180 protein-coding genes (1 of these 180 cut by a window edge) are annotated in these 226,887 nt (G+C 36.3%); 86 read left to right on the top strand and 94 right to left on the bottom strand.

Going from position 1 to position 226,887, the window contains the following annotated elements; all coding sequences use genetic code 11:
• Positions 1-189, top strand: a 189-nt coding sequence (locus tag C8N46_RS20585) for a hypothetical protein (protein WP_158269175.1), incomplete at its 5' end; no start/stop codon positions are given.
• Between the two features lie 31 nt (positions 190-220).
• Here the strand turns inward: C8N46_RS20585 and C8N46_RS15555 are convergent.
• Positions 221-442 carry a hypothetical protein gene (locus tag C8N46_RS15555; RefSeq protein WP_108115834.1) on the bottom strand — a complete coding sequence of 74 codons (222 nt, stop codon included), beginning with the start codon at positions 440-442 and terminating at the stop codon, positions 221-223.
• A gap of 99 nt (positions 443-541) precedes the next feature.
• Between C8N46_RS15555 and C8N46_RS15550 the strand changes: the two genes are divergently transcribed.
• The 6 genes from C8N46_RS15550 (at position 542) to C8N46_RS15525 (ending at position 7,541) form a co-directional block, all read left to right on the top strand.
• A complete protein-coding gene (locus C8N46_RS15550) occupies positions 542-1,246 on the top strand; it encodes an Eco57I restriction-modification methylase domain-containing protein (RefSeq protein ID WP_108115833.1) in 705 nt (234 codons plus the stop codon).
• Positions 1,243-1,434: a hypothetical protein gene (locus C8N46_RS15545; protein WP_108115832.1), complete on the top strand. Its 192-nt coding sequence runs from the start codon at positions 1,243-1,245 to the stop codon at positions 1,432-1,434. The genes C8N46_RS15550 and C8N46_RS15545 overlap by 4 nt, the downstream gene beginning before the upstream one ends.
• A gap of 2 nt (positions 1,435-1,436) precedes the next feature.
• A complete protein-coding gene (locus C8N46_RS15540; protein ID WP_108115831.1) occupies positions 1,437-1,679 on the top strand; it encodes a hypothetical protein in 243 nt (80 codons plus the stop codon).
• Positions 1,660-5,220, top strand: coding sequence for an SNF2-related protein (locus C8N46_RS15535; RefSeq protein WP_108115830.1), 3,561 nt, complete (start codon positions 1,660-1,662; stop codon positions 5,218-5,220). The genes C8N46_RS15540 and C8N46_RS15535 overlap by 20 nt, the downstream gene beginning before the upstream one ends.
• Positions 5,221-5,361: 141 nt before the next feature.
• Positions 5,362-6,693: a hypothetical protein gene (locus C8N46_RS15530; protein WP_158269174.1), complete on the top strand. Its 1,332-nt coding sequence runs from the start codon at positions 5,362-5,364 to the stop codon at positions 6,691-6,693.
• Positions 6,694-6,899: 206 nt separating this feature from the next.
• Positions 6,900-7,541, top strand: coding sequence for a hypothetical protein (locus C8N46_RS15525; protein WP_146169843.1), 642 nt, complete (start codon positions 6,900-6,902; stop codon positions 7,539-7,541).
• 403 nt (positions 7,542-7,944) lie between these two features.
• Here the strand turns inward: C8N46_RS15525 and C8N46_RS20580 are convergent, their stop codons facing one another.
• The 4 genes from C8N46_RS20580 to C8N46_RS15510 form a co-directional block, all read right to left on the bottom strand.
• A complete protein-coding gene (locus C8N46_RS20580; protein WP_158269173.1) occupies positions 7,945-8,115 on the bottom strand; it encodes a hypothetical protein in 171 nt (56 codons plus the stop codon).
• 64 nt (positions 8,116-8,179) lie between these two features.
• The gene (locus C8N46_RS15520) at positions 8,180-8,926 is read right to left on the bottom strand and encodes a hypothetical protein (RefSeq protein WP_108115827.1); all 747 of its coding nucleotides are present in this window, start codon (positions 8,924-8,926) and stop codon (positions 8,180-8,182) included.
• Positions 8,926-9,705 (bottom strand): PoNe immunity protein domain-containing protein, encoded by a 780-nt coding sequence (locus tag C8N46_RS15515; protein WP_108115826.1) that lies wholly within the window; start codon positions 9,703-9,705, stop codon positions 8,926-8,928. Before C8N46_RS15515 ends, C8N46_RS15520 begins: the two co-directional genes overlap by 1 nt.
• Positions 9,706-9,719: 14 nt before the next feature.
• Complete coding sequence (locus tag C8N46_RS15510) at positions 9,720-11,729, bottom strand: hypothetical protein (RefSeq protein ID WP_108115825.1); 2,010 nt, start codon at positions 11,727-11,729, stop codon at positions 9,720-9,722.
• Positions 11,730-12,091: 362 nt separating this feature from the next.
• Here C8N46_RS15510 and C8N46_RS15505 point away from each other — a divergent pair, with 362 nt between their 5' ends.
• On the top strand, positions 12,092-12,502 hold the full coding sequence (locus C8N46_RS15505; protein WP_108115824.1) for a hypothetical protein: 411 nt from the start codon (positions 12,092-12,094) through the stop codon (positions 12,500-12,502).
• Here C8N46_RS15505 and C8N46_RS15500 read toward each other — a convergent pair whose 3' ends face one another.
• The 3 genes from C8N46_RS15500 to C8N46_RS20575 are packed head-to-tail and all read right to left on the bottom strand — an operon-like array spanning position 12,503 to position 13,428.
• Positions 12,503-12,697, bottom strand: coding sequence for a hypothetical protein (locus C8N46_RS15500; RefSeq protein ID WP_108115823.1), 195 nt, complete (start codon positions 12,695-12,697; stop codon positions 12,503-12,505). It lies immediately after the preceding gene.
• 13 nt (positions 12,698-12,710) lie between these two features.
• Complete coding sequence (locus tag C8N46_RS15495) at positions 12,711-13,325, bottom strand: hypothetical protein (RefSeq protein ID WP_146169842.1); 615 nt, start codon at positions 13,323-13,325, stop codon at positions 12,711-12,713.
• Complete coding sequence (locus tag C8N46_RS20575) at positions 13,285-13,428, bottom strand: hypothetical protein (RefSeq protein WP_158269172.1); 144 nt, start codon at positions 13,426-13,428, stop codon at positions 13,285-13,287. The genes C8N46_RS15495 and C8N46_RS20575 overlap by 41 nt, the downstream gene beginning before the upstream one ends.
• A gap of 1,189 nt (positions 13,429-14,617) precedes the next feature.
• Between C8N46_RS20575 and C8N46_RS15485 the strand changes: the two genes are divergently transcribed.
• Positions 14,618-14,848, top strand: a complete 231-nt coding sequence (locus tag C8N46_RS15485) for a hypothetical protein (protein ID WP_108115820.1) — start codon at positions 14,618-14,620, stop codon at positions 14,846-14,848.
• An 87-nt stretch (positions 14,849-14,935) separates the two neighbouring features.
• On the opposite strand, the gene C8N46_RS15480 is transcribed toward C8N46_RS15485, so the two are convergent.
• Positions 14,936-16,582, bottom strand: coding sequence for a M1 family metallopeptidase (locus C8N46_RS15480; protein ID WP_108115852.1), 1,647 nt, complete (start codon positions 16,580-16,582; stop codon positions 14,936-14,938).
• A 95-nt stretch (positions 16,583-16,677) separates the two neighbouring features.
• On the opposite strand from C8N46_RS15480, the gene C8N46_RS15475 reads away from it, so the two are divergent.
• The gene (locus C8N46_RS15475; protein WP_108115819.1) at positions 16,678-17,820 is read left to right on the top strand and encodes a cystathionine gamma-synthase; all 1,143 of its coding nucleotides are present in this window, start codon (positions 16,678-16,680) and stop codon (positions 17,818-17,820) included.
• A 69-nt stretch (positions 17,821-17,889) separates the two neighbouring features.
• Here C8N46_RS15475 and C8N46_RS15470 read toward each other — a convergent pair whose 3' ends face one another.
• Positions 17,890-18,678, bottom strand: a complete 789-nt coding sequence (locus C8N46_RS15470; RefSeq protein WP_245896886.1) for a THC0290_0291 family protein — start codon at positions 18,676-18,678, stop codon at positions 17,890-17,892.
• 250 nt (positions 18,679-18,928) lie between these two features.
• Between C8N46_RS15470 and gdhA the strand changes: the two genes are divergently transcribed.
• The 9 genes from gdhA to C8N46_RS15425 all read left to right on the top strand — a co-directional run bounded on the left by gdhA (position 18,929) and on the right by C8N46_RS15425 (position 36,302).
• Positions 18,929-20,272 (top strand): NADP-specific glutamate dehydrogenase, encoded by a 1,344-nt coding sequence (gene gdhA / locus C8N46_RS15465; protein ID WP_108115817.1) that lies wholly within the window; start codon positions 18,929-18,931, stop codon positions 20,270-20,272.
• Positions 20,273-20,470: 198 nt separating this feature from the next.
• On the top strand, positions 20,471-22,777 hold the full coding sequence (gene porZ, locus C8N46_RS15460) for a type IX secretion system anionic LPS delivery protein PorZ (protein ID WP_158269171.1): 2,307 nt from the start codon (positions 20,471-20,473) through the stop codon (positions 22,775-22,777).
• Complete coding sequence (gene recO / locus C8N46_RS15455) at positions 22,778-23,497, top strand: DNA repair protein RecO (RefSeq protein WP_108115815.1); 720 nt, start codon at positions 22,778-22,780, stop codon at positions 23,495-23,497.
• Positions 23,481-25,901 carry a TonB-dependent receptor plug domain-containing protein gene (locus C8N46_RS15450; RefSeq protein ID WP_108115814.1) on the top strand — a complete coding sequence of 807 codons (2,421 nt, stop codon included), beginning with the start codon at positions 23,481-23,483 and terminating at the stop codon, positions 25,899-25,901. The genes recO and C8N46_RS15450 overlap by 17 nt, the downstream gene beginning before the upstream one ends.
• Positions 25,902-26,069: 168 nt before the next feature.
• Positions 26,070-30,968 carry a LamG-like jellyroll fold domain-containing protein gene (locus tag C8N46_RS15445; RefSeq protein ID WP_108115813.1) on the top strand — a complete coding sequence of 1,633 codons (4,899 nt, stop codon included), beginning with the start codon at positions 26,070-26,072 and terminating at the stop codon, positions 30,966-30,968.
• Between the two features lie 115 nt (positions 30,969-31,083).
• On the top strand, positions 31,084-34,491 hold the full coding sequence (ileS, locus tag C8N46_RS15440) for an isoleucine--tRNA ligase (protein ID WP_108115812.1): 3,408 nt from the start codon (positions 31,084-31,086) through the stop codon (positions 34,489-34,491).
• 5 nt (positions 34,492-34,496) lie between these two features.
• On the top strand, positions 34,497-34,877 hold the full coding sequence (locus tag C8N46_RS15435) for a TraR/DksA family transcriptional regulator (RefSeq protein ID WP_108115811.1): 381 nt from the start codon (positions 34,497-34,499) through the stop codon (positions 34,875-34,877).
• Positions 34,878-34,973: 96 nt separating this feature from the next.
• Positions 34,974-35,594, top strand: a complete 621-nt coding sequence (locus C8N46_RS15430) for a hypothetical protein (protein WP_108115810.1) — start codon at positions 34,974-34,976, stop codon at positions 35,592-35,594.
• A gap of 42 nt (positions 35,595-35,636) precedes the next feature.
• Entirely contained in the window at positions 35,637-36,302 is a 666-nt protein-coding gene (locus C8N46_RS15425) for a lipoprotein signal peptidase (protein WP_108115809.1), read from the top strand.
• A 182-nt stretch (positions 36,303-36,484) separates the two neighbouring features.
• Here the strand turns inward: C8N46_RS15425 and C8N46_RS15420 are convergent, their stop codons facing one another.
• Positions 36,485-37,048: a 5-formyltetrahydrofolate cyclo-ligase gene (locus tag C8N46_RS15420; RefSeq protein ID WP_108115808.1), complete on the bottom strand. Its 564-nt coding sequence runs from the start codon at positions 37,046-37,048 to the stop codon at positions 36,485-36,487.
• A gap of 189 nt (positions 37,049-37,237) precedes the next feature.
• Here C8N46_RS15420 and uvrC point away from each other — a divergent pair, with 189 nt between their 5' ends.
• Both uvrC and C8N46_RS15410 read left to right on the top strand, forming a co-directional pair.
• Positions 37,238-39,040, top strand: a complete 1,803-nt coding sequence (gene uvrC / locus C8N46_RS15415) for an excinuclease ABC subunit UvrC (protein WP_108115807.1) — start codon at positions 37,238-37,240, stop codon at positions 39,038-39,040.
• Positions 39,037-41,259, top strand: coding sequence for a patatin-like phospholipase family protein (locus C8N46_RS15410; RefSeq protein WP_108115806.1), 2,223 nt, complete (start codon positions 39,037-39,039; stop codon positions 41,257-41,259). Before uvrC ends, C8N46_RS15410 begins: the two co-directional genes overlap by 4 nt.
• Positions 41,260-41,264: 5 nt before the next feature.
• Here C8N46_RS15410 and C8N46_RS15405 read toward each other — a convergent pair whose 3' ends face one another.
• Positions 41,265-42,101, bottom strand: a complete 837-nt coding sequence (locus C8N46_RS15405) for a hypothetical protein (RefSeq protein ID WP_108115805.1) — start codon at positions 42,099-42,101, stop codon at positions 41,265-41,267.
• 416 nt (positions 42,102-42,517) lie between these two features.
• Between C8N46_RS15405 and C8N46_RS15400 the strand changes: the two genes are divergently transcribed.
• The 3 genes from C8N46_RS15400 (at position 42,518) to C8N46_RS15390 (ending at position 46,069) form a co-directional block, all read left to right on the top strand.
• On the top strand, positions 42,518-43,675 hold the full coding sequence (locus C8N46_RS15400) for a homogentisate 1,2-dioxygenase (RefSeq protein ID WP_108115804.1): 1,158 nt from the start codon (positions 42,518-42,520) through the stop codon (positions 43,673-43,675).
• A gap of 118 nt (positions 43,676-43,793) precedes the next feature.
• Positions 43,794-44,957: a 4-hydroxyphenylpyruvate dioxygenase gene (hppD, locus tag C8N46_RS15395; RefSeq protein ID WP_108115803.1), complete on the top strand. Its 1,164-nt coding sequence runs from the start codon at positions 43,794-43,796 to the stop codon at positions 44,955-44,957.
• A gap of 167 nt (positions 44,958-45,124) precedes the next feature.
• Entirely contained in the window at positions 45,125-46,069 is a 945-nt protein-coding gene (locus C8N46_RS15390; protein WP_108115802.1) for a tryptophan 2,3-dioxygenase family protein, read from the top strand.
• A gap of 732 nt (positions 46,070-46,801) precedes the next feature.
• Here C8N46_RS15390 and C8N46_RS15385 read toward each other — a convergent pair.
• The 3 genes from C8N46_RS15385 to C8N46_RS15375 form a co-directional block, all read right to left on the bottom strand.
• Positions 46,802-47,407 carry a DUF4214 domain-containing protein gene (locus C8N46_RS15385; RefSeq protein ID WP_108115801.1) on the bottom strand — a complete coding sequence of 202 codons (606 nt, stop codon included), beginning with the start codon at positions 47,405-47,407 and terminating at the stop codon, positions 46,802-46,804.
• A gap of 223 nt (positions 47,408-47,630) precedes the next feature.
• Positions 47,631-48,467, bottom strand: coding sequence for a T9SS type A sorting domain-containing protein (locus tag C8N46_RS15380; RefSeq protein WP_108115800.1), 837 nt, complete (start codon positions 48,465-48,467; stop codon positions 47,631-47,633).
• A gap of 105 nt (positions 48,468-48,572) precedes the next feature.
• The gene (locus C8N46_RS15375) at positions 48,573-50,342 is read right to left on the bottom strand and encodes a helix-turn-helix domain-containing protein (protein WP_108115799.1); all 1,770 of its coding nucleotides are present in this window, start codon (positions 50,340-50,342) and stop codon (positions 48,573-48,575) included.
• 280 nt (positions 50,343-50,622) lie between these two features.
• On the opposite strand from C8N46_RS15375, the gene C8N46_RS15370 reads away from it, so the two are divergent.
• The 5 genes from C8N46_RS15370 (at position 50,623) to C8N46_RS15350 (ending at position 58,266) form a co-directional block, all read left to right on the top strand.
• Complete coding sequence (locus C8N46_RS15370) at positions 50,623-51,399, top strand: DUF3108 domain-containing protein (RefSeq protein WP_108115798.1); 777 nt, start codon at positions 50,623-50,625, stop codon at positions 51,397-51,399.
• A 79-nt stretch (positions 51,400-51,478) separates the two neighbouring features.
• Positions 51,479-52,444: a tryptophan 2,3-dioxygenase family protein gene (locus C8N46_RS15365; protein WP_108115797.1), complete on the top strand. Its 966-nt coding sequence runs from the start codon at positions 51,479-51,481 to the stop codon at positions 52,442-52,444.
• Positions 52,441-53,718, top strand: a complete 1,278-nt coding sequence (locus tag C8N46_RS15360) for a peptidoglycan DD-metalloendopeptidase family protein (RefSeq protein WP_108115796.1) — start codon at positions 52,441-52,443, stop codon at positions 53,716-53,718. Before C8N46_RS15365 ends, C8N46_RS15360 begins: the two co-directional genes overlap by 4 nt.
• Positions 53,719-53,724: 6 nt before the next feature.
• The gene (pgi, locus tag C8N46_RS15355) at positions 53,725-55,368 is read left to right on the top strand and encodes a glucose-6-phosphate isomerase (RefSeq protein ID WP_108115795.1); all 1,644 of its coding nucleotides are present in this window, start codon (positions 53,725-53,727) and stop codon (positions 55,366-55,368) included.
• Positions 55,369-55,524: 156 nt separating this feature from the next.
• On the top strand, positions 55,525-58,266 hold the full coding sequence (locus tag C8N46_RS15350; RefSeq protein WP_108115794.1) for a TonB-dependent receptor: 2,742 nt from the start codon (positions 55,525-55,527) through the stop codon (positions 58,264-58,266).
• A gap of 89 nt (positions 58,267-58,355) precedes the next feature.
• Here the strand turns inward: C8N46_RS15350 and C8N46_RS15345 are convergent, their stop codons facing one another.
• Positions 58,356-58,550 carry a hypothetical protein gene (locus C8N46_RS15345; RefSeq protein WP_108115793.1) on the bottom strand — a complete coding sequence of 65 codons (195 nt, stop codon included), beginning with the start codon at positions 58,548-58,550 and terminating at the stop codon, positions 58,356-58,358.
• A gap of 61 nt (positions 58,551-58,611) precedes the next feature.
• On the opposite strand from C8N46_RS15345, the gene C8N46_RS15340 reads away from it, so the two are divergent.
• From C8N46_RS15340 to C8N46_RS15330, 3 genes are all read left to right on the top strand, one after another.
• Positions 58,612-59,355 (top strand): nucleotidyltransferase domain-containing protein, encoded by a 744-nt coding sequence (locus tag C8N46_RS15340; protein ID WP_108115792.1) that lies wholly within the window; start codon positions 58,612-58,614, stop codon positions 59,353-59,355.
• Between the two features lie 203 nt (positions 59,356-59,558).
• On the top strand, positions 59,559-62,312 hold the full coding sequence (locus C8N46_RS15335) for a TonB-dependent receptor (protein ID WP_108115791.1): 2,754 nt from the start codon (positions 59,559-59,561) through the stop codon (positions 62,310-62,312).
• Between the two features lie 123 nt (positions 62,313-62,435).
• Complete coding sequence (locus C8N46_RS15330) at positions 62,436-62,876, top strand: hypothetical protein (protein ID WP_108115790.1); 441 nt, start codon at positions 62,436-62,438, stop codon at positions 62,874-62,876.
• A 275-nt stretch (positions 62,877-63,151) separates the two neighbouring features.
• Here C8N46_RS15330 and C8N46_RS15325 read toward each other — a convergent pair whose 3' ends face one another.
• Positions 63,152-64,198 (bottom strand): endonuclease/exonuclease/phosphatase family protein, encoded by a 1,047-nt coding sequence (locus C8N46_RS15325; RefSeq protein ID WP_108115789.1) that lies wholly within the window; start codon positions 64,196-64,198, stop codon positions 63,152-63,154.
• 138 nt (positions 64,199-64,336) lie between these two features.
• Between C8N46_RS15325 and C8N46_RS15320 the strand changes: the two genes are divergently transcribed.
• Both C8N46_RS15320 and C8N46_RS15315 read left to right on the top strand, forming a co-directional pair.
• Positions 64,337-67,144 carry a carboxypeptidase regulatory-like domain-containing protein gene (locus C8N46_RS15320; RefSeq protein WP_108115788.1) on the top strand — a complete coding sequence of 936 codons (2,808 nt, stop codon included), beginning with the start codon at positions 64,337-64,339 and terminating at the stop codon, positions 67,142-67,144.
• Between the two features lie 63 nt (positions 67,145-67,207).
• Entirely contained in the window at positions 67,208-68,620 is a 1,413-nt protein-coding gene (locus C8N46_RS15315; protein ID WP_146169841.1) for a DUF5689 domain-containing protein, read from the top strand.
• Between the two features lie 501 nt (positions 68,621-69,121).
• Here C8N46_RS15315 and C8N46_RS15310 read toward each other — a convergent pair.
• The 3 genes from C8N46_RS15310 to C8N46_RS15305 all read right to left on the bottom strand — a co-directional run bounded on the left by C8N46_RS15310 (position 69,122) and on the right by C8N46_RS15305 (position 73,506).
• Positions 69,122-71,242, bottom strand: a complete 2,121-nt coding sequence (locus tag C8N46_RS15310) for a prolyl oligopeptidase family serine peptidase (RefSeq protein WP_158269169.1) — start codon at positions 71,240-71,242, stop codon at positions 69,122-69,124.
• 148 nt (positions 71,243-71,390) lie between these two features.
• Positions 71,391-71,567, bottom strand: a complete 177-nt coding sequence (locus tag C8N46_RS20570) for a hypothetical protein (protein WP_158269168.1) — start codon at positions 71,565-71,567, stop codon at positions 71,391-71,393.
• A 127-nt stretch (positions 71,568-71,694) separates the two neighbouring features.
• On the bottom strand, positions 71,695-73,506 hold the full coding sequence (locus tag C8N46_RS15305; protein WP_146169840.1) for a helix-turn-helix domain-containing protein: 1,812 nt from the start codon (positions 73,504-73,506) through the stop codon (positions 71,695-71,697).
• Positions 73,507-73,937: 431 nt separating this feature from the next.
• On the opposite strand from C8N46_RS15305, the gene C8N46_RS15300 reads away from it, so the two are divergent.
• The 4 genes from C8N46_RS15300 (at position 73,938) to C8N46_RS15285 (ending at position 78,778) form a co-directional block, all read left to right on the top strand.
• Entirely contained in the window at positions 73,938-74,318 is a 381-nt protein-coding gene (locus tag C8N46_RS15300; RefSeq protein WP_108115784.1) for a hypothetical protein, read from the top strand.
• 19 nt (positions 74,319-74,337) lie between these two features.
• Entirely contained in the window at positions 74,338-74,919 is a 582-nt protein-coding gene (locus C8N46_RS15295; protein WP_108115783.1) for a hypothetical protein, read from the top strand.
• A gap of 21 nt (positions 74,920-74,940) precedes the next feature.
• Positions 74,941-75,924, top strand: coding sequence for an HTTM domain-containing protein (locus tag C8N46_RS15290; protein WP_108115782.1), 984 nt, complete (start codon positions 74,941-74,943; stop codon positions 75,922-75,924).
• 184 nt (positions 75,925-76,108) lie between these two features.
• Positions 76,109-78,778, top strand: coding sequence for an outer membrane beta-barrel protein (locus C8N46_RS15285; RefSeq protein WP_108115781.1), 2,670 nt, complete (start codon positions 76,109-76,111; stop codon positions 78,776-78,778).
• A gap of 14 nt (positions 78,779-78,792) precedes the next feature.
• Here the strand turns inward: C8N46_RS15285 and msrA are convergent, their stop codons facing one another.
• The 10 genes from msrA to C8N46_RS15235 all read right to left on the bottom strand — a co-directional run bounded on the left by msrA (position 78,793) and on the right by C8N46_RS15235 (position 95,526).
• The gene (gene msrA, locus C8N46_RS15280; RefSeq protein ID WP_108115851.1) at positions 78,793-79,332 is read right to left on the bottom strand and encodes a peptide-methionine (S)-S-oxide reductase MsrA; all 540 of its coding nucleotides are present in this window, start codon (positions 79,330-79,332) and stop codon (positions 78,793-78,795) included.
• A gap of 638 nt (positions 79,333-79,970) precedes the next feature.
• A complete protein-coding gene (locus tag C8N46_RS15275) occupies positions 79,971-81,413 on the bottom strand; it encodes an alpha-amylase family glycosyl hydrolase (protein ID WP_108115780.1) in 1,443 nt (480 codons plus the stop codon).
• Between the two features lie 18 nt (positions 81,414-81,431).
• The gene (locus C8N46_RS15270; RefSeq protein WP_108115779.1) at positions 81,432-83,819 is read right to left on the bottom strand and encodes a glycoside hydrolase family 31 protein; all 2,388 of its coding nucleotides are present in this window, start codon (positions 83,817-83,819) and stop codon (positions 81,432-81,434) included.
• Between the two features lie 3 nt (positions 83,820-83,822).
• Entirely contained in the window at positions 83,823-85,889 is a 2,067-nt protein-coding gene (locus tag C8N46_RS20915) for an alpha/beta hydrolase (RefSeq protein WP_245896884.1), read from the bottom strand.
• A 632-nt stretch (positions 85,890-86,521) separates the two neighbouring features.
• On the bottom strand, positions 86,522-88,441 hold the full coding sequence (locus C8N46_RS15255; protein ID WP_108115778.1) for a glycoside hydrolase family 13 protein: 1,920 nt from the start codon (positions 88,439-88,441) through the stop codon (positions 86,522-86,524).
• A 50-nt stretch (positions 88,442-88,491) separates the two neighbouring features.
• On the bottom strand, positions 88,492-88,656 hold the full coding sequence (locus C8N46_RS20565) for a hypothetical protein (protein WP_158269167.1): 165 nt from the start codon (positions 88,654-88,656) through the stop codon (positions 88,492-88,494).
• 703 nt (positions 88,657-89,359) lie between these two features.
• Positions 89,360-91,666 (bottom strand): glycoside hydrolase family 65 protein, encoded by a 2,307-nt coding sequence (locus C8N46_RS15250; RefSeq protein WP_108115777.1) that lies wholly within the window; start codon positions 91,664-91,666, stop codon positions 89,360-89,362.
• Between the two features lie 81 nt (positions 91,667-91,747).
• The gene (gene pgmB, locus C8N46_RS15245; RefSeq protein WP_108115776.1) at positions 91,748-92,404 is read right to left on the bottom strand and encodes a beta-phosphoglucomutase; all 657 of its coding nucleotides are present in this window, start codon (positions 92,402-92,404) and stop codon (positions 91,748-91,750) included.
• Complete coding sequence (locus tag C8N46_RS20910; protein ID WP_245896882.1) at positions 92,397-94,004, bottom strand: MFS transporter; 1,608 nt, start codon at positions 94,002-94,004, stop codon at positions 92,397-92,399. Before C8N46_RS20910 ends, pgmB begins: the two co-directional genes overlap by 8 nt.
• Positions 94,005-94,485: 481 nt before the next feature.
• Positions 94,486-95,526, bottom strand: a complete 1,041-nt coding sequence (locus C8N46_RS15235) for a LacI family DNA-binding transcriptional regulator (RefSeq protein ID WP_108115775.1) — start codon at positions 95,524-95,526, stop codon at positions 94,486-94,488.
• Between the two features lie 313 nt (positions 95,527-95,839).
• Between C8N46_RS15235 and C8N46_RS15230 the strand changes: the two genes are divergently transcribed.
• From C8N46_RS15230 to C8N46_RS15210, 5 genes are all read left to right on the top strand, one after another.
• The gene (locus tag C8N46_RS15230; RefSeq protein ID WP_158269166.1) at positions 95,840-98,755 is read left to right on the top strand and encodes a SusC/RagA family TonB-linked outer membrane protein; all 2,916 of its coding nucleotides are present in this window, start codon (positions 95,840-95,842) and stop codon (positions 98,753-98,755) included.
• 28 nt (positions 98,756-98,783) lie between these two features.
• Positions 98,784-100,364, top strand: a complete 1,581-nt coding sequence (locus tag C8N46_RS15225; RefSeq protein WP_108115773.1) for a RagB/SusD family nutrient uptake outer membrane protein — start codon at positions 98,784-98,786, stop codon at positions 100,362-100,364.
• A gap of 12 nt (positions 100,365-100,376) precedes the next feature.
• Complete coding sequence (locus C8N46_RS15220; RefSeq protein ID WP_108115772.1) at positions 100,377-101,438, top strand: SusE domain-containing protein; 1,062 nt, start codon at positions 100,377-100,379, stop codon at positions 101,436-101,438.
• A gap of 141 nt (positions 101,439-101,579) precedes the next feature.
• Complete coding sequence (locus C8N46_RS15215) at positions 101,580-104,459, top strand: DUF4961 domain-containing protein (protein ID WP_108115771.1); 2,880 nt, start codon at positions 101,580-101,582, stop codon at positions 104,457-104,459.
• 225 nt (positions 104,460-104,684) lie between these two features.
• The gene (locus C8N46_RS15210) at positions 104,685-104,876 is read left to right on the top strand and encodes a hypothetical protein (RefSeq protein WP_108115770.1); all 192 of its coding nucleotides are present in this window, start codon (positions 104,685-104,687) and stop codon (positions 104,874-104,876) included.
• 158 nt (positions 104,877-105,034) lie between these two features.
• Here the strand turns inward: C8N46_RS15210 and C8N46_RS15205 are convergent, their stop codons facing one another.
• The 5 genes from C8N46_RS15205 to C8N46_RS15185 all read right to left on the bottom strand — a co-directional run bounded on the left by C8N46_RS15205 (position 105,035) and on the right by C8N46_RS15185 (position 112,860).
• Positions 105,035-106,573, bottom strand: coding sequence for an RICIN domain-containing protein (locus C8N46_RS15205; RefSeq protein WP_108115769.1), 1,539 nt, complete (start codon positions 106,571-106,573; stop codon positions 105,035-105,037).
• A 165-nt stretch (positions 106,574-106,738) separates the two neighbouring features.
• The gene (locus tag C8N46_RS15200) at positions 106,739-108,139 is read right to left on the bottom strand and encodes a hypothetical protein (RefSeq protein ID WP_108115768.1); all 1,401 of its coding nucleotides are present in this window, start codon (positions 108,137-108,139) and stop codon (positions 106,739-106,741) included.
• A gap of 20 nt (positions 108,140-108,159) precedes the next feature.
• Positions 108,160-109,989, bottom strand: a complete 1,830-nt coding sequence (locus C8N46_RS15195; RefSeq protein ID WP_108115767.1) for a hypothetical protein — start codon at positions 109,987-109,989, stop codon at positions 108,160-108,162.
• Between the two features lie 31 nt (positions 109,990-110,020).
• On the bottom strand, positions 110,021-111,280 hold the full coding sequence (locus C8N46_RS15190; RefSeq protein WP_211314500.1) for a phosphatidylserine decarboxylase family protein: 1,260 nt from the start codon (positions 111,278-111,280) through the stop codon (positions 110,021-110,023).
• 293 nt (positions 111,281-111,573) lie between these two features.
• Positions 111,574-112,860 (bottom strand): AAA family ATPase, encoded by a 1,287-nt coding sequence (locus C8N46_RS15185; RefSeq protein ID WP_108115766.1) that lies wholly within the window; start codon positions 112,858-112,860, stop codon positions 111,574-111,576.
• 266 nt (positions 112,861-113,126) lie between these two features.
• On the opposite strand from C8N46_RS15185, the gene C8N46_RS15180 reads away from it, so the two are divergent.
• Together C8N46_RS15180 and C8N46_RS15175 are read left to right on the top strand one after the other, a co-directional pair.
• Positions 113,127-115,334: a peptidase domain-containing ABC transporter gene (locus tag C8N46_RS15180; protein WP_108115765.1), complete on the top strand. Its 2,208-nt coding sequence runs from the start codon at positions 113,127-113,129 to the stop codon at positions 115,332-115,334.
• Between the two features lies 1 nt (position 115,335).
• The gene (locus tag C8N46_RS15175; RefSeq protein ID WP_108115764.1) at positions 115,336-116,691 is read left to right on the top strand and encodes an HlyD family secretion protein; all 1,356 of its coding nucleotides are present in this window, start codon (positions 115,336-115,338) and stop codon (positions 116,689-116,691) included.
• A gap of 67 nt (positions 116,692-116,758) precedes the next feature.
• On the opposite strand, the gene C8N46_RS15170 is transcribed toward C8N46_RS15175, so the two are convergent.
• From C8N46_RS15170 to C8N46_RS15125, 10 genes are all read right to left on the bottom strand, one after another.
• The gene (locus tag C8N46_RS15170; protein ID WP_108115763.1) at positions 116,759-117,034 is read right to left on the bottom strand and encodes a hypothetical protein; all 276 of its coding nucleotides are present in this window, start codon (positions 117,032-117,034) and stop codon (positions 116,759-116,761) included.
• A gap of 170 nt (positions 117,035-117,204) precedes the next feature.
• Positions 117,205-117,444 carry a hypothetical protein gene (locus C8N46_RS15165; RefSeq protein WP_108115762.1) on the bottom strand — a complete coding sequence of 80 codons (240 nt, stop codon included), beginning with the start codon at positions 117,442-117,444 and terminating at the stop codon, positions 117,205-117,207.
• A gap of 89 nt (positions 117,445-117,533) precedes the next feature.
• Complete coding sequence (locus C8N46_RS15160; RefSeq protein WP_108115761.1) at positions 117,534-119,243, bottom strand: AraC family transcriptional regulator; 1,710 nt, start codon at positions 119,241-119,243, stop codon at positions 117,534-117,536.
• A 156-nt stretch (positions 119,244-119,399) separates the two neighbouring features.
• Positions 119,400-119,642 (bottom strand): hypothetical protein, encoded by a 243-nt coding sequence (locus tag C8N46_RS15155; protein WP_108115760.1) that lies wholly within the window; start codon positions 119,640-119,642, stop codon positions 119,400-119,402.
• An 86-nt stretch (positions 119,643-119,728) separates the two neighbouring features.
• Positions 119,729-121,453: a helix-turn-helix domain-containing protein gene (locus C8N46_RS15150; RefSeq protein WP_108115759.1), complete on the bottom strand. Its 1,725-nt coding sequence runs from the start codon at positions 121,451-121,453 to the stop codon at positions 119,729-119,731.
• A gap of 166 nt (positions 121,454-121,619) precedes the next feature.
• Positions 121,620-122,528 (bottom strand): thiopeptide-type bacteriocin biosynthesis protein, encoded by a 909-nt coding sequence (locus C8N46_RS15145; RefSeq protein ID WP_108115758.1) that lies wholly within the window; start codon positions 122,526-122,528, stop codon positions 121,620-121,622.
• On the bottom strand, positions 122,521-124,776 hold the full coding sequence (locus tag C8N46_RS15140; protein WP_108115757.1) for a lantibiotic dehydratase family protein: 2,256 nt from the start codon (positions 124,774-124,776) through the stop codon (positions 122,521-122,523). The genes C8N46_RS15145 and C8N46_RS15140 overlap by 8 nt, the downstream gene beginning before the upstream one ends.
• A 6-nt stretch (positions 124,777-124,782) precedes the next feature.
• Positions 124,783-126,000: a lanthionine synthetase C family protein gene (locus C8N46_RS15135; RefSeq protein WP_108115756.1), complete on the bottom strand. Its 1,218-nt coding sequence runs from the start codon at positions 125,998-126,000 to the stop codon at positions 124,783-124,785.
• Between the two features lie 139 nt (positions 126,001-126,139).
• On the bottom strand, positions 126,140-126,949 hold the full coding sequence (locus tag C8N46_RS15130) for a CDC27 family protein (RefSeq protein ID WP_108115755.1): 810 nt from the start codon (positions 126,947-126,949) through the stop codon (positions 126,140-126,142).
• The gene (locus tag C8N46_RS15125; protein ID WP_245896879.1) at positions 126,946-127,401 is read right to left on the bottom strand and encodes an RNA polymerase sigma factor; all 456 of its coding nucleotides are present in this window, start codon (positions 127,399-127,401) and stop codon (positions 126,946-126,948) included. Before C8N46_RS15125 ends, C8N46_RS15130 begins: the two co-directional genes overlap by 4 nt.
• 266 nt (positions 127,402-127,667) lie before the next feature.
• Here C8N46_RS15125 and C8N46_RS15120 point away from each other — a divergent pair, with 266 nt between their 5' ends.
• The 4 genes from C8N46_RS15120 (at position 127,668) to C8N46_RS15105 (ending at position 135,466) form a co-directional block, all read left to right on the top strand.
• Entirely contained in the window at positions 127,668-128,060 is a 393-nt protein-coding gene (locus C8N46_RS15120) for a hypothetical protein (RefSeq protein ID WP_146169839.1), read from the top strand.
• Positions 128,061-128,062: 2 nt separating this feature from the next.
• Positions 128,063-130,972 carry a T9SS type A sorting domain-containing protein gene (locus C8N46_RS15115; protein ID WP_108115752.1) on the top strand — a complete coding sequence of 970 codons (2,910 nt, stop codon included), beginning with the start codon at positions 128,063-128,065 and terminating at the stop codon, positions 130,970-130,972.
• Between the two features lie 109 nt (positions 130,973-131,081).
• The gene (locus C8N46_RS15110) at positions 131,082-132,407 is read left to right on the top strand and encodes a S8 family serine peptidase (RefSeq protein WP_108115751.1); all 1,326 of its coding nucleotides are present in this window, start codon (positions 131,082-131,084) and stop codon (positions 132,405-132,407) included.
• Positions 132,408-132,781: 374 nt separating this feature from the next.
• Positions 132,782-135,466 (top strand): CHAT domain-containing protein, encoded by a 2,685-nt coding sequence (locus C8N46_RS15105; RefSeq protein ID WP_245896889.1) that lies wholly within the window; start codon positions 132,782-132,784, stop codon positions 135,464-135,466.
• Between the two features lie 61 nt (positions 135,467-135,527).
• On the opposite strand, the gene C8N46_RS15100 is transcribed toward C8N46_RS15105, so the two are convergent.
• Entirely contained in the window at positions 135,528-136,478 is a 951-nt protein-coding gene (locus C8N46_RS15100; protein ID WP_108115749.1) for an NAD-dependent epimerase/dehydratase family protein, read from the bottom strand.
• Between the two features lie 201 nt (positions 136,479-136,679).
• Here C8N46_RS15100 and C8N46_RS15095 point away from each other — a divergent pair, with 201 nt between their 5' ends.
• The 3 genes from C8N46_RS15095 to C8N46_RS15085 all read left to right on the top strand — a co-directional run bounded on the left by C8N46_RS15095 (position 136,680) and on the right by C8N46_RS15085 (position 140,020).
• Positions 136,680-137,336 carry a hypothetical protein gene (locus C8N46_RS15095; RefSeq protein ID WP_146169838.1) on the top strand — a complete coding sequence of 219 codons (657 nt, stop codon included), beginning with the start codon at positions 136,680-136,682 and terminating at the stop codon, positions 137,334-137,336.
• A 3-nt stretch (positions 137,337-137,339) separates the two neighbouring features.
• Positions 137,340-137,858, top strand: a complete 519-nt coding sequence (locus tag C8N46_RS15090; protein WP_108115747.1) for a nuclear transport factor 2 family protein — start codon at positions 137,340-137,342, stop codon at positions 137,856-137,858.
• Positions 137,859-137,953: 95 nt separating this feature from the next.
• Complete coding sequence (locus tag C8N46_RS15085; RefSeq protein WP_108115746.1) at positions 137,954-140,020, top strand: M13 family metallopeptidase; 2,067 nt, start codon at positions 137,954-137,956, stop codon at positions 140,018-140,020.
• A gap of 356 nt (positions 140,021-140,376) precedes the next feature.
• Here C8N46_RS15085 and C8N46_RS15080 read toward each other — a convergent pair whose 3' ends face one another.
• Positions 140,377-142,653: a M28 family peptidase gene (locus C8N46_RS15080; protein WP_108115745.1), complete on the bottom strand. Its 2,277-nt coding sequence runs from the start codon at positions 142,651-142,653 to the stop codon at positions 140,377-140,379.
• Positions 142,654-142,776: 123 nt separating this feature from the next.
• Between C8N46_RS15080 and C8N46_RS15075 the strand changes: the two genes are divergently transcribed.
• Positions 142,777-143,247, top strand: coding sequence for a CBS domain-containing protein (locus C8N46_RS15075; RefSeq protein WP_108115744.1), 471 nt, complete (start codon positions 142,777-142,779; stop codon positions 143,245-143,247).
• Between the two features lie 28 nt (positions 143,248-143,275).
• On the opposite strand, the gene C8N46_RS15070 is transcribed toward C8N46_RS15075, so the two are convergent.
• From C8N46_RS15070 to C8N46_RS15060, 3 genes are read right to left on the bottom strand one after another with little or no spacing between them, the layout of a single operon-like run.
• Positions 143,276-143,974, bottom strand: coding sequence for a hypothetical protein (locus C8N46_RS15070; RefSeq protein WP_108115743.1), 699 nt, complete (start codon positions 143,972-143,974; stop codon positions 143,276-143,278).
• A gap of 30 nt (positions 143,975-144,004) precedes the next feature.
• Positions 144,005-144,355: a hypothetical protein gene (locus tag C8N46_RS15065; protein WP_108115847.1), complete on the bottom strand. Its 351-nt coding sequence runs from the start codon at positions 144,353-144,355 to the stop codon at positions 144,005-144,007.
• 2 nt (positions 144,356-144,357) lie between these two features.
• Positions 144,358-144,891 (bottom strand): GNAT family N-acetyltransferase, encoded by a 534-nt coding sequence (locus C8N46_RS15060; protein WP_108115742.1) that lies wholly within the window; start codon positions 144,889-144,891, stop codon positions 144,358-144,360.
• 184 nt (positions 144,892-145,075) lie between these two features.
• On the opposite strand from C8N46_RS15060, the gene C8N46_RS15055 reads away from it, so the two are divergent.
• Positions 145,076-145,408 (top strand): single-stranded DNA-binding protein, encoded by a 333-nt coding sequence (locus tag C8N46_RS15055; protein ID WP_108115741.1) that lies wholly within the window; start codon positions 145,076-145,078, stop codon positions 145,406-145,408.
• A gap of 158 nt (positions 145,409-145,566) precedes the next feature.
• Here the strand turns inward: C8N46_RS15055 and C8N46_RS15050 are convergent, their stop codons facing one another.
• From C8N46_RS15050 to C8N46_RS15040, 5 genes are all read right to left on the bottom strand, one after another.
• The gene (locus C8N46_RS15050; protein WP_108115740.1) at positions 145,567-145,950 is read right to left on the bottom strand and encodes a hypothetical protein; all 384 of its coding nucleotides are present in this window, start codon (positions 145,948-145,950) and stop codon (positions 145,567-145,569) included.
• Positions 145,951-146,048: 98 nt separating this feature from the next.
• Positions 146,049-146,516, bottom strand: coding sequence for a hypothetical protein (locus C8N46_RS15045; protein WP_108115739.1), 468 nt, complete (start codon positions 146,514-146,516; stop codon positions 146,049-146,051).
• 141 nt (positions 146,517-146,657) lie between these two features.
• Positions 146,658-146,810 carry a hypothetical protein gene (locus tag C8N46_RS20560; protein WP_158269164.1) on the bottom strand — a complete coding sequence of 51 codons (153 nt, stop codon included), beginning with the start codon at positions 146,808-146,810 and terminating at the stop codon, positions 146,658-146,660.
• 72 nt (positions 146,811-146,882) lie between these two features.
• The gene (locus tag C8N46_RS20555; RefSeq protein WP_158269163.1) at positions 146,883-147,023 is read right to left on the bottom strand and encodes a hypothetical protein; all 141 of its coding nucleotides are present in this window, start codon (positions 147,021-147,023) and stop codon (positions 146,883-146,885) included.
• A complete protein-coding gene (locus tag C8N46_RS15040; RefSeq protein WP_108115738.1) occupies positions 147,016-147,630 on the bottom strand; it encodes an RNA polymerase sigma factor in 615 nt (204 codons plus the stop codon). Before C8N46_RS15040 ends, C8N46_RS20555 begins: the two co-directional genes overlap by 8 nt.
• Before the next feature lie 256 nt (positions 147,631-147,886).
• Between C8N46_RS15040 and C8N46_RS20550 the strand changes: the two genes are divergently transcribed.
• Positions 147,887-148,048, top strand: coding sequence for a hypothetical protein (locus C8N46_RS20550; protein WP_158269162.1), 162 nt, complete (start codon positions 147,887-147,889; stop codon positions 148,046-148,048).
• Positions 148,049-148,191: 143 nt separating this feature from the next.
• On the opposite strand, the gene C8N46_RS15035 is transcribed toward C8N46_RS20550, so the two are convergent.
• Together C8N46_RS15035 and C8N46_RS15030 are read right to left on the bottom strand one after the other, a co-directional pair.
• The gene (locus C8N46_RS15035; RefSeq protein ID WP_108115737.1) at positions 148,192-148,899 is read right to left on the bottom strand and encodes a hypothetical protein; all 708 of its coding nucleotides are present in this window, start codon (positions 148,897-148,899) and stop codon (positions 148,192-148,194) included.
• A 412-nt stretch (positions 148,900-149,311) separates the two neighbouring features.
• Positions 149,312-149,989: a Crp/Fnr family transcriptional regulator gene (locus tag C8N46_RS15030; RefSeq protein WP_108115736.1), complete on the bottom strand. Its 678-nt coding sequence runs from the start codon at positions 149,987-149,989 to the stop codon at positions 149,312-149,314.
• Between the two features lie 102 nt (positions 149,990-150,091).
• Between C8N46_RS15030 and C8N46_RS15025 the strand changes: the two genes are divergently transcribed.
• From C8N46_RS15025 to C8N46_RS14990, 8 genes are all read left to right on the top strand, one after another.
• Positions 150,092-152,461, top strand: coding sequence for a heavy metal translocating P-type ATPase (locus C8N46_RS15025; RefSeq protein ID WP_108115735.1), 2,370 nt, complete (start codon positions 150,092-150,094; stop codon positions 152,459-152,461).
• A gap of 293 nt (positions 152,462-152,754) precedes the next feature.
• On the top strand, positions 152,755-152,943 hold the full coding sequence (gene ccoS / locus C8N46_RS15020; RefSeq protein ID WP_108115734.1) for a cbb3-type cytochrome oxidase assembly protein CcoS: 189 nt from the start codon (positions 152,755-152,757) through the stop codon (positions 152,941-152,943).
• A gap of 6 nt (positions 152,944-152,949) precedes the next feature.
• Entirely contained in the window at positions 152,950-155,169 is a 2,220-nt protein-coding gene (ccoN, locus tag C8N46_RS15015) for a cytochrome-c oxidase, cbb3-type subunit I (protein WP_108115733.1), read from the top strand.
• A gap of 5 nt (positions 155,170-155,174) precedes the next feature.
• Positions 155,175-155,363 carry a CcoQ/FixQ family Cbb3-type cytochrome c oxidase assembly chaperone gene (locus C8N46_RS15010; protein ID WP_108115732.1) on the top strand — a complete coding sequence of 63 codons (189 nt, stop codon included), beginning with the start codon at positions 155,175-155,177 and terminating at the stop codon, positions 155,361-155,363.
• A complete protein-coding gene (locus tag C8N46_RS15005) occupies positions 155,360-156,328 on the top strand; it encodes a cbb3-type cytochrome c oxidase N-terminal domain-containing protein (protein WP_108115731.1) in 969 nt (322 codons plus the stop codon). The genes C8N46_RS15010 and C8N46_RS15005 overlap by 4 nt, the downstream gene beginning before the upstream one ends.
• A gap of 18 nt (positions 156,329-156,346) precedes the next feature.
• Positions 156,347-157,771 carry a cytochrome c oxidase accessory protein CcoG gene (ccoG, locus tag C8N46_RS15000; RefSeq protein ID WP_108115730.1) on the top strand — a complete coding sequence of 475 codons (1,425 nt, stop codon included), beginning with the start codon at positions 156,347-156,349 and terminating at the stop codon, positions 157,769-157,771.
• Between the two features lie 277 nt (positions 157,772-158,048).
• A complete protein-coding gene (locus tag C8N46_RS14995) occupies positions 158,049-158,495 on the top strand; it encodes a FixH family protein (RefSeq protein ID WP_108115729.1) in 447 nt (148 codons plus the stop codon).
• A gap of 128 nt (positions 158,496-158,623) precedes the next feature.
• Positions 158,624-159,325: a sulfite exporter TauE/SafE family protein gene (locus tag C8N46_RS14990; RefSeq protein ID WP_108115728.1), complete on the top strand. Its 702-nt coding sequence runs from the start codon at positions 158,624-158,626 to the stop codon at positions 159,323-159,325.
• Here the strand turns inward: C8N46_RS14990 and C8N46_RS14985 are convergent.
• Positions 159,322-160,455 carry a succinylglutamate desuccinylase/aspartoacylase domain-containing protein gene (locus C8N46_RS14985; protein ID WP_108115727.1) on the bottom strand — a complete coding sequence of 378 codons (1,134 nt, stop codon included), beginning with the start codon at positions 160,453-160,455 and terminating at the stop codon, positions 159,322-159,324. The genes C8N46_RS14990 and C8N46_RS14985 overlap by 4 nt on opposite strands.
• Before the next feature lie 21 nt (positions 160,456-160,476).
• The gene (locus C8N46_RS14980) at positions 160,477-162,342 is read right to left on the bottom strand and encodes a CBS domain-containing protein (protein ID WP_108115726.1); all 1,866 of its coding nucleotides are present in this window, start codon (positions 162,340-162,342) and stop codon (positions 160,477-160,479) included.
• Positions 162,343-162,463: 121 nt separating this feature from the next.
• On the opposite strand from C8N46_RS14980, the gene C8N46_RS14975 reads away from it, so the two are divergent.
• A complete protein-coding gene (locus C8N46_RS14975) occupies positions 162,464-162,883 on the top strand; it encodes a CBS domain-containing protein (RefSeq protein WP_108115725.1) in 420 nt (139 codons plus the stop codon).
• Between the two features lie 44 nt (positions 162,884-162,927).
• Complete coding sequence (locus C8N46_RS14970; RefSeq protein ID WP_108115724.1) at positions 162,928-163,752, top strand: universal stress protein; 825 nt, start codon at positions 162,928-162,930, stop codon at positions 163,750-163,752.
• Positions 163,753-163,794: 42 nt separating this feature from the next.
• Here C8N46_RS14970 and C8N46_RS14965 read toward each other — a convergent pair whose 3' ends face one another.
• The 3 genes from C8N46_RS14965 to hemN form a co-directional block, all read right to left on the bottom strand.
• On the bottom strand, positions 163,795-164,562 hold the full coding sequence (locus tag C8N46_RS14965; RefSeq protein ID WP_108115723.1) for a tyrosinase family protein: 768 nt from the start codon (positions 164,560-164,562) through the stop codon (positions 163,795-163,797).
• Between the two features lie 196 nt (positions 164,563-164,758).
• Positions 164,759-165,592, bottom strand: a complete 834-nt coding sequence (locus tag C8N46_RS14960) for a universal stress protein (RefSeq protein WP_108115846.1) — start codon at positions 165,590-165,592, stop codon at positions 164,759-164,761.
• Positions 165,593-165,614: 22 nt separating this feature from the next.
• On the bottom strand, positions 165,615-166,976 hold the full coding sequence (gene hemN, locus C8N46_RS14955; RefSeq protein WP_108115722.1) for an oxygen-independent coproporphyrinogen III oxidase: 1,362 nt from the start codon (positions 166,974-166,976) through the stop codon (positions 165,615-165,617).
• 210 nt (positions 166,977-167,186) lie between these two features.
• On the opposite strand from hemN, the gene ppk1 reads away from it, so the two are divergent.
• Positions 167,187-169,205 (top strand): polyphosphate kinase 1, encoded by a 2,019-nt coding sequence (gene ppk1, locus C8N46_RS14950; RefSeq protein WP_108115721.1) that lies wholly within the window; start codon positions 167,187-167,189, stop codon positions 169,203-169,205.
• A 117-nt stretch (positions 169,206-169,322) separates the two neighbouring features.
• Positions 169,323-170,006 carry a peptidoglycan DD-metalloendopeptidase family protein gene (locus C8N46_RS14945; RefSeq protein ID WP_108115720.1) on the top strand — a complete coding sequence of 228 codons (684 nt, stop codon included), beginning with the start codon at positions 169,323-169,325 and terminating at the stop codon, positions 170,004-170,006.
• On the opposite strand, the gene C8N46_RS14940 is transcribed toward C8N46_RS14945, so the two are convergent.
• The 4 genes from C8N46_RS14940 to C8N46_RS14925 all read right to left on the bottom strand — a co-directional run bounded on the left by C8N46_RS14940 (position 170,007) and on the right by C8N46_RS14925 (position 171,858).
• Positions 170,007-170,429, bottom strand: a complete 423-nt coding sequence (locus C8N46_RS14940) for a VOC family protein (RefSeq protein WP_108115719.1) — start codon at positions 170,427-170,429, stop codon at positions 170,007-170,009.
• An 8-nt stretch (positions 170,430-170,437) separates the two neighbouring features.
• Positions 170,438-171,064, bottom strand: a complete 627-nt coding sequence (locus tag C8N46_RS14935) for a hypothetical protein (protein WP_245896877.1) — start codon at positions 171,062-171,064, stop codon at positions 170,438-170,440.
• 6 nt (positions 171,065-171,070) lie between these two features.
• The gene (locus C8N46_RS14930) at positions 171,071-171,352 is read right to left on the bottom strand and encodes a hypothetical protein (protein WP_108115718.1); all 282 of its coding nucleotides are present in this window, start codon (positions 171,350-171,352) and stop codon (positions 171,071-171,073) included.
• 71 nt (positions 171,353-171,423) lie between these two features.
• Positions 171,424-171,858 (bottom strand): hypothetical protein, encoded by a 435-nt coding sequence (locus C8N46_RS14925; RefSeq protein ID WP_108115717.1) that lies wholly within the window; start codon positions 171,856-171,858, stop codon positions 171,424-171,426.
• Between the two features lie 200 nt (positions 171,859-172,058).
• On the opposite strand from C8N46_RS14925, the gene C8N46_RS20545 reads away from it, so the two are divergent.
• Positions 172,059-172,211, top strand: coding sequence for a hypothetical protein (locus tag C8N46_RS20545; RefSeq protein ID WP_158269161.1), 153 nt, complete (start codon positions 172,059-172,061; stop codon positions 172,209-172,211).
• A 144-nt stretch (positions 172,212-172,355) separates the two neighbouring features.
• Here C8N46_RS20545 and C8N46_RS14915 read toward each other — a convergent pair whose 3' ends face one another.
• Positions 172,356-172,763: a hypothetical protein gene (locus C8N46_RS14915; protein WP_108115716.1), complete on the bottom strand. Its 408-nt coding sequence runs from the start codon at positions 172,761-172,763 to the stop codon at positions 172,356-172,358.
• Between the two features lie 12 nt (positions 172,764-172,775).
• The gene (gene trhA / locus C8N46_RS14910; RefSeq protein WP_108115715.1) at positions 172,776-173,435 is read right to left on the bottom strand and encodes a PAQR family membrane homeostasis protein TrhA; all 660 of its coding nucleotides are present in this window, start codon (positions 173,433-173,435) and stop codon (positions 172,776-172,778) included.
• Positions 173,436-173,677: 242 nt separating this feature from the next.
• Here trhA and C8N46_RS20985 point away from each other — a divergent pair, with 242 nt between their 5' ends.
• Positions 173,678-173,803: a hypothetical protein gene (locus tag C8N46_RS20985; protein WP_262498082.1), complete on the top strand. Its 126-nt coding sequence runs from the start codon at positions 173,678-173,680 to the stop codon at positions 173,801-173,803.
• A gap of 86 nt (positions 173,804-173,889) precedes the next feature.
• Here C8N46_RS20985 and serA read toward each other — a convergent pair whose 3' ends face one another.
• The 7 genes from serA to C8N46_RS14875 form a co-directional block, all read right to left on the bottom strand.
• Complete coding sequence (gene serA / locus C8N46_RS14905) at positions 173,890-175,782, bottom strand: phosphoglycerate dehydrogenase (protein ID WP_108115714.1); 1,893 nt, start codon at positions 175,780-175,782, stop codon at positions 173,890-173,892.
• Between the two features lie 134 nt (positions 175,783-175,916).
• Positions 175,917-176,222, bottom strand: a complete 306-nt coding sequence (locus C8N46_RS14900) for a type II toxin-antitoxin system RelE/ParE family toxin (RefSeq protein ID WP_108115713.1) — start codon at positions 176,220-176,222, stop codon at positions 175,917-175,919.
• Positions 176,222-176,440: a hypothetical protein gene (locus tag C8N46_RS14895; protein ID WP_108115712.1), complete on the bottom strand. Its 219-nt coding sequence runs from the start codon at positions 176,438-176,440 to the stop codon at positions 176,222-176,224. Before C8N46_RS14895 ends, C8N46_RS14900 begins: the two co-directional genes overlap by 1 nt.
• A gap of 113 nt (positions 176,441-176,553) precedes the next feature.
• Positions 176,554-177,669 (bottom strand): 3-isopropylmalate dehydrogenase, encoded by a 1,116-nt coding sequence (gene leuB / locus C8N46_RS14890; protein WP_108115711.1) that lies wholly within the window; start codon positions 177,667-177,669, stop codon positions 176,554-176,556.
• Positions 177,670-177,678: 9 nt separating this feature from the next.
• Positions 177,679-178,263, bottom strand: a complete 585-nt coding sequence (gene leuD / locus C8N46_RS14885) for a 3-isopropylmalate dehydratase small subunit (protein WP_108115710.1) — start codon at positions 178,261-178,263, stop codon at positions 177,679-177,681.
• A 2-nt stretch (positions 178,264-178,265) separates the two neighbouring features.
• On the bottom strand, positions 178,266-179,657 hold the full coding sequence (gene leuC, locus C8N46_RS14880) for a 3-isopropylmalate dehydratase large subunit (protein WP_108115709.1): 1,392 nt from the start codon (positions 179,655-179,657) through the stop codon (positions 178,266-178,268).
• 20 nt (positions 179,658-179,677) lie between these two features.
• Positions 179,678-180,850, bottom strand: coding sequence for a 2-isopropylmalate synthase (locus C8N46_RS14875; protein WP_108115708.1), 1,173 nt, complete (start codon positions 180,848-180,850; stop codon positions 179,678-179,680).
• Between the two features lie 158 nt (positions 180,851-181,008).
• Between C8N46_RS14875 and C8N46_RS14870 the strand changes: the two genes are divergently transcribed.
• Positions 181,009-182,553, top strand: a complete 1,545-nt coding sequence (locus C8N46_RS14870) for a hypothetical protein (protein WP_108115707.1) — start codon at positions 181,009-181,011, stop codon at positions 182,551-182,553.
• Positions 182,554-182,918: 365 nt separating this feature from the next.
• On the opposite strand, the gene C8N46_RS14865 is transcribed toward C8N46_RS14870, so the two are convergent.
• From C8N46_RS14865 to metG, 3 genes are all read right to left on the bottom strand, one after another.
• Positions 182,919-183,434 carry a ferritin gene (locus tag C8N46_RS14865; protein WP_108115706.1) on the bottom strand — a complete coding sequence of 172 codons (516 nt, stop codon included), beginning with the start codon at positions 183,432-183,434 and terminating at the stop codon, positions 182,919-182,921.
• Positions 183,435-183,562: 128 nt separating this feature from the next.
• Entirely contained in the window at positions 183,563-184,195 is a 633-nt protein-coding gene (locus C8N46_RS14860) for a class I SAM-dependent methyltransferase (protein ID WP_108115705.1), read from the bottom strand.
• A gap of 8 nt (positions 184,196-184,203) precedes the next feature.
• Positions 184,204-186,252: a methionine--tRNA ligase gene (metG, locus tag C8N46_RS14855; protein WP_108115704.1), complete on the bottom strand. Its 2,049-nt coding sequence runs from the start codon at positions 186,250-186,252 to the stop codon at positions 184,204-184,206.
• A 475-nt stretch (positions 186,253-186,727) separates the two neighbouring features.
• Here metG and C8N46_RS14850 point away from each other — a divergent pair, with 475 nt between their 5' ends.
• On the top strand, positions 186,728-187,645 hold the full coding sequence (locus C8N46_RS14850) for a S66 peptidase family protein (RefSeq protein ID WP_108115703.1): 918 nt from the start codon (positions 186,728-186,730) through the stop codon (positions 187,643-187,645).
• Between the two features lie 66 nt (positions 187,646-187,711).
• On the opposite strand, the gene C8N46_RS14845 is transcribed toward C8N46_RS14850, so the two are convergent.
• Positions 187,712-188,500, bottom strand: a complete 789-nt coding sequence (locus C8N46_RS14845; RefSeq protein WP_108115702.1) for a class I SAM-dependent methyltransferase — start codon at positions 188,498-188,500, stop codon at positions 187,712-187,714.
• A gap of 79 nt (positions 188,501-188,579) precedes the next feature.
• Here C8N46_RS14845 and C8N46_RS14840 point away from each other — a divergent pair, with 79 nt between their 5' ends.
• Together C8N46_RS14840 and C8N46_RS14835 are read left to right on the top strand one after the other, a co-directional pair.
• Positions 188,580-188,939 (top strand): YraN family protein, encoded by a 360-nt coding sequence (locus C8N46_RS14840; protein WP_108115701.1) that lies wholly within the window; start codon positions 188,580-188,582, stop codon positions 188,937-188,939.
• 84 nt (positions 188,940-189,023) lie between these two features.
• The gene (locus C8N46_RS14835; protein ID WP_108115700.1) at positions 189,024-189,683 is read left to right on the top strand and encodes an aspartate kinase family protein; all 660 of its coding nucleotides are present in this window, start codon (positions 189,024-189,026) and stop codon (positions 189,681-189,683) included.
• 504 nt (positions 189,684-190,187) lie between these two features.
• On the opposite strand, the gene C8N46_RS14830 is transcribed toward C8N46_RS14835, so the two are convergent.
• The gene (locus C8N46_RS14830; protein WP_108115699.1) at positions 190,188-191,513 is read right to left on the bottom strand and encodes a TlpA family protein disulfide reductase; all 1,326 of its coding nucleotides are present in this window, start codon (positions 191,511-191,513) and stop codon (positions 190,188-190,190) included.
• Between the two features lie 45 nt (positions 191,514-191,558).
• Positions 191,559-194,900, bottom strand: coding sequence for a transcription-repair coupling factor (gene mfd, locus C8N46_RS14825; protein ID WP_108115844.1), 3,342 nt, complete (start codon positions 194,898-194,900; stop codon positions 191,559-191,561).
• Positions 194,901-195,019: 119 nt separating this feature from the next.
• On the opposite strand from mfd, the gene C8N46_RS14820 reads away from it, so the two are divergent.
• A complete protein-coding gene (locus C8N46_RS14820) occupies positions 195,020-195,451 on the top strand; it encodes a tellurite resistance TerB family protein (protein WP_108115698.1) in 432 nt (143 codons plus the stop codon).
• 275 nt (positions 195,452-195,726) lie between these two features.
• On the opposite strand, the gene C8N46_RS14815 is transcribed toward C8N46_RS14820, so the two are convergent.
• From C8N46_RS14815 to fbp, 5 genes are all read right to left on the bottom strand, one after another.
• Entirely contained in the window at positions 195,727-197,265 is a 1,539-nt protein-coding gene (locus C8N46_RS14815; protein ID WP_108115697.1) for an ATP-binding response regulator, read from the bottom strand.
• Positions 197,266-197,267: 2 nt separating this feature from the next.
• Positions 197,268-197,762 (bottom strand): Rab family GTPase, encoded by a 495-nt coding sequence (locus C8N46_RS14810; RefSeq protein WP_108115696.1) that lies wholly within the window; start codon positions 197,760-197,762, stop codon positions 197,268-197,270.
• Positions 197,746-198,582 (bottom strand): cell envelope biogenesis protein OmpA, encoded by an 837-nt coding sequence (locus tag C8N46_RS14805; protein ID WP_108115695.1) that lies wholly within the window; start codon positions 198,580-198,582, stop codon positions 197,746-197,748. Before C8N46_RS14805 ends, C8N46_RS14810 begins: the two co-directional genes overlap by 17 nt.
• Positions 198,583-198,609: 27 nt before the next feature.
• Complete coding sequence (locus C8N46_RS14800) at positions 198,610-198,978, bottom strand: fructose 1,6-bisphosphatase (protein ID WP_245896876.1); 369 nt, start codon at positions 198,976-198,978, stop codon at positions 198,610-198,612.
• 67 nt (positions 198,979-199,045) lie between these two features.
• Positions 199,046-200,050, bottom strand: a complete 1,005-nt coding sequence (fbp, locus tag C8N46_RS14795; protein WP_108115694.1) for a class 1 fructose-bisphosphatase — start codon at positions 200,048-200,050, stop codon at positions 199,046-199,048.
• A gap of 113 nt (positions 200,051-200,163) precedes the next feature.
• Here fbp and C8N46_RS14790 point away from each other — a divergent pair, with 113 nt between their 5' ends.
• From C8N46_RS14790 to C8N46_RS14770, 5 genes are all read left to right on the top strand, one after another.
• Positions 200,164-200,646, top strand: a complete 483-nt coding sequence (locus C8N46_RS14790) for a GNAT family N-acetyltransferase (RefSeq protein WP_108115693.1) — start codon at positions 200,164-200,166, stop codon at positions 200,644-200,646.
• A gap of 175 nt (positions 200,647-200,821) precedes the next feature.
• Positions 200,822-202,072 carry an aspartate kinase gene (locus C8N46_RS14785; protein ID WP_108115692.1) on the top strand — a complete coding sequence of 417 codons (1,251 nt, stop codon included), beginning with the start codon at positions 200,822-200,824 and terminating at the stop codon, positions 202,070-202,072.
• Positions 202,073-202,127: 55 nt separating this feature from the next.
• Positions 202,128-203,942, top strand: coding sequence for a GNAT family N-acyltransferase (locus C8N46_RS14780; protein ID WP_108115691.1), 1,815 nt, complete (start codon positions 202,128-202,130; stop codon positions 203,940-203,942).
• 178 nt (positions 203,943-204,120) lie between these two features.
• Positions 204,121-204,882 carry an exodeoxyribonuclease III gene (locus tag C8N46_RS14775; protein ID WP_108115690.1) on the top strand — a complete coding sequence of 254 codons (762 nt, stop codon included), beginning with the start codon at positions 204,121-204,123 and terminating at the stop codon, positions 204,880-204,882.
• A gap of 282 nt (positions 204,883-205,164) precedes the next feature.
• Positions 205,165-206,199 (top strand): NADP(H)-dependent aldo-keto reductase, encoded by a 1,035-nt coding sequence (locus C8N46_RS14770; protein ID WP_108115842.1) that lies wholly within the window; start codon positions 205,165-205,167, stop codon positions 206,197-206,199.
• Positions 206,200-206,411: 212 nt separating this feature from the next.
• Here the strand turns inward: C8N46_RS14770 and radA are convergent, their stop codons facing one another.
• Genes radA through panC form a run of 5 tightly spaced genes read right to left on the bottom strand, consistent with a single transcriptional unit; the run spans position 206,412 to position 211,139 of the window.
• Positions 206,412-207,770, bottom strand: coding sequence for a DNA repair protein RadA (gene radA / locus C8N46_RS14765; RefSeq protein WP_108115689.1), 1,359 nt, complete (start codon positions 207,768-207,770; stop codon positions 206,412-206,414).
• A 1-nt stretch (position 207,771) separates the two neighbouring features.
• A complete protein-coding gene (locus C8N46_RS14760) occupies positions 207,772-208,920 on the bottom strand; it encodes an alpha/beta hydrolase-fold protein (RefSeq protein ID WP_245896874.1) in 1,149 nt (382 codons plus the stop codon).
• A 29-nt stretch (positions 208,921-208,949) separates the two neighbouring features.
• Positions 208,950-209,912 carry a lysylphosphatidylglycerol synthase transmembrane domain-containing protein gene (locus C8N46_RS14755; protein ID WP_394340264.1) on the bottom strand — a complete coding sequence of 321 codons (963 nt, stop codon included), beginning with the start codon at positions 209,910-209,912 and terminating at the stop codon, positions 208,950-208,952.
• Complete coding sequence (gene panD / locus C8N46_RS14750) at positions 209,913-210,263, bottom strand: aspartate 1-decarboxylase (RefSeq protein WP_108115687.1); 351 nt, start codon at positions 210,261-210,263, stop codon at positions 209,913-209,915. It lies immediately after the preceding gene.
• 27 nt (positions 210,264-210,290) lie between these two features.
• Positions 210,291-211,139, bottom strand: coding sequence for a pantoate--beta-alanine ligase (panC, locus tag C8N46_RS14745; protein ID WP_108115686.1), 849 nt, complete (start codon positions 211,137-211,139; stop codon positions 210,291-210,293).
• A 105-nt stretch (positions 211,140-211,244) separates the two neighbouring features.
• On the opposite strand from panC, the gene C8N46_RS14740 reads away from it, so the two are divergent.
• The 4 genes from C8N46_RS14740 (at position 211,245) to C8N46_RS14725 (ending at position 218,506) form a co-directional block, all read left to right on the top strand.
• Positions 211,245-212,054, top strand: coding sequence for a glycogen/starch synthase (locus C8N46_RS14740; RefSeq protein WP_108115685.1), 810 nt, complete (start codon positions 211,245-211,247; stop codon positions 212,052-212,054).
• An 18-nt stretch (positions 212,055-212,072) separates the two neighbouring features.
• On the top strand, positions 212,073-213,713 hold the full coding sequence (locus C8N46_RS14735; RefSeq protein ID WP_108115684.1) for a DUF4270 domain-containing protein: 1,641 nt from the start codon (positions 212,073-212,075) through the stop codon (positions 213,711-213,713).
• A gap of 22 nt (positions 213,714-213,735) precedes the next feature.
• A complete protein-coding gene (gene glmS / locus C8N46_RS14730) occupies positions 213,736-215,583 on the top strand; it encodes a glutamine--fructose-6-phosphate transaminase (isomerizing) (protein ID WP_108115683.1) in 1,848 nt (615 codons plus the stop codon).
• Between the two features lie 79 nt (positions 215,584-215,662).
• Positions 215,663-218,506, top strand: a complete 2,844-nt coding sequence (locus tag C8N46_RS14725; protein WP_108115682.1) for a TonB-dependent receptor — start codon at positions 215,663-215,665, stop codon at positions 218,504-218,506.
• Positions 218,507-219,479: 973 nt separating this feature from the next.
• Here C8N46_RS14725 and C8N46_RS14720 read toward each other — a convergent pair.
• The 3 genes from C8N46_RS14720 to C8N46_RS14710 are packed head-to-tail and all read right to left on the bottom strand — an operon-like array spanning position 219,480 to position 223,951.
• A complete protein-coding gene (locus tag C8N46_RS14720) occupies positions 219,480-222,605 on the bottom strand; it encodes a CHAT domain-containing protein (protein WP_108115681.1) in 3,126 nt (1,041 codons plus the stop codon).
• The gene (locus tag C8N46_RS14715) at positions 222,606-223,400 is read right to left on the bottom strand and encodes a hypothetical protein (RefSeq protein ID WP_108115680.1); all 795 of its coding nucleotides are present in this window, start codon (positions 223,398-223,400) and stop codon (positions 222,606-222,608) included.
• On the bottom strand, positions 223,397-223,951 hold the full coding sequence (locus C8N46_RS14710) for an RNA polymerase sigma factor (RefSeq protein WP_158269160.1): 555 nt from the start codon (positions 223,949-223,951) through the stop codon (positions 223,397-223,399). Before C8N46_RS14710 ends, C8N46_RS14715 begins: the two co-directional genes overlap by 4 nt.
• 354 nt (positions 223,952-224,305) lie before the next feature.
• Between C8N46_RS14710 and atpD the strand changes: the two genes are divergently transcribed.
• The 3 genes from atpD to C8N46_RS14695 all read left to right on the top strand — a co-directional run.
• A complete protein-coding gene (atpD, locus tag C8N46_RS14705) occupies positions 224,306-225,814 on the top strand; it encodes a F0F1 ATP synthase subunit beta (RefSeq protein ID WP_108115678.1) in 1,509 nt (502 codons plus the stop codon).
• An 81-nt stretch (positions 225,815-225,895) separates the two neighbouring features.
• Positions 225,896-226,189: a F0F1 ATP synthase subunit epsilon gene (locus C8N46_RS14700; RefSeq protein WP_108115677.1), complete on the top strand. Its 294-nt coding sequence runs from the start codon at positions 225,896-225,898 to the stop codon at positions 226,187-226,189.
• Positions 226,190-226,481: 292 nt separating this feature from the next.
• Positions 226,482-226,887, top strand: the 5' portion of a protein-coding gene (locus C8N46_RS14695) for a hypothetical protein (RefSeq protein WP_108115676.1). Its footprint extends 311 nt past the window's final position; the window shows 406 of its 717 coding nt (coding positions 1-406); it begins with the start codon at positions 226,482-226,484; its stop codon lies beyond the right edge, outside the window.

Here is a 226,887-nt window from a genome sequence, read left to right as displayed (position 1 = left end):
GACACGGATATTTCATCTTTTGAGTTGCCTGCCAATGGGATTTATATCATTGAGGATTTACAAGTGGAACTAGTAACGGTAGGATTGTTAACACAGCTTGATACGCTACTAGAATACATATCGCAAAATGCGTTGCATTACGAGCTTACTATCAATGCTTTTGGGAAAGAATTTACGATAAGGGTGTAAAAAAGCGAACCTTGTAGTTCGCTCATTATATCTATGCTACAGTGCAATCACATGAATATTCACCTCCGTTTGAAACACAACCATTATCGGTTACTCTATCATCAGGACATACCGCATAAGAAGCTATTATTATCCCTATTGTAAATGTGACTTTACAAGGTTCTGTTGAAGTACCGCCTTTTATTTCTTGTATTTCAAAGCTTGAAATAGTACTCTTTTTAAGTGTTAAAGATTTAAGATTCTTTTTTTTCATCTTGATTTGAATTTAGAGTTAATCAGCCAAAAGGTAGAAATTATCAGCAGGTAAAATAAACTTCAATAGTCGTGATTTATGAATTATAAGTAAAACTAAATGAGTATAGAGATTGAAAACATATTAACCAAAAAGACGCTTTCTAAAGCTGATTTAGCAGTATTGGAAAACTATGAGCCAAAGGATAAGCAAAACCTTTTATACTCATTTTTCACCCCTGTTTGGTTATGTGAGGTGATGTATAAACTTGCGATTCGCTATGGTTTTAATACAAATGGACAGATTTTAGAGCCTGCTTGTGGTACTGGAAACTTTTTAACTGTAGTTGACAAACCACAAAATGTAACGGCTTTTGAACTGGATACGCTGAATTACAAAATAGCCAAAAAAAGAGTGCCCAAAGCTACTATTTACAATCAGTATTTTGAAACCGCTTTTTTGCAACCACCACGTTATACCAATAAGCTAAAAAACGATATAACATGGCTTGAGAATGCTCCATTTGATTTGGTGATAGGAAATCCTCCCTACGGAAAATATTTAGGTAGATATGCACCCTATTTCAAGTCTTTAAAATTCAAGCAAGTTGAACAGTTTTTTATGTATCAATCCTTGCAATTACTTAAAAAAGGTAGATTGCTTGTCTTTATTACAGCGTCTTCATTTTTGCGAAACAAAGACACCTACTTAAAAGCCAAAGAACGTATCGGAGGTATTGCTGAATTTGTAGATGCCTACCGAATGCCTAAAGTATTTAAACATACAGAAGTACCAACAGATATTATCATACTCAGACGCAAATGATTACACAACTCAGAACACATATAAAAAACGCGCTTACAGAGGTCAATTCTCAAAATGCACCCAATGTATATACAGCCATTGCAGATGAGCAAGGATATAAAAACATTGAACAGCGTATCATTGAAATGATGGCTCGTGAAAACCTCACTGCCAGTGCTTGTATTGTACATATTGAAAACAGCTTGTAAAGATGGATTTTGTCAGTATCACCAGTGATGATAATTGGTTTAAACAGCATCCTGAAAAGATTGCTGGCAAAGAATATGTAACCACCTCACTGTATTTTCCTGTGATGGTAAAAGGAACAAAACAAGATGTGTTGCGAGTTACTAAAATGAATGAAAAAAGCAAAGAGAACAAAATACGTATTGCCAAAGCAAAAGCCATAGCCTTGCAATTAAAAAGAAAAAGATATGAAAGTTTACAAAGGTAGTTTACATAAAGATACGCTCGCCCTAATTGAAGCTTCTAAAGGAAGATTGAAAAGGCTTATCAGTGTAGGACTTGGAAAACCAGCTACACCAACCTATACTATTGAAGAAAGTATTGTCAAGCATAATGTGGGTATCTCTAAAGAAGAAATTCAAGCATGGGTTTGGTATCGCAGACAAATGGGTGTTCCAATGGAAAATTGGAAGGCGTATCATGTGGATATGACACAAGAGCGATTGGCATATTTTGTAGCAAGTGGTTTTTTATTTATTGACCCGATTCAAAACGGATATGTACCCTTTCCAGTCTTTGTCTTTGGAAATATGTACACCAAAATAGATAGGCTTGCAAAGATTCGTGAGCATGTTATAGAAAATCATGGAGAAGCCGTTTTTATAAACCATTTAGAAGTTTTAGAAGCTAACAAACCAACACCACTTTCAATTCAAAATCCAATTGAAAAAGAGCGTCCTATAATTTTAGCCATTTCAGAGTTTACAGGAGAATTTACTGTAGACAGTTTAAAATTAGAAACAGGCGTTATCATAGAAGAAGCTTCTACACTCAAACAAGCTTACATTAAATGGTTACGTTCTTTAGATGAAGAAGAAATTCATCATACAAATGCACGTGAGATTACAAAGTATTACTTGCGCAATAGTCGCAAACCGATGGATATTGAAAAAATTGCATGGCGTGAATTAAAGAAAATCACACGCAACGAAGGCGAGCGTCTTTTTAAAGAGTTTCTACACACAGCACTGACCATTACCGACCAATTGCGAATTGATGCATATTACAACAGTCATTATAATGCCATAGCCCCGCTACAGCATCATAAAATTCCAATTGCCATCGAGGTGTCAAAAAAGTTTATGGGCTTGGATTTGGATATTAGAGCCGCCCAGCGTGAAGGGATTGCCTTTATGGAACTTATCGGTTCAGGTATCATTGCCTATGATGTGGGAGTAGGTAAAACCATCACTGCCATCATTGAAACAGCTTCTGCTATTTTAAATGGCAAATGCAAACGTCCACTCATTGTTGTTCCCAACTCAACCTACGGCAATTGGCTAAACGAAATGCTTGGTTTAAGTGATACCATGCAGGGTATCTTAACAGGAACCAACATCACTGTAAATAAATGGTTCAATTTAGGAAGCGATTATTCATATCTTGATTTTTCAAAAAAAGTACCTGAGAAGTCTATTACACTTATCACGTATCAAGGACTTGAAAAAATCGGATTTAATCAGCGTACCCAAGACGAACATTTCATGCATCTTGCTGATATTTTGGAACAAAACACTCACAAGAGTAAAAGAGAAGCTGAAAAAGATTATGAACGAATTCGAGCCATTATTGGAGTTGGGCTTAAAAACACCGTTGCCGATATTGAAGATTTAGGGATTGACTATATCGTGATTGACGAGGCGCATAACTTTAAAAATATCTTTGCGGATGTTAAAGGCGACCAAAAAAACGGAAAATATTTTCATATTACAGGAAGTACTTCAGAGAGAGGAATCAAAGCTTTCTTTTTGTGTAATTATATTCAACGAACCTACGGTAGAAATGTGATGCTACTCACTGCAACACCCTTTACCAACAGTCCGATGGAAATCTATTCTATGTTATCACTAGTTGCCTATGAGTATATGCGCAGTTGGGGTATCTATAACATTCGCACCTTTTTTGAGCAGTATATACAAGAAACCACCGATAATGTCATCACCATTGAAGGGAAAATCAAGTCTAAAAACATTGTCAAAAGTTTCAATAACAGAGTATCACTACAAAAGTTAATTAACTCCCATATCAATTACAAAACTGGAGAAGAAGCTGACATTCCAAGACCTTGCAAAATAAATTTACCCAAAACCTCACAACAAACCGATAAAGGAATACAGCCACTACCCAAAGACAAACAATTGCTCACCTACTTAAAGATGACGCCTACACAACAAGCGTTTCAAAAAGAATTTAATAGTGAAGCATCAAAAGGCGCATCTCAAACCGATCCAAACAGACTCTTACGGCTTTTAAATAAAAGTCTTAACAATGCCCTTAGTCCGTATCTAAATTATGGAATGCCTAAAGACTTTATCGATTTTATTGACAGTGCGCCAAAAATAAAATACACAATGGAGTGTATTGCCAGTGTTAAAAAGTGGTATGAGAAACGAAGTTTGCCCATGTCAGGACAAGTTATTTATATGAATCGTGGCAAAGATTTCTTTAAATACATCAAAGAGTATTTAGAAGTGGTTGTTGGTTTTCAAAAAAATAGACCATTAAAGAGCAATCCAAGAAAAAAAGTAGACGAAGTAGAGTTTATCACAGGCGATATATCAACGGCTAAAAAGGAAAAGATAAAGCAAGCGTTTAATGAAGGAGTTTGCAAGGTTATCATTGGTACTTCCGCCATCAGAGAAGGGATTAATCTACAAAAAAAGGCTACTGACTTGTATAATTTATATCCTGATTGGAATCCTACGGATTTGCGACAAGTAGAGGGACGTATATGGCGACAAAAAAATGAGAATGCTTTTGTAAGGATTACCATGCCGCTGATGGAAAATAGCATGGATATTTTTGTATTTCAGAAATTAGAGGAGAAAACCGCGCGTATCAATGATATTTGGAGCAAAGCCAATCGTGGTAATGTACTGGATGAAGAAAGTCTTAATCCCAATGAGATTAAGTATGCGCTTATCACTGACACCAAAGTACTGCTGAGTTTTGAACTCAACGAACTTGCCTTTGACTTGCGCTCAAAGATGAGTTTTCTCAACAAACGAATTGCGGATATTCAAACTTTTGATGAAATAAAAGAGAAATATACATCTCTAAAAGAAAAGCTAATTAAAGATGTTGATGCGGCTTTAAACCGTTTGCAAGATATAGAGATACACACAACTTTAGAGCGAACCATTTATTTCTATGAAATGGTACACATAAACGCAGAAGACTTACCAAAGGCAGCAGCACAAAAAGTAAAGCGTTTACAAGAATTACAAAATCAGTTAATTCAGCTTACTACTAATGGTTTTGAAGATGTACTGTTATTACAGACGCTTTCCAAATATTACAAACTCATCAAACTATACAGCAACCCATATTATTTTGAAGCCTTTAAAGAAACGGTATCCAAGTTTAAAAAGATTGAAAAAACACTCTTAACCGTAGGGCTTGATAGTAAAGCCAAAACAAGTGAAATATTAGAGAAGTTCGAGCAAGAATTAAAGGCTACGCAAACCGAATATGAGGAGCTGTCAACAAAGGAGTTTCAAGATAGATTAGAAGATAAAATCAAAGAGGAAAAACAAAAGCTTTCTGTAGTTGGTGCAGATTTTGAAACTAGAGTAAAAGAATTTGAAAAACTCAATCACTTACTTAGTTATAAGTTCAACGAAGTAGCACAAGATACATGTTCAATTCCTGAAGAAGAAAATCCAAAACTAGCTACTAAAATAAAGAGAATAAAAATAGCCAAAGCCAAAGCAATTGCTTTACAGTTAAAACGAAAAAGAGCCGCATAAAAATTAAACACAATGATTACACTAGAGAACTATTTCGAGAAAAAAGACCAAATTGACTGGTCAAAGGTAAGTGATGTTACTAAAGACAATTTAGCGGATATAGAACTGCTGATACAAACGGCAGTTGATGTTCCTGAAACATTGGAAATCGAAGAAATTCAAAATCAAATTCAGGTATTTATAGAAGAAGTAAATTCTACCTTAAAGAAAAAATCAACTGGACAAAAAAGCAGTACAACTTCAGTTTCAAAAGTAAAAAAGCCTGTGAGAAAACCTCAAACAAACAAGACTACAAGACGCTTATCTACCAAAACACAAATAGACAATACAACCTATTTTAAACGTCTTATTCCTTACAATCAAAAGCAGGCTTTAATTGAAATAAATAGTCACAAACATGATAGTATTATTGAGCGTGTAGAAAAAGAACTTGCCAGCATTCCCAAAACGCAGCAGAAAGATAATATTCAAAAGAGTACTATATATGCTCATTACTTTCATGGTACTACCGATTGGTATATCACCGATATTGCAGAAGACAGAAATATGCTATTTGGATATGTGATACTCAATGGTGACACCCAAAATGCAGAAGCGGGCTATATTTCCATTGAGGAATTAACCCAGCAAAGAAGTCATGAATTTACGGAAGAATATGGAGTTACTGAACTTGATTTTTTCTTTGAAAAAGATATTTTAGAAAACATTTTATATAAGCAATACCCTAATTATTATTCCAATCCGAAACAATCAAAACAAGTGACAAAGGCTACCTCGAAAAAAACAAGTACCAAAATGGTAAAAAAGGTAGTGGATGTTACAATGGTCAATCGTTATTCAACACAATACAGGCTTATCAGACGTTTTTATAATCTTGTTCGACTTCATCAAACGACAAGCTTTAGAAAAATTCAGCTTATATACTTAGCCTTTCAAAAAGCTGCCATAGACCGTTCGGTTCGTAAAACCGATGCTGAAGCTGATTTATTCACCAAAATAAACACAAAGGTCGTTAACCTATTCGATACAGTCAACCCAACCAAGAGTGATGCTGATATTGAATTTACTGATAAAAAACTGTTTCGTCAAATAGAGGAGTATGTGAAAGGGCAAAAAATAAATTATGCTGTGACTCTTTTAAAATCCTATATTTCCTTACAAGGGTTAAAACCTGATACCAAAAAGGTAGAAAGACTCATCAAGCGAATTGATAATGCTATAATCAAAGGAAGGATAAAAAAAACAAATCGTTTGTACAAACAGCTTATAGATGCTAAGTCAGCATTGGAAAATTATCTTGAGAAACCAACGGTGAAGATTGAGCCTGAACAAATCGGACTTTCACTTCCTGCAAGAAGCTTATGTACCAATCGAGTGAAATGTACAGGACTTAGAAAAGATGGGAAACTACATAAAGGATATCGTTTTATCAATGGTGGTGCTGTGATTAAAGTTAAAAAAAAAGCGGTTTAGGCACTAGCATTCTTGTCATTGATGATTCGGAAACTAAGTCGCTACCGATAAGCAATCATACTACAACACTAAGTGCAGAGCCAATTTCAAGAATTCATCATGATGCTAGTTTTGAAAATAAGTACCAGGAACAAAAGGTTGTCCGTAAGACTCAAAAAACATCTAAAAAATCAAGAAAAAAACGTACGCTTACTTCCAAAGAACTCATGAGTATGCACTTTGAAACGCTGCAATTTGACAACGGCTGGGAGAACTTCTTACCCAATGCCACCAAGCGCATGAATTTAGGAATTTCGGGAAAACCCAAAAATGGAAAAACCGCAGGGGCTTGTCAGCTTGCCGCGTATTTGACAAAATTTGGCAAAGTACTCTACAATTTCGCCGATCAGGGAATTATTAAAAACACGCAAGATTTATGGGCATTAGCTGGACTCGATACCAATCCAAACGCAGAAGCATCAGACTTTAATACCTTAGAGGATTTGGATGCTGAATGTGCTTCAGGGGAATTTCAATATATTTTTATTGATTTAATCAACAGCTATATTGACCGTACCAAGATGAAGCCGCATGAGTTTGAGGATAGATATATTAAAAAATATCCGAATATTTCATTTATTCTCATGTTCGAAGTCACCAAGCAAGGTAGGTTTAAAGGCGACCAAAAGTGGATGCATATTGTGGACCAAATTGTGGAAGTTAAAGACTTTTTGATGGAAACACGCGGACGTTATGGAAATGGCTTTCATATTGTTTGGGAGCAGGAGTTTAAAAAACTACATCCTAAAAAATATGCGGAATTAGTTCCAAAAGCATCCAGCAATGAAAGTGATGTGCTTTTATTGTAATAATAAAGAAAACCTCAATTAAAGAGGAATTGAGGTTTTCAGCTTCAGAATAATTGTAGTTTTACGATAATTAGGATTAGGGTAAATTATTCTCTTAGCTATCTAGCCAATACAAAGCGATAAAAACAAAAACAGCACTTGTAGTTAATGAGCCGATTAAGAAACCGAAAATAAACCATTTGATGCGCTCTAATTTTTTTATGGACATTATTTACCTATTTTTGTTTTAGATAGCAAGACGATGCGTTTGAAACCTTACCTTACATCGCCTTGCCCTAAACAGCAGAATCAACTTAAAAAATTCTGCATCTAAACACGTCTTGAACCTAAAAGCACAAGAGATGAAGTGCCTTTTTTAGTAGTAGCTTAAAAGTGAAAAAATGATACTGTTCTCGACGTGTTTTTATCTATGTAATTCATCATCCCAATCAAAACGATGTACGTAATTGTATATCACAATGGAGAGGAATATTAAAATTCCCAAACAACCTATGCCAATGATTAGCATTGATAGTTCCCATGTGGTAAATAGTTCAGATGGTATTTGTACGATTTCTGTGTTGTTAGTTGTCATTTTTAGGATTTAAAGTTGATTGATTTTTAAGGCTATTAATCAACTTAAATAGTGATATTACATGTCAAATATTTTCAATTTCAATACGTTTAGCTTTCCATGTTATTACTTCAATCATTCTTTCTATTTTTGGCTTTTTAGTCACTTCAAGAGGATAATATTTATCCAATATATCTTTGTATTTAATTATAGGACTGTAATTAAGTTTTATTTCCTCTGTTACAAACATTTCTATATTAAAAACATCTAAGCGCTGACCATTTAGATTCTTTCTTTTAAGTACTATTTTAAAGCAATCGTACCCTAATATTTTTTTTGTTTCTTTTCTATATTCAGTAATTTCATGCGTATCAGAAATTGAAAATTGATAATTTTTTCGTTTCGGAAAAATGGTATATGTATTAGTGTTTATATCTCTATTAACGACATTGTATTCAAGAGTTTCCCTGTTGAGTTGCTCATATATTTCATTTGTGGATTTTTTAAAATAATCACATGTCTTTTTTGCTTCATATACATTTTTATAAATATCTAATGTGTATGTGCATTTTAAGGAATCTCCATACGTTTGTATGTATGTTTTTGGGATTGAATTAATAAATTCGTCTGGATTTTTTTCATCAAGATTCTTTTTAATACTATTTCGCATTCTTTCTTTTTCTAGCTTTTTTTCCTGTTCGGAAGGTGCTAAATGTTTATTGGCTATATACTCACATGATTCAAAAACTATTGTTCCATGTTTAGGTTGGTCTTGGGAGTATAAATACATACTACTCAATAAAAGTAGAATGCTAAAAACTACTTTTTTCATTAAACTAAATCTTTTGGATAATATTTATTGTTCCTGTAACTACTATCATCTAGCTGCATTATTTTAGTAATAGCTGCTGCTTGAAAACACCAATAGCCCACATACGTATTATGTGGATTATTGTGTTGATTATATAATGGCGTTCCCTTAAAAGAAGGATACCACAATTTATTTAGAAAAATTTTTAATTTTTCTTGTGCTATTATTTTATCCTGTTCCGTAATTATTTCCTTTAAGATTCCATAACGCTCATTAACGTGGAAAAACTCAGCGTAACTTTCTTCGATTATTTCTTCCCTTGTTGGAATTAAATAACTAATTAGAAATTCTAAAAAGAAATCTTTTACTTCATCACCATCTATAAATTTAACAAGCTTTAAAACATATTCTTTTGGAACGTCTAGTAATATACCTAATGATAGCATTTTAGAAAAGTCTAAAAAACCTGAAAAGGTATATTGGTTAAGTGTTATCACTTCTTTTTTCCTTACAGGATGTTTCATGTTCCATACTTTTGGAGTCCAAGTTTCATCCATTAATTCGACTGCATTGATATAATCAGACATTAAGGCTTTTTTTGAACCTAAAGTAATACCCGCAGAATATCTTGCTGTTAAATTATTTTTATACAAACCAATTCTAAATTCCTTTACTTGTTTTATTCTTTCTTCTGCAACTTGTCCATTTTTAACTTGATTAATATTTTTTTCTATGAGGTTTTCACGTTTCGTAATTGATTCCTCAAAATATTTTAAGTCTTTATAGCTATCTCTTAACATAAATTATATTTTTTTTACAATGTAGGAAACCATACTTGAATTATGTTAGCATTACCGTCAACTTTAACATAATAATTAGTTCCGTCTGGTAAAATTCTACTAACGATTCTAGTATATCCACTAGCGATAATTTCTTGTGCTAATTCTTCTCCAACTTCGGCGACTATTCTGTTGTTTCCCGTAGTTGTTCCTAAAATCCAATCATCTGACATTTGTTTTCCATCTAAGGTATTACTTAAACTAGAAGTGTTATACTTACTCTCAACGATTAAAAACTCTCCAGTTTGGGGGTTTTTAAAAATTCCATCAATTCCATGATTTAAGGATTGGTTTATATCAGCTACACGTGCATGTAATGGCTCAAAACCTAATGATGTCAAATGAACATCTGTTACCATTTCTCCAAAATTTCCTCTTCTAATGTTATTTCCAATATCAAGAGTAATTACACCATCTAGTACGTCCTGTATTTGATTTTTTTGTGCTTTAAAAATATCATCTACATATCGAAAAACAGCATTTGCAACGTCAATAGCTTCATCTGCATATTTAACATATTTTACAAGTCTTACAATGTCATCGACATGTACAACTTCCATAAGTAACATAGCACCCGAAAATGCGGCACTAGATTCTACACCATAGAAATCTTTTCCTGTAACTACTATCAGCACGTCTTCTAATGGAACTACATAACGTCCAAAAGTTACTAATGAATTTTCTATTATGAGAGATAATAAATGATTTAAGCCACATGATATACAATCGGCATTATTTGCTTGTGGTGGTACTTTATAGTCATACCATCTACCAGTTATTTCCGATTGTTCGTCAGTAGCATTTGGAAAATCTTTAATTTTAACATAATAATAATTGTCTTGAGCATTGTCTTGAGCGCCTATCGTGTTTGCATCTTCGGGATTTATAATTCTTCTAATAGTTGATTCACAGAGTGTATGACCGCTGGCAAGTTTGTACATTTTATGGTCATAACGCTCTGCAACAGCTATATACCTTAATGCTTCGTGTCCATTAAATTTACCTGTTTGAGAATAATCCCATTCATTATCAGCAATAGATTCTTCTAAAAGTGTTAGTCTAACTTCTTCTTTAGCCCCTTCAGACCAATTGTTTTCTTCAAGAAAATCTATAAGTTCTTCTTCAACTAAAGGGTTGTTGTTTAACCATTCCGTGACTTCAAGAGATAAGTCATCTATTTGTAATCTATTGTATGTTCTTGGTATATTAGGAACTACAGCAGGCTCATCATTAGTAGTGTTGGTATTTGAACTTCCAGCAGTTGAGTAATCTGGGTTATTCCCGCTAGGACTTGAATCACTTCCACCACTAGAGGTTGGTATGTCAACTAAACTTGGTTCATCATCAAAACAAATAGTAACATATTCAAACCAATAATAACCCACTGTACAATTATCACCACCAACATGAAAATCACCAGGCTGTTCTCCCCAATTACAATATTTAAGTTTTACTGTTCTACAATCTAAACCGTTGGACTTCAAATTATCTAAACTTCCATCATAATTGACAGGTTCAGAACTTATACTACCTTGAAATGGTGCTTGCTCATTTGTTGTTACTGTCATTAAATAATCATCACTAGGATGATAGGTAAGTATAAAAGCTTCTGTGGGTTCAGTGTCACTAAAACTGATTATTAGGTTACTAAACGTTTTTGCTTTTTGGTTGTGTTTGTGAATTGGAATTGAAAATGTTTCTACGCCATTCTCTTCTTGAATATACAAGTCTTGGTCGTAAATAACATCAAAGCCATTGGTAGTTTCTAATGAAGTTGTTTTACCATCAACTTCGTCTTTAGGTTTTTTATTGAGAATTTCAACAAATGAATTTAATTTACTGAAATTCTCAATTCTCCCTTTTTGTAGATGAGAGTTTTCATCATTTACAATAGTTTGGTCATCACTTTGACAACCAAGTACTAACAAAGAAATTCCAAAAAATAGAATTCCTAGTTTTAAATAGTTTGCAAGTTTTTGCTTCATAATCTTTTATTTATTAATTATTACAAAAGCAATACAGTTAAAGGGAATAAGGGAATCTTCACTATAACAACCTCAAAACTCAAGCCATGAAAAGTAAACAACATTCATTTAGTAAGTCTATTCTTTTACAGTGTATAAGTTTTATCACTGTATTATTTATGAATTTATTTAAAATTCTAATCTTTTTATTTTATTATCTTGACTTGTTATTATATAAACATATTTTTACGTCAAATTAGGCTGTGAAAGATTTAAGAACTTTAGTATTAACATGAAAAAAAAGAAATCTTTCTTTCACAGCCTGTGAACATAAGTATAAATGTCTACACAAATATAGATATTTATCTCAATAATCAAAAACTATGGAGCAATTTTACTCTAAAATTAAGTTAAGAATACTTAAACATATTGAAGATAAAGGGATTAGCAAACGTCAATTTTATATCGAAACAGGCATTTCAAACGGAGTTTTAGATAAAAAGACGGGATTGACAGAACTAAATATAGAAAAATATCTAAATACGTACGAAGAAATTAATCCAACTTGGTTATTGACAGGAAAAGGGAATATGTATGTTGACAATTATTCCGAGTTAAACGATAATTATAAAAATTCAGATGATTTTAGTCTAGCACTACTAAATGCTTTGGTAAATGACTCTAAAGTGAAGCAGGCTCTTAAATTAATTATAAGGAAAGAAATCAATGATTTCGCTACCCAAAAATCGTTAGATTTGCTTAAAAAGGATAAAAATAGTGATTCAAAGGGCTAACTATTTCTTTTTCTTTTTCAAAATTTTCGATGTTAATCGGGCTATTTTTTTTATTTCTTCGTAGTCAGTTTCTTTGTTGGCTAATCTTAAAATTTCAACTTCGATAAACCATTGAATTGTTTCAGATTCTTTAAATTCAGATTCTAATTTTTTAAGAAGCTCATCTTTTATTTTTTCCAACTCTTTATCGTCCATTGTCGAAGAAAATTTAATCTTTATTGATCTCGTTTTCGATTTTTTGTATTGAACTATCAATACTATCACCTGTAACGTCAATCATTGCTTTGTAAGTTATGGTTTCTTCTTTTGAGGGCATAATTGAAGCTATATCATTTATTGTTTTAGAATCATCTTGTAAAACTTTTACATTTCTGCCTATATTTGACAATCTAACAGCATTTTTCGTTGTACGCTTTATCAAAATTGAAAACAAATAACTTACTAGAAGCGATAAAATTATAATTGATGAATAATAAAGATAATCGTTAAAATCCTTTTTCGCCCAAATTGACCAAGTTATATAATAAATCGATATAGCCATTAACATAAAAGATATAAAAGTCATTATCTTTTTTATCAATGATATGTGTATAAACATAGAAGAAAAGTAAGTACAAACACTGCCTACAAACAATGTAATTGGTATTCCAACCGCATAAAAAAACATTCTAGCGTTGTAATAACCAAAAACTTCGATTTCCGAATCTTTATCTAAAAAAATATGTATAAAAGGTGCTGTAAAACCAATCACAGCACCTATTGAAATAAGAATTATTAAAAACTTATCCCCTGTCGTCAGGGTGTTGGATTTTGTCTTTGTCAATTGCTTCAATTGTATTATTCTCTTCTTCATTTAAAGCTTCTGGATTACAACTTGTAAAGGTTAAAAGAAAAATTCCTGTAATTAATAAAAATAATTTTTTCATGTTAATACTTTTTATGATTAATACTTATTGTAAAGTACTAATAAATACAAAGTATTTACACATTTAAACCTTTTTATTACAGAATGTTACATATTTATAATTGTGTATTTTTTGCTCAATTAATAGGCAAACACAAAGTTAAAATTATGAAAATCCAAAGATTACAGTAAAGCCGTAGAATATTTACGGTTTGATTGATATGTCAAACTTTTTCGAACTCCTTACGGTTTTCCGTAAACATTTGACCATAAAGTAATTTAACAATTATATTTAAGAAATAAATTTTATCTTAATTAAGATAAAGAATATTAAAAAAGTAGGTTGGTAGCTTGCTTGTATTCAATTAAAATCCTAATTTAGCCCTATAAGTTAGAACCTGAACTGAATACAAAAGTGCATACAAAAACCCCTAAAAGGGGCTTTTTAAAATAATGTAAGCAACTGATAAACAGGTATTTAAAAAAATAAGCGCGAGTTTGTATACTCGCGCTAACTTTTTCTAAAAAATCTTAGAAGAAAGTATCTTCCAGTTGATGAATTCTAAAGTTTTTAAAATAGGCATTTTTAATAGTATAGGGCTTTATTTTATTATAAGACCCATATTATTTATTACATTAATAGATTTTGGGGTAATATTTTGTGTGAAAATGTATTATGACATGACTGTAGATCAGATTAAAGTAGTTGTTTTCGGCTTACTTCTTTTAAGCTTCATTTTTTATTTATTGCCCTTAATAATCTTACTTTTAAATTATTTCATCAAAAACAAAGGTGCCTCAATAAAAATAATATATTCTAATAACTCAGTGTGCAGAGCCGAATACTCAAGGGCTGGAAAAAAAGTTGAGTTTAATACAGCTGAAATAAATAAAATTGAGTGTAATTTCTCAGTAACATCCTTTGAGAATAGAATGAAATTCTTTTTTTGGGATGAATACTTTTATTATGTTATAATTCTGAAGGATAATTCTAGAGTATTTATACCATGTATTTTATGTGATCAAATTGAAGAGATATTCACATCAATTAAGTTCATAAGAATTAGAAGATATTTCCCTTTTTATTAGATGCTTAAGAGTTTGTAGCTCGTGCTAACGTTTCAAACCCTTGTCATCGCATCAAAAAATAAAGCAGCTAAATACTATTTTTGTTTAACATTTTTCATTAAATTGTAAACAAAAAAAATATTATGAAAATCAATGCAATGTTTTTATTAGGTCTTACGACGCTAATACTTATTACTGTGACTATTTTTTCGACTATGAATATGCCGTTTGGTCTCGTATTCTTTTTGGTTGTACTTGGTCAAGCACTTTTAATTTTTACAGTATATAAAGTCTTAAAAGATGATTATACCACGGATAAAACTTTTGAAGATTTTTATGAAGACCGTCCAGATTTGGGTAGAAATTACAGATAGACAGCATGACGAAGTAAAGACGAATCTATAGTTTTTTATAAAAAACTGAAAGATAAGCGTTTATAAGCAATCAAAAAAAAACCTAAATCATTTCGATTCTTCAATCGTTACGTAAAAATTCGGATTCAATTCTACTGTAGAAACTTCTGCAGCAAGCTTTTTTGTTTGCCATTTGGTCGTTGGCGACAGCCAAACCAATTCTCCATTGAGCGCCATTTGTACCTTCATGTCAAAATCGTCCACCGCATTTTCCCAGCGATACACAAATTTGTTTCCATCTCTTTTATAACGAAGTACAGGAATGTCGGTGGTGCGTAAATATTGATCGAATACCGAAGACAAATCAATTCCCGATTTTTCACTGATGTAACTTTCAATCTGTTGTGTATTCACGGTTTGATGGTAGAAATCTTTATTCAAGCCACGCAAAATACTGCGCCATTTTTCGTCATCGTCGATTAATTGACGAATGGTGTGCAACATATTCGCACCTTTATAATACATATCGCCCGAACCTTCATGATTTACATTATAAATTCCGATAATCGGACGGTCATTGCTTACACTTCCGCGCGTTCCGATGACATATTCGGAGCTTGCTTTTTTTCCATAGAAATAATCCAAAAATAAATTTTCAGAATACGCCGTAAAACTTTCATGAATCCACATGTCAGCAATGTCAATATTGGTAATATTATTGGCAAACCATTCGTGTCCAGATTCGTGTACAATGATAAAATCAAACTTCATTCCCCAGCCTGTTCTGCTCAAATCAAAACCTCTGTAACCATTCACATAACCGTTTCCATACGTCACCGAACTTTGATGTTCCATGCCCAAATACGGCGCTTCCACAAGCTTGTAACTATCTTCATAAAACGGATACGGTCCAAACCAATGCTCAAAGGCTTCCATCGTACGCGCAGCATCTTTAAATTGTTCTTTGGCTTTGTCTAAATTATCACGCAATACGTAATAGTCCATGTCCAATGTGCCATTTTCGCCTTCGTATTTTTCGCCAAAATGGACATAATCGCCAATATTAATATTCACACCATAATTATTAATCGGATTCACCACATTCCAATGAAAGGTTTTGGTATCGTTGTCTTTTTCTTCAACCTTCACCAAGCGTCCGTTAGACACATTCATTAAATTCTTAGGCACATTCACGCTAATTTTCATGCTATCCACTTCGTCATACATGTGATCTTTACACGGCCACCAAACGCTTGCGCCCAATCCTTGACAGGAAGAAGCAATAAACGGCAAACCGTTAGCGTCTTTTTTCCAGGTAATTCCGCCATCCCAAGGTGGTCTTTTGGCAACTTTTGGTTTTCCTTCATAAAAAACTTGTATACTGTTTATTTCTCCCAATTCTTGTTTTTTTGTGAGATGAATAAAATGTGCGTTTCCATCATGTTTAATTTGTAGCTCTTCGCCATCTTGTACCACTTTTGTCAATTGCAATGGTGGTTGCAAATCAATTTGAAGCGTTTTTTGTCCGTTTGTTAGGACTTTATATTGAATGGTATTGCTTCCCGCGATAGTTCTTTCGGAAGGATTCACCGTAATATCTAAGTGATAATGTGTCAAGTCCCACCAAGCGCGTTCTGGCGTGATGGAGCCGCGTAAGGTATCTTGTTTTGTAAAATTTTGACTGAATGCTTGCGTGCTACACAAAAAACATACTAAAAATAAATACGTAAAGAAGTTGTTATGTTTATACATCATTTCAATAAAAAAGTTATGGATTGCTAAAGGTACGTTGATAATCTGAAAACTAATAAATGAAATGGTAAATTTGTAAAGCAACTTAAAGCGAATTTATGAAATTTAATACCAAAACCATTCACGGCGGACAACAACCTGACAAGGCGTATGGCGCTGTGATGCCGCCCATTTATCAAACATCAACCTTTGCACAACGTTCGCCTGGCAAACATCAAGGATATGAATATGCACGTTCAAAAAATCCGACGCGAACGGCATTGGAAAACGCGTTGGCAAGTTTGGAAAATGGAAATCACGCAATGGCTTTTGGTTCGGGTTTGGCAGCTATTGATGCAGTTTTAAAACTCTTAAAATCGGGTGATGAGGTCATTGCTACGAACGATTTGTATGGCGGAAGCTATCGTTTATTCACAAAAGTCTTTGAGGATTTCGGTATCAAATTTCATTTTGTAAATATGGAAAACGCTGCTACCATTGAAGAATTTATCAATACAAACACCAAACTCATTTGGATAGAAACGCCTACCAATCCGATGATGAATATTATTGATATTGAAGCGGTTTCTACGGTTGCGAAAACACACAATGTATTATTAGCCGTTGACAATACGTTTGCCACACCGTATTTGCAACGTCCGTTAGATTTAGGAGCTGATATTGTGATGCATTCCGTTACCAAATATATTGGCGGACACAGCGATTTGGTGATGGGCGCGTTGGTGGTAAAAGACAAAGTGTTGGCAAACAAATTGTATTTCATTCAAAATGCAAGTGGTGCTATTTGCGGTCCGATGGATTGTTTTTTGGCATTACGCGGTATCAAAACCTTACATGTTCGCATGCAACGTCATTGTGAAAATGGCAAAGCTGTTGCTGAATATTTGGCGAATCATCCGAAAATTTCAAAAGTGTATTGGCCAGGATTCAAAACACATCCCAATCATGATATTGCTAAAAAGCAGATGAACGGTTTTGGTGGAATGATTTCGTTTGTTACGAAAGGCAATGATTACGATGAAGCTATTAAAATTATTGAAAATTTAAAAATATTCACGCTAGCAGAATCGCTCGGAGGTGTAGAATCCTTGGCAGGTCATCCCGCAAGTATGACGCATGCAAGCATTCCCAAAGAAGAAAGAGAAAAAGTAGGTATTGTTGACGCTTTAATTCGTTTAAGTGTTGGTATTGAAGATGCAGAAGATCTTATTGCCGATTTAGAACAAGCACTTTCAGTATAAAATTTTAGATAAAAACACAAACAAAAGCCATTCTAAACGGAATGGCTTTCATGTATATTGTAAGGTTTTTTAAAAGTCTAAATAATAAATATATCCAAAACTAATGACAAAACTCCAGTCGTTTGCTTTGTTTTCTGGATATAAATTTTCATCAGGATTCAATCCGTCAACCCAGTTTGAAAAATAATATCTCCAACGTAGGTCAAACAATAAATCAGATACTTCGGTGAGTTTGTAACGTGTTCCCACGCTGGCAACAATAGACCATGTAGAACTCGATTCGTTTCTGTATGCATCTTGATATTTTATTGGCAATACATCAGGATCTGTCAATCGTCCTAAACTAGATTCTACTGTTGGTGTATAATAATGATATTGTGCTCCCAATGCCGCATACGGTGCTAATAAATAGCCGCCGCTTTCAAACTCACGGATACTTCTTGGAAAATATTCTAATTGCGTTCCTAAGTTAATCACGCGTGTATTTCCGCTCATGGCACGTAATTGATTTGCCGTTTCAGATACTTTATCATCTCCAACATATCGTCCAAAGTGTTCTAAATTAACGGTAGTGTACGTTAATTCATTTCGAACTTTAAAGTGGTCATTAAAATAGGTATATCGTGTAAAACAGTTACATTCTGCACGGTAAGAAAAGTTTAAATAATGGACAATACCGAACTCTGCGCCGACATTTCCAATGTTCGTTTCAAAGTCATTACGCTCCCCATAATCTGACTGGAATGCGTTAGGGCCAATAATAAATCCGATTTCGTGAGAAAAACCAAATTGGGCATAGGTTGTTCCTACACACATAAGCATGAAAAGTAGGAAGATAGGGCGGATTCTATTTAACATGTTATAAACCAGTATTAATATGAGGCTATACAGCAAATATATAAAAACCCGCAAAACAAAAAAACAAAAAGTGGATTAACTACCATTTATCATTATACTCTTACAACAAATGGGCGATTTAAAGGTATGTTATTCGAAAACGTTTGAAGATTATCAAATTATAAAAAAAACACTGTTATTTTTTAATTAAACGTATATTTGCACCGTCAAATAATGATTTAAATAAAAATGTGTTAATCAAACTTCGTTTATGGAAGCAAAAGTAAAAGACTTTTTAGACTTGGTAAAGCAGACAAACGGACATGAACCTGAATTTTTACAGGCGGTTCAAGAAGTTGCGGAAGCTGTAATCCCTTATATTGAAGGTAAGGAAAAATATAAAGGAACAAAGATACTTGAAAGAATGGTTGAACCTGAGCGTGTCATTATGTTTAGAGTTCAGTGGGTTGATGACAATGGAGAAATTCAAGTAAATCGTGGATATAGAGTTCAAATGAATTCTGCTATCGGACCTTACAAAGGTGGTTTGCGTTTTCATCCAAGTGTAAACTTGAGCATTCTTAAATTCTTAGCGTTTGAGCAAGTCTTTAAAAATAGCTTAACAACACTTCCGATGGGCGGAGGAAAAGGAGGATCTGATTTTAATCCAAAAGGAAAATCAGATGTAGAAATCATGCGTTTTTGTCAAGCATTTATGTCTGAATTGTTTAGACATATTGGGCCAGACACAGATGTTCCTGCGGGTGATATTGGTGTTGGTGGACGCGAAATTGGATATCTTTTCGGAATGTACAAAAAGTTGCGAAATGAATTTACAGGCGTATTGACTGGAAAAGGAAGAACATGGGGCGGATCGTTAATTCGTCCAGAAGCAACAGGATACGGAAACGTGTACTTTGCGCAAAGCATGTTAGAAACTAGAGGCGAATCGTTTGATGGAAAAACAGTTACAGTTTCAGGTTCTGGAAACGTGGCACAATATGCCGTTGAAAAAGCAACACAATTTGGAGCTAAAGTAGTGACGATGTCTGATTCTTCAGGATTTATTCACGATGCAGATGGAATTGATGCTGATAAGTTAGCATTCATCATGGAGCTTAAAAATGTAAAAAGAGGACGCATCAAAGAATATTTAGACAAATATCCTTCTGCAACCTATCACGAAGGTGAACGACCATGGAGCGTTGCGTGTGATGTAGCATTGCCATGTGCAACTCAAAACGAATTGAACGGAGAAGAAGCACAAACGCTTATTGATAACGGATGTATCTGTGTGAGCGAAGGTGCCAACATGCCTTCTACGCCAGAAGCTATTGAAGTTTTCTTAAACAATAAAATATTATTTGCGCCAGGAAAAGCATCCAATGCTGGTGGTGTAGCAACTTCAGGTTTGGAAATGACACAAAACTCATTGCGTTACAGTTGGACACGTGAAGAAGTAGATAAAAAATTAAAGGAAATCATGAAAGATATTCACGCAGCTTGCGAAGAATACGGAAAAGATGAAAACGGTTTCATTGATTACGTAAAAGGAGCAAATATTGCTGGTTTCGTAAAAGTTGCTGATGCTATGATTGCACAAGGCGTTATCTAAACAATCAAATAAATACAACTAAAAGCTTTCTACAATTTCAATGTGGAAAGCTTTTTTTATGCAATAATATATGATAAGCAATTTAGTTACGTTATTATTAAATATATTTGGTAAAATTTACCATAAGAGCTGCCTTTTTGCATGATAACACATTCATTTAAAGGTACTTTCTATAAAAATCGCATAAAAAAAAGACGAATGAGGAAACGTTTGTATTGGTTATTACTTATCTGTTATGTCACGGTATATAGTCAATCCGCCAACAATTCTTGGTTAGGTCACTATTCCTATAACAAAATTGTAAACATATCGCAAAGTGCGGATAAAATTTATGGTGCTTCTGAAAATTCATTCTTTACGTACGACTTACAAAGCAACGAAATCACGAAGTTTTCAACGGTCAACGGACTTTCAGGAGAAGAAATCAGTACCGCTTTTTACAGTCAATCTGCTGACAAATATGTACTCGGTTACGGTAATGGACTTTTAGAAGTTTTTGATCCGTCTTCGGAACAAATTAATAAAGTGGTTGATATTGTTGACAAGCCAACGATTCCGCCAAACCAAAAAGCCATCAATCATATTTTAGAATACAACGGGATACTTTACTTATCTACCGATTTTGGAATTTCACTCTACGATATCAATGCCTTAGAATTTGGAGACACGTATTTTATTGGACCTAACGGAAGTCAGGTAGAAGTTCGCCAAACGACAGTTATGGGTGAATTTATCTATGCAGCTACAAATGTGGGGATATTTAGAGCAACGATTGACAATGACAATCTCATCGATTTCGAAGAATGGGAGCGTGTCATTACTTCTAATTGGGTTGGAATTACTGCTTTTGGTGAGGAATTATACGCGGTAAATTTAAACAGAAGAATGTATCAGTATAATGGAACAAGCTTTTCTGTAATTGCTTCAATTCCTCAATATGCAACACAAATAGAGGATTTAAAAGTCGCAGAAAACTATATGGTTTTAGTGCACAATTCGCAAGTACACATATACGACATGCAACTCAATGAAATTGCAAATGTTCAAAATTTTGAAGATTTTCCAGCACTAGAATTTAATGCAGCATTGCTATTAGGAGAAACCTTATACGTTGGAACAGAAAAAGAAGGAATATTACAAACAACATTTTCTATGCCACTAGCGGCAAACCAAATATTACCGGATGGTCCTTTGCTAAATAATACCTTTTCCATTACAGCAATTCCAAACGAACTATGGGTAGTGTATGGCGATTATACCGCAGGATACAATCCATATCCATTAGACAATAGAGGTGTAAGTCATTTACAAGACATGGCTTGGACAAACATTCCGTATACAACTGATTTTGACGCAAAAAGTATCGTGCATGCAACGGTAAATCCGTCCAATACCAGTGAAGTCTTTCTAAGTTCTTTTTTCTCAGGAATTTTAAAAGTAGAAGACAATATGCCTGTCGAAATTTTAAACACCACCAACAGCGGATTGGAATCATTAGACATTGGCGTACCAACGTATATTGACATACGAATTGGAGAAACAAGATTTGATGAAAACGGCGACCTTTGGGTGTTAAACTCTAAAGTAGACAACGGAATCAAAGTTTTGCGAAGCAACGGACAATGGGATTCTTTTTCCATAACGGAAGCAATAAGCGATCCTTTTGGTGGAGAAAATGGACTCTCAAAAATAGAAATCAGTGATGGCGGTATTAAATTTATCGCAACACAAAATCACGGAGTCTTAGCTTTTGATGAAACCCGAAGTACAGGTTCTCGTTTTACGGCAATCAACGAAGACGAATCTGGAAATCTGCCCACAACAGATGTGCGAGCTGTTCGTGTAGACAATTCTGGAAATCTGTGGATTGGAACGGTGAAAGGAATTCGAGTATATTTTGGAGCTGATGGCATTTTTGATGATAGCAATCCACAGTCAAATGATATCATCATTGTAGATGAAGACGGCGTACCGAAAGAATTACTCTTTGAACAAACGGTAACTGATATTGAAGTAGATGGTTCTAATAACAAATGGATTGCGACTTCGGCTTCAGGTGTGTTCTATATGTCGCCCGATGCCACAGAAACCTTAGCACATTTCACCAAAGACAATTCGCCATTACCAACAAACACGGTAAACAATATAGAAATTGACGCAGAAACAGGACGCGTGTATATGGCAACCGCAAAAGGATTATTATCTTTTCAAGGAACGTCAACTTCACCAAAAGAAACATTGGAAAATGTATATGCGTATCCAAATCCTGTGCGACCAGGCTATGATGGCGATTTGACCATTACTGGGCTCACCAATAACGCCAATGTAAAAATTACAGATATTGAAGGAAACTTGGTGTTTGAGGCCACTACAGAAGGCGGAACGTTGCTTTGGGATACCACAGCTTTTGGCAGACACAAAGTAGCATCAGGTGTATATCTTATTCTAATTGCTAGTGAAGACGGCACCGAAACTAAAGTCACCAAAGTGATGATTATTCGCTAAATGCTAGTCACAACTAAAGCCATTGTCATTGCTGCCATAAAATATGGTGATTCCAGCGTCATTGTCAAATGTTTTACGGCTTCCGACGGAATTAAAAGTTACTTGCTGCGCGGTATTCTCAAATCAAAAAAGGGAAAATTAAAAATTGCGTACTTTCAACCATTGACGCAGCTTGAAATTGTTGCCAATCACAAAAACAAAGGTAGTTTAGAATACATAAAAGATGTCAAAACGGTGCATCCATACGCGTCTATTCATACACAAGTTACCAAAAGTGCTATTGCATTATTTCTATCGGAAATATTAAACTATTCCATTCAAGAAGAAGAAAAAAACGAAGCACTTTTTGAATTTATCGAAAATGCGCTACAATGGCTCGATATGAATGACGAAATTTCTAACTTTCATTTGGTATTTTTAACCAATCTAACCAAGTACTTTGGCTTCTTTCCAGAAACCAAAAACATCCACCGCGCATACTTTGACTTGCAAGAAGGTCAATTCTTTGATAGCAGCACGCTGAACCAATGTATTACAGGAGAAAATTTAACATACTTCAAACAGTTAATAGGCATAAAATTTGATGCACTAAATACCATAAAGTTGTCTTCAGAAAGAAGAAATGAACTCCTTGCAATATTCATTCAATATTTTAAATTACATTTGCAGGGATTTAGGCAACCAAAATCAATGGAAGTGTTACATGAAGTATTCAAATAAAATAAAAGGTATTGTCGTATTCATCTCTTTTATTTTTTCGCAAGCTCTTTTTGGTCAAGAAATTCAAGTAAAAGACATCGTTAACAACAGAAATATTTCTAGTGTTAATGTGTACAATGACAATCAATCTAAAGGTGGCATCACCAATGCGCGAGGGAAAATGGATATTTCTATCTTTGCAGATGACGAAAAAATTACATTTCGCCACATTTCCTACTTGCCAGTTAGCTACACCAAACAGCAAATTCTCGAAAATAAAAATATTGTTTACCTAGTAAAAGAAACCGCAGAATTGTCCAAAATCGTCATTTCAGTATCTAAATGGCAACAAAACAAAAAAGAAATTCCTCAAAAAATTGTGAGTATAGATAGTAAAGAAATTGTCTATACGACTCCACAAACCGCTGCCGATTTACTAGAACGAAGCGGGAAAATATTTGTCCAAAAAAGTCAACTTGGCGGTGGAAGCCCAATGATTAGGGGATTTTCTACAAACAGACTCTTGCTGTCGGTAGATGGTGTACGAATGAACAATGCGATATTTCGTGGTGGAAATATTCAAAACGTGATATCGATTGATCCATTTACTATAAAAAATACAGAAGTAATTCTTGGACCAGGCTCTGTCATTTATGGAAGTGATGCTATTGGTGGTGTGATGAATTTTTACACTAAAACACCTAAACTCTCATGGAGTGAAGAAACGCTTGTTTCAGGTAATGCCAATACGCGTTATGCTTCTGCTAACAGAGAAAAAACAGGACATTTTGATATTAATATCGGACTTAAAAAATGGGCGTTTTTAACCAGTGTAAGCTACAGCGATTTTGACGATTTGCGTATGGGCGAAAATGGTAGAGACGAATATCTGCGTCCTGAATTTGTGACGTCTATCAATGGACAAGATGTTGTTGTTAATAACTCAAATCCACTCAATCAGCGATTTACAGGATACAGTCAACTCAATTTGACACAGCGTGCAAAGTTGGTTTCAGACGATATTTGGGAATTTGATTTGGGACTGCATTACGCTACCACTTCAGACTATCCTCGATACGATCGTTTAATTCAATATCGCAACGAAGCACTTCGTTTTGGTGACTGGTATTACGGTCCGCAACGCTGGTTTATGGCAAACTTTCAAACCCAAAAAAAAGGGAACAATACCTATTACGACAATGTAAAGTTTACCAATGCCTACCAACGATTTGAAGAAAGCAGAAACAGCCGAAATTTTCAAGATGTTATTCTAAATGTAACAGAAGAAAAAGTAGACGCGATATCATCGAGCTTGGATTTTGAAAAACGATTCAATCCCAAAATAAAAACCTTCTACGGATTGGAATATGTGTACAACAAAGTGCACTCTGATGGATACGATAAAAACATCACCACAGACGAAATTACCGATGCAGCTTCTCGATATCCTGATGGAGCTACATGGCAATCCATGGCAGCATATGCAAGTTTAGAATACAAACCGAATCCGAAATTCACCTTACAATCAGGGTTGCGTTACAATCACATCTTTATACATGCCGATTTTGATACAACTTTCTATCCATTTCCGTTTACAGAAGCCAATACAAGTACGGGAGCTTTTACGGGAAGTATTGGTTTTAGTTGGTTGCCAAACAAATGGCAAATTACGGCAAATATCGGTACAGCTTTCCGAGCTCCCAATATTGACGACATCGGAAAAGTGTTCGACTCTGAACCTGGTTCTGTCATTGTACCCAATCCAAACCTAGCTCCAGAGCACGCGTACAGTGCCGAATTTGGAATACAGAAGAAAATAGGAAGTAGATTTGATATCAATTTTACCGCTTTTTACACCCTGTTGGATGATGCACTTATTCGAAAAGACTTCAATCTGAATGGCGCAACAGAAATTATGTATAATGGGGAATTGAGCAACGTACAAGCCATTCAAAACGCCTCAAAAGTATATACCTATGGTTTTGAATTTGGCTTTGCAGCGAAGTTTGACAAACGAACCCAAATTACGGCCGATTTAACCATTCCGAGAGGAGAAGAAGAACAGGCAGATGGAACAAGTGTTCCATTACGACATGTGTCGCCTATTTTTGGAAATGTACATTTTATCTATAAAAACGAGCGTTTTAAATTTGACGTTTTTACCAATTTCAACAGTTCTATTACGTTTGAGAATCTTGCGCCATCTGAGCGAAGCAAAGCGTATTTATATGCTATTGATGAAAATGGAAATCCTTTTTCACCTTCATGGTTGACTTTCAACGCGAAGTCAAATTTTGAAATAAACGACAACATTAATATAACAGCTGCACTTGAAAATATCACCGATCAGCGTTACCGAACATACTCCTCTGGAATTTCTGCGCCTGGAAGAAATTTAATTCTAAGTTTTAATTACACTTTTTAGGTCTAAAATTAAAAGAAAAAGACTACAAAAAGAGTCCGATTTATAATTTTTTAAAAATTATATCGAAAAATTCGTGTTTTTCGTCTAAATTGATGAATTAAAATGCCTGCCAAACCATAAAAGAAAGTTTAGATTTATTAAATTTACTCTGCCTTAATACTTTAAAATATGAAAAAAACCTACTCATTCCTAGCGTTACTGCTATGTTATTCCTTTATGTATGCACAATACTGTGTGCCGCCTGGAGGTTTTACGGCTCCAGATCCCTCGGGAGAACACATTAGTAGAGTGCAATTAAACACCATGGATAACAACCAAGGAATTTCTGCACCAGCATCAGGATACAATGATTTTACAGGTTCTGTTACGCCAACCGATTTGGAAGTGGGAACCAATTACAATATTACAATCACCAAAACATGGACAGGAGCCATGTTTAACGAAGCAATTGCTGTTTGGATTGACTACAATCAAGATGGAGACTTTGTGGATTCTGGAGAATCTGTTTTTACCAGTTCGCCAAATACGACAACTCCAATTGTAGGGAACTTTACCATTCCGATTAGTGCCTTAACGGGAAATACCAGAATGCGCGTTCAAATGAAAGGAGACGATCCTATCTTTAATTCTTGTGAATCATATCTTTATGGAGAAGTTGAAGATTACACCGTTAATATTACCAATTCATCATTGCCGCCAGACATTACCGTTACAGGAAATGCTGTCGAAATAGCAGACGGTGCTATCAATGTGCCATCAACGGCAGACCATACAGATTTTGGAAGTGTCTTCCTTTCGGGAGGATTTTTAGAAAGAACCTATACCATTACCAACTCAGGAACCACTACCGACTTAACATTGACGGCAAGCCCAGTAAGTTTTGGAACAGGTTCAAACACAGATTTTTCAATTGTTTCACAACCAACCGATTTGGTATTGTCATCAGGGGAGTCTACCACATTTACCATTCGATACACGCCAACAGTAGCAGGAGCTGCCACAGCCGTCATAGAAATCTTAAATGACGATCCAGACCCATCAGAGCAAACGTTCTCTTTCAATATTGGAGGTAATGGCGTTGTGCCAATTCCAAGTCCAGGGAACATCTCTACAAACTTACAATTATGGCTAAAAGCTAACGTAGGAACAACACTTACAGGAACAGACGTAGACAGTTGGACAGATCAATCGCCAAACGGTTTTACGGCAGTTTCTCAAGGAACTACGGATGCGCAAATTGTTACAGACGGATTAAATTACAATCCTGTATTACGATTTACAGGAAACCAATTTCTAAATTTAGGAGACCAACCAGAACTAGACTTACAGCCGCTTACCGATGAAATGACCATTATCACGATGGTAATTACCAATGGTACTTCCACAGGAACAGTAATCTGTAAAGGAGATAATAACGTACGAAACTATCAAGTTTGGTTTGGAACTACTGATAGGGTATTGCATCATACACTAGGGCGAACTGGCGGCGGCGCTACACAACAAGCTGTACGCTGGGGAACTATCTATGCACTAAACGAACCAAAATTAACTGCTGGTGTCGTAGCAAACACAGGTGATCCGCTAACAAGACTAACTCCGTATATGAATGGAGTATTAGACCCAGCCGACCGTAATGACGGTATCTTATCTGGAGACGCAGCAGGAGTTGATGTTTTAATTGGCGCTCGAAGAAACTCTGGAAATTCCGGTACAGGATATAGATATAATGGTGATATTGCTGAAGTTATTGTATATGATAGAGATTTAACAACAGCAGAACTAGAAAGAGTAGAATCTTACTTGGCATTAAAATACGGAATTACACTAGGTTCTAACGATGCATTTTGGGATACTCCAACCAATACAGCATCACCTTTTGGATACGCAGGAACGAGTAAAGATTATGTAGACTCAAACGGAACCGTAATATGGGATGGTTCTGTCAATGCAGGGTACGGATACAATGTATTTGGAATTGCTAGAGATGATAACTCTCAATTTGTACAAACGCAATCTAGTAGTGTAAACATTGCTCCAGCAGATGTACTCACCATTACCAAAGAATCGGGCTCATTCGATTCTAACTTAAGTTATTTAATAGTTGGAAACAACGGACTTACAGAAACAATCCAAACAACAACATTGCCAGAACGTACTACGAGAATGCTAGAAAAAATTTGGGTAGCTCGTGAAAGTTCAGTTGATGTAGGAACTGTTGAATTGGAATTTGACTTGAGCAGTAGTGGAATTGCCAACATAGACGATTTAGAACTTTATATTGCAGATTCAGATACGTTTACAGCTTTTGAAAACTATCAAGGAACCAATGTAGGTGGTGTTGTTACTTTTACAGGTGTAAACTTGGAAGATGGACAATATTTTACTTTAGCCGACCCAGAAACGGTCACTGGAACAAACGCACTGTTTTTTGACGGCGTAGATGATTATGTGGAAGACAAATCGCCAACGTCGGTTTCACTAACCGATTACACCATTATGGGTTGGGTACGAAATCCAGGTCAATCTTCTCCTACGGCTAACAGAACCATCATGGGAGTAGAAGGTCAATTCAGATTTTATTTGAGTGGAGGCTTGCTCGCAATACAAGAAGGACAAACGGGAGGAACACCTAGAGCGGGTACAGGTACTTTGACAGATTGGGTACACTTTGCCATCGTAGTAAACACAAGCACAGGAACTGCTCGAAACTATCTCAATGGTTTCCTTATTGGTGGTGGAGGAATAGATCCATTGCCTTCCAATACGAATCCGTTCCGTATGGGAACATTTAACAATACCAGCTTCTTTACAGGATACATTGACGAAGTCCGAATATTTGACGTAGCACTCACCGAAGACCAACTTCGAGAAATGGTACATCAAGAAATTGTACAAAATGGAAGTAACGTTCGCGGTTCTGTCATTCCAAAAGATATTGAAGACTTTACCTCAGGAGCAAACGTAGCTTGGTCATCTTTGGTAGGATATTACAATATGTCTTCTGTAACAGGAAACCGTATAGAAGACCTTACAGGGAATGACAATACATTATTTATGAAAAACATGTCAGGATTGGTGCCGCAAACTGCGCCAATGCCGTATGTAAGTGTCGCAGATGGAAACTGGACAGACGATGCTACTTGGGAGCATGGAACAATATGGGATACACCATCAGCTAACAGTATTAACTGGTCAATTGTAGACATAAAAAATGATGTTACTGCCAGCGCAAATTATTCCACATTAGGATTATTAGTAGATACAGGAGCTTCGTTGACTATGACAGGAGCCAATCCTATAGTGACTAGTACTGCACCACTAACTGTTACCAATGGAACAGGATTTGAACTTATAAACACATGGTATACCAAACTAGATGGAGTTATAGATCTTAACGGAGAAAGTCAATTCCGCCAAACGGAACGAAGTGACTTAGACGTTACAAGTGCAGGATATGTTGAAAGAGATCAACAAGGAACGGCAAGTCTATACACATATAACTATTGGTCGTCGCCAGTAAGTGATATCAATACCACAGCAAACAATCAAGATTTTACATTGGGTGATGTGCTGCTTGACGGAACCAATCCAAGTACGCCTGGAGCAATTGTATGGACGACAAACGATGATGGAAATACTTCTCCGTTCACAATCAGTTCAGAATGGATTTTTAAATATGTCAACGGTGCTGATGAAGACTACAACGCTTGGCAATTTGTGAGAAACACAGGAAGCATCTCACCAGGAGAAGGCTATACGATGAAAGGCGTATCATCTACTGCAGATGAATTAGAAGAGCAAAACTATGTATTTAGAGGAAAGCCAAACAATGGAGTCATTACAGTGGGTCCATTAGATGATGGAAATCTCTATTTAGTTGGAAATCCATACCTGTCTGCGCTAGATGCCAACGAATTTATCAATGATAACATAGCCAACGATGCTACTACAGGAACCATATTTTTATGGGAACATTGGGGCGGAGGTACGCATAACCTTCTCGATTATCAAGGTGGATATGCAACCTATACATTAGGTGGAGGAACGCCAGCACTATCGCATCCATCGGTAAGTCAAACAGGCTCTGGAACCAAAACTCCTAGACGATTTATTCCTGTAGGACAAGGATTCTTTGTGCAAGGTGACTCAAATGCTGGAAACGGTATAACCACTACAGTAGAATTCAACAATTCGCAACGTGGAAACTCTGCGGGACTCGTTATTGAAAATCCAGCCTCTATACTTTCGCTCTTTACTAGAGAAACGGCTGACGAAACTGGAGACACAGGAATGTTTGAAAATTCAGCAAACAGACCAGCATCTACTGATGAAACAGTAACTACCGAATTTGACACGGAGCCAACACCAGCAAGCATTCGTGAAGACAAACGCCAAAAAATCCGTTTGGGATACAAAAATCCAGAAGGATATCATCGTCAAATTTTGCTAACGTTTGATAGAAACGCTACAGATAATGTTGATTTAGGATACGAAGGAAAATCAATTGGCGTTGTTGAAAATGATATGTATTGGGCATTGGAAGGAGATAAATATGTAATTCAGGCAGTTCAAAACTTGTACAATGACAGAGTTGTGCCTATAGGTTTGGTGTCAGAAACCAATGGAGGCGGATTAATCAAATTAGACGCTGTTGAAAACATTAGTGACAACATTGGTATTTACATTAAAAATAACTTCACGGGAGCGACTCACAATTTACGCGAAAGCGATTTCCAAGTCGATATTCCTGTAGGAGAAACCAATGACAAATACTCACTAGTATTTAAGCCTGAAAGTGTATTAAGTACTAACGAAGCTATTTTGGAAGAAGGCATCATTATGTATACAGACACCAAAACAGAAGAATTGGTCATTACCAACAATACCAATTTTAAGCTTGAAAACATGGAAATGCATACCATTTTAGGACAGCAAATCAAAAGTATCGATGAAGGACTTCAAGAAAATGTCATTCGAATTCCAATTCACGATGTTGCAAGTGGTATCTATGTTATAAGTATATATTCTGAAGCAGGAAAAATTAGTAAAAAACTAGTCGTTCAATAATCAGAATCACACACAAACCAAAGACCACTTGCCAACCAAGTGGTCTTTTTTTATTTAAACCATTACAATTCAATGAAATTCATTAATTTCGCAAATTCAATACAGAGCAGAAAAAATGGCTAATAAATTTACAGAATATAAAGGACTAAACTTACCTGTAGTTGCTGAGGAAATACTCAACTATTGGGAAGAAAACAACATCTTTGAAAAAAGTATCACTTCACGCGAAGGTGCCGAATCTTTCGTATTTTTTGAAGGACCACCATCCGCAAACGGATTGCCTGGAATTCATCACGTATTAGCGAGAGCCATTAAAGATATTTTTTGTCGTTACAAAACACTCAAAGGATATCAAGTAAAACGTAAAGCAGGTTGGGATACGCACGGACTTCCCATCGAATTGGGCGTAGAAAAAGAACTCAACATCACCAAAGAAGACATCGGGAAGAAAATTTCGATTGTCGAATACAACGAAGCTTGTAAAAAAGCAGTGATGCGCTACACAGACATCTGGAACAACATGACGCGCAGAACTGGATATTGGGTAAATATGGACGATCCGTACATTACGTACAAGCCAAAATATATGGAAAGTGTATGGTGGTTGCTCAAGCAAATCTATGACAAAGGATTGATGTACAAAGGCTACACCATTCAACCATATTCACCAAAAGCAGGAACGGGTTTAAGTTCGCACGAGTTGAATCAGCCAGGAACCTATCAAGATGTAACAGATACAACGGTAGTAGCACAATTCAAAGCCATCAAAGAAACCTTACCAGCAGCGTTGCAAAACGTAGATGGTGACATACATTTCTTAGCATGGACGACTACGCCTTGGACGCTTCCATCAAACACTGCGCTGACAGTTGGACCGAAAATTGACTATGTTGTAGTGCAAACCTACAATCAGTATACATTTGAACCAATCAATGTCGTATTGGCAAAAAACTTGGTGGGGAAGCAATTCGCAGGTAAATTCACGAAAGTAGAATCGCAAGAAGAAGTAGCAGCATACCAACAGGGCGATAAAAAAATACCATATTTCATCCTAAGTGAACACAAAGGAAATGACTTAGTAGGCATCAAATACGAGCAATTGCTAACCTACGCATTGCCACACGAAAATCCTGAAAATGCGTTTAGAGTCATTTCGGGTGATTTCGTTACGACGGAAGATGGAACAGGAATCGTACACACAGCGCCAACATTTGGAGCAGACGATGCGAAAGTTGCCAAAGAAGCCACTCCAGAAGTGCCGCCATTACTAGTAAAAGATGAAAATGATAACTTGGTGCCTTTGGTAGATTTACAAGGACGCTTCAGACCAGAATTGGGCGAATTTGGAGGGAAATATGTCAAAAATGAATACTATGCCGATGGCGAAGCTCCTGAAAAATCAGTGGATGTTGAACTAGCCATCAAACTAAAAACAGAAAACAAAGCCTTTAAGGTTGAAAAATATGTCCATAGCTATCCAAACTGCTGGCGTACGGACAAACCAATTTTATACTATCCGTTAGATTCGTGGTTTATCAAAATTACGGATGTAAAAGATAGAATGTACGACTTAAACCAAACCATCAACTGGAAACCAAAATCGACAGGAGAAGGTCGTTTTGGAAACTGGATTGCTGGCGCGAACGACTGGAACTTATCACGCTCGCGTTTTTGGGGAATTCCTTTGCCAATCTGGCGTACGGAAGATGGGAAAGAAGAACTCATCATTGGCTCGTTGGCAGAATTAAAAGCGGAAATTAAAAAAGCAATTGATGCTGGTGTTGAAACCAACGATGTCTATGCCGATTTTGAAGTTGGAAACATGTCAGAGGAAAACTATGAAAAAGTAGACTTACACAAACATATTGTAGATCAAATCACCTTAGTATCGCCTTCTGGGAAACCAATGAAGCGCGAAAGTGACTTAATTGACGTGTGGTTCGACTCTGGTTCGATGCCGTATGCGCAGTGGCATTATCCGTTTGAAAACAAAGAACTAATAGACAACAACGAAAGCTATCCTGCAAACTTCATTGCGGAAGGTGTTGACCAAACACGCGGATGGTTTTATACGCTTCACGCGATAGGAACGATGGTTTTTGATTCGGTAGCCTATAAAAATGTTGTGTCTAACGGTTTGGTACTTGACAAAAACGGACAAAAAATGTCGAAACGTTTAGGAAACGCGGTAGATCCATTTACAACACTTGACGAATACGGCCCAGATGCAACGCGTTGGTACATGATTTCCAATGCCAATCCTTGGGACAACTTAAAATTTGACCTTGACGGAATTGCAGAAGTGCGTCGTAAATTCTTCGGAACTTTATATAATACGTATTCGTTCTTTTGTCTCTATGCAAATATTGACAACTTTACCTATAGCGAAGATGAAATTCCATTAGCAGAACGCCCAGAAATTGACCGTTGGATACTTTCGGAGTTGCACACACTCATCAAACTTGTGGATGAAAGTTATGCGGATTACGAACCGACAAAAGCTGCGAGAGCCATTTCAGAATTCGTTCAGGAAAACCTAAGTAACTGGTTTGTTCGTTTAAGCCGAAGAAGATACTGGAAAGGCGACTATCAGCACGACAAAATATCGGCGTACCAAACGCTATATACGTGTATGTTGACGGTTGCAAAACTAGGCGCGCCAATTGCACCATTCTATATGGACCGACTTTACAAAGATTTAACGCAAGCCACCAACAAAGAAAACTTTGAAAGTGTACATTTGGCTGAATTTCCAAAATTTGATGCAGCGTTCATTGACAAATCATTAGAGCGAAAAATGGAAAACGCGCAAACAATATCTTCTTTAGTATTATCGTTAAGAGCTAAAGAAAAGATAAAAGTGCGTCAGCCATTACAACGCATTATGATTCCTGTGTTGGATGCGCAAACGAAAGCCGAAATTACGGCTGTTGCCGAATTAATCAAATCGGAAGTAAACGTCAAAGAAATTGAATTATTAGACGATGCTTCGGACATATTAGTCAAGCAAATAAAGCCGAATTTTAAGGTGTTAGGACCTAAATTTGGAAAAGACATGAAAGCCGCTGCGGCAGCAATTATGCAGTTCGGACAAGAGGAAATTGCGGAAATTGAAAAAACAGGAAAAATATCCGTAGAAATTAACGGAAAAAACAGTACATTAGACATTACAGAAGTAGAAATTACTTCGCAAGATATAGAAGGTTGGTTAGTAGCCAATTCGGGAGGAATAACGGTAGCGTTAGACGTGACCATCACTGACGAGTTACGAAAAGAAGGAATCACAAGGGAACTGGTAAACAGAATCCAAAACGAGCGTAAAGATTCAGGATTTGAAGTCACCGATAAAATTCATGTAATGCTACAAAAAGATGCACAATTAGTGGAGGCTATCAATAGTAATTTGGACTATTTAACAACAGAAACATTAACTGCCAAATTAGATTTTATAGACGAACTAGAAAATGGAACAGAAATTGCTTTCGATGACGTAAACACCGTATTGTTGATAAAAAAAGTATAGAGACCATGGAAGATACTAAAATTAGATATTCAGACAAGCAACTTGCAGAATTCAAGAAGATAATTCAAGATAAGATTGAGCAGGCACAAAAAGATTTAGCGCTTTTAAAAAGTGCCTATATGAACGACCACGATAATGGAACGGATGATACTTCACCAACGTTTAAAGCGTTTGAAGAAGGCTCGACAACCATGTCGAAAGAAAAGAACATGCAGTTGGCAATTCGTCAAGAAAAATTTATCCGCGATTTAAAAAATGCCATCATTCGTATTGAGAATAAAACCTATGGTATTTGTAGAGTTACAGGTAAATTAATCAATCCTGAACGTCTAAAATTAGTACCACACGCTACGTTAAGTATTGAAGCGAAAAACATGCAAAAATAACAATTCGAATAGATTAGAAAGAGCGCTCAATGAGCGCTTTTTTTAGTTTATGTGTTGAGAAGTTTATAAGTTTAGCTATTATTTTTGAAATTTTACATGTTTAAGATTCGTTACATATTCTGTTTTTTGTTGCTCATTTCAGCCATAAGTTATGCGCAAAAATCTACACAGCAAACCATAAATGTCAGTGATATTGAGGAAATTCGTATCCATACGAACAAAATATTTCAACTCAACATTTACAGTGTAGACACAAATATGCTCAAAATAGAAACGCAGATGGAAGGCGAGTACTATCGCGATGTCAATGTAATTACAGCTACCAAAAACAACAAACTACAACTCTCGTGCGAATTGGCAGAAGATTTTGTATTGCCCAATGACAAACTCAGCGCACATAAGGTTTTTGCCATTACGATGCATCTTTACATTCCCAAAAAACTCAACGTACAGCTTGAAGGCGATGAAACCCAAGTCTATATAGAAGGAAGCTACAAAAAACTGTGGGCGGTATTAATTTCGGGGAATTTTAATTTGAATCAACTCAACGCAGAAGCCATCATTCAAACCAAAAAAGGAAACATTCACTACAACAAACAACCATTGCCGAGGTTTGAAACTGCATCTGACCAACAAATTATCTTCTACCAAAACGGAAAAAAAGTAGAATTGAAGGCAGACAATGGAAAGATTACGTATTCTGCCAATAAAGAATAAAATATTCTTATTTTTGCGAACTATTAGGGAAATATACCACAGATGTCATTAAAAAAAGCCATTGGAGTCATTGTATTGATCTTACTCATTGATCAAATCAGTAAAATATACATCAAAACCAATTTCAGACTGGGCGAAAGCGTAGAAGTTTTTGGATGGTTTGAAATTCTATTTGTAGAAAACAAAGGAATGGCGTGGGGCGTGGAGCTTCCGGGAAGCTATGGAAAACTCTTCCTCACCTTATTTCGCTTATTTGCCATCACAGCCATTGGCTATTGGTTGTATGACTCTGTCAAAAAACAAAGTTCCCGAATTTTAATTATCTCCATTGCGTTAATCTTTGCGGGTGCTTTTGGAAACATTATCGATTCGGTGTTTTACGGAATACTCTTCAACGGAAGCGAAGGACAACTAGCAACCTTTTTACCAGAACAAGGCGGATATGCACCTGTATTCTATGGAAGAGTCGTAGATATGTTGCATTTTCCACTCATAGACACCACGTGGCCCGAATGGATGCCGTGGATTGGCGGCGACCGATTCACCTTTTTCGATCCAGTATTCAACATCGCAGATTCTGCAATTACGGTGGGAGTTGCTTTATTAATTATCTTCAATAAAAAAGCATTTCCTAAAAAGAAGCAAGAAGAAAAAAAGCGAGAAGTTGTCAAAGAAGTCGTTGAGGTAACTCCAGAGGAAAAGGCATAATTTTTCACACTTATTGTTTAGTGCAGTTTAAATTTTGTGAGTAGAGGAGGAATGATTTTTTTGATTTCTTTACCAACTTTTAATATTAAAGTCTTTTTGGAAACTATCTGACAATCTTCAGAAATAAGGAACGTTACTCAAATGAGCTGAGATTACACAAATTCCATTTAAAAATAAAATGATTAAAACTCATACACCTTTTCAGGCGTCACACAAAAATCTAAGGAAACATCATTGGTGTCAATTTCAAATTCGGTAGTTTCAGGTGGAAAAAAAGAAAGTCCAATTGTAATCACATCGTCTTTACAATCTGCTAAAAACCGATCGTAAAAACCTTTGCCATACCCAATACGATTTCCTTTCGTATCATATGCCAGCAAAGGCACAAAAACCACATCAATTTTGTTGGAAGGCACTTCAATGCCGTCTACAGGTTCCGGAATATTATACGCGTTCTTTTTCAGCACTGTCGTATCTGTCAGTAAAAAATGGGTTAATGAATTATCGGTAAAATTACTTTTGGAAAGAATAATATCTTTGTCTTTTCCTGCGAGAATATTCAAAATAAATTCGGTATCTACTTCTTTCTGTTCGGCAATCGTGAGAAACAAATGGTAATAGCGTTTATCCCAAATCGGAAGTCGCAGTAAATTATTTGCAATCGCGATGCTAAAATCGTCTATTTGTGTATCAGAAAGCGCATTTCGCAAGGTTTTATATTGCTTCCGCAAGGCAGATTTTGACATAATCAAAAAGGTTTCTGTAAAAATAAAAAATTGTACCTTAGATACGCGTTTGTTTTTGGCAGAATTGCATGTAACTTTGCTTTAAAAAACATCCTTTTTTTAAGGAATTAGGCAAAAGGGATAAGGAATTAGTGTCTTAAATGAAACCCAACACCTAACACCAAAACCAAAAAAACAACTACCAAAAAAATGACCAAATCCCTAGAAGTACAACTCAAAACCTTACCAACCAATCCTGGCGTATATCAATACTACGATAAGGATGGTAAACTGTTGTATGTGGGAAAGGCAAAAAACTTAAAAAAGCGCGTCACGTCGTACTTTACCAAGAAGCACGAATACGGGAAAACACGCGTGCTAGTCAAAAAAATTGCCAACATCAAACATATTGTGGTGGCTACGGAAACGGATGCGTTGTTGTTGGAAAATAATCTCATCAAAAAATACCAACCACGCTACAATGTGATGTTAAAAGATGATAAATCCTATCCTTGGATTTGCATCAAAAACGAACGTTTTCCACGCGTATTTCCGACGCGAAAAATGATCAAAGATGGTTCGGAATATTTTGGACCTTATACCAGTATGAAAACGGTTCGAACGCTGTTAGACTTAATCAAAGGACTCTATCCGTTGCGAACGTGTAACTACGATTTGTCACACGAAAAAATAAACGCAGGCAAATACAAAGTCTGTCTTGAATATCATTTGGGCAACTGTTTAGGTCCGTGCGAAGGTTATCAAACCATACAAAGTTACGACGAGCAAATTGTCGCGATTCGTGAAATCATCAAAGGAAACTTTAAAGATTCGCTCAATCAGTTCAAAACGCAAATGAAAGCACATGCAGAAGCGATGGAATTTGAACAAGCACAAAAAGTCAAAGAAAAAATAGAAATTTTAGAAAACTATCAGGCAAAATCAACCATTGTCAATCCGAAAATCAACAATGTGGATGTCTTTTCTATCATTTCTGATGAAAGCTTTGGCTACATCAACTTTCTACAACTTTCGCTAGGTTCTATCGTACGTTCGCATACACTAGAAATCAAGAAAAAACTAGACGAAACCGATAAGGAATTACTCGAATTGGCAATCACGGAAATTCACCAGCGTTTCAAAACCAATTCCAAAGAAATTTACGTTCCTTTCAAGGTAGAAGTTGGTGAAAATTTTAAAGTAACCGTTCCAAAATTAGGAGATAAAAAACGAATTCTAGACTTGTCGTTACGAAACGCGAAATACTTCCGTCAAGAACGTTTCAAGCAAATAAAATTAACCGATCCCGACAAGCATGTCAACCGTATCATGTCGCAAATGCAAAAAGATTTGCGTCTATCGAAAGAACCGCGACACATCGAATGTTTTGACAACTCCAACATTCAAGGAACCAATCCTGTGGCGGCTTGTGTAGTGTTTAAAAACGGAAAACCAAGCAAAAAAGAATACCGTCATTTCAACATCAAAACCGTAGAAGGACCGGATGATTTTGCATCGATGGAAGAAGTAGTGTATCGCCGTTACAAACGTTTGTTAGACGAAGAAGAACCGTTGCCGCAACTCATCGTCATTGATGGTGGAAAAGGACAATTATCATCTGCACTCAAAAGCTTAGATGCGTTGGAATTGCGAGGAAAAATAGCGATTATCGGAATTGCAAAACGCTTGGAAGAAATCTACTATCCAGGCGATTCCATTCCGTTGTATTTGGACAAAAAAAGCGAAACACTTAAAATTATACAACACTTACGAAACGAAGCGCATCGATTCGGAATCACGTTTCATCGCAACAAAAGAAGTAGCAGCGCACTCAATTCTGAGCTAGAAACCATTCCTGGAATCGGCGAAAAAACGATTGTGGAACTGCTGAAAAAATTCAAATCGGTCAAGCGAATTTCGGCAGCTTCTCAAGAAGAATTGTCGGCTGTGGTTGGAAGCAGCAGAGCAAAAAAAATATACGATAACTTTCAAAAAAATAAGGCAACCTCATGAAACGATGGATTTTCATCTGTATAGTAATACTAAGTTGTATCACGATTTCTGCCCAAGAAATACAAGAAAAAAAAGATATCAAAGTAGGTTTGGTATTGAGTGGTGGTGGTGCAAAAGGCTTGGCGCATATTGGCGCGCTTAAAATGATAGACAGTTTAGGAATTCGCGTAGATTATGTAGGCGGAACAAGTATGGGCGCAATTGTCGGTTCGTTGTATGCTTCAGGATATACGGGAAAACAAATTGATTCCATCTTTAAAAAAACAAACTTTGATGTATTAATTCAGGATGAATTGCCACGCTCGGCGAAAACATTCTACGAAAAAGAAGATGCCGAACGCTATGCAATTACCTTACCATTTGACGATTTTAAAGTGAGTTTTCCATCGTCTATTTCCAAAGGACAAAATGTATATAATAAACTGGCACAATTGCTTTTACACGTTGAAAAAGTAGACGATTTTAGCAAACTTCCTATTCCGTTTCTCTGCATTGCCACCGACATTGAAAAAGGAGAACAAATCGTACTAGAAAAAGGATATTTGCCAGATGCGATTACGGCAAGTGGTGCATTTCCGTCACTTTTTGAGCCTATTCCAATGGGCGAACGCTTATTGATTGACGGCGGTGTGACCAACAATTATCCTATTGATGAAATAAAGGCAAAAGGTGTGGATATCATTATCGGAGTTGATGTGCAAGACGGTTTGGCTGATAGAGAAAAATTACAATCGGCACCAAGTATTCTAACGCAAATCAATAATTTTCGTACCATCAACGATATGAAAATTAAAAGAAAAAAGACCGATGTGTATATTCGACCAGATATTGAAGGGTTTTCAGTGATTGCTTTTGACAAAGGACGCGAATTAATTTCGAGAGGTGAAATTGCAGGAAAAAAACAACTAGCAGCATTGCAAGACATTGCGGCGCAACAGCAGCAAAAACGCGCGATTGCTCCTGTAAAAGCAAAAGATTCTATTTTGATAAATTACATTCACTTACGTGGAACAGAAAACTTCCCGCGTTCGTACGTGTTAGGTAAACTTCGTTTTAAAACACCGAAAAAAATACCGTTTAAAAAGTTTACAGAAGGTATTGGAAATTTGGCAGCCACAGGAAACTTTTCGGCAATTCGTTACCAAAGATTCAAAGACGAAAATGGCTCCGATGATATTGTCATCAATCTACGAGAAAAACCAAGCAAAACATTTTTACGATTAGCGGCACATTACGATGATGTATATAAAACTGCGGGATTGATTAATGTAACAAAGAAAAAACTATTCTTTCAAAATGATGTGGCTTCGCTCGATTTTATCATTGGAGATAACATTCGCTACAATTTTGAATACTATATTGACAAAGGTTATTATTGGAGTATTGGACTCAAATCGCGATTCAATACGTTTGAGCGCGGTGTCAATTATGACCTAATTTCTGATGACACGTCCAATCCAAACTTAAACAGAATTGATGTGGAGGTTTCCGATTTTACCAATCAATTGTACATACAAACCGTTTTGCGTGAGGAATTTGTATTTGGTATTGGTGCGGAGCATAAGCGCTTGCGAATTGATTCAGAAACCATCAGCGATGACAATCAGGATGAAACTGTTTTTGAACGAAGTGACTTTCTAAGTTCGTTCGGATTTCTAAAACTAGATACCTACGATAATAAATATTTCCCTTCGGACGGATTGTTCTTTTCAGGAGATTTTCACTGGTATTTATATTCCTCAGATTACAACAAAAACTTTGAACCATTCTCGCTGGCACGCGCAAAAATTGGTTATGCAACGCCGTTATTCAATAATATTTCACTAAACATCACTTCGGAAGGTGGTTTTAAAATTGGCGATACTGGTGTAAATTCGTTGGACTATGTTTTGGGTGGATTCGGAAATAACTTTATCAACAATTACATTGCCTTTTTAGGCTATGACTTTCTCAGTTTTGCAGGAGATAGTTTCGTAAAAGGAACCATCACGCTTGATTATAATTTCTTTTCCAAACATCATTTAAACTTTACGGCAAACTACGCCAATGCGGGAAATAACATTTTTGACGACGGCGAATGGTTTACCAAACCTGATTTTAACGGATATGCTTTTGGCTATGGTTTTGAAACCTTCTTCGGGCCATTGCAAGTAAAATATGCATGGACGCCAGATATTGAGAAAGATCAACTCTATTTTAGTATTGGATTTTGGTTTTAGCAATGTCAATTCTTTGTATCAAGACATTCAATAGTACCGTATAAATAGTTCAAAAAATTCGTATTTGTTACGCACTTTTCAAACTGAGTTTTTCCTTTAAATCTATTATCGTAAGTTATGGTAATACCTATTAATTTTTCATTTTTAAAATATTCTTGGATATTTTGTATGTAGAAATATTCAGACTCTTTTGAAGCATCAAATCCTTTTAGAGTAATAGAAGAAAATAAATTTTCTTCTAGCTTGTTTGATTTTTGGTAGGTAGTACCTTCGTAGTTTTTACAATAAAACTCACCTTCTTTTCTATAATTTGTATCATCAGATTTTTTATCATATCGAAATGCAATCCGCTCATAAAAGTCTATAGAATCCGTTTTTTTGTGATTTCTTAGGCTCATAATTACATAGCGTTCGGTATTTGTATAATTGTATTTGCCTTGAAATCCTTCAAGCCAGTGAAGTTTTTTGCCAGTACCAAAATCTAATTCACTATAAAGCTCTTTTTTCAAAATAGAGACAGCATTTGAATGTACCTTTTTATACAACTTCCATTGATTGATTTTGATAGCATCTTTGATTTCTCCCGAAAAGTACAATGTGTCAGTATCTTGTAAGTTTTCAAGATGAAATGGTTTTAATACGGTATTTAATAAAAACTTAAAATCTTTTGTACTTCCTTTAAATGTATATTGTCCGTCCTTTAAAAATTGTAAGTCTTCCGTTAAAATTGTACTTTTCGCATGCGGACTGTAATAATCTATATGTTCTGTGTAAAGTAACGTGTTTTCTTGTGCAAAGCTCAAAAAACAAGAAAATACTATAAAAAAAGTTACTCTTGCCATAATCCTTCAAAATTTCATTAGTTTTTGAAATGAACAGATTTAATATTTGTACATTGGAGTCATCACTCCAATAAAAGTCAATATTTCTTTTCAAGATATAAATTTATTCCTTTAAAAAAGGTTCAAAAAAAGATTTTGAATTTGAAATATCACTTTCATCAATACTTTTTCCATTTAAAAAATACAAACCATTTATTTCTTATCCAGATATTTCCGATATTTGTGTCAAATGATGAAAAATATCTGCTAAATTAGTAAGAGTGAAACCTTTTTGGAACGACTTATTAGCGCATTTACACTATCTTATCAAGCGAAATCCTGAATAAGACAGCGTTGTTTTTTGCCAAATGTGAATACCATTCTTCACATTTTTCTTATCTTATTACATCATTTTTAAGCACAAAAAATAACATTATATGCCTTTTTATCATAAACTCGGAAATATTCCACCAAAACGTCATACCATTTTTAAAAAGCCAAATGGCGATTTATACTATGAACAACTTTTTGGAACGATAGGTTTTGACGGAATGTCCACCAATAGCTATCACGAACATAGACCAACGCAAGTCAAAGAAATACGCAAGCAATACAGTGTAGAGCCCAAAATTGCAAAGGCAAACAATATGCAGTCGTATCGCTTCCGCGGATTTCAAGTGCCGCCCGAAGCAGATTATCTCGAAAGCAGGAAAGTCGTTTTAACTAATAGCGATTGTCACATCATTTTGGCTGCTCCACAAGAATCAACACGCGATTATTTTTATAAAAATACCGATGCGGACGAATTAATTTTTATCCATAAAGGAACAGGAAAACTCCGCACCATGCTCGGAAACCTTGATTTTAAATACGGGGATTATCTATTAATTCCGCGCGGAGTCATTTACAAACTCGATTTTGATACAGACGACAACCGCTTGTTCATTGTAGAATCGCGCAGACCAATTTACACACCAAAACGTTACCGAAATTGGTTTGGACAACTATTAGAACATTCACCGTTTTGCGAACGTGACATCAGAAGACCGTACGAATTGGAAACCAACGATGAAAAAGGCGATTTCCTCATCAAAGTAAAAAAACAAGGTGATATTTTTGAAATGATTTACGCTACACATCCGTTTGATGTGGTAGGATACGATGGCTACAACTATCCGTATGCGTTTTCCATTCACGATTTTGAGCCAATTACAGGACGTATTCACCAACCGCCACCAGTGCATCAAACCTTTGAAACGGACGCGTTTGTCGTTTGCTCGTTTGTGCCAAGATTGTACGATTATCATCCAGAAAGCATTCCAGCACCTTACAACCATAGCAATATTGATAGTGATGAAGTACTGTATTATGTAGATGGTGATTTTATGAGTAGAAATGATATTGACGCGGGACACATTTCTCTACATCCAGCTGGAATTCCACACGGACCGCATCCTGGTGCCGTTGAACGCAGTATCGGGCAAACCGAAACCGAAGAATTGGCAGTCATGGTAGATACGTTTAAACCTTTGCAAGTAACCGAAGAAGCCATGAAAATTGCAGATGAAGACTATTATAAATCTTGGTTAGAATAAGTAGTCATGAAACAACATACAACAAACATTGCAACGCATATTCGTGCCATGTGGTAAATAGGAAAACTATTTTAAAACACACTAAAAACGAATTAGCAATGCATTAAAAAACAACAAAATGGCAGCAGAAATTAAAAACTTACGAGATTTACAAAATACAGAATACGGACTCAAAAAACTATTTCAAGAAGCAGAAGATTTTCTTCCGCTTTTAGGAACTGACTATGTAGAATTATATGTTGGAAACGCCAAACAATCGGCACACTTTTACAAAACTGCTTTCGGATTTCAATCAGAAGCGTATGCAGGGTTGGAAACAGGATTGAAAGACAGAGTTTCGTATGTACTTAAGCAAGATAAAATTCGCTTAGTGCTGACAACACCATTGAACAAAGGCGGTGAAATCAACGAACATATCAACTTACATGGTGATGGCGTAAAAGTCGTAGCACTTTGGGTAGAAGATGCCACAAAAGCCTTTGAAGAAACCACCAAAAGAGGTGCAAAACCATACATGGAACCTACCAAAGAAGAAGATGAACATGGTTATGTGATTCGTTCGGGAATTTATACGTATGGAGAAACGGTTCATATTTTTGTAGAGCGAAAAAACTACAATGGACTCTTTTTGCCAGGTTTTAAAAAATGGGAATCACATTACAATCCTTCGCCAGTTGGGTTAAAATTTATCGATCACATGGTTGGGAATGTCGATTGGGGCGAAATGAAAGACTGGTGTGAGTTTTATGACAAGGTGATGGGCTTTGCACAAATCATTTCCTTTACGGATGATGATATTTCTACCGATTACACCGCGTTGATGAGTAAAGTGATGAGCAACGGAAACGGTCGCATCAAATTTCCAATCAACGAGCCAGCGGAAGGAAAAAAGAAATCGCAAATTGAAGAATATCTAGACTTTTACAACGGTCCAGGCGTACAGCACATTGCGGTAGCAACAGACAATATTATTGAAACCGTATCGCAAATGCGCGAACGTGGTGTGGAATTTTTATACGTTCCAGAAACCTATTACGATGATTTATTAGAACGTGTGGGTGATATTGACGAAGATGTAGAAGAACTCAAAAAACACGGAATTCTCATTGACCGCGATGAAGAAGGCTATTTGTTGCAATTGTTTACCAAAACCATTGTAGACAGACCAACGATGTTCTTTGAAATCATTCAGCGAAAAGGCGCACAATCATTTGGCGTAGGAAACTTTAAAGCGCTATTTGAAGCGATTGAAAGAGAACAAGAAGCACGCGGAACTTTGTAACAATATGATTTGTCATTGTGAACCAAGAGAAGCAATCAGTCAATCATACTAAATAATGTCATTTCGAGCGCAGTCGAGAACTTGGAAATTCTATATTCAAAGCTATTTCGACTGTGCTCAATATGACAATTCAATAAAATACACCTTTCTCTCCTAAAACTAACAACATGACCAGAGAAGAACTCCTCGCTGCCATAGACAAAAAATACTTGGATATGGGGCAAGATCCTGACGTACACCTTTCAGGATTATTACATGCAGAACCCATGAAATACTGGGATTTCATTCAAGTAGATGCGCTCTTAGGATTGCAAACACAGCGTACGCAATTGCCTGACGAAATGGTGTTTATCATGTATCATCAGGTAAACGAATTGGTATTTAAGATGATTTTGTGGGAAATGCAACAAATCGCTCATACCGAAAACATTCTTCCAGAAAAATTTGTCATGCATTTGATGCGCATCAGTCGTTATTTTGACTTGTTATCAAATTCATTTGACATTATGGGCGAAGGTATGGAAGTGGAGCAATACATGAAATTTCGCGACACCTTAACGCCTGCCAGTGGTTTTCAATCAGGACAGTATCGAAAAATCGAAATTGCTTCTACCGAATTGATTAATTTAATTGATTATCGATTCCGTGAAACCATCGACCGCGAAACACCGTACGAACATGCGTATAACAATATGTATTGGCAAGTAGCAGGAAACGATCACAAAACAGGAAAGCGCAGCAAATTAATGGTCAACTTTGATGAGAAATACAAAAAAGAGCTCATTGCATGGATGAAAGAATACAACACCATCAACTTGTGGACAAAATTCAAGCAGTTGCCAGAAGCCTATCAGCAAAACACAGCATTAATCAACGCGATGCGTCATTACGACCATACAGTAAATATCAGCTGGGTAATGCATCATTATCACGCCGCGGCAAAATATATCAATTCTGAAAAAGGGAATCCAAAAGCGACAGGCGGAAGTGATTGGCAGAAGTATATGCATCCAAAATATCAAAAAAGAATCTTTTTTCCAGCACTTTGGAGTGAAGAAGAACTCAAAAACTGGGGAATTACCAACTTAGAAGGCTATAAAATCTTAAAATAAACCTAAAATCCGAAACAAAGAAAAGTTAAAAATGCTATATAATTATCAATAAAACTTAAAAATCACTGAAAATTCTTCAATAACTCTCGATAAAACACACTTGGGATTGCAAAAATTCTGTTAAAGTTAAATACTGTGCTTGCATAATAAAAAGTCCGTTTTATATTTGCAGTGCAAAAGCGAGTGGTTTCCTTTTGCAACTTTAAGAAGAGAGATTTTCATAATTTAAAGTTTTGGTTGGTTAATAAATAAAAAAAGCTCGATTGAAAAATCGGGCTTTTTTATTGCCTCATTTTCAGGGAGAAACGATAAAATTTTGCTGAATTTTCAAAGAAAATCATTTTTTATTGAAAACTCAGCAAGTAAAAAGAATAAACACTCTCACACTACATAAAAATACTGTTAAAGTAAAATACTATGCTTGCATAATAAAATTCCCGTTTTATATTTGCAGTGCAAAAGCGAGTGGTTTCCTTTTGCAACTTTAAGAAGAGAGATTTTCATAATTTAAAGTTTTGGTTGGTTAAAAAAAAGAGAAAGCTCAATCGTACGATTGGGCTTCTTTTTTTGCTTAGTATCAAAGTGTTACGCTTCAACATGAATGATGCGCTACACATCAAAAAAAAGACTGCCACACACGGACAGTCTTTAACAATCATTCAATCTTTGTTTTTCCTACTCTATACGCTTTTCGGATGCCGCTTTTTGTTTTTTGATGATGATGACGCGCTTTTAAAAAGTACATTGATTGGCAGCATTGTTACATTCTGTAGAAATATTAGCCAAACGTCTTTCAAACTCTGGCGAACTTCCAATGGCTCTTGCTACGTAATTTAATCCTCTGGAGCGCAATTGATTTGTCCAATATGTTCCACCATTTACATCAGGTTCACGCAATAACAAACCTTGATACGCGATATATACTTTTTTATCAATTTGATAGCTCGTTAAATTGTTTCTATTTAAAAAACTATGGTAGCGTGAATTCCATCGCTGACTCGCTTCTGGCGAAGAAATAAATCCGACGGCAACACCTTCAAAACCTTGCGAATAAAAAATGTTTGTCCAGTAGCTGACTACGCTCGCATTTTCAGGACAACGCTCTAAGTACGATAAGTATGCCAAGCGAACGACACAATGTACATCGATGGACGGATTTGGAATGTTTGGTGGAATAAAATCTGGTTCTAGCGGAATTTGTTTACTCGTTACAGTTTCAAGTGCCGGACTGTCTTCTGTAGCAATATCTTCTGACTGACAACCGATGATACACAATGATGCTATTACTAAGGAAAGCACAATCACTAAATGACGCGATGTAAATATGAATTTTTTCATGATAATTGATGAATTTGTAATTAGTTCCTACTCTATTATGGTTTTTCGGATGCCACCTGTCTCGATCAAGAACAAATCAAAGGTAAGTAGCGGTTTTGCTGGAAACAAACGAAGTATTTTCAGATTTATAAAATTGAAGAAATCGCAAAAAAAGCGTATAAAAAAGCGTCTGTCCTAAAAAGCTATTTTAAAACAGACGCTAAGTATTCAATCAAAAAACTACTTAATTTTTCAAAAATGGTTTGGTGTAAGTTTTTCCGCCACGTTTGAGTTGGTAAAAATATCTTCCTTTTTGTAACTGTTTAATGTCTAACACGTATTGCGCTTTGTTATTATGAAGCGTGGCTTTTAATTCGTGTTGACTCAATTCGTTACCGTTGTCATCAAACAGCGCCACTTCAATTGGTAACAGTTTGGCTTTTTTTGAGGTTTCTATGATTGTTGGAAATTCAAAAATAAGTTGATGAGCGCTCGGATTTGGATACACACTAAAAGTATTTCCATTTCGTGCTACAGGCTCATCAGAAATCGTGTTGATGATAAAGCCAAACGACGGAAATGTTTGAAAATTATAATTGTTTCTATTGTAATCTTCTTGTGAGTCGTATTTTACCAAGTTCATTTTTATCTCGTAGTTAGCTTCACCAAGAATGGTTTCTTCAAAAATTTTAAAAGGATACTCCTCAATAGCTTTAAATGTGTCTCTTGATTTGTTTTTTCGCGCAGGCGGAATCAATACAGGAACCGTTACACCTCTTATAATAATTGTGTCGAATCCGTTAGGTGCTATTTTGTAAATAATATACTGAATGCCAAAATAGCCCGCAAAATCGATTTCTGCTTCATAATTGATATCAATTCGAAATGCAATTGGCAATCCATGATTCATAGTGTACGACTGACTGTTTGGAGTCAATTCGTATCGAATGTTTTGTACATCATCTAAAATCGAAAATGTAAGGTCAGCCACATTTTCTGCAATAGCGTTGGTAACTTGTGCGGTAGTACTCAAACAAAAAAATAGTAAGAGTGTGGTACGGGTAAAATGTTTTAAATTCATAACAATAAAAGTTTTAAGTTAAACGTGCTTTCAAAGTATGAATATTTCAATGTTTGCTACAACAGAAGCGTGTTCATTTTTATAAATTTAAACAAAATGAACTGCCTAACTGTCAATTTTTTTAATATAGTACGATGGATTTAAGCCTGTTTTGTTTTTAAACTCTTTGATGAATGTTGTGGCACTTTTATAGCCGATTTCTTTGGAAATAGCATGAATTGTATATGAGCGAAACACCGCATCTTCTTTCAATTTTACCAACACATAATCAATTCGGAGTTTGTTTACATATTGGCTAAAACTTTGTTTTTTGATAGTGTTTAATGCTTTCGATAAATAGCTTGTATTGGTATTGAGTAGTTTGGCGGTATTGTGCAAACTGGCATCTTCCGAAAGATAGAAATGTGTAGCCTCCAAAGCGCTCAATTGCTCCAAAATAGTTTGTGATTTTTCATCTTCTATGGTAGAAGTTGTGATTTCTTTTGGAGATTTTTGTGCAGAAGTTTTGGTAGAAATATCTTCAATGATGGCTAAAAACTTTTGCTCTTTCAGCTTGGCTTTTCTGTAAAAAAATAACAAAGCTAGTAACAACAGCGACACCAAAATCACCGAAACAGTTGTAATGACTTTTTTATCGGCTAAATTTTCGGTGTTTTCATGGGTCAACTTTTCATTCTCCAATTCGTATGCTTTCATATCATCTTCATACAACAAATCTTTTGCGGCGAGTTGCTTTTCAGTCAATTTTTTGATGATATTTTGCGATTCGCGCAAATAGAAAAGCTCTTTTTCTTTCTGTTGCTGACTCTTTGAAATTTGTATCGCCAACGCATACATTTCTTCAATTCTATCCGTGTAGGTATCATCACCAGCACGTTTAAAAATAGCATCTAATAAGCGAATTGCTTCATCGTATTGTTCTAATTTGGCTAAATTCTGCGCAATGTAAAAATCAGTAATGTATAAGTTGTTTTGCAATCCAGCTTCTTTCAATACTTTTTTTCCTTCTCGCAAATAACCTAGCGATTTAAAATATTCACCTTTTTCATAATACACTTTCCCCAAATTCACATTGAAGCGACTTTTAAAAATCTCAAAATCATTTTTTTCAGCAATTGCAACACCTTTTTTGTAGGTTACTTCGGCTTCTTCAAAACGTTTCAATTCGGACAAACACAGTACTTTTCCCAAAAGCGAACTCAAAAGCGTAGCCGTATCTTGAACGGAAAGCGGTTGTTCTTTTGTATCAAGAATTGCAAGGATGGAGTTATAACTGTCGAGCGCATTTTCATATCTATTCAGCTTGGCGCGAATGTTTGCAATATTCGTCAAACAAATAATTTCATACGATGTATTTTGGGTATCTGTAGAAAATTCTTTGGCAATCAAATACGGTTTCAAAGCCTCGTCATACACGCCCAAAACATACCAACTGCTTCCCAACAAAACATTGCTGCTAATACTGTTAATAGTGTCTTTCATTCGTTCGGCAATACGCGCAGAAATGTACGAGCGTTTTAACGCTTCTTTATAATTGGGTTGATAAAAAGAAATATATGCCATTTGAAAATTGGCAAAAAACTGAATACTATCATCGGCTTCTTTTCTACCTCTTTCCAAATACAATTGACAATACGCCAAACCTGAAAGAGTATCTTTTTCAACAGCAAACGTATGCTGAATCATTTCTTCAATAGTTTCCAAAGCATCAGAAGTTGTAATTAACAACCGTATTTCTTCAGAAACAATAGTGTCATTTACGGTATAATTTTCTTGTGCTATGGAAACATTCGATAACAGAAAAAGCACACACAAAACACTAAAACAGCGCGTTTTAGTTAGGAAATAAAGTAGCGTGCAAACAAGATGCTTCATTATAATACGGTTTGTAAGAAGTAGGCTTATAAACTCATCAGAAATATACAATATAAAATTGAATACAAAAGCTGTATTTTAGCTTAATTTCAACTCTTACAATGTATGTAAAATTGGAAACTATCTATGCGTATTCATGGTAAAAGTCACTCAAAAGAAGCTTTTACAATAGTGTTACTAGGGTGAAACTATATTTTTTGGAATAGTAATTGTAATGCTAACATAAATTAACAAAAAGGTAATAACTATTTTATTATTTTTACAAACCTTTATGTCAAAAATGAAACACATACTTACTATATTCTGCCTACTTACATGCTTCCTGTCGCAAGCACAAAAAAAAGACGCCGCTTTTGAAACGGGCGAGTGGTTCAAATTTCGTATTCACTACGGATTCATCAATGCGAGTTACGCAACGCTGGAAGTAAAAGACGATTACCTAAACGGAAAAAGCGTTTATCATGTAGTCGGAAAAGGAAAAACCACAGGTTTTGCCAGCATCTTTTTTAAGGTTGACGACAATTACGAAAGCTATTTTGATAAAAACAGTGGAAAACCCTATAAATTTATTCGTCAAATTGATGAAGGTGGCCATACGAAAGACATTGAAATCGATTTCAATCACGAAAAAGAAAAAGCGCTTGTCAACAATAAAAAGCACAAAACAAAAGAAGAAATCAACATTGAAAAAAATGTGCAAGACATGGTTTCAGCTTTTTATTACTTGCGAAACAACTACGATGTTTCATCTATCAAAGAAGGTGATGAAGTTGTGCTGAACATGTTTTTTGACAAAGAAAACTTCAAATTCAAATTAAAATTCTTAGGACGCGAAACGATGCGTACCAAATTTGGAAAAGTTCCATGCCTCAAATTCCGTCCGTATGTACAAGCAGGGCGCGTATTTAAAGAAAGTGAAAGCTTAACGTTGTGGGTTTCGGACGATGAAAACAAAATTCCAATTCGCATCAAAGCAAAACTAGTAGTTGGCTCATTAAAAGCAGATTTAGATGCGTTTAAAGGATTAAAACACCCTTTCAAAATACTTGTTGATTAATTCAATCGGACAAAACAAGATGAATTTATAGCCAAAAGAAAAAGTTTAAGTAACTTTCAGGTTTAAAATAAAATAACAGATGAAAATTTCTCCTGAAATTGCAGCACGAATTGAAAAACTAGAACGAAAATATACCAATTCTGGGCAAGATTTGGGCTCTTATCTCGACGGATTACTACATCAACGCTATCTTACGTATTGGGAATACATTCACTTAGACACCTTGTTGAGTTTGCAAATTCCGCGTACGTTTTTTCCGGATGAAGAAATATTCATCATGTATCATCAAATAACGGAATTGTACTTTAAGCTCATCATTCACGAGCAAAAACAAATCATTGATGACAAAGGGCAAACAGCAGAATTTTTCACACAACGCATTCACCGAATCAACAACTACTTTAAAGCGCTCATTTCCTCGTTTGAAATCATGATTAACGGAATGGAGAGAGAACAATTTCTCAACTACCGAATGTCTTTGTTGCCTGCGAGTGGATTTCAATCGGCACAATATCGCATGATTGAACTCTATGCTACACCTATGGAAAACCTAGTGCATCATACGGTACGAGATCAATTTTCGTCAAAAGACAGTTTGGACGATCTTTATGAAAACATCTATTGGAAAAAAGGTGCGACCGATAGCAAAACAGGTGAAAAAACACTCACGCTCAAACAATTTGAATATCGTTACACGCCACGCTTTATGCGTATTGCCAATGAAGTACAACACAGTACCATATACCATCGCTACTTAGCATTGCCTGAAGAAGTAAAGAAAAACAAAAATCTAATAGATGCCTTAAAAAAGCTCGATTTGAATGCAAATGTCAATTGGCCACTGATGCACATGGGCTCTGCATATCGCTATTTACGACGCGAAAAAACAACCATTGAAGCTACGGGTGGTACCAATTGGAGAGAATACTTGCCTCCAAGTTTTCAAAAAGTGATCTTTTTTCCCGAAATTTGGAGCGATAATGAAAAAAATGAATGGGGAAAAGAATGGGTAGACCATATTTTCAACACAGAAAGAAAACAATGAGAATAGGGAAAATTGTATTGCTAATACTAGTATTTATAGGCTTTTACGCGTGTGGCGAAGAAGAAAAAAAAGTTCAAAAAAACGTTGAAATAGAAGCGCCAGCTCCTGACCCAATAGAGTTTGGCTTCAACCTTAATGACTACGTAGTTATTAAAGATACCGTACGAAATGGTGACAGTTTTGGAGAAATTTTACAAAAAAATAACATCGGCTACTCTAAAATCTTTCAAATTGCCGAAAAAACCAAAGATACGTTTGACATCCGAAAACTGGTAGCGGGAAAACCATATACCTTGCTTTGCACCAAAGGCGATTCATTGAACAGACCAGAATGTTTTATCTATCAAAAAAATAGCATAGACTATGTGGTGATAAAATTCAAAGATTCTATCAATGCGTACACGGAAAGTAAGCCTGTTAAAATTGTAGAAAAAGAAGCTTCAGGAGTTATTACAAGCTCATTATCGGCTTCATTGGACGATGCAGGATTGAGTCAACGATTGGCGTATGATATGTCAGACATTTACGCGTGGACGATTGACTTTTTTAGATTGCAAAAAGGTGATGAGTTTAAATTAATTTACACTGAAAAATATATAAACGATACCACTTTCGTGGGAATTGACAATATAAAAGCGGCATACTTTAAACACAATGGCGAACCATTTTACGCATTTCAATTTGAAACTGACAGCATCAAGCAAATTGTTGATTATTACGATGAAAATGCTAAAAACTTACGTCGTGCTTTTTTAAAAGCGCCTGTGCGTTACAAGCAAGTCCGTATTTCATCGCGTTACAACTTACGAAGACGCATCAAACTATACGGAAATCGTATTCGTCCACACAAAGGAACCGACTTTGCAGCGCCCATTGGCACACCTATTATTTCTACAGCCAATGGAGTCGTAGTAGAATCTGCCCGAAGAGGCGGCAACGGAAACTATGTCAAAGTAAAACACAACAGTACGTACACCACGCAATATTTGCACATGAAAAAACGAAAAGTAAAAGTGGGCGAATTTGTGAAACAAGGAGACGTTATCGGTTGGGTTGGAATGACAGGAAACACCTCTGGACCACACGTATGTTATCGTTTTTGGAAAAACGGTCGTCAAGTCGATCCATTCAAGCAAAAACTACCAGATGCCGATCCGATTGACGAAAGACTAAAAGATTCATACTTAGAATACATTGCGCCATTAAAAACACAAATTGATGGCATCGAAATACAGCTTCCACAAGAAGAAGCACTTATAACTGCAATAAACTAACAAATCATGTTAACAAACATAAACCCTACAGAAACTGAAGCTTGGAAAAAACTTCAGGAACATTTCTATGCAACGAAATCGTTTGCGATGAAAGACTATTTTTCAACAGATGCTAACAGAGCCAATCGCTTTTCTATTCAATGGAAAGATTTTTACGTAGACTATTCTAAAAACAGAATTTCACCAAAAACGATGGAATTGCTTTTAGAATTGGCTAATGAGGTGCATCTTAAAGAAAACATTGAAAAATATTTCGATGGTGAAATCATTAATGAAACGGAAGGAAGAGCTGTATTGCACACAGCATTGCGCGCAAAAGAGACGAGCGAAGTTTTTGTAAATGGTCAAAATGTAATTCCAGAGATTTACAAAGTCAAGCAAAAAATAAAAGAATTCTCAGAATCGGTTATTTCAGGAACAAAAACAGGACACACGGGAAAAGCATTTACTGATATCGTAAATATTGGGATTGGCGGTTCTGATTTAGGACCTGTAATGGTGACAGAAGCGTTACAATACTATAAAAACCATTTGAATGTGCACTTTGTATCAAATGTTGATGGCGATCATGTGCAGGAAATCATCAAAAACTTAAATCCTGAAACAACGCTATTTGTCATTGTATCCAAATCGTTTACAACACAAGAAACCTTGACTAACGCATTGACGATTCGCAAATGGTTTTTGACACATGCGAGCGAAAAAGCTATTGAACAGCACTTTGTAGCAGTATCGACCAACTTGGAAAAAATCAACGAATTTGGAATTGCGTCAAAAAATGTATTTCCAATGCGCGATTGGGTTGGTGGACGTTTTTCTTTGTGGAGTGCAGTAGGATTGTCTATCAGTTTATCTGTAGGATATGATAATTTTGAAAAATTAAATGCTGGCGCACATGCCATGGACACGCACTTTAGAACGACTTCTTTTGATCAAAACATTCCAGTAGTTTTGGCATTATTAAGTGTTTGGTATAATAATTTTTACGGTGCAGAAAGTGAAGCCATCATTCCATATACCCAATATTTGCATCAATTTGCGGCGTATTTGCAACAAGGCATCATGGAAAGTAACGGAAAAAGTGTGGATAGAGGTGGAAATCGTGTCAATTATCAAACAGGAACCTTAATTTGGGGCGAACCTGGTACCAACTCGCAACATGCGTTCTTTCAATTGATTCATCAAGGAACCAAGTTGATTCCTGCCGATTTTATTGGTTATGTTGAATCTTTACACGGAAACAACGAGCATCACGATAAATTAATGGCAAACTTCTTTGCGCAAACAGAAGCCTTACTTCACGGAAAAACGGAAGCTGAGGTTGTAGCAGAACTTTCGGCTAAAGGAATGGGCGCTTCTCAAATGGAAAAACTACTTCCATTCAAAATATTTGAAGGCAACAAGCCAACCAACACTATTTTAGTTGACAAGCTAACTCCAGAAAGTTTAGGTGCATTAATAGCTTTATACGAACACAAAATATTTGTACAAGGTGTTATTTGGAATATATTTAGTTACGATCAGTGGGGCGTTGAACTCGGAAAACAACTTGCCACAAAAATTTTAACAGACATTCAAAGTGCAGAAATTGCAGAACATGATGCGTCGACCACAAATCTTTTAAAACACTTCAAAAAAAGTAAAAAATAACTGTTAATAATTCGGTTTGTATCTTAATTCCCTGCAAAACAATTAAATAAGTTAAAAATGTATTTTTGTTAAAATGTTAAAACATTTAACATTCGCTTAATATATGCATGCACAATAAATGCGATTTTTGCGGCATTAAATAAACTAATAAAACTTATGAAAACGTTTAACAATGTATTTTTTGCAGTAGCGATGTTTTTTATAACATCGGTTGCTTTTGCTCAAGGGACAATTACTGGTAAAGTAACAGACGACGCTGGTCCATTACCAGGAGCAAACATCGTTGAGAAAGGAACATCCAATGGAGTTTCTACAAATTTTAACGGAGAGTTCACATTAAATGTTACAACTTCTAGTGGAACTATTGAAATTTCTTATGTTGGATTTACTACAAAATCAATTCCATTCAATCTTAATGGAGGAACACAAGACTTAGGATCAATTACATTGGTTGCAGACAATTCTTTAGATGAAGTTGTAATTGTTGGTGTAGTTGATATCGCTAAAGAGCGTGAAACTCCTGTTGCAGTTTCTACAATTAAGGCAGAGGAAATTGTGGAAAGATTAGGAAACCAAGAGCTTCCAGAATTATTAAATGCAACACCATCTGTGTATGCTACAAAGTCTGGTGGTGGTTTTGGTGACTCAAGAATCAACATTCGTGGTTTTGACCAAGTAAACACTGCTGTATTAGTAAACGGTGTACCAGTAAATGATATGGAGAATGGAGCTGTATATTGGAGTAACTGGACAGGTTTAGCCGATGTAGCTTCTGCCATCCAAGTACAAAGAGGTTTAGGTTCTTCTAAACTAGCAATTTCTTCTGTAGGAGGTACATTAAACATTGTAACAAAAACAACAGACAGAAACGAAGGTGGATTTGTTGGAACTACATTAGGTAACGATAATTACTTAAAAACAATCGCTTCGTACTCTACTGGTAGAATGGAAAATGGTTTTGCCTTTACAGGATTATTCAGCAGAACAGCTGGAGATGGTTACATCAACGGAACTGCTTTTGAAGGTTATAACTATTTCTTAGGATTTGGGTGGACTGACGAAGACAGAACACACGACCTTCAATTTACTGTAACTGGTGCGCCACAGGTACACAACCAAAGAACCACAAGTTTCTTTAACGCGGCAACTATTGCACAATATTTACAATATGGTGATAAGTACAACTTTAACCATGGTACATTAAATGGAGAGGAGTTTAACTGGAGAAGAAACTTCTATCACAAGCCAGTATTGTCATTAAACTGGGATTGGAATATCTCTGATCAAACGAAATTATCATCTGTAGCATACGCGTCATTTGGTCGTGGTGGAGGAACTGGAGATATCGGAAGATTACCAGGATTCAACTTTGCTTCTAGCTCAATTTTTAGAAATCAGCAAACAGGAGAAGTATTATGGGATAGAATTGTTCAATACAACAGTGGACAAGCAGTAACATTCTCTGATGGAAACGTATACCAAAGAACAGATGAAGAAAACGGACAATTCATCAACGATAGTAGAGATAATGGTTTATCAAGAAGAGCTTCAATTAACTCTCACAACTGGTTTGGATTGTTGGCAAACTTAAATACACAATTAAGCGAAAACTTAACATTAGACGTAGGTGTAGATGCTAGAACCTATAAGGGATTCCACTACAGAAGATTGGATAACCTATTAGGAGCAGATGCATATAGAGATAATGACGATGTAAATAATCCTAATAGAATATTAACAAACACCTACTCTTCTGATTTTGGTTCAATCGTAAATGTATTTAAAGATATTGATGATGAAGATAAAATTGACTATTACAATATAGGATATGTACGTTGGTTAGGGATTTTTGGTCAGTTAGAATATAAAAAGGATGATATTTCTGCATTTGTACAATTTTCTGGTTCTAACCAAGGATTTAGTAGAGAAGATTTATTCCTATTAACACCTGCTGAAGGACAACGAACAGACTGGGAGAACATCTTAGGAGGAACTATCAAAGGTGGATTGAACTACAACATCGATGAAAATCACAACGTATTTGGTAACGTTGGATACTACTCAAAGCAACCATTATTTGATGCAGTATATCTAAACAATACAAATGAGTTGAACTCTGACTACAGAAATGAAAAAGTATTCGGTGCAGAATTAGGATATGGATATAAGTCTGAAAAGTTAAACGTAAACCTGAACTTATATAGAACTTCTTGGAAAGACAGATATATCAATCTTACAGGAACATTTGATGTAAACAATACACCAATGGATTCTAATGACGATGTACAAGGGGTAACTAACTTAGTAGGCTTAGAGCAAATTCACTCAGGAGTTGAATTAGAGTTTACATACCGTCCATTAGACTTCTTAACGTTCAATGGAATGGCATCTGTCGGTAACTGGAAATATGCAGGAACAGTATCTGGACCAGCTTTTAATGTAAACGATGCGAACGAAGTAGTTGGTCAAAATACATTATACTTAGACGATGTAAAAGTTGGTAACTCTGCACAAACAACCATGCGTTTAGCGGCCATTGTAGAGCCAGTTGAAAACTTAAAGTTTGACATCGCTTGGTTTAGAGCTGATGATTTATATGCTGACATCAACGCAGAAGATTTTGATGAAGCCGATAACAGAGGTTCATTACAATTACCTGCGTACAACTTATTTGATGGAGGAATGTCTTTCAAATGGTTAGTTGGAGAAGAAAAAGATAAAACAATCAACTTCCGATTAAATATCAATAACTTGTTCAACACAACTTATATCGCAGAATCACAAACAAACATCTTTGCAAATCCAGGGGATGATACTTACGATGGTATCAACACTGCTAATAAAGCATTCTTTGGATTTGGAAGAACTTGGAACTTTAGTATTCGTTACGATTTCTAAGAAAAGAATTAAAAATCAACATATAAAATCAAAGCCGCTTCAAAATTTTGAAGCGGCTTTTTTTTAATGAAAATTTTATATTTTAAATATCAAGTTGACCAAGTTGAGTCGCAACCATTAGTTGAATAATCGTAATCATTGCATCTTACATATTGTTCTAAGTAAGGATCCCATTCACAAGTTTTTCCTGATGCACCACCTTTCACTTTTTCTAAGTCCAATTCTAAAAGTTGGGAAACTTTAGTTTTGTTTAATTTTAAATGTTTTGTTTCTTTCTTTTTCATGATATAACTAAATTTTAATTAATAATCCTTTTCTTTGAATAAAAGTAAGTTAAGTACTTTAATGGACAAACGTATTTATAATTACATTAACACTTGGAAGACCCAAAAAAATGTTATTGGGATATTAGTCTGTGGAAGTCATGCCACTAAACTCAGTAGACCAGACTCTGATGTTGATTTGAGAATTCTTTATTCTGAAAACGAGGAAAACAGTCGAAAAAAAGGAGTAAAAACCTTTGAAGACCTATCATTTTCGTATTTAACAGGTACGGTTAGAGATTATTTAACAACTCTTCATAATCAGTTTTTTAGGCAATCTAAGTTTGAAGCACGAATGTTTGCCTTAGGAGTTATTCTTTTCGATGTAGAAGATGAATTAAAAAAACTTTCGCAAAAAGCAAATTCACTACTAAAGTTAGCGTATGAAGCTCCCTCAGAAAATTTACTGCTATTAAAGAAATACATGCTTTCCAATCACTACAACTTTTTCATTAAATTACACAAAGATGCTCCGTTGTGGAAATATCATTACTTTCAGTTTCTAGATCACATATTTAAGGTCTACAGCTTTTCCATAGGTTTTGAAACACCTTCTGTTGAGAAACTGAATAGAGTCTTGTTTGATGACATCTACAATAAAGTCAATAATTTTGAAGAATACCCAGACAGTATTTTTTTAGAATTATGGCAGAAGTCCATCAATAGCGAAACAGAAAAATTCATAGTACATGTAAAATCACTTTATGCGCATGTGCAAAAAAAACTGGAACAATTCAATCCAAATGATTTTGAAGCTTACATCTAACAGATAAATAACTAAAGAATACTCTAAATTCTTCATATATAAAAACTTAATAATAAAATAACACAATCTTTTGTAATAATAACTTTTTTGTTCAGTCTCGTTGATTTGTTAAAAAAAACTTAATTACTATACAGTAAAGTGTAAAATTTAAATATAAAACTTAGTACATTTGCCACGACTTTAAAAACTTATATTCTTATATAATGAAAAAAACTTACAATGTATTTTTAGCAGTAGCGATGTTTTTTATTACATCGGTTGCCTTTTCACAAGGAACCATTACTGGTAAAGTAGTAGATGAAGCAGGACCATTGCCAGGTGCAAGTGTTCTAGTGAAAGGAACAACAAACGGAACTTCCACAAATTTTAACGGAGAATTTACGTTGAACGTGTCAACTGCGACAGGAACTATTGAAATTTCGTATGTCGGATTTGCTACAAAGTCAATTCAATTCAATGTTTCTGGAGGAACGCAAAACTTAGGAACTGTTGCACTTGATGCTGATAATTCTTTAGATGAAGTAGTTATCGTAGGTGTGGTTGATATCGCAAAAGAGCGTGAAACTCCTGTAGCGGTTTCTACCATTAAAGCACAAGAAATTGTAGAGCGTTTAGGAAACCAAGAACTTCCTGAATTATTAAACGCAACACCTTCTGTATATGCTACAAAGTCAGGTGGTGGATTTGGAGATTCAAGAATCAACATTCGTGGATTCGATCAAAGAAATACAGCAGTATTAATAAATGGTGTTCCTGTGAACGACATGGAAAACGGAGCTGTATTCTGGAGTAACTGGACAGGTTTAGCCGATGTAGCTTCTGCCATTCAAGTACAAAGAGGTTTGGGTTCTTCTAAACTAGCAATTTCGTCTGTAGGTGGAACGTTAAACATCGTCACAAAAACAACCGACAGAAACGAAGGTGGATTTGTGGGAACTACGTTAGGTAACGATAATTACTTAAAAACAATCGCTTCCTATTCAACAGGAAGAATGGAAAATGGTTTTGCCTTTACAGGATTGTTTAGTAGAGTTGCGGGTGACGGATATATTGATGGAACTGCCTTTGAAGGATACAACTATTTCTTAGGATTTGGTTGGTCAAACGAAAAAAGAACACACGACGTTCAGTTTACAGTAACAGGTGCGCCACAAGTACACAACCAAAGAACAACTAGCTTCTTTAATGCAGCAACCTTAGCACAATACTTGCAATACGGAGACAAGTACAACTATAACAACGGTACGTTAAACGGAGAAGAATTCAACTGGAGAAGAAACTTCTATCACAAGCCAGTATTATCATTAAACTGGGATTGGGATATCTCTGATAAAACAAAATTATCATCGGTTGCATACGCGTCTTTTGGTCGTGGTGGAGGAACTGGTGACATCGGTCGTGGTAGAACTGGTGGCGGAAGCTCTGCTTTTGCTTCAAGCTTAGCCTTTAGAGATGCTGCTACAGGATTGGTGAAATTTGACGAAATCGTACGTTGGAATGCTGGAGAAGCAACATCGTTTACAGGAACTGGAGATAGTGATATCTTATTAAATCAGCCAGATGCGAATGGAAACAACTTTGTACAAGCACGAAGCAATGGTATTGTGCGTAGAGCTTCTATCAACTCACACAACTGGTTTGGGTTGTTAGCAAACTTAAACACACAATTGAACGATAACTTAACCTTAGATATCGGATTTGATGCAAGAACGTACAAAGGTTTTCACTACCGTAGATTGGACAATCTTTTAGGAGCAGACGGTTATATTGATAACGGAAACGTAAACAATCCAAACATTGCGTTGACAAACACATATTCTTCTAACTTCTCCTCTATCGTAAATGTATTTAAAGACATCGATAATGAAGACAAAATCGACTATTACAATATCGGATATGTTCGTTGGTTAGGAATCTTTGGTCAGTTAGAATACAAAAAAGATGATATTTCTGCATTCGTGCAATTCTCTGGTGCAAATCAAGCATATAGTAGAGAAGATTTATTCTTACTAACGCCAGCTGAAGGACAGCGTACGGATTGGGAAAATATTTTAGGAGGAACCATCAAAGGTGGTTTGAACTACAACATCAACGAAAACCACAATGTATTTGCCAATGCAGGATATTACTCAAAGCAACCATTGTTTGATGCGGTATATTTGAACAATACCAACGAATTGAATGAAGATATTCGTAACGAAAAAGTATTTGGTGTTGAAATTGGATACGGGTACCAATCTGAAAAATTATCGGCAAACGTTAACTTATACAGAACTTCTTGGAAAGACAGATTCCAAACTATCTTTGGAACATTCCCTGATCCAGATGATCCAATGGAAACAGTACAAGGACGTACAAACGTAGTAGGAATTGAGCAAGTACACATGGGATTTGAATTGGAAACAACGTACCGTCCATTAGACTTCTTAACGTTTAGAGGAATGTTATCTATTGGTAATTGGGAATATGGTGGAACCGTTTCAGGTCCTGCATTTGATACCAATGACCAAAACCGTGTAGTTGGTGAAAACACCTTATTCTTAGACAACGTAAAGGTTGGAAACGCAGCGCAAACTACCATGCGTTTGGCAGGGATTGTTGAGCCAGTTAAAAACTTAAAATTTGACGTTGCTTGGTTTAGAGCAGACAACTTATATGCGGATATTAGAGCAGAAGACTTTGATGTAGCAGATAACAGAGGTTCTTTACAATTGCCAGCTTACAACTTATTTGATGGAGGAATTTCATACCTCTGGTTGGTTGGAAAAGAAAAGCAAAACAGAGTTAATTTCAGATTAAACGTCAACAACTTGTTCAATACAACGTACATCGTAGAATCGCAAACAAACATCTTTGCGGATCCAGGAGATGATACGTATGACGGAATCAACACGGCAAACAAAGCATTCTTTGGTTTCGGTAGAACATGGAACTTTAGTGTACGTTATACATTCTAACGTAATAGCATTAGTACAAAACTTAAAAAGCCTTGCATTTGCAAGGCTTTTTTATTCCTTCACATTACCACTAAACACATTCAAAAAAATAAGTACCTTTGTGCATCAACTAAAAACAAACTTATGTACGACGCAATCAAAACCCTGCACTCATACTTTGCCTATTTTGTATTACTTATGCTAATCGTAGCAGTAGTCAATGCAATTATAGGATTTACAACCAATAAAAAATTCACAGCCAAAGACTTACGCATTTCTCTATTCGCGTTAATCTTTACACATTTACAACTTGTAGTAGGAATCATTCTATATTTTGTCTCTTTAAAAGGATTTACTATGATTCAACAAAATGGAATGAAACTAGATAGTGCCTCACGCTTATTAGCCTTAGAACATCCTTTGGTAGGAATTTTGGCAATTATTTTCATCACGATTGGTTGGTCCAAACACAAAAAACAAGAAACAGCTAAAAGAGCTTATGGAAAAATAGCGCTCTTCTACGGAATCGGATTGCTACTTATCCTTTCAAGATTGCCTTGGAAAGACTGGTGGAATCTGTATTAAAATAGAAACAGTTTTGACGTTACTCACATCATGCTGAGCTTGACTCCGTATCACATCAAACTGGTAACAGAAAACAAAAAATCCTTATCAATTACGATAAGGATTTTTTTATTTCGTCATTCTCGCAAAGGCGAAAAATAATTTTCAAATAAACATCGAGCAAAGCGATGATGCACAATAATTCTGCGCAAGCAGAAAACAATTGGAGCAATCAACTAATTTTCAAATTAAAGACATTTTCAAATCTTCAAATTAAAAATTGCTACATTAAAAAACTACTCTGCTTCTTTAATCAAATGCACATATACTGGAAAATGGTCGCTATAACCACCTGTATACGTACCATTGGCAAAACTTCTGAACGGATAGCCTTTATAGCGTCCGCGTTTGTTAGATAAATATGTTTTATTATAAATTCCAGCTCTGTAATAGCGATACTCGGAAAAATCTTTCTCTAATAATGGCGCAGATATCACAATTTGGTCAAACAAATTCCAGCCGTCTCTATAGGCAAGTGTTCCATTTCCTTCGCGCGCCATGCCTTCCATAGGATTGTACAAATCTTTTCCTTTCACTTCTTCACGATTTTCCTTTGTTTTCAACACTTCTTTCAGACTCACATTAAAAGGGTCATCATTCAAATCGCCCATGGTAAAAATTTTAGCATGCTTGTCAATATCTTGAAGCGAATCAATAATGCGCTTGTTCAATTCGGCAGCTTTTACACGTTTTGGTCTGCTTCGCGCTTCTCCACCACTACGCGATGGCCAGTGATTGACAATAATATGTACTTCGTCACCATCCAATACACCAGAAACTAACAATTGATCTCTTGTATACACGCGTCGGTCGCCATCATAAATATACAACGGATGCTTTGAAAAACTGTGCGGTTGAAAAACACCTTGCTTGTAAAGCAATCCGACATCAATACCTCGTTTATCAGGTGAATCGAAGTGGATAATGGCATAATCTTCATCTTTCAACTTCGGGTCTTTAATCAAATCTTCCAATACTTGTCTGTTTTCTACTTCGGCTACGCCTAAAATCGCTGGTGATGTTCTAGAAACATCATAGCCAATATCTGAAATTACGCGGGCAAGTTTGGAAATTTTATCTTCATAAATCTTTGAACGATCACTTTGAATTTCCATAATTGGACTCTTCTCGTCATCTTTCAGCGGATCATTAATCGTATCAAACAAGTTTTCTACATTATAAAAGGCAATTGTTTGTACTCTATATTGCTTCTTTTTTTGTGCCCAAGTATGGGTAAATGCAAGCAAAAAAGCTAGTACTACTAGGGATTTAAGGTTTTTCATTTATTGAATGTTATGTTATCTTAAACAATCTATACAAAAGATAGACCAAAAGTAGTTATTAATTATAAAAAATGTACATTTGCGCGTCGTTATTAAAGATTTTTTAAACTCGAATAATAATTAATTGCAAATTACAGTATGAAAAAACTTATTTTCTTATTTGGATTGCTATCCGTTTGGTTTGTCAGCGGACAAAACTCAATTACGGGAATCGTACTTGATGCCAATACAGATGACGCACTCCAAAATGTTACAGTTTCAGTTGCAAGAAATAACAACAAAGAAGTTGTTACAGATGCATCGGGAGCTTTTAAGTTAACAAATGTTGCGGCAGGTACAGTGGATATAGTATTCACAAAAGATGGTTATTCTATATTAAGAATGCCTGTTACCATTGCCGATGGTCAAGCAATTGACTTAGGAACAATCTTGTTAAAAAAATTCGTCCAAGAAGATGTAACCCTTATTACATTAACAGACGATGAATTGAATGACGATTCAACAGCAGCAGACAACATCTCAGGATTATTACAATCGTCAAGAGACGTATTTTTGCGTACCGCGGCTTTTGAATTTGGTCAAACGTTCTTTAGAGTTAGAGGATTAGACTCCGAAAACGGAACCGTACTTATCAACGGTATTGAAATGAACAAATCCTTCAACGGACGACCACAATGGAGTAACTGGGGAGGATTGAATGATGTGGTAAGAAACCAAACACTAACAAATGGTTTAAGCGCTTCTGATTACACATTTGGAGGTATCTTAGGAACTACAAACATCAATACAAGAGCTTCTGAATACAGAGAAGGTGGAAGAGTAACCTATTCGTCTTCCGACAGAAGTTATACCAACAGAATTATGGCAACCTATTCTTCAGGCTTACTTGAAAATGGATGGGCATATACAATCTCAGCAGGAAGAAGATGGGGAGAAGAAGGATTTAACGACGCTACTTTCTACGACGCAAATTCTTTATTCGTTTCGGTTGAAAAACAATTAAACGACAAGCACAGTCTTAATTTTACAGGAATCTACGCGCCAAACAGAAGAGGTTTGTCTTCTGCAAATACGCAAGAAGTATATGATTTAAAAGGCATTCGCTACAACGAATTTTGGGGATACCAAGACGGAGAAAAGCGAAACTCAAGAGTACGTAGAGTCATTGAACCAATTTTAATGTTGAACCATTACTGGGATATCTCAGAAAATACAACCTTAAATACCAATGTTGCGTATCAATTTGGTGAACAAGGAAGAAGTCGTTTAGACTTTGGAGGAACGGACATTGACCCAGGAAGCGGTTTCCCAATTGGAAACGCGGCAAACCCTAGTCCGACGTACTACCAAAAATTACCAAGTTATTTCCGTAGAAACTTCCCTGACAATCCATTATTAGCTTTTCAAGCGCAAGAAGCGTTTGTAAATGACGGACAAATTGACTGGCAAGCCTTATACATTGCCAACCAAAACAACTTAGTGGCTGGCGGAAATGCAATCAACATCGTATATGAAGATAGAACAGATGATAGACAATTTACAGCAAATACTATTCTAAATACTGCAATTAACGATAACATTACTTTAAGCGGAAATGTGAACTTTACTTCGTTAGTTTCTGAAAACTTTGCGGAAGTAACCGATTTATTAGGAGGAACAGGATATTTAGATGTAGATCCTTTTGCAAGCGATTTGGCTAACGAGCCAGGAGCTGTTCAAAACGACTTAAACAATCCAAACCGAATTGTAACTGAAGGCGATCGTTTTCGTTACAACTTCGAAATTCGCTCTAACACCATTGGAGGTTTTGCACAAGCACAATTCAAATACAGAAAAGTAGATTTCTTCCTAGCAGGTAGCGTTAAAAACACAACCTATCAACGTGAAGGATTGTACAGAAACGGTGGTTTCCCTAACAATTCATTCGGAAAAGGAGAAAAATTATCGTTTACAGGCTTTGGAGCAAAAGGAGGATTGACGTATAAATTAACAGGTCGTCACTTATTTGATTTCAACGCTGGATATGTAACACGAGCGCCATCTATTCGTAATACCTTCTCAAACTCAAGAGAAAACAACAATGTAGTGCCAGACATTACAGAAGAAAAAATTACGTCATTTGACGCAAGTTATATCTACAGATCACCAATCGTAAAAGCGAGATTAACTGGATACTACACCAAAATGCAAGACGCTAATGAAATTTCATTCTTCTTTGCTGATGGTATTGGAGGAGATAACCAAGCATTTATTCAAGAAATTTTACAAGGTGTAGACAGACAACACATTGGTGGAGAATTGGGAATTGAAGCACAAATAACATCTACTATCAAACTAAAAGGTGTAGCTTCTGTAGGACAATATACATTTGCTAACAATCCAAACTTATTTGTAACTACAGAAGATAACGTAGACACAAGAGCTGCTGGATTCGTAGATGGAAAATTAGATTTCGGTCAAGTAGCTTTAAAGGATTATAAAATTGCAGGTGGACCACAAAGAGCGTTCTCTTTAGGATTTGAATATAGAGATCCAGATTACTGGTGGTTTGGTGCTACAAGTAACTTCTTCTCAAACGCGTATATTGATGTAAGTCCATTACAAAGAAGTAGCAACTTCTACACCGATTTTGACGGACAAGTATTTAATGATTACGATCCAGAATTGGCGCGCGAATTGTTAAGACAAGAAGAATTTGACAGCTACATGATGGTCAACTTAATAGGAGGAAAATCATGGAAACTAGGCGATTATTATGTTGGTTTCTTTGCTAGTATCAACAACGTATTTGACAAAGAATTCATTACTGGAGGTTTTGAGCAAGGACGTAATGCTAACTTCCGAGAATTAAGAGACGATTCTGCCCTTGAAACAAGAGTATTTGGTAACAGATACTGGTATGGTAGAGGAAGAACCTATTTCTTAAACGTATATTTTAGATTCTAAAACAAACAAAAAAAACAAAGATTGCGTATCTTTAAGATGCGCAGAAAAAATAAAATCGAACAAATGAAAGCAAATAAAATTTTTAGTCTAATAGCAGTCTTTGGAACTCTAGGATTGGTTATTACTTCTTGTGTTCAAGACGATGAATTTGCAATTCCTAACGGAACAACAGCGGTTGATCCTGGATTAACTGCAAACGCTACCTTCCAAAACATGGTAGCAAGATACCAACAAGCAGTTGGTGACGGTGATGAAATCGCTGTTATCGCAACTGATGAAGCTGAAATTATTATTGAAGGATATGTAGTATCTAGTGACCAAGCTGGAAACTTCTTCGAAGAATTAATCATTCAAAACAAAAGAGACGGAGCTAGCCCAGATGCTGATCCACGATTAGGTTTCCGTGTTGATATCAACCAATCTGCATTATTCAACAGCTACGAATTTGGTAGAAAAGTATATATCAAAATGAATGGTTTGGCTATTGGTCTTGAAAATGGTGTGTATGCTATTGGAAAGCCAAATGGAAACGATATCGATCAAATTCAACCATTCGAATTGGAAGATTTCGTAGTCCGTGGAACACAAGTAGCACAAATTACACCAAAACAAACTACCATTGCTGAATTGACTTCAGCTGACGAAAATACATTTATTCAATTAACAGATGTACAATTTAGCAGAAACGACTTAGGATTAACGTATGCAGGAGAAGCTTCTGATAACTTTGACGGATTCAGAACAATTGAAGAATGTGCAGATGGTGGAGGAAGCATTGCCTTACAAACAAGTACATTTGCTGATTTCAAATCATTAACAATTGATGAAAACAGAGGAAACATTCAAGGAATCTTTACAAGAGATTTTGGAGATGATGCAAATGTATTAGTAATCAACACGTTAGCAGATGTCAACTTTACAGATGCTATTCGTTGCGATCCAAATCTTTTAGAGTGTGAAGGACCAGTTTCTTCGGCGGTAACTGTATTCAATCAAGATTTTGAAACAATTACGAATGAAGCTCAATTAGACGCGTTAGGATGGACAAACGTAAACGTATCAGGTGGTTCTGAGCGTTTTGAAGATGGTTCTTTCGGTGGAGACAGATATATGATTATTTCTGCTTTCGGAACAGGAGAAAACCCATTAGAAGCATGGTTAGTAACTCCAGCAATCAACTTAGACGGAACAACGCAAGAAGAATTAACCTTCAATGTTTCTGCAAACTTTGAAACAGGTCAAATTTTACAAGCGTTCATCACTGAAAACTACACAGGTGATCCAACAACAACAGAGTGGACCTTATTAGATGCTAACATTCCTATTGGAGGAAGTGGATTTGGAAGCTTCGTTCCTTCAAACGTTAACATTTCTTGTTTAAATGGTGATGTACACGTAGCCTTCAAATACTTAGGTGCTGCTGGTGGTGCAGAAACACGTTACCACATTGACGATATCAAAGTAACAGGAATGTAAAATACTGTTATAAAAAATATTTCATAGAAAAAGAGTGCTGGAAACAGTGCTCTTTTTTTGTAACCTGAGTTCTATTAATAATAATCATTTTATCACTTATAATTAACCAATAAATAACAGATTGTCAGGAGCGCAGTCGAGAACAACTAAGAAAGTCTATATTTCTATTGAATCTCGAGAGCTATGCTCGGTATCTACGATAATGCTCGATTTGACACTTTTGTAACTGTTGGAAAATCATGATTATAAATCTAATTTTAAATCGAACTCAGGTTTGTAGTATTGAGATGTGTGGACTGATTACTGAGAGGTTTCAAAGTCTATGAAGTACAATCGTATTAGGGTGCAGGTTTAAGAGTTTACACCTCAAATTCAACCTAAGAAAAACCGAAAAACAAACAACAAAAAACAGCCAAGAGTTATTATTGACAAACAAACGAATTGACAAATCAACAAGAAAAAAGCAACCCAACACCCAAAACCCAACACCAAGAAAAAAACCTACTCCACCTGAAACTTCCGACTACCTGTCTGCCACAAGGCAAAAGAAATGATATTGGCGAGTTCTTCACGTTTGCTTTTCTGTGTTCTATCAAAACCATGACCTTCGGAAAAATTCACAGACAATAAAATTGGGTCATCAGCACTTGTAGCTGCTTGCATACGTGCGGCAAACTTCGAAGGTTGCCATGCCGCGACTCTCGAATCATTAATACCCGAAGTCAAAAATACAGCAGGATATGCTACATCCTCCTCAATATGATGATACGCGTCCATAGCATATAACGCTTCAAATCCTAGCGAATCTTTTACGGTCCCAAATTCTTTTACATTATTCTGTCCGTTAGGTGCAATTTCAGAGCGTAGTGTATTCAACAAACCAACTCTAATAACCACAGCAGCATACAAATCTGGGCGTTCGGTAATGGCGCGTCCAATGGTAATTCCACCAGCACTTCCGCCCCAAACAGCAAACTTTTCTGGTGACGTATAGCCTTCATCAATCAAAAATTCGGTACAGGCAATAAAATCTTTCCACGAATTTGGTTTGGTCGTTTTATAACCCGCTTGGTGCCACTGTTCTCCTTTTTCGCCACCGCCACGAACATGCGCTACAGCATACATACCGCCTTCGCCAATCCAGTATAACAAATACGGATACAGCATTGGCGCATTAATCCAATTATAACAACCATAGCCATTCAACAACATGCGATTCTTGCCATTTTTCAGCATTCCTTTCTTGTAAATGATAGAGAGCGGCACTTGTACACCATCGTGAGAAGTGATTTCTATCTCTTCTACGACGACATCTTGCAATTCTGGATAATTGACTACAGGAGTCACATTTTCGGTCGTAAACTGGCTCTTTTCGGCTTCATATCGATATCTGTGTCTGTGACTTGTCCAGCCTTCCGTTTCTATCCACAAATCAGGAAATTGGGTTCCGATGCTTGACAAGGAAATACTGCCCGAAGCTTTGGGTAAAATGATGTTTTCAATGGTATTATCGCGTAACTGATACAAATTTGCCAACACGCCGTTTTTAGTAGTAGTAAAAAACAATCCGTTGGAGGTAATGGTAAAATCGTTTAAAATTTTATCGCTATACGCGGGAATTACTTCTGTAGGTGCGTCAAAATTCAAGCTGCTCAACGAAGTTTTATAAATGCCAAAATTGGAAGCTTTTTGCGCACTTAAAAAATAAATATCGTCTTGATAGGGCAGAAACTTTTCTACCTTGTGCTTCTTTTTAAAAAGCGGTTTCCAGGTTACTTTTTTCTTTCCCATTTCGCTGATAGGCGCATAGTAATAATCTTTAAAACCAATGCCGCCAACACGTCCAAACATATACTTTGGGTATTGTCCAAAAATATTGACAATCGGGAAATCTTCAGGGTTTAAGTCAAGTTCAGGATGTGTTTTTCGGGAAAAAAGAATGTGCAAATCTTTCGGATTGCTTCCTAAACGATACAAAACGGTAGCAGTATCTAAAATATAATTGGAAGAAGTCGTATCAATGTCTGGAATGTGCAAATAGGTAAATCCGGAATTGTCAGCCAACCAATGAATTCCGCCCAATTCTGAAGGCCAGCAATGGTCAATCACTTCTTTGTGAAACGTTTTGGAAGGCACATCATATATGACCACTTCTGAAAACTCTTCGTCATTTTTGGTAAAGCCAATCGCTATTTTTTGACCGTCCCAGCTTGGCTGAAAATAATTGATAATATACGTATTTTTGGTGTGCGATTTATAATTTTGAGAATTGAAAATGGCAGTTTCTTCGCCGTCAATTCCTTTTTTAAAATACAACACATTGGCTTCATGATTTTCTGCATATTTTAGATAATAATACGCATCTGACGAAAGTACTTTCACATCAAAAACAGCATCAGCACGCATTTTGTCATACTGTTCAATTTTTTTCAACAGTTGTTGGCGCCCTGAAATTTGTTCGAGTGTTTCTTTGGTATAAGCATCTTGTGTTTTCAACCAAGAAAGTACGGCAGTATCTTTTAGGTTTTCTAAATATTGATACGGATCTTCAACAGTGGTTGAAAAATACGTGTTTTGTATAGGTTGTTGTTTGGCTATATTCGCATGTTCGCTGTTAGTCATACATTGCGTGAGCCATAGTAAGGATAAAAAATAATATATAAACTGTGATTTCATAAGCTGGTAGGGATGCTATAAAAGTGTAAAATGCTACAACAGACTATTAAAAAATAACTGAAATAGCACTTTACGTATATAGAGAAATATAAAACTATCCTTGCGTGTCGATAGTATCTCCTCCACAATCGTATGTACACGTATCTTGTGATGGGCAGTTCTCAGTTTCCTCAGGAATGGATCCTCCATACAAACTATGGATGTCTCCAACTTTAGCGATTTTTAATTTTGATAAATTCAATTTTCCTAAGTTTCTTTTGTTCATTTTCATGGTTAATTTTGTTTTCTGGTTACGGTGCTAAATTATGGCAAAACATAGACCTATTATAATGAAGTATCGTGATATTTATAAATATCACGATAAAAACTGTTTTGTAAAAACCTGACAATCAATAAGTTTAGTCTATTTTTTGATTTTCAAGCTGTTTTAAGAAGTACGACGGATTTATGCCTGTTTTTTTATGAAAAGCGATGGAAAATGACTGTGCATTGTTGAATCCAACCTCTTGGGCGATGGCCTTAATGGTGTACGATCGGAAACGTTTATCTTCTTTTAATCGCGTGATGGCATAATCAATTCGTATCTCATTCATATACTTCGCAAAGTTCATTCCTTTGGTCACATTGATGATTTTTGAGAGATACGTACTGTTGGTATCTAATTCTTTTGCCAGTTTGGTAAGTGTATAATTTTTCTTAGTGAAGCGATGTGTGTCTTCAAACTTTTCTAACTTTTCTAAAATGCCATCTACAATATCTTGCGGCAATCCAATAGATTCTTCTTGCGAAGGAGCTAGTTTGATTTTTTCATCTATAGCAGCTTCTTTGGAATCGGTTTTTTCCTTTTCTTTTTGAATTTTTTTCTGCTCATAATCTTCCATCAACGTCGCAAAACGCCTTTTGTACACTCTATTTCTTCTAGAAAAGTACACAATAAAAGCCAGTAAAATGATGGAAACAATAATCAATATAGTGACGACTCTTTGCGATAAAAAGTTTTCATCTTGCAATTGATTGATGAGTGCTTCTTTTTCACTGAGCAATTCTTCTTTTTCAGAAATCATCAAAGGAGTTTCGTATTTCTGAACAATCTCTTTCCCCAAATTTTGATATTGTTCGGTTATAATATCATCTACCGCTAACAATTTTTCAATCGTGGCAAGTCGCGCTTCCGCATCATTAGACGCTTTATATTCCGTATTTAAAAACTCGTAGGCTTCTTTTGCCTGAAAAATAACTTTGGGTTTTTGCTCATAAATAGAATCTACCTTTACTAAATACGCAATACCTTCTTTATTTTTTTTCTGCGCTTTTAAACATCGGTACACATATAAATAGTTAGAACACAACGCTTTTTCATTGTTCGACAAAAATCGTGTAGCTTTCAATAAACTATCAATCGCAGGCGTGTAGTTTTCTTTGTAATACGACATTACGCCGTAAGAGGTTAAAAAGAAAGGATACAAATATTGATTGTGATGTTGCAAACTGGCTTTGATACCGCGTTGGTGTACTACTTCGGCAGAATCGAGCACTCTGTTTTTATTATATGAGTCTGCCAACGCCAATAAAGATTTTAAATATTGCTCAGAGTCTTTCTTTTCGTAGGCATTCTTTCGAATAAATTCAATATTCTCCTCAAAAATCCGCAAGGCTTCTGCGCGTTCTTCGGGCTCTTTGCTCACATTTTTAAGCAATCCAATATAATGTTTGATTGAAATTTGTTGTGCAATATTGTTGGTTTCCAGTGCCAAATTATTCGCCAAAGCAAAATTGGTCAACGCGTCGTTGTATTTGGACTGATAGTATAATTGTATTCCTTTTAATAAATATCCTTTGGCAGGATAATTTTCCAGTTTGCTGTTTTTGGTCAATAAAATGATGCTATCTGTATAAGAAATAGCAGTTGGCGTGTGACTAAAATGATTGACGAATAGCTCATAAGCTGTACTAATTTCGGCAATATCATTGGCTTTTTTTGCTTTCGCAAGATAGTTTGTTGCAATTTCCAACGCTTTTTCAGGATTTTTAGAAGCATAAAACTCCGATTTCATGTCTTCAAACGAGCCAGAACTCAGCTGTGAAAATGCAGAAGAAGTATAGAAAAACAACAATAAAATGACACAAAATTGTGCAAAACACATCTTTTTCCACAAAAAAGCATGCTGAATAGCCCTAAAAAAGGTTGGTAAGTAGGTCGGTTTTTTCACGTTTTCTTCAGGTTTTTTCTTTAGTTGGACTTTTTGTGCATAAAAAACGAAGGTTTACACACTAAAATCTATCAAATTTAAAAGTAAAAACGCATAAAACCATCCGAAAATTCAAAATATTCAAAGAGTATAGTTCTTTATCACTCCCAAAACTGCTCTTTTCCACGAAAAAAGCAATCACTATTGCTGACGCAAGTGCTCACAAGACTTTCCACAAAAAAAGGGCACATGATATTTATAAATCTGTTGCATGATATTTATAAACGTCATTACTAACTACTTGATTTGCAGCAAATAAAGTCATTATTTAGCACTGTGATTCTGTTGCAACAATCATATAGGCGGAAACTGAAAAGCCTTTAAATTTTAAAAAAGAGTAAGTATCAAATCAAATATTTTAAAACAAATAATAACTATTTAAATCTTTAATTATGAAAACAAAAATCTTTTTACCAGTACTAGCAATGTTAAGCTTAATGTTATTTTCTTTTACAACAACCACACAAGAAGGTTCTGTAAGACAATTAGCAGATGGAAACTATCTTTTAGAAAATGTAGCATTAGAAGACCAAGACTTATTTAGAATTGATGAAATGACCGAGCGTATTAGCTTTAGTGGAGAAATTAACGAAGAAACTGCTGCTCGTGGAATTTGGATTTTCCGTAACAAAACACATGATGACAATAAGTTTACACAAAAAACATTTATCGGATCAAGTGCGCATGATGTTATGAATGCAGAAGATGTTCAAATTGCTCAAGAGTTTAGAGGAGAATTGGACGAAATGATGCACAGATACATGAATCAATAATCTATAGCTATTTAGTATCATGAATCCGTTCAAAAATACCATTGTGTGCGTCACATTAGTTTCAATTCAATTGTTCAGCATCATATCCATCAATGTTGAAGGTTTGCTGGGCGACTACGAAATGATGTCTGACAAAGACACACAGGTAGAAAAGGATGTAAAAATAGGGTCTGCTTTACGTAGCAGCCCTATTTTTAAAACCTATGCCAATTACACAGGAACCGACACAAGTTATGGTTTCTTCTCACCAAATGTAGGAAGCGAATTTGTACTAGCGTTTACAGTATTGGACTGTGACGGAAAAGTACTCGGAGAGCATCAAACTCCAACAAGCTTAGAACAAAAAGAAAGCAAAGTACGCTTTAACCTCTGTACGTTTCCTATGATGGACAAAATTATGATGGAAGAGCCAAACGAATTATTTGATGATTATTTTGAAGTAATGATGCATCAAATAGCAGAAAATATCAAAGCGTCGTACAACACAGGATACAAAGTTGTTTCTGAAATTTACATTCACCAACCCGCAACCATTACACAAACGCTGGAAGGAAAAACAGAAAAGCTAGTACTGTTAGAACGTTATACATTCCGATTTTAAAAAATACCACAACCACAAGCCATGAACATCTCACGCAAAACCATCGCATCAAAAATACAATCGTTTTTCTTTCAAGAAGACAATACCAAAGGCACATTTATCGCTTTTTTCAGAATAGGAACGAGTGTTTTTATCCTAATTCATCTGTTGAGTATTATTCTTGATTTTACGAAACTATTTGGGAAATATGGCATTATACCGTACGATATTCGAGAATTTATACTCCCAGAAGAAATGGTTTCTTTCACGCAAATTATTACCTTTTTTGAAGGCTACGGAATACCAGAAAGTATTACAATTACAAGTCTTCTCACAGTATTTATACTATCGGTAATTGCTTTGATGATTGGATTTTGCACACGATTTTCAGCGCTGACAACACTTATTCTGTACAAATCTATTTACGCAGGAACTTATATTTACGGAATTGACGGATTTGTGGTAACGTCATTATTCTACTTAGTTATCTTTCCTTCAGGATACTATCTATCTGTTGACAATATTATTTTCAAAAAAAGAAGCCGAAAAAACTTAAACGCAACGCTGTTCAAACGCTTATTACAAATCAATGTATGCTTGGTATATTTCTTTGCAGGAATCTCCAAAGCGACAGGAATTACATGGTGGAATGGTGAAGCCATGTGGAAATCAATCAACTTATGGAGCGCCAACAATGTTTTCAATTTTGACTTTACTTGGCTTGCCGAAAACTCATACATACTCATTGTATTAGGTTGGGGCGTTTTAGCGATTGAAATTCTCTATCCTGTTTTTATCTGGAGCAAAAAAACTAGAAAATTTTGGTTAATGGGAACATTGCTCATGCACATTGGTATCGGAGTTTTGTTAGAGCTATACTTCTTTGCAGCCTTTATGATGTTTTGGAATATCACCGCATTTTACATCGACAAACCAATAGATTTAAAACAGTTGGTAACAGGATTTACCTTTTCCAAACCAAAAACTAAAACGACCATTTCACAAAGTGTACCGTTGGAAGCTTAAAAAAACCAACGTCACATTTTCTACAAAGAACAAGCTTTCTTCTGATTGCTTACATAACACAAAACTAATTTTATCACCAATTAAAAATAGCAAACGCTCATTTTCGAGGATTTACACGCCAAATTCTAGCTAAAAAAAGAATAAAAGAAAATAGAAAAACACTAAAAAAATAACACGATTCCACATGAAAAAAAGTATGTACATAGTATACTTTTTGCTATTTGCTACTACAGCCATGGCGCAAAGCACTGACTTTGAAATAAAAGGTGCAGTCAGCGGCGTGATGGATAGCATTCCGTTGGAATCTGCCACGATATATCTACAAAACAACAAAGACAATTCGCTGATAAAATACACGACGTCCAATCGTAAAGGCGAATTTACACTAAGCGGAAACACAGCCTACAAAGAAGCCACGCTTTTTGTATCGTATGTAGGAAGTAAAACCTTTTCCAAAAAAATTACGCTTCAATCCAAAACTACTTTAAAACCTATTTACTTAGAAAATAGTTCCATGCTCGATGCGGTGATGATTGAATCTACTTCGCCTGTGACCATCAAGCAAGATACACTCGAATTTGATCCAAAATCATTCAAAACCAAACGAAATGCCAGTGTGGAAGATTTTATCAAAAAACTACCAGGCGTTCAAGTTGATTTTGACGGAAATATCACGGTCAACGGTGTTCGCGTAAATAAAATATTGGTCAACGGACGTCCTTTTTTCCCCAACGATCTTACAATGGCAACGCAAAATTTGACCAAAGAAATCATTGAAAAATTACAAATTACCGACTCCAAAACCAATTCTGAAATTTTTACAGGAGAGCAGGCAAGCGGCGATGCCAAAACCATCAATTTGGTCATCAAAGAAGAAAACAACAAAGGCGCTTTTGGGAAACTTTCCACAGGAGTAGGTGATAACGACCGTTATCAATTGACAGGAAATTACAATCGCTTTAACAACAGTAGAAACCTCAGTTTTATAGCTACAGGCAACAATATCAATGCGCCCAATATAGGTTTTAGCACAAAAGGCATTCGAACAATTCAAAAAATAGGAGCTTCTTACAATGAAGACTTAGGGAAATACAGTTCATTATCGGTAAATTACATGTATAGTGATGCGGAACTCGAAAACCAAAAAACACAATTTACCGAATACATTGTCCCCGAAGCGCCGTACTTTTCAAATCTCCGCGACCGTTCTATTACGGAAAACCGAAGTCATACTATGGATTTGGAATATCAAACGCTTTTGGGAGAAACCATGCACTTGAATTTACAATCAAGTTTTGCCAGTTTGCCCAGTAAACGTAATTACAAAAGCAGTGCTGAAACTTTTGACGAGTTTGATGAATTAATCAACACTTCAACAGTAAATTCTACGGATAATGCTGCGCAAACCGAATTTCGAAACACACTACATCTCACCAAAAAAATAGGTGAGCAAGGAGCTTTTATCAAGCTTACGCTGAATCAAGATTTACGAAACTTTGACAGTGATGCCTTTGTCGCGTCTGAATTGTTGTTTCTCAATTCAACTTCAAGTGATATTCTGCGGAATCAGTTTACCGATACGGACGATATGAATGCTAGTTTTGATGCGGGAATTACGTTTAGAGTCCCCATTTATAAGAAAAAAATCTTTATGGATGTCAATTACAATTACTTCTCTCAAAAAGACGAAAGTGATAAAGCAGTTTTTGACTTTAATACGAATCAGCAAGCGTTTAGCGATTTTAACGATGTGTTGAGTTCGGACTTTACCAATCGAAATATAGCATCTGTTCCGAGTGTGAAATTTAACTATAGAAACAAAAAAATAAATGCTTTTTTCAACGTTGATTATACGTTTAGAACCTTAGAAAACGAAGATCAATTGCGCCCCGAACTCAATATAAAACGCAGCTTTGATATTTTTACCTATTCGGGAGGAATTCGCTATCGCGTCAATCGACGCTCGGTATTGAATGCTGGCGCGCAATTAAGCAACATGATTCCGTCGTTATCACAATTGCAAACCTTTACCGATGTTACCGATCCGTTGAATATTGTACGAGGAAACCCAAACTTACAACCGCAAAATCGCTATGCGTTTCATGTAGATTACCGAACAAATAATTTTAAAAAAGGATATGGACTTTTTGGAAAATTGAAAGTGACGTTAGACAACAATCGCGTCGTGTCCAGATATACGATTGATGACGATTTGGTACGCGAAACAACCTTTGTGAACATTGATGGAAATTACAATTATTACGGCTATGTAGATGTGTACAAACAGTTACAATTGAATACATCAAGCGCCATGCGAATACGCTTGAACGGTGCGATAAATCATAGCAAACGCATCAATTTTAACAACGACATTCGGTACGATGTAAAAACCACTATGTACACGCCGTCTCTTGGTGTAGATTTTGAGTGGAAACAGCGATTGGACATCAACGCAGACTACAATTTAAATTTTTCCCAAACACGGTATTCACTTGATGGATTTAACGATGAAGAAATCACCATGCATGAGTTGAATCTGTTTTCAGAAATACAAATTTTTGAGCGATTGCATTGGGAAAATAGAGTGCGCTATATTTATAATCCGAACGTTTCAGGCGATTTTGACAAGTATGCTTGGTCGTGGAATAGTGGAATTTCCTATAGTTTTTGGGACGATACTGCTAGTCTATCACTCCGAATGTACGATGTACTCGATCAAAATATAAACACGCGACGCATTGTAACAACCGACTTTATTCAAAACACGCAAAGTCTCGTATTACAACGTTTCTTTATGCTTACGTTTGATTGGCGATTTAATTCGTTAAAGAAAAAACGACCCAAACCTAAGTGATTGAATACAAACGATTACTTCAACTTATCTGCAAACAGCTTGCGAAGTTTTGTTAGCTTGGGCGTAATCACATAACTGCAATAGCCTTGCTGTGTGTGTTGTCTATAATAATTTTGATGTTCAGCTTCGGCCTTATGAAAAGTTTCTGCCGCAGCTAATTCGGTTACAATAGAATCATCATAATATTCAGAAAGCTCATTGATAACGGCTTCCGCTGTTTGCTTTTGTTCTTCATCATGATAAAAAATAGCAGAACGATACTGCGTGCCGACATCCGCACCTTGACGATTCAACGTAGTAGGATCGTGCGTTGCCATAAAAATGATTACAATTTCTCTGAAAGAAATCACATCTGCATCAAATGTTAACTGAATTGCTTCTGCATGTCCTGTAAGTCCAGAGCAAACTTCTCTATACGTTGGCGTTCCAGGAACGGTTCCGCCCGTATAGCCAGAAACAATAGTTTCAACACCTTTTACTTCTTGAAAAACGGCTTCTGTACACCAAAAACAACCGCCAGCGATGGTCGCTATTTGTATATTTTTTTGTTTCATGAGGTTTTCTTTTTCAAACAAGAACACAAAGATACTGATAAAACTTTTTTCAATCCTTCGAATAGAGCTACTAAAAATGGCGAAAAGCTGTTATTTATGTACTGTTTTGTAGCTTTTTTTCTAGCCTAAAAGCAACAAAAATGAAAAAAATTAACAGTAATTTGTCAGCAGCATTTACATTCATCTACAAAAACTATTCATTCATCGAAGTATTATAAGTTATTGTCTAATATATAGGGTTTTGTGGAATAGAGGTGTTATATTTGGACTTAACTTTTTTTCATGGTTAAAGTAATTTATTGGTTATAAATTATTTCCCTTATTACCCTAAGACCCCAAATAATAATAACCAATTTTTGGTAAGAGAAAAGAGCCTTCGCAAGAAGGCTCTTTTTGTTGTTTATATGTTCTCCTTTGCGAGGAAATAATCTTATACTTCAAAGCACATTTCCGTTTTAGAATTACCAGATTCCCGCGTCGGTTTTGCTTCTCGCAAAGACGAAATCAACATCTAAAAACAAAAAAAACATCCTTGCGAGAAGTGACGGATAATTTCGCCATGTTTCCTTGCAAGGATGTTTTCAAAGATGTAGAAACAACTGCTACATTGTTTCATTAAAAAATCGCTACATTAAAACCTACTCCGCAATCAAAATCATATATTGCCACGGTTGTAACGCCACATCTTGTCCTTCTCGGAACATTACCGCTCCGTCCGTAAGATAGTCAGTAAAACTTCCTATTAAGTCAATTTTGGTAATCACAGCTTCATCAGATAAGTTTCCGATGTAGTACACTTTTTTACCATCTTTTTCACGTTTAAATGCCAACACTTTATCAGCTTCGCTTGTGGTAAGTTTTGTATAGGAAGCCGCATTTTTTCCACCATGTAACGCAACATTGGTATTTTTAAGTGTTCCCAACTTTTCTAACAAGGGCCACATTTCGCCTTTTTCTTTCGGAATTTCATCTTTTTCAAAAAACTTCAAACGGTGTTTCATATCGTATTCTTGTCCCGAATACACCAACGGCATTCCTGGTGCTGCATAAATTAAAGCTGTAAACGCTGGACCAGCTTTGCCCATACGCTCTTCAATTGTACCATTCCAAGAGTTTTCATCATGATTGGTGACGAAATTCATCAAAATATCATCGTCTTCATACAACGAATCAATTTCTTGCATGCGCGCATCCCATTTAGCTACTGTTGCTTCTCCTTGTGCCACATGATTCATCACATGGTGTGTGTCCCAACCATAGACCATATCAAACAAATTTCCTTTTAGTAACTCAGGTTCCCACGCTTCTGCCAGCATAAAAAGATTTTTCTTAGCACGCAATTGCGAAATCGCTTCTTCCCAAAAATCTGTCGGAACAGAACCAGCCACATCACAACGGAAACCATCTACGCCTTCTTCGGTTATCCAATATTGCATGTCTTTTATCATTTCTTTGCGCAGTTCCTTGTTGTCGTAATTCAAATCGGCAACATCTGCCCAACCTACAGGCGTTCCATCTTCGTTTAACGGATCGGTAATTTCGCCTTTGTCATTTTTAGTGTAGAATTCAGGGTTCGTTTTCAACCACGTATGATCCCAACCTGTGTGATTTGGAACCCAATCCAAAATTACATACATATCGTTGTCGTGCGCCGTTTTTACCAATTCTCTAAAATCTTCAATCGTTCCAAACTCAGGATTGATTTTGGTAAAATCTGAAACGGCATAGTAACTACCCAAGTACTTTTTACGTTCTTCAGGATCTTCAATTTTACTTGCAAAATCTCCTCCCGTAGCTTTTCGCTTCGTCTCTGAAATAGGGAAAACAGGCATCAACCAAATTACTTTTACGCCCAATTGCTTCAGTTGCGGAATGTCTTTTGTAAAGGCATCAAACGAACCTTCTTTAGAGTATTGACGAATGTTGGCTTCGTAAATAACAGCACTTTCCATCATATCAGCGGAAACCGCTGCGATGGTCGTTTCTTTTTCTTCTTTTGGTGTAGTATCAGCTTCTTTCTTTTTTGTTTCGCACGAAAAAAGAAATAACACCGACATACATAGTAGACTTAGTTTTTTCATTGGTATTTGTATTAATTGCTATAGTTTAATCGTAATTTCACGTTCTTTTTTGGTGTTCGATGTAATGGTAAAGCGGAGAGTTTTATTATTTTTACTCCAACTAAAGTCAACACGCTTTCCGCGAAATTTTACTTTTCTAGGTTTTTTTTGAATGTTGTGAACAATCACGTCAATTTCTTTGGTGGTTGGTGTGAAGTTTTCGCCAATTTCTGCTTCCAATTCTAGTTCCAAGCGATTGTTTTCAAATTCACTTTCAAATTCCAACAACTCATACATGCCTTTTTCAAAAGCATGTTTAGTTTCGCCATCGTCATTATAGAGCGTGCGTTCACTTTCAGCCACAGTTTCATCGTGATAATAATGCAATTCTAATTGATTGGCGTCGTAATTTGCCGTGGTTTGCATCGGTTTTGCCATCGGAATAAATGCGCCACCACGCACAAACACTGGAATTGCAGTTTCCTTCGTTTTCACCATTTTCGTTTGCCCACCAAGTATTTTCTCGTCCGTTTCAAAGTCGAACCACACGGCGTCTTTTGGAAAATAGATTTCTTTTGTTGCTACGCTATCTTTTAGAATCGGCGTCACTAAAAAGTCGTGTCCCCACAAATAGGTAGAAGCATTGGTATATAATTTTTTGTTATCGGTTTCTTCAAAAAACAATGGACGCATCAATGGTGTGCCTTTTTGGTTGTTTTCAAAAGCAAGTGTATAATTATAAGGCAATAGTTGATAGCGTAATTCAATCGCTTTTTTGGCTAATTTTTTCGCTCGTGCGGAACGAAACACAGGCTCACTCGGCACTTCTTCTTGCGCATGCGGTCGGTAAATTGGTTGAAACACCCCGTATTGCAACCAACGGATGTATAAATTATCATTCAAATTTGCGCCTGCAAAACCGCCCAAATCCGAGTGCATATAACTCAAACCTTGTAAAGACATTTGCAACGCAATTTCGGGCTGCGATTGCAATCCGCCCCAAGTTCTGTTGACATCACCCGACCACGGAATAAGTCCGTAACGCTGCGAACCTGAATAGCCCGCACGCATCAAAATAAATGGTCGCACATTGGGAAAGTCTTTAGCATAGCCTTCATAGACCAATCGCGCCCAATCGTGTCCGTAGATGTTGTGTACTTCATTGGCAGTTCCAGTGTGATGGATGAGTTTTTCAGGATGAACTTCGGGTTCACCCAAATCGCCCCAAACGCCTGCAACGCCTAAATCAGCGAGTTCTTTGTAAATATTCCAAAACCATTGTTCTCCTTTCGGATTGTAAATATCAATTAAGCCTGTATTTCCAAAATAAAAGTCAAACTTATACGGTTCTCCAATAGAATCTTTTGCCAAAATCCCCAAATTCGATGCTTCATACCAACGTTTGGATGTTGTCAACACAAAAGGTTCGGTAATAAAAACGGTTTTTACACCTTGCTCGTTTAAGTTTTGAATCATTTGTTTGGCATCGGGAAACGAATCTTTGTACACTTGCAGATTTCCCATCGTGCCTTTAATATCTTTTCCAAACCAATACAAGTCGAGAATAATTGCATCTACGGGAATTTCTTCCTCTTTAAATTTTGCAATGGTCGCTTCGGTTTCCGCTTGCGAATGATAGCCAAAACGGCTCGAAAAGTTTCCAAATGCCCAACGTGGTGGCAATGGTTGTTTTCCTGTCAAATTGGTATAGTTGTCTAAAATCGCTTCCCAAGAATCGCCCGCAATCACTTGATAGGTTTTGCGTCCTGAAATGGTTTCGTAGGTAAGCGTATTGTCTTTCTTGCTGTCTAAATCCAAATAGCCAATCGGCGCGTTGTCAAAATGCAGTAGGTATTTGTTGGATGAGAGTACAATCGGCATTGTATAGTTCATCAATTCCGAATGTGTTTCGTATCCGTAATGTGCGCGGTTATATAATTTTAAACGATTTCCGCGACGATTCATACCTAGCGCACGCGCGCCGCCGCCGTATAATACTTCGTCATTTGAAAGATTGAATTCAATTGCTTCGCCATTTTCAACTTTTTGATAGCCTTTTTTCTCAGAAGTGATGTATTCTCCTTTGTAGAAATATAAAATTTGAAAAGGAAAGAATTTTACTTCTGCCGAAATGCCTTCTGTTTCAAATCGGACATCTTGTTTGCTTTGTAAAAAATTAATAGTTGGAAATGTAGATTTCATAACCACAGCATGCGAATCTTTTTGTGGTTTTTCTCCTTTCGGGATAAAGGTTGTTTCTATAATTTCTGTATTGTATGCCTGTAAATAATAGATTCCATCACTGACTTCAACTGTCAGTGTTGATTTTCCATCGAAAGAGGCATGATGATACGTTCGATTTTCATTCTGCGCCAGCGAAAACTGAACACTTATAAATATTATGAATAGAACTTTAAATAGTTTCATAAATTAATTCTTTAGTAAAAAAGTTAACGGAATGTGCAATCGTTGTTGCCACGAATTCTCTGAATGGTTGGTACCTTCAAACTTTCGGTTTACAAAATTGGCTTTGGTATATCCTTTTTTCTTAAAAACGGCATCTACTTTGGGTGCGTATTGTGGATAATGTTTATCTAGCGTTTCAGTACCATAATCAAAATAGAAACGATGTGTTTTAGGTGATGGCAAATGCACATCCATATAGGCGAAAAACGCCTCAGGAAGCGGATTGTTTTCCATCGGTCGCGCACCCACCCAATGTGTGGAAATACATGCTGCAGCACCGAAAACTTCTGGATATTCACACATGGCATACATCGAAATCAAACCACCCATGCTGGAGCCAGCCACATACGTATGCTCGCGTTTGGTTTTGACGGAATAGGTGGTGTCGATATACGGTTTTAATTCTTCCGTAAGGAATTTTAAATAGTTGTCTGCATTAAATTGTAAGGAGAAATTATTTTTCTCCGCTTCTTCACGAAATTTTTTCTGAACGTCTGCACTCAAATAGTCAAATGCTTTTTGAGGAAAGTAATCTTGCCAGCGAATTTCGGAAATATTGTGCGGAGCCACTACTATAAACTCGTATACGGTAGCTTCATTCATTAACTTTGTAGCTACTTCATCAACCTTCCATTCTTGTTTGTTCCACGTAGTAGAAGCATCAAATAGCATTTGTCCATCGTGCATATACAAGACTTTGTACTTTTTGTCAGACGAATAGTTATTTGGCAACCAAACATCAACATTTCTTGGTACAATATATTGCGAAGGAAAGTCCACGACACGCATGAGTTTCCCAGCTGAAAGTTTCGCGGTTGTTACTTCTTTCGCAATAGGTTTGTCGCTTGGTTGTTTTTGTATGTCATCAGAAAATAGAAAAAGTAAAGCGTCTTTGAGTTCACTTCGCCAAAAGGTTTCACTGTGAACGCCATCGGGAGAAAACTTTGCTGTATAGTTCTTTATTGGAAAGTTATTCGTTTGCAGTAACGAAAGCATTTTATTGAAATTCTCAAGCATACCTTCACCTTCCTTTTCGCCCATTAAGTAGTATAATTTTGAGTTGTTGGCGTTCACCAGATGTGACTTTGTAAAGGAAAATAATTCTTCCGAAAACCAAAACGAAGGCGAGAAGATGCCTGCTTTTCCAAACACATCAGGATGCGCAAATGCAGCGTAATGTGAAATCAATCCGCCCATAGAACTTCCCATGATGGCAGTGTTTTGAGCATCTTTTTTGGTTCTGTATTTTTGGTCGATAGCTGGTTTTAGTGTCTTCGCGATGAATTCTACATATTCTTTTCCTTTTGGCGTTCCGTATTTTTCATGTTTCCAAGCGGTGTATTCTTGCATGCGCTCTTCGCTGTTATCAATTGCCACTACGATGACTTCTAAACCATGTGTTTCATGTAGTTTATTAAGCGTTTCATCAACTTCCCATTCACCCGAATACGAAGTTGCTTTGTCAAACACATTTTGTCCGTCGTGCATATATACAACTGGATACGATGCTTGGGAATTTTCATAATTCGGCGGTAAATACACTTGAATTTTTCGTGTGGTATTGAGTTGCGGCATTTCCAACTTTTCTGCAAAAGTTTCTACATTGGCTTGTTTGGTAGAAATTTTTTCGTTTTCGCTTCCATCAGACCAAGCACCAATGGTAACTTGAATCATTTCAGGATGTTCTTTGAACGTATAGGTTCGGTTTTCAATATTTTGCTGTTGCGCGTCGAGTTCAACGGTTTCCCAACTTCCGAGTGTAAATTTGAAATTGATGGTTTCTCGGTGATTTGGAAGTGTTATTTTGTAGTAAGTACTATCCTTTTTTTCTAGTTTTAATTCAGGTCGTCCGCCCGACCAGCCTTCAAAATCACCTGAAATATAGATGTCTTTAGAAAAATTGTGATTTTCGGGCAAATTGGTCACAACAAACGTGACAGACTTTTTACCGTCGGTATTGTCGTCTTTTTTTTGTCCTTTGCATGAGAGGAAAAGGAGAATAATTATAAGTAAAGTTGGTTTTAATTTCATAAAATGTTTTTACTATTAAAGTATCTCTAGAGCTACGCTCGGTATCTACGATAATGCTCGATATGACAATTTTATTTTTAGATTAGTATTGAGTCACATTACTTATAGATTCCTGCCTACGCAGGAATGACAGCTGATTTCAAAAAAAATCTCAATACTCACTATTAATATCTCACATCTATTTCAATTTTGTTTCCAAGTACTTCTCGATACTATTTCATATCTATCTCGACTGCGCTCGATATGACATAAAATCACTCGAAGTGACGGTTTGGTTTATTATATATACTTTGTCATTCCGCACTTGATGCGGAATCTACTAAGATATTTTATGGGTTCCTGTCTTCACAGGAATGACAGCTGATTTCAAAAAATCTCTCACTACTCAGTACTCATATCTTATATTTAGTTAAACTTTGTTTCCAAGTACTTCTCGATACTATTTCATATCTATCTCGACTGCGCTCGATATGACATAAAATCACTCGAAGTGACGGTTTGGTTTCTTATATATACTTTGTCATTCCGCACTTGATGCGGAATCTACTAAGATATTTTATGGGTTCCTGCCTACGCAGGAATGACAGCTGATTTCAAAAAAAATCTCGTTACTCACTACTCATATCTCACAGCTATTTCAATTTGGTTGTCAAAATAATACTTCCTTTTTCTTTGAATTCCATGTCATCGCCCCACGTCATTTGCTCGCCTGTGATTACGTTTTTGAGCGTTTTTCCTTTTAGGTTCATTTCTGCATAGCGTTTTAAATCTATCGTAATTGGGTTGTCATTTTTGTTGATGATATGCACTACGGTTTCCTCACCAGAGGTTCTAAACAAGAAATACGTTCCCATGAATGGCGCAAAATGCACTGTTTTTCCTTCGTGAATGGTGGTGTTGTTTTTGCGGAAATTCAATAGTTTTTTGAGATACGCTTGCATGTCTTTTTGTTCGTCTGTCAAACCTTCTCCTGTAAAGGCATTTACGGTATCACCTTGCCAACCGCCAGGAAAGTCTGTTCGGATTAACCCGTGATCGCCAGGGTTTTCAAAATCGTTCATTAAAATTTCAGTTCCGTAATAGATTTGTGGAATTCTCGGCAACATGAGTTGGTAACTCAGCGCCATTTTTGTGTTGGCAATATCACCTTTGAGCTGTGTAAAGATGCGGCTCATATCGTGATTGTCTGGAAAAATCATCACGTCTTTTGGTTTTGTATAGTAAAAATCGTTTGCCAAACCTTCATAGATTTTCACCAAACCTTTGTCCCATGCTTCTTCTTCGTTCAATGCTTGTACAGTATTGCTCTGCATTGCAAAATCCATTGTTGAGGTGAGATTGCTTTCGTAGCCGTCTTTGTTTTTTGCGCCTTTTTGCCAATAGCCAATTAACAGCGGATTGTAACTCCATTCTTCACCCACAATAGAAAAGTTTGGATATTCGGTCATAATCGCGCCTGCCCAGTTGCTCATAAATTCTTTGTCAGGATATGGATAGGTATCTTGGCGAATTCCGCTTAAACCTAAGGATTCAATCCACCAAATGCTATTTTGAATGATGTAGTTTGCCATGAATGGATTGCGCTGATTCAAATCGGGCATTGTGGTTACAAACCAACCGTTGCTCATGCCTTTTTTGTCGCTTTGCGAAGCATAGATATCTTGATTTGTAGTACGTCTGTGATTGGAAAAGGTTATTTTTTCACCGTTTTCAAAGTCTTTTTGATAGTTTACCCAATCGCTGAATGGCAAATCTTTCATCCACCAATGCTCCAAACCACAGTGATTGGCAACTTGATCCATAATGAGTTTCATGCCACGCTCGTTGGCTTTGTCTGCCAATTCTTTGTATTCGTCAAACGTTCCGAATCGGGGATCGACTTGGTAGTAATCGGTGATGGCATAACCGTGATAGGAACCGCTTTTCATGTCGTTGGTGAGTAATGGACATGACCAAATTCCGGTAAATCCTAAGTCGTCAATATAGTTTAAGTGTGTGGTAATTCCTTTGATATCGCCGCCGTGTCGCGCATAGTCATCCTCGCGATTGATGGTTTTTTCGTTTAAATTCTCAAAGATGTCATTTTCAGGTTTTGCATTGGCAAATCGGTCTGGCGTGATAAGATAGATAGCGTCGGAGCTGTCGAAACCGATGTATTGGTCAGCCGCTTTTGTGCGTGCTTTGAGTTCGTAGGTTTGCGTGAGAATTTCTCCGTTTTCTTGCTTGAATTCGATGTTGAATTTCCCAACTGTTGCCTTGGCAATATCCAAATCGATGAACAGATAGTTGGGACTTTCTCCTTTTTGTACCTTTTCTATTTTGATATTACTGTTTGCAATGCTTGGTGTTGCTGTGGCAATGTTTGGATGTTTGACTAAGAGTTGGAGTTTGGTGTTTTTGAAATCTGTCCACCAATGTGGCGGTTCTACACGTCCGAGGTCGTTTTTGACTTCTGTTATAGTTTCAGATGAAGTGTTTGCCGTTGTTTTTTCTTCTGATTGTTTGCACGAGAAGCAACTTATGAGTGTGATTAGTATGAGTAGTTTTTTCATCTGAAGTGTATTTTAATTATTCAAGTTCATTTGTACATTCAATAAAACTTTTAGTAACGTTCATTTTTGTCTTGACACAAAAACGAACCAAAAAAGTCAAGACTTACTATAAAAATATGAGAAAAGACTACGGCAACCGCAGCCACAGATGAAAAGAACTCGCTGCGCTCAAACAGCTTTTCATCTTTATCCAACGCTGCTGCCTTGCTTTTCAATATTTTGATAGATATGTCACTTTATGTTTTTCTTTCATCATTTAAAAATTAGTAGTTAGCATTGAGATGCTATTGTTTTATTATTTTGTGTTTCAAAGTACTTCTCGATACTATTTTTTAGTACACTTCAGCAGGCTTAGTGTACTCAAAAATCACTCGAAGTGACGTTTGGTTAATGTAGCAATTTGATAATTTGAAAATGTACCAATGTTGGCATTGCTTCAATCACAAATATTGCTATGATTTATGATTTCAAAGTACTTCTCTATACTATTTTTGAGTACACTTCGGCAGGCTCAGTACACTCAAAAATCACTCGAAGTGACGTTTGGTTAATGTAGCAATTTGATAATTTGAAAATGTACCAATGTTGGCATTGCTTCAATCACAAATATTGCTATGATTTATGATTTCAAAGTACTTCTCTATACTATTTTCTTTCATAAAATCACTCGAAGTGACGTTTTGATTGTTCATTTATACAATGTCATTCCTGCGTAGGCAGGAATCCATAGCATATCCTAGTGGATTCCGCATCAAGTGCGGAATGACAAAAAAAATCTCACTACTCACTACTATATTCACTATGTTTGGTATGAAACGTCATCGTTTCTTATTAGCCCTGATTGCAGTGGCATCCTTTTTTTGCTTTGATAAGTGGCAAAAAAAGATACAACGGAAAGCAGGAAATAGCTCCTTATTTTTAAACCGTTACCAAATCGTTTGGCGAAACGGCTACTTTTTTCCCATCGACCAAAATCACTAGATTGTCACCTTTTTCTAACTCGAAAGTGGTTCCGTTTTGTGTGACGTTGATTTTGAGAATGTGATTTCTATAGTTGACTTTGAACGAATATGCGTTCCATTGCTCTGGAATTCGTGGTTCAAAGGAAAGCGTGTCGTTCTTCATGCGCATGCCGCCAAAACCTTCTACAATGCTCATCCACGTTCCTGCCATGGACGTGATGTGCAAACCTTCTTCTACTTCTTTGTTGTAATCGTCCAAATCGAGACGCGAGGTTCTGAGATAGAACGTGTACGCCATGTCCATTTTGTCCAGTTTTGCTGCTTGAATGCTATGAACGCATGGTGAAAGCGACGATTCGTGTACGGTGAATGGTTCGTAGAAGTTGAAGTGTTTTTCCAGTTCTTCCTGTGTAAAGTGGTCTTCAAAGAAGTAGAATCCTTGTAAGGTGTCTGCTTGTTTGATGTATGGCGAACGTAGAATGCGATCCCAGCTCCATTTTTGATTGATTGGTCGCTGCGAAGCATCTAAATCGGCTACGCTTACCAAGTCTTTGTCCAAGAAACCATCTTGTTGTAAGTACACGCCGTATTGCTCGCTGTACGGGAAATACATGTTGTTGGCAACTTCCATCCATGAAGAGATTTCTTGTTCCGATAAACGCACTTTTTGCATGATACGCTCGTAATCTGCCGTGTATTCTTGTTTTACTTTTTCAATGTGTTCGTTGGCAAATTTGATACACCATTGCGCAATATAATTGGTATACCAGTTGTTGTTGACGTTGTTTTCGTATTCGTTTGGTCCGGTAACACCAAGAATTACGTATTTGTTTTTCGCCGTAGAGAAACTTGCTCTTTGGTGCCAAAAGCGTGCAATTCCAATCATGACTTCTAAGCCCATTTCTGGAATGTAGCTGTAATCGCCCGTGTAACGTGTATAGTTGTAGATGGCAAAAGCAATAGCGCCATTTCGGTGAATTTCTTCAAAAGTGATTTCCCACTCGTTGTGGCATTCTTCACCGTTCATCGTTACCATTGGATAGAGTGCTGCACCATTGTTGAATCCGAGTTTTTGTGCGTTTTCAATCGCTTTTTCCAAGTGATTGTAACGGTATTGCAACAGGTTTCGTGCTACTTGCTGGTCCTTTGTCGTCATGTAGAACGGAATGCAATAGGCTTCGGTGTCCCAATAGGTACTTCCACCATATTTTTCACCTGTAAATCCTTTGGGTCCAATGTTGAGTCGTGAATCTTTTCCTAAGTAGGTTTGATTGAGTTGGAAGATATTGAAACGAATTCCTTGTTGTGCTTTTACATCGCCTTCAATGGTGATATCTGCCATTTCCCAAATTTTTGCCCAGGCTTCTTTTTGGTTTTGCAGTAAGGCTTCAAACCCTAGCGAAGTTGCATTGTGTAAGGCTTTTTTGGAAGCTGCGATGAGTTCGTTTTTGTCGTGATTCATACACACTGTGTATCCACCAAATTTATGGATGGTAAAGATTTCATTGGCTTTTACCTGTTGTGTGTAATGAAAGGATATTTCTGTTTCTTTTTCAGAGGCGTTTGTTGGTAGCTGTAACTTTTTGCCGTTTAAAAACAATTCATTTTGCATGAAGGTACACGCATGGAACTCCGTTTTGAACGTTTTGGCAACAATAAACGCTTGATTGTTTTCTTCTTTGACTTGTAGGGTTTCCCAGAATTTTTCTTCCCAGTTGGCATCTTCATTTTTGATTCCGGCATCCAAGTAGGGTGTAAATTTGATGGTTGCATCACTGTTGAGTGGTTGTACGCTATACGCAATCGCACCAACTTCGTCGATGTCTAAACTTAAAAAACGTTTGGCTGTAACTTCCACTTCAATGTCGTTTGGAAGTGTCGCTATAAAAGAGCGTTCGTACCAACCTTCTTTCATGTTGAGTTCGCGGCGGAAATTGGCTACTTTTTTACACGTGAATAAATCCAACGCTTCATCATTGACATATACGTTGATACCAATCCAGCTAGGTGCATTGAGTACTTTGGCGAAGTATTCTGGATAGCCATTTTTCCACCAACCTACTTTTGTTTTGTCTGGATAATATACTCCGGCAATATAGCTTCCCTGAAAGGTAGGTCCAGAGTAGTATTCTTCAAAATTAGCTCGTTGTCCCATAGCGCCATTTCCGATGCTAAAGAGACTTTCGGAAGATTTGACACTTTCTGTATCAAATCCTTCTTCGATAATCGACCAATTGTCTGGTTGTATATAATTCTGATTCATTTTTTTTACTTAGATGTTAGATATTAGATATTAGACCGCTTCGCTTTTAGATTTTTCGCGAGGATGATTCCAATTTCCAAGCTATCTTTTTATTAATTCTTCTATAAAACTTGTTTGTATTTCGGTAAAATCGTTGAAAACAAAATCGGCGTGTCCCAACGTTTCTTCAGAACCGATTCCGATGGAAATCATTTCTGCGGTGTTGGCGGCTGTGACACCTGCTACGGAGTCTTCAAATACAATACAGTTTTTGGGTGTGATGTTTAGTTTTTGGGCAGCAATGAGAAATACTTCTGGGTCTGGTTTTGCTTTGCTGACGTCATTTCCGTCTACAATACCTTCAAATACATTAAATAGTCCTACTTTTTGTAGAATTTTGCGTGCATTTTTACTGGCAGAACCCAGTGCAATTCCTTGCTGTTTTTTTTGTAAATAGTTTAATATTTTTGGGACATCTGGCAGAATTTCTCCAGCATCCATTTGTGCGATATGCGATAAGTAGTTATCGTTTTTCTCCGCCATGTATTTCATGAACTCTTCTTCGGTGAGTGTTACATTTCCCCAGCCAAGAATAATTTCTAGCGAGCGTATGCGGCTGACACCTTTGAGTTGTTCATTTTGTTCGAGTGTGATGTCAAAACCCAGCTCGTTGGCAAGTTCTTTCCAAGCGAGGTAATGGTATTTTGCAGTATCGACAATGACACCATCTAAATCGAATATAAATCCTTTTTTATTCATTAATTTCTGCTGTTGGGTTATCATTTACTCGTAATGTTAATATTCCAGCAAGAATCATCATAACTCCTCCAATAACTAATGCATATATAGGATCGCCATTGAAAAGTTTGTTTAGTAGATATCCTAATATTCCAGCTGAGATGATTTGCGGAATCACAATAAAGAAATTGAAAACGCCCATGTAATACCCCATTTTATTAGTAGGTAAAGCACCTGCTAACATGGCGTACGGCATAGAAAGGATACTTGCCCAAGCAATTCCGACACCAATCATTGATAGCAATAAGTGCCAATCATTGTTTATAAATAGAATTGAAATTAATCCAATTCCTCCAGCTATTAGACATAGCATGTGTGTTACTTTTCGAGTTAATCTTCTAGCTAAGAAAGGAAGGAATATTGCAAATATTGCAGCAATACCATTGTATACAGCAAAACAAATACCTACCCAATCCGCTCCTGTTTCGTATTGCGAGTTGTTGTAGTTGAGACGTTCTTTTAGTGCATCACTTATGGTAACGTCTTTACTTAAAAAGAAACTAATGAGTCCTTTTGATAACAAAACAGTGTCGTCTCCTGCATATTTTTCAGCAGTGGCGTTCAATTCTCGGTCAATAGCGCTTAATTTTTTCAGGTTGCTTCGTTCAGGGTTGGGAACAAACATACCTTTGAGTTTTTCTGAGAAGCTTAGGTTTTCTACTTCTTTGATTTTTGTCTTTACTTCCTCAGTCATTAAAGGCGTAAAACTTTGTTGCATTTCTGTAAATTCCGCTGTCGAAACTTTCATATCGTACACATGACTTGTAATACTTGTCGTTGTATAAATCCACATAGAAAACAAGGCAAACCAACTAAAAAACTGTACCCACGATAATTGCTGCATGGTTTTAGGCATTTTAAAGATTCCTAAGAAGGATTCTTTTAAACCTTGAAAAACACCTACATTTTTTTCTTTTTCATGTTCTTCCATATCCTCAGGAGGATATTCTTTTGTCGTAAAAACAGTCCATAATACAGCACCAAAAAAAGCGATGGCACCTAAATAGAATGACCATTTGACAGAAGACGGAATTCCCGTTTCACTTGGGTCATCTACAAAACCAAACCAGTTTTTTAACATGTACGGAAGCATAGAAGCGACAACGGCTCCAATTCCGATGAAAAAACTTTGCATGGCATATCCTTTTGTTTGTTGCTCGTTGGGTAATAAGTCACCAACAAAAGCTCTAAAAGGTTCCATAGATATATTTATGGAAGCATCCATAATCCAAAGCGTTCCTGCGGCAACCCACAACATAGGAGAGTTAGGCATAATGACTAAAGCAATAGAGGCTAAAATGGCTCCAATTAAGAAATAAGGTCTTCTTCTTCCAAATTTAGGATGCCATGTGCGGTCACTAAAATATCCAATAACTGGTTGCACTAGCAAACCTGTAACAGGTGCGGCTAACCATAAAATAGGCAGCTCATCTTTACTAGCTCCTAATGTTTCAAAAATTCTACTGACGTTGGCATTTTGCAGGGCAAATCCGAATTGAATTCCTAAGAAACCGAAACTCATGTTCCATATTTCCCAGAAACTTAATTTACGCTTTTCCATTATCGTAATGTATTAGTTAGTACTATGTTACGATAAGCGCTATGACTTATCAAAACTTACTTTTTGGGTGAGAGATAAAAATATAAGTCTTGATATTTATGGTGTAAATATAGTTGTTTTTTTGAAACAGCCACTAAGAAATTGAAAATCTGAACCGTAATTCGTTGAAAATTTAACAATTTGGCGACTGAAAATCACGAATTTATTAAAATACGTGAGTTCGACTTAAGAAATCACTATGTAATACACAATTCACTGAGAAATAACTAATTGTCAGTTCGAGCGCAGTCGAGAATAACTAAGAATTGATAATTTCAAAGGAATCTCATGAGCTATGCTCGGTATCTACGATAATGCTCGATTTGACATTGAGCATAATCTATTAGTAATCAGTTGTATAATAAAATAGTTATATCGAACTCACGTTAAAAATGGTCCTTTGTATGCTCTTTATTTTTCTTTTGTAATTTATGTTTGATTCTTATTTGGTGGTGTCACGCTCTATTAAGGTAGTATTGATGACTTCTGTTTGATATTTTTCTTCTTCTACCAATTCTTCTAGTTTGTCAATTAACATGGTTGCCGACTTTTTCCCCATTTCTAGCGCATGCTGACTAATGGTACTAAGTGCAGGAATGGAATGTTTGGAAAGTACACCATCAGTAAAAGCGATAATAGATAGTTCTTCAGGAATTTTATAGCCTTTTTGAATGGCGATTTTCATGGCAGAAATAGCATAGAGTTCGTTTACGGCAAAAATTCCATCAATATCTTTTTCTTTTTCAAACAATGCAGAAATTTCTTTTTCCAAGGTTTCTATCTCAATGTCTTTGTCTTTGTTTTCTCCTACTTTAATAATAAGAGAAGCTTTTGGCGCAATTTTATGTTCTTCCAAGGCTTCCAAATAGCCTTGCGTTCGGAGTTTTCCAACGTTTACATAGTCTTTTGTAGTAATAAGGGCAATGTTTTTGCAACCACTATCAATCAATTTAGCAACCGCTTTTTTGGAGCCTAGCTTATCATCAACTACCACTTTATCGCAAGCGATTTCGTTCACAACTCTGTCAAACATCACAATCGGCATTCCTTGATTGATGGTTTCATAAAAGTGATGATAGTCTTGTAGCAATAGAGTTTCTTTTGCTACCGACAAGATAAATCCGTCAATACTTCCGTTGGCGAGCATTTCAATATTAATGACTTCTTTATCAAACGATTCATTCGACAGTCCAATAATTACATTGTAGCCTCTATTATTCGCTTCTTGTTCTATGCCGCTAATCACTTTTGAGAAAAAATGATGCACAATTTCAGGAATAATAACGCCAATCGTTTTTGTACGTTTGTTTTTTAGGCTTAAGGCGATATTATTTGGACGGTAATTATACAGTTTGGCAAATGCCTGAACCTTCGTTCTGGTATCCAAACTAATCTCTTTACTATTTCTTAATGCTTTCGAAACAGTTGATACAGAAACATCTAATTCTTTGGCTATTTGTTTGAGAGTTACTTTTCGCTTCATGAGGGTTTTTTAAGATATCAATAATTAAAGCTACGAAATTTTATTTTTTTGTTAAAAATACACCCTTTTAAATGGTTAAAACCCAATGTTTATAAAAGTTTTCAACACGAAAACGTTTGCGTGAAAGCAAAAGTTGTGCCTAGATTTTGAATTGTTCAAATTTTACATAGTTTTAACATCGAGAGGTAAAAATATAAAGTATTTAATCAAAATTATCACGGATTTTGTCATGAAAAACTCGAAAGAAAAACAACAAAAAAGCGTGATTATTTTACGACAATTTTGAAAATAAAAAATTAAACAAATGAAGAAAATGCAAAAATTTATTTTGTTTTTGGCTTTTTTGATTCCCATTGGAATGCTTGCCCAAACAAAAGTAACAGGTGTTGTTACTGAAAAATCTAGCGGAACTCCTTTATTGGGAGTGAACGTTGTGATTAAAGGCACAACCACTGGAACTACCACCGATTTTGATGGTAATTATCAAATTAGTGCCAATAATGGTCAAATCATTGTATTTACCTATGTAGGCTATAAAGCACAAGAAATAGCGTATACAGGACAAGCTACAATCGATGTTGCTATGGAGGAAGATGCATCCACACTTGACGAAGTTGTCGTTGTAGGATATGGTTCTGCCGTTAAAAAAGATGTAACAGGAGCCGTTGAGTCGGTAACATCAGATGACTTTAACGGAGGAGCAATCGTTTCTCCAGAACAATTAATTGCAGGTAAAACTGCAGGTGTACAAGTAACGCCGCCAAGTGGAGCGCCAGGTTCGGGTTCTGCTATTAAGATTAGAGGAGGAGTTTCTTCGTTGTCTGCGAGTTCAGCACCGTTAATTGTTGTTGACGGAGTTCCTTTAGATCAAGGAAGTGCAGGATTAAACTACATTAACGCGAACGATATTGAATCCTTTACGGTATTAAAAGATGCTTCTGCTGCTTCTATCTACGGATCGAGAGCAACAGGTGGTGTTATCTTAATTACGACAAAAACAGGAAAATCTGGTCAGTTAAATGTAAATGTAAATCACTTTACTTCTGTAGGTAGCAATGTAAACGAAGTTGATATCTTGTCATCAACTCAGTTTAGAGATTTGGTATTGGCAAATGGAAATGCAAACCAAATTGCACAATTAGGGAATACAAGTACTGATTGGCAAGATGAAATTTACAGAGGTTCATTAACGCATGATACAAACGTAACTGTTTCTGGAGGTTTTGACAATTCAACGTATAGAGCGTCTGTTGGTTTTGTAACGCAAGAAGGAACATTACGTACTTCAGAAGTTGATCGTTGGACAGGTTCTTTAAAGTTTGTACAGCGTTTGCTAAACGATGATTTACGAATTGAAGCTAATGTATTAGGAGCTATTTTAAATGACCAATTTGGAAACCAAGGTGCTATTGGAGCAGCGGTTTCTTTTGACCCTACACAATCCGTATTCGATCCAAACAGTCCTTTTGGCGGATACACGGAAAACGTAAACAACGACGGAACTATCAACACCATTGCTGTACGAAACCCAGTAGGATTATTAGAACAAAATGATAGTACTGCTGAAACAAAAAGAAGTACAGGAAGTTTAAAGATTGATTATACCTTACCATTCTTTAGAGATTTAAAAGTAACGGTAAAAGGTGGATACGACTATAATGAAGTAGATGGAAGATTTGTAATTCCACCAACTGCCGCTTCAAATTTTAACAGCCAAGGATTGTTCGGAACCAACAACACGTTAAACAGAACGCAATTGCTAGATGTATTTGCTTTTTACAAAAAAGATATTGAAAGCATTAACACTACCATTGATATTACAGCAGGTCACTCTTTCCAAAGTTTCTACAGATCTAACAGATTCCAAAACGTTACAGGATTGGATGAAGTGAACGGAAATGTATTTAAAACTGAAAACGCCTTAGAATCTTACTTTGGTAGAGCCAATGTTTCTATTGCAGACAAGTACTTAATTACGTTAAACCTTAGAAATGATATTTCTTCACGTTTAAATCCAGATGATCGCTCTGATATTTTTGGAGGTGTTTCTTTAGGATGGAATATTATGGGGGAAAAATTCATGGAAAATTCAAAAGTATTCTCGCAATTAAAACTTAGAGCTGGGTACGGAGAAACTGGTCAGCAAGAATTTGGTCAAGACTACGGATACATTCCACGTTATACCACAGGTGACGGACGAGTTCAGTACCAATTTGGATACAATCCTGACGGTTCGCCTCGTTTTGTAACCACGATTCGTCCAGAAGAATATGACGAAAACTTACGTTGGGAGCGTTCTAAAACCATCAACTTAGGATTGGATTTCGGATTCTTAAACGACCGCATTACAGGTTCTGTAGAAGTATATGAGCGTAAAGTAGAAGACTTAATCAACTTTATTCCAGTACCAGCAGGAACTAACTTGTCAAACGCATTGTTTACAAACGTAGGTAACTTAGAAAACAGAGGTTTGGAAATCAACTTAAACACGTTGATTGTTGATACGGAAAAATTCTCGTGGAATACAAACTTCAACGTTTCATTCTTCGACAACGAAATCACGAAACTATTCTTAACAGACGATCCAACATCTCCAGGTTCATTAACAGGAGGAATTGCAGGTGGAGTTGGTAACACTATCCAAATCAACTCTGTAGGATTTGAAGCAAACTCGTTCTATGTATTCAAGCAAATCTATGATGCAAACGGAGCACCAATTGAAGGTGCGTATGTAGATATTAACGGTGACGGAGTTGTTGACGTTGATGATAGATACCGTTACAAAAGCCCGAATGCGGACGCAGTTTTCGGTTTCAACTCAAACATGCAATACGGAAATTTTGATTTCAGTTTTACATTACGCGCAAGTTTAGGTAACTTTGCATATAATAACGTAGCATCTAACACTGGAAATGTACAATCTCTATTTGGTGCAAACTCTATCAATAACGTTAATGCATCAATCTTAGATACAGGTTTCCAAAATCAGCAATTATTCTCTGATTACTATGTACAAGATGCTTCATTCTTAAAGTTAGACAACTTGACAATCGGATATACGTTTGAAGAAGCGTTCAAAAACACACGTTTACGCGTATATGCAACAGGACAAAACTTATTCGTACTTACAGATTATGACGGATTAGATCCTGAAATTGATGGCGGAATTGACAACAACTTCTATCCAAGATCAAGAAACATATTAATGGGAATTAACTTAAATTTATAATAAAGTAATACCAAATATACACACAATGATGAAAACAATTAGAAAACAATCAAATCGTATAGGTATTGCGCTACTAGTATTGGTAGCTAGCTTAGGCTTCACGTCTTGTGAAGATCAGCTAGACTTAGAGCCAATTGTAGAGCAGTCGGCAGCGAACGTTTTTGACGATCCTGCGGCGTACGAGCAATTCCTTGCTAGAATTTATGCAGGTTTTGTTGTAAGTGGTCAACAAGGTCCTGCGGGTAATCCTGATATTACAGGAATTGATGAAGGATTCTCAAACTATTTGAGACAATACTGGAAACACCAACAATTAACAACTGATGAAGCGTTAATTGCTTGGAATGATGGAACAATTCATGACCTTAACTGGCAAGTTTGGACGCCAGCCAATGAATTTATCACAGCAATGTACAACAGAATTTATTTCCAAATCTCTATTTCGAATGAATTCCTAAGAGCAACCGCTGATGTGCCAGAATCAGAATTCTTGCCAGCAGCTTACAAAGCTGAAGTGCGCTTTTTAAGAGCATTAAGCTATTGGCATGCTATTGATATGTTTGGAAACGTTCCGTTTGTAACTGAACAAGACCCAATTGGAGCATTCTTACCTACACAAGGAAGTAGAGCAGAAGTTTTTGACTTTATCGTTTCTGAATTGACAGCAATTGAGCCAATCATGATTGATGCACGTCAAAATGTATACGGAAGAGCTGACAAAGCGGCTGTATGGATGTTATTAGCAAAATTACACCTAAATGCAGAAGTGTACAAAGGTACAGACCAAAGTGCACAAGCAATTCCATACTTGGAAAACATTATCGGAGCTGGATATACGTTACATACAGATTATGACGAATTATTCTTAGCAGATAATGACACCAACGGAGCGCAAAACGAAATGATTTTCTCTTTCAACTCTGATGGTTTAAACACACAAGGATTTGGAGCGATGACGTTCTTAGTACACGCACCAGTTGGTGGAAATATGAGCGCAGCAGCTTTCGGTATCAACGGAGGTTGGGGCGGAATTAGAACAACAAAAACGTTCGTGAATCAGTTTCCTAATGGAGCAATGTCTGTAGATGATAGAGCCAACTTCTTTACAGATGGTCAAGAATTAGAAATTGCAGATGTATTCAACTTCAACGATGGATATGCAGTAGAAAAATTTAAAAATGTTACGAGCCAAGGAGTGCCAGGATCGGATGCTTCGGGCGACTTTATCGATACAGATTTCCCTGTATTCCGCTTGGCAGATGCGTACTTAATGTATGCGGAAGCGGTAAAAAGAAGTGGACAAGGCGACCAAGGATTGGCAGTACAATATGTGAATTTGGTAAGACAACGTTCAAACGCTACGCCAATTGGAGGTTTCTCTGAAATCACAGACGAATTCTTATTATCAGAACGTTCAAGAGAATTATACTGGGAAGGTCACAGAAGAACAGATTTAATTCGTTTCGGACAATTCTCAGACCAAGGTGTATGGCCATGGAAGGGAAATGTTGAAAACGGAACAACAACAGAAGCCTTTAGAGACTTATTCCCAATTCCTTCTACGGACATTACCGCAAACCCTAACTTAACTCAAAACCCAGGTTACTAAAAAAATATTCAAATGAAAAAAGTAAACAAAATAGCAACAGGCTTTTTAGCAATCGTAGCCTTTGTTGGATTCAACGCATGTAGCGATGATGACAACCTAATCATTGCTTCTCCTCAAGGTGGACCAGAATTACGAACTCCTGCATCAGGAACCGCTTTAATCTTAAATGCGGATAACGCTCAAAATGTAGCAACTACACTTGTGTGGGATGATGCAGATTACGACACGCAAACTGCTATAACGTATGATGTACAAATCGCTTTAGGCGGAACAGAATTTGCAGCACCAGTGAACGCAGGTTCTACCAACGAAAGATTCCTTTCTTGGACACACACGCAATTAAATGACGCTGTAATCGGATTAGGATTAAGTCCATTTGTAGCAGGAGATATAGATATTCGTATTGTTTCTTCTATAGGAACACAAGATGCACAACAGCAAATGTCTGATGTGTTAACATTAAACGTAACACCATACACTACATCATTACCAATGATTGCTGTACCTGGAAACCACCAAGGTTGGGATCCTGCAACAGCACCAAGATTAGCTGCTTCAGACTTTGGAGCTTCTGACTATGAAGGATATGTTTGGTTAGAAACAGAATACAAATTTGTAGCTCCAGATGATGCAGGAAACTTTGCTTGGGGAAATACAGATTGGGGAGATGATGGAAGTTTCTCAGGAATCCTTGCAGTAGATGGAGAATCAAACGTACCTGCAACACCAGGATACTACCTTTTACAAGTAGATACTGAAAACTTAACATACAGTGCTACACAATATTCAAACTGGGGATTAATCGGTTCTGCTACACCAACAGGTTGGGATAGCGATAACGATATGACGTATGACCCAGCGACACAAACATTCTCAATCACTATCAATTTGACAGCAGACGAAATTAAGTTTAGAGCAAATGATGGTTGGGACTGGAACTATGGAGATACTGGAGCGGACGGACGATTAAATCCAGGAGGAGATAATATTGCCGTACCAGCAGCAGGAAACTATACAGTAGTGTTAGACTTAAGTAATCCTAGAGAGTACACATATACGTTAACACAAAACTAGAAATCACTTAAAAAGGCTGTAACAATCATTGTTACAGCCTTTTTTGTCTTTACAATAAACAATCAAAATAATAGCTATGAAATATGTTGTGAAACCTCAAAGCTTCATAACAAATTCCATCTGATAAAAACAAAGACACAGATGCAAAAAAAATTACACATATTACTCTGTTTACTGTTTGTAAGTATTGCGTTTGGGCAAGTAACTATCACGCCCAATCCTTTTGAGGTTAACCAATCCATTACCATTACAGTAGACATCAACAGCACAGCGACGGATTGTGACGGAATTACCAGTCCGAATAAAGTATACCTGCATTCAGGTGTAGGAACAGACGCCAATCCATGGACCTATGTTGTCGGAAACTGGGGACAAGATGATGGCGTTGGAGAAATGACCGATATGGGCGGTGGATTATGGCAAATAACCATTACACCAGAAACCTATTACGGTTTAAATGCAACACAAGCAGCAACCATTACCAAAATGGGAATGGTGTTTAGAAACGAAACAGGTACGCAAGAATTAAAAGCAACGGGCTGTTCTGATTTCTTCTTTGATGTAGGTGCTTTTCAAACTACGTTAGTAACGCCAAACAGCGGAAGTACTACCATTTTAGCGTCAGGTTCCAACCTTACCATTACGGCAAACAATACAGGTGGAAGCGCTACATATGTGCTAAAAGCTAATGGTACTACCATCAACTCTAACAGCGGAACTTCCTATTCATACACCGATATGAATATTACTGAAAACAAAAGTTACGAGTTGGAAGTAACGCTTGGCGGAACAACTATTACACGAACATTCAGTGTAGTTATCAATCCTGGAACGGTAACTGAAAATTTACCAGCAGGATTGGAAGACGGAATCAACTACGATGCCGATACGTCTAAAGCAACGTTGGTATTAGACGCTCCAAATAAAGACTTTGTATATGTTGCAGGAAGCTTCAACAACTGGCAACCAGACGCAACCTATGCAATGAAAAAAGACGGAGCCACTGGAAAATTTTGGCTAGAACTCACAGGATTAACGCCAGGACAAAACTATACGTATCAATATTGGGTAGTGGACGAAACGCCAATTGCGAACTCACCAGCATTGGTAAAAACGGCAGATCCATACTCAACCTTAGTATTATCTCCGTTTGATGATCCATTTATTCCAGCAACAACCTATCCAAATCTTCCAGCGTATCCTGCGGGACAAGAACGTGAAGTAACGGTATTGCAAACGGGACAAACGCCGTACAACTGGCAAGTAACCAACTTTGTAAAACCTAAAAAAGAAGATTTAATCATTTACGAAGTATTAATTCGCGATTTTGATGCAGATAGAAATTATCAAGATCTTATTGACCGTATTGATTACTTTAAAGACTTAAACGTGAATGCCATTCAGTTGATGCCAATCATGGAATTTGAAGGCAACGAAAGTTGGGGATACAATACGTCATTTCACATGGCTTTGGATAAATATTACGGAACGGCAGACAAATTTAAAGAGTTTGTAGACTTATGTCATCAAAACGGAATTGCGGTTATTTTAGATATTGCTTTAAATCATGCATTCGGTAGAAACCCTATGGTTCGTATGTGGATGAACGATCCAGATGGTGACGGTTGGGGCGATCCAAGTGCTGAAAATCCATATTTCAATCAAGTAGCAACGCACAGTTATAGCGTAGGTTCTGACTTTAATCACCAACAAGCAAGAACACAGTATTATACAGAACGCGTTGTAAAGCACTGGATTGAAGAATATAATATTGACGGTTTCCGTTGGGATTTAACCAAAGGATTCACACAAGAATGTACTGCAAGTGATGAAGGTTGTACCAACGGTTACAGAAACGACCGTGTTGCCATCTTAAAGCAATATGCAGACTATTCTTGGTCAATAGACGATACACATTATGTCATCTTTGAGCATTTAGGACAAGACAATGAAGAAAAAGAATGGGCAGACTATCGCTTAAATGAAGGAAAAGGAATCATGTTATGGGGAAAAATGACCAATGAATATAACCAATTAACGATGGGCTTTGCTTCTAGTGCAAATATTACCAGAATGGGACACACGAGTAGAGGTTTCAACGGAAAACGTTTGGTTGGATATGCAGAAAGCCACGATGAAGAACGATTGATGTATAGAAATCTTCAATTTGGAAATACGGCATTATCGTCTCACAATGTACAAGATTTAAACACGGCCTTATCAAGAATGTCTGCTTTAGGAGCGGCTTCATTGACAATTCCTGGTCCAAAAATGATTTGGCACTTTGGCGCGTTGGGAATGGAGAATTCTATATTTACCTGTAACAACGGAACGGTAAACACACCAAGCGATCCAGCACCAGGTGATTGTAAATTAGATACCAAACCACAGCCACAATGGACAAACAATTGGTTGGGCGATCCAAACAGAGCAAAAATTTATAATGATTGGGCACGATTGATTCAACTCAAAATAGACGAACCTGTATTTGAAGGAAACTATGCCATTAGCCCATACATCAACGACATTCGTCAGCGAATTTATATTTTTGATGATGCACTTCCTGCTACAGACTTAAAAAATGTAGTGATTTTGTGTAATTTCTCTGTGGCAGATTTGACGATTGTTCCAGACTTTCCATATACAGGAACTTGGTACGATTTGATGGACGAAACAGGAAACACCAGCATCAACGTTACCAATACGGCAGATCCAATTGCGATTCCTGCGGGACAATTTAGAATCTTTGGAAATCAACAATCAATTCTAAGCACAGAAGAATTCCAAAACACAGCAAATACGCTTTCCTTATATCCAAATCCAGCTTCTGACAGCTTCAAACTAGACAAACAAGTAGAAGAAGTACAGATTTTTGATATCACAGGAAAACAGCTAAAAACCTTTACAGGAGGATTTGACGCAGGACATTCGTTTGATGTTTCTGAATTGACAAATGCATTATACTTAGTAAAAATCGTTTCCAATCAAGGAACGGCAACTAAGAGATTACTTATAGAATAACATTTTTTTCTGATACGTGAATCAGCTATCATTATTTGACTAAACTTGTTCGTAGCTAGTGTGTTATTACGACGTTAAAAATTAAGAAGAAAATGTTTTAAAAAGATCGCTTCACGGCGGTCTTTTTTTATGGATTGAACATAAAGTCAATAAAATATACGATACTTCTGGGTAACGCTTTCCAAATGTGTGAACATTATACTATTAACTTTAAATTTTTTTATTATGAAAAAAAGAAGCTTGAATGCATTACGACTCAACAAAAAGTCTATTGCAACACTTCGTTTATTGGGCGGACGACCACCAAAAACTCACGGTTGTGGAGGTTCTGACGTTCCAAGTGACGATCCTGTTGAATGGTTTACAGACGCTGCAGAGCGCGCTTGCGAAACCTTTGATGGAACAGGTTGCTTCTAAAGGAAAGTAATCGGTAAAGCGGACTTCGGTTCGCTTTATTTTTTGCGTAAAGACTCAATCTATCTATTTCAAACAGAAAAAAAGACTGTCTAAAATACGTGTAAAATTTCTTTTTAGCATACCCTATCGTGATATAACTTTTAGTGGTTTTAAAGCTATTATTTTTCTCGCCACAATACAACTTTTCCTTCTTTTAATAAGTTTCCAAAAGTATAATGAGTATTACCTTTTCTATGGATTGTTAATTGTCCTTCAGCATTACCAGTCCAATCAGTAACATAAAAAAAGCGGCTTAAAGAAAAGAGATCTAAATAGTTTTCAGACAATGTGTTTTGAAACTTTTTAGTAATTTCTTCCACTTTTTTTCTAGTGGCTATTTGCCAATCGTCATATCCTAAATAACTAAAATTGCCTTGAGAAAAAGCATTCTTGGTTTCTAGCCATGTTCTAAAAGGAAGTTTTAATGGATTCACGACCATTTCATTACTATTAGGTACATCAATAGTATTAAAAGTATATCCGTTTTCGTATGTTTTAGGAAGTTCGTTTAGCATATATGTTTCAAAAGCTATTGGAAGCGCGTCTTTTTTATTGACAAGTACATTTTTTGAATTCCCAGTAGTTCCAAGATACAATCCTGAAGCTCTATTTTGAAGAATATAAAAATCGTTGTTTATTTTCTCAATGTTCCAAAACTGATCTAGTAGCGATGTATTTTTCAATTTTTCAAACACCACTAATTGACCAAGAACATTGTCAAAATAAGGTGTTGTATCGGAGGTCATAATTGGACTCAATACTCTTCCATTTGCTGTAATTCTATATCCTGCATCAGCTCCAAAGTATTCAATCTTATAGATAAAATTTAAGGAAATGTTTTTGCTTCTTTCGTTTATAGTTGAAGTATTTCCCATGATATAGGTTCTACAAAAAGAATCAGAATTAGTCCCAAAACATGGAATTGTTGGGGCATATATTTCTTGGTTTGCAAAGCTCTTTCGTATATAAGTAATACTATTTTTTGTTATTGACGTTTGAGTCATCCACTGAAAACCTATAATATCAGCATGTCTTACAGCTTTTGGAATTTTATTTCCTGCAACAAATCCTCTAGAAAAACTTTTATTGAGAGCGATAACATTAAATTTTCCAGCTCTTCTGTCTGTTTTTCCGTAGTAGCCCGCTAATACTTGCGATTTGCCTTTTAGCATATCAGGACGATCATTTCCTGGATGGTAACGTGTTATATATTTCCCATTATAAGTTTTAATCATGTAAAAATCACTGTCCTTAACAGGAATAAAATCAAATAATGAATAGCGTGGTACTTTTCCATTGGACTTTTTCTTCATTGAAGCAACTAAAAGAAAACTAGGGCCTTTTTTTCTACAGTCGCCACATACAGAAAGATATGTGCCAGCATAGGTGCGCAATCGTATTTTCCCATCTTGATATTCTACAGTGTAAATAGATTCCTTGTTAGGTTTTCTACTAGAAGCGCTAGTATTAGACGTTACTGTTAGGTTGATGGAAGTGTATTTTAATTTTTGACAGTCTTTGCAAACTGTTGCCCATCGATTTAAGTCGGTTACTAAGGCGATTTTAGTTCCTTCTGGGATAGTTTGTTGTGCAAATACACGGTTAATACTAGTCGATAAAATCAATAAAAAGCATGATACTACGAGTAAATGTTTCATAAATGTTTAAAAATTAGTTCATAATTATTTTTAATTACAACAACACTTTTACTCGATAATCGAGCATTAAAAATGCTCCGAAGTTTGTGTCAAAATGTCTGAATGGTTTCTACTGGATACTTCATGGGCTTGCCCCAAGTAGTTGCCTTTTTATTGATAATCACACTATTTTAGTGTTTTTAGCTTTTTCTTTGTTATTACCGTAGTAGTATCTTGACTTTGCGCCATTCCAAAAATAAAACTATAGTCAGATGCATACTCTTTTCCGTCTTTTGTATGGTTAATTCCAGCACCGACATGACAATCCAAACAGGAAATCTTTTGAATATAGGTTTCCATCGAAACATTGGTCATAATCATCGGTGTTTTTCCGCCGTCTTTTAACGGTGTAAAAGTTAGATTATCATCATCAGAAACAGCACTAGAAGGCCACTGACTGTCTACTAATTTGTAATATTTAAAAACACTTTCTGGAGCCAATTTAGCAATGCGTTCGTGTACAAACTTGTTCAATACTTTCGCGTCCAATCCAACAGTAGCTTCGTGCTCTTTTATCACCTGAACAGGTGTGGTAATGGAATCTTTTTTGACGTTTGGTGTCTGATTTGGTGTGTCCATGTATTTCTCAGGATTGTACAACAACCAATCTACATCGGATTCTTTTAATGGTTTCTCAGGAGCTAAATCCACATGTTCAAACGTTGCCCAGTGGAATTGCGGCATAGTTGGAGTCTTTTGAATAATATGCAATCCTACCAAACCGAGTTTCGTTTCTTTATAATCCTTCATAATCACGGAATCTCTGCTTTTTACTTTTACTGTTTGTGGAACCATAGCGGTAATAATTTTATAACGATTTTTCAATCTGTCATAATCTGCATCAGAAATTTCACGCCAAGAGGCTTTAATCTCAATAGAACCGTTCGGCAACCAAATTCCGCCATTTTCTGCCATTTTATTTTGGTATACAGGATCGTATAATTTCTGTGTTGAAATATAATCAAACTCTGTATGGTTTACTTTAATTTCGTACCAAATCAACTTTCCATTTTGATCGGTCAGCCAAGAAGTTCCTCCAGAAGCTTGAAACAACTCGTTTACAACTTCATCATCGTCATCAAACTTACTAAAATCAGCGATTTCTCGGTACGAAACATTATCATTGGGATTTGTGTCCATCAACTTGTCCAAATTACTTCCCCATTGTGTGGGTTTGTGTTTGGTAAAAATACTTTCCGCACTTTTATACGTTCCAAGCGTCATAGGAGTCAAATCTCCAGGTTTCCCCCAATCTTTTATTCCTTTTGAACGATCTGGTTGTCCTGCTTCTACAGGACTCGATGGCCAAGTCAACGCAATAAAAGACTGCCAGGCAAAGGTATTGGCACATTGCTGATTCAGAAGTTTTACATCTATTGGATTGTCTGGTAAAAATACCAATGTATCGCAGCCAACGCCGCATGCATTGGAGGCAGACAAGTCTGTATATGTAGTATTTTTTTTATTGCAGCCAATAACCAAAAGGATTGCTACAACAGTTACGAAACTGATTATTTTTGTCTTCATTGTATACATTTTAATGGTTATTATTGTGCTAAAGCATCAGCAGCGACCACTTCTAACATGTGCGGTACTGCGAGCCCAAAATTATTTTGCGTTACTAAAATACTATACTGTCCAACAGGCGTATCTTCAGGAACATTTACACTAATGATAAAGGTGTATTCATTTCCTTTTGTAAGTGTTTCAAAGGCTTTGTCGTTTCCAGCATAACGCGCGGAAACTTCAATATTACTATCGGGAAAGCTGATGTTGAAGTTTTCTGGTTTAAAATCATTAGGTGAAATTTCATTTCCGTAGGCATCCACAACATTGCTGATAACCACCGCAAGATTATTTACTGTAGTTCCTTGTGCTACTTGTGTAATATTGCATGTGACGTTGGCAAACACATTCAATTTATTATACTCGCTGATGCTAGTTTTTAAAATATTGGCATCCACAAAATAATCCACGCCAACAATTCCGTTGTCGGAAGTACAATCAAGTTCTCTGGCTTTGGTTTCGGTAGAAGCAGGTTTTCCCGCTGCGGCAAGTTGAACTTTGATGGTTTCCATAACCTGCGAGCCGTATTTTATGTTCTTCCCAAATACTTTAAAATCTTCCAATGTGATGCTTTGATCCCAACTTTCAGGAACTTCCATAATCATGTGTAAAATCATATTGTTTGGATAGGTCATTTGGTCTTTTTTATTATGAACTTCTCCGCGAACAAATTTGAAACAATCCTGAATTTTAGCACCTTCTGGAGCATTGTCGGGTAGTTCAAAATACTGATACAAAGGCTCTTGCAAGTACAATCCAACAGGGTTTAACAGCGTAACTTCCAATCCTTCTTGCACAGCTTGATACACATTTTGTCCAATGTGCGGATCGCTATGACGAAAACGTCTACCGTACTTACTGCAACAAATCAATGTGTTAGCGTCTGCGTTTTCCTCTACATTATAACTGCGCAACACAGCTCCGCCGCCCGCAAGTACAATTTCAGCACTCAATTCATTTGGCGGACTTGTTAAGTGCATAGCGCCGCCTTTGGTATCACTCATTTCGGTTCCGCTGTTCCATTTGTTAATTGGATTGTACGCTGGCAATTGTGTGGTTCTATCTATTACGGCATTTCCTTGTGCATCTGTGAGGTATAAATCTTCCAATTGAATATTGTTATTGTTGAGTGTTTTTTGATAAATTTCCAATACTTTATTAGGGTCTATCTTCCACATTGTCCAATAATATTCTGGGTTTTCACATGTAAAGTGAAGTCGGGTAATTTTTTTAGCGGTATTTCGCTTAATGCCCATTTCGCAATACTCATCAAGCCAACCTCTTGGTCCTAAGGGATCAAAAAGTTTCAAATTTTCAGGATTTGGATTGCAAGGACTTTGCGGAATGTAGACAATACTGTCTTTGTATGCTGCTTGATATGCTTCTGGTCCTATATCTACCATTTTGTACATCAAATCTGTACCTTTTACAAATCCATAAGTGTCAATAAATTTTTGTTTTAAGTAATACAACACTCGCCCTGGAAATGCTTCCCAACGTACAGCGATTTGTGCGGCATCTTTAAAAAAATCAGGATGCTCTTTAGGATTTACATAAGTTTTCCCGGGAACGGTATAATCGTAGCCGCCGCTTAAATTATAATCAGCAGACGTTACGGTATATCGATGTACATATTTGTCCCAAGCATCTGCAAAGGCAGCTCTTTTCTCAGGGTCTTGAAAGTCCTTATTGCCTTGATACGCTGGTGTATCAAACATAAAGGTACTGTCGTTTGTTTGCGGGCCGGACATGTTCATCAGTAACAATCCGAACACAACTACCAGCAATACGGTGATAATGACTCTTTTCATTGTAATGGTATTTTGAGTTAGTTAAGAAAGCTTAGTTTGCAATAGCAATAGCAGAATTTACAGGAACAATTTTTGAATCGGCTCCTTGTTCTCCTTGCGGAATTGCTGGAAGCGTAAAATTGGCAATAGCACCTTTTTGGAATAATACACAATGTGTAGAACCACCAAACTGGAAATAGCCAATTTGTTCTCCTTTTTTTACTTTTTGCCCCACTTTTACCGTGATTAAGCAGGAAGATACTTCTGCCATTCCAATCGGCATGACGCACACTTTTCCTAGTTTTTTGTCGCCACTGTCAATAAAAATCAAAGCTCTTGCAGCAACTTGTGCCAAATATGCTTGTGAATTGTTTGGTCCTGCTGGATCAAAACCTTCGGAAGCGGCTTCTGAATAGTACGTTCCTTCTACGTGACGTACTTCTACAATTTTCCCGTCAATCGGAGCATGCCAGCGATGGTAGTTTTCAGCACTTAAATATGCTTGATACACCGTTCCGCCTTCGTAATAGTCTACATGTTGACCGTCGAGCATGTGTTGTAGTGAATACGGCTGCCCTTTAATCCAAAACTGACTCGTGCGTTGTACGTTATCGCTAATACGAAGCGGTGCTGCTTCACACGCACTTACAATTACTTTTTTGTCATTTGGTGATGCAACAGGTCTTTTTCCTTTTTTAAATTGACGAATAAAGAAATCATTCCACGACTTAAAACCCCAAAAAGGTTTTTTAGGATCGTGAATAAAATCTTGCATGCTCAACGCTTTGTAAGCACTTTTGCTCATCCATCCGGTTGGTGAAGTGTTGAGTACGTATAATGAATCAGAAGAATCTAAGTATTTTTGCCATTTTTTTAAGATTTTTCGAAGTGCTTTGTTCACTTTTGCGTCTGCAAATGCTGCCAAGCCTGCTGGGGTAATCATTGGAAAATCTAAAATTGCGTTGATAGGAAACCCAACCATTCCAGTTGTATTGTACTCAGGTGCAGTTTTTAACACATGATTCATGATAAGCAACATTTCCTGATAGTTTTCAATTTTTACGTCTCCACTATTAGGTGGCGGTGCAAATTTTGGTTGTTGCTGAAACATTTGCGTAAAATACATATTGATAATAGGATCGGTTTCAATTAACTTTTTAAAGCTTTTAATAGTAGGATCCAATTTTTGTTTTTTCTTTTTCGCCTCTTTTTTCGTTCTTTCAAGCCATATTGCGGCATCTTGTTTGGTTGGCAGCCAATTTCCCATACGGTTTGTTACGGGCATGTGTGCATCTTTGTTGGATAATTTCATGATATGATTGGTTTTGCGTTAGTTGTTATTACGATACAAATTGTAATGTTATAAATATGAGGCTATTAACGCATATTTTAGTACGTATTTTGACTAATTTGAAAAAACACGTATTTATACTCAGATATAAATTGCGAGATGCTGCGCTTTTATATTTTACAAGAATGCACAGAATGTATAGGATAGAAATGATTTTTGAATGTTTCTGTAAAAGGAAAGATTTTCAAAAATACTGGTTGTAGTATTTAGATGTTTTTGTTGTGTGTTTGAGTAGTTAAATTAAGAAATGACAGTTATTTTTTAAACAATTGAAGTTCGTTGCCAATTTTCAAATCTGGAATGCCATTGTATTTGCCTTCGAGATAGTCTTTTTCAAAAGAAGCATCTTTGCGAATTTTTTTATCATATAAAGATTCCATGGTGGTTACGCCGAATGGGTCTTTTTCCGTAATAATGATTTGATCGCGACGGAACAAACGACGTTTTGAATTGATTAACGACGGATTGTGCGAAGCAAAAATTAACTGTGCACCGTTCGGATTGTTCTCTGCGGAATTGAAGAATTCTACAATCGCTTTGCTCAAATGTGGATGCAATTGTGCGTCAAACTCATCAATAATCAACGTTTTTCCATGAATTAGCGCATCTATAATAGGTCCAGAAAGTGCTACATATTTTCCTGTCCCCAACGATTCGCTCACGAACAAATTGAAATAAATACTATCAATTTCTTCGTTATTTTCATCGTAAATAATGTGTTTGGTACTCACCACAACATTTTCTTCATCCGATTCTAAAATCATCTTCCGAATTTCTTTCGGAACATTTCCTTTTTCCAAAATCTCTTCGGTGAGTTTAAAACGCTCTACTTTGGTTTCGGTAAATCCTAAATCGGCATTCGCAATAAAATTGTCAATATATTTTTTCTTCTCAGGATCGTCCATCATATCAATGGTAAAATTGACCGTGTACCGATCTTGCATTCCTGAAATATAATGGATGCCGCTTAATGCCTTTAAAATCGCCATTCCTGTTGGAATATTGAATTGCGCACAAACAGACAAAAATAGCGCATTTTTCCGTGTAATAGAGGTCAAATTGCTACTCGCGGCATCATATTTTTTGGTGATGGTAATCTTTTGAAAATCTCGCTCAAATAAAAGCTGTTCCTTGTTTTTTGTGGTCATATACAACCATTCTTTATGGATTTCGGTATCATCTACTAAAAAACCATAACGATATTTGACAGCTTCGTGAATAAATACCAACTCAAAAAAACTTGGTTTTTCCAATGTTTCTGTCGACAAGCAAAACGGTTGGACTTCTATCGGTTCGTCCGATTGTGAATCTTTGGAAGAATTTAAAATAAACTTTCGCGCAAACTTAATGGCTTTAAACAAGTTACTTTTTCCGTTGGAGTTGGCGCCGTAAATAACCATGCTCTTCAACAACGTTACATTTTTTAAGTCGGTTTGATGCAGATTCGTATCTCGCAATTCCGTAAGTGACGTCGCTGTGAAATCAATAGTCATTCTATTTTTAAAAGATAAATAGTTTTCTACTGTGAATTTTACGAGCATTTGGGTGTTTTTTAGAATTTATTCAATACAAATATATTACTTTATACGAAAATATCGTACAAAAAGGCAAATTTTGTTTTGCGTGAATAAAATAAAAGTATATATTTGTGCGTGTTTTTCTCATAAAAGGCATTTTTTTAAATGAAAAACAATTAAAATTCACGAAAAAATCGCAAATGTCGTATAGGTTGTTAGAAAATGCGAAAAAGGAAGTTTGATTTTTACGTACATACATAAAACTATAAATTACTTTAGAAAGAAAGTTAATGATAAAGAGAGAGTTTCCTTTTTACCGACAGTTAGATCAAATGGATTGTGGACCTACGTGTTTGCGTATGGTAGCAAAGCATTTTGGACGTGCTTATGCAATTGACTTTCTACGAAAGAAAGCCAACATCACCAGAGAAGGAGTTTCTTTGGGAGGAATTGCGGAAGCTGCGGAAGAAATCGGACTACATACGTTGGCAGTAAGCGTTGATTACAAAACGTTAGTAGATGATGTGCCGTATCCGTGTATTGCACACTGGCGTCAGCGTCATTTCGTAGTCGTCTACAAAATAAAAAGAAATACCGTATATGTTGCCGATCCAGCGCATGGTTTGGTAAAATATTCAAAAGAAGATTTTATAAAAGGTTGGATTGGTTCTACTGCCGATTCTGAATCAGCAGAAGGATATTTGTTGTTGTTAGAACCGACTCCAGAGTTTTATGAAATGGAGAAGGAAGAAAAGAAAGAATATGGTTTCAAGTTCCTGTTTTGGTATTTTAAACCGTATAAAAAATACATTCTTCAATTAATTTTAGGATTGCTGGTCGGGAGTTTGCTGCAATTAATATTTCCGTTTTTAACGCAATCGGTTGTGGATTATGGTATTAATTATCAGAATAAAAACTTTGTCTTTCTCATCTTAATTGCGCAATTAACCCTGTTTATTTCGCAAACTACGGTCGAATTGATTCGAGGTTGGATTCTACTTCACATGACGAGTCGTATCAACATTAACCTGATTTCTGATTTCTTAATCAAGTTGATGCGTTTGCCGATTGCCTTTTTCGATTCTAAAAATACGGGAGATATTATTCAGCGTATTTACGACCACAACCGAATTCAGAGTTTCTTGTCGTCTACAACTTTAAATACGTTGTTTTCTGCGTTTAATATGTTCATTTTTGGTGGAGTTTTGGCGTATTATAACATGCAAATCTTTGTCGTTTTCTTTGTGGGATCAGCCCTGTACATTGGTTGGACACTTTTATTTATGAAGAAACGTGCGGAACTCGATTACAAACGATTCGATCAATCATCCGACAACCAAAGTAGTTTGTATCAGCTGATTTCGGGAATGCAAGAAATTAAACTGAACGGTTCTGAACGAAGAAGACGTTGGGAATGGGAAGCCATTCAGGTGCGCTTATTTAAAATTTCCATCAAAGGATTGGCGCTTTCGCAAACACAAAATACAGGTGGACGATTTATCAACGAATTGAAAAATATCATCATAACCTATATCGCGGCAACGTCTGTAATTGACGATCCGTTGTTTACCTTAGGTATGATGCTGTCGGTACAGTATATCATTGGGCAATTAAACTTACCAATCAACAACTTCATTACATTTATTCAGTCGGGACAAGATGCGAAAATCAGTTTGGAGCGTTTGTCTGAAATTCACAATAAAGACGATGAGGAAGATCGTTTTGAAGAAAACATTAAAGAATTACCAGAAGATAAAACTATTAAAATTACCAATGCAAGTTTCCGTTACGGCGGAAAAAGTTCACCGTTAATCTTAGACGATATCACGGTTGACATTCCAGAAGGGAAAGTAACCGCAATTGTAGGAGCCAGCGGAAGTGGAAAAACGACTTTGATTAAATTATTACTCAAATTTTACGAATTTAACGAAGGTTCTCTTCATATTGGACCGCACAAACTAGGTGATATTAGTACCAAAACTTGGCGTAGAGCGTGTGGTTCGGTAATGCAAGATGGTTTCTTGTTTGGAGATACCATTGCAAGAAATATTACAGAATCTGATTCGGAAGGAATTATTGACAAGCAACGTTTGATTCACGCCGTAAAAGTGGCAAATATTGAAGATTTTATCGAAGAATTGCCATCAGGTTATAATACTAAAATTGGTTCGAGTGGTGTGAATGTTTCGGGTGGACAGAAACAGCGAATTTTAATTGCACGCTCTGTGTACAAAGATCCAAAATATATTTTCTTTGATGAGGCAACCAGTGCCCTAGATGCGAACAATGAAAAGGTCATTATGGAGAATTTACAAGAATTCTACAAAGGAAAAACCGTTGTTGTGGTAGCGCATCGTTTGAGTACGGTAAAAAATGCAGACCAAATTATCGTGTTGGATAAAGGAAAAATTATCGAATTAGGAAACCACGAAGAACTTACCGCAAAACGCGGAGCATATTATACATTAGTAAAAAATCAATTAGAGCTAGGAAACTAATATGGCTAAGAAGAAAGACAAAAAACCAGAAGAAAAAAAGGAAGAGAGACGCAAGAAAATCAATGATCTTGACGAACGTTCCGATCAGGTAAAGGAAATTTTGGGCCAGGCTCCGAATTGGGTAATTCAATGGGGAATTTCCGTAGTGTTTATTATTATCATTCTCTTTTTGGTAGGATCGGCGCTGTTGAGTTATAACGACATCATTCCTGCACGCGTGACGATTACATCTGAAAATCCACCAGCACATTTAACGGCAAAAGCTTCTGGAAAATTGACCAGTATTTTTGTGGAAGCTGGACAAAAAGTAGCAGCAGACGAAGTGTTAGCCGTGATTGAAAACACCGCAAATTTTGACGATGTACAATTGCTCAAAAAAAAGCTAAAAGATTTTATTCCAAGTGATAACGATTTTGACTCCCTTAATTTTCGTTTCCCAACAAAGTTAAAACTAGGTTCTATTCAGCCTGCATACAATCAGTTTAGAGCGCAATATTTGTCGTATTTAAACTATACAATTTTTAATAACGAGAAAAATCAAGCAGCCAATATTCGTTTGCAATTGAACAGAGTTCGTAACCGATTGCGTAACAGTAAAAATCAGCTCGAATATCAAAAATTAGAAGTTGCCAATACCAAAAAGAGGTATGAAAAATTCAAGCGTTTGTATGCTAGCAGAAGTGTTTCTGAGCGAGAGTTTAAAGATCAAGAAAATATTTATTACGCTGCAAAACGCGCGTACGAAGGAACGTTGTCTAGCATAGAAAGTGATCAAAATTCTATTATTACACTCGAAGGAACTTTACGTCAAGCATCTGTAGGTGATAAAAGCTCAGAAATTTCTACCGATCAAAATTTGGAACAAGCCAAACAAGATTTGGAGAATCAAATTTTACAGTGGGAACAGCAATTCGTGCTCAAATCGCCCATAAAAGGAGAAGTCACCGTTTTTGATATTTGGTCGAAATACCAAAATGTAAACGTTGGACAAGATTTATTTACGGTGATTCCAGATGAGATTGAAGGTATTATTGGGAGAGTTTCGTTTCCGGTAGCAAATTCAGGAAAAATTGAAGTTGGACAACGCGTTATTATCAAATTAGACAGCTATCCGTATCAAGAATGGGGAAGTTTATCGGGAGAAATCATCAATATTTCAGGTGTGCCACAGTTGAGCACACAAGGTGGTCCGCCAATGTACGTAGCGTACTTAAGAGTAGATTCGTTAACGAGTTCGTTTGAAAAGGATATCAATTTCAAACAAGAAATGGAAGGAACAGCGGAGATTGTCGTAGAAGAACTTACCGTAATGCAACGTATTTTTTATCAGTTGCGAGAAGTGTTTAGCAGAAAATAAACATCTTATTTTTTCATGATTATATAGAAAAAGCCTCAACAAAATTGTGTTGAGGCTTTTGTATGTATTAACATGCTTCGTAGCAGGAAATAAATTGTCTTGTTTGTGTAGCACCACAACCATCAGTACAACCATTGGTTTGACAACCGTTGTTGGTATTTCCGCAATGATCAGCGGTGTTACAATTGGCAGTTACATCACATCCGTCATAAGGACCTGTTGCGATACAGTCTGGATTTGTTGAAACAGTTCCATTACCACCTTTTAGATTGGCAGTATTTAACTCTGCAATTCTCGACTTTGTTAACGCTAGTTTGTGTACTCCTAATTTTTGTTTTTTCATGATTTAATTTTTTTATAGTTTATAAAAAAATACATGTATTAGGAATTTGGGAAATTACACTTATAAAGATAACGAACTAATAAGAGAAATAGTGTTTTAGAATTGTTAATTCATAAAAAAAGCCTTTAACAAATTGCTAAAGACTTTAAAAAACGGTTTGTAAATTTATTCTAACCTCCAAGACCATCACAAGTATCTGTATTTTGATCTGGATTAGTAGTGCGACTACCAGTCGTATTTGTTACGGTATCGCAATCTGTGTCTTTAGGGTCTCTGGTTTTACAATATAAATCATTTGTGTATGCAGGATTACAAGCTTGTTCTTGTGTTTCTGTTGTAGCTCCTCCAAATAGGATATGGGGATTTCCTATTCTTGAAATTTTTACTTTTCTCAGTTTTAGTGATTTCATAATAATCTTTGTTTTAGTTATACACTGCTAAAGTCTAAAAAAAAAGATAAATATCTAAAAGATACTATTGATGTTTTATAAAGCGTCAATTATGTAACTCTCTGTTTTTCAAGACTTTTAATGTAATATGATGGTAGCATATTGGTTTGTGCTTTAAAGGCTTTTGAAAAGGTTTCTGCACGTTTAAAACCAAACTCTTCTGCAATGGCCTTAATAGTGTACGAACGTAATTTAGAATCATTTTTAAGTTGTATCAACGCATCATTGATACGTAATTCGGAGAGATACGATTTGAATGATTTTTCTTTATAGGTGTTGATGACATTGGACAAATAGGTGGTATTTGTTTTTAATTTTTTAGCTACGTTACCCAGAGTACAATCTTGTCGTAGGTATAATTTTTTTTCTTCAAATGTTTCCAAGTCTTGTAAAATTTGCAACACATTTTCGTCAGTAATAGTGTTAGTAGCTTCTTTGACTTCTGTTTCAGAAATGATTTTTTCTTTTGGACGTTCCAGCTTTTCAATAGTAACCAACAATTCTTGAAAGCGCTTTTTATTTCGTTTTTGTTTTTGTCTATACCAAAGATAGAAACCAATCAACAGTATTAAAAGAAAAGCAGAAACGCTGTATAAATATTTGTTATTTTCGCCTAAAGATTGTATCTCTTCTTTCAAAGGAATAATGTCATGTTCCTTATGAAGTCTGTTATTTAGGGAAATGTCTAAGCTATCAATTCTTCTGTCTAACTCGTAAAATTTGTTGGCATATTGATTGGCTTTTTTGAAGTTTCCTAATGCAGAATGAGACAATCGTAAATATCTATATACTTCCTTTTTTTCTTGAAAATCCAAATTGAATTCGTCACAAATAGCAATTGTTTTTTCAAGATATTCTGTAGCCTGAGTATTTTTCCCCAATTCATATAAACTTTTTCCAATGTAAAAATAAGGAGTTGCTAAATTGGAAAGTTCGTTTTTGCTTTTGTAATACTTTTCTACTTCTCTACATATATCAATACTTTGTGCAAAATTTTTGTTTTGATATTCAATAATACTTTTGCTCATTAAAGCCCAATTGTAAGCATCATGAAACTCTTCTTTTGTAGCTAAATTTAAAGCTAAATCGTTGTACTGTTGTGCTTTTTTAGTTTGGTTAATTCTAAGATAAGTATCTGCTAGTTGCATTAAAACAGTACACTCGTTTTCTGCTTTTCTTTTTTCACTGTTATCAACTTTTTGAAGGATATCTAAACTTTCAAGTAAAATATTAATAGCTTCTTCATAATCTTTATGAATTTTTTTTATAAAGGATATGTTAATATTTATTATAGATAAGTTGAGCGGATTTTTTGTAAGCTTTGCATATTTTTTTGCATTTAGATAATTATCAAAACTTTCATTGTTTCTATTTATATCAAAGTAATTATTACCTTTTAAGCTGTAACTTTTATAGAGCAATAGGTTGTCATTTAATTCTGTTGCTAAATGTATGACTTCCTCCAAATCTTTTATAGATTCATCATACAATAACAATGCATACTTTACGTGTGCTACGTTATATTTTGCCCATGCCATTTGCGCTTTGTTATCCTCTTTTTTTGCGAGTTTGTAAGCTGCGATTGCATAGATTTCTGCTTGGGAAGTGTTTTTGTAAAAAGTGGCATCGTATAATGACAGCAACTCTTTATACGATTTTCCCTTTAGAGAATCCGTTTGTCCATTCAGCGAAAGCGAACAGAAAAGAAGGATAATAGGTAGAAGATATAGTTGTAAAGAAGAAAGTTTTTTAAGATGCATTCTCAAAATATTTGGTTGAATCGGTCTATACAAGTATAGCAGTTTTTATTCGGAGAAAAAAATAAGCAACACGAAAGAACATGTTTTTGGGAAAAAGCATAAAAAAAGCTATCCCAATTTTTGAGATAGCATCTGTATCAACGATATGTTAGGTAGTTAATCGCCCGAATTATTCAAGTTACTAGTTACATTGTTATCTATAGGCGCTCCAATGGTTCGCAATGTTGCGCCATTGGTTCCTGGAATACAGGAGTCATCATATTTTGTATCTAAAGTATAGGTTTCTGGGTGTTGCGGCTCTTGAGTCGTTTGTCCAGCAGCGCCGTTAACACCTCCCAATATCAAGTGCAAGTTTGTGACTCTAGAAATTTTTACTTTCTTAAGTTTTAACGATTTCATAATTCTATGTGTTTAGTTAACAGTATGAATATCCGAAATTTTTAGGAAAATAACAGCTTTTATGAGTGAGTTTTTATAAAATGTCACTACTTATTTTTTTGATTTTCAAGACTTTTTATATAATCTGAGGGATACATTTCTGTATGTGCTTTAAATACTCTTGAGAAGGTTTCAGAGCGCTTAAAACCAAATTCATTGGCGATGGCTTTGATAGTATACGAACGCAATTTGTCATCATTTTTAAGTTTTATCAATGCGGCATTAATTCGCAATTCTGAAAGATAGGAACGAAACGGTTTTTCTTTATAGGTATTGATAACATTTGACAAATATGAGGTATTGGTTTTTAATTTTTTGGCAACGTAACTGAGTGTACAATCTTGTCGCAAATACCATTCTTTTTCTTCAAAGGCTTCCAGTCCTTTTAAAATTTGAAGTACATTTTCGTCTGTGACAGGATTGGTATGTTCTTTGGAAACTTCTTCTTGGGAATTCGTTTCTTTTTTCTGTTGTTCCAGCGCATCAATTTTGACTAGTAGCTTTTGAAAACGAAGTTTGTTTTGTCCTTGTTTTCGTTTAAACCAGATAAAAAATCCGACTAAAAAGACTACTAAAAACGCCAATGAAATGTACAAATACTTAGTAAGCTTTCGTTGTTTTTGATTGGTACTATCCAAAAGTGCTACCTCATCTTGAAGCGGAACAATATCATACTTTTTATGAATAGTATTGTTGAGTTGCATGTTGATACTGTCATTCTTAACATCCAACGTGCTGTAATGATTAAAATTTTCTTTTGCTTTTTCTGTATTACCTAGTTCAGTATATGCTTGGTACAATATTTTATGAGCTTCCTTTTGGTCGGTAAAGGCAACGTCTTTATCAATGCTTAATTGTATGGCTTTTTCAAGATTTTCTATGGCTTTTTTATATTGTTTTTTCTTGTAAAAACTCTTTCCTAAGTAAAAATAAGGTGTCACCGTCATATTTTCACTTTTTAACGTTAGAAAGCTATTTTTTACTTCGGTACTGATTTCAATAGCTTTGTCATACTCTTGTTTTTGATACTTAATAATAGCATCATTCATTAAAATAACAACACAAGCCGTATTGAGTTCGTCATTTTCACAAGAATTCATAGCGATGTCATTGTAACGAGCTGCTTCTATAGGATTGTTAATACGTAAATACGTATCTGCAATATTCATCAATAAAATACGCTCATAAAGTTGTTTTCTTGGATGATTTTCAGGTATTTTTTCGACTTGAATCAAATTTTCTTTTAGTATTTCTAAGGCTTCTTGGTGGTCGTAATGAAGTTTTTTTAAATAAGCTATGTTGACAGAAACGGTGATGATATTGATAGGTTCTTGCAACAAATCAGCATATTTTTTTGCCAGAAGATATTGGTCTAATGCCTTAAATTCTTCTTTTAAATTAGAATATGCATTTCCTTCCAGAGTGTAATTGTCAAAAAGTAATTTGTTATTCTCGATTGCTTTTGCAATTTGCAACGACTTATCAGTATATTGCAGCGTTTCTTCATATTTTCCCAAGTAATACTTGGAAGCTGCTATGGCATACAACGCAGTTCCTATTTTTTTCTGGTCTTTTAAAATATTAGCTTTTTGATATGCTTCCTGCGCATATATTTCAGCACTTGTAGCATTGGTATGCATGGTGGCTTCAAATAGCGTTATCAACTCCTCATACGATTTTCCTTGCAACGAATCGACTTGTGCATTCAGCGATAGCGAACACAAGAATACGAACGTGCAAATTAGCGAGAAAATGGTTTTTGGGTTTTGCATACTAGAGGAATTAATGACCAGCAACTAGTACAATAATAACGGTTTTCTACCGAGAAAAAAAATAAGTGGGACAAACAACAACAGTTGAAGTATTAAAGGTTTTGCATAAAAAAAGCTGTTTGAAAATAGATGGTTTCAAACAGCCTTATAATTTATGTAATATAATTTACTTCTGTTTATTCTTGTTCATGTGCTTTTTACGTGCAATCATGGATTTGTAATAACGATATAAAAAGTCGTAACATACCATTTCATGAATACGGTTTTTAGACTTGAACAAGCGATTCATCAACATGTGCAAATAACTTCCCATCAAATCGTTGAGAGGCATCATGAGTGTTTCCTCTTCTTTGTGTTTGATGATAGCAGCTGCCGTTTCTGCAATGCCTTCTTCTTTTTCTTGTAGTACGTCTAAAATTGGGGAATAATCGGGGTTTTCCTCAGCGGTAAACACCATAAATTCTTCAATTTTTTTACGCTCGGCTCTAAATTTGTCGTCCAATTGCTTCTTTAACGGTCGCGCCATGCCAAATTCGTTTCCGAATCCTGTTTTTAAGCGATCCATAATTTCTAGCTTTTCATCGTCTGTATAGCCGTAACTTGACAAATGTGAGTCCATCGCTCGCAATGAAAACAACCAACGCAGTTCTTCGCCTTCGTCACCTTCAATCATGTCCACAAAGTCCACAATCATTTTACTATCGTGATAAAATAACGTTTCCGCTAATTCCATCGTATTTGCGCCGTAGCGTTCTATTTCGCGCTGATAGGTGTCAATTTGAATTTTATAAATCAAATCCTGATCAATAAATTCTTTAAATTTTGGGTACAATCCGTTGATAATCATACCCACATTTTCTGGTTTTGTATAGTGAAAACGCACGCGTACATGATGTTTCGGGTCGGCGTAGCGAATAAAAAACCATTTATCTATAATTCCGTGTGCGATTAATTGCTCTGCAACAGGCTTGATAATTTCCGTTAACACAGCATCACAGGTTTTTGGGCCTGTATAAATTTTATAATACAGCCAACTGTCTCCTAGGATAAAATTTCTTTGTATTTCGTTACTCATTGCTCTGCTTGCTTTGTGTTAATTTTTGTTCGTTATAAAATGAAATTACGACTTGGTTGGTGTAATATTCATTTCCTTCTTTTACAACTCCGCGTTCGCTAAACAGGAACTCGGTTAGTTTGAATGAACCTCGTTTACTTACGGTATCTAATAACATGCGTACCGAAGTAAGATTTCCAAAGTTTACAAGCAATTCATTATCACCATCGGCAAGCATGACGTATTGCGGAATTTTTAAACTATCGCGCAAGGTTTGTATGGCTTCCGTGAGTTTGTCGTTGTCGTCCATATTTTTTAATAATGGCTCTATGTGACTTTTCTTTAAGTTCCAAGTGGCATCATGCAGAATTAAATTTTTGTATTCTACACGTGGCAAAAAGGCAAATTCATTGGCAAAAGGTCCCAAACCGAAACCAACTCCACTGCGAATTCCTTGCGTTTGCATATCCGCTAAAAAGTGATAGATTGGTAAGGAATTATGCGAATAGTTATGTGCATTTGTTAAATGTGGCACGACTTCTTTGTTGTTTTTTTTGGAGCGAAGCAACACTTTACTCATTCCTTTTACCGACACCATTAAATCGTCAATTGGCAATTGATCTTCTTCGTCTTTAATCGATTTAGCTAAGTATGGAATTTCATGTTTACGCAAATCAGGGCGCATTAAAATGTTTCCAACTCTCGATTCTGGTAAATGCACAATTTCTGCTAAGATTTTATCTTTGTTCATCTCCGCTTCCATATCGACCATTTCTTGTGTGTACGCGAATAATTCTTCATCACCATGACAAAAACGTCCAAGCAAGTTGGCTGCACTCGATCCGCCACCGCCGCTGAATTTGATTTTGTGTTCCCCGTTGGCATCTTCCAAAATTTCAATCATGCACGATAATGTGTCTGGCAAATCGTTCCAGTTTAGGTCGTATTGCTCAAAATCTTTATCGTCGATTGTAATCACGTAATCGTCGTTTTTAAAGGCTTCAATCAGTTTGTTTTGAAAGTAACCATTTAATGAAGACCAACGAACTTCCATCATTGGGTTTTTAGCTTGTCTGCCTGGAATGACAATATTATCCACCAACGGATTTACGTCTCCAGCACCTTGATCTTGCTTGTAACCAATTCCGATTTCCACGTCAAGTGCCGTAGATAATGGTACTTCGCGTTCTTCGAAACGCTCGTGAAAGGCATCTCTAAATTTGGTAAGCGTGGTGGTATTTTGTGGAAACGTCATGCGATTTAGCAAGGCAAATCCTTTTTGAATGTCTTCTACAATAGCACTATCGAGCGTATTTTTGGTGTTTTGCAATACCATGTCCGTTTGAAACATAAACTTCAATTCAAAGTCTGTGTCCAATTGTTGCAAAAACTCGCTCAAATCTAAGTATACTTGCGGATTGTTTCCGATAGATTGGTCAATTTTGTTGATTTTGCTATCAGCTTCTTTCAGCGCAGCCAAAATACCTTCAACACCTTCCAAACGCTCTAATACAGAGCAGATTTGCTCTAAGAATTCAGGTCCAGAAACCGAAGGTTCTAGTTCGCTAATCAGTAACTGACTCGATACTAATTCTTCTATAAATTCTGTAGATTCTTCAATCGTGATTTCATCATCTACTAACAAAGCTGCCAATTCAGACAATAATGCTCCATGTGACGCTTTTTCTAGCACAACTGCCAAATATTCGGTATCATCAACCGCTACAATATGGTGGTGACGTCTACTGTTAAAATATTTGTATTCGATATAGCGCAATTGCGGTCCAGCCTTGTAGATACTAGAGTTTGGATAGAAACGCAATTGCTCTCTAATTCGTTTATTGCGTACCAAATCTTGCGAAAGCGCTACCAAATAGTTCATGTCCAAACGCGTATGACGCTTGTTTTGCGCCGAACCTTTGAGTTGAATGTCCGTTTCTTCGCCAAATTCACCTACCGAACATCCTGCAAAGAGTCCAAAAGGCGTACAACGGGAAGACATTCTAGAGATATATTTTAAGATGGAATATTTTAGTTTTTCCTCTTTTTTAGGATCATCTTTTTCGCCTTCAAGCCAACGATTCATTTCTTCAAATAATGATGGCGAGGCTAAAAATAAAGCTTCTCTCACGACAGGATTTTCACAAACCGTTTTAAAATCTTCATCGGAGATTTCTTGGTTTTTGGTCAAATCTTGATAGGAACTGAATGAGAAAAGCGGTGTTCGTAATATGTATTTTGAAAAATTCTTATATGGATTATTACTCATCTGTTGTTAGCTTATCATTAAACATTCATCCCAATTGGTGTTGTAGTCTGCCAAATAATCGAGAATGGTCAATCCGATTCCAGCAATACCTTCTAAGACCGATACTTCTGGCGCCCAGCTTTTGTCAACACCTTTCCATTGCATGTAACCTGCATAACCGTCTTCAAAAGTTGCTCTGTTGATTCCGTCTTGCATCCAAAATTCAAACGCATCTTTAAAGTCTTGGTCGCCCGTTTCTTTATACATTCTGTAGAACATTTGTGCATTTCCATACGAGCCGTGACACACACCTGCATCGCGCACCAAACTGTCTTCTACTTTGGTTCTTTTAGCAGCATGTTTTAAGACTTCTAACGCCGTTTTTCCGAGTGCTTCGTCATTGAGTGTTTTGGAAGCATACCAAAAACGCATCGCCACACCCAAGTCACCATAACACCAAGCCAAGCGACTTTGTGAGTTTTGGTCTTCTTTGTTGTCGGTTACCCAACTTGGGAAGATAGAAAACGGATTTTCTTCTTCGCTTTTAAAGCTTAGAATATAGTTGACAGCTCCTTTGAGCATTGGTTCCGCTTTTTCTTTAAAAGCGTCGTGTTCGTGGAGTTTTGTTAAGATTCCGACAATGCTCGACATTCCGTGTGATAGGCTAAGATTGTAACCTCTTTCTTTGGTTTCAATACTCAACTCAGATTCCCAGCGAACTTTTCCGTCGCCTGCATCTTCTGATAAGCCTTCGAGCAAGTCTAAAAATTCAATTAAAAAACCTTTGTACTTTTCTTTCAATTCGTCCGATTTGGTGTTTCGGTAGCGATTTAAGAAGTAAAAGGCATATCCGATAGCGCCGTGAAGAAAGTCGTAGTTTCCATTCTTCATATCGGTCACCATAAAGGTGTAAATGTATTGGTCGAGTTCAGGCAATAAATCGTCATTATCGGCATCCATGAACTCTTCTTGTTCTAAGTGGTCCAATACCCAGCCAGCACCTGCAATTCCGGTACAGAATGTAGGATAACTGTAGCCTTCATTAATTTTATCGATACAATCGGTTAGCATTTCTACGCCGATGTCAGCGTGGTCATCAATATCCAAATATTTAGAATAGTAAAACTCAAATAAAGAGATTCCTGCTAATCCTGCTAGGACTCCAATTTGAGTTTCTTCTTTGTATTTTGATTGAATGATTTGGTCAATTTCTTTTAACTTTTTTTCTAATAGTTCCTTATTCATAATTTTTCAAATAGTTCAAGTTTTGGTCTACTTCAAATTAAAGACTTTTTTTATTCGATTACAAGAATAAGCAACAGGAATCACCCAGAAAATTGGAAATATGTTATCGAAATTTATAAAAAAGAGGAAGATGAATGTGTTATTCTAATTTTTTTAGCAATTCTTTCGCTTTTTCATAATTGTAGTTGCCAGTATCTTGCACTAAAGTTTGCAAAACTTTCTTCGCTGTTTCCGCATTGTTTTGTTTTAAATAGACAAGTGCCGTGTACCAATACGCTTTGTGATTGTCGAGTGTGTTGCTATTGCGCAATTCGTCAAAAGTTTGAATAGCTTCGTGATAGTTTTGTAGTTCTAAATAGCAAATTCCGATATACAACTGCACTTTTGGGTCGTAGGTTGTATCTTTTGCCGTTTCCATAAAAATGTGCAATGCTTCTTGATAGTTTCCGTCTTGGAACAACGCTTGTGCTTTCACGCGATTATCGTCCGTAACTCCTTTTTCTACAAAAGAAGGTAGCGTGCTCCAATCGTGGTATTGCTCAAAAGCTTCACTCGCAGTAATAGATTGCATAAAAGTGAAATAAAACAACGTCATTACAGCGGCAATCGCAACCGCAGAAGAAATGATGTAAAAGTATGATTTGTTCCTTTTTTTAGGAAATGCTGTGTTTTTTTGCTGTTGGATGCTGCGTATTTTTTGTGATAATGCCACAACATCATCTGCGCGAAATTCATTAGCAAGCGCTTTAATTTCTTCGGCAGAAGCATTACTCTTTATATTCCACGTATCTTCATTATACACACTTTCAAGTGATGTTAATGTGTCCACAAATGCAGCGAGTTCGGTGTCGTTTTTCAATACTTCTTCAAAGGCAGTTCTTTCAGCGTCGCTCATTTGATTGTCAATATACAAGCCTATTTTCTCGTAAGTGCTGTCATCAAAACTCATAGGTTCTTTATTTTGGAAAACGTTTGGTCTTCCTGTATTAGCTTTGTTAATTTAGTTTTGCATTTAAAAACACGTTGTCGGGCAACCACTTTAGATGCGTATGAAAATGTTTTTACAATATCGTCATACGAAGTGCCATTGAACAAAAGTGTCAATACTTTTCTACAATTTTCAGAGAGTAGTTGAAACTTTTTTATGTACAATTCCCATTGTTCCTGTTCTAATAATGCAAACGCATTTTCGGTTTCTGTATCTTCAAGTTCAATAACGTTGGAATTTGTTACCCGTTTTTTATTTAATTCTCGTCGCCAAAGATTTTTGCAGGTAGTAAAAAGATACGCTTCGAAAGAAGATTTTATGGTTAACTCTCTATTTTTGAGACGAATGTATAATTGAATCAATGCGTTGTGAAAAACATCTTCTGCATCAGACACCACTCCTTTATTTTGCAAAACAAATATCTTCACCTTTACAAAAAAGCAGTCATATATTTCTTCCAATACAGTTTGTTCTCCGGTACGCAGACCTTCAATAAAATAAGCATCATTTGACATAAAACAGGGATCACTATATAGCTGTTCTAAAAATAATGAAATAAATCGGGTAACAAAACTTCTTGCTTGTAACTATCTAATGAATCGATTCATTCTATAGGTGGAATCCGAAAAACCTTAAAAAATAGAGTAGGAAATAACGGTTTAATCAACATATTTTGAACATGAAAAAAAGTATACACCTTACGGCAATTATGTTGCTATTAATGTCTTTTAGCTTGCAAGCGCAAAAAGCAGAAGATAGTAACAAAATATCAATAAATGACCAGTTTGTAATCTCGTTACAAGAAAAAAGTATCGATCAAGTATTAGATCATTATGAAATAGATTTTTCTGAATTCAATTTTACATCCGAAAAAGATATGAAACAATTTTGCGCGTTTTCTTCTGGCGGCTTCCATAAGTTTAAAGCAAATTTTGATGCCAAAATCATAGAAGTTCACTTTGACAAAGAAATGCTTGAAAAAAGCAATATGACCATTGCTAGTTTGAATCAATATTTAGTTGATGTATCAAGAAAATTAAAAAACACATACAATGCTATAAAATCTGAGTAATTATGAAAAAACAAGGAAAATTTCTTGATAAACTAATCAAATATGTAGGTTTGAATAATAGAAATATGAGACAGATGTTGTGTGTGATAACTTTTTTAATCACAACAAATAGTTTTGCACAAGCTCCAGGTTGTCCCAATGTAAATGCTGGTGATGATGTTGAGATATCTTGTGATGAAGATTGTACAAATTTGTCAGCAACATTTTTGCAAACAGGAGAAACAACTAGTTACTCAGTTACACCTATACCTTTTAGTCCCCCATTTCCAGCTACCGGAGGAAATCCTGTTTCTGTTAATATGGATGATAGATGGTCTAATGCAATTGATTTACCATTTAATTTTTGTTTTTATGGACAAAATTATACACAAATGCTTGTAGGTTCAAATGGTGTAGTGACGTTTGATTTAAGCAGCAATAGTCCAGGAGGACTCTGTCAATGGTCATTTACGGATACATTGCCTAGCCCTAATTTATTTTCAGCCACTATTTTTGGGCCATATATGGACATTGATCCTTCTGTAGAAGGTTCAGGAATCATTAACTGGACAGTATTTGGAACTGCTCCATGTCGAACAATGGTTGTAAATTATAACAACATTCCATACTATAGTTCAGAATGTAATCAATATACAATGACAACTCAAATTGTGATGTATGAAACTACGAATGTAGTAGAGATTTATTTGACAGATAGAACGAATGAATGTACAACTTGGAATAATGGAAATGCTGTCTTAGGAATTCAAAATCAAGGAGGAACGCAGGCAACGGTTGCTCCAGGAAGAAATACAGGAAACTGGGTTGCGTCTAGTGAAGCATGGCGTTTTACTCCAAATGGAGCTTCAAATGTACAATTCACTTGGTTAAATAGTCTGGGGCAATCTATTGGAAACTCACCAAATATCACAGTTTGTCCAGAAGAAGGCGAAACTACCTATACAGCTAGAGCTGTTTATACAAATTGCGACGGAAATGCAATTACTGTATCCGATACGGTAACGGTAAAAAATGCAACAGGAGATTCTGTAGATTTTCATTTAGAAGATGTAAATCAAGTAGAGCAAACTGAGTTCAATTTATGTGAAGATGTGTTTTTAGACGGAAGCGCAACCCTTAATACAGGAAGTTATTATTTAGACATTTGGAGAGTAAATGCAGATAACTCACTTAGCTGGTTGTCGGCGCAAGATCCAAGTCCTGGATTGTCAAGTGGGTGGAGAACAGGAAGTCCAGTAAATATCAATATTACGGAACGGTTTGTAAATGATATGAATAATCCAGTAACATTTCAAGCAGGTGTTACTTACGAAGTAAAATTAGCCATAAACGATCCAGAATGTGGATGGGTTTCTGAAGTAAGAAGATTTACCTATCTAGAAGGTGAAATGTCATCAAACTTTACTATAGTTAATTATTATTGCCATGATGGAGTTTACGATGTCACTGTAACTGCAGAAGATATAGATCCGAGTCAATGGTGGGGACTCTATGAAACAAGTGTGGAAGGCTCTACAAGTGATGCAAACACCATATTTCCTCTTATTGAAACGCAATTGGGAATCACTACGGCAACATTTACAAATTTAGATCCTTATAAATTCTATTACATCAAGCATGGAGTATGGACGGCAAATTGTCCTTGGCAAGAAACAAGAAAACCATTGGATCGTGATTGTTGCAATGATAATCCTTACATAGAGCCATATTGGGAATTCTGCGCTTCAGAAAATGTATGTGAGTTAAATTCATGGCCAATAAGAGTTTTAGATGCTCAAGGGAATCATGTGCAATTATCTGATGGAGTAACTTTTTCATGGTCAAGCTCTTCTGGTGATACCAGTTCTAGTGATGTAGTATATGCAGAACCTTTTGAAGAATGGGAACTAACAGTTACCTATCCAGATGGATGCATCTACAGAATGACATACAAGCAAATATGTTGTGAAGAAGATATTCATATAGAAATAGATGAATGTCCAAATGATGAACTTATAGCTAACTTACAATCAAATATAAAAGCTAAGAACGCAAGTACACCAAATGAAAACTACGAAAAATACTTGGAGTTAATCGATGCGTACAATGAAAATATTGATAAAAACCAAAAAGAAGATTGTGATCCTTGTGAAATAGGTTTAGTAGTCTTACGAGTGGTTGATGGACAAGGTAATTTAGTTACAGATTTTGAAAGTATCGTTTGGGGAGATGGATTGGCAACGGATGAAAATATCCGATTAGGAACTGTTAATACAACATATACTGTAACCGTAGTTCAAAAAGTAAATGAAGGAATGGACGAATGTGTATATACCGATACATTTATATATGAATGTCCTGAACCTTGTGGAGCAACTACAGGCTTACGTTATGATTGTAGATCAAGTATATTAAGTTGGAATGCCATAGCTGATGTAAGTAATTACATCGTTGAAGTCACTTGGGACGATCCAAGATGTTGTAGATCGGACGGAGGATCAGGACCAAATTACTGGAATGTTTCAGGAACTTCTTTCCAATTGCCATATATCAATCTCTCAGGATGCTTTAGTTGGAGAATCGGTACAGTTTGTCCAGAAGAAGGAGTGATATGGACAGATTATGCATGTAGCGACTGTATATCATTCCCAACAGAACCAACACCGTCAGACACGAAAACATCGGCTAAGATTTCACCAAATCCAAACGACGGTCATATGAATATCGAAATTTCAGGAGCAGATAAAACGAATTTCACACTCAATGTGTACCGTTTTGACGGAATGCTTATCAAGACTTTCGATAAAAATCGTATAGAAAATAACAAAACAATTTTAACGTGGAATGGTAAATCTGTACTAACACCGGGGATGTATTTCTTCGTGATTACTACAGACACTGAAACCATCACCAAAAAAGTTGTTATCAAATAACAGTAATAATGCAAGAGAATTCCAGTCAATTTCGATTGACTGGAATTTTTATCATACCTAAACCAATCATTATTATTTATCTTACTGCTAATTTAAACTATAAAGAAATATGAAAAAAGTAACAGTATATTGTTTTGCTTTGCTTTTGATGACTCTTGTAAGTTGTCAAAAAGAAACCCTGAACAGTGAAGAAACTGATAGTGCAAAAGAACCAGCAATCACACAAAAAAACGGTGCTTCAAACACAACCGATAGTGACGGAAACGAGCTTATTATCTTATATCCCGATGGAACTACCGAAGCAGAAAAAATCTTAAAAAGAGCTGAATACCAAGTAGTTGATTATAAAAAATGTGAATGTGCCGATCCTAATTTAGAACTTTGGATTTTCGAAAAAGACGATACTTCCGATTCAGGAAGCGATATTGAAGACAAAAAAGTAACCGCAAAAGCCGATGAAGAAATAGAAGGTGCCGAATACAATCCAAACATTAAAATACAAGAAGACCAATTTATCGATTTTGCAGGCATAGGAAGTGTTAGCGATGGCATCCTCAAACGTGTAGCTGTCAATCAAGGCGTGACGGTTGCCGTACTAGATACAGGTATTATGTACGACTATCCTGATTTTGTCAGTCCATTTTTATACAACAGTTCAGCAAATGGTTGTTCCGAAAATGGCTTTCAAGAAGAGTTTGGCTGGAATTTCGTCGATCAAAACAACAATCCGTATGATGACCACTATGGAAGACACGGTACGATTGTCACCAAACTTATCACTTCTAAACTTGATGCGGCAAGTGTTAGCTATCAAATTTTGCCTGTTAAAGTAGCCAATCGCCATGGAAATATTAGTTATTTTGATGCTTTATGTGGTTTTCAATATGCTGCCAACAAAGGTGATGTGGATGTAATTAATATGAGTTTTGGCTGGACGTATCAACAACGCGAATTATTGCAATACTTCATTGAAGAAGCAAACGATATTTTAGTAGTAACTTCCGCAGGAAATACAGGACAAAATAACGACGTAGTACCGCATTTTCCATCATCTTATGAATCTGATAATGTAGTAGCTGTAGCAGCTTTATCTGCGCTCAATTCGCAAGGAAACAATGCAGATATTTATACACACGTAGGAATGACAGGCTTTAATGGCGGAACTGGTGGAAACACTGCTTTGGCAGGATTTTCAAACAGAGGTGTCATTTCTGTAGACATTGCCGCACCAGGCGAATACTTGCCTTTTACGTACAATAATGAAGTGTTCTACATCAGCGGAACTTCCTATTCTGCAGCATTAACTTCTGGGTATGGAGGCGTTTTACATACCAATGGAATGACTGGACTAATGCTAAAAAACACCATCATTCAAAACTCCATTTACCATCCAGACTTGTCAGAAATCCAATATTCAAAACACATTCCAGATTAGCACATAGTTTAAATTAGGTTTAGGTAATCTTGCATTTAGACTATAAAAAAGAGGAGCCTCGTCAACTCCTCTTTTATTTAATTTTTTAACTTGTAAAAAAGCTTTATGGTTTTCTGCGTAAAGTAAAATTTTATGTACAGAAAACTTAAAAAATAAAGCACTTTTTCGTTGATTTTTACCCTTTTACTCGATAATCGAGATTTATAATGCTCCGACGCTTGCGTCGAAATGTTTTAATAGTTGCTACTGAATGCTTCGTGGGCTTGCCCCGAAGTAGTTGACCTAAAAAATGAATGTTTTTGTTCATGACTATAGCGCGTATGAAGTTTGCTAAATTTTATAGTCTGTCTTTATTTCTAACTTTTTTTTGTGTGATGAACGCACAGCAAAAAGACCTCGTTGATGTGTACCATCAAGAAGTTGCAAAAAGAGACCTATCGCATCAACAAAAAGAACAATTGCTAGATAGTTTATTACAACAAAAAGACTTTGTGATTGATTCCCTTCAATTGATAAAAACCTATCGCAGCATCATCCAAGAAATGCGCTTTTCAAATCTTAAAAAGTCCATTCAACTAACAGAAAAAGTAACGGAAATTGCCAAACTATCCAAGAATCTACAAACGGAAGATGTGCAGAAAAACCATCGCAATAAAATTATGTTCTTGTACAGAGATCAGCAATTTTATAGAGCTATCAAAGAAGTGGAAATTTACTTAGAAAGATATCCTGAAAAAGATTGGCAACGTGGAAAAGTGTATCGTCAATTAGGAAATATATACAGTGATTTAGGAGATTACGAACAAGCGTTTCAAAATTATGACAAATCCATCTTTATTTTAAAATCGTTCAACAGTGATGCCGATTTGCTACTCACCTACATTTCCAAACTAGAAACTTTAGTCAATTTGTATGATGAAAGCTATTCTGACGAAATTTTATACTTAGAAAAAGCGATTGAAGCACTCAAAAAAACAGAAAACCTAAGTTATGGAAACGAATTTGCGTTGAGTTTAAACTTAGGTGTTTTTTATGATTATCGGAAGGAATACAATACCGCAATTTCTAAATACAAAAATGCGTATGTGCTCAGTAAAGAAAATAAGGATACATTGGCTATGGCAGGAAGCATGCTGAATTTGAGCAGTATTCACAAAAACAATGGCAACATACAAGAAAGCAAAGCCTATATTCAAGAAGCTTCAAAATATATTGATGATGACGATGCGTTAAATGCAGTTATGGCGAACAATTTAGCGGATATTTACCAGCTAGAAAACAACCACCAACAAGCACTTATTCAGTACCAAAAAGCCATCACACAAGCATTAAAAATTGAAACGTTAGACTATCAAACATTGCCCAATTTTGAAGCGATTGAATATTCACCCAACAAACTGGATATTTTAGGATATTTAATCGACAAAGCCAATGGCTGGATTGCTTTTTATGAATCTGAAAATAATACTACATACCTTCAATACGCACTAGAAACATTTACATTGGCAGACAAGTTAATTGATGTTATTTATGTGGAAAGTCGCGAAGACTTATCAAAATTATTTTGGCGAAAAAAAAGTGCGACATTCTATCCAAAAGCAGTAGAAGTATGCTACCGTTTGCAACAACCTGAAAAAGCGTTCTTCTTCATGGAAAAAAACAAAGCCATGCTATTGCTCGAAAACATGACTGATGCGACTGCCAAACGCCTTTCCAAATTACCAGAAAATGTACTGATTCGTGAGCAAAACCTCATCAAGGAAATCAAAACGCTTGAATCGGAAATACAGGCTACACCTCACACAAATAGTACACAAATAGAAGCGTTAAAAAACAGTGTGTTCAATTACAAAAATGAATACAACACTTTTATAGATTCGCTCGAAACGAACTATCCAAAATATTATACATACAAAAAAAACATCAACATTATTGCGCTTTCCGAAGTGCAGCAAAATTTACAAAACGACGAACTCATTTTGCAATACATTATTGGGAAAGAAAATGGTTTTGTTACGCTCATTACAGCGAAAAAGATTCAATTGCAACAACTGCCTAAAACAGAAGTCTTACAAAATCTCATCAATTCCTATAAAAATGCGGTTTCCAAACCGTTTGTTAGCACGGATGATAAAAAAGAGTACGAAAAAGTAGCGCAACAACTGTATCAACAACTCATTCCGTTTGCACAAGAAAAGAGTATTGAAAACAAAAAAATTACCATCATTGCTGACGGAATGTTGCAATACATTCCTTTTGAAGCGTTGCTAACTGATAGGAAAGAATATCTAATTGAAAAAGCGCAAATTCAGTACAATTATTCCTTGTCTTCCGCAGCGCAGTCACGACAAAATGATACTGAAATTCACAAAAACTTTATTGCAATAGCACCCACAACTTTCAAAAATGAGCAATTTAGTACGTTGGCAACAAGTTCTGAAGAACTCAAAAAACTAACTAATATTTTTGATGCAACTCATTTTCAGTACGAAAAAGCGAGCAAAGCGCAATTCACATCGGCGTATGGCAACTACAAAATCATACACTTATCCACACACGGCGGTATCGACAATACGGTTCCTTGGGTGGCTTTTTATGACGAAAAACTAACGCTTGATGAATTGTATTTCACTAAAAACCGCGCAGATTTGGTCGTGTTAAGTGCGTGTAAAACCTCGGATGGAGAACTCAAAAAAGGAGAAGGTGTGATGAGTTTGGCAAGAGGATTTTTCAATGCAGGTGCCAAAAGTGTCGTTTCTTCGTTGTGGGATATCAACGAAAAAGCAAGTACGGAAATCATTCAAGAATTCTATAAAAATATGGTGGCTGGCGATACAAAATCGGAAGCTTTACAAAAAGCAAAAATTGCCTATATCCAAAATCATAAAAATACCAGCGAAGCATCGCCGTATTATTGGAGTGCGTTGACGCTTACGGGCGATGAAACTCCCATTGAAATCTCCCAAAACTCGTATTGGTATTATCTTTTAGGCGGAATAGTTCTCTCAGGAATGATTGTGTTTATTCGATTCAAAAGAAGGGATAAAAAAAGCGCTTAAATCTACACTAGAAATTAAAAGATTGAAGGATTTAAAAATTGAAAGATTAAACTTCAACAACTTACACCAATTCTCTTTGCAAATTCGTAATCATTTCAGAAACCATCGCTTTCATATCAAACGTATGCGACCAATTCCAATCGGTAGTTGCGGTAGTATCGTCAATGCTTTCTGGCCACGAATCGGCAATCTTTTGTCTAGAATCTGGTGCGTACGCAATGGTAAAATTTGGAATAAACTCTTGAATGGCTTCTGCCAATTCTTTTGGCGTAAAACTCAACGCAGCAATATTATACGAAGAACGAACTTTAACGCTTTCCGCATCTGCATTCATAATGTCAATAGTAGCGCGAACGGCATCGTCCATAAACATCATAGGAAGCGAAGTATCTTCACGCAAAAAACAAGTATACGAACCTTTTTGAACGGCTTCATGAAAAATTTCAACAGCGTAATCAGTCGTGCCACCACCAGGATTTGCCTTCCAGCTAATCAATCCAGGATAGCGAATGCTACGCACATCTACACCGTGATTTTTATGGTAATATTCACACCAACGTTCGCCAGCTAGTTTGCTAATGCCATATACGGTAGAAGGCTCCATAATGGTATGTTGAGGTGTGTTTTTCTTTGGAGAATTTTCACCAAAAACCGCAATGGAACTTGGCCAAAATACTTTTTGAATGACTTTTTCCTTTGCCAAATTCAACACATGAAACAACGAATTCATGTTCAAGTCCCAAGCAAAATCAGGTTGTTTTTCAGCAGTGGCAGACAATAAAGCTGCCATCAAATACACATCGGTAATTGCATACTTTTCCACACACGCTTTAATTGCATCTTTATCGCGTGCATCCAACACTTCAAATGCTCCTTGGTTAAAAACTTCGTTATCGCTTTTTCGAATATCCGAAGCCACGACATTTGAAAAACCATACGTTTTTCGCAACGCAGTTGTCAACTCTGTACCAATCTGCCCGCAGGCACCAATAATTAAAACTTTTGTGCTCATCCAAAAAATGCTGATAGGAAGACAAATATAAAGAATTCTAATACGTGTAAATGTGAAAAATTAAAGAAAAGCACCAAAATTTTGATAAATTCATAAAATACAATGGCTTAGCATGGTAAACTTTGTTAAAAATACATACAGACTTAAAAAACTGCCTATATTTGTTTCTTGTTGTCACAAAAATTGACAGGCTTGAAATTCATGAAGAAAACCATACTATCTGTTCTCATTGGTGTTACTCTTTTTGCTTGTATGAAAGAGGAAGAAGCGACGCGTACTGCCCAAACGCAAAGTCAAGAAGAATATTTGGAAAAAAATAAATTAAATATTCCCGCAAAGGACCAATTAAAAACCATCACGCCTAGTCAAAAAAAACTCGTGCAAGATTGGCTAGAGTTTACTGCGATTCATGAAAACATGAAGCTCATCAACGGAAGTACACGTTTCTCTATTATTGAAGATTTAGGGCAACTTGCGTCGAATATTGAAACGCTTCAAACTAAAAAATTCCCTGAAGGATTCGACGTCATGCAAATTCGCAGTCGCTTGTTAGTGCTTAAAACTAAAGCACTCAAATTACAAGACGATGCTACTGACGACAGTGTTACCAACGAAACTATTGAAAAAGAAATCGTAGAAATGAACAAAGCGTTTGCAGCGATTTTATATCAAATAGAGCAAACCACCGCGCGCGACATGAAGCCTGAAGAAATACTTGGCGATGTATATAAAACCGCCGATAGTATTGCTGCTGCCGAAAAAGTAAAACTTGAAAAAGAAAATAAACCAACACCAAAGGCAACCAAAGAAGAAGTACCCAAAAAGCCTTTTCAAGAAGTAGACCCAGAAAACCAATAAACGTTGAAAAAACTAGTCCTATTTATCGTTTTAGTGGCATGTATTTCGTGTAATACGGAAAAAGCACGCCAAAAAGTAGAAGAATTTCGCATCGCGCAAAGCAAAACTGCTATCAATTCGGTGTTAGATGCTTGGCATAAAGCTGCGGCTGATGCAAAATTTGATGCGTACTTTTCCAAAATGACCGATGATGCCATTTTCATAGGAACAGATGCTACCGAAAACTGGAAAAATGCCGAATTTAAAGCCTTCTCAAAACCGTATTTTGACAAAGGAAAAGCTTGGAGTTTTACGGCGTTAGAGCGCAATGTTTTTGTGTCTGAATATGGCGATATCGCTTGGTTTGACGAATTGCTTGATACACAAATGGAATTGTGTAGAGGCTCTGGCGTTGTTAAAAAAGTAGGCGATGAGTGGAAAATTGCACATTATGTACTCTCTATTGCAGTTCCAAATGACAATGTAAAGGAAGTGGTGGCACTAAAAAAACAAAACGACTCCATTGTCAAATCGAAACTATAAAATGTCATAAAAAAATGTTAATGCTGCATAATTATGTAACATTAGCATTACTTTAAGTACTATACTCAAAACTAAAATTAAACAAAAACCAAAAAATGAAGACTAACACTCTAAAACTTGCATTATGCTTTACAGCGAGTGCACTTCTTTTTTCGTGTGCAGGCGAAAAAAAAGAAGATACAAAAAAAGAAGTGGCACAGGTTCCAGGAATCAATCTGGAATACATGGACACTTCTGTAAGCCCAAATGAAGATTTTTATAAATATGTGAATGGAAAATGGCTGGAAACGGCTAAAATTCCTGATGATAGAACTTCTTGGGGAGGATTTCAAGTATTGCGTAAAAAGACCGACGCTGACGTACTAGAAATTATAGACGAAGCTACAAAAAGCGGAAAATACGCAGAAGATACCGATCAAGCGAAAGCCTTGATGATTTTCAATTCTATTTTAGATACCGTTGCAAGAAATGAAGCAGGCATCAAGCCGTTGCAACCAGCATTGGACAAAATTGCAAGTATCAACTCTATTGCGGATATGCAAACTGTTTTAGCGAAAAACCCTGTAACGATTTCAGCGCCTTTTATGGGATTATCTGCTTTCGCGAATTTAAGCGATAGCAGCATGAATGCTGGATACGTAGGTGCGGGCGATTTAGGCTTACCAGAAAGAGATTATTACTTGGAGAAAGATGAAAAATCAGTAGAAATTCGTGAAAAATATGTAGATCATATTACACGTATGTTGCAGTTTTTAGGGGATGAGCCTACCAAAGCAAGAAAAGATGCAGAAACGATTTTAGCCTTAGAAACAAAACTTGCAGCACCGCGTTTAGACAAAGTGGAAAGTAGAGATGCACGTAACTTTAACAATCCAAGAACTATTGAACAATTAGCTGAAATGACTCCAGTAATTGATTGGAGAAAGTTTATGGCTGATATGGAAATGAAGCCAATTGACACGGTAATTGTAACACAGCCAAAATACATGATGGCGTTGCAAGATATCTTAAAAAACGAAAGTATTGAAGATATCAAAACCTTAATGCGCTGGTCAACCTTAAACAGCAATACAGGATATTTGACGACTGAAATTGACAAAGCAAACTGGGAATTTTACGCGAAAGAATTAAACGGAGCAAAAAAACAACGCGATCCAAAAGAAAGAGCGTTGGCAACAGTTAACAATACGGTTGGAGAAGCAATTGGACAACTGTATGTAGATGCAAAGTTTCCGCCAGAAGCGAAAGAAAAAGCAGAAAAAATGATTATGAATGTCATTGCTGCGTATAAAGACAGAATTATGAAGTTAGACTGGATGAGTCCAGAAACCAAAGAAAAAGCAGTTGAAAAATTAGACAAATTTACTGTAAAAATTGGTTATCCTGACAAATGGGAAGATTATTCTAACTTAGAAGTGAACAAAGGAAACTCGTACTATGAAAACATGGTGGCAATTGGAAATTGGTCCTTCAAGAAAAACTTGGATAAAATCAACGAGCCAGTTGACAAAACAGAATGGGGAATGTCGCCACAAACGGTAAATGCCTATTTCAATCCACTAAACAACGAAATTGTATTCCCAGCGGCAATTTTACAACCACCTTTCTACAACTATCAAGCGGATGATGCTGTGAATTATGGTGGAATCGGAGCTGTGATTGGTCATGAAATTTCACATGCGTTTGACGATTCTGGAGCACGTTTTGATGCCGATGGAAACTTGACAAACTGGTGGACAGAAGACGATTTAAAACAATTTACAGAGCGTGGAGACAAACTTGCAGCACAATACAGCGCTATTGAAGTATTGCCAGATGTATTTATCAACGGTAAATTTACCTTAGGAGAAAACATTGGAGATTTAGGTGGTGTGTTAGGTGCATACGACGGATTACAACGTCACATGAAAGAAAACGGTCGTCCAGATAAAATTGACGGATTCACACCAGAACAACGTTTCTTTATATCATGGGCAACGGTTTGGAGAACCAAAATGCGCGAAGAAGCATTGCGTACTCGTATCAAAACAGACACGCATTCGCCAGGACAATACAGAGGATATGTGCCTTTACAAAATATTGATGCTTTTTATACAGCATTCGATATCAAAGAAGGAGACAAAATGTACATCGCTCCTGAAGAAAGAGTTCGTATTTGGTAAACGCCAAACTCTTATAAAACTAAAAAGCCTGAATGTGTATGCATTCAGGTTTTTTTTATGAATACGTCTCGTGTATGTCCAAGTATTACAAAATATATCATTCTGAATTTGATACAACTATTTTGTCTTGCAATTTATTTTGAAAAATATACAGAAAATGTCAAATCGAGCGCAGTCGAGATTTAATTGAAACGCTAGTTTTTCCAATGTTCTCGACTGCGCTCGACCTTACAAGGTGTTATTTTTAGTAAATTATCAATCTTGTGAAACCTTTCTTATGTGGAACGCTTGTTATATAAGAATCGTAATATGAATAAGACTTTACTCAGTGACAAGAGAACATACTTCTTTAAAATCTAAAGCACAATCTTCTTCTTCACAATTACTGCGTCGTTTAATACAAACGGTGTTGGCATCATGTTTTTGGCCCTTTTCGGGATGGAAAACAACGGATTTTCTAGCAAATCAAAAGAGGCTTCATATAAAATCAATTCTGGTTTTGCATTTGGCGCTACGGTACATTCGAGTTCTAACGGTTCATTGTCTGACACATAATAACTCGTCAATCGATTCCATCTGTTATTTGGATATTCTAGCGGCAAGCCATTCACTTTTACAGCAGTAAATTGGGTATCATTGCTAAATACTTCTATGCGATTTACCATTCGCTGCGGCGTGATTTTTACATGAATATGACGCAAATTGTTGTAAGTAGTATCTTGTAGCGTCTCTACCAACGGCATCGGAATTGGTTTTACAGGCGCTTCTTGTGTATACGTAAAAGCAGACTTGTATTTGCTATCCATCACCGCTTCTGAAGTGGAAGCTTGCTCTTCTTTGATGTAATTTCGCGTCCAATCGTCCAAAAACAAATCATACGTGTTCCAACTCGCTTTTTGCGCATCAGCATTTAAAATATACACCAAACTATTTGGTTTTTGGCGTTCTTCCGTAAAATCCGATCGCGAATGCGCCACAAAAAAGGCAACAATTGTCAATACAAAAAATAAGTATGCTGTCCATTTTTTACGTTGGTACAACCCGAAAACAGGTGTGATTAATCCTAAAATCAGCACCACCAATAATGGAACCACGACTAAAATTTTCAAGCCCAATCCGACAGGAAATAATCGTATAAATGGCGCTAATATGAAAATGGCAGGCAAGGCTAAAATTGTGTAAATGATGGTTGTAGGATAGCTTTTTTGTTTAATCAAAATTAATATGGAAACCAACATAAATACTACAGGAACCACAAAGAAACTCGCGCCTTTTAGATAGATTCCTAAGGCTATACAAATTACAACCCAAATAAACGCTGGCGCAATGGCTAGATTGGCGGGCGTGATTTTTTTCCCGAATTTATGATAGGAATAAAAGGAAATTCCCAACGATAAAAAGGCAAATAATAGAATATAGGTATATCCATTATACGTAAATCCGTGTAGCATTTCTCTATAATGCGGATATAACCATTTTATGAACATCCAACCTAAAATAGTGACGCCACAACTCGCAATAAGTGCAACTAAAAAAGGTATAAAACCTTTAAAAATCCCTTTGGTTGACAGCATTTTTTCTTTAAATCCATACACAAGTACTGCGATGAATAATAGTAAAATCAGAATTAATGACGGAATAATCCAGCTAAATGGATAGGTGTGAAAACCAACAGGCGTATTGAAATAAATTAAATCATCATCGGTTGTGATTTGGGTTAAATCTTGTTTGGAAAAATAGTCAAGCAAGGTTGTCATGTACATTCCTTGATGCGTCAACGTATTAAAATCTAAATTTTCAGGCGTGTCATTTTGTGTGTGATAATCGTAATGGTCGTCAATAAATGCAAAGTTAAATCCTTGAGTATTGCCATCTTCTCTAAAAACGGTCAAATCTGTGTCGTTCGGCATCATTTTATAGACGCTATACGCAAGCGAATTTCCTACAGGATATGACAAACCCGCATTTTGAAATCCTTTGATGAGTTTGGCATTTCCGTTATTGGTTTCGAGAAGCATAATGCCTGGTCCGCCACTTCCACGAGCTTCAAAGTTTAAAACCAACCCTACATCTTTTGCCCACGGATGTTCATTTACAAACAATTCGGCACCATTCAATCCAAGTTCTTCTCCGTCAGATAATAAAATAATGATATCGTTTTCGGGTTGTTCGCCTTTGGCTAAAAATGCACGGATTCCTTCCAAAATCGTAGCAACACCACTTGCAGCATCGCTAGCGCCAACAGCTGAATGTGGGTCACTATCGTAATGTGACAATACTAATAAAGCTTTTGTTGGATTTTTTCCTTGAATTCGCGCCAATACATTTTTAGGCTTCGACATATTCCCTGAATTGTCTAACGTAAATCCTTCTTGAACGCTTGGTTGCAGTCCTAATTTTTCAAGTTCGGCAATGATATATGCACGGACTTCCGCATGTGCTTTGGAGCCCACGTAATGTGGTTCTTTCGCCATTTCATTTACATGAGCAAACGCACGAACGGTTGAAAATTCTTCTACAGGAATGTTTTCTTCGGAAAGTGCTTGCGGCATATCGCTGTGAAAGCTATAATAAACCGCTACGGCAAGTACTAAAAATGATAAAAATGTATAACGTGCTTTGGGTGTAGTCATTTGGATTGGTTGAATGGTTGCCTAAAAATAGTAAAAAACATGCTTGCAACAGGTTTGAAAGTATCTTTTTAGGTTAACTAATTAAAAATGAGTAACTTTAAAAGAATCTAAAACACCTAAATCATGGCAGTAAAAAGTTTTCAAGGTGCTCGAAAGGCACAATCGGGCAGCACTGCAAAGGCAGAAGCATTTAAAGTTAGTGATTATATGACGCGAAAATTAATCACGTTTAAACCCGAACAAACGGTTGAGGAAGTCATTCAAAAACTGATTCAGCATAAAATTTCGGGTGGTCCTGTGGTCAATGATCAGAATGAATTGGTAGGTATTATTTCGGAAGGAGATTGCATCAAGCAAATTTCGGACAGTCGTTATTACAATATGCCATTTGAGCATAACAAAATAGAAGCGCACATGGCAAAAAATGTAGAAACGATTGATGGAGACATGAATATTTTTGATGCCGCTGATAAGTTTATTCAATCTAAAATACGTCGTTTTCCTATTGTTGAAAATGGCAGGTTAGTCGGTCAAATTAGTCAAAAAGACATTTTAAAAGCTGCGATGAAGTTGAAAGGACAGAGTTGGAAGTAATCCCAATTCAACCCTAAAATGGTATAACTTATAATTTTCGTCTTACAGGCTCCATTGCTTTCGGTTCGTCAGTCACCAGTAATTTTTGTTTTTCTGTTCCCGATAAGGTTACTATTCGGGAATCGGAATAACTGTCTAATGGTGTGTCTATTGTTTTCCATTTTCCAATACCCATGACTGCGATTTCTTCGTCAATTTCAATAATACGTTCGGTATAACGCAATGTTCTATTGAGTCCCAAAAAGTTGGTGCTTTTTTTATTGTGTTGCTGTAAATATTGTTCAAGTGTATTATCTGCATCTTTTAAAAACCCAGATTTAGCATTGTGGTCGGCAACTAAATGAACTAATTTTTGTTTTTTTCGCGTAAGATTCAATTCAACCAATGCACTTTCTGAAGTAGTTTGAATATAGAAGTCTTGAAACAAAATATCATCAATAATTGTATGCCAACTTTTATCACCTTTCTTTTCCACTTTTACATGATAGTAAACGCACGGACGCTTGCTTAATGGAGCAGAAAGTGGTGTAACGGAAGTTTTATTTTTTGCCTTTCCCACGATTTTGACATATTCGTTTTCACGCACACTATGAATAGGTTTGCGTCGTACTTTTTTGAGCTGACGCATGATTCTGGATTTTGGACTATAATAATAACTGATGACAATGATTAGAATCACAGCAACTACAAGAATTGCTGGAATTATATATTCTGAATAGTTTTCCATAAATAACTCATTTAAATAAAGATAGGTTTGTCATGCATTCTTTTTCACCAACAAATAAAAATCGTTGTCCAACGCTAAATAGCCTTGGTCGTACACATAATAGTAGGTAGAATTTGATTTTGTTACATATATTGACGTAAAATAGGTAAAATCGAATCCTTTTTCAATGAGTTTGGCTTTGGTGGTTTTGGTTTTTCCGCTTGTATTGAGTTCTTCCAAAATACGCCAATTTTTACGCAAGCGATTGTTGATATTTCGAATAAGATTTTTCCCGTCTTTATTCAGTCGGTTGTTATACGCGTTTCTGCAATAATCGCTGCAAAACTTTTTATCGACGCGACCTTTGAACGAATCGCCACATTCTAAACATTTTTTTTCCATCATCAATTTGGATTTTTGAGTTCATACCAACGCAGTTGCATATTTTCAGCTTCATAATAGAAATCTTCCACATAGTTAAGTCCAATTTTCAACAAAATACGATGCGACGCTTCATTTTCGATTTCTGTGATTCCATAAATGGTATCCAGTTTTAGCACATTCCAAGCATATTGTAAACATGCTTTTGAAGCTTCGGTGGCATATCCTTTTCCCCAAAATTTTGGCAGTAAACGATAGCCGATATCGTAAAAATTGCTGTGATTGTTAAACGTATAATCATTGTACAATCGCAAGCCACACCAACCTATGAATTCGCCAGAATCTTTTAATTCTACTGCCCAACGTCCGATTCCACGTTCTTTATATTGCTTTTGTACATCGTTAATATAGTTTAATGCTTCCGCTTTCTCTTTGATAGGTTTATTACCTAAATAGCGGTGTACTTCGGGATTGGAATCCAGCGCAAACATTCCGTCGAGGTCTTGTATGGTAAGGTCTCGGATGATGAGTCGCTCGGTTTCTAAGTGAATGTTCATGGTAAACTTCTAAACGACTAAGATAGTAAATTTTATCCATTTACAAACGACTACAAATATTTGTAAACGAAAGTAAGTGCGTTGTAACCGAATAAAATTTGCAAGTCGTTTCATATTTGCACTGTTGAATCATCACAACGATTTTAACGCAAACACAAATAATAATTTTTAAATCATATACATTATGAACACATTACGCAACAAAGTACAGTTAATCGGAAACTTAGGAAACGACCCAGAAATCATCAATTTAGAAGATGGTAAAAAGATTGCAAAGTTTTCACTCGCGACAAATGAAACTTATAAAAACGCACAAGGTGATAAAGTAGAGAACACGTATTGGCACAACCTCATCGCATGGAATAAAACGGCTGAAATTGTGGAAAAATATTTACTCAAAGGAAAAGAAATCGCCATTGAAGGAAAACTTACGAATCGTTCGTATGAAACTGAGGAAGGTGAAAAAAAGTATGTAACCGAAGTATTGGTAAACGAAATTTTAATGTTAGGCAGATAGATTTGGGAGTCTATTGCTCATCTGTGAAGAGGCTGGTTTTGGGTAGAATCAGTCTCTTTTTTTTGAATACTATCACGAGAAAAGCCGTTTCAACATAGAGTGAAACGGCTTTCTCCTTTCAATGAATTCTCGAAATTTTAGAATGGAAATATTTTTGACTATAATTTTTCCATAGCAATGATGACACGAATACTGACCAACATGTCTTCATCGTCGTCATCTGTAATATTTTCGGTAGTGTACGTGATTTTGAATTTCTTCCCTAAAAGTGATTTATCAGCCAAATTGAATGCTTTTTTCACATCAGGAGCCATTTTTTCAAAAGTAATTTCACTTTCTTCGCCATCTTCATCAATGTAGGTAAATACAAAAGAGGTACCTTCCATGCTAGTGTACGTAGCCGTAATTACAGCAGGTTCTTCCTCTACTTCTATTTCTTCAACCGCTTCTTCAACTTCTTCTTCTGTTTCCTGTGCGATACACGTATAAGAGCTTACTAAAAAGGCAAAAAGAAATAACGGTACTAATTTTAATTTTTTCATGGTTTTCAAGTTAAAAGTTTTGTTGTTTATAGGGTTTTAAATTCAATGCTTTTTTAAGGCAATTAATAGGACATCAAAATGCTGTTAACGTCACAATTTTAATCTTCATCTTTGTAAAAACTCAACGGTGTAAGATCTTCTGGCGGATTAAAAAAGGAATTGAGTTTGGATATGAAAATCAACTCCATTTTAGAGCGTTTGCCTTTTTTTACTCCAATTGCATTGCACGTAGCGTTGATTTGCGACTTGAATGAATTCTCAAAAAGTTTTCGATTTTTATAGAAGAATTCTGAGAATACTAAAAACGCCTTTTGTGCTTCTACGTTTCTTGCGATTAGCTCTTTAAGCGTTTTCGAAATGACGTCATCCGTTTCTTTTCCAGCAGTCGATTCATTCCAAATTTTGTGTGTGCACGAAGCAATTTTTAATTTCTCATCGCGAGTAATCGCTTTATCTCCCATTGCCATTGCATAAAAAAGATGCGCTAGTGCTACCTCAAGATTGGAATTTTTTGTAATTAATACATTTTCAGGAGTCTGTTTTTCTAGATATACTACACGTGTCATACGCATTAAAAATTAGATTGATTACAGTAGTAAGACACCAAAATGGTAGTAAGGTCACTTTTTTTAATCTAAGGTATTTTGAAAATATGAAATAGAAAATGAAGGATGGAATCAAGAAGTATGTAAAGGTTTGTTGCGGTATTATTTAGGAGGATTTTCTTCACCATTCGCTTGTAAAGAAGCGTCAACCGAAGTCATAGAAGAGCTAATTTTAGTCATGACTACTTCTTTTAGGTTTTTTGGGACTTCTTTTAATGGTTTTCCTATACATTTAAAAGGATTGTGATGCTTCATGTATTTCAAATTAATCATTACAATGATAAGACACGAAATACAAGATTGCGTCACTTGGTAAAACTCAAAAGGTTAGTTAGAAGTAGTTGTAGAAGCATCATTATCTTGTTGTTCTTCTACAATTTCCTTGATTTCTTGAAGAATGTCTTCTTTTAATTTTTCGGGAAGTTTTATTTCAGGTTCTATTTCTTTAAAAGGATTTTGCTCACTCATTTTCTTGTAGTTTTTGATATACTGAAATCAGTTTGATACGCGCTCTTTTCAAACGCATTTTTACAGCACTTTCATTAATATGTAAAAGGTTTTGTAAATCTTTCACAGAAACATCATCTTGATATTTGAGTAGTAATAACGCTTTATCTGCGGGGTCAATAAGGTCAATTGCTTTTTCCAACCCTGAGACTTTCAACTCAAAAACATCTTCATCTTCTACATCTTCAACTTGCGTTACGTGTTTTTCATTTTTGTTTAAATTTTCCCAGCGTTCGCCCAGTTTTTTGCTCGTATCTCTTTTTTTATAATTGACTAAAAAGTTATACGTAAACGAATACAACCATGTTGAAAACTTTGCGCGTCCTTGGTATTTGTGAAGTTGCATGAATAGTTTTAGAAAAATATCTTGGGTCAAATCTTGGGTTTCGTCCTTGTCTTTTACAAAACTGTAGCATTTGTTGTAAATTTTTTTCCCATACCGATCATACAAAATTCCAAAAAGCGCAGGATCGTTCGTTTCAACAATCAATTGTACCAATGCTTCATCCGATAATGACTTTTTGTCTTTGCCGAGAGTTGCACTAAATAAGACGAGTATTCTTTTCATAACGCGCGACTTCACTCTGAATTCAATTTACGCAAAAAAGATAAAGTTTTGAGAAATCATCACCAAGAAAATTATAACAGAAAGTACTTTTGTTCAAATTAAAACGCAAACTAATCAATTGATAATTAGATAAATAACTTGGCTTAAAATAAATTTCAAAAAAATGATTTTTTGAGGTGACCTTTTTATTTTTTGGTGTCATAAGATTACAATTGAAACAAAAATTATTTAAACCAACAATTAAAAGGATTATACAATGGGAGTAGCAAAAATTAGCAAATCAAACGATGCAAAGAAAAAGGCAGAAGCATTAAAAGCTAAAAAGAAAGCCACTAGAGATGCGAAAGCAAAAGCTGTGGTAACAAAATCCAATAAAAAAGGCCCTTCTTTAGTATCGCAGGCTAAAAAGAAAAAGTAATTACGTGTTTTAAAAACACCAAATACATAGTCTTTACTGTTGAAATCTCAGAAAAAATGCTTTTTCTGAGATTTCTTTTTTTATAAATAGTGCATTTAGTTTAGCAAGTGTATGGTATCTGTTTTATCAAATACAGCATATCTTTATTCGTTAGAAGGCTCTTCTTTTTCCTCTTTTGTCAAATTAAAAATACCTTTTGTATCCAAACTCTGCTCATCAAACTCTAAATAAAAATCATGAAGCTCCGTAGCTTTTCTCATGATTTCTGAATGCAATTGATTAAACGAGATAGAATCGCCCGAAATCGTCATGCCTGTTGCACAAAAATTTCCCAACGTTTTCTGTAAATTATCGTAATTGATATACGCTTTTCCGTTTCGGTGAATGCTCGTTTCTTGGTCAAATGTGCTTGCCGACAAGCCGAAAAAAGACGAAAGTGCGGTAAAGACTAAAAACAATACTTTTACCGTTTGTGCAGTTCCTTTCCAACCTTCTTGTGTAATCACAAAAATGGTCAACGCAGAAAGGATGGAGAAAAATAAAAACAGCGTTGTTGAGGTAAAATGATAGGTGTATAACTTTAAAAACGTAATCTCGTGTTGCTCTTTATATTTCTGTAAACTTTTATTTAAAATAAACAATCGCTTGGATTGAGCTTCCGTAAGATTGACACAATTTTTAATCCCTTCTTCCTCATAAATACGACTCACTTCATCCATAGAACTCATCAATTCTTTTCCTTGTTGATTAGCGTGTTTGCGTAAAAAGAAAATTCCGATAGCTGTCAAAATAATAATGACTACAATAATGATGATGATTTCTTTTAGTTTTTGCTTTTGGACAGCTTCCATACTGATTGATTTACGGTTATGTTGGTCGGACTAAAGGTAACGAAAAGATTGAAAACGAAAGCTAGTCGACTGAAAATCAACAAAAATTTATTCAAAAATCAGCAAGTCAAATCAAAAAGTATAGCTAAGCTTGTCGAAAAAATGTAGTTGAGCCTGTCGAAAAAATATAGCTGAGCCTTTTGAAAAAATGTAGCTGAGCTTGTTGAAAAATGTAGCTGAGTCTGTCGAAAAAAAGTAGCTGAGCCTGTCGAGAAAATGTAGTTGAGCTTGTTGGAAAAATGTAGCTGAGCTTGTTGAGAAATGTAGCTGAGTTTGTTGAGAAATGTAGCTGAGCTTGTCGAAAAAATGTAGCCGAGCTTGTTGAAAAAATGTAGCTGAGCTTGTTGAAAAAATGTAGCTGAGCTTGTCGAAGCTATTCTATTCTTCCCAAAGCTTCCAAATCTTCAATTTTAATCTGTTTGCCTTTTGTGGTGATTAAATCATCTTTTTTAAACTGCGATAAAATTCGAATGATCGATTCTGTTGCCGTTCCTACAATATTGGCGTAATCTTCTCGCGAAAGAATCACGCGCAACATGCCTTCGTCTGTTGTGCCAAAAGTACGATGTATATACAATAACGCTTCTGCCAAACGTTGTCGTACCGATTTTTGCGCCATGTTTACAATCACATTATCCGCTTCTCGCAAATCCTTTGCCATGTGTTGCAAAACATCCAACGAAAAGTTAGAATTTCCCTGTAAATCTTTCATGATTTCATGCTTCGGAATAAAACACACTTCCATCTCACTCAGCGCCGTCGCACTTAAATTCGTCACTTCTTCACTCACCAACGAGCGTTGTCCCATCAAATCACCTTTTACCACCAGTTTTACAATTTGATCGCGTCCATTCGCACTCAATTTAGTCAACTTACAAATACCTTCGCGAATGCAATACACGCCATTCACATTTTCACCTTCGTCAAAAATCAACTGTCCTTTTTTAATCGTTTTCGAAGTTTTACATCCAGAAATCCGAATCAGCTCATCTTTGGTCAACGATTTCAAAGAATTAAACTGTCGTACAATACACTGTTCACAATTGCTCATAGTGGAAAATTAGGTGTTGATAAAGGTACTTAAACTATGACAAATATCATATTTTAAATCGGAATCGTTTGCAACCTTTGTTACAGGTAAATGAGCAATATTATGAACGAAACTACATGTTTTCACTGTGGTGATGTCTGTGACGAAATTATTCAACACGACGAAAAATCTTTTTGTTGTTACGGATGCAAAACAGTCTACGAACTATTTTCAGAAAACGATTTGGCGTGCTATTACGATTTAGAAACCGCGCCAGGCGCTACGCCAAAAGAAATAGCAGGGAAATACGACTTTTTAACACAGCAAAACATCATTGATAAATTATTGGAATTTAACGATGATAGCAAGCAAATAGTAACCTTATACATTCCGCACATTCATTGCAGCTCCTGTATTTGGATTTTAGAAAACTTGCACAAACTCAAGACTGAAATCACAGATTCGCAGGTGAATTTTGGCAAAAAAACGGTACGTATCACCTACGATGCCAGCAACTTTTCCCTCAAAGAAGCGGTGTTGTTGTTAAGCAGAATTGGTTACGAACCGTACATCAGTTTGGAAGATTATACAACGGGAAATCGCAACGTCAATCGCTCGCTAATTTACAAACTAGGTATTGCTGGTTTTGCCTTTGGAAACGTGATGTTTCTTTCGTTTCCTGAATATTTTCAAGTCAGTGGTTTTTGGATTGAACAATACAAAGTGGTCTTTCGTTGGCTGATGTTTGCCTTTTCGCTTCCTGTAGTTTTTTATGCGGCGCAAGATTATTTCATCTCTGCTTTTAAAGGACTGCGTGCAAAAATCTTAAACATTGATGTGCCTATTGCGTTGGGAATTTTAGTCTTATTCGTGAGAAGCTCTGTGGAAATCATGTTTGATTTGGGTTCAGGATTTTTTGATAGCCTTACGGGATTGGTCTTTTTTCTATTACTAGGGAAATTTTTCCAGCAAAAAACATACTCATTCCTGTCTTTTGAGCGCGATTACAAATCGTACTTTCCAATTGCGGTTACCAAAATTTTGAAAGGAAAAGAAACGCCTATTCAAGTCTACGATATCAAAAAAGGGGATCGTTTGCTCATTCGAAACGAAGAATTGATTCCCGTTGACGGAATCCTCATCAATGGAAATGCCGCGATTGATTACAGTTTTGTCACGGGCGAATCGGAAACGGTGCAAAAACAATCGGGCGACAACCTATTTGCTGGCGGAAAACAAACCTCAGGAATCATCGAAATAGAAGCCATCAAATCGGTAGAGCAAAGTTACCTCACACAATTGTGGAGCAATGATGTGTTCGAAAAAAACAAAGAAGAAAGCTTCACCAATCTCACCAATAAAATCAGTAAACATTTCACGGTTACAGTATTGACCATTGCAATCATAGCAACCTCTTTTTGGTTAATTGTGGATGCTTCCAAAGCCATGAATGTTTTTACGGCAGTTTTAATTATTGCCTGTCCGTGCGCGATTGCCTTAGCTGCGCCATTTACCTTTGGAAACCTATTACGAATCTTTGGAAAGCTAAAATTTTATGTAAAAAACGCGAGTATTTTAGAACAATTAGCGCATATCAACACCATTATTTTTGACAAAACTGGAACGATTACATCCAACAAAAAAAGTACCGCAAATTACGAAGGAGAACAATTAACTATGGAAGAATCAGCATTGCTCAAAAGTACCTTGCGCGGTTCCAATCATCCGTTGAGTAGAACGTTGTACAATATTTTAGACGAACAAAATATCGTAACGCTTGATTCCTTCGAAGAACACGTTGGAAAAGGCATGACGGCGAGCTATCACAACAACAATATCAAAGTTGGTGCGGCAACTTTTGTAGGGCATCAAGAAGAGGCAAAAGTGCTCAATACAACGGTTCACATCAGTGCAAATAATTCGTATAAAGGAAAATATACCTTCTATAACAGTTACCGAAAAGGACTTTCAAAACTCTTTAATAACTTAAAAAAGAACTTTGATTTGGCAATCCTTTCGGGAGATAACGAAGGCGAACGCGAAAACTTGAAAAAACTATTGCCGGCAAAAACAAAACTCATCTTCAATCAGAAACCACATGACAAGCTTGAATATATAGCCTATCATCAAAAAGAAGGCGCTAAAGTACTCATGGTCGGTGACGGATTGAACGACGCAGGAGCACTTGCGCAAAGTGACGTGGGAATTGCACTTTCAGAAAATGTAAATGTGTTTTCGCCTGCCTGCGACGCTATTTTGGATGCTTCCAAATTCAATCAACTCGACAAATTTATGAATGCTTCCAAATCTGCCATTAAAATCATCAAATGGAGTTTTGTACTCTCGTTCATCTACAATACCATCGGATTGTACTTTGCAGTCACAGGACAACTATCGCCTGTTATTGCTGCTATTTTAATGCCGTTGAGTTCTATCAGTATTGTAGTATTTACGACGGTTTGTACAACGTTTTTAGGAAGAAAGTTACAGTAAAAAAATAAGATTTTTGGAATCAGGAATCAGGAATCAGGAATCAGGAATCAGGAATCAAGACGATTTCATTGATTGTTTTCAGTAAAGCCAAGAAAAACTTAAGATACAAATTGGATTTCTGCGCAGGCAGAAATGACATGCTAACAAATCTAGGAGTGAGGTAAATTTAGCATACATAACAATCAATTTCGAGTTCAAATTCGAGTTCAACTTCAAAAAAAAATCTAAACATGACAAAAGTCATTTTTTGGCAACACGTGTCACAGTACTTTTGAATCATAACTTCAATAGGTATGAGTGTTATATATGTTTTACTAACCATTAGTATTGTGGTCGCAATACTCTTCTTTGTCGCCTTTATCATGGCGGTAAAAAACGGACAATTTGACGATAGTTATACGCCGTCGGTGCGCATGCTATTTGAGGATGAATTGGTGAAAGAAAAATCAAAAATTAAACTAACTAATAAGACAAATAAATAGTTTATTATGGAAATGCAACAATTTTATTACGATAATAAAATCGTTAGAAACTTCATCTATGCAACCATAGTTTGGGGTATTGTAGGAATGTTAGTAGGATTGTTATTGGCATTCTTATTTATGTTTCCAACGATGGGAGAAGGAATTTCTTGGCTAAGTTTTGGTCGTTTACGTCCATTGCACACCAACGCCGTGATTTTTGCCTTTGTAGGAAACGCCATTTTTGCAGGAGTCTATTACTCACTGCAACGTTTATTAAAAGCGAGAATGGCTAGCGACTTTTTAAGTAAAGTCAACTTTTGGGGATGGCAACTTATCATAGTAGGAGCTGCCATAACATTACCGTTAGGATACACCACATCCAAAGAATATGCAGAACTCGAATGGCCTTTTGACATTGCAATCGCTTTAATTTGGGTTGCCTTTGGTGTCAACATGATTTGGACCATTTTAAAAAGAAGACAACGTCACTTATACGTTGCTATTTGGTTCTACTTGGCAACGTTTGTCACCGTTGCGGTATTGCACATCTTTAATAGTTTGGAATTACCTGTAAGTGCATTAAAAAGTTACTCAGTGTATGCAGGTGTGCAAGATGCCTTAGTGCAATGGTGGTACGGACATAACGCGGTTGCCTTTTTCCTTACCACACCATTTTTAGGATTGATGTACTACTTTGTGCCAAAAGCAGCCAACAGACCTATTTATTCGTATAGATTATCCATTGTACACTTTTGGTCATTAATCTTTATCTATATCTGGGCAGGACCACACCACTTATTATATACAGCATTGCCAGAATGGGCACAAAACTTAGGAGTTGCCTTCTCTGTAATGTTAATCATGCCTTCTTGGGGAGGAATGATCAACGGATTGCTCACCTTACGTGGTGCGTGGGATAAAGTACGAACCGATCCTGTGTTGAAATTTATGGTAGTTGCGATTACTGGATATGGTATGGCAACGTTTGAAGGACCAATGCTTTCGTTGAAAAATGTAAATGCCATTGCACACTTTACCGATTGGATTATTGCGCACGTTCACGTAGGAGCATTAGCTTGGAACGGATTCCTAACCTTTGGTATGGTGTATTGGTTAGTACCGCGACTATTCAAAACAAAACTATATTCAAGAGGTTTGGCAAATGCACACTTCTGGATTGGAACCTTGGGAATTGTAATGTACGCATTGCCAATGTACGTAGCAGGATTTACACAAGCATTTATGTGGAAACAATTTGAGCCAAGTGGAGAAGACTTACTATATCCAAACTTCATTGAAACGGTTTCAGAAATCATTCCAATGTATTGGATGCGTGCGATTGGAGGGACATTATACATCATCGGAATGTTATTACTAGCATACAATATTGTTGTTACCATCGCTAGGTCTAGAAATAAAGTAACTGACGAATTAGCGGAAGCACCAGCGTTGCAACGTGTTTCTAAAAGACGTGTAAAAGGAGAAGGATGGCACACATGGTTGGAGCGCAAACCAATCAAACTAACTATCTATGCTACGATTGCTATTCTAATTGGAGGAATTGTGCAAATAGTACCTACCATTATGATTGATTCCAACATTCCAACCATCACGGAAGTAAAACCATACACACCACTTGAGTTGGAAGGAAGAGACATTTACATACGAGAAGGTTGTGTGGGTTGTCACTCACAAATGGTACGTCCGTTTAGAAGTGAAGTAGAACGCTATGGAGAATACTCAAAAGCTGGAGAGTTTGTGTACGACCATCCATTCCTTTGGGGAAGTAAACGTACAGGACCCGACTTACACCGTGAAGGAACAGATGCTTTGCGAAAAAATGATGCGTGGCATTACAAACATATGTACAACCCAAGAGGGATTGAGCAAAACTCTATCATGCCATCGTATCCTTGGTTAATTCGAAGTGAACTTGACAAATCAGGAACACAAGACAAAATGCGCGCTATGGTCACGCTTGGGGTTCCTTATACAGAACAAGAAATTGCAGATGCCTTGCAATACATGGACGAACAAGCTTTGGGAATTGTTGAAAATCTAAAACAAGATCCTGACTTATTAGCATCGTTTAAAAAAGGAAGAGCAGAAGCTGCGAAAGACGGAAGAGAATTTATTGAAATCAAAGATCGTGAAATTGTAGCGCTTATTGCTTACTTACAACGATTGGGAACAGACATACAAGTCAAAGATTCAAAAGAAGTAGCATCACAAACTAAAAAGTAATCATCATGTTGAAATTTGTAAAAAATCATATGGAAACCATCACGGGTATTGAAATTTACCCGCTAATTTCCCTAGTCATCTTCTTTACCTTTTTTGTGGTGTTGTTTTGGTGGGTTTTGACTGCCAAAAAAGAATACATCACAAAGGTGAGCAATATACCATTAGATAACTCTGAAAATAACCAAACGCCATGAAAAATACCATTCCATCTTGGGTACGCGTACTCGTCGTCTTTTTCCTAATTATGATAGGAATCGAATTGTTCATCGAATCTGGCGACAGACCAGCATTTATAGAAAACCCTATGATAATGCTGTTCCTATTGCTAGTGTTACTTTTCTTAATTGCTATAGAAGGAATTGTGGCAGCTGTTGAAAATGTTCTATTCAATAGCTTGGATGAAAAAGGAAAAGAACGCTACCTGGAAAACAAAGCAAAAAAGCCAAAGTTCACAAAACTTAAGAAAATATATCATAAGCTTGTCGATTCCAAACCTGTGGAAGAAGAAGGAGAAATTATTCTCGACCACAACTACGACGGTATCAAAGAATTGGACAACAACTTACCACCTTGGTGGTTGTACGGATTCTACGCAACCATCATTTTTGGGGTGATTTATATGTTAAAATACCATGTGTTTGATGGTGACGGACAACTTGTTGAACTTGAGCAACAATACGCAGAAGCACAAGTGAAAATTGACAGATACAATGCGCTCAATAAAGATAAAGAAGTCATCGATTTTGACGCAATTGAATTACTCACAGACGCTTCTGACATCAGTGCAGGAAAACAAATTTTTGTCAAAAACTGTGTGTCTTGCCATAGAATCGATGGTGGCGGAGGAATTGGAGCCAACCTAACTGATGAATACTGGATTTTAGGTGGCGGCATCAAAAATGTATTCAAAACCATTTCACAAGGTGGACGACCAGGAAAAGGAATGGAATCTTGGACACGAAAAGGGCTCAAAGCATCACAAATTCAGCAAGTAGCTAGTTATGTGCTCACGTTTCAAGGAACCACACCTGGACCCAATGCAAAGCCAGCAGAAGGAGAAATTTGGGTAGTGCCAGAAGACCATGTAAAAGGTGAAAAGTTGATTGATACTATCAAAGTTATTGATACCATTCAATTAGAAAAAGAAGAAATAAAATAATCTGTAAATACAAAGATTGTGGAAACACCAGAAAACGAAAAATTCAGAGATTCTATCGGAACTATCAATGAAGAAGGGAAACGTGCTTGGGTGTATCCAAAAAAGCCAAGCGGCAAATATTATGAGTGGCGCAAAATTGTTAGTTATATCCTGTTACTCTTTCTATTTGCTGCTCCTTTTGTCAAAATTAACGGGAACCAGTTTTTACTGTTCAACGTATTAGAACGCCGTTTCAATATCTTCGGATTTCCGTTTTGGCCACAAGATTTTCACATGGTGGTTATCTCCATGATTATCGGAGTCATATTTGTGACGCTATTTACGGTGGCATTTGGACGTATATTTTGTGGTTGGATTTGTCCGCAAACCATTTTCATGGAAATGGTCTTTCGACGCATTGAATACTGGATTGAAGGCGATCGTGGAAAACAAATGCGCTTAGACAAACAAGCATGGGACGCAGAAAAAATCAAAAAAAGAATCTTAAAATGGTCTGTATTTCTGTTGATTTCCTTCATTATTGCGAATGTGTTTTTAGCGTATTTAATTGGGAGCGATGAACTCATTCAAGATATTTTAGACGGACCGCAAAAGCACTTAGGAACCTTATTTCCGTTGCTCATTTTCACAGCTGTATTTTACTTTGTCTTTGCATGGTTTCGCGAGCAAGTATGCATCATTGCGTGTCCTTACGGAAGATTGCAAGGTGTATTATTAGATGACAAATCGATTGTAGTTGCGTACGACCATAAACGCGGAGAAGGTGAAAACGGACGTAAAAAATTCCGCAAAAACGAAGACAGAGCCGAACTTGGTTTTGGCGATTGTATTGACTGCTTACAATGTGTACATGTATGTCCTACGGGAATTGACATTCGAAACGGAACACAATTGGAATGTGTTAACTGTACCGCGTGTATTGACGAATGTGATACCATCATGGAAAAAGTCAATTTGCCAAAAGGATTGATTCGCTATGCAAGTGAAGCAAATATTGAAAAGAAAGAAAAATTCAAGTTTACACCACGGTTAAAAGGATATACTGCAGTTTTAGGAATTTTAATCGCTGTATTAATTGGAATGTTGCTATTGCGAAACGATGTAGAAGCTAATATTTTACGATTGCGCGGACAGTTATACGAAAAGAAGGCAAACAACATCATCAGCAATGTGTTTACGTACAAAGTAGTCAACAAAACCACGGAGGAAATTCCGCATGTACAATTCAGAATTCGAAAAGTGCCTGGAACCATCAAATTGGTGTCTACAACCAATGAATTCATCATCCCAAAACAAGGAATTGCAGAAGGAACGCTCTTTATTGAAATTCCTGAAGATGAAATTGAAAACGGAAGAAAAAAACTCACAATTGACGTGTACAGCGAAGAAAAACTAATAGAAACCGCAACCGTAAATTTCATGGGACCGTCGAGTTATAATTAGGTGTTGGGTGTTAGGTTTTGGGTGTTGGGTTTGTCCTGATTCTAGAATCCTGACTCCTGAATCTAACAAAATACGTCAGTTCGAGTGGCAAATCGAAGATTTGTTGTATCGAGAACAACTTTGAAACAATATAAATAGGAAACTGCATTAGGGATTGCGGCATTGTTGGAGCTCTTTGAGAGATGCTGAATCAAGTTCAGCATGACGAACAAAAGCGACTGCCAAAAGCCCGACCACCATCTAAAATGGTGGAAATGCCAAAAAAAAAATAGAACAAATGAAAATAAATTGGGGAACAGGAATTGTCATCGCGTTTGTAGCGTTTATCAGTTTTATCATGTATTTCGTAATCAATATGAATGTGCAAGAAAAGTACGATCACGACTTGGTGACAGACAATTATTATGAAGCTGAATTGAAATATCAATCGGATATTAACAAAGAGCGCAATGCACAAAAACTAGCGGAAAATGTTCGCTTAACGCATACCAAATCGGGCATTGAAATTCAATTTCCAAAAGCAATAAATAGCAACAGCATACAAGGAAAAGTGTTCCTATATCGACCATCAAACAAACAATTTGATTTCGAAATGCCTATTTCGTTGTCTCATCACACATTGCTCATACCTGACAGTCGTTTGTTGGGTGGTCGTTGGAACATTAGAATTGATTGGAGCGATGGTACGACAGAATATTTATTCAAAAAACAAATTCGATATTAGATTAGGTATGGTGTGTCATTCCTGAAGTTTTTACTGGGCTTGTCGAAGTAAGGCAGGAATCCAATAAGTTTAAAGTAGATTCCGCATCAAGTGTGGAATGACAATGACAAAAAGAAAGTAATTAAAAGATGTTATACGCAGGTTTTATATTAGGGTTATTAGGAAGTTTTCACTGTGTGGGAATGTGCGGTCCTATTGCTTTTATGTTGCCTGTTGATCGCTCAAATACCTATAAAAAAGTAGCGCAAATTTTGCTGTATCACGCAGGTCGCTTGCTGTCGTATGCAACGATTGGATTCATTTTTGGACTGCTCGGAAAAAGTCTGTACATCTTCGGGATGCAACAACGACTGTCCATTGCCATTGGTATTTTGATGATTGTGGTGATTCTCATTCCGTACAAAACTTTTAATAAGTACAACTTTTCAAAACCTATATATAGACTCATCTCTAACGTGAAATCGAGTTTGGGAAAACAGTTTAAAAAGAAAACCTTAGATACCTTTTTTACCATCGGATTTTTAAACGGTTTTTTACCTTGCGGATTGGTCTACATGGCGGTTTTTGGTGCTGTGGCTACAGGAAGTATGTGGCAAGGAAGTATCTACATGCTCTTTTTTGGCTTGGGAACCATTCCGCTAATGACAACCGCAATCTACATTGGAAAATTCTTGAATACTTCTATCAAACGTCGCATTCAGAAAGCAATTCCTGTATTTGTGGTCATTATTGGAATGTTATTTATTCTTCGCGGCTTAGGTTTGGGCATTCCGTACATTTCTCCAAAACCCAACGCAGGCATGGTGACCAATACGATGAATTGTCACTAATCTCTTTTGATAAAATACCATTGATTCGCTTTGAGTACTTTTTTTCGATAGCCAAACAAATGGAAAATCTTTGTTGTTAAAAAAGCAGCAATTTTAGGATTGACGAATAAGGCGTTGCTATTTAATTTATCTTGTCGCACGCCAGGTAACATTCGTAAAATATGGTGTAATCGCAATTTTCGAATACTGCTAGAAAGTTTCAGCCAAAACATTGAAATTTTAGTAATAATAAAAAAACCATCATCGCCTTTTTTTTGATATAAAGGCATAAATATTTTTCCGCTAACACTCGCTTTTACAGCTTTTTCATTGCTAATTGCCAATACTTCTGATTTTTGAATCGTATCAAAATTGACAAAGCCAGGTTTCATGGTAAAATTTTCCTCTTTGTCCAATTGATAACGATAACTGATTTCGTAAAAATTAGCATTCGTGTCTAATTTTTGAAAGCCATTCAAGCTTAGGTTCAATTGCGCTACTGCATTTTTAGATACTGCTTTGGCAGTGATGAGTACTTGCCAAATAAAGCTTTCGCAATTTTTTATGGCTTCAGAATCTTCGTGTTGTCCTGCTTCGAATCCTAAAGCGATGTGACCAAATTCGTTGATGTAGGTCAATAAAGGTCCGTCAAGGTATTCTTCAATTCCTAAAATGATGGGCAATTGAAAATTGGACACAAATTTTCTGTTTTTTAACGAATCGCTAATCGTGACAAAAGGAATCGTTTTTGATGAGGTTGTATGTAAATCTATAAAAATAAATGTTCCTGAATGTGTGTTTAAAATGTTGTTAATACACTGATATAATTCTGCTAATTCTTTTTCTTCTTGCGAATTGAACGTAGTTTTAGTAGTTATTTTTTGAATATTTTCATGCGTCCACAATCGGTTGAGGTCCGTGTTTTCATACCGAATATTTTTTTGAATCGCATTCAAATTTCCCGCTAAGACATAAAAGTTTCCTTGCAATGTTAAGTCGTGATTGCGAATCGTTTCAATAACGCGATGCAAACCAAGAATTCCCGCAGGTTCATTACCGTGAATGCCGCCAATAAAAATCAAGGTTGTAGTAGCTTCCAGATTGATTTGTTTGTAAATAATACGATCTAACTCTAAAAAAGCATCTTGCATGTTTCTAGTTCCAAAGTTGAATTAATTGTTCTTCTGAATTTTTAAAAGATCATTCTTTGTGAAAATTCCCACTAAATAATCATTGTCTAAAATAGGCAAACACGCAATAGTATGTAATGACATGAGTTCTTCTGCTTCTGCAATGGTCATTTCAGGAGTTCCTGTAACAATATTCGATTGCATCACATCTTTTACAAAAGCATCTTGCGACAGCTTTTTATCCAAATTATTGCTAGACACAATACCGACAATTTTATTATCAGCATTAACAACCGGAATGTGATGAATATTTTTCCACTGCATAATTTTTTCAATCAATAACATCAAATCATTTTCATTAACAACATATACTTCTTTCGTCATCACTTTATACACTTTGTTGCGCGAATAAATTTCTTCTTCGCAAAGCGTTGACGCCAATTCCCACTCGTGGACAGGGATGTTTTTTTGTTGATTTTTATATAGATGATGTGTTAGTAAAATGTTTGCTTCTTCAGAAGAAACTTCTTCTTTTAATTTTCTTGAACTGCGGACTTGCCACTTGCTTCCTGTCGTATTTTTTTGGATGCGTTCAGCAATAATATTCAAATAATAATCGCTATCAGCATCACTTACGTTCGATTTTTTCAATCCTTCTTTTGCCATCGTAATCAATTTTGTTAGAATCAATTCTTTTGCAGAAATTCCTTCACCAAACCAATTAAAGTACGTGTCAATTCCTGTACGAGCTGCTTTGATAAAGTTGCCGCGTGCATCTTTAAAATCCATTTTTTCCCAAATATTCTTGCAGTCGTTTGGCATTCCTTGCATTACACCTACCCAAAATAGTGCATTGGCAATTTCGTCTTTGATACTTGGACCTGCGGGAATGTAACGATTTTCAATTCGTAAATGCGCTACGTTTTTAGCCACACCGTAACAGACTCTATTCCATTTGTATAAAGTTCCGTTGTGTAAATTAAGCGCTTTCAATTTCGGTTTGATGCCGTTTGCCAAATCGTCCATAGAGTTTCCTTCAAATTCGGTTGTAACCAATGCTTTATAACGTGTAATGTCGTCTGTAAAGAGTTCTAAAATAGAATTTCGTGCCCAGTCATTTCCAAAGGAAACTCGCGGTTTTTGTTCTCGCAATAAGTGCGATGTATTTCGCAAGTCAATACTCTGTTGAAAAAGTGCGATGCGTGTTTCGCTCCACAATTCTTTTCCCAACAACATAGGCGCATTCGTCATGGCAGATAAGATAGGTCCGGCAATGGCTTGCGACCAGTTATATTTGTCAATAATTTCATTTAAACCAATTTGTAAATGCACTTGAAAGCTTGTGTTACACGCTTCAAATAAAATAGATTCATGATGCAAAATAAGTTCGTCAACACCTCTAATTTGCAGTTTAAAGTCGTTTCCTTTAATTCTTTTTAAAATATCATTCAGCGTTTTATAGCGTTTGTGTGGCGTCATGTTTTCAAACACCAAATCACTCCGGTTAAACGTTGGTAAAATGCCTGCGAGGACAATTTTGTTATTTTTGATTTTTGCTGCTGCTTTTTGTGCTTTCGCCATCAAGGAAGTTAAATCGTGTTCAAGTTGCGAAAAGCAATTGTCGTTTAAAACAATAGGATCCAAATTGGCTTCTATGTTGAACAACCCTAATTCTGTTGTAAAATGTGCATCGTCAATTTCTTGTAAAATTTCCAAGGCGTTAAACGAAGGTCTGTAAAAATCGTCTACAATACACACTTCTTGTTCGGCACCAATACGTTGAATTCCTTGTTCAAAATCGTCATTTTCAATCATGGTAGACAAGGCTTCGATATCGTACAATAATTGTTTGGTAAATTCCTTCTGCAATTCGTCTGAATCAATTGCTTTAACTAATTGTGATCCCATAATTTATAAGGTGTTGATAGCTTAAAAATACCATTATATTTTAGCTTGTAATATGATAAATATCATAGTCGTTTGTTCACTTTGTGGCTACCTTTATGATAGAATTTTAAACACAAATAAGATGAAAAAAAGAACACCAGTATCGACAATTATGACGACTAATGTCATTACGTTAAATCATACAGACAATTTAGAAACTGCAGAGCGTTTGTTTAAAGCGAATAACATTCGTCACATTCCTGTAGTGAGCGGCGATGAAATTAAGGGAATGTTGAGTTACACCGATTTACTTCGTATCAGTTTTGCCGATGCCGCTTTTGAAGACGAAGAATCTGTAGAAACCATTGTGTACAATATGTTTACTATTGAGCAAGTCATGGCAAAAAACTTGGTAAGTGTCAATTCGTATACAACCATTAAAGAAGCAGCGGAAATTTTAGCACAAAAAGAATTTCACGCGTTGCCTGTAGTAGACGATGGAAAATTAGTCGGAATTTTGACAACTACCGATTTAATTAATTATCTTTTGGATCAATTTTAAAAATTACTGACGCAGTAGCGGAAGGCATTAAAAAGCTGTACCAGATGAAAAATATCTTAGTGTTAACCGATTTCTCAACATGTTCGCGCAATGCGATACAATATGCTACCAACTTTCTAAAAGATCAAGCTTGTTGTTTTTATGTGATGCACATACACAAATCGGGAAGTTTTACACTCGATGATTTAATGTCTTCCGCCACTGCTAATGTATATGAAAGTGTGCTAAAAGCAGAAAAAGAACGTTTGCAAAAACTGCAAGATGAATTGGAAAGCTCGGCGTACGAACACCATACTTTTGAAGTTATTTTAGATTACAATAGCTTTATTGACGCGACACATAAAGTTATTGAAGAAAAAAGTATTGACTTGCTCATAGCGGGTTTTAATGGTGTTTCTAATGCTGCTGAAATTCTCTTTGGAAGTCACACACTCAGTATCATTCGAAGAATCAATTGCAATACATTGGTCATTCCGGAAGACGTGAAATTTCACCGTCCAAAACACATTTTAATTCCGCTAGATGCGAAAGATGATATAGAAAGTGATGCTTTTCAAAAACTGCTGGCAGTTGCCAAACATCGCACCATGCACGCGCATGTTGTTCGTGTGTATGAAAAAGGATTTTCGGGCAATCGTTATGACGAATCGTTTTTAATGAAACACTGTAAAGACGTTGATTATACCTATCACGTTGTTGAAAACGTTCCGCTAGATTATGTAAAAGCTACGTATGTACAAATGCACGAAATCGACATGATAGGATTGATTGTACAGAAAGAATCCGTCTTTGAGCGTTTATTCAAGCATTCTTCCACAACCGCAATTAGCAAGACCTTAAAGCGACCTTTGTTTGTGGTGCATCCTTGAAGAATTTTAATGAATCTGTAAAAATGCTTTCGGCTGTGTAGGCTATTTTTGTTTTTTACTTGGATATGTATACCCTAACGCTCTTGTATGGATGACATCTTTGCCAAAGAGTTGCTCTTTATTGTTATTTGTAAAAGGTGTCAATGGTGCCATCAAAACTGATGCTGGAATTGTATCGTTGACCTCTTTGTTTTTCTGAAATTTCCACCAACATCGATCAAGATTACAATGAACAAACCAAAATAACGGATCAACAGTGGCAGCAGATAAAGCTGTCATGGTCCCACCAATCCATACGTGTGCGGTAGCATCCATTGTCCAAATAAGTTTATTGAAGTCTACATAATTAGTAGCTTCAAAGGCTATTTTTGATCGTTTTCTTGCGGTGGCTAATAGTGTGGTGTCTGCGTTATTATTTGTTCTGTATGTGCGAAGTTTTTGCGTAGTTTCACCACAATATAAAGGGTTTGCTTTTTCCTCTTTTCCATCATTAATAAAATAAGTAGGTTCTGAAAATAACTTTGGCAATCCTTCGCTAATGGCTTTGGCACTAGTGTAATTCCAATACGGTAGAAACAAGTTTGGATTCTTGGTGAGTAAAAACTTTTCGAAGCTTAAAAAAAAGGCTCTGTTCCAAGTTAAAAAATCCATATCATTTGCGGTAGCATGCCCGTAGTTGACAAGTATATCTGAAAATGCAACATATTCTTGTAGTGAGTCTTCATAAATTTCATCAAAAGCAGTTCGTATCGCAAGGATTTCTTTATCGGTTAATTTGTAAACACTTTTTCTAACTCTTATATTTTTCATTGTTTTCCGTTTTTGACATCATTGTAAATATAGTAGATAGTATAAGGAATGACAATAGGTGTAAATACCCTATTATGAAGTGATTAAGTGTTGGGAGATTGGAAAATAGTTGCTGTAAATTTTGACACAAAAAAAGCAGGAAACCTTAAAAGATTTTCTGCTTTACGATTACTACATAATTTTCTTCAAAAATCAGCTATATTTTAAATGTCATCACAGGCAATGCGGAATGATTGGCAATGTCTTCCGAAATACTTCCTTCAAAGAAATGTGCTAAGCCTTTACGTCCGTGCGTAGCTACCGCAATTAAATCGGCTCCTTTGTTGTTGGCGAAGTTTAAGACACCTTGCTCAATGGAATAATCGTTGACGTAATACACATTTTCTAAATTGTCTAAATTTCCGTCAGCGGTCTTTAAAAAGTCACTTACTTTGGTTTCCATTTCGGTAGAACTGCTAAATCCTGTGCCTGGTAAATTGACGTATACCAAGTGTAATTTCGCGCCAAGCGATTTGAATAAATGCGACGCGTTAATATATGGTTTGATAGCTTCACGAGAAAAATCGCACGCGAAAACTACTTTTTCAAAATCGGTCAAAATTGGATGATGTTTTATCACCAACACAGGAATTTCGGCATAACGTACCACCTTTTCCGTGTTTGATCCTACGAATAATTCTTTAAATCCGCTAGTTCCGTGTGAGCCCATCACAATCAAATCTGCATTGTGTTCTTCTGCCACCTCGTTTACTTCTTTAAATACTTTAAAATGCTTGACAATTGGCGTGACTTTTACGTCTTTTAAAAAAGGTTTGTCCAAGAAATCCATAAACTTTTGCTCTGCCAATTTCAAGTAGAACACTGCTTCTGCTTGTTTGGAATTATCCGTTTCTGAAATAAGCGCGTTGGACAATTCTAACATGTGCAAGGCTAAAATTTCTGCATTGTGTTTTTGTGCTAAGGTTGCCGCAGCTTCGAGGGCATATTCAGAATGTTTTGAAAAATCTATCGGAACAATAATTTTTTGTATCATAATTTTAGAAGTTTAAGAGTTAAATAGTCATGGAAAACAATTGTGTTTCTGGCTTTTTTCGTTGCAATAATACATCAAACGCCATGCAAATATTGCGCACAAATGGCTTTCCTTTTTTGGTAATGCTAAGGGTATTATTTTTTAGTTGAATTAGTTCGTCACGTTCAAATTCGGCTAATTTTTCAGCAATGTTTGCCAATTCAGGTATTTGTGTCGTTTCTGCCGTCCATGAAGTTTTAAAGTTACACATTAAGTTAAGAATATGCTTGCGAACTACCAAATCTTCTTCACTTAAAATATGTCCTTTTCCGAGTGGAAGCATGCCTTCATTCACCAAATGATGATAGGTTTCTAAATTCTTCACATTCTGCGCAAATCCATACCAACTATCGCCAATAGAAGATACGCCCAAACCAATCATGAGTTGTGTTTTTTGAGCTGTGTAGCCCATAAAATTTCGATGCAAACGATGTTCAATCATAGACGTGTACAAAGCATCAGTTGCCAACGCAAAATGATCCATTCCGATATCGGTATAATCAGCTTCTTGCAACAATTGTTTTCCCAAATTGTACTGTGCTGTTTTTTCCTCTGCTGTTGGCAAATCTTCGTTTTTATATCCGCGTTGCCCATTTCCTTTAATCCACGGAACGTGTGCGTAACTATAAAACGCAATTCTATCTGGTTTTAAAAGTGTTGTTTTAGCAATAGTTTCTTGCACATGTGCTGTGGTTTGAAACGGCAATCCAAAAATAATATCATGTCCCACAGACGTATAACCAATGGTTTTTGCGAGTTCGGTAACGCGTTGTACATTTTCAAAAGGTTGTACTCTGTGAATTGCTTTTTGAACGGTTTCGTTATAATCTTGGACACCAAAACACACGCGTCTAAATCCGAGATTGTACAATGTTTGCAAGTGCGCTTCTGTGGTATTATTGGGATGTCCTTCAAAGCTAAATTCATGTCCTTCAGCTATGTTGGCGTGACATAAAATGCCTTCCATCAGTAGTTGTAGATTTTCTGGTGAAAAAAACGTAGGTGTACCGCCGCCTAAATGAATTTCTTTAATCGTTGGTTTCGCGCCAAACAATTCACAATACAACGCCCATTCTTTCAACAAGGTTTTAATATAGGGTTTCTCTACTTCATGACGTTTGGTAATGCGTTTATTGCATCCGCAAAACGTGCATAAACTCTCGCAAAAAGGCAAATGGATGTACAAACTAATGCCTTCGGTGTTGTTACTTTCGTTGAATGATTTTTGAACGGAATCTTTCCAATGATTCACGGAAAACGTTTCCATATTCCAATACGGAACTGTGGGATAACTTGTATAGCGTGGTCCTGCTACATTATATTTGTTTACTAAATTGCACATACCTATTTTGTTATAGTTCAAAAGTAGGTATCTAGCAGCAGGCAATATATGATTTATGTCATGTTTAAAGATTTTTGAGCTGTTTCAAAGACAATTCTTGAAATTTTTCAAATGGTTTATTACCATATTGTTAAGCCTGTTTTAAAAATATGTTCAATGCGCAAAATAATAGCTATTTTCGCTTTTTAATTTACACCAAAACGTCTAAGAATGTCCTTGACTTCAACCAAATTTTACAATAGAGATCTATCGTGGTTGCGTTTCAATCATCGCGTGTTGCAAGAAGCTGCCGATACGCGAAATCCGTTGTACGAACGCATCAAGTTTTTGGCAATATTTTCTTCCAATTTGGACGAATTTTTTAAAGTGCGCGTGTCTGCCATTCGTCAAATCAAAACCTTGGAGAAAAACTTACGTAAAAAATTAATCACAAAGCCAAATAAATTACTTCGAAAAATCAAAAAAGAAGTCCATTCGCAACAAGAAGAATTTGGTCGTATTTTTAGAGAAAACATCATTCCCGAACTAGAGAAAGAAGGTGTTTTGTTGCTAAATTATACACAGTTTTCAGAAAGTCAGCAACAATTTGCTAAAACCTATTTTGAAGAAAATTTAGCGTCAAATTTGACACTTCAAATCAATACTGAAAATCGCGAAGAACTTTTTATTGAGAATGAAAAATCCTATTTGGCAGCGCTTCACAACGGGGAATTAGTAGTGTTTAAAGTGCCTGTGGATGCGGGACGATTTGTGGTGTTTCCTGCGGAAAATGACTTGCATTACATTACGTTTGTAGACGATATTTTAAAACATCATTTTACAGAAATATATCCTGATACGACTTTTCATTCGCTCAAAGTTTCCCGTGATGCCGAATTGTATATTGAAAACGAATATTCAGGTAATTTGCTAGAAAAAATTAAAAATTCACTCAGCAATCGCATTACAGGACAAGTGACACGCATGTTGATTGACAAAGCGGCTTCCGACGATTTGCTGGATGAATTAAAAGATGAATTGAACGTCAACGATACGGATGTTGTTTTGGGCGGCATGTATCATAATTTTAAAGACTTTTTTGGCTTTCCAAATCCGACAGGTAAAGAGTTGACATTGCCAGAAATAGCGCCAGCGCGCAACAAAGCATTGCTTGCGTATGATAGCATGTTTGAAGCTATTACTGACAAAGACCGATTGCTCTATTTTCCGTATGAATCGTACGAGCATGTGTCGGAATTGCTGGAAGAAGCTGCCGCAGATGATCAGGTGACTAAGGTTAAAATTACCTTGTACCGCATTGCGAAAGAATCACGTGTGACCAATGCGTTGATTGAAGCAACGAAAAATGGTAAAGAAGTCACGGTTTTTATGGAAACCAAAGCGCGTTTTGACGAGCAAAATAACATCAAATGGGGAAAGATTTTAGAAGAAAACGGTGCAAAAGTCATCTACAGTTATCCAGGCATTAAAGTGCATTCCAAAGTGCTTTGTATTGAGCGTTTGGAAAACAATCAATCGGTGCATTACGGCTATATTGGCACGGGAAATTTTAACGAAAAAACAGCTACCGTTTATACAGATTTCTGCTTGATGACCAAGCGTGAAAAAATCACGTCCGAATTGGCGCAAGTATTTCAAGTATTGGAGCGTGAAATCATCATTCCAAAAACAAAAAAACTATTGATTTCTCCATTTACCACACGAAGTACTTTTTTAGCATTAGTAGACGAAGAAATAAAAAATGCGAAAGCTGGAAAAGAAGCGTATATCACATTAAAATTGAACAGTTTGCAAGACAAACGTATGATTGAAGCGCTGTACGAAGCCAACAACGCAGGCGTGCAAATTGACTTAGTGATTCGTGGAATTTGCTGTTTGGTGCCTGGTATTGAAGGGCAAAGTGAACACATTCGTGTCAAAAGTGTGTTGGGACAGTTTTTAGAGCATGCGCGTGTGTATATTTTTGCCAATGGTGGCAACGAAAAACTATTCATTGGTTCTGCCGATTGGATGACGCGAAATTTAGACCATCGTATTGAAGTCATTACGCCAATTTTAGACAAAGACATGCACCAACAACTGCGAACATTTGTCGAATGGCAATTAAACGATTCGGTAAAAGCCAGAATTATTGACGCGAAACAGAAAAATAAGTACGTTCCTACGGATGAAAAGAGCATCCATTCACAAGAAAAGGCAAGAGCGCAAATGGCGGAGATGAATTGGTAGGTTTTTTTGAATCAAGATTCAGGAGGCGGGATTCAAGAATCAAGATTCTGGAGTTAGGAATTTAGACTTTCTTTTTTGGGTAGAAATGCTGTATTTTTGAAATAAAATCTCGTAAAAATGACCTCTTTTCAGCAATTGTTAACAGATTTAGGAAACAAATCGTTGTCTGTGTTAGACAGAAACATTCCAAAGTCTGCGTATGTTCCGTTGGATTTATCGGTGACGAATGCAGCTTTGAAAGAAGTGGATGTGTCTTCAGCTTCCAAATTAGGCGAGTATATTAATCGTCACATTGCGATGAATGAAGGAAAAGTAGCGTACGGCGGTTATTTGGAAAAACGTGGTATTTACAACAGAAGCGATTATTTCAATCAGCAAAACCCTGAAACCGAACGTAATATTCACTTAGGATTGGATTTGTGGATTGCTGCTGAAACGCCCATTTATGCTCCGCTTGAAGGTGAAGTACATAGTTTTCAAAACAACACCAATTTTGGCGATTACGGTCCGACCATTATTTTAAAGCATATAATCAATACAGTTGAATTTTACACCTTATACGGTCATTTGAGTTTGGCTTCTATCGAAAACCTACAAATTGGAGACGTTTTCAGAAAAGGTGAACAAATCGCAACCTTAGGTGATGCAAGTATTAACGGAGATTACGCACCGCATTTACACTTTCAAATCATCAAAGACATACAACAGTATTCAGGTGATTATCCGGGTGTAGCTTCGCAAAAAGATGTAGTGTTTTATCAAGAAAATTGTCCAGATCCGAATTTGTTGTTGCGGTTGTAATTATTTTATCACATTTCCTTCTGCATCCAATTCCATAAAAGGATTATAAGCGATTTCCCATAAATTATCATCCAAATCGGCAACATAACCGCTATAACCACCCCAAAATACCTGTTCAGGTTGTTTGATGATTTTCACATTTTTTTGAGTTAAATCGGCAAAAATTTCATCAACTTCTTCTTTGGAGCGTGTGTTGTATGCGAGTGTAAAGCCTTTAAATCCAGTTCCTTCATGAGTTACGTTTGCATCTTCTGCTAATTTTTCTCGCGGATATAGCGAAAGTAGCACACCATTTAACTGAAAAAAGGAAATATGTTCGTTGCTGGAAGGCGTTAATTTCCAGCCAAATTTTTCTTGGTAAAAGGTTGTAGCGGCTTTTAGATTTTCTACGCCTAATCCGATGATAGTTATGCGTGGTTGCATGTGATAATTTATTTAAAAAGTGTTGTCAAATATACAATTCCAAACAGCCAACCAATATATAAAGTTGTATAAACAAAGGCATAGATAATAGACTTCTGGACATTGCGAATAGTTTCTGCACCTTTGGAAAATACCAAACGCATCGCTCTAAAAAACACCCAATACAACATGGCTAATATTAATAAAATGGAAAACCAAACGACAGTTTGTAGCACAATCAAAAGAAAGGTTAGGACTATTGAAAAAACAATCCACAGCACAAGTGAAAAGATAATGCCACTAATTCCGTCACCTGACACATCTCCAGCACCCGAAACAAAATCGCCCGAAGAAAATTTTTCTTTGATGCTTTTTTTAAAATCGAATCCTTTTAGGGTAGGATAATCATCCTCAATTTCGATGCCTTTGTAGAGTCCGTAACTCAAAAACACGAAAAGTGCTACGGCAATAATTCCTAATGAAATATAAAAGTTAGTCGTGATGCTACGATTGTAATGGACTCCTGAAAAATACACAGTCAGCGCCGTTATAACAATCACCATCAGCGATACAACAAAAACCGATTTTCCTTGCAGGTATGTTTTGGTGGGTTTTATGGTAGGGATATTTATTTTAGATTCTGAATTAATAATCATTAAATTCTATTTGCAAGTTTTAAAATTCCACCATTCGATTATTTCAGATGCAATTTCATCAGCTTCAAACTCATCGATATAAAGTCCATAGGTAATAGATAATTCACTTTCCAAAACACGAATTATTTTTTCCAAGTCAGCACCTTTGTAAAGATTGCTCAATATTTGATGATTAAGTCCATCAAATTCATCTTTTGGTGCATTAGGAATTAATTCCCAAGAGTTAAGTATTTTTCTTAATTCTATGAAATTTTCATGAAACTCTTTTTTGATTTGTTCTTTGCTCATTCAGATTATTGTCAACAATTCGTTTAATTACCATGGCGAAGCGGTCGTAAGACATGGATAATTACACCTTGTTAGCCAATTTTTATTTTCAATTCTTGTTCTTTTTTGTCTCCATAATCTAAAATCTCGATAGTTCCTTTGTTGGCAATTTCAATTAGGAGTTTTCCAACTAGTTGTTCAGATAGTTTAATGTAATTCATTTCAACATTGTCAATCATTTTATCTTTTAAATCAAAACTCGACATCAAGTCATGCACAACAAATGAATCATGTTCTTCTAAATCTTCATCAATCAATTCTTCCATTTCAGTTATAGAGTATTCCGCCCAATGTAGCATCCAAGCATCAATAAAGAATCGGTGGCATTTATTGTCTGCGGTCTTCAACCAAAAAATTATTGGGATAAAACATGCTTCCTTATTTTCTCCCAGGACTTTAAGATAGCTAATCTGTTTGCCGATAACCTCGTCAACCTTTCCTTTAAAATTGGCTAATTGAAATTCCATATTCTATGTTAGCTAACGTATGCTATAACAGGACTTAACATTAAAAACCTCCTATTATTTCTATAAATGTAAAACAAAACCAACATATACACAATGCGATTTCCTGTAAAACAACAAGATTAGGAGCTCTACAGTATACCCTAAAACAATCGATTTTGAGAAATTCGCAATAAAAAGCTTCCCGAAACCTTCTCGCAGCAATGCGACAAGCTTTCGGGAACTTACAAAAGCGTCTCGCAGACCTGCAACAGGGTTTCGGGAAGTTTGGAAACGTTCCTGCAGACGTGCGAGAAGCTTTCCGACGCATTGGAAACGTTCCTGCAGACGTGCAACAAGCTTTCCAACGCGTTTGAAATGTTCCTGCAGACGTGTAACAAGCTTTCCAACGCGTTTGAAATGTTCCTGCAGACATGCAACAAGCTTTCGGACAGTTGCAAAAGTATCTTGCAGCGTAAAAAGTCCTTCAACCATATAACTATCACAAAAAAAGAAAATGTTTACTTGGAAGTTTTTGATAGAAATACCAAATAAAAAATTTGCACCATCAAAAACAAAAAAGGAATTCCCGAGAGTATTGATAAAATCTTGATGTCTTCCTCACTTACCAAAACAACATTTATATACGATACTAACAATAATAAAACTCCAACAATGGTACGCCGTTGTGTTTTTGAGGTATGCTTGAAGAATATACTTGAAAGAAGCAGTATTTTTCCAAAAAACGAGCAGAGCACAGCTATAAAAATTAGAATAGTATCGTAATTAAATTGCAATTCTCCCGTAAGGAGATACATAGGAAAAAGAATATCCAACATTCCCATAATGCCATATCCATGTCCGCCTACAATAACTATAAATGCATGGAAGAATATAACGAGAATTTTGGCATAGAGGAGTTGCTTCATTAAAGAATCCAATTAAGCAGTTGGCAACACATACAAATACACACTCACAAAGTGAAATATGCTTCCCAGCAACACAAAGAGATGAAAAATTGCATGATTCAAAGGTAATTTTTGAATACTGTACAATACCGCACCAATGGTGTAGGCAACGCCGCCCGCAAATAACCAAAATAAACCATCACTTGAAAGATTATCAATTAATGGTTTCATGGCAATGACAATCATCCAGCCCATACACACGTACATTGCTGTAGAAAGCTTATCAAATCGTCCTGTATAGAAGAGTTTTAATATGATGCCTACCAAGGCAAATCCCCACACAAGTCCAAAAACTGTCCAGCCCATTGCACCTTCTATCGTAACTAAGGTGAAAGGTGTGTATGTTCCAGCGATTAATACATAAATTGCAGCGTGATCAAAAATTCGTAACTGTTTCCGAGCTTTGGGTTTTTTTGCCAAATGATATAAAGTAGAAGCTAAATACAATACAATAATACTTGTGCCATAAATACTAAAGCTGACAACATGTGAAGCAGAACCGTTTTGTGACGCATGAATCACCAAAAACACCAATGCCACAATTCCTAAAATTACGCCAATAGCATGCGAAATCACGTTGAGTCGTTCTTCAAATGGCGAGTAGTAAAATGTATCGTTTTCTGGTGCTTTCAAGAGTGTTTTTTTAATTTCGAGGAGTTTGTAAAATTGCCTCGTGTTGCTATTACTTTGTAAAGATACGATGCTTACCTTAGATATCAAGTTTCAAAAGTTAACTTTACCACATATAAATTTCAACTGCAAATGTTTACATTATGTTAAAAAAGCTATCTAACGGATAAAAAGAGTGAACTATTTTTTATTTAAAACGGTTTTTTTAGTTTCTTTATGATATCAATTAATTAAAAATGAACAGTATGGAACACAAAAACAGCACTTTACAAACCACTTTGCTTAAAGAAGTGAGTACTCAAGAATTACATGAAATTAAAGGCGGTTACAATCCTTGGCTAGATGATGATCAAGAGAACGAAGGAGATTAACGCTAAAAAACAAAAGCTATCTTATTGAAGATAGCTTTTTTTAGTTATATCAATGATACATCTATAAATTTACAATAAAAAGATGTTTAATATAAAACTCTAAACTTAATCGTGTTTTCAATATTTTTTAAAGCGGAAGTTACTTTTTTATTGTATTCTTTATCTACATCTACAATTACATAACCTACTTTACTATCGGTTGATAAATATTGTCCCGTAACGTTCAATTCGTATTTTGCCAGTACTTTGTTGACTTTCGCCATGATTCCAGGCACGTTTTTGTGAATGTGCAAGAAACGATGTGCATTGGTTTGTCGCGGCAAGCGAATATTCGGAAAATTGACAGCATCCACCGTATTTCCTGAGTTGATATATGCCATGATTTTGTTCGGAACGAAATCGGCAATATCGCGTTGTGCTTCTTCGGTACTTCCGCCCACATGCGGCGTCAAAATTACGTTGTCTAATCCTTTCAGCGGAGTTTCAAACGCTCCGTTAGCTCTAGGCTCCACAGGATATACATCTACCGCAGCACCTGCAATTTTCCCGCTTTCTAGTGCCGCTTTTAAGGCTTCAATATCTACCACAAAACCTCTTGCCAGATTGACTAACAACGCACCATCTTTCATTTGTGCGAATTGTGCTGCGCCAAAGAAGTTTTTGTTTGCGGCATTGTCATCTACGTGTAATGAAACCACGTCAGAAATCGCCAATAACTCTTTTAACGAATTGCATTTTTGGGCGTTTCCAAGCGCGAGTTTGTCTTCAATATCATGATAATACACTTTCATTCCCATCGCTTCGGCTAACACTGACAATTGCTTTCCGATATTTCCATACCCGACAATTCCCAAGTTTTTTCCACGTACTTCTCGTGAGCCTTTCGCGGTTTTATTCCACTGTCCGTTGTGCAATTCGGTACTTCTTGGAAACACGCTTCGCATGAGCATGATGATTTCTCCAATTGCTAACTCTACTACCGAACGCGTATTGCTGTACGGCGCGTTAAACACCACAATTCCGTGTTCTTTGCAGGTTTCTAGGTCAATTTGCTTGGTGCCAATGCAAAATGCGCCAACTACCAATAATTTTTTAGCTGCAGCAATGACTTTTGGTGTGACTTGTGTTTTGGAACGAATTCCCAATACATGAATGTCTTTTACTTTTTCGATTAAATCCTCTTCAGAAAGACTGTGCGAGAGCATTTCCACACTAAAACCATCGTCTGCCAAACGGTCAAACGCGTCGGAGTGAATATTTTCTAGTAAAAGAATTTTAATTCTATTTTTTGGATATGAAATGTTTCTCGGTAATTTATTTACAAACAGAAACTCATCCAAATTTGGCGTCACGTGGTCTGCTTTGGTCACAGCTTTTTCACGTGCAACATTTTCCGTAAACGCGAAAAATTTATCTGCCACACCAGCTTCACGTGCTACATAATCACTGTAGCCATCACCGATGACTTGAATTTCGCCTTCCAAATTCATGTCTTTAATACACTGAATTTTTCCGTTGTGTTGTGAAAGTACATTTTCTGCATCAAACCCAACAATATAGCCTTCATCATCAAACACAAACGTATTGGCATACACACGATTGGCAGGAATATTATACGCTTCCACAATTGGATCAATAAACTCTTTAAATCCGCAAGAAACCACATAAATAGCTTCTGAAAACTTTTCAAAAAACTCTTTATTTCGTTCAATAGAAGAAGATACTTGCAAGCGTAATTTCGAAATCAATTCCTCCAAATTTGATTGGTGCGCGTTTAATAATTTGATGCGTCGCTCCAACGATTCTGTAAACGAAATTTCACCGTCAATTCCCAAATTTGTAATTTCTTGAATTTCATCAATAATCGCCTCTTTTTTAGGATTATTTGCCAACGTAATCTCTGCCAAAACATCCAAGGCTTCTACACTTGTCAGCGTGCTATCAAAATCGAAAATATAGTTTTTCTGAATCGTTTCCATGTCGTCATTTAGTAATTGTCAAAAATAATTAAAATCATTCTATAATTGCTATGAAAAACAGTGGATTCCATTAACAATTCTGATACTTTTGTTGATAAGAATAGTATTTAAGTTCAAGATTAAAAGTTAATTTGCTATTTGAGACTTTTTCTTAATTTCAAAGGGTGTTGTCTTGTGTCAAAAAAAGCTATAATATAAATTGCTTTTGCGTCAAATTTATAAAACAAGGTTGTTTGTTTTGTGACTACACACCTATGGATTTTTGTATTCTTTTTTATTTCTGTAAACATCAATGGATTAGAGCGAATGAAGTTTATAGATGAATCAAGTTTTTTTATAAAATTTGATTGCACTTTTTCTGACCAATTCTCGATTAGATAATTAAGGAGATCTTTAAGTTTTTCTTCGGCATTTTCAGAGATTCTTACTTCTCTACTCATTACCTATATTTTGCTATAAATGATTCATAATCGACAACATTCCCATTTTCTACATTAGCAATTCCTAGCTCTATTTCTTCCTTCTCCTCGTTAGTTAAAGTATCCCAAATAGAGGATTCTTCTTTTTCAAAGACTTTTTTGATTGATTGAATAATCTCAGGGTCGTTAGTATCTAACAATAACTTTAATAACGCTATTTTTTCTGCTTGAATATTCATTATCAATCTTTTATTTACACAAAAATAGAAAATCTTTTTTCACTTTGATAAAAGTTTACTAGAAAACATTCCCTTTCGTATGCAGCGAAAGGGAATGTAAGCACTCTAAAACACTAAATAATAGTAGATTGTCCAACTCGAATATTGCCCGAGTTGATGTGCAAGGCATCTACATTTTCAATAAATTCTTCAATAAATGTTCCTACGTTTTGGGTGGAATATCCTCCGTTTGCATTCAAGTCAGGCGTACAAATCTCCAAATCAATAGCGCGTTCTACCGCTTCGCGAACTGTTTCTGCTTCTTCTGCTAATCCAAAATGATCGAGCAACATCGCTGCCGATAGGATAGAAGCAATCGGATTGGCAATGCCTTTCCCTGTCGCTTGTGGATATGAACCATGAATAGGTTCAAAAAGCGCGTATTTTTCCCCAACCGATGCTGAAGCCAACAATCCAATGGAGCCGCCAATGACACTAGCTTCGTCCGAAATAATGTCGCCAAACATATTTTCCGTCAAAATCACGTCAAATTGGCTTGGATTGAGTACCATTTGCATGGCAGCGTTATCTACAAATAAAAAGTCGAGTGTAACGTCTGGATATTGTGAAGCCATCGCGGTTACTACTTTTCGCCACAAGCGTGAAGTTTCTAGTACGTTGGCTTTGTCTACTAAGGTGAGTTTTTTGCGTCTTGTTTGTGCCGCTTTGAATGCCAAATGCGCCACACGCTCAATTTCTTCTTTACTGTACGAACACAAATCGGAAGCGGAAGTTCCATCGTCGCTCAGCGTTTTTTCTCCAAAATAAATTCCGCCTGTCAACTCACGATAAATAGCAATGTCTGTATTTTTAATGATATCTTTTTTGAGTGGCGATTTGTCCAATAAAGTATCATACGCTTTTACGGGACGAATGTTGGCAAACAATCCCAACGATTTGCGCAATGCCAACAATCCTTGCTCGGGACGTACTTTTGCTTCGGGATTGTTATCATATTTCGGATCGCCAATCGCGCCAAATAAAACCGCATCCGCTTCCAAACATAAGTCTAATGTTTTTTGTGGCAACGGATTTTCAGTTTCGTCAATAGCAATCGCACCTACGAGTGCGTTTTCAAACGTAAATGTATGTTGGAATTTCTCTGCAATCGCAGTTAATATTTTTATAGATTGCTCCGTAACTTCGGGACCAATTCCATCGCCAGAAAGGACTGCAATGTGTAAGTTCATAGCTAATTTCTAGTATATATGTTGTTGTTCAAATGCTTCAATTTTGGATAAGTTACTGACCAAAAAGTCAATGTCGTCGTATCCTTTTTGCAAGCACATTTTTTTGTATGAATTAATTTCGAAAGAAGCCTTTTCATCTTCAAAAGCAATGGTTTGTGCTTCTAAATTGACTTCAATTTGTGTGTTTGGATTTTTTTGAATGGATTGTAAAAGTTTCGTTAAAAATTCAGGAGAAACTTGAATTGGTAATACATGATTGTTCAAGGCATTTCCTTTAAAAATATCAGCAAAAAAACTAGAAACAATGACGTTGAAACCAAAATCTTTCAATGCCCAAGCCGCATGCTCACGACTCGATCCGCAACCAAAATTATGTCCTGCCACCAAAATAGAACCACTGTATTTTTCTTGATTTAAGACAAATTCTGAATTCACGCTTCCGTCTTTGCGAAAACGCCAATCTCTAAATAAGTTTTCGCCAAAACCTTCGCGGTTCGTCGCTTTTAAAAAACGTGCCGGAATGATTTGATCCGTATCTATATTTTCTACTGGCAATGGATATGCCGTTGATTTGAATGTGTTGAATGTACTCATAACTAAACTTCTTCTAAGATTGGAACATTGACATCGACAATTTTTCCTGCAATCGCAGTTGCGGCAGCTACTAACGGACTTGCCAATAGCGTACGCGAACCTTGTCCTTGGCGACCTTCAAAGTTTCTGTTGGATGTAGAAACACAGTATTCGCCGTCAGGAATTTTATCATCGTTCATTGCTAAACATGCAGAGCAGCCTGGTTGACGTAGCTTGAAACCTGCTGCTTCAAAGATTTTGTCCAATCCTTCTTCTTCAATTTGTTTTACGACTAGTTGCGAACCTGGCACCAACCAAGCATTGATGTTTGGTGCTTTTTGTTTGCCTTTTACATAATTTGCCGCCACTCTAAAATCTTCAATACGTGAATTGGTACAACTTCCGATAAAGACATAGTTTACTTTTTGTCCAATCAAAGAAGCACCTTTTTCAAAGTTCATGTATTGCAATGATTTTTCAAGATTGGCATCATTTTTCGATGGAATGTGTTCGTTTAGTGAAATTCCCATGCCCGGATTTGTTCCAAACGTAATCATTGGTGAAATGTCTGCCGCGTCAAAAAAGTACTCTTTGTCAAATTCCGCACCAGCGTCCGATTGTAGCGTTTTCCAATAGGCAACTTTGGTATCAAAATCCGTTCCTTTTGGCGCAAATTTTCGTCCTTTGATATAATTGAAAGTGGTTTCATCTGGTGCAATCATACCACCGCGTGCGCCCATTTCAATGCTCATATTACAAACCGTCATGCGTCCTTCCATGGACATGTTTTCAAACACATCGCCTGCAAATTCAATAAAATGCTCCGTACCGCTATCCGTTCCCAATTGGGAAATAATGTAGAGAATGACATCTTTTGGCAATACGTTTTTTTGCAAACTTCCGTTTACCGTGATGCGCATCTTTTTCGGCTTTGTTAAAAGCAGTGATTGACTCGCAAATACTTGTGCTACTTGACTCGTTCCAATTCCGAAAGCAATTGCGCCAAAAGCACCGTGTGTTGAGGTATGACTATCGCCACAAACAAGTGTCATTCCGGGTTGCGTGATGCCTAATTCGGGAGCCATTACGTGTACAATTCCGTTGTATTGATGACCAAGTGCATAGAGTTCAATATTGTGTTCGTCGCAGTTTTGTTGAAGTTGTTGTAGTTGGTTTCGCGACAATTCATCTTTTACTGGCAAATGCTGATTCTCCGTTGGTGTATTGTGGTCAGCAGTTGCGACAATTTGCTGTGGTCTGAAAACAGGAATGTTTCGTTTTTTTAATTCATTAAACGCTTGCGGACTCGTTACTTCATGAATTAAGTGTTTGTCTATATATAAAATTTGTGGTCCGTCAGGGATGCTATCCACCACATGCGTGTCCCACACTTTATCAAATAAGGTCTTTTTCATCTTTTTTAGTTTTGCTGCGGTTACGCATACATACGTTTTGCAGTAGTGCTCATTTTTATGATGTGATGAATATCAGTATCAGTTACTTCTTTGTGTTTGTCAGCAAAATTTAGAAAATCGCTGTATACGGAATCCAATTCACGTTTGGTGAGATTGTACCCAACATTTTTAGCTCTGTACGCTAACGCTGCACGTCCGCTTCTTGCCGTTAATACAATCGAAGAAGTTTCTGCGCCCACATCTTTCGGATCCATAATTTCGTAGGTTTCTCTATTTTTGATGACACCATCTTGGTGGATTCCTGAACTGTGTGCAAACGCATTGGTTCCCACAATTGCTTTGTTGGGTTGCACAGGCATTCCCATCGTTTCAGACACCAATTGACTCATTTCTGTCAACATTTTGGAATTGATGTTGGTATTTAGGTCTAAATACGGATGTTGCTTTAGAATCATCGTTACTTCTTCCAACGAGGTGTTTCCGGCACGTTCGCCAATTCCGTTGATGGTACACTCTATTTGTCGCGCTCCGTTCATCACGCCAGCAATAGAGTTTGCTGTTGCTAATCCTAAGTCGTTATGACAATGACACGAAAGAATCGCATTGTCAATTCCTGCAACGTTTTCTTTTAAGTATTTTATTTTCTGTCCGTATTCTTCTGGCAAGCAATAGCCTGTTGTATCTGGAATATTCAACACCGTTGCGCCAGCTTTGATGACTGCTTCGCACACGCGTGCTAAAAATTTATTGTCGCTTCGTCCTGCATCTTCTGCATAAAATTCCACATCTTCTACAAACGATTTTGCATATTTTACGGCTGCAACTGCGCGTTCAATAATTTGCTCTGGCGTTGCTTTAAATTTGTATTTCATGTGCGATTCAGACGTTCCGATTCCTGTGTGGATTCGTGGACGTTTTGCATATTTCAGTGCTTCTGCCGCTACTTTTATATCGTTTTGTACTGCTCTGGTCAATCCGCAAACGGTAGCGTTTTTTACTAGTTTCGCAATCGCTTCTACCGATTGGAAATCGCCCGGACTTGACACAGGAAATCCTGCTTCAATCACATCTACGCCTAAAATGTCTAATTTGGCAGCAATCATTAACTTTTCTTCTGTGTTAAGTTTGCAACCTGGTACTTGTTCTCCGTCTCGCAACGTCGTATCAAAAATATAGACTCGATTTGAACTCATATATTAAAAATTTGAGTGTTTATTTCTTTTTAATCATACGAATGTATACTTTGTATTTCCCAAAACGAATGGTGAAGCGTTGTTTTTTACAGTGCTAACTGTATTTGTTTTCAATGTAATAAATTGATAATAAGCTGCTTAAATAATAATTTTTTACAATGTCAAACTCGCAAAAGGAATCTTTATTTGTATTGATTAAATCGTTGTCAAAATCTGAAAAACGACAGTTTAAGTTGTATGTGGGGCGATTTGAAGGCAATGTGAATTCAAAATTTTTGGCATTGTTTACCTTTTTAGAAAAGAGTCAAACTTACGATGAGGAAGCGATTTTAAAGAAGAAAATCGTGACCAAACGGCAGTTGTCCAATTTAAAAGCCAATTTATACAAGCAGATTTTAAAGAGTTTACGCTTAAATCCCGCACAACACAACATCCGAATTACCATTAGAGAACAACTCGATTACGCTACTATTTTGTACAATAAAGGCTTATACACGCAGAGTTTGAAGTTGCTCGATAAAGCCAAAATTCTTGCGTTAGAACACGAAGAAAAAAATGTTGCCTACGAAATTGTGGAGCTGGAGAAAATTATTGAAACTCAGTATATTACCCGAAGCATGTCGAGTCGCGCCGATGAACTTTCTGCGGAAGCGAAAATGCTGAGTGAGCAAAACGCGTTGGCGAGTAAATTATCGAATTTGTCGCTAGAATTGTATGGATTGTTGTTGAAAGTTGGCTATGTAAAGAATGAAGAAGATTTTAATGAAGTCACGTCGTATTTTAACGAGCGTTTGCCAGCGGTTGATTTGAACGAATTGGGATTTCGTGAAAAGTTATGGTTTTACAAAGCGCATTTGTGGTATAGCTTTTTGACGCAAGATTTTTTATCGAGTTATAAGTATTCTTCCAAATGGGTTGAATTGTTCAATCAAACTCCGAAAATGAAGGAGATTCATCCTGTTTTTTACTTGAAAGGAAATCACTATTTGTTGGAATCGCTGTTTTACATCAAACACGAGGTAAAATTTAAAGAAGTATTGCAGCAATTGGAACATGATATTGAAAGCGAATTGGTGCCACAAAACGATAATACACAAGTGTTGAGTTTTTTGTATGTGTATATGAACAAGCTGAATTATCATTTTTTGACAGGAACGTTTAGCGAAGGTTTGTATTTGGTGGACGAAGTAAATACCCGTATTGCCTTGTTTGAAAACCGAATTGACGAACATCACGTGATGATTTTTTACTATAAAATCGCGTCCTTGTATTTTGGCGCAGGCGATAATCGAAATTGTATTGCCTATTTACAGAAAATCATTCGTAACAAGTCGTTGAAAGTGCGAGAAGATTTGTTGTGCTTTTCGCGAATTTTGAATTTGGTAGCGCATTACGAATTGGGCTTGGATTATCATTTAGAAACACAATTAAAAAGCACGTACAAGTATTTGCTAAAGATGGACGATTTGCACGAAGTTCAGAAGGAGTTTATCAAGTTTTTACGAGGTTTGGGGACTATTTATCCGCATCAAGTAAAGAAAGCGTTTGAAGCTTTACACGCTAAATTAAAACCGTTTGAAGACGATCCGTACGAGCGCAGAGCGTTTTTGTATTTAGATATTTTGTCGTGGTTGGAAAGTAAGATAGAGAACAAGCCTGTGGCGGAAATTATTCATGCGAAGGCGAAGTTGTTACTTCGTTAATTCGCTTTGCTCATTATTCAAGGTTTTTTTTAGACGCGCTTCGCTTTTGGAATGTTAGTCACGCTTCGCTTTAGTATCGGCTTCGCCTGTTGGTATATTGGCAGTTGAGTTTTTATTTTGGATGATAGTATTGGTATATTTTACATTAATACATTGAAAAGTTATGCTTCACTTTTGTCTATTTGTCTTGGCTCTTGATTCTTGACTCTTCATTTGAAATTCTTGTCATTCCGCACTTGATGCGGAATCTGTTTTGAAGCAAAATGGATTCCTGCCTACGCAGGAATGACAAAATGCAACAATAAAAAAAAGTGACTGAAATATTTCCAATCACTTTTCGTGTTTTGAGCTAGTTTGTGTTATAATTACTCCGTAATATTTGTAGAGGCTTGCACGGTAATCGCTTGAACATCTCTGTCAAACAAGTACAATCCACCTTTGTCGTCGCCAATCAAGTTGATTTTGTCAAGAATGGTGCGTGCTAGCGCTTCTTCTTCAATTTGCTCAGCTACATACCATTGTAAAAAGTTGTGCGTAGCATAATCTTGCTCTTGCAAACTAATGTGCACCAAATCGTTGATGCTTTTAGAAACTTTTACTTCGTGTTCAAAGAGCTTTTTAAACATTTCACGGAACGAACCAAATTCTTTTGGCGGCTCGTTTAGGTCAGAAATCGTTGCATGTCCGCCGCGTTCGTTTACATATTTGATGAGTTTTAACATGTGCATGCGTTCTTCATCAGAATGCGAATACATAAATGATGCGACTCCTTCAAAACCTTGTACTTCGGCAAAACTTGCCATAGCTAAATATACTTGTGAAGATTCAGCTTCTATTCGTATTTGCGCATTGAGTGCGCTTTCCATATTTTGTGATAACATAGCGTTTTTCTTTTTTTATTAGTTATGAAGTATAAACAACTTCTATGTAAAAATACGGATAAAGCGTGAGTTTTAATTACGGGAATGATAATTTTAATTTATTCTAACTAAAGGGATTAACACAATAGCTAGTTTTTTTGAAATAGCGCATACACATAAGGACGTTCACCGCCAAAAGGATTCGTATATACATAATTAAAACTTTCAATTAGCGAAAAGCCGCTTCCTAAACGTTTAGATAACATTTCTGTATTGTATCTAAATAGTGGTAATCCGCTACATTTTTCCGCACCGTTTAATGAGAAAACAGCAATCAATACATAGCCTTTCGGACGGATAATTTTTTTAATTAAATCAAAATAACTTGCTTGCTCTTCCTCCTTTAAAAAGAAATGCAATACAGCTCTATCAATCCAAAGGTCTATATTTGAGAGCGCATTGAGCTGTATAGGATTGGTTAAGTCATCTACAATACATTCCAAATTGTATGCATATTTTTTAGAAATGCGCTGTTGTAACTTTTGCATTGCAACTTCACTGATGTCCGAAGCCAATAAAGAGGTGTAGTTTTTCTCCAAAAGCGCATCTATTAGTGTCGTGGTTCCGGCACCAACATTTAAAATTTTTGCATCTTTTGATAGAGAAGTTTTGGCTATTAAATCTAGTGTCATTTTGGGATGTTCTTCAAACCAACCCAATTGTGTATCTTCTTTAGATTCGTAGACATTGTTCCAATGGTCTTCGGAGTTCGATAAATTCATTTTAGCTGTTAATTAATCGTTTCTCCATTCATCACATCGTCTTCATCTGGATTTACGAATACGAGTTTTCCGTCTGGCGATTCAGTCATTAAAATCATTCCTTGACTTTCTACTTTGGCAATCATTCTTGGTGCTAAGTTGGCTAAAACCGTTACTTTTTTACCAATGATTTCTTCTGGCGAAAAGCTTTCTGCAATTCCAGAAACAATAGTGCGCTTGTCCAAACCTGTATCAACTAATAGTTTTAACAGCTTCTTCGTTTTACGAACTTTTTCAGCTTCAATGATGGTTCCTACGCGTAAGTCTAGTTTGGTGAAATCTTCAAATGTTGCCGTTTCTTTTTGCGGTGCAGGTTGTTTATTTGCCGCTTCGTTGGCTTTTTTGGTCGCTTCTAGTTTGTCTAATTGTGCCTGAATTTCTTTGTCGTCAATTTTTGCAAATAATAATTCAGCTTTGTTGATGGTATGACCTTCTGGAATTAAAATGTCTTTGGTTGAAATATCATTCCAGCTCAAATTTCCTTCAAGCGCTAGAATATTCTTTAATTTCTTAGCCGTAAATGGTAAAAATGGTTCTGACAATACCGCAATTGCAGCCGCAATTTGCAACGCTACATACATGATGCCTTTGACAGTTTCAGGGTCTTCTTTGATTTTTTTCCATGGTTCATTCGCCTGTAAAAACTGGTTTCCGAGTCGTGCCAAATTCATCAATTCCTGACTCGCCTCACGGAAACGATAACGTTCAATGGAACTTCCAATCACACTTGGAAAATGCTTCACTTGCTCCAATTCTTCGTAGTTTCCTGTGTATTCTGGAACCACGCCGTCATAGTATTTATGCGTCAAAACCACCACGCGATTGATAAAGTTTCCTAAAATTGCTACCAATTCGCTATTGTTGCGCGTTTGGAAATCTTTCCACGTAAAATCATTGTCTTTTGTTTCTGGTGCATTCGCGGTTAACGCATAGCGCAGCACATCTTCCTTTTCAGGGAAATCTTGCAAATATTCGTGCAGCCAAACTGCCCAATTTTTGGAAGTAGAAAGTTTGTTGCCTTCTAAGTTTAAAAATTCGTTTGCAGGCACATTGTCTGGCAAAATAAAATCGCCATGCGCTTTTAACATCGACGGGAAAATGATGCAGTGAAATACGATATTGTCTTTCCCGATAAAGTGAACCAATTTGGTGTTTTCGTCTTTCCAATACGGTTCCCAATCTTTTCCTTCGCGTGCTGCCCATTCTTTCGTAGCTGAAATGTATCCAATTGGCGCATCAAACCACACATAGAGTACTTTTCCTTCGGCGCCTTCTACTGGCACGGGAATTCCCCAATCCAAATCGCGCGTTACGGCACGTGGACGCAAACCGTCGTCAATCCACGATTTTACTTGTCCGTACACATTTGGTTTCCAATCATTTTTATGTCCTTCTACAATCCATTCGTTCAAGAAATCACTGTATTTGTCTAAAGGTAAAAACCAGTGTTTGGTTTGTTTTAGTGTAGGCGTATTTCCTGTAATGGCCGATTTCGGATTGATTAATTCAGTTCCGCTCAAAGAAGTACCACAGTTTTCACATTGATCGCCATACGCTTCTTCGTAGTTACATTTTGGACAGGTTCCAATCACAAAACGATCTGCCAAAAACTGATTGGCTTCTTCGTCGTACAATTGCTCAGTTACTTCTTCTACAAATTCGCCTGCTTCGTATAGTTTTTTAAAGAAATCGGAGGCTGTTTTATGATGAATTTCCGCAGACGTACGCGAATAATTATCAAAAGAAATTCCAAAATCTTCAAACGATTTTTTAATGATTGTATGGTATTTGTCAATAATATCTTGCGGCGATACACCTTCTTTTTTGGCACGCATCGGAATGGCAACACCGTGTTCGTCACTTCCGCACATAAATGCAACATCGTTGCCTGTTAATCGTAAATAACGTGCATAAATATCAGCAGGAACATACACGCCAGCCAAATGACCAATATGAATAGGTCCGTTGGTATATGGCAATGCGGCGGTAATGGTATATCGTTGTGGGTGTTGACTCATTTTGTATATTTTCAATTCAATAAAATGTGGTTTTCCGTAATATATATTTGTTACGGGAAACCTCAATGATAAAGATGCAAAAATAGGAATTATGATACGATTTAATATCGAAATAGATTAGAATAATAAAGATTTAATTAAAATCTAAATGATATTAGAGATTAAATTAAAGGATTAGTAATAAAATTAAAGACCTAGTAATGGATTATAGAATAAAATTAAAGATCTAGTAATGGATTATAGAATAAAATTAAAGATCTAGTAATGGATTATAGAATAAAATTAAAGATCTAGTAATGGATTATAGAATAAAAATTAAAAGATATAAAGATAGGATTTAATTAGATATTAATTATATGTAGAATAGTTATTGATTTCTAAATTCACCAAAACGATGATTTTTGCAACTCGTCTAAAAATGAATTTTGTTTTTCTTGAAAATGAAATACTGTATTTTTTCTATTATTTTTAAGTTATGAAACCACCAAAACCACTTCACAAAGGGGCCACTGTAGGTATTTTGTCTACTGCGCGAAAGATTTCGATTCCTGAAGTTGAAGCTGCGATTGAGCTGCTGCACAGTTGGGATTTGAAAGTAGTGCTTGGCACTACGATTGATCTTGAAGCACATCAGTTTGCAGGAGATGATGCGGCGCGAATTGAAAATTTTCAACAGTTTTTGGACGATGATACCATTGACGCTATATGGTGCGCGCGTGGCGGTTATGGAACGATTCGTATGATTGATAGCATAGATTTTTCAAGGTTTGTACAACAACCTAAATGGATTATTGGTTATTCAGATGTAACCGTGTTGCACAGCAAAGCACAGCAATTGCGTTTTGAAAGTCTGCACGCTACCATGCCAATTAATGTTCCAAAAAATAGTGAAGCGTCGTTGGAAAGTTTGCGCAATGTACTTTTTGGCGAAAGCCTACACTATACGATTCCAGCAGTAACTTATAATAAAAAAGGAGTTGCTTCGGGCGAATTGATTGGTGGAAATTTGAGCATGTTGTACAGCATGTTGGGCTCTAATTTAAGTTTGCATACGAACGGAAAAGTGCTGTTTTTAGAAGATTTAGACGAGTATTTGTATCATGTTGACCGAATGTTGATGAACTTGAAACGCAACGGTTATTTTGACAATTTAGCAGGATTGATTGTTGGCGGCATGACCGATATGCACGATAATACCATTCCGTTTGGAAAAAACGCGCATGAAATTATTTTAGATATTACTTCCGAATACAATTTTCCAATTTGTTTTAACTTTCCTGCGGGACATTTGGACGACAATCGTGCGTTGATTTTTGGGAGAAAAGTCACGTTGGAAGTTGATTCTGAGGTGCAATTGAGTTTTTCGAAGTGTTCTCGACTGCGCTCGACCTGACATGTGTTTGTTTACAAGTGATTTAAGTGAAAAATAGAAATTTCTTATATCGAACCCAAGTTAAAATCACACTTCCTTTTGACTCAACAAAAATAGATAATCGCCTTTGTGGTTTTCGTAACTTTTGATGATGTTGTCAATTGCTCCAGAAGCGATGTCTTTTTCCAGCATTTTCAAGCCTTTTTGTACTTCTTCTTGATGCGCTAAGTGCGAAAAAGAGGAAATTCCATTGCGAATAGAAGCATCTAAATATTTACGAGCGTCGTGTTTGCCCACATATAAAAAGTGATCTTTCAAATCGGGTTGAATAAAGTATCTTTCCAAATACACATCGGGAAATCCAGCAGTACTCATGGCTTGGGTGATTTTCTCTAGCGACGGCATTTGTACAATAGATGCTTCCATCATTTTTGGAAAATAATGATTGAGCCAATAGCCTTTCATTTGTTCAGGAGTTGCCGTGAAAAACACCACATTCGTATAATTTTTCATCACGCGAAATAGTTCGGAAAATCCTTTTTCTAAATCACTCCAATGATGTAAGGTTAAGGTTCCAATTACACCTTCCATACTGTTGTTTTCTAGTGGAATGTTTTCTGCAGTTCCTAATTTCCACACAATATCTGGATGGGAATTTTGCGCCTTTTCAAGCATTTTTTGAGACGGATCAACGCCAATGAAATTTGCTTCTTTCGTATGTAGTTTGGACGTGTAATTTCCTGTGCCGCAACCAATGTCTAAGTACCAACCTTTGTGGATTGGATTCAAGTGATAGTGCAAGCGTTCAAGCAAATACGGATCTGCTGTTCGCGTATCGTTGTAACCTTTTCCAATAGCGTCGTACTTGGCATTCATTTGTAGTAAATTTTAGGTGTTTTTGGTTGATTTGTAAATTTAAGATACGTATTTTATGTGAAATTTTACAAGCAACTACATGGCAACACACAACGAATTGGGCATTGAAGGCGAAAAATTGGCGGTTTCGCATCTTACCAAAAATGGCTATACCGTTTTGGAAACGAATTACCGATTTCAAAAAGCGGAAGTTGATATTATTGCACAAAAAGCAAACATTCTTGCCGTTGTGGAAGTAAAAACGAGAACTTCTGCCGATTTTGGGAATCCTGAAGAATTTGTGAGTAAAAAGAAGATTCAATTGTTGGTAAAAGCGGTCGATTTTTATATTACTGAAAACGATTTGGATGTTGAAGTACGTTTTGATGTTATTGCCATTTTAGCGCAAAACGGAAATATGTCATTAAATCACATAAAAGACGCTTTTTATCATTTTTAAAAATCTGTGTTACAATTATAACAATTTGTTTTGAAAAAATATTTTCTGTTTGTACTTTTGCGAAGTTTTTAAATATGAGCGTTCATGAAAACCATTTCATCTATTGTAGAAGAGTACATCAAAACCAAGCCTTTTTTGTCAAGTGCTTTGTCGCAAGGAATCATTAATTTAACGTCATTATCACGATTAATTAAGCCTGAAATAGAGCATCAATTGGGAAAAGAAGTGAAAAATGGTGCTATTGTGATGGCGTTAAAACGATTGTCATCAGAATTGGAATTTCGTGTAACGCATCGCGTTTTGAAATTTGTGCGCAATATTGGGGAAATTACCGTGCGTTCTTCCTTAAATGATTATACATTTAAAGTTTCTGAAACTTTGTTAAAAGCTCAAGCGAATTTCATGTCGGAAATAGAAGGATTGAACACCGTTTTTTATACTTCTTCGCGTGGCGTCAACGAATCAAATATTGTGGTGAGTAGTGAGGTTGCTGAATTGGTTGCGTCTGCCTTTAAGAATGAAATTTTACTCGAAAAACAAGAAAATTTATCCTCTATCACAGTCAAACTGCCAAAAGACAATGTGAATGTACCTGGCATTTATTACTTTATTTTTCAGCGACTTTCTTGGGAAGGTGTCAACATTTACGAAGTCATTTCAACAACCAACGAATTTACCATTTTGGTCAACGACGAGCAAGTTGATAAAGCATTTACGGTCATTAAAAACTTGAAATCGCTTTAAGCAAATCAAATTAAAATCTCACAGGAGATTATAATTAATGAAAAAACAGGTGTTTTTACGCTGTTTTGCTTCAATTTTAATTCGGAAGTTTGTTTTGTAGAACTATAATTTCGTATTTTGTTTCTTAGTTGAAATAGTTTAGCCGCAATTTTAAGCATAATATAGAAGTGTATTTCTACACATACGTTACCCCTAACGACCACCTTTTCATAGATTCTTTAAGAGAATCATTTTAGAAGACAATTACATTTGATATTACAAATTTGTACAGGCATTTTATGCGCTGCATGTTCTTGTATACATTAAGATACTGTTTTGGACAGTATATTATTTATATATAAAAGTTTGCGTGGAAGAATTGACAATTTCTGTTTAGTAGGCAGATACATCTTAGGGCAATTTCTTTATGAAAATTAGATGTATCAGATATTGAAATTAAAACTTCTTTGCGTAATTTTAGTTTTACGAGAAATCCCGCTCCTTATCAGAGCGGGATTTTATTTTTTACTTTTTAGTGTAAAACTCCTTCAATTCTTTTACACCATACGGTTTTGCAATGATGCGTTTGTCTTTATCAAGCACAAAAAATGTCGGTGTTGCTGTAACATCGTACAAGTTTCCAATTTCATTGTCCCACTTGTCCAATCCTAAAATGTGAATGAATTCTGGATAAAACGAGCTTTCATTTGCCCAATTTTCGCGTTCGTCTTCCAAACCAATAGCAATTACTTTGATGGTTCCTTTTTCTTTAGAATTGACAAAGGTTTTGAGCTTTGGCATTTCCATCAAACAATGTGAACATCCGCTACTCCAAAACACGATAATGTAATTTTCTGCGGAATCTAACTCGCTTAATTTGTGTGTTTTATTGTCTTTTGTCCACGAGATTTCAGGTGCTTTTTGTCCAATAGCCAATCGTTCGTAAACATTCACTTTTTCTACAAGTACATCGTCGTTGAGTTGTTTGGCAATTGGTTTTAAATAGGTGTTTCCAATATGAATTGCAATTTCTTGATTTTCAACCATCACCATTTGCTCCCATAATACGTACAATAACGTTTTTTTATAATCTGCAGGAACGGCCTGCATTTTTTCAACAACCGTAGCGATATTCTTTTTGTATTCAGCAACCAATTCTGCTCCTGTAAACTCTTTCATTGGCAATGCTGTAAACACATAATTAGATACTTTTTCAGCAATAAAATCAGAGTTTTGCAGTACAGGATTGGTAAAATCTACAGCGTCAAAATAGTGCTTTTTAATATTGGAAACCATCGTTTGCGGCGTTTCATAACTCGTTGGAATGTAGGTGCGACTCGCTTTGATAAAGTTGTACGCAATAGTTCCTTTAGCTTCTTTTTCAAAGGTTTCTTGCAGCGTGTTGATAGATTTAAAAATTTCTAAAAACGATTCTTTATTCGTATCGCCACTTTGATAATACGAATTAATCATGCGCTTGGCTTCGTTTATATTAGCAAAATAGGACGTGTGTAATTGGTTCTCTTTAGAAGCGGTAAAATCGAGTTGTTCGTCTGAAAAATTAAATACAATGTCTTCTTCACCACTGTAGATAAAATCAAAATTTTTCTCTTCTTGTGGCAAACCATACACCAAACGATACATGCCTTTTTCGGCAGAAGCTTCAAAAGTATAGTTCAACTTTCCTTCGGTAATTTTACCATTGGCAACATATTCTTGACGCGTGGTTTTCAGCTTGTATATAATAAACCACTTAAAATTTTCGGCAGGAGCAAACGTGCCTGTCATGGTTTGTTGTGCCTGCAAGCACAGCGGAATTAAGAAGAGAAAACAAAGTATTTTTTTAATCATAATGTTCTTTTTTCTGTGTCTATTCAAAAAGTAAGCCAAAGCAAATTACACTATTTTTTCCAATGCTTGTAGTGCCTTTTTTGCTGAGGTGATTTTTTCAAAAGTAAGCAATAAGCGCAAGCCATTACGTGTTTGCTTTTCTTTCATTTTACAAATATGTGGGTTTTGTTGCACAAATTGCAAGACTCTGGTAAAGTTTTCGCTTTGGTAGAATGCTGATTGCTGATCAGAAATAAAATAACACACCATTTTGCCTTTTTTCATGATGATTTTCTCCAAGCCAAATCGTGTGGCAATCCATTTGATACGAACGGAATCTAACAACGCAACGGCAGGTTTTGGCAACGGACCGAATCTGTCAATCAGCTCTTCTTCAAAAGTTTGTAATTCTTCTTCCGTTTTCAAATCGCTGAGTTTGTTGTACAATACCAAACGCTCTGTAACCGTGTTGATGTACGCATCAGGGAACAACAATTCAAAATCGCTATCAATCTGTGTTTCTTTTAAAAACACCTTATCTTTCTTGCTTTCTTGCGATTCATACAATTCCTTAAACTCATTTTCTTTTAGCTCTTCAATGGTTTCGTTCAAGATTTTTTGATAGGTATCAAAACCAATTTCATTGATAAATCCGCTTTGTTCGCCACCGAGCAAATCGCCTGCGCCACGAATTTCCAAATCTTTCATCGCAATATTAAATCCGCTTCCCAACGCAGAAAATTGCACCAATGCATTGATACGTTTGCGCGCATCTTGTGTCATGACTGAATCTGGCGGCGTAATGAAATAGCAAAAAGCTTTCTTATTGCTTCGCCCTACACGACCGCGCATTTGGTGTAAATCGCTCAGTCCAAAATTATTGGCGTTGTTGATAAAAATGGTATTGGCGTTTGGTACATCCAAACCGCTTTCAATAATGGTGGTAGAAACCAACACGTCAAACTCTCCATTCATAAACGACAACATGAGTTTTTCGAGTTTCTTTCCGTCCATTTGTCCGTGACCGATTCCAATTTTGGCATCTGGCACCAAACGTTGAATCATTCCCGCGACTTCTTTGATATTTTCAATACGGTTGTGAATAAAAAACACTTGTCCACCGCGCTGAATTTCATAACTCACCGCATCACGAATGGTTTCCTCTTGAAAACGAATTACATGCGATTCAATCGGATAGCGGTTTGGTGGCGGCGTGGTAATTACAGACAAATCGCGCGCTGCCATCAAACTGAATTGGAGCGTTCGCGGAATTGGTGTTGCTGTCAACGTAAGCGTATCTACATTTTCTTTGATGGTTTTGAGTTTGTCTTTTACAGCCACGCCAAACTTTTGTTCTTCATCAACAATTAACAAACCTAAATCTTTAAATTTTACAGCTTTGTTCACCAATTGATGCGTACCAATAACGATATCTACGCTTCCTTTTTCGAGTCCTTTCAGTACTTCATTGCGTTGTTTGGCACTTCGGAAACGGTTCAAATAATTAATCGTTACTGGCATATCTTCCAAACGCTCGCTAAAGGTTTTAAAATGTTGAAATGCCAAAATAGTAGTTGGCACTAATACCGCCACTTGTTTTCCGTTGTCTACCGCTTTAAACGCAGCTCGGATGGCGACTTCCGTTTTTCCAAAACCAACATCGCCACAAACCAATCTGTCCATTGGGCGTTCGCTTTCCATATCGGCTTTGACATCTTGTGTCGCTTTCGATTGATCGGGCGTATCTTCATAAATAAACGATGCTTCCAACTCGTGTTGCATGTACGTGTCAGGACCGTATTGAATTCCTTTTTGCATGCGTCGTTTGGCGTATAATTCAATTAAATTGTACGCAATATGCTTCACGCGTGCCTTGGTTTTTTGCTTTAATTTTTTCCAAGCTCCAGAACCAAGTTTGTATATTTTTGGTGGTTTTCCGTCTTTTCCGTTGTATTTTGAAATTTTATGTAGCGAATGAATACTGAGGTATAAAATATCGCGCTCGCCGTAAATCAGTTTGATAGCTTCTTGCTTTTTGCCTTCTACGTCAATCTTTTTTAAACCGCCAAATTTTCCAATTCCATGATCAATATGCGTGACATAATCGCCCACTTCTAAATTGGTCAATTCTTTCAGCGTGATGGCTTGTTTTTTGGCATAGCCATTTTTCAAGTGAAACTTGTGATAACGCTCAAAAATTTGATGATCGGTGTAGCAAACGATTTTTTGTTGGTGATCTACAAAACCTTGATAGAGTGGAAGTACGACAGTTTCATAATGCACTTTTTGTCCCACATCTTTAAAAATATCGTCAAAACGTTTAGCTTGTTGTTCGCTGGTACATGTGATGTAATTGATATAGCCTTTTTCGCGATTTTCATCTAAATTTTCAATCAATAAATCAAATTGACGATTGAATGACGGTTGTGGTGTCGTATTAAAATTGATAAACGTATCAGCTTTTAACAACGGATTTCCGGTCAATTCAACCATTGTATAGTCTGCAAATTGCTGTTGCAACAGGTTTTTTGTACAGAATAATTCTTCTGGCGTATTGTGTTTGATGTCTTCGGATAATTCCGCGAAAGCGTCTGTAGCTTTTTTAAATAATTTATCAATTCGCGACAAGAGCAACTCGGTATTTTTCGCTAAGACAATTGTTTTGCCTGGAATGTATTTTAAAAAACTTTCTCGCGATTCCTGCAAGGCTTTATTTTCCACATTTGGAATGATGCTAATCTTTTTTACCTTTTCGGTAGAGAGTTGCGTTTCCACATCAAACGTACGAATGCTGTCTACTTCATCGCCAAAAAACTCAATTCGGTACGGTTCGTCATTGGAAAAGGAATACACATCTACAATGCCACCACGCACTGAAAATTCGCCAGGTTCTGTGACAAAATCTACGCGATGAAAGTTATATTCAAATAGAGTTTCGTTGACAAAATCAATCGATAATTTATCGTTGAGCGAGATTTTAAGGGTGTTTTTTTCCAGTTCTTTTCGCGTCACCACTTTTTCAAACAATGCATCAGGATAGGTGACAATCAACGATGGTTTTTTTCGCGAATTGATTCGGTTCAGCACTTCTGCGCGAAGCAATACATTGGCATTGTCGGTTTCCTCAATTTGATACGGACGGCGATAGCTTCCCGGATAAAAAAGCACGTCTTTATCATTCAGCAAATGTTCTAAATCGTTCAAATGATAGGCAGCTTCTTCTTTATCATCTAAAATTAGCAAAAAAGGTAAGTCACTTTGCTTGAAGGTTTCTGAAATGACAAAGGAAACACTTGAACCTGTTAAGCCTTTAAGGTGTATTTTTTCTTGATTTTTGCCAATAGCTTCCCGCAATTTCCCGAGTTCGGGAGATTGTGAAAAATGCTGCGAGATTTTGGATATACTCACGGTAGTAAAAAATTTAGTTGCAAATATACTGAACTCCAAAGAATCCCTAGAAAATCACACGAAAATTTTGTTTAAAAAGACAGCAGAATAATTATATTTGCAGGACAAAATATTAAGAAATGTCTATATCAGATTTATATTCAAGTGGATTTCGCGAAAGAAATCAAGACCACTTTGCAGCCATTGTTCGCGTAGCAATGAGTGACGGCGTTATAACAGACGAAGAAAAAGCTTTTTTAGATAGAATGGCAAGTAATTTGGATATCTCGGAAAGCGATTATAAAGCGATTTTGAAAGATTATAAATCGCATCCAATTAATCCACCAACCATGTACAGTGAACGTTTGGAACGTTTGTATGATTTGGCTCGAATGGTATATGCAGACCACGAATTAGGACCAAAACAAACGGTAATGTTAGAGCGTTTGGGAATCGGATTAGGATTTTCTCCTGAAAATGTCGCGTACATCGTACATAAAGCATTAATGCTAGTTGGGAAAGGTGTTGATAGCGAAGATTTTAAAGATGAAATTAGAAATATGAATCGTTAGTTTTTAGCGATATATATGTGAAAAACCGAGCAATTTGCTCGGTTTTTTTGTTTATAAGTTTATGAGATAAGATTATAGAAATGATGTCATTTTACTTAAAGAGCAACTAATGGATTCCTGCCTACGCAGGAATGACATGTGAAACTAAGAAAGTACTCAGAGTTTAAAAATCAGCCATCTAAAATCGTCAATCGTACATTAAAAATATCACATCGAGCGCAGCTCAAGAGATGAACTTCAAATTCGAGTTCAGATTCAATTTCAATTTCAAAAGCTTATTTCAAATGCTTGTACACTTTTTTCAACAAGGTACTTTCGTCAAATGGTTTTTCGATGATGTCGGTCATGCCCATTTTTTTATAGCGTTTTTTGTCGGTATCATACAAATTTGCGGTCAACGCCAAAATTGGAATGGTTTTGCAGTTTTCTACAGGCAACGAGCGAATCATTTTGGTAAGTTCATCGCCGTGTGTTCCTGGCATGCGGATGTCCATCAAAATTAAGTCGTATTCGTTGTGAATCACGCTTTCAATCACATCTTCGCCATTGGTAATGATGTCTAAAAAGAAATTTCCTTCTTGTGCTAAAATTTTCAAAACTGCCATTTGTGCCAATTCGGAATCTTCCGCTAGTAGGATGCTGTATTTTTCTTTGGATAGAAAGTTTTTCTTTTCAATTTCTGATTTTTTATCTAAAGATGTCTGTTCTTGATTGATAGGATATTTCAGATTCATATTGATTTTGAAAGCTGTTCCTTTTCCTTCCTCACTTTCTACTGAAATTTTTCCTTCCATCAATTCTACCAATCCTTTTACAATTGACAAACCAAGTCCAGTACCTTTAAACTTTTGCGAATTGTTGAGTTGGGTAAAGCTGTGGAAAATCACCTCAAGTTTGTCAGCTGGAATTCCAATTCCTGTGTCTTTGATGCTAATGTCTATGTTGACTTTGCGCGCTCTTTTTTGGTTAGCATGCATAGCAAACGTAACTTTTCCAGAGGTAGTAAATTTCAGCGCATTTTCAATCAGGTTTTCCAATATTTGTTTGATGCGTGTTTTATCAGCTTCAATATATTTTGGAATTTTTTTGTCAAAATCGACTTCAAATTCTAAGCTTTTCTGCTTGGCTTTTACGCTATAGGTAAACTCCAGCATTTCAATGAGTTCATGAAAGTTGAAGAGTTCTTCGTTGAGCATTAATTTCCCGACTTCAATTTTGGACACTTCCAAAATATCACCAATCATATTTTTTAAATGGTCTGCGGACGATTTGATGACTTCTACATAATCTTGCTGCTCTAGCGTCATGTCCGTTTTTTGCAATACCGAACAAAAAGCTGTTACACCAGTTAACGGATTGCGCAATTCGTGACTAAAATTCGCGATAAAGGTATTTTTAAAATCTTCTTTTTCTTTAAGATATTTGTTCTTTAACTCTAAAATTTGCGAGTTGATGACCGATTCATTTCTACTTTGTGCAACTTCTTGATAGTATTTGTAATGGTCGGAAAAATCGTGAATAATAATCAACGTTGGTTTGGCAGCATCTGCAAAAGTTTTAAACTCAATATCGCAGGTATATTCGTGTTTGTTTTGATCTTCCAGATGCACACAGGTAAATTTGATATCGTTGTCTTCTTCCGCTTCAAAATACGTAGAAAGACCTTCAAAAAAAGCACTGATATTACTGATATCTTCTCCTTTTTTAACGGGGAAAAGCACATCATCACTTTCAAGGACATTTCCTGATGTATCTATAGTTATAAATTGTGTTCTGGGATGAAAATAAGTTCCTCTGTAGGTTTCTAACATCATAATTATTTCACAAGTTCTTTAGCAAGGGCGATGAACATATCGTCTACTTTATCACCTGTTTTTGCACTTGTAAAAAAGTCAGGCGCCACAGCAAACATGTCGTTGTTTTCTTTTAAATACGTTTTGGTAACCAAGTCTGCTTTATTCCCCACAATTTTTAGTGGTGTATTGGCGTATTGGTTGGTTAGGTAGGTTATGTCGTCTTTCAGATTTTCGAAGGTTGCGGGGCGCGTTACGTCAAACACATAAATAAAACCATGTGTGCCTAGTAGGTAGGAGGCTCTGGTTTTTCTAATGTCGTCGTATCCTTCCAAATCCCAAATAATCAGTGAAATGGTTTCTTCGGGCGAAATTTTCACTTCTTTTTTAAGGATATGAACTCCAATAGTAACTTTGTAGTCTGTTGTAAACGTATTTTCAACAAACTGTCGTATCAAGGAAGATTTCCCGACACCAAAGTGACCAAGTAGGATTATTTTTTTAGAGGCTTTCTTCATTCGTACTAAAGTAGAATTCTAATTCGTTAGTAATGTCTTCTTCTTTTATGTTGCTTAAATCGCTAAATAAGTTCAAAAAGTTATCGGTAAAATTAAAGATTATATCTTGGATTTTGTTCTTAAAGATAAGATTATATTCTCCAGAAATGACAACGGCTACGTAATAAGATACAAAACTTTGAATATGAATATGATACAATTCGTACTCAATCAATTCTAAGTTTTGACTTTTTCCTTGAAAGGCATCTTCTACAAAACTTTTAATTGCAGTTAACATTCCTGAAACCATATCTTTATCAATCGTTTCCGTTTTGGCATATTGTCCAATAAGCACGCCAGAATTTTTTTCCACAACCAGCACTTGTTCTACTTGTGAAATAGAGGATAACTGACTCAGTAGCAACTCTTCTTCACGAACGCCACCAAACCACGATCTGAATTTTCGTTTCCAGCTTTTGGCAGAAAAACTATCTTCCAATTGCTTGTTGATGCGCTCCGTAAGCAAGTTGATTTCCTGCGAAATGTACTTTTTAATCATCTTTCCCATAATGGGATACAAGGCTTCCACTACTTGGTCTTTGGAATTTTTAATCTGCTCCGCTAACGCTTCAGTGATAGTTGGACCGAGCGTTTCGGGAATTTCTTCAATAAACGCTTCCAATCGTTCGTCAATAATAGGATCGACTTTGTTGGAAAGCTTTTTTTGCTCGTTGATAACTTCTTCAAGTGCTTTGATTTTTTTGTGTATAGATTCCGCATACGCACGATCGTCCGTGAGTAATAAATCTTTTAATAACGTTAATTTATCAGCTTCCGTCATAAATACACATAAGGAATATGTTGTGGGTTATTCTTTCCCAATCTTCTCACCAAGGTTGATGAGTAACTGCCCTAATTGTCTACGATCGACTTTCTTTTCGTCCAAATTATCTAACTTATTTTCCATATTCGATTCCAATTCAGTAATGCGAATATTTAAGTCAGTGCTCAAATTATCAATATTTTGAATCAATTCTGAACGCACTTCTTCAATCAAATTTTCAAGTGCTTGTTTTTTGGCAAGAATATCATTTTTGATATTGTCAAACTCAGAATTGTAGGCTTGAATATTTTCTCCAAAAATTAAATTCTTAATCGCCTCAATCTTAGTAGACGGATCGGTCATGCTAGGATTTATTTCACCAGTATCGTTGGTATTTTCACCTTTTGTAGTCATGTAGAAGTTATTTAGTGTTCTCCAGTAAACACAAATGTAGTAATTTTTGGCAAAGTGAATACCTTTCCTACGAGTTCTTCATAAACTCTTCTGCTTTTTCTACCATTTTGCGGCTGCCACAAAAGATAGGAACACGTTGATGCAACTCCGTTGGTTGAATGTCTAGAATACGTTGAAAACCGTCAGAAGCCAATCCGTTTGCTTGCTCTGCTAAAAATGCCATCGGATTGCATTCGTACAACAAACGCAATTTACCATTAGGAGCTTTAGAAGTTTGTGGATAAATATAAATGCCGCCTTTAATCAAATTTCTATGGAAATCAGAGACCAACGAGCCAATATAACGCGACGTGTACGGACGATCTTCTTTTTCTTCCTGGCAATATTTGATATAACTTTTTACACCTTGCGGGAAATGTGCATAATTCCCTTCGTTAATGGAATAAATATTTCCTGTTTCTGGAAATTGCATGCTGGGATGCGATAAATAAAACGTTCCAATAGCAGGATTTAAGGTAAAACCATTTACGCCATGACCTGTAGTGTACACGAGCATCGTTGACGTTCCGTAAATCACATAACCTGCAGCAACTTGCTTGTTTCCTTCTTGTAGGAAATCGTCAATCGTAACAGGTGTTCCAACGGGCGTTACTCTTCGGTAGACCGAAAAAATAGTTCCCACAGAAACATTTACATCAATATTAGAAGAACCATCAAGCGGATCAATCAGCACCACATATTTATTTTGATTGTTCTCGTCCAAACTATTAATCGCGATAAAATCATCGTTCTCTTCAGAGCCAATTCCGCACACAATATTACGATTGCTCAAGGTTTGAATAAACTTTTCATTGGCGTACACATCAAGCTTTTGCTGGTCTTCTCCTTGAATATTAGTATCGCCAGCAGCTCCGATAATATCTACCAATCCTGCTTTATTTACTTCGTGATTTACCACCTTTGCGGCGAGTCGGATAGAATTGATCAATCGGGAAAGTTCTCCAGAAGAATATTTGAATTCAGCTTGGTTTTCAATAATAAATTCTCCTAAAGTTTGATTTTTTTTGGCCATGTTGCTCTGGGTTGTTTCTGAAATCACAAATATCGATAATTTTGTAAAACTATAACGTTTTCGTAAAAAATATAATATTTGCCTTGTTACCTTTGTGTAAATATTTGACACGTATGAACTTTACCATCCGAAAAGCCGTTGCAACCGATGTTGATGCTATTTTTAGATTGATTAACGAATTGGCAATTTTTGAAAAAGAAGCAGATGCCGTCATCATTACACCAGAAGATTTGCAAAAAGATGGTTTTGGTGCACAACCAAAATTTCATTGTTTTGTAGCAGAAACAACCGAAGAAGTGCTCGGTATTGCATTGGTGTACATGCGTTATTCTACTTGGAAAGGTGAAGTATTGCATTTGGAAGATTTAATTGTGAGCGAAAAAGCACGCGGCAAAGGAATTGGTGGTGCATTGCTGACCGAAGTCATTAAGTTTGGAAAGGAATTAGGCGTGAAACGAATTGGTTGGGAAGTGTTGGACTGGAACACGCCTGCGATAGAATTTTACGAACACATCGGAGCCAATGTCATGCGCGATTGGCATGTAGTGCAGTTGGATGAAGCAGGAATTGAGAAGTATTTGCTAAGTAGGAAATGAGCTGCTTGGTAAGATTTTAGATTTTATTATTGAGATATATCTAATGTCATTCCTGCGAAGGCAGGAATCCATTTTGCAGCGAAAAAGGTATTGGCGGAGTAGAAACTTGATATTAGTAAAGTTTCAAAAGTAATAGATTCCCGCCTGCGCGGGAACAACAAAATAAAATTTTGTTATGAAAATATTCAAATTTGGTGGAGCGTCTGTAAAAGATGCCAATGGTGTAAAAAACCTAGTAAATGTATTGCAGCAAGTAGGGTATGACAATACGTTAATTGTGATTTCTGCGATGGGAAAAACGACGAACGCTATTGAAGTTGTCATCAAAAACTACTTTGAAAAAAACAACGAATTGCAAGCGTCGATTCAAGAAATTGCGAAATATCACAATGAAATTTTGTTGGACTTATTTCCCAACGAGAGTCACCCAATTTTTGGAAAAGTCAAGCAGTTTTTTGAAGAAATGCAGGGCTTTTTAGGACGTAACAAATCACCAGATTACAATTATGTGTACGACCAATTAGTGTCATTTGGAGAATTGATTTCTACCACCATAGTCAGTGCGTATTTAAATGACGTTTCTATTGAAAATACCTGGCTCGACACACGCGAAATGATAAAAACCGACACCAATTACCGCGATGCAAAAGTCGATTGGGAATTGACACAGGAAAATATCAAACAAAACGTCAATCGCAGCAAACTAAATATTACACAAGGATTTATAGGAAGTGACCCGAATAATTTTACCACAACGCTCGGACGAGAAGGCTCTGACTATACAGCGGCCATTTTTGCCTATTGTTTAAATGCAGAAAGTGTCACCATTTGGAAAGATGTTCCTGGCGTACTAAATGCCGATCCGCGTTATTTTGAAAACGCACAATTATTACATCACATTTCCTATCGAGAAGCGATTGAGTTGGCATTTTATGGCGCGTCTGTCATTCACCCGAAAACATTACAACCCTTGCAACGAAAAGAAATTCCGTTGTATGTAAAATCGTTTTTAAATCCAAAAGCCGCTGGAACTGCCGTCAAAAAAGGAGCAGGAATTACGCCAAATGTGCCGTGTTTTATTGTTAAAAAGAATCAAGTATTGATTTCGTTGTCGTCCTTAGATTTCTCTTTTATCGTAGAAAATAACATTAGCGAAATCTTCAAACTGTTGCACGATTCTAAAATGAAAGTAGACGTTATTCAAAATTCAGCCATTAGTTTTTCGGTATGTGTCGACAATAAGTTTAACAATTTGGAAAAATTACTCAAAATTTTACGCTCAAAATTCAAAGTCACACATCATGAAAATGTGTCGCTATACACTATCCGACACTTTACGGAAGCGGCGATTGAAGGTTTGCAAAAAGGCAAAGAAATTTTGTTAGAACAGCGCGCTGACCAAACGATTCAGCTAGTTGTGAAATAAATGGTTCAAATTAAGGTTGTTTTCCTATATTTGTAACTCGCGTTAAAGTAAGTATATGGGATTGGTAACTGCAAAAGAAGTTGCAAAAGCGATCAAATTAGATAAATACGGTTTCATCGGCACCTTTATAGGTTGGATTTTGATGAAAGTTTTGCGTATCTCTGATTTGAATAAAATTTATGACAAGCACAAACATTTAGATGATCTTGAATTTCTAAATGCATTGTTGGACGAATTTCAAATTAAGTTTGAAATTCCTGAGGAAGATTTAAAACGTCTTCCCAGCGACGGAGCGTACATCACTATTTCCAATCATCCTTTAGGTGGAATTGACGGTATTTTGTTGCTAAAACTCATGATTGAGCAACGCCCAGATTATAAAATCATTGCCAATTTCTTATTGCACAGAATTGATCCGTTAAAACCGTATGTAATGCCTGTGAATCCTTTTGAAGATCACAAAGAAGCGAAGTCGAGCATTGCAGGTTTTAAACAATCTATTACACACTTGCGCGAAGGAAAACCTTTAGGAATTTTCCCTGCAGGAGAAGTGTCAACCTATAAAGACGGACGTTTAATTGTAGACAAGCCTTGGGAAGAAGCTGCGATGAAATTGGTGCAAAAGGCCAAAGTTCCTGTGGTTCCAATTTACTTTCACGCAAAAAACAGTCGTATCTTTTATCGTTTATCGCGAATCAGCGACACATTTAGAACGGCAAAATTGCCTTCTGAATTGTTAACGCAAAAAAATAGAGTCATCAAAGTGCGTATCGGGAAACCAATTTCCGTAAAAGCACAAGATGAACACGAAAGTTTGGCAGATTTCACCGAATTTTTACGTAAAAAAACATACATGTTGTCCAACACGTATGAAAAGCAAAATCTGTTGAGCAAAGTAAGCAAAGTGCCAACATCGTTAAAAATTCCGAAGTCACCAAAGGAGATTGTTACGCCAGTTTCGCAAAACTTATTGCAGGAAGAAGTTGCCAATTTATCCAAAAAACATCATTTACTTACGAGTAAAAACTATCAAGTATTTTTAGCAGAAGCTTCTCAAATCCCTAATATTTTGCGCGAATTAGGGCGCTTACGCGAGATTACCTTCCGCGAAATTGGGGAAGGAACCAACAAAGCCATCGATTTAGATACGTTTGATTATTACTATCATCACATGTTTTTGTGGGATAGCGACGCAAAATGTGTAGTAGGTGCGTACCGAATGGGCTTAGGACACCACATTTATGCAAAATATGGAATAGATGGTTTCTATTTGCAAGATTTATTCCGATTTGAACCAGAATTGCACAAAATGATGAGCGAATCCATTGAAATGGGAAGAGCATTCATCATCAAAGAATATCAGCAAAAACCAATGCCATTATTCCTATTGTGGAAAGGAATTGTGCATACAACACTGCGTTATCCTGAACACAAATATTTAATTGGTGGTGTGAGTATCAGTAACCAATTTTCAAACTTTTCCAAATCGTTGATGATTGAGTTCATGAAATCGCATTATTACGATCCGTATGTTGCACAATACATTCACCCGAAAAAAGAATTCAAAGTCAAGCTAAAAGATGCGGATAAGGACTTTATTTTTGACGAAACGGAAGCAGATTTAAACAAATTTGATAAAATCATTGACGAACTCGAACCAGGAAGTTTGCGCTTGCCTGTATTAATCAAAAAATACGTAAAGCAAAATGCCAAAGTCGTAGCGTTTAATGTAGATCCGCTATTTAACAATTCGGTGGATGGTTTAATGTACATTCGCATTGCTGATTTGCCAGAAAGTACCGTAAAACCTGTCATGGAAGAATTTCAAGCCGAACTCGAACGTAGGCTTAATAGCAACGAAGAAGAGTAAAACATGTAAGGTGGAGTTTTAGACAGGAAATCAAAAAAACTAGAAATCTTAAAATTAAATATATGTCAGTTCGAGCGCAGTTGAGAATATTCTAGAAACTAAAATTTCAATGGAATCTCATAAACTGCATTCGTTATTTCTGATAATGCTCGTTTGACATTTCACTACAAAAATATACATGAAAATAATATCCTATAACGTAAACGGAATTCGTGCTGCCATCAAAAAAGGATTTCTCGAATGGCTACAACAAGCAAATCCCGACGTACTTTGCATCCAAGAAACAAAAGCACACAAAGAACAACTCGATTTAGAAGCTTTTGAACAAGCAGGTTATCCCTATCACTATTGGTTTAGTGCTGAAAAAAAAGGGTATAGCGGCGTGGCAATTCTCTGCAAAGAAAAACCCAATCATGTAGCATATGGAACCGGAATTGAAACGATGGATTTTGAAGGTCGTAACTTGCGTGTCGATTATGATAACATTTCCATCATGAGCATGTATTTGCCCTCAGGAACCAATGATGATCGACTGAGTTTTAAGTTTCAGTACATGGACGAAATCAAGGAATATCTGACCAATCTGCGCAAAGAAATTCCAAACTTGGTCGTTTGTGGCGATTACAATATTTGTCATCAAGAAATTGACATACACAATCCGAAAATGAAAGGTGTTTCAGGATTTTTACCCGAAGAACGCGAATGGATTGGAAGTTTTATTGATAGCGGATTTATCGATTCGTTTCGTCACTTAAACAAAGAACCGCATCATTACAGTTGGTGGAGTTACCGTGCCAATGCACGTGCCAACAACAAAGGCTGGCGAATTGATTACAATATGGTTGGTGAAGCATTAAAAGATAACATCACAAGAGCTACTATTTTGCCAGAAGCCAAGCACTCTGACCATTGCCCGATTTTGGTTGAGGTCAATATATGATTTGTCATTTCTGTGACTTGTGCTGAACTAGATTCAGTAAGGCAGGAATCTAAAGTAAAAAAATTATGAAATAATAGTCCATAAGGTTTGGGCATTCCCTCCGACAAATCGGAGGTCAGGCTCTCGCTACTCGCTTTTGTGAGATTATCATTTGATTGTCATATCGAGCGCAGTCGAGATACAGCATCTCACAAAGAGCTCAAACAAACCGCTCCATCCTTAATGCGACATCAAACAAAAAAGAAAACAAATAAAAAAACCGAAAAAGAAAAAAAACATACTATGAAATACTCTAAAATTCCACACACCGATATTGAAGTCAGTAAAATTTGCTTAGGAACCATGACTTGGGGAAATCAAAATACCGAAGCCGAAGGTCATGAGCAAATGGATTACGCATTGGAAAAAGGTGTGAACTTTTTTGATACTGCCGAATTGTATCCTGTACCTGCAACCGCAGAAACCTACGCAGAAACGGAACGAATCATCGGAACGTGGTTTAAAAAAACAGGAAATCGTGATAAAGTGGTGTTGGCAACTAAAATTGCAGGTCCGGGCGACTACACAGCACATATCAGAACCAATGGCTTTGCTCCATCGGCCATCAAAGATGCGGTGGAAAACAGCTTGAAGCGATTGCAAACCGATTATATAGATTTATATCAATTGCATTGGCCAGAACGTACCACAAATACCTTTGGGCAGCGTATTTATCAACACAATCCGAACGATGCTTGGGAATACAATTTCCACGAAATTTTAGCAACGCTTGACGAATTAATCAAAGAAGGGAAAATTCGCCAAGTAGGAATTTCCAATGAAACACCTTGGGGAACCATGCGTTATTTGGAAGAAGCTAAAAAAGGCGCGCCACGTATGGTCACGATTCAAAATGCGTATTCGTTATTGTGTAGAGGTTTCGATTCAGGTTTATCCGAAATTGCGATGCATGAAGGCGTTGGTTTGTTAGCCTATTCGCCCATGGCATTTGGTGTGTTATCTGGAAAATATTTAGGCGGAAAATCTCCTAAAGATGCACGTTTGACCTTATTCCCAAGATTTGCACGTTACAGCAGTGCAGAAGCAACCAAAGCGACCGAAAAGTATGCAGAATTAGCAAAAAAGCATGGACTGAGCTTGGCGCAAATGTCCTTAGCATTTGTTAATCAGCAACCATTTGTTACCGGAAATATCATTGGAGCAACCAAAATGGAGCAACTCAAAGAAAACATTGCCAGTATTGATGTGGAGTTGTCACAAGAAATTTTAGATGCGATTAACGAAATTCATAACGAAATTCCGAATCCGGCGTCGTAGTTTCTTAGATCGCTTCGCTACTAGGATCTAGATTGCTTACGCTTTTGGAATATAGACTTTTGCTAAGCGTCAGTTCGTGAAATTCTGAAAGAGTTTTGTGTCGAGAACAGCTAGGATTTCAAAGCTATTCTCGTTTTCGTCATTCCATTGCGAAAAACTACTTGAATAGACGGTTGTAGACGTGTTTTTTAAATTCTTAAATCATTCAATTCCTAAAACAACGCTGAAACCAATTCTTCAATTCGTGAAATCAACACGATTTTGATTTTGGGATTTTTTAAAGAAATTTTATTGTGTTTGGACGCGAAAAAAGTAGTAAACCCTAACTTTTCAGCTTCTAAAATACGTTGATCAATTCTGTTGACGGGACGAATTTCTCCTGCCAATCCAATTTCTGCAGCAAAACAATTCGTTTTTGAAATTTCTTCATCTTCATTGCTAGACAAAATTGCTGCAATCACTGCCAAGTCAATGGCAGGGTCGTCAATGCTAATACCGCCTGTAATGTTTAAAAAGACGTCTTTTGCTGCCAATTTAAACCCTGCGCGTTTTTCCAACACTGCCAACAACATATTCAAACGTTTTGCATTGTAACCTGTAGTGCTTCGCTGCGGTGTTCCGTACACAGCAGTGCTGACTAAGGCTTGAATTTCTATCATTAACGGTCGTGCACCTTCTAGCGTTGCTGCAATGGCTGTTCCGCTGAGTTCATCGGCGTTTTTGGAAATTAAGATTTCAGACGGATTGTGCACTTCGCGCAAACCATCGGATAACATTTCGTAAATGCCCAATTCAGACGTAGAACCAAAGCGATTTTTCAGCGAACGCAGAATACGATACACGTGATTTCGGTCGCCTTCAAACTGTAAAACCGTGTCTACCATATGTTCTAAAATCTTTGGTCCTGCAATGTTTCCATCTTTGGTAATGTGACCAATTAAAAATACAGGAATGCCACTTTCTTTGGCAAATTTGATCAATTCCGTAGTGCATTCACGAATTTGCGAAATGCTTCCTGCAGACGATTCTATATAGTCAGAGTGCAAGGTTTGGATGGAATCAATCACGACAATGTCTGGCTTGACTTCTGAAATTTGCTTGAAGATATTTTGTGTTTTCGTTTCTGTCAGTACAAAACAATTGGCGTTTTTTTGACTAATGCGTTCCGCGCGCATTTTGATTTGTTTTTGACTTTCCTCGCCCGAAACATACAAGGTTTTATAGGGTAATTTTAACGAAATTTGAAGCAACAAGGTACTTTTTCCAATACCAGGTTCGCCACCTAGTAAAATCAATGAGCCAGGAACAATTCCACCACCCAAAACTCTATCCAATTCTTGGTCGGAAGTGGGCAAGCGTTTTTCTGTTGCGGAGCTTATTTCGTGTATCAATGTAGGTTTTGCAACACGTGTACGTCCTTTTTCTTGTTGTTGCCAATTGGCTTTTACTTCTTTTTGAATGACTTCTTCTACAATGGTATTCCATTGTTTGCACGAAGAACATTGTCCTTGCCATTTTGCGTACTGCGTACCACAGTTTTGACAGAAAAAAGTCGTTTTTACTTTTGCCATATTACCAGCCGAAATCTTGTTTGAGTTTGTCTGCTTTGTCGAGCATTAAATCTTTTGTGATAAAGTCAATCGGATTCATGCTAAAACCATTTTGATACATGCGCAATGCTTTTTTAGGCTTTCCTGTTTTTTCATAAAATTCGCCCATAAAAAAGTGAAATAACGCAGTATCGGGATATTCTTTTTTACCTAGTTTGGCTAACAGCTCTAAATCTTCATCTTTTTTATTTTTTCTAACAGCAGCATAAATCGCCATAAAATCGTTGACCGTAACACGTTTTTCAAAACCGAAAAGCTCTTCAATCGTTTTGTATTTGTCTATCAAATAGAGATACGGTGAAGTTTGGAGAGTGACTATTTTTTCCTTGTATTCTTTAACGCTGATAGGACGATACATGGTAAATATTTTACTCATGGCTCTTGGAATTGCTTGAACCGCTAACGAATTGTGATTGGCTTCTGTAAAATCGTCATAATAATAAAAGATGTTTTCATTTTTTAAGGCACTTAGCGATTCATTTAACGCTCGCACGCGTTGCGCTTCTTTTCTAGTGTCTTCGTCAGCTGTTGCTAGATAGTAGAATTTTTTGGTTTCAAACTCTTCCAATCGTGTTACAATCCGATCTTCCATTTTTGGAGCAAAATAGGGACTTAGATTGATGTACGCATCAAACAGTGGTGCTTCTTTAAATAGGTAATAATTCGCAAAATTGGCAGTATCATCATGTCCGATAATCATTTTGAAGTTGGCGGTTTTGTAATTTTTTTCCACAAAAGGAATCAATTCCATTCCGATAAATTCAAAAAAGTCAGCACTTTTCTTTTCAGGCAAACCACTAGCGTCATTAAAGGCAACTTCTTTAGCGCGATTTTCTTTTTCGTATTGATTTATGCCTACCACAATACATTCGGGCATTTCGTCCCAATAGCTGTAATAACGCGTATTGGCAACAACACTTTCAAATAAATAATGCGCATCCAACACTACAATAATGGGATATACTTTATCTTCTGAATAGCCTTCTGGAATGTATAATTGAATATCGCGGGTTTCGTTTAGTTTTTCCGATTTTATTTTTTCAACAGTAGTTTGCGATTGCACCGTTGCAAAACTTAGAAACGCAACGAGTAGCATGAGATAGTTTTTCATGAGGTAGATAGGTTAATTTAGCGTACAAGTTAAAGATTTTTTTCGCGATTAAAAATAGGAAGGTACAGAAAAGACAATCCGCCAAGAATTACAATCATCAATGTTTGCGATGCCCACATAATCCAGCCGAAAGCCATGCTTGGATCTTCTGGCAAGTTGAATAAAGAGAATGCGCCCGCAACGGCAACTGGATAAAAACCAATACCGCCATTACTTGCAGCAATGCTAAAACTTCCTGCAATAAAGGCAATCAACATGGCACCTAGCGGAACTTTTCCATGTAATTCTTCTACCGAAAAAATGGTGAGGTAAAACATTAAAAGATACATTGCCCAAATAAAGAGTGTGTGCAAAATAAATCCCCACTTATTCTTCATTCGTAAAATGCTTGTGGCACCTTCGTAGATACCGAGAATGAAGTTTTTTATTTTGAGTGCGATTCCTTTTTTTGCTTTTTTTATAAAAATAATCAAGCCAATTCCGCCAAGAATCATCACAGCAAAGAGCAAGATAAGTTTTGTAGGGTTGAGATTTTTAGTGAGCAAATCCCAAATGAAATCAAATTGAAGATATAATGTAATTCCAATTACGATAAACATGATAATGAGATCGGCAATGCGTTCGGCAACAATAGTTCCAAAACCTTTTTCAAACGGAACATCTTCATAGTTGGTCAACGTCAGTGCGCGCAAGGCTTCTCCTGAGCGGGGAATTCCTAAGTTTGCCAAATACGCCACAAAAACCGCCATCACATTGTTTGCATATTTGGGTTTGTAGCCCATTGGTTGTAACATGTATTGCCAACGATACGCACGTGATAAATGACTTAAAATTCCACAAAAAACACCTAAAATAACCCAAGTATAGTCTGCCTGTTTAAAATATTCAATCAGTTTTTCTAGCGGTGTTTTGGACAAAGAGTACCAAACTAAAAAAACTCCCAAAGTCAATGGGAGTAGAAATTTTAATATTTTAGATGTTTTGATTTTCAATTAGGTAAGTGTGTTGTCGGCTTCGTTAGGGAATACCAATGCAGGTTTAAACTTTTTTGCCTCTTCAATGTCCATCATCGCGTACGTGATTAAAATTAATACGTCTCCTTTGGCTACTTTTCGCGCTGCAGCGCCATTTAGGGTAATTTCTCCACTTCCTCTAGGGCCTGGAATAGCATACGTTTCAAGTCGTTCGCCATTGTTATTGTTTACAATTTGAACCTTTTCTCCTTGAATGATATTTGCAGCGTCCATAAGGTCTTCATCAATGGTGATGCTTCCAATATAGTTTAAATCAGCTCCTGTGACTTTTACTCTATGTATTTTTGATTTTACTACGTGTACTTGCATGGGGCAAAGTTACTAATTTTAAAGTTGTTAATTCAATGCTAAATTGTCTATTAGTCGAATGTTTTCAATAAAAGCTGCAATGAAGATGCGATACGTTTGGTTTTTAGATTTGCGTTTGACAGTTTTCAAGTTTTTGATATTGGCAATTTCAACATATTCTAACGTTAGTAACGGATGCTTATTGAACTGTTTTTGAACCCATTCCTTCACTTGCATAGCACTTTTTGTGCCAAACTTTTTCTTGGCTTCTAAAAGTGTTTTGTAAATAAAAGCACTCTCTTTTCGTGCTTCTTTGGACAAGCGTTGATTTCGAGAACTCATTGCCAAGCCAGAAGCTTCTCTATGAATGTCGCAACCTACAATTTGTACAGGTAATTTGTACTTAGAAACCAGCTTCTTGATAATCATAAGTTGCTGAAAGTCTTTTTCTCCAAAATAGGCTTTATTTGGCGTTACAATTTCAAACAAGCGTTTTACAATAGTACCAACTCCATCAAAATGTCCTGTTCTAAATTTTCCTTCCATTTCAAATTCCAATCCGTCAAAACTAAATTTTTCGGCATGCACATCAGTATCATAAATATCTTCTACACTTGGTGCGTATACAAAAATATTTCCTCCTAAGGTTTTTAAAAGTGCTACGTCGGCATCAAGTGTGCGCGGATATTTTTTCAAATCGGTAGCATTGTCAAACTGTGTCGGATTCACAAAAACACTTACACATACAATATCAGTATCAGTCATAGCGTTTCGTACCAAAGACAAGTGCCCTTCGTGTAATGCGCCCATAGTTGGGACAAAGCCAATCGTTTTTTTGGCTGATTTTTGCGCTTCAACAAAGTTTTTTAGTGTGTTCTGTGTGTAAAATATAGTCATTTGGAAAAAATTAACAGCGTGCAAACTTAATATATTACTGTTAATCTGCATAATTTTTGTAATTTTGCATGTTTTACACCGAATTATTAAAGGAAAAGTATTTTTATGAATAATAAAAGAGTCTTATACGTTTCATCTGAAGTTGTACCATATTTGCCAGAAACGGAAATTTCATCCATGTCGTTCGAAGCTCCTAAAATGGTCAACAGTAAAGGTGGACAAATTAGGATATTTATGCCGCGTTTTGGAAATATTAATGAGAGAAGGCACCAATTGCATGAAGTAATTCGTTTATCAGGAATGAATTTAGTAATTAATGATATGGATATGCCATTGATTATTAAAGTAGCTTCCATCCCAAAAGAAAGAATACAAGTATATTTTATTGACAATGAAGAATACTTTAAGCGCAAAGCGACATTTACTGATGAAGACGGAAATTTGTTTCCAGACAATGATGAGCGTGCTATTTTCTTTGCCAAAGGCGTTATTGAAACTGTAAAAAAACTAAATTGGGCACCAGATATCATTCACGTTCACGGTTGGATGGCTTCTTTATTGCCTTTATACTTACGTAAATATTACAAAGACGAACCATTGTTTACTGATAGTAAAATTGTTACTTCAGTGTACAAACAAGAATTTGAAGGAACTTTAGACAAAGAAATGCTAAACAAAATCAAATTCGATAATATTGGTGATGGTCCAGTAGAAATACTAGCCGAGCCAAACTACTCTAACCTTCTCAAAGTTGCTGTGGATCATTCTGATGCCATAGTTATTGCGTCTGAAGAAATTCCTGCGGATGTTCAAGAATATCTCACTGGGCTTGATAAGCCAGTTCTTGAATATAAAAACAGCGAAGAATTTGCAGATGCATACACAGATTTCTATAATACAAAAGTTTTAAATTAAGGTTAACAGATTACACTCATGAACAAATTTAAAAAGACACTCGTAAGTGGCTTGGTAGTGCTTTCAATGGTACTTGGCTTTATAGCTTGCGATGATGATTTTAGTACGGTTGGAGACGAAGTTATTGAAAACAATAATTTTTCAACAAATTTGTTTGCAGACACACAAGTTACTGCATACAACAAACGCTTAGGGCCTGTACAAGGCAATGCATTGCCAGTATATCAACTAGGTAAAAATGTAGATCCTGTATATGGAACTACGTTTTCAGAATTAACAATTCAAGCTAGTTTGATAGCAGGAACTGAAAATCCACGTTTTGGCGACAAAACTCAAGAGCAAGAAGATGAAGATTTAACAGACTTCGAAGAAATGGAAATCGTAACCGAAGTTTGGCTAAATATTCCATACTTTAGTACAAATACACTCAATGATGATGGTGAAATAGAAGTAGAAGTTGATTCTATTTTCGGAGATGTGACGCAGCCATTCAATTTAAAAGTACAAGAACTCACCTATTTTTTAAGAGCTTTTGACGAAGATGGCGAACCGCAAATTTATTTCTCTAATGAAGATTTTTCTACGCGTGTTGGACAAACACTGTATGAAAATCCTGCGTATGAAATCAATCTTGAACAAATTGAAGTAGAGCAAACAGATGTCAATGGAGCTGCAGTCTTAGATGAAAACGGAGATCCAATTATAGAAGAAACTCTTTCTCCTAGAATTCGTGTGCCATTAGATACAGACTTTTTTCAACAACGCATCATCGATAATGAAGGAAGTGTGAAATTGTCAAACAACAATGTGTTCAGAGCGGAAGATTTGTTTAGAGGGATTCACATCACTGCCGAAGGCGCAGAAGCCTTGATGGTTTTAGATATTCAAAACGCAACTATCGAAATCAATTACAACTACCAAAAAGTGGACACACAGGGAAATACAGATAGTTCTGATGATACTGTTGAAACGGAAAAATCATCATTTAACCTAAGCTTATCATCCGCTAACATTATAAATACATTCAATACGCCTACATTTACGCAGGATGTGACGGCAAGTAATGATAATTTGTTTTTAAAAGGCGGCGAAGGTTCCATGTCAATTATTGAACTTTTTGGACCTGATACTGACGGAAATGGTGTGGCAGATCAATTAGAAGAAATACGAGAAAATGGTTGGTTAATCAACGATGCCAATTTGGTATTTTATGTAAATAACAACGAACAAGTAGCAGATGCTGTTGATCCACAACGTATTTACTTATACAATATGGACGATAATGTGCCACTATTTGATTATTTCATTGACGAATCTGTCAATCCAGTATCTGCGGCTTTATCAAAAGCAGTTCATGGTGGCATTTTAGAACGCGATGATGATGGTGAAGCCTTGCGATATAAAATCAGAATCACAGAACACATCAATAACTTGGTGCGAAAAGATTCTACAAACGTCAAACTCGGATTGGTTACTTCTTCTGATATTCGTGTGATTGCTACAGGAGAAATAGAGACTGCCAGTACTGAAGAAGAATTTGTCCCAATTGTTTCTATCATGAATCCGTTTGGAACTGTATTGTACGGAAGTACGCCTGCTGTTCCAGAAGACAAAAGATTAAAGTTAGAAATTTTTTACACAATACCAGAAACCAATTAATATCAATAACTAAGAAAGAATTATGTGTGGAATCGTAGGTTATATAGGTCACAGAGAAGCGTATCCTGTGGTACTAAAAGGTTTAAAAAGATTAGAGTATAGAGGCTACGACAGTGCCGGAGTAGCAATATATGATGGTAAAAACATCAAACTATCTAAAACAAAAGGAAAGGTTGCCGATTTAGAAGATCGTGTGAAAAATGAAATTTCAGTTGACGGTTCGTTAGCAATTGGTCATACACGCTGGGCAACACATGGTGAACCTAACGATGTAAACTCACATCCACACTACTCTAATTCTGGTGAATTGGTGATCATCCATAATGGAATCATTGAAAATTATGAGCCATTAAAGCAAGAATTAATCAATAGAGGATACACATTTCAATCGGATACAGATACTGAAGTATTGGTAAACCTGATTGAAGATGTAAAGAAAAACGAAAATGTAAAACTTGGAAAAGCGGTTCAAATTGCCCTCAATCAAGTAGTAGGTGCGTATGCAATTGCAGTGTTTGACAAAAACAAACCTGATGAAATTGTCGTAGCTCGTTTAGGAAGTCCGTTAGTCATTGGTATTGGTGATGAGGAATTTTTTATTGCTTCTGATGCAACTCCTTTTATTGAATATACCAACAATGCTATTTACTTAGAAGACGAAGAAATGGCAATAGTTCGCAGAGGGAAAAAAGTAAAAGTTCGTAAAATCAAAGACGACTCTCTCGTTGATCCGTATGTTCAAGAATTGCAATTAAATTTAGAGCAAATTGAAAAAGGAGGGTACGACCACTTCATGCTGAAAGAAATTTACGAACAACCAAGAGCCATTTTAGATACCTTTAGAGGAAGAATGCTTTCAAATGAAGGAATTATCCGTATGGCAGGTGTGGATGATAATATTGAAAAATTCCTAAATGCACAAAGAATCCTTATTGTAGCTTGTGGAACATCATGGCACGCAGGTTTGGTAGCAGAATATGTATTTGAAAATCTAACTAGAACTCCAGTTGAAGTAGAATATGCTTCAGAATTCAGATATAGAAACCCTATCATCACAGAAAAAGATGTGGTAATCGCAATCTCGCAATCTGGAGAAACGGCAGACACACTAGCAGCCATCAAACTGGCAAAAAGTAAAGGTGCTTTTGTCTTTGGAGTTTGTAATGTAGTTGGTTCTTCCATTTCAAGAGAAACCAATGCAGGTGCGTACACACATGCAGGTCCAGAAATCGGAGTAGCTTCTACCAAAGCATTCACAACCCAAATAACGGTATTAACTTTAATTGCGTTAAAATTAGCTCAGAAAAAAGGAACTATCTCAACGTCAGAATTCCACGGATACTTAACTGAAATGAGTGCTATTCCTGCAAAAGTTGAAAAAACTTTAGAATCTGACGAACACGTTAAAACAATATCTAGTATCTATAAAGATGCGACGAACTTCTTGTATTTAGGTCGTGGTTATAACTTCCCAGTGGCGTTGGAAGGTGCGCTAAAACTAAAAGAAATCTCATACATTCACGCAGAAGGATATCCAGCGGCAGAAATGAAGCACGGACCAATTGCACTGATTGATGAGCAAATGCCAGTAGTAGTGATTGCTACCAGAAAAGGACACTACGAGAAAGTAGTAAGTAACATTCAAGAGATAAAATCACGAAAAGGAAAAATTATTGCCGTAGTAATGCAGGGCGATACCTCTATTAAGAAAATTGCGGACTATGTGATTGAAATTCCTGAAACTTTAGAGCTACTTACGCCACTTTTAACAACAATTCCTTTACAATTGCTGTCATATTATATAGCGGTTATGCGAAATTGTAACGTAGATCAGCCTAGAAACCTCGCAAAATCGGTGACGGTAGAATAATAGTAAAAAATTAACTCTTTTGTTAAGAATATCCTAAAAAAGCGTATATTGTTCTCATAATAATTAAACCAAAAGACTTATGAGAGCTTATCTATCAATTTTGGCTATGTTGGTATGTGCGGGCTTATTTGCACAAACTAATATCAGCGGAAAAGTTGTTGATGGCAGTAACATGCCAATTCCAGGTGTTAACATTGTTGTTGAAGGAAGTGCCACGGGAACAAGTACTGACTTTGATGGAAAATTTAAACTATCTGTCAATCAACAACCACCTTTTAAAATCACAGCAAGTAGCATTGGATTTGAATCCGCTACTGTTGAAATTACCAAAAACAACGAAGACGTTACTATCGTTCTAAAAGAAGGAACAGAATTAGACGAAATCGTTCTTTCTGCTTCTAGAACACCAGAAAGAATTAGAGAATCGCCAGTAACGGTTGAGCGTTTGGACGCTAGGGCCATTAAAAATGCTTCTGCACCATCGTACTATGACGCGTTAGAAAATTTAAAAGGTGTTGATATTAATACCAACAGTTTAACGTTTAAATCGGTAAACACTAGAGGTTTTGCCACATTTGCCAACACAAGATTTATGCAGTTGGTTGATGGAATGGACAACTCTTCTCCAGCCTTAAACTTCGCCTTAGGAAACTTATTAGGAATGTCTGAACTAGATGTAGCTACAGTAGAATTACTACCAGGAGCATCTTCTGCATTATATGGAGCGAATGCCTTCAACGGTATCATGTTTATGCGTAGTAAAGATCCGTATCAGCATCAAGGAATTAGCGCGTATGCGAAAACAGGAATGACTTCTTCAAGCAATGCAGGTGATAATATTTTTGTAGACTTTGGATTTAGAGCGGCACATGCATTCAGTGATAAATTAGCCGTAAAAGCTTCTTTCTCTTTCTTGAACGGTACAGAATGGTTTGCAACCGATTACACAAACTACAATGCTGCTACAGGAGATGCTATTGCAGGCGATAGAACTTCAGACCCTAACTATAACGGTTTAAACATTTATGGTGATGAGGTGTCTACAACGCTAAATTTTGATGCGCTATCTGGAGCACCAGCAGGAACATTCGGTTCAGCAGCCATCTCTAGAACAGGATACGAAGAGCGCGACTTAATGGATTATGACGCGCAAAGTGTAAAAGCTGACTTAGCAATGCACTACAAGCCTTTTGCAGATGACTTTACAATCATTTGGAACTCTAAGATTGGACGTGGAAACACAATTTATCAAGGAGCAAACAGATACTCTATCAAAAACTTCTTTATGCAACAGCATAAATTAGAAATCCGTAACAACAATTTCTTCATCAGAGGATATGTAACTGCTGAAAAGGCAGGTGATTCGTATGACACGCGTTTTACAGCAATCAACATCAACAGAAGATGGAAGTCAGACCAGCAATGGTTTACAGAATACGCAACAGGATACTTAGGAGCAATCACGGGAGCAATTCCGGGAGTAGCACCAGGTAACCCTGCCGTAGCACACGCGTTTGCTAGAGGATTAGCAGACACAGGCCGTTTTGAGCCAGGTTCGCCACAATTTAGAAGTGCGTTAAATAGTGTAACTGCAGATGGTGATTTGCTAACAGGTTCAAAATTTATTGACAATACCAAATTATATCACGCAGATGTAAACTATAACTTCTCGCACTTAATTGATGTAGCTGATATCCAAATTGGAGGATCATTCCGTGAATATGTGCTAGACTCGCAAGGAACTATCTTTACGGATGTTGACGGACCAATTCGTTACGATGAATATGGAGTGTACATGCAAGTGCAAAAGAAATTCATGGAAGATAAAATGAAGTTTACGGGTTCTATCCGTTATGACAAAGCGCAAAACTTTGATGGAAACTTCTCGCCAAGAGTATCTTTAGTATATTCACCAGACGAAGCTAAAAAACATAACTTCAGAGCATCTTTCCAAACAGGTTTCCGTAACCCAACTACGCAAGACCAATATATCGGTTTAGACGTTGGAAATGCAATCTTAGTAGGTTCGGCTCCAGATAACTTAGATCGTTATACAACTAGACCAATCACAAACAATTTCCCAGCGGGATTAGAAGCATTTGGTTTGGATAGAACAGTTACACTTTCAGGAAACGACGCATACAACAACTCGTTTACGTTGGCATCGTTCCAAGCATTTGGAGCAAGTGCAGCAGCAGGAGCGCCAAACCCAGCGTTGTTACAACGTGCAAATGTTGAGTTTGTAAAGCCAGAACAAGTAGCTGCTTTTGAAGTAGGATATCGTGGAATTATGTTTGATGATATTTCTGTAGATGTTAGTGCATACTACAACTCATACAAAGATTTCATTGCAAACAGAACCGTAATTGTTCCTAACTATGGTAATGTAGATTTATCAGATATTACAGATTTAACGCCAGTAGGTGGAGCGCCAACGCCAAATGCATTAATTGCAGCAGCAAATGGTGACTTTACGCCTTTCCAATTGTACTCTAACTCAAATGCTGACATCAATTCGTATGGTGCGGCTATTGAAGTGGGAACAAAAGTATTTGGAGATTTTGATTTCAGCATCAACTATACGTATGCAAAGCTTGACTTTGACAGAGCAAGTGATCCTGACTTTGAAACAAACTTCAACACGCCAGAGCATAAAGTAAAAGCATCTTTCGGAAAAACAGATTTGTTTGACAATTTCGGATTCAATGTTAACTGGAGATGGAACGATGCATTCCTTTGGGAATCTACTTTTGCTGACGGAATGGTTACAGCACGTTCCTTATTTGATGTACAAGTAAACTACCGTCATGGAAAATCTACCTTCAAACTAGGTGCAGCAAACGTTTTAGGTCACGAATACCTAAGCGCACCAGGAGTGGGAACTATTGGAGCTCAATATTTTGTTTCTTGGGTAATTAACTAATAGTAAAAAACATACACATAAAAAAAGGCTACCAATTTGGTAGCCTTTTCTATTTATTCAATTTTACGCTAATTAGCAAGCGTCTGTTTCGCACTGGCAAACTGTGATAAATGATTCACGAGAAAAGCAGTGAGGCTTCACTAATACAGAAGGACATTCGTAAATATTTGTAACTCCAGTTCCACCAACTAATTCGTCAGTATTGAAGTTAGAAATTGATTTTTTGTTTAAGTTTAACGATGTAAGATTTCTTTTTTTCATAATGTATAATTTCTAAAATAATATAAAAAGTGAACACTTAAAGACGCTCACCAATGCGTCTATTCTTCGCGAAAGAATATTGTTTAAAAAAACATCAACTTCAATAGGTAATGATGCTTTTTGTTACGGTTTTAATGTTTTTTATATAAAATGTTTATTTGATGTTGAATTCAAGAAGAGAAAAATAGTTTTTGCATAAAGCGAAACAATAAAAGAAATCTTGTAAAAACGTGCTTACAAACATCGTGCTTCTATATTTCGATATACAATATAAAATTCCCTTATATAATAGTTCAAAAAAAAGAGATTTGTTACCCAGTATTTTTCTACTTTTTTTGAAAAAAATAAATAAAAATTAAAATGTAGTTGATTATGAGGTATTTATAGTTGGAAAGATACGAGCAAAAAAAATGCGAACTCGAGTTCGCATTTTATAGAAGTTCATTGGTTTATCCTTTCTTGAATATACAGCAATTAGAAAATACTGGACTAGAAGTTTCTCCTCCTTTTATTTTTTCAACATTTAAGTTAGAAATTGACTTTTTGTTTAAGTGTAAAGATGCAATACTTCTTTTTTTCATAATTTTTGAATTAGTATGTTATTTTTCGACTCTATACAAGAATCCCCCATAACGTATAGTTCAAAAAAAATGATTTTGTTACCCTATATTTTTTCACTTTTATTGAAAATAGAAAGATGAAGTTTACTTTTTTAAGGTCTTAAATCGTATTCTGAAGATGCTTTTCTTTTTCTATAAATAACCGCTAATAGTAATAAAACACCCAAAACAATACCGATAATCCAGTACGTGTAATTGAATGATGACAATACAATAGGTTGCGTGTCTCCTAGCACATAAAAACTTCCCCAATAAAACGGCGCATTGGTAAACGAATCTGTGTGTGTTAAAAAATCAATCTTTGCTTGTTGTAAAGCTTTGTGTTTCGGCAATCCAGCTTTGATATGCTTGTAGAAATAGCGCATAAATTCGGGAGTCGTTTTATCTGAAATTTCCCATCGACTCAACAACAAGCTTTTCGCGCCTGCGTATTGAAAAGCATTTCCCAAACTTTGAATGCCTTCCGCTTTATTGACTTTTCCGCTTCCTGTATTGCAAGCACTTAAAACTACCAAACTGGCAGGAATGTGAAGGTTGTACAATTCATGTACAAATAAAGCGTCATCTTCTTCATCGCTTCCTTTAGAAAAATAAATTTTTAAATTATTGGAATTTTGGTTGTCAATATCGCCGTGAAGTGCCAAGTGAATAATTTTATACTTTGCGGCTTGTTCCTTAAAATTTGCTTCATTTGCCTTTGTTCCATAAAAATAGGAGCCTTCTAAAATTTTTGAAATCTCAGCAATTTCTTTTCGCGTACCAGGCAAATCTATTTGAGAGTTTCGTAAATCGGATAATGAAATTGCAGAAGAAACCGCATGAATGCTATCCTTGCTGGTAAATGAAAATGCAATACAATCGTTTTGGATGCTTTCAACATTCTTACTTTCAGTATTTTCAAACAATAAGCTCGCAGAATTTGCATAACTAATCGCGTAGTCGTGCAAAAGATAAGCATCTGTATCAGTATTTGAATCTTGGGTTAGCAACAGGTCAAATTGTAAATGCCAAAGCGATTCATCAGGAATAATAAGAAGCTCATCTCCCACAAAATAATTTCGAATGGGCGCGAATAGTTGTTCGTACAAATGCACTGAACGTTCAGTAAATTTTTTAGTGTCTTTTTCTACGATTGCGTTATTGAATTCTTTAATTTGATTGTCTAAATCTTCAATTTCCAATTTTTCAACTCGAAACGTATTCTTAGTAACAATAAATACATACAGCATGTTGTGGTTTTTAAAAAACTCTAACAAGGTGGTTTTATCGTTTAATTTTTCTTGAAGATTTTGAAGCGTAATTACACGATCTTCATATTTGAGTTTATAGTACTTTGGCAACGTGTGTTCAATGCTTTTTTCGAGAGAATCTTTTCGTTTGGAAAGATCAAAAAATGCACCTTCCAAGGTATATAGTAGGATGCTATCAGCTTCTTTTTTGGTAGATTCAACAAGAATTTTTGACTGCAACACAGCAAGTTCGTCGTTGATGCTTTGTTCTAAATTTAGAATATCTTCTTGAAGATGCATTTGACGCTTTTGTTCCGTATTTTTTAACAATGATCGCAATACATGCGCTTTGCTTTGTTCTGAAGCTGTAAAAGCAGTTCTTAAAGAAGAATCATCCTTATACAATTCGTAGTGCGCTAAAGAGGTGTAAATATTTTTTGCATACAGCGCCTTAATCGTTTCCGAAAACTTGATTTTATCTGCGTAATTGCGCTTTGATGCACGTGTTAGTTTGATAAAAGAAATCGCATCTGTATAATATTGAATACTTTCTTCTAAATACTTTTTTTCTTTCGTGTTTTCGTAAAGATGTAGTAAAATATCAGCTTTCGTTTTTGTGTTCTCTAGCGGCATATCGGTGTCCACATAACTTTTTGAAGAAAAACGATTGGTATCTGTAATTTGTGTAAGTTGATTGGCTTGAATGGCTTTCTGATTATACGCCAAAGCTTTCTCAAAATTTTGTAATTCAGTGTAAATTTTGGCAATATGATTATATGTTTTAATGGTGCTTGCATTCTGTGTCCCGTAAATTCGCTCTCTAATCTCCAACGATTTTTGATAATAATGCAACGCTTGTTGTAAGTTCTCTATTCTATAATTGATGTGTCCAAGATATTCATACAAGTACGACACTATTACATAATTTACTTTTGGAGCATTCAAGCAAATGGCAAGCGCTTTTTCAAGATATGGAATTCCGCGTTCGTCTCCGTAAATATTTCCAAGTTGGCTGTATGGATAATACATTTTTGGATGCGATGCACCATAAAAGTGTGTGCCTAACTCTAAGGTCTTTTTCGTATGAAATAACGCTTTTTCAATTAAATTTTGATTAAAATATGCTGTGCCAATATTAAAATGAATTCGCACTTGTTCATCGTGATTGTCTATACCGTAATTTTGAATGCTTAAACTCAGCGCTTTTTTATAATATTCTAAGCTTTCGCCAAATTCCTCTCTAATAGAATAAATCAATCCCATTTCATTATACACCTTTCCAAAATACGGATGATCTTTTTCATAAACTTGCTGTGCTAATTGCAATGTTTTTTCAAAGTACGACAACGCCTCACCGTTTTTACCTAAATCGTACTTAATTTGCCCTTTCAGCTCCATAATATCTGCATGTAAAATGGTGAGTTGAGGTGAATTTTCAGCGGTAATAGAAATGGCAATGTCCAAGTTTTCCATTGCTTCGGGCAACTTTCGGTTGGTATGTAATGCGATAGCATAATTCAAATACGAATTCACCAACGCAAGTTTTTCATCTTTAAAATATGTTTGGCGAATTTCCAACGCTTCCAACGCATTTTTAAGAGCATCCTTAGTTTTTCCAATAATACTTTCAATAGTAGTTAAGTTTTCCAAAGCGGTAGCTTTTTCTCTTTTTCCAACCTCTTTTGCTTTTTCACTATGTACCAAAGCCTGTTGTGCATACGAATACGATTGCATTAATTGTGATTGCGAAAAAGAAGCTTTAGCTAACGCATTGTAAGAAGCTGCAATGTGTAAAAAATCTTGCGTTTCTTCTGAAATCTTCAATGCTTTTTGAAACAGTTGCGTAGCATCGAGATACTTTCCGTAAAATAACAAATGGTTTCCGTCATTTATATAGTCGGAGGCAGTTGCTTGTTTTTCTTGCGCTTGTAAAAAAGTGTTCGTTCCAAATAAAAGGAATGTACACGCCAAAAAAATAATTTTTCGCATTTATTCTTTAAGTTTAATTTCTTGATTTGCTTCAGAAGGGAGTTCTAAAAAAAGTGAAGCTTCTTCAATTTTATGTTGATCCAAATACATAAGACCGCGATACCATTTTGCAATCTTAGGTGCGTGTATTGCTACAGAATCTAAAGTTGTCATTGCGGTTTTTGTGTAATGTAATCGATAATGAGCCAAAGCGCGCATTAACAAAATATCTTTATATTGATGGTTAGCATCACGATATGGTTTCAGTGTGCTTAACACGCTATCATACTCTTGATGTGAGTAATAATACAACGCTTTTTCTAAAGAAACTTTAACAGTGTCAGCAGAAGTACTTCGCAATGCAAAATCCAATCCTATATTTTTATCCCAAGCTCTTTTTGATGCCGCAGCATAATCAATAGTTGTATTGCTGGAAAAATACCAAAATACTGATATGCAGAAAATCAAAAACACAGCAGCAACTTTTAAAATAAACGACAAACTAAAAGCATGTTTTACTGATGATTGGGAAGCTTGTTGTTTGTGCTGTTCAAGAGTTTCGGCAATTGTTGTTTTTAATTGTTGTGTTTCTTCGCTTTCAAGTATTTTTTTATAGGCAACTACTCTCGCATTTTTTTCATTGGTTGCAAAACTCCAATAGTTATCACCTAAAACTTCCAATAATTGTTGTTCTAAAATAACATGTTCTTTAAAAGACGTATCAGATGCCATTCTCTTCATAAAAGAAGTGCGTTCTTCATCAGAGAGCGTATTTTTTAAAAACTTCTCAATTAATATATCGTCTTCGATTTTCATACATCTTTTAAATTATCATAACGATTGTCTTTTTTAATAAGCTCAACCAACCGATTTTTGCACTTAAAGATACGTTGTCTTACGACACTTTCAGAATTATAGTTAAACTTATGCATTAAAACATCATACGGAGTCTTTTTAAAAAATAATTGTAGCAGTTGTTTACAGTTGTCGGAAAGTGCTGCTAGCTTTTCAGTAAAAAGATCATACCGTTCCTGTTCAACAATTGCAAAGGCATTGTCCGTTTCGTCAGGTACATTATTGAGTAAATCGGAATTATGTATTGTGAGTCTAGTACTATTCAATTCTCTTCGCCACAAATTTTTGCACACCATAAAAAAATAGTTTTCAAAAGAAGCGTGAATGTCAAACGGTTCTTTTCTATAACGAACAATAAGTTGTAACAATGCCCTTTGAAAAATATCGTCTGCATCGCCTAAGCGACCATTATTATTCAACACATAATGTTCAATTTTTGGAAAAACTTTTTGGTACAACAAAATGACTTCTTCTTGTTTTCCATCAGAAAGATTTTCTAAAAAAAGAATCATTTTTTGTGACATTGGTGACTATCAATTTTTATCACTCAAGTGGTAAATAAACACTATCAGTAGATTATCAGTGACTTGATTTTTTTTGGAGGCCAAATATAAAAAGAAAATCACAGATTTTTGCGGCAATAAATTTTTAAATTAAGTGCATTTTATCAATATGAAACTTTAAGAAGACCTAAGAAAATGCATAGAAACAATAGTTTTTTTAGAATTCTAAAAAAACATCCTAAAAAGACTACTTATTTAATTAATAAAATATATCTTTGCACCGCGAAAAAAGGTCATGTTTTAGCATAAAAATAGAAAACCGTTTTTCAGTATTTAATAACCTAAACATTAAACACTTAAGTAATGTCAAAAGTTACAGGTAAAGTTGCACAAATTATAGGTCCTGTTGTTGATGTAGAATTCAGCGCTGGGAACGAACTTCCAAGAATTTATGATTCATTAGAAATAGCAAAAGAAGATGGTACAAAATTAGTACTAGAAGTACAATCACACGTAGGTGAAAATACAGTACGTACCATTTCTATGGATTCAACAGATGGTCTCAGTAGAGGTACAGACGTACAAACTACAGGCGACTCTATCAAAATGCCTATAGGCGACGATGTGTACGGTCGATTATTCAACGTAATCGGAGATGCTATTGACGGATTAGGAGAGTTGCCAAAAGATGGTGACAACGGTTTATCAATCCACAGAGAAGCACCAAAATTTGAAGACTTATCAACTTCTACAGAAGTATTATTTACAGGTATTAAAGTAATTGACTTGATTGAGCCGTATGCAAAAGGTGGAAAAATTGGGTTATTCGGTGGTGCCGGAGTAGGTAAAACGGTATTAATTCAGGAGTTGATTAACAATATTGCAAAAGGTCACGGTGGACTTTCAGTATTCGCAGGAGTAGGAGAAAGAACGCGTGAAGGAAATGACCTTTTACGTGAGATGTTAGAATCTGGAATTATCAAGTACGGAGACGATTTCATGCATTCTATGGAAGAAGGTGGATGGGATTTGTCAAAAGTTGATAAAGCTGCCATGAAAGAATCAAAAGCAACCTTCGTATTCGGACAAATGAACGAGCCACCAGGAGCACGTGCGCGTGTAGCCTTATCTGGATTGACAATTGCAGAATACTTCCGTGATGGAGCAGGAGACGGACAAGGAAAAGACGTACTTTTCTTCGTAGACAACATTTTCCGTTTTACACAAGCAGGTTCTGAGGTATCAGCACTTTTAGGACGTATGCCATCAGCGGTAGGATACCAACCTACATTAGCAACCGAAATGGGTGCCATGCAGGAGCGTATTACATCTACTAAAAAAGGTTCTATTACTTCTGTACAGGCAGTATATGTACCTGCGGATGACCTTACCGATCCAGCGCCAGCAACAACGTTTGCGCATTTGGATGCAACAACAGTATTATCTCGTAAAATTGCAGAGCTTGGTATTTACCCAGCGGTAGATCCATTAGATTCTACGTCAAGAATTTTAACAGCAGACATCTTAGGAGACGAGCACTACAACTGTGCGCAACGTGTAAAAGAGTTGTTACAACGTTACAAAGAATTACAAGATATCATTGCCATCTTAGGTATGGAAGAATTATCTGAAGAAGATAAAATGGCGGTAGGACGTGCACGTCGTGTACAACGTTTCTTATCTCAGCCTTTCCACGTAGCAGAGCAATTTACAGGAATTCCAGGAGTATTAGTAGATATTAAGGAAACTATCAAAGGATTCAACATGATTATGGATGGAGAATTGGATCATTTACCTGAAGCTGCTTTTAACTTAAAAGGAACTATCGAAGAAGCAATCGAAGCAGGAGAAAAAATGCTTGCAGAAGCGTAATTATTGTTGTTGGTTGATAGTTTTTAGTTGTTTGTCAACTTCAAACTAACAACAAGCAACTAACAACTAATAACAAAGAATATGTATTTAGAAATTGTTACACCAGAAGCTACATTGTTCAGTTCAGAAGTTGATTCTGTAGCTGTGCCGGGAATTAATGGAGAGTTTCAAATGCTGAATAATCACGCGCCAATTGTATCACTTTTGAAAGAGGGAGTTGTGAAAATTCACACGCACACACAAAGCCATCTTGAATTGGATGATTTGCACGGAACCATCGTTCCTCACAATGACGACGATAAAGTTCTTACCTTGCAAATCAATTCTGGGACTATTGAAATGAAAGATAATAAAGTTATTATATTGGCCGATTAATTAAGCTTCTATAATCAAAATATAAAAAGCATCAAACAAACGTTTGATGCTTTTTTGCTTTTAAAAACACTTAATTAAACCTTATACTATGTAATCTGTCTTACTATAATGTAAATTCATTTTATAAAAGCGCTAACGCTAATTTCAGAAATCACTGAAACACTTTTAGAAACTGCGTTGTTGAATTTTTAAAAATGGATTGATATTTGATGCTAATTAAAAAAGAATAAATAATTTGGAATAAACACTTTTCAATTCGTAAATTCACTCACACACATAAAACCAAACTGTTATGAAATCACACTTCAAGAAAAAAATCATCCTATTTTGCGGTCTTATTCTAGTAACTTTTGTCGGATTTGCACAAACAGCAAGACAAGCTGTGCAAGCCTCTATGTTTCACAATGACGTTAATTCGCAAGCCATTTTACAGAAAAATTTAAATAGAATCCTCAAAGCGAATATTGATGGAACGCCGTATTTTGACGAAAGTTTCAATTCGGCTAAAATTTTACCAATTGACAAAGTCTTTTTTGTGCGTTACAACGCTGCCATCGATGAAATGGAAGTTATTCAAAACAACGATACATTGTTGATGAATAAAGAAAACAGAAAATACGTCATCAAGCAAAACAAAGGAAATATTACCTATAAAGTATTGGAAAACCCAGAAGCTAGTAACGATGAAAAATTAGGCT

It is taken from the genome of Kordia periserrulae, assembly GCF_003054265.1.
Classification (GTDB): Bacteria; Bacteroidota; Bacteroidia; order Flavobacteriales; family Flavobacteriaceae; genus Kordia; species Kordia periserrulae.
The sequence above is the reverse complement of the archived record's forward strand: the minus strand, read 5'-3'. Positions and strand labels throughout refer to the sequence as shown.

Coding starts and splice junctions, on each gene's coding strand:
- C8N46_RS15555 (WP_108115834.1), bottom strand. CDS start 442: ATGAAAAAAAAGAATCTTAAATCTTTAACACTTAAAAAGAGTACTATT.
- C8N46_RS15550 (WP_108115833.1), top strand. CDS start 542: ATGAGTATAGAGATTGAAAACATATTAACCAAAAAGACGCTTTCTAAA.
- C8N46_RS15545 (WP_108115832.1), top strand. CDS start 1,243: ATGATTACACAACTCAGAACACATATAAAAAACGCGCTTACAGAGGTC.
- C8N46_RS15540 (WP_108115831.1), top strand. CDS start 1,437: ATGGATTTTGTCAGTATCACCAGTGATGATAATTGGTTTAAACAGCAT.
- C8N46_RS15535 (WP_108115830.1), top strand. CDS start 1,660: ATGAAAGTTTACAAAGGTAGTTTACATAAAGATACGCTCGCCCTAATT.
- C8N46_RS15525 (WP_146169843.1), top strand. CDS start 6,900: ATGAGTATGCACTTTGAAACGCTGCAATTTGACAACGGCTGGGAGAAC.
- C8N46_RS20580 (WP_158269173.1), bottom strand. CDS start 8,115: ATGACAACTAACAACACAGAAATCGTACAAATACCATCTGAACTATTT.
- C8N46_RS15520 (WP_108115827.1), bottom strand. CDS start 8,926: ATGAAAAAAGTAGTTTTTAGCATTCTACTTTTATTGAGTAGTATGTAT.
- C8N46_RS15515 (WP_108115826.1), bottom strand. CDS start 9,705: ATGTTAAGAGATAGCTATAAAGACTTAAAATATTTTGAGGAATCAATT.
- C8N46_RS15510 (WP_108115825.1), bottom strand. CDS start 11,729: ATGAAGCAAAAACTTGCAAACTATTTAAAACTAGGAATTCTATTTTTT.
- C8N46_RS15505 (WP_108115824.1), top strand. CDS start 12,092: ATGGAGCAATTTTACTCTAAAATTAAGTTAAGAATACTTAAACATATT.
- C8N46_RS15500 (WP_108115823.1), bottom strand. CDS start 12,697: ATGGACGATAAAGAGTTGGAAAAAATAAAAGATGAGCTTCTTAAAAAA.
- C8N46_RS20575 (WP_158269172.1), bottom strand. CDS start 13,428: ATGAAAAAATTATTTTTATTAATTACAGGAATTTTTCTTTTAACCTTT.
- C8N46_RS15485 (WP_108115820.1), top strand. CDS start 14,618: ATGAAAATCAATGCAATGTTTTTATTAGGTCTTACGACGCTAATACTT.
- C8N46_RS15480 (WP_108115852.1), bottom strand. CDS start 16,582: ATGATGTATAAACATAACAACTTCTTTACGTATTTATTTTTAGTATGT.
- C8N46_RS15475 (WP_108115819.1), top strand. CDS start 16,678: ATGAAATTTAATACCAAAACCATTCACGGCGGACAACAACCTGACAAG.
- C8N46_RS15470 (WP_245896886.1), bottom strand. CDS start 18,678: ATGTTAAATAGAATCCGCCCTATCTTCCTACTTTTCATGCTTATGTGT.
- gdhA (WP_108115817.1), top strand. CDS start 18,929: ATGGAAGCAAAAGTAAAAGACTTTTTAGACTTGGTAAAGCAGACAAAC.
- porZ (WP_158269171.1), top strand. CDS start 20,471: ATGAGGAAACGTTTGTATTGGTTATTACTTATCTGTTATGTCACGGTA.
- recO (WP_108115815.1), top strand. CDS start 22,778: ATGCTAGTCACAACTAAAGCCATTGTCATTGCTGCCATAAAATATGGT.
- C8N46_RS15450 (WP_108115814.1), top strand. CDS start 23,481: ATGAAGTATTCAAATAAAATAAAAGGTATTGTCGTATTCATCTCTTTT.
- C8N46_RS15445 (WP_108115813.1), top strand. CDS start 26,070: ATGAAAAAAACCTACTCATTCCTAGCGTTACTGCTATGTTATTCCTTT.
- ileS (WP_108115812.1), top strand. CDS start 31,084: ATGGCTAATAAATTTACAGAATATAAAGGACTAAACTTACCTGTAGTT.
- C8N46_RS15435 (WP_108115811.1), top strand. CDS start 34,497: ATGGAAGATACTAAAATTAGATATTCAGACAAGCAACTTGCAGAATTC.
- C8N46_RS15430 (WP_108115810.1), top strand. CDS start 34,974: ATGTTTAAGATTCGTTACATATTCTGTTTTTTGTTGCTCATTTCAGCC.
- C8N46_RS15425 (WP_108115809.1), top strand. CDS start 35,637: ATGTCATTAAAAAAAGCCATTGGAGTCATTGTATTGATCTTACTCATT.
- C8N46_RS15420 (WP_108115808.1), bottom strand. CDS start 37,048: ATGTCAAAATCTGCCTTGCGGAAGCAATATAAAACCTTGCGAAATGCG.
- uvrC (WP_108115807.1), top strand. CDS start 37,238: ATGACCAAATCCCTAGAAGTACAACTCAAAACCTTACCAACCAATCCT.
- C8N46_RS15410 (WP_108115806.1), top strand. CDS start 39,037: ATGAAACGATGGATTTTCATCTGTATAGTAATACTAAGTTGTATCACG.
- C8N46_RS15405 (WP_108115805.1), bottom strand. CDS start 42,101: ATGGCAAGAGTAACTTTTTTTATAGTATTTTCTTGTTTTTTGAGCTTT.
- C8N46_RS15400 (WP_108115804.1), top strand. CDS start 42,518: ATGCCTTTTTATCATAAACTCGGAAATATTCCACCAAAACGTCATACC.
- hppD (WP_108115803.1), top strand. CDS start 43,794: ATGGCAGCAGAAATTAAAAACTTACGAGATTTACAAAATACAGAATAC.
- C8N46_RS15390 (WP_108115802.1), top strand. CDS start 45,125: ATGACCAGAGAAGAACTCCTCGCTGCCATAGACAAAAAATACTTGGAT.
- C8N46_RS15385 (WP_108115801.1), bottom strand. CDS start 47,407: ATGAAAAAATTCATATTTACATCGCGTCATTTAGTGATTGTGCTTTCC.
- C8N46_RS15380 (WP_108115800.1), bottom strand. CDS start 48,467: ATGAATTTAAAACATTTTACCCGTACCACACTCTTACTATTTTTTTGT.
- C8N46_RS15375 (WP_108115799.1), bottom strand. CDS start 50,342: ATGAAGCATCTTGTTTGCACGCTACTTTATTTCCTAACTAAAACGCGC.
- C8N46_RS15370 (WP_108115798.1), top strand. CDS start 50,623: ATGAAACACATACTTACTATATTCTGCCTACTTACATGCTTCCTGTCG.
- C8N46_RS15365 (WP_108115797.1), top strand. CDS start 51,479: ATGAAAATTTCTCCTGAAATTGCAGCACGAATTGAAAAACTAGAACGA.
- C8N46_RS15360 (WP_108115796.1), top strand. CDS start 52,441: ATGAGAATAGGGAAAATTGTATTGCTAATACTAGTATTTATAGGCTTT.
- pgi (WP_108115795.1), top strand. CDS start 53,725: ATGTTAACAAACATAAACCCTACAGAAACTGAAGCTTGGAAAAAACTT.
- C8N46_RS15350 (WP_108115794.1), top strand. CDS start 55,525: ATGAAAACGTTTAACAATGTATTTTTTGCAGTAGCGATGTTTTTTATA.
- C8N46_RS15345 (WP_108115793.1), bottom strand. CDS start 58,550: ATGAAAAAGAAAGAAACAAAACATTTAAAATTAAACAAAACTAAAGTT.
- C8N46_RS15340 (WP_108115792.1), top strand. CDS start 58,612: ATGGACAAACGTATTTATAATTACATTAACACTTGGAAGACCCAAAAA.
- C8N46_RS15335 (WP_108115791.1), top strand. CDS start 59,559: ATGAAAAAAACTTACAATGTATTTTTAGCAGTAGCGATGTTTTTTATT.
- C8N46_RS15330 (WP_108115790.1), top strand. CDS start 62,436: ATGTACGACGCAATCAAAACCCTGCACTCATACTTTGCCTATTTTGTA.
- C8N46_RS15325 (WP_108115789.1), bottom strand. CDS start 64,198: ATGAAAAACCTTAAATCCCTAGTAGTACTAGCTTTTTTGCTTGCATTT.
- C8N46_RS15320 (WP_108115788.1), top strand. CDS start 64,337: ATGAAAAAACTTATTTTCTTATTTGGATTGCTATCCGTTTGGTTTGTC.
- C8N46_RS15315 (WP_146169841.1), top strand. CDS start 67,208: ATGAAAGCAAATAAAATTTTTAGTCTAATAGCAGTCTTTGGAACTCTA.
- C8N46_RS15310 (WP_158269169.1), bottom strand. CDS start 71,242: ATGACTAACAGCGAACATGCGAATATAGCCAAACAACAACCTATACAA.
- C8N46_RS20570 (WP_158269168.1), bottom strand. CDS start 71,567: ATGAAAATGAACAAAAGAAACTTAGGAAAATTGAATTTATCAAAATTA.
- C8N46_RS15300 (WP_108115784.1), top strand. CDS start 73,938: ATGAAAACAAAAATCTTTTTACCAGTACTAGCAATGTTAAGCTTAATG.
- C8N46_RS15295 (WP_108115783.1), top strand. CDS start 74,338: ATGAATCCGTTCAAAAATACCATTGTGTGCGTCACATTAGTTTCAATT.
- C8N46_RS15290 (WP_108115782.1), top strand. CDS start 74,941: ATGAACATCTCACGCAAAACCATCGCATCAAAAATACAATCGTTTTTC.
- C8N46_RS15285 (WP_108115781.1), top strand. CDS start 76,109: ATGAAAAAAAGTATGTACATAGTATACTTTTTGCTATTTGCTACTACA.
- msrA (WP_108115851.1), bottom strand. CDS start 79,332: ATGAAACAAAAAAATATACAAATAGCGACCATCGCTGGCGGTTGTTTT.
- C8N46_RS15275 (WP_108115780.1), bottom strand. CDS start 81,413: ATGAAAAAACTAAGTCTACTATGTATGTCGGTGTTATTTCTTTTTTCG.
- C8N46_RS15270 (WP_108115779.1), bottom strand. CDS start 83,819: ATGAAACTATTTAAAGTTCTATTCATAATATTTATAAGTGTTCAGTTT.
- C8N46_RS20915 (WP_245896884.1), bottom strand. CDS start 85,889: ATGAAATTAAAACCAACTTTACTTATAATTATTCTCCTTTTCCTCTCA.
- C8N46_RS15255 (WP_108115778.1), bottom strand. CDS start 88,441: ATGAAAAAACTACTCATACTAATCACACTCATAAGTTGCTTCTCGTGC.
- C8N46_RS15250 (WP_108115777.1), bottom strand. CDS start 91,666: ATGAATCAGAATTATATACAACCAGACAATTGGTCGATTATCGAAGAA.
- pgmB (WP_108115776.1), bottom strand. CDS start 92,404: ATGAATAAAAAAGGATTTATATTCGATTTAGATGGTGTCATTGTCGAT.
- C8N46_RS20910 (WP_245896882.1), bottom strand. CDS start 94,004: ATGGAAAAGCGTAAATTAAGTTTCTGGGAAATATGGAACATGAGTTTC.
- C8N46_RS15235 (WP_108115775.1), bottom strand. CDS start 95,526: ATGAAGCGAAAAGTAACTCTCAAACAAATAGCCAAAGAATTAGATGTT.
- C8N46_RS15230 (WP_158269166.1), top strand. CDS start 95,840: ATGCAAAAATTTATTTTGTTTTTGGCTTTTTTGATTCCCATTGGAATG.
- C8N46_RS15225 (WP_108115773.1), top strand. CDS start 98,784: ATGAAAACAATTAGAAAACAATCAAATCGTATAGGTATTGCGCTACTA.
- C8N46_RS15220 (WP_108115772.1), top strand. CDS start 100,377: ATGAAAAAAGTAAACAAAATAGCAACAGGCTTTTTAGCAATCGTAGCC.
- C8N46_RS15215 (WP_108115771.1), top strand. CDS start 101,580: ATGCAAAAAAAATTACACATATTACTCTGTTTACTGTTTGTAAGTATT.
- C8N46_RS15210 (WP_108115770.1), top strand. CDS start 104,685: ATGAAAAAAAGAAGCTTGAATGCATTACGACTCAACAAAAAGTCTATT.
- C8N46_RS15205 (WP_108115769.1), bottom strand. CDS start 106,573: ATGAAACATTTACTCGTAGTATCATGCTTTTTATTGATTTTATCGACT.
- C8N46_RS15200 (WP_108115768.1), bottom strand. CDS start 108,139: ATGAAGACAAAAATAATCAGTTTCGTAACTGTTGTAGCAATCCTTTTG.
- C8N46_RS15195 (WP_108115767.1), bottom strand. CDS start 109,989: ATGAAAAGAGTCATTATCACCGTATTGCTGGTAGTTGTGTTCGGATTG.
- C8N46_RS15190 (WP_211314500.1), bottom strand. CDS start 111,280: ATGAAATTATCCAACAAAGATGCACACATGCCCGTAACAAACCGTATG.
- C8N46_RS15185 (WP_108115766.1), bottom strand. CDS start 112,860: ATGCTCGTAAAATTCACAGTAGAAAACTATTTATCTTTTAAAAATAGA.
- C8N46_RS15180 (WP_108115765.1), top strand. CDS start 113,127: ATGATAAAGAGAGAGTTTCCTTTTTACCGACAGTTAGATCAAATGGAT.
- C8N46_RS15175 (WP_108115764.1), top strand. CDS start 115,336: ATGGCTAAGAAGAAAGACAAAAAACCAGAAGAAAAAAAGGAAGAGAGA.
- C8N46_RS15170 (WP_108115763.1), bottom strand. CDS start 117,034: ATGAAAAAACAAAAATTAGGAGTACACAAACTAGCGTTAACAAAGTCG.
- C8N46_RS15165 (WP_108115762.1), bottom strand. CDS start 117,444: ATGAAATCACTAAAACTGAGAAAAGTAAAAATTTCAAGAATAGGAAAT.
- C8N46_RS15160 (WP_108115761.1), bottom strand. CDS start 119,243: ATGCATCTTAAAAAACTTTCTTCTTTACAACTATATCTTCTACCTATT.
- C8N46_RS15155 (WP_108115760.1), bottom strand. CDS start 119,642: ATGAAATCGTTAAAACTTAAGAAAGTAAAAATTTCTAGAGTCACAAAC.
- C8N46_RS15150 (WP_108115759.1), bottom strand. CDS start 121,453: ATGCAAAACCCAAAAACCATTTTCTCGCTAATTTGCACGTTCGTATTC.
- C8N46_RS15145 (WP_108115758.1), bottom strand. CDS start 122,528: ATGAGTAACGAAATACAAAGAAATTTTATCCTAGGAGACAGTTGGCTG.
- C8N46_RS15140 (WP_108115757.1), bottom strand. CDS start 124,776: ATGAGTAATAATCCATATAAGAATTTTTCAAAATACATATTACGAACA.
- C8N46_RS15135 (WP_108115756.1), bottom strand. CDS start 126,000: ATGAATAAGGAACTATTAGAAAAAAAGTTAAAAGAAATTGACCAAATC.
- C8N46_RS15130 (WP_108115755.1), bottom strand. CDS start 126,949: ATGAGTTTTGATGACAGCACTTACGAGAAAATAGGCTTGTATATTGAC.
- C8N46_RS15120 (WP_146169839.1), top strand. CDS start 127,668: ATGAAAAAAAGTATACACCTTACGGCAATTATGTTGCTATTAATGTCT.
- C8N46_RS15115 (WP_108115752.1), top strand. CDS start 128,063: ATGAAAAAACAAGGAAAATTTCTTGATAAACTAATCAAATATGTAGGT.
- C8N46_RS15110 (WP_108115751.1), top strand. CDS start 131,082: ATGAAAAAAGTAACAGTATATTGTTTTGCTTTGCTTTTGATGACTCTT.
- C8N46_RS15105 (WP_245896889.1), top strand. CDS start 132,782: ATGAACGCACAGCAAAAAGACCTCGTTGATGTGTACCATCAAGAAGTT.
- C8N46_RS15100 (WP_108115749.1), bottom strand. CDS start 136,478: ATGAGCACAAAAGTTTTAATTATTGGTGCCTGCGGGCAGATTGGTACA.
- C8N46_RS15095 (WP_146169838.1), top strand. CDS start 136,680: ATGAAGAAAACCATACTATCTGTTCTCATTGGTGTTACTCTTTTTGCT.
- C8N46_RS15085 (WP_108115746.1), top strand. CDS start 137,954: ATGAAGACTAACACTCTAAAACTTGCATTATGCTTTACAGCGAGTGCA.
- C8N46_RS15080 (WP_108115745.1), bottom strand. CDS start 142,653: ATGACTACACCCAAAGCACGTTATACATTTTTATCATTTTTAGTACTT.
- C8N46_RS15075 (WP_108115744.1), top strand. CDS start 142,777: ATGGCAGTAAAAAGTTTTCAAGGTGCTCGAAAGGCACAATCGGGCAGC.
- C8N46_RS15070 (WP_108115743.1), bottom strand. CDS start 143,974: ATGGAAAACTATTCAGAATATATAATTCCAGCAATTCTTGTAGTTGCT.
- C8N46_RS15065 (WP_108115847.1), bottom strand. CDS start 144,355: ATGGAAAAAAAATGTTTAGAATGTGGCGATTCGTTCAAAGGTCGCGTC.
- C8N46_RS15060 (WP_108115742.1), bottom strand. CDS start 144,891: ATGAACATTCACTTAGAAACCGAGCGACTCATCATCCGAGACCTTACC.
- C8N46_RS15055 (WP_108115741.1), top strand. CDS start 145,076: ATGAACACATTACGCAACAAAGTACAGTTAATCGGAAACTTAGGAAAC.
- C8N46_RS15050 (WP_108115740.1), bottom strand. CDS start 145,950: ATGAAAAAATTAAAATTAGTACCGTTATTTCTTTTTGCCTTTTTAGTA.
- C8N46_RS15045 (WP_108115739.1), bottom strand. CDS start 146,516: ATGACACGTGTAGTATATCTAGAAAAACAGACTCCTGAAAATGTATTA.
- C8N46_RS20560 (WP_158269164.1), bottom strand. CDS start 146,810: ATGAAGCATCACAATCCTTTTAAATGTATAGGAAAACCATTAAAAGAA.
- C8N46_RS20555 (WP_158269163.1), bottom strand. CDS start 147,023: ATGAGTGAGCAAAATCCTTTTAAAGAAATAGAACCTGAAATAAAACTT.
- C8N46_RS15040 (WP_108115738.1), bottom strand. CDS start 147,630: ATGAAAAGAATACTCGTCTTATTTAGTGCAACTCTCGGCAAAGACAAA.
- C8N46_RS20550 (WP_158269162.1), top strand. CDS start 147,887: ATGGGAGTAGCAAAAATTAGCAAATCAAACGATGCAAAGAAAAAGGCA.
- C8N46_RS15035 (WP_108115737.1), bottom strand. CDS start 148,899: ATGGAAGCTGTCCAAAAGCAAAAACTAAAAGAAATCATCATCATTATT.
- C8N46_RS15030 (WP_108115736.1), bottom strand. CDS start 149,989: ATGAGCAATTGTGAACAGTGTATTGTACGACAGTTTAATTCTTTGAAA.
- C8N46_RS15025 (WP_108115735.1), top strand. CDS start 150,092: ATGAACGAAACTACATGTTTTCACTGTGGTGATGTCTGTGACGAAATT.
- ccoS (WP_108115734.1), top strand. CDS start 152,755: ATGAGTGTTATATATGTTTTACTAACCATTAGTATTGTGGTCGCAATA.
- ccoN (WP_108115733.1), top strand. CDS start 152,950: ATGGAAATGCAACAATTTTATTACGATAATAAAATCGTTAGAAACTTC.
- C8N46_RS15010 (WP_108115732.1), top strand. CDS start 155,175: ATGTTGAAATTTGTAAAAAATCATATGGAAACCATCACGGGTATTGAA.
- C8N46_RS15005 (WP_108115731.1), top strand. CDS start 155,360: ATGAAAAATACCATTCCATCTTGGGTACGCGTACTCGTCGTCTTTTTC.
- C8N46_RS14995 (WP_108115729.1), top strand. CDS start 158,049: ATGAAAATAAATTGGGGAACAGGAATTGTCATCGCGTTTGTAGCGTTT.
- C8N46_RS14990 (WP_108115728.1), top strand. CDS start 158,624: ATGTTATACGCAGGTTTTATATTAGGGTTATTAGGAAGTTTTCACTGT.
- C8N46_RS14985 (WP_108115727.1), bottom strand. CDS start 160,455: ATGCAAGATGCTTTTTTAGAGTTAGATCGTATTATTTACAAACAAATC.
- C8N46_RS14980 (WP_108115726.1), bottom strand. CDS start 162,342: ATGGGATCACAATTAGTTAAAGCAATTGATTCAGACGAATTGCAGAAG.
- C8N46_RS14975 (WP_108115725.1), top strand. CDS start 162,464: ATGAAAAAAAGAACACCAGTATCGACAATTATGACGACTAATGTCATT.
- C8N46_RS14970 (WP_108115724.1), top strand. CDS start 162,928: ATGAAAAATATCTTAGTGTTAACCGATTTCTCAACATGTTCGCGCAAT.
- C8N46_RS14965 (WP_108115723.1), bottom strand. CDS start 164,562: ATGAAAAATATAAGAGTTAGAAAAAGTGTTTACAAATTAACCGATAAA.
- hemN (WP_108115722.1), bottom strand. CDS start 166,976: ATGTGCAATTTAGTAAACAAATATAATGTAGCAGGACCACGCTATACA.
- ppk1 (WP_108115721.1), top strand. CDS start 167,187: ATGTCCTTGACTTCAACCAAATTTTACAATAGAGATCTATCGTGGTTG.
- C8N46_RS14945 (WP_108115720.1), top strand. CDS start 169,323: ATGACCTCTTTTCAGCAATTGTTAACAGATTTAGGAAACAAATCGTTG.
- C8N46_RS14940 (WP_108115719.1), bottom strand. CDS start 170,429: ATGCAACCACGCATAACTATCATCGGATTAGGCGTAGAAAATCTAAAA.
- C8N46_RS14935 (WP_245896877.1), bottom strand. CDS start 171,064: ATGATTATTAATTCAGAATCTAAAATAAATATCCCTACCATAAAACCC.
- C8N46_RS14930 (WP_108115718.1), bottom strand. CDS start 171,352: ATGAGCAAAGAACAAATCAAAAAAGAGTTTCATGAAAATTTCATAGAA.
- C8N46_RS14925 (WP_108115717.1), bottom strand. CDS start 171,858: ATGGAATTTCAATTAGCCAATTTTAAAGGAAAGGTTGACGAGGTTATC.
- C8N46_RS20545 (WP_158269161.1), top strand. CDS start 172,059: ATGCGACAAGCTTTCGGGAACTTACAAAAGCGTCTCGCAGACCTGCAA.
- C8N46_RS14915 (WP_108115716.1), bottom strand. CDS start 172,763: ATGAAGCAACTCCTCTATGCCAAAATTCTCGTTATATTCTTCCATGCA.
- C8N46_RS20985 (WP_262498082.1), top strand. CDS start 173,678: ATGGAACACAAAAACAGCACTTTACAAACCACTTTGCTTAAAGAAGTG.
- serA (WP_108115714.1), bottom strand. CDS start 175,782: ATGGAAACGATTCAGAAAAACTATATTTTCGATTTTGATAGCACGCTG.
- C8N46_RS14900 (WP_108115713.1), bottom strand. CDS start 176,222: ATGAGTAGAGAAGTAAGAATCTCTGAAAATGCCGAAGAAAAACTTAAA.
- C8N46_RS14895 (WP_108115712.1), bottom strand. CDS start 176,440: ATGAATATTCAAGCAGAAAAAATAGCGTTATTAAAGTTATTGTTAGAT.
- leuB (WP_108115711.1), bottom strand. CDS start 177,669: ATGAACTTACACATTGCAGTCCTTTCTGGCGATGGAATTGGTCCCGAA.
- leuD (WP_108115710.1), bottom strand. CDS start 178,263: ATGAGTACATTCAACACATTCAAATCAACGGCATATCCATTGCCAGTA.
- leuC (WP_108115709.1), bottom strand. CDS start 179,657: ATGAAAAAGACCTTATTTGATAAAGTGTGGGACACGCATGTGGTGGAT.
- C8N46_RS14875 (WP_108115708.1), bottom strand. CDS start 180,850: ATGAGTTCAAATCGAGTCTATATTTTTGATACGACGTTGCGAGACGGA.
- C8N46_RS14870 (WP_108115707.1), top strand. CDS start 181,009: ATGTCAAACTCGCAAAAGGAATCTTTATTTGTATTGATTAAATCGTTG.
- C8N46_RS14865 (WP_108115706.1), bottom strand. CDS start 183,434: ATGTTATCACAAAATATGGAAAGCGCACTCAATGCGCAAATACGAATA.
- C8N46_RS14860 (WP_108115705.1), bottom strand. CDS start 184,195: ATGAATTTATCGAACTCCGAAGACCATTGGAACAATGTCTACGAATCT.
- metG (WP_108115704.1), bottom strand. CDS start 186,252: ATGAGTCAACACCCACAACGATATACCATTACCGCCGCATTGCCATAT.
- C8N46_RS14850 (WP_108115703.1), top strand. CDS start 186,728: ATGAAACCACCAAAACCACTTCACAAAGGGGCCACTGTAGGTATTTTG.
- C8N46_RS14845 (WP_108115702.1), bottom strand. CDS start 188,500: ATGAATGCCAAGTACGACGCTATTGGAAAAGGTTACAACGATACGCGA.
- C8N46_RS14840 (WP_108115701.1), top strand. CDS start 188,580: ATGGCAACACACAACGAATTGGGCATTGAAGGCGAAAAATTGGCGGTT.
- C8N46_RS14835 (WP_108115700.1), top strand. CDS start 189,024: ATGAAAACCATTTCATCTATTGTAGAAGAGTACATCAAAACCAAGCCT.
- C8N46_RS14830 (WP_108115699.1), bottom strand. CDS start 191,513: ATGATTAAAAAAATACTTTGTTTTCTCTTCTTAATTCCGCTGTGCTTG.
- C8N46_RS14820 (WP_108115698.1), top strand. CDS start 195,020: ATGTCTATATCAGATTTATATTCAAGTGGATTTCGCGAAAGAAATCAA.
- C8N46_RS14815 (WP_108115697.1), bottom strand. CDS start 197,265: ATGATGTTAGAAACCTACAGAGGAACTTATTTTCATCCCAGAACACAA.
- C8N46_RS14810 (WP_108115696.1), bottom strand. CDS start 197,762: ATGAAGAAAGCCTCTAAAAAAATAATCCTACTTGGTCACTTTGGTGTC.
- C8N46_RS14805 (WP_108115695.1), bottom strand. CDS start 198,582: ATGACGGAAGCTGATAAATTAACGTTATTAAAAGATTTATTACTCACG.
- C8N46_RS14800 (WP_245896876.1), bottom strand. CDS start 198,978: ATGACTACAAAAGGTGAAAATACCAACGATACTGGTGAAATAAATCCT.
- fbp (WP_108115694.1), bottom strand. CDS start 200,050: ATGGCCAAAAAAAATCAAACTTTAGGAGAATTTATTATTGAAAACCAA.
- C8N46_RS14790 (WP_108115693.1), top strand. CDS start 200,164: ATGAACTTTACCATCCGAAAAGCCGTTGCAACCGATGTTGATGCTATT.
- C8N46_RS14785 (WP_108115692.1), top strand. CDS start 200,822: ATGAAAATATTCAAATTTGGTGGAGCGTCTGTAAAAGATGCCAATGGT.
- C8N46_RS14780 (WP_108115691.1), top strand. CDS start 202,128: ATGGGATTGGTAACTGCAAAAGAAGTTGCAAAAGCGATCAAATTAGAT.
- C8N46_RS14775 (WP_108115690.1), top strand. CDS start 204,121: ATGAAAATAATATCCTATAACGTAAACGGAATTCGTGCTGCCATCAAA.
- C8N46_RS14770 (WP_108115842.1), top strand. CDS start 205,165: ATGAAATACTCTAAAATTCCACACACCGATATTGAAGTCAGTAAAATT.
- radA (WP_108115689.1), bottom strand. CDS start 207,770: ATGGCAAAAGTAAAAACGACTTTTTTCTGTCAAAACTGTGGTACGCAG.
- C8N46_RS14760 (WP_245896874.1), bottom strand. CDS start 208,920: ATGAAAAACTATCTCATGCTACTCGTTGCGTTTCTAAGTTTTGCAACG.
- panD (WP_108115687.1), bottom strand. CDS start 210,263: ATGCAAGTACACGTAGTAAAATCAAAAATACATAGAGTAAAAGTCACA.
- panC (WP_108115686.1), bottom strand. CDS start 211,139: ATGACTATATTTTACACACAGAACACACTAAAAAACTTTGTTGAAGCG.
- C8N46_RS14740 (WP_108115685.1), top strand. CDS start 211,245: ATGAATAATAAAAGAGTCTTATACGTTTCATCTGAAGTTGTACCATAT.
- C8N46_RS14735 (WP_108115684.1), top strand. CDS start 212,073: ATGAACAAATTTAAAAAGACACTCGTAAGTGGCTTGGTAGTGCTTTCA.
- glmS (WP_108115683.1), top strand. CDS start 213,736: ATGTGTGGAATCGTAGGTTATATAGGTCACAGAGAAGCGTATCCTGTG.
- C8N46_RS14725 (WP_108115682.1), top strand. CDS start 215,663: ATGAGAGCTTATCTATCAATTTTGGCTATGTTGGTATGTGCGGGCTTA.
- C8N46_RS14720 (WP_108115681.1), bottom strand. CDS start 222,605: ATGCGAAAAATTATTTTTTTGGCGTGTACATTCCTTTTATTTGGAACG.
- C8N46_RS14715 (WP_108115680.1), bottom strand. CDS start 223,400: ATGAAAATCGAAGACGATATATTAATTGAGAAGTTTTTAAAAAATACG.
- C8N46_RS14710 (WP_158269160.1), bottom strand. CDS start 223,951: ATGATTCTTTTTTTAGAAAATCTTTCTGATGGAAAACAAGAAGAAGTC.
- atpD (WP_108115678.1), top strand. CDS start 224,306: ATGTCAAAAGTTACAGGTAAAGTTGCACAAATTATAGGTCCTGTTGTT.
- C8N46_RS14700 (WP_108115677.1), top strand. CDS start 225,896: ATGTATTTAGAAATTGTTACACCAGAAGCTACATTGTTCAGTTCAGAA.